Annotated in this window: 214 protein-coding genes, 1 tRNA gene and 1 pseudogene (2 of these 216 cut by a window edge); 85 read left to right on the top strand and 131 right to left on the bottom strand. The window is 67.4% G+C overall.

All coding sequences use genetic code 11. The annotated features are described in order from the left end of the window. The 4 genes from J2T23_RS08460 to J2T23_RS08445 form a co-directional block, all read left to right on the top strand. Window positions 1–1358, top strand: partial view of an MFS transporter gene (locus J2T23_RS08460; protein WP_141158467.1) — the 3' portion only. 22 nt of this gene lie to the left of the window's left edge; only the last 1358 of its 1380 coding nucleotides appear in the window; its start codon lies off the left edge, out of view; the stop codon is at window positions 1356–1358. A 263-nt stretch (window positions 1359–1621) separates the two neighbouring features. Beyond that, window positions 1622–2482 carry an SDR family NAD(P)-dependent oxidoreductase gene (locus J2T23_RS08455; protein WP_307358912.1) on the top strand — a complete coding sequence of 287 codons (861 nt, stop codon included), beginning with the start codon at window positions 1622–1624 and terminating at the stop codon, window positions 2480–2482. Window positions 2483–2607: 125 nt separating this feature from the next. Then, window positions 2608–2907, top strand: a complete 300-nt coding sequence (locus J2T23_RS08450) for a DUF4193 domain-containing protein (protein ID WP_141158469.1) — start codon at window positions 2608–2610, stop codon at window positions 2905–2907. 125 nt (window positions 2908–3032) lie between these two features. Next, window positions 3033–4103 carry a quercetin 2,3-dioxygenase gene (locus tag J2T23_RS08445; protein WP_307358907.1) on the top strand — a complete coding sequence of 357 codons (1071 nt, stop codon included), beginning with the start codon at window positions 3033–3035 and terminating at the stop codon, window positions 4101–4103. 70 nt (window positions 4104–4173) lie between these two features. Here J2T23_RS08445 and J2T23_RS08440 read toward each other — a convergent pair whose 3' ends face one another. The 13 genes from J2T23_RS08440 to J2T23_RS08380 form a co-directional block, all read right to left on the bottom strand. Further along, window positions 4174–5409, bottom strand: a complete 1236-nt coding sequence (locus J2T23_RS08440; RefSeq protein ID WP_307358904.1) for a DUF3500 domain-containing protein — start codon at window positions 5407–5409, stop codon at window positions 4174–4176. Further along, the gene (locus J2T23_RS08435; RefSeq protein ID WP_307358901.1) at window positions 5387–7153 is read right to left on the bottom strand and encodes an FAD-dependent monooxygenase; all 1767 of its coding nucleotides are present in this window, start codon (window positions 7151–7153) and stop codon (window positions 5387–5389) included. Before J2T23_RS08435 ends, J2T23_RS08440 begins: the two co-directional genes overlap by 23 nt. Next, window positions 7153–8034, bottom strand: coding sequence for a fumarylacetoacetate hydrolase family protein (locus J2T23_RS08430; RefSeq protein ID WP_307358899.1), 882 nt, complete (start codon window positions 8032–8034; stop codon window positions 7153–7155). The genes J2T23_RS08435 and J2T23_RS08430 overlap by 1 nt, the downstream gene beginning before the upstream one ends. 58 nt (window positions 8035–8092) lie before the next feature. After that, window positions 8093–9061 carry an alpha/beta hydrolase gene (locus J2T23_RS08425; RefSeq protein WP_141183082.1) on the bottom strand — a complete coding sequence of 323 codons (969 nt, stop codon included), beginning with the start codon at window positions 9059–9061 and terminating at the stop codon, window positions 8093–8095. Window positions 9062–9221: 160 nt separating this feature from the next. Then, window positions 9222–9704 (bottom strand): hypothetical protein, encoded by a 483-nt coding sequence (locus J2T23_RS08420; protein ID WP_141183081.1) that lies wholly within the window; start codon window positions 9702–9704, stop codon window positions 9222–9224. Then, window positions 9701–12184, bottom strand: a complete 2484-nt coding sequence (locus tag J2T23_RS08415; RefSeq protein WP_307358895.1) for a molybdopterin oxidoreductase family protein — start codon at window positions 12182–12184, stop codon at window positions 9701–9703. Before J2T23_RS08415 ends, J2T23_RS08420 begins: the two co-directional genes overlap by 4 nt. Window positions 12185–12279: 95 nt before the next feature. Continuing rightward, a complete protein-coding gene (locus tag J2T23_RS08410; protein ID WP_307358892.1) occupies window positions 12280–13275 on the bottom strand; it encodes a bile acid:sodium symporter family protein in 996 nt (331 codons plus the stop codon). A gap of 103 nt (window positions 13276–13378) precedes the next feature. Continuing rightward, window positions 13379–14941: an o-succinylbenzoate--CoA ligase gene (gene menE / locus J2T23_RS08405; protein ID WP_307358888.1), complete on the bottom strand. Its 1563-nt coding sequence runs from the start codon at window positions 14939–14941 to the stop codon at window positions 13379–13381. Between the two features lie 7 nt (window positions 14942–14948). Continuing rightward, window positions 14949–16274 (bottom strand): MFS transporter, encoded by a 1326-nt coding sequence (locus tag J2T23_RS08400; protein WP_141158479.1) that lies wholly within the window; start codon window positions 16272–16274, stop codon window positions 14949–14951. A 122-nt stretch (window positions 16275–16396) separates the two neighbouring features. Then, entirely contained in the window at window positions 16397–16852 is a 456-nt protein-coding gene (locus J2T23_RS08395) for a MaoC family dehydratase (RefSeq protein WP_141183076.1), read from the bottom strand. A 43-nt stretch (window positions 16853–16895) separates the two neighbouring features. Beyond that, window positions 16896–18110, bottom strand: a complete 1215-nt coding sequence (locus J2T23_RS08390; RefSeq protein WP_307358884.1) for an acyl-CoA dehydrogenase family protein — start codon at window positions 18108–18110, stop codon at window positions 16896–16898. A 1-nt stretch (window position 18111) separates the two neighbouring features. After that, window positions 18112–19002: an amidohydrolase family protein gene (locus tag J2T23_RS08385; RefSeq protein ID WP_307358882.1), complete on the bottom strand. Its 891-nt coding sequence runs from the start codon at window positions 19000–19002 to the stop codon at window positions 18112–18114. A 2-nt stretch (window positions 19003–19004) separates the two neighbouring features. Then, entirely contained in the window at window positions 19005–19946 is a 942-nt protein-coding gene (locus J2T23_RS08380) for an SDR family NAD(P)-dependent oxidoreductase (protein ID WP_307358880.1), read from the bottom strand. 130 nt (window positions 19947–20076) lie between these two features. Here J2T23_RS08380 and J2T23_RS08375 point away from each other — a divergent pair, with 130 nt between their 5' ends. Next, window positions 20077–20544: a MarR family winged helix-turn-helix transcriptional regulator gene (locus tag J2T23_RS08375; RefSeq protein WP_307358878.1), complete on the top strand. Its 468-nt coding sequence runs from the start codon at window positions 20077–20079 to the stop codon at window positions 20542–20544. Window positions 20545–20581: 37 nt separating this feature from the next. Here J2T23_RS08375 and J2T23_RS08370 read toward each other — a convergent pair whose 3' ends face one another. The 3 genes from J2T23_RS08370 to J2T23_RS08360 are packed head-to-tail and all read right to left on the bottom strand — an operon-like array spanning window position 20582 to window position 24197. Then, complete coding sequence (locus J2T23_RS08370; protein ID WP_307358877.1) at window positions 20582–21049, bottom strand: DUF3237 domain-containing protein; 468 nt, start codon at window positions 21047–21049, stop codon at window positions 20582–20584. Continuing rightward, window positions 21046–22791: a CocE/NonD family hydrolase gene (locus J2T23_RS08365; protein ID WP_307358875.1), complete on the bottom strand. Its 1746-nt coding sequence runs from the start codon at window positions 22789–22791 to the stop codon at window positions 21046–21048. Before J2T23_RS08365 ends, J2T23_RS08370 begins: the two co-directional genes overlap by 4 nt. Window positions 22792–22829: 38 nt before the next feature. Continuing rightward, the gene (locus J2T23_RS08360) at window positions 22830–24197 is read right to left on the bottom strand and encodes an MFS transporter (protein ID WP_307358873.1); all 1368 of its coding nucleotides are present in this window, start codon (window positions 24195–24197) and stop codon (window positions 22830–22832) included. 168 nt (window positions 24198–24365) lie between these two features. Between J2T23_RS08360 and J2T23_RS08355 the strand changes: the two genes are divergently transcribed. Together J2T23_RS08355 and J2T23_RS08350 are read left to right on the top strand one after the other, a co-directional pair. Next, complete coding sequence (locus tag J2T23_RS08355) at window positions 24366–25301, top strand: PaaX family transcriptional regulator (protein ID WP_307358870.1); 936 nt, start codon at window positions 24366–24368, stop codon at window positions 25299–25301. Between the two features lie 100 nt (window positions 25302–25401). Further along, complete coding sequence (locus J2T23_RS08350) at window positions 25402–26148, top strand: FadR/GntR family transcriptional regulator (RefSeq protein ID WP_141158490.1); 747 nt, start codon at window positions 25402–25404, stop codon at window positions 26146–26148. Between the two features lie 14 nt (window positions 26149–26162). Here the strand turns inward: J2T23_RS08350 and J2T23_RS08345 are convergent, their stop codons facing one another. The 3 genes from J2T23_RS08345 to J2T23_RS08335 are packed head-to-tail and all read right to left on the bottom strand — an operon-like array spanning window position 26163 to window position 30825. Then, the gene (locus tag J2T23_RS08345) at window positions 26163–27128 is read right to left on the bottom strand and encodes an alpha/beta hydrolase (protein ID WP_307358867.1); all 966 of its coding nucleotides are present in this window, start codon (window positions 27126–27128) and stop codon (window positions 26163–26165) included. After that, window positions 27125–28117, bottom strand: a complete 993-nt coding sequence (locus J2T23_RS08340) for an alpha/beta hydrolase (RefSeq protein WP_141158492.1) — start codon at window positions 28115–28117, stop codon at window positions 27125–27127. The genes J2T23_RS08345 and J2T23_RS08340 overlap by 4 nt, the downstream gene beginning before the upstream one ends. Further along, window positions 28114–30825 (bottom strand): alpha-L-rhamnosidase, encoded by a 2712-nt coding sequence (locus J2T23_RS08335; RefSeq protein ID WP_307358865.1) that lies wholly within the window; start codon window positions 30823–30825, stop codon window positions 28114–28116. Before J2T23_RS08335 ends, J2T23_RS08340 begins: the two co-directional genes overlap by 4 nt. A gap of 159 nt (window positions 30826–30984) precedes the next feature. Between J2T23_RS08335 and J2T23_RS08330 the strand changes: the two genes are divergently transcribed. Further along, the gene (locus J2T23_RS08330; RefSeq protein WP_307358863.1) at window positions 30985–31815 is read left to right on the top strand and encodes an IclR family transcriptional regulator; all 831 of its coding nucleotides are present in this window, start codon (window positions 30985–30987) and stop codon (window positions 31813–31815) included. 6 nt (window positions 31816–31821) lie between these two features. Here the strand turns inward: J2T23_RS08330 and J2T23_RS08325 are convergent, their stop codons facing one another. Together J2T23_RS08325 and J2T23_RS08320 are read right to left on the bottom strand one after the other, a co-directional pair. Then, a complete protein-coding gene (locus J2T23_RS08325) occupies window positions 31822–32973 on the bottom strand; it encodes a cation:proton antiporter (protein ID WP_141158495.1) in 1152 nt (383 codons plus the stop codon). 140 nt (window positions 32974–33113) lie between these two features. Further along, complete coding sequence (locus tag J2T23_RS08320) at window positions 33114–34037, bottom strand: LysR family transcriptional regulator (RefSeq protein WP_307358860.1); 924 nt, start codon at window positions 34035–34037, stop codon at window positions 33114–33116. Between the two features lie 101 nt (window positions 34038–34138). On the opposite strand from J2T23_RS08320, the gene J2T23_RS08315 reads away from it, so the two are divergent. Continuing rightward, entirely contained in the window at window positions 34139–34405 is a 267-nt protein-coding gene (locus tag J2T23_RS08315; RefSeq protein WP_141158497.1) for a CBU_0592 family membrane protein, read from the top strand. Window positions 34406–34409: 4 nt separating this feature from the next. Here J2T23_RS08315 and J2T23_RS08310 read toward each other — a convergent pair whose 3' ends face one another. The 9 genes from J2T23_RS08310 to J2T23_RS08270 all read right to left on the bottom strand — a co-directional run bounded on the left by J2T23_RS08310 (window position 34410) and on the right by J2T23_RS08270 (window position 46483). Beyond that, the gene (locus tag J2T23_RS08310; RefSeq protein WP_307358857.1) at window positions 34410–35897 is read right to left on the bottom strand and encodes a glycoside hydrolase family 43 protein; all 1488 of its coding nucleotides are present in this window, start codon (window positions 35895–35897) and stop codon (window positions 34410–34412) included. A gap of 79 nt (window positions 35898–35976) precedes the next feature. Further along, window positions 35977–36444, bottom strand: a complete 468-nt coding sequence (locus J2T23_RS08305) for a DUF8821 family protein (protein WP_141158499.1) — start codon at window positions 36442–36444, stop codon at window positions 35977–35979. Window positions 36445–36520: 76 nt separating this feature from the next. Continuing rightward, window positions 36521–37471, bottom strand: coding sequence for a glycoside hydrolase family 43 protein (locus J2T23_RS08300; protein ID WP_307358855.1), 951 nt, complete (start codon window positions 37469–37471; stop codon window positions 36521–36523). Further along, complete coding sequence (locus tag J2T23_RS08295; protein WP_307358853.1) at window positions 37471–39765, bottom strand: family 78 glycoside hydrolase catalytic domain; 2295 nt, start codon at window positions 39763–39765, stop codon at window positions 37471–37473. The genes J2T23_RS08300 and J2T23_RS08295 overlap by 1 nt, the downstream gene beginning before the upstream one ends. A 65-nt stretch (window positions 39766–39830) precedes the next feature. Continuing rightward, a complete protein-coding gene (locus J2T23_RS08290) occupies window positions 39831–40751 on the bottom strand; it encodes an MBL fold metallo-hydrolase (RefSeq protein WP_307358851.1) in 921 nt (306 codons plus the stop codon). A gap of 71 nt (window positions 40752–40822) precedes the next feature. Continuing rightward, entirely contained in the window at window positions 40823–41827 is a 1005-nt protein-coding gene (locus J2T23_RS08285; protein ID WP_307358849.1) for an oligopeptide/dipeptide ABC transporter ATP-binding protein, read from the bottom strand. Next, window positions 41824–43914 (bottom strand): dipeptide/oligopeptide/nickel ABC transporter permease/ATP-binding protein, encoded by a 2091-nt coding sequence (locus tag J2T23_RS08280; RefSeq protein ID WP_307358848.1) that lies wholly within the window; start codon window positions 43912–43914, stop codon window positions 41824–41826. The genes J2T23_RS08285 and J2T23_RS08280 overlap by 4 nt, the downstream gene beginning before the upstream one ends. Then, window positions 43911–44864, bottom strand: coding sequence for an ABC transporter permease (locus J2T23_RS08275; RefSeq protein WP_307358845.1), 954 nt, complete (start codon window positions 44862–44864; stop codon window positions 43911–43913). Before J2T23_RS08275 ends, J2T23_RS08280 begins: the two co-directional genes overlap by 4 nt. Window positions 44865–44926: 62 nt before the next feature. Further along, window positions 44927–46483 carry an ABC transporter substrate-binding protein gene (locus J2T23_RS08270; RefSeq protein ID WP_307358843.1) on the bottom strand — a complete coding sequence of 519 codons (1557 nt, stop codon included), beginning with the start codon at window positions 46481–46483 and terminating at the stop codon, window positions 44927–44929. Window positions 46484–46705: 222 nt separating this feature from the next. On the opposite strand from J2T23_RS08270, the gene J2T23_RS08265 reads away from it, so the two are divergent. After that, on the top strand, window positions 46706–47965 hold the full coding sequence (locus J2T23_RS08265; RefSeq protein WP_307358840.1) for a glycoside hydrolase family 1 protein: 1260 nt from the start codon (window positions 46706–46708) through the stop codon (window positions 47963–47965). Window positions 47966–48019: 54 nt separating this feature from the next. On the opposite strand, the gene J2T23_RS08260 is transcribed toward J2T23_RS08265, so the two are convergent. From J2T23_RS08260 to J2T23_RS08250, 3 genes are all read right to left on the bottom strand, one after another. Beyond that, on the bottom strand, window positions 48020–48850 hold the full coding sequence (locus tag J2T23_RS08260) for a nucleoside hydrolase (protein ID WP_307358838.1): 831 nt from the start codon (window positions 48848–48850) through the stop codon (window positions 48020–48022). Between the two features lie 75 nt (window positions 48851–48925). Further along, window positions 48926–49363: a universal stress protein gene (locus tag J2T23_RS08255; protein ID WP_141158508.1), complete on the bottom strand. Its 438-nt coding sequence runs from the start codon at window positions 49361–49363 to the stop codon at window positions 48926–48928. 35 nt (window positions 49364–49398) lie between these two features. Next, window positions 49399–49683 carry a metallothionein gene (locus J2T23_RS08250; RefSeq protein ID WP_141158509.1) on the bottom strand — a complete coding sequence of 95 codons (285 nt, stop codon included), beginning with the start codon at window positions 49681–49683 and terminating at the stop codon, window positions 49399–49401. A 243-nt stretch (window positions 49684–49926) separates the two neighbouring features. Between J2T23_RS08250 and J2T23_RS08245 the strand changes: the two genes are divergently transcribed. Then, entirely contained in the window at window positions 49927–50232 is a 306-nt protein-coding gene (locus J2T23_RS08245) for a hypothetical protein (protein ID WP_307358835.1), read from the top strand. Here J2T23_RS08245 and J2T23_RS08240 read toward each other — a convergent pair. Further along, complete coding sequence (locus J2T23_RS08240) at window positions 50217–50969, bottom strand: GAF and ANTAR domain-containing protein (RefSeq protein ID WP_307358833.1); 753 nt, start codon at window positions 50967–50969, stop codon at window positions 50217–50219. The two genes, J2T23_RS08245 and J2T23_RS08240, sit on opposite strands and share 16 nt — an antisense overlap. A 103-nt stretch (window positions 50970–51072) precedes the next feature. Here J2T23_RS08240 and J2T23_RS08235 point away from each other — a divergent pair, with 103 nt between their 5' ends. After that, window positions 51073–52629 (top strand): carboxylesterase/lipase family protein, encoded by a 1557-nt coding sequence (locus tag J2T23_RS08235; protein ID WP_307358830.1) that lies wholly within the window; start codon window positions 51073–51075, stop codon window positions 52627–52629. On the opposite strand, the gene J2T23_RS08230 is transcribed toward J2T23_RS08235, so the two are convergent. The 5 genes and pseudogenes from J2T23_RS08230 to J2T23_RS08210 form a co-directional block, all read right to left on the bottom strand. Then, a complete protein-coding gene (locus J2T23_RS08230) occupies window positions 52607–53047 on the bottom strand; it encodes an SRPBCC family protein (RefSeq protein WP_307358827.1) in 441 nt (146 codons plus the stop codon). The genes J2T23_RS08235 and J2T23_RS08230 overlap by 23 nt on opposite strands. Window positions 53048–53128: 81 nt before the next feature. Next, the gene (locus tag J2T23_RS08225) at window positions 53129–53620 is read right to left on the bottom strand and encodes an RpiB/LacA/LacB family sugar-phosphate isomerase (RefSeq protein WP_307358825.1); all 492 of its coding nucleotides are present in this window, start codon (window positions 53618–53620) and stop codon (window positions 53129–53131) included. Continuing rightward, window positions 53617–55385: pseudogene (locus tag J2T23_RS08220) on the bottom strand (dihydroxyacetone kinase family protein). The gene J2T23_RS08225 and the pseudogene J2T23_RS08220 overlap by 4 nt, the downstream one beginning before the upstream one ends. A gap of 35 nt (window positions 55386–55420) precedes the next feature. Then, on the bottom strand, window positions 55421–56194 hold the full coding sequence (locus J2T23_RS08215; protein ID WP_141158516.1) for an SDR family NAD(P)-dependent oxidoreductase: 774 nt from the start codon (window positions 56192–56194) through the stop codon (window positions 55421–55423). Between the two features lie 29 nt (window positions 56195–56223). Continuing rightward, window positions 56224–57048 carry a sugar phosphate isomerase/epimerase family protein gene (locus J2T23_RS08210; RefSeq protein WP_307358823.1) on the bottom strand — a complete coding sequence of 275 codons (825 nt, stop codon included), beginning with the start codon at window positions 57046–57048 and terminating at the stop codon, window positions 56224–56226. Window positions 57049–57234: 186 nt separating this feature from the next. On the opposite strand from J2T23_RS08210, the gene J2T23_RS08205 reads away from it, so the two are divergent. From J2T23_RS08205 to J2T23_RS08185, 5 genes are all read left to right on the top strand, one after another. Further along, on the top strand, window positions 57235–58572 hold the full coding sequence (locus J2T23_RS08205; protein WP_141183050.1) for an MFS transporter: 1338 nt from the start codon (window positions 57235–57237) through the stop codon (window positions 58570–58572). Window positions 58573–58608: 36 nt separating this feature from the next. Next, a complete protein-coding gene (locus J2T23_RS08200; protein WP_141158519.1) occupies window positions 58609–59520 on the top strand; it encodes a transketolase in 912 nt (303 codons plus the stop codon). Beyond that, window positions 59517–60536: a transketolase family protein gene (locus tag J2T23_RS08195; RefSeq protein ID WP_307358820.1), complete on the top strand. Its 1020-nt coding sequence runs from the start codon at window positions 59517–59519 to the stop codon at window positions 60534–60536. The genes J2T23_RS08200 and J2T23_RS08195 overlap by 4 nt, the downstream gene beginning before the upstream one ends. 120 nt (window positions 60537–60656) lie before the next feature. After that, a complete protein-coding gene (locus J2T23_RS08190) occupies window positions 60657–61316 on the top strand; it encodes a GntR family transcriptional regulator (RefSeq protein ID WP_307358817.1) in 660 nt (219 codons plus the stop codon). Window positions 61317–61406: 90 nt separating this feature from the next. Next, complete coding sequence (locus J2T23_RS08185; protein WP_141158522.1) at window positions 61407–61856, top strand: transferase; 450 nt, start codon at window positions 61407–61409, stop codon at window positions 61854–61856. 44 nt (window positions 61857–61900) lie between these two features. On the opposite strand, the gene J2T23_RS08180 is transcribed toward J2T23_RS08185, so the two are convergent. Continuing rightward, window positions 61901–62953 (bottom strand): LacI family DNA-binding transcriptional regulator, encoded by a 1053-nt coding sequence (locus J2T23_RS08180; RefSeq protein WP_307358813.1) that lies wholly within the window; start codon window positions 62951–62953, stop codon window positions 61901–61903. A 167-nt stretch (window positions 62954–63120) separates the two neighbouring features. Here J2T23_RS08180 and J2T23_RS08175 point away from each other — a divergent pair, with 167 nt between their 5' ends. Next, window positions 63121–65046, top strand: coding sequence for a pectate lyase-like domain-containing protein (locus J2T23_RS08175; protein WP_307358812.1), 1926 nt, complete (start codon window positions 63121–63123; stop codon window positions 65044–65046). A gap of 45 nt (window positions 65047–65091) precedes the next feature. Here the strand turns inward: J2T23_RS08175 and J2T23_RS08170 are convergent, their stop codons facing one another. From J2T23_RS08170 to arfA, 11 genes are all read right to left on the bottom strand, one after another. Continuing rightward, on the bottom strand, window positions 65092–66129 hold the full coding sequence (locus tag J2T23_RS08170; RefSeq protein WP_307358810.1) for a HoxN/HupN/NixA family nickel/cobalt transporter: 1038 nt from the start codon (window positions 66127–66129) through the stop codon (window positions 65092–65094). Beyond that, on the bottom strand, window positions 66129–67094 hold the full coding sequence (locus J2T23_RS08165; RefSeq protein WP_370871425.1) for an urease accessory protein UreD: 966 nt from the start codon (window positions 67092–67094) through the stop codon (window positions 66129–66131). Before J2T23_RS08165 ends, J2T23_RS08170 begins: the two co-directional genes overlap by 1 nt. After that, on the bottom strand, window positions 67091–67705 hold the full coding sequence (gene ureG, locus J2T23_RS08160; RefSeq protein WP_307358806.1) for an urease accessory protein UreG: 615 nt from the start codon (window positions 67703–67705) through the stop codon (window positions 67091–67093). The genes J2T23_RS08165 and ureG overlap by 4 nt, the downstream gene beginning before the upstream one ends. A 12-nt stretch (window positions 67706–67717) precedes the next feature. Then, entirely contained in the window at window positions 67718–68386 is a 669-nt protein-coding gene (locus J2T23_RS08155) for an urease accessory protein UreF (RefSeq protein WP_307358804.1), read from the bottom strand. Between the two features lie 147 nt (window positions 68387–68533). After that, window positions 68534–69019: an urease accessory protein UreE gene (gene ureE / locus J2T23_RS08150; protein WP_141183040.1), complete on the bottom strand. Its 486-nt coding sequence runs from the start codon at window positions 69017–69019 to the stop codon at window positions 68534–68536. 32 nt (window positions 69020–69051) lie between these two features. Continuing rightward, window positions 69052–70782: an urease subunit alpha gene (ureC, locus tag J2T23_RS08145; protein ID WP_307358801.1), complete on the bottom strand. Its 1731-nt coding sequence runs from the start codon at window positions 70780–70782 to the stop codon at window positions 69052–69054. Then, window positions 70779–71132 carry an urease subunit beta gene (locus J2T23_RS08140; RefSeq protein ID WP_307358799.1) on the bottom strand — a complete coding sequence of 118 codons (354 nt, stop codon included), beginning with the start codon at window positions 71130–71132 and terminating at the stop codon, window positions 70779–70781. The genes ureC and J2T23_RS08140 overlap by 4 nt, the downstream gene beginning before the upstream one ends. A gap of 11 nt (window positions 71133–71143) precedes the next feature. Beyond that, entirely contained in the window at window positions 71144–71446 is a 303-nt protein-coding gene (locus J2T23_RS08135) for an urease subunit gamma (protein WP_307358796.1), read from the bottom strand. 91 nt (window positions 71447–71537) lie between these two features. Next, window positions 71538–72542 (bottom strand): LacI family DNA-binding transcriptional regulator, encoded by a 1005-nt coding sequence (locus J2T23_RS08130; RefSeq protein ID WP_307358793.1) that lies wholly within the window; start codon window positions 72540–72542, stop codon window positions 71538–71540. Continuing rightward, the gene (locus J2T23_RS08125; protein ID WP_141158534.1) at window positions 72542–73129 is read right to left on the bottom strand and encodes an HhH-GPD-type base excision DNA repair protein; all 588 of its coding nucleotides are present in this window, start codon (window positions 73127–73129) and stop codon (window positions 72542–72544) included. Before J2T23_RS08125 ends, J2T23_RS08130 begins: the two co-directional genes overlap by 1 nt. A gap of 57 nt (window positions 73130–73186) precedes the next feature. Continuing rightward, a complete protein-coding gene (arfA, locus tag J2T23_RS08120; RefSeq protein WP_307358790.1) occupies window positions 73187–74713 on the bottom strand; it encodes an arabinosylfuranosidase ArfA in 1527 nt (508 codons plus the stop codon). Window positions 74714–75018: 305 nt separating this feature from the next. Between arfA and J2T23_RS08115 the strand changes: the two genes are divergently transcribed. Next, a complete protein-coding gene (locus J2T23_RS08115) occupies window positions 75019–75969 on the top strand; it encodes an ANTAR domain-containing response regulator (protein WP_307358787.1) in 951 nt (316 codons plus the stop codon). Between the two features lie 48 nt (window positions 75970–76017). Here J2T23_RS08115 and J2T23_RS08110 read toward each other — a convergent pair whose 3' ends face one another. The 6 genes from J2T23_RS08110 to J2T23_RS08085 all read right to left on the bottom strand — a co-directional run bounded on the left by J2T23_RS08110 (window position 76018) and on the right by J2T23_RS08085 (window position 80724). Continuing rightward, window positions 76018–76845, bottom strand: coding sequence for an anti-sigma factor (locus J2T23_RS08110; RefSeq protein WP_307358785.1), 828 nt, complete (start codon window positions 76843–76845; stop codon window positions 76018–76020). Further along, on the bottom strand, window positions 76832–77446 hold the full coding sequence (locus J2T23_RS08105) for an RNA polymerase sigma factor (RefSeq protein WP_370871428.1): 615 nt from the start codon (window positions 77444–77446) through the stop codon (window positions 76832–76834). The genes J2T23_RS08110 and J2T23_RS08105 overlap by 14 nt, the downstream gene beginning before the upstream one ends. 45 nt (window positions 77447–77491) lie before the next feature. After that, entirely contained in the window at window positions 77492–78211 is a 720-nt protein-coding gene (locus J2T23_RS08100) for a class F sortase (RefSeq protein ID WP_307358780.1), read from the bottom strand. 113 nt (window positions 78212–78324) lie between these two features. After that, window positions 78325–79161, bottom strand: a complete 837-nt coding sequence (locus J2T23_RS08095) for a DUF4397 domain-containing protein (RefSeq protein WP_307358777.1) — start codon at window positions 79159–79161, stop codon at window positions 78325–78327. Between the two features lie 182 nt (window positions 79162–79343). Beyond that, complete coding sequence (locus tag J2T23_RS08090) at window positions 79344–80363, bottom strand: LacI family DNA-binding transcriptional regulator (RefSeq protein ID WP_307358774.1); 1020 nt, start codon at window positions 80361–80363, stop codon at window positions 79344–79346. A 288-nt stretch (window positions 80364–80651) separates the two neighbouring features. Beyond that, window positions 80652–80724, bottom strand: a tRNA-Lys gene (locus J2T23_RS08085). 210 nt (window positions 80725–80934) lie between these two features. Here J2T23_RS08085 and J2T23_RS08080 point away from each other — a divergent pair. The 4 genes from J2T23_RS08080 to J2T23_RS08065 all read left to right on the top strand — a co-directional run bounded on the left by J2T23_RS08080 (window position 80935) and on the right by J2T23_RS08065 (window position 84114). Beyond that, window positions 80935–81594: a hypothetical protein gene (locus J2T23_RS08080; RefSeq protein WP_141158542.1), complete on the top strand. Its 660-nt coding sequence runs from the start codon at window positions 80935–80937 to the stop codon at window positions 81592–81594. A 314-nt stretch (window positions 81595–81908) separates the two neighbouring features. After that, the gene (locus J2T23_RS08075) at window positions 81909–82526 is read left to right on the top strand and encodes a DUF47 domain-containing protein (RefSeq protein ID WP_141161397.1); all 618 of its coding nucleotides are present in this window, start codon (window positions 81909–81911) and stop codon (window positions 82524–82526) included. A gap of 1 nt (window position 82527) precedes the next feature. After that, on the top strand, window positions 82528–83538 hold the full coding sequence (locus J2T23_RS08070) for an inorganic phosphate transporter (protein ID WP_141158543.1): 1011 nt from the start codon (window positions 82528–82530) through the stop codon (window positions 83536–83538). A 168-nt stretch (window positions 83539–83706) separates the two neighbouring features. After that, window positions 83707–84114, top strand: coding sequence for a hypothetical protein (locus J2T23_RS08065; protein WP_141158544.1), 408 nt, complete (start codon window positions 83707–83709; stop codon window positions 84112–84114). Window positions 84115–84245: 131 nt separating this feature from the next. On the opposite strand, the gene J2T23_RS08060 is transcribed toward J2T23_RS08065, so the two are convergent. The 5 genes from J2T23_RS08060 to pstS form a co-directional block, all read right to left on the bottom strand. Further along, window positions 84246–84653, bottom strand: a complete 408-nt coding sequence (locus J2T23_RS08060) for a hypothetical protein (RefSeq protein WP_141183026.1) — start codon at window positions 84651–84653, stop codon at window positions 84246–84248. Between the two features lie 93 nt (window positions 84654–84746). Continuing rightward, window positions 84747–85526 (bottom strand): phosphate ABC transporter ATP-binding protein PstB, encoded by a 780-nt coding sequence (pstB, locus tag J2T23_RS08055; RefSeq protein WP_018763202.1) that lies wholly within the window; start codon window positions 85524–85526, stop codon window positions 84747–84749. Between the two features lie 77 nt (window positions 85527–85603). Continuing rightward, on the bottom strand, window positions 85604–86716 hold the full coding sequence (gene pstA, locus J2T23_RS08050) for a phosphate ABC transporter permease PstA (protein ID WP_141158546.1): 1113 nt from the start codon (window positions 86714–86716) through the stop codon (window positions 85604–85606). Next, window positions 86717–87649 (bottom strand): phosphate ABC transporter permease subunit PstC, encoded by a 933-nt coding sequence (gene pstC / locus J2T23_RS08045; RefSeq protein ID WP_141158547.1) that lies wholly within the window; start codon window positions 87647–87649, stop codon window positions 86717–86719. Between the two features lie 103 nt (window positions 87650–87752). Beyond that, complete coding sequence (gene pstS / locus J2T23_RS08040) at window positions 87753–88874, bottom strand: phosphate ABC transporter substrate-binding protein PstS (RefSeq protein WP_141183025.1); 1122 nt, start codon at window positions 88872–88874, stop codon at window positions 87753–87755. Window positions 88875–89125: 251 nt separating this feature from the next. On the opposite strand from pstS, the gene J2T23_RS08035 reads away from it, so the two are divergent. The 3 genes from J2T23_RS08035 to J2T23_RS08025 all read left to right on the top strand — a co-directional run bounded on the left by J2T23_RS08035 (window position 89126) and on the right by J2T23_RS08025 (window position 93455). Then, window positions 89126–90253 (top strand): FUSC family protein, encoded by a 1128-nt coding sequence (locus J2T23_RS08035; RefSeq protein ID WP_141158549.1) that lies wholly within the window; start codon window positions 89126–89128, stop codon window positions 90251–90253. 29 nt (window positions 90254–90282) lie between these two features. After that, window positions 90283–91656, top strand: a complete 1374-nt coding sequence (radA, locus tag J2T23_RS08030; protein WP_307358767.1) for a DNA repair protein RadA — start codon at window positions 90283–90285, stop codon at window positions 91654–91656. A gap of 119 nt (window positions 91657–91775) precedes the next feature. Beyond that, complete coding sequence (locus J2T23_RS08025) at window positions 91776–93455, top strand: sensor histidine kinase (RefSeq protein WP_307358764.1); 1680 nt, start codon at window positions 91776–91778, stop codon at window positions 93453–93455. A 55-nt stretch (window positions 93456–93510) separates the two neighbouring features. On the opposite strand, the gene J2T23_RS08020 is transcribed toward J2T23_RS08025, so the two are convergent. Continuing rightward, a complete protein-coding gene (locus J2T23_RS08020) occupies window positions 93511–93750 on the bottom strand; it encodes a hypothetical protein (RefSeq protein WP_141158552.1) in 240 nt (79 codons plus the stop codon). 120 nt (window positions 93751–93870) lie between these two features. Between J2T23_RS08020 and J2T23_RS08015 the strand changes: the two genes are divergently transcribed. Next, entirely contained in the window at window positions 93871–94359 is a 489-nt protein-coding gene (locus J2T23_RS08015) for an NUDIX hydrolase (protein ID WP_307358762.1), read from the top strand. Between the two features lie 103 nt (window positions 94360–94462). Here J2T23_RS08015 and J2T23_RS08010 read toward each other — a convergent pair whose 3' ends face one another. Beyond that, window positions 94463–95692 (bottom strand): beta-ketoacyl-[acyl-carrier-protein] synthase family protein, encoded by a 1230-nt coding sequence (locus tag J2T23_RS08010; RefSeq protein ID WP_141158554.1) that lies wholly within the window; start codon window positions 95690–95692, stop codon window positions 94463–94465. 7 nt (window positions 95693–95699) lie between these two features. Beyond that, a complete protein-coding gene (locus J2T23_RS08005; protein ID WP_307358760.1) occupies window positions 95700–97313 on the bottom strand; it encodes a peptide chain release factor 3 in 1614 nt (537 codons plus the stop codon). Between the two features lie 194 nt (window positions 97314–97507). Here J2T23_RS08005 and J2T23_RS08000 point away from each other — a divergent pair, with 194 nt between their 5' ends. The 3 genes from J2T23_RS08000 (at window position 97508) to disA (ending at window position 99602) form a co-directional block, all read left to right on the top strand. Beyond that, the gene (locus J2T23_RS08000) at window positions 97508–97738 is read left to right on the top strand and encodes a hypothetical protein (protein WP_307358758.1); all 231 of its coding nucleotides are present in this window, start codon (window positions 97508–97510) and stop codon (window positions 97736–97738) included. A gap of 40 nt (window positions 97739–97778) precedes the next feature. Continuing rightward, a complete protein-coding gene (locus tag J2T23_RS07995) occupies window positions 97779–98279 on the top strand; it encodes a 2'-5' RNA ligase family protein (RefSeq protein WP_307358755.1) in 501 nt (166 codons plus the stop codon). Between the two features lie 246 nt (window positions 98280–98525). After that, complete coding sequence (disA, locus tag J2T23_RS07990) at window positions 98526–99602, top strand: DNA integrity scanning diadenylate cyclase DisA (protein ID WP_141183018.1); 1077 nt, start codon at window positions 98526–98528, stop codon at window positions 99600–99602. Between the two features lie 96 nt (window positions 99603–99698). Here the strand turns inward: disA and J2T23_RS07985 are convergent, their stop codons facing one another. Then, the gene (locus J2T23_RS07985) at window positions 99699–100391 is read right to left on the bottom strand and encodes a hypothetical protein (RefSeq protein ID WP_141158559.1); all 693 of its coding nucleotides are present in this window, start codon (window positions 100389–100391) and stop codon (window positions 99699–99701) included. 166 nt (window positions 100392–100557) lie between these two features. Here J2T23_RS07985 and J2T23_RS07980 point away from each other — a divergent pair, with 166 nt between their 5' ends. The 3 genes from J2T23_RS07980 to J2T23_RS07970 are packed head-to-tail and all read left to right on the top strand — an operon-like array spanning window position 100558 to window position 102510. Further along, window positions 100558–101484, top strand: a complete 927-nt coding sequence (locus J2T23_RS07980; RefSeq protein WP_503128817.1) for an iron-sulfur binding domain-containing protein — start codon at window positions 100558–100560, stop codon at window positions 101482–101484. 58 nt (window positions 101485–101542) lie between these two features. After that, window positions 101543–101974, top strand: a complete 432-nt coding sequence (locus tag J2T23_RS07975; RefSeq protein WP_141158561.1) for a DUF3592 domain-containing protein — start codon at window positions 101543–101545, stop codon at window positions 101972–101974. 29 nt (window positions 101975–102003) lie between these two features. Beyond that, a complete protein-coding gene (locus J2T23_RS07970) occupies window positions 102004–102510 on the top strand; it encodes a hypothetical protein (protein WP_307358751.1) in 507 nt (168 codons plus the stop codon). Here J2T23_RS07970 and J2T23_RS07965 read toward each other — a convergent pair. The 7 genes from J2T23_RS07965 to J2T23_RS07935 all read right to left on the bottom strand — a co-directional run bounded on the left by J2T23_RS07965 (window position 102507) and on the right by J2T23_RS07935 (window position 110557). Continuing rightward, window positions 102507–102680, bottom strand: a complete 174-nt coding sequence (locus J2T23_RS07965; protein WP_168223199.1) for a hypothetical protein — start codon at window positions 102678–102680, stop codon at window positions 102507–102509. The two genes, J2T23_RS07970 and J2T23_RS07965, sit on opposite strands and share 4 nt — an antisense overlap. A gap of 35 nt (window positions 102681–102715) precedes the next feature. Continuing rightward, window positions 102716–103429: a dihydroxyacetone kinase phosphoryl donor subunit DhaM gene (dhaM, locus tag J2T23_RS07960; protein ID WP_307358746.1), complete on the bottom strand. Its 714-nt coding sequence runs from the start codon at window positions 103427–103429 to the stop codon at window positions 102716–102718. Then, window positions 103426–104058, bottom strand: a complete 633-nt coding sequence (gene dhaL, locus J2T23_RS07955) for a dihydroxyacetone kinase subunit DhaL (protein WP_141158564.1) — start codon at window positions 104056–104058, stop codon at window positions 103426–103428. Before dhaL ends, dhaM begins: the two co-directional genes overlap by 4 nt. A gap of 2 nt (window positions 104059–104060) precedes the next feature. Continuing rightward, on the bottom strand, window positions 104061–105062 hold the full coding sequence (gene dhaK / locus J2T23_RS07950; RefSeq protein ID WP_307358743.1) for a dihydroxyacetone kinase subunit DhaK: 1002 nt from the start codon (window positions 105060–105062) through the stop codon (window positions 104061–104063). A 248-nt stretch (window positions 105063–105310) separates the two neighbouring features. Next, window positions 105311–105820 carry an amino-acid N-acetyltransferase gene (locus tag J2T23_RS07945; RefSeq protein ID WP_141158566.1) on the bottom strand — a complete coding sequence of 170 codons (510 nt, stop codon included), beginning with the start codon at window positions 105818–105820 and terminating at the stop codon, window positions 105311–105313. Between the two features lie 36 nt (window positions 105821–105856). Beyond that, window positions 105857–107977, bottom strand: coding sequence for a S9 family peptidase (locus tag J2T23_RS07940; protein ID WP_307358739.1), 2121 nt, complete (start codon window positions 107975–107977; stop codon window positions 105857–105859). A gap of 87 nt (window positions 107978–108064) precedes the next feature. Beyond that, on the bottom strand, window positions 108065–110557 hold the full coding sequence (locus J2T23_RS07935; protein WP_141158568.1) for an ATP-dependent Clp protease ATP-binding subunit: 2493 nt from the start codon (window positions 110555–110557) through the stop codon (window positions 108065–108067). Between the two features lie 272 nt (window positions 110558–110829). Here J2T23_RS07935 and J2T23_RS07930 point away from each other — a divergent pair, with 272 nt between their 5' ends. Continuing rightward, complete coding sequence (locus tag J2T23_RS07930; RefSeq protein ID WP_307358734.1) at window positions 110830–111447, top strand: hypothetical protein; 618 nt, start codon at window positions 110830–110832, stop codon at window positions 111445–111447. Between the two features lie 92 nt (window positions 111448–111539). On the opposite strand, the gene J2T23_RS07925 is transcribed toward J2T23_RS07930, so the two are convergent. From J2T23_RS07925 to lysS, 3 genes are all read right to left on the bottom strand, one after another. Beyond that, complete coding sequence (locus J2T23_RS07925; RefSeq protein WP_307358731.1) at window positions 111540–111869, bottom strand: histone-like nucleoid-structuring protein Lsr2; 330 nt, start codon at window positions 111867–111869, stop codon at window positions 111540–111542. A gap of 138 nt (window positions 111870–112007) precedes the next feature. Further along, the gene (locus tag J2T23_RS07920) at window positions 112008–112184 is read right to left on the bottom strand and encodes a hypothetical protein (RefSeq protein ID WP_168223198.1); all 177 of its coding nucleotides are present in this window, start codon (window positions 112182–112184) and stop codon (window positions 112008–112010) included. A gap of 2 nt (window positions 112185–112186) precedes the next feature. Further along, on the bottom strand, window positions 112187–113725 hold the full coding sequence (lysS, locus tag J2T23_RS07915; RefSeq protein ID WP_141158571.1) for a lysine--tRNA ligase: 1539 nt from the start codon (window positions 113723–113725) through the stop codon (window positions 112187–112189). Between the two features lie 68 nt (window positions 113726–113793). Here lysS and J2T23_RS07910 point away from each other — a divergent pair, with 68 nt between their 5' ends. Further along, window positions 113794–114708 (top strand): alpha/beta fold hydrolase, encoded by a 915-nt coding sequence (locus tag J2T23_RS07910; protein WP_307358728.1) that lies wholly within the window; start codon window positions 113794–113796, stop codon window positions 114706–114708. On the opposite strand, the gene atzF is transcribed toward J2T23_RS07910, so the two are convergent. The 5 genes from atzF to J2T23_RS07885 are packed head-to-tail and all read right to left on the bottom strand — an operon-like array spanning window position 114686 to window position 123382. Beyond that, on the bottom strand, window positions 114686–116548 hold the full coding sequence (atzF, locus tag J2T23_RS07905; protein ID WP_307358726.1) for an allophanate hydrolase: 1863 nt from the start codon (window positions 116546–116548) through the stop codon (window positions 114686–114688). The genes J2T23_RS07910 and atzF overlap by 23 nt on opposite strands. Then, window positions 116545–120291 carry an urea carboxylase gene (gene uca, locus J2T23_RS07900; RefSeq protein WP_307358724.1) on the bottom strand — a complete coding sequence of 1249 codons (3747 nt, stop codon included), beginning with the start codon at window positions 120289–120291 and terminating at the stop codon, window positions 116545–116547. Before uca ends, atzF begins: the two co-directional genes overlap by 4 nt. After that, a complete protein-coding gene (locus J2T23_RS07895) occupies window positions 120288–120959 on the bottom strand; it encodes an urea amidolyase associated protein UAAP2 (RefSeq protein ID WP_307358722.1) in 672 nt (223 codons plus the stop codon). The genes uca and J2T23_RS07895 overlap by 4 nt, the downstream gene beginning before the upstream one ends. Continuing rightward, window positions 120956–121831 carry an urea amidolyase associated protein UAAP1 gene (locus J2T23_RS07890; protein WP_307358720.1) on the bottom strand — a complete coding sequence of 292 codons (876 nt, stop codon included), beginning with the start codon at window positions 121829–121831 and terminating at the stop codon, window positions 120956–120958. The genes J2T23_RS07895 and J2T23_RS07890 overlap by 4 nt, the downstream gene beginning before the upstream one ends. Window positions 121832–121876: 45 nt before the next feature. Continuing rightward, window positions 121877–123382 carry an amino acid permease gene (locus J2T23_RS07885; protein ID WP_307358717.1) on the bottom strand — a complete coding sequence of 502 codons (1506 nt, stop codon included), beginning with the start codon at window positions 123380–123382 and terminating at the stop codon, window positions 121877–121879. 228 nt (window positions 123383–123610) lie between these two features. Here J2T23_RS07885 and J2T23_RS07880 point away from each other — a divergent pair, with 228 nt between their 5' ends. Both J2T23_RS07880 and J2T23_RS07875 read left to right on the top strand, forming a co-directional pair. Continuing rightward, window positions 123611–124282: a TetR/AcrR family transcriptional regulator gene (locus J2T23_RS07880; RefSeq protein WP_141161398.1), complete on the top strand. Its 672-nt coding sequence runs from the start codon at window positions 123611–123613 to the stop codon at window positions 124280–124282. Window positions 124283–124337: 55 nt separating this feature from the next. Then, on the top strand, window positions 124338–125174 hold the full coding sequence (locus tag J2T23_RS07875; protein WP_141158577.1) for an alpha/beta fold hydrolase: 837 nt from the start codon (window positions 124338–124340) through the stop codon (window positions 125172–125174). On the opposite strand, the gene J2T23_RS07870 is transcribed toward J2T23_RS07875, so the two are convergent. Beyond that, entirely contained in the window at window positions 125171–126673 is a 1503-nt protein-coding gene (locus J2T23_RS07870; RefSeq protein ID WP_307358715.1) for an MDR family MFS transporter, read from the bottom strand. The genes J2T23_RS07875 and J2T23_RS07870 overlap by 4 nt on opposite strands. Before the next feature lie 130 nt (window positions 126674–126803). Further along, window positions 126804–127370 (bottom strand): type 1 glutamine amidotransferase domain-containing protein, encoded by a 567-nt coding sequence (locus J2T23_RS07865; protein ID WP_307358711.1) that lies wholly within the window; start codon window positions 127368–127370, stop codon window positions 126804–126806. A gap of 269 nt (window positions 127371–127639) precedes the next feature. Here J2T23_RS07865 and J2T23_RS07860 point away from each other — a divergent pair, with 269 nt between their 5' ends. Continuing rightward, on the top strand, window positions 127640–129214 hold the full coding sequence (locus tag J2T23_RS07860) for an HNH endonuclease signature motif containing protein (RefSeq protein ID WP_307358709.1): 1575 nt from the start codon (window positions 127640–127642) through the stop codon (window positions 129212–129214). A gap of 44 nt (window positions 129215–129258) precedes the next feature. Here J2T23_RS07860 and J2T23_RS07855 read toward each other — a convergent pair whose 3' ends face one another. Continuing rightward, window positions 129259–129876: a TetR/AcrR family transcriptional regulator gene (locus J2T23_RS07855; RefSeq protein WP_370871424.1), complete on the bottom strand. Its 618-nt coding sequence runs from the start codon at window positions 129874–129876 to the stop codon at window positions 129259–129261. Between the two features lie 127 nt (window positions 129877–130003). Here J2T23_RS07855 and J2T23_RS07850 point away from each other — a divergent pair, with 127 nt between their 5' ends. After that, entirely contained in the window at window positions 130004–130270 is a 267-nt protein-coding gene (locus J2T23_RS07850; protein WP_307358707.1) for a hypothetical protein, read from the top strand. A gap of 54 nt (window positions 130271–130324) precedes the next feature. Here the strand turns inward: J2T23_RS07850 and J2T23_RS07845 are convergent, their stop codons facing one another. From J2T23_RS07845 to J2T23_RS07785, 13 genes are all read right to left on the bottom strand, one after another. Then, window positions 130325–131248: a 4-phosphopantoate--beta-alanine ligase gene (locus J2T23_RS07845; RefSeq protein ID WP_141158583.1), complete on the bottom strand. Its 924-nt coding sequence runs from the start codon at window positions 131246–131248 to the stop codon at window positions 130325–130327. Continuing rightward, window positions 131249–132142, bottom strand: coding sequence for a Rossmann-like and DUF2520 domain-containing protein (locus J2T23_RS07840; protein ID WP_141158584.1), 894 nt, complete (start codon window positions 132140–132142; stop codon window positions 131249–131251). Further along, the gene (locus tag J2T23_RS07835) at window positions 132135–133805 is read right to left on the bottom strand and encodes a PH domain-containing protein (protein ID WP_370871423.1); all 1671 of its coding nucleotides are present in this window, start codon (window positions 133803–133805) and stop codon (window positions 132135–132137) included. The genes J2T23_RS07840 and J2T23_RS07835 overlap by 8 nt, the downstream gene beginning before the upstream one ends. Continuing rightward, window positions 133802–134314, bottom strand: coding sequence for a PH domain-containing protein (locus J2T23_RS07830; protein WP_307358704.1), 513 nt, complete (start codon window positions 134312–134314; stop codon window positions 133802–133804). The genes J2T23_RS07835 and J2T23_RS07830 overlap by 4 nt, the downstream gene beginning before the upstream one ends. After that, on the bottom strand, window positions 134295–134843 hold the full coding sequence (locus J2T23_RS07825) for a DUF3180 domain-containing protein (RefSeq protein ID WP_141158587.1): 549 nt from the start codon (window positions 134841–134843) through the stop codon (window positions 134295–134297). The genes J2T23_RS07830 and J2T23_RS07825 overlap by 20 nt, the downstream gene beginning before the upstream one ends. After that, the gene (gene folK, locus J2T23_RS07820) at window positions 134840–135385 is read right to left on the bottom strand and encodes a 2-amino-4-hydroxy-6-hydroxymethyldihydropteridine diphosphokinase (protein WP_307358701.1); all 546 of its coding nucleotides are present in this window, start codon (window positions 135383–135385) and stop codon (window positions 134840–134842) included. The genes J2T23_RS07825 and folK overlap by 4 nt, the downstream gene beginning before the upstream one ends. Continuing rightward, the gene (gene folB, locus J2T23_RS07815) at window positions 135382–135774 is read right to left on the bottom strand and encodes a dihydroneopterin aldolase (protein ID WP_141158589.1); all 393 of its coding nucleotides are present in this window, start codon (window positions 135772–135774) and stop codon (window positions 135382–135384) included. Before folB ends, folK begins: the two co-directional genes overlap by 4 nt. Window positions 135775–135787: 13 nt before the next feature. Then, the gene (gene folP, locus J2T23_RS07810; RefSeq protein ID WP_307358698.1) at window positions 135788–136726 is read right to left on the bottom strand and encodes a dihydropteroate synthase; all 939 of its coding nucleotides are present in this window, start codon (window positions 136724–136726) and stop codon (window positions 135788–135790) included. A 9-nt stretch (window positions 136727–136735) separates the two neighbouring features. After that, a complete protein-coding gene (folE, locus tag J2T23_RS07805; protein WP_141158591.1) occupies window positions 136736–137380 on the bottom strand; it encodes a GTP cyclohydrolase I FolE in 645 nt (214 codons plus the stop codon). A gap of 9 nt (window positions 137381–137389) precedes the next feature. Beyond that, window positions 137390–139453 carry an ATP-dependent zinc metalloprotease FtsH gene (gene ftsH / locus J2T23_RS07800; RefSeq protein ID WP_141158592.1) on the bottom strand — a complete coding sequence of 688 codons (2064 nt, stop codon included), beginning with the start codon at window positions 139451–139453 and terminating at the stop codon, window positions 137390–137392. A 222-nt stretch (window positions 139454–139675) separates the two neighbouring features. After that, window positions 139676–140227, bottom strand: coding sequence for a hypoxanthine phosphoribosyltransferase (hpt, locus tag J2T23_RS07795; RefSeq protein WP_141158593.1), 552 nt, complete (start codon window positions 140225–140227; stop codon window positions 139676–139678). Window positions 140228–140257: 30 nt separating this feature from the next. Beyond that, a complete protein-coding gene (tilS, locus tag J2T23_RS07790; RefSeq protein ID WP_307359042.1) occupies window positions 140258–141331 on the bottom strand; it encodes a tRNA lysidine(34) synthetase TilS in 1074 nt (357 codons plus the stop codon). Window positions 141332–141439: 108 nt separating this feature from the next. Then, a complete protein-coding gene (locus tag J2T23_RS07785) occupies window positions 141440–142621 on the bottom strand; it encodes an Rv3626c family coenzyme F420 biosynthesis-associated protein (protein WP_307358696.1) in 1182 nt (393 codons plus the stop codon). A 173-nt stretch (window positions 142622–142794) separates the two neighbouring features. Here J2T23_RS07785 and J2T23_RS07780 point away from each other — a divergent pair, with 173 nt between their 5' ends. Continuing rightward, a complete protein-coding gene (locus tag J2T23_RS07780) occupies window positions 142795–142998 on the top strand; it encodes a hypothetical protein (protein WP_307358693.1) in 204 nt (67 codons plus the stop codon). A 7-nt stretch (window positions 142999–143005) separates the two neighbouring features. Here J2T23_RS07780 and J2T23_RS07775 read toward each other — a convergent pair whose 3' ends face one another. Next, complete coding sequence (locus J2T23_RS07775; RefSeq protein WP_307358690.1) at window positions 143006–144502, bottom strand: D-alanyl-D-alanine carboxypeptidase/D-alanyl-D-alanine-endopeptidase; 1497 nt, start codon at window positions 144500–144502, stop codon at window positions 143006–143008. A gap of 156 nt (window positions 144503–144658) precedes the next feature. Between J2T23_RS07775 and J2T23_RS07770 the strand changes: the two genes are divergently transcribed. From J2T23_RS07770 to J2T23_RS07760, 3 genes are all read left to right on the top strand, one after another. Beyond that, entirely contained in the window at window positions 144659–145147 is a 489-nt protein-coding gene (locus J2T23_RS07770; protein WP_018762663.1) for an inorganic diphosphatase, read from the top strand. A 113-nt stretch (window positions 145148–145260) separates the two neighbouring features. Further along, a complete protein-coding gene (locus tag J2T23_RS07765; protein ID WP_307358687.1) occupies window positions 145261–146604 on the top strand; it encodes a carboxylesterase family protein in 1344 nt (447 codons plus the stop codon). A 6-nt stretch (window positions 146605–146610) separates the two neighbouring features. Then, on the top strand, window positions 146611–147363 hold the full coding sequence (locus J2T23_RS07760; RefSeq protein ID WP_307358685.1) for a DUF429 domain-containing protein: 753 nt from the start codon (window positions 146611–146613) through the stop codon (window positions 147361–147363). A 4-nt stretch (window positions 147364–147367) separates the two neighbouring features. Here J2T23_RS07760 and J2T23_RS07755 read toward each other — a convergent pair whose 3' ends face one another. Continuing rightward, window positions 147368–149806: a phosphoketolase family protein gene (locus tag J2T23_RS07755; RefSeq protein WP_307358683.1), complete on the bottom strand. Its 2439-nt coding sequence runs from the start codon at window positions 149804–149806 to the stop codon at window positions 147368–147370. Window positions 149807–150110: 304 nt separating this feature from the next. On the opposite strand from J2T23_RS07755, the gene J2T23_RS07750 reads away from it, so the two are divergent. Then, complete coding sequence (locus tag J2T23_RS07750; protein ID WP_307358681.1) at window positions 150111–150731, top strand: hypothetical protein; 621 nt, start codon at window positions 150111–150113, stop codon at window positions 150729–150731. A 45-nt stretch (window positions 150732–150776) separates the two neighbouring features. Here the strand turns inward: J2T23_RS07750 and J2T23_RS07745 are convergent, their stop codons facing one another. The 3 genes from J2T23_RS07745 to serS all read right to left on the bottom strand — a co-directional run bounded on the left by J2T23_RS07745 (window position 150777) and on the right by serS (window position 153782). Next, complete coding sequence (locus tag J2T23_RS07745) at window positions 150777–151361, bottom strand: histidine phosphatase family protein (protein WP_307358679.1); 585 nt, start codon at window positions 151359–151361, stop codon at window positions 150777–150779. 60 nt (window positions 151362–151421) lie between these two features. After that, complete coding sequence (locus tag J2T23_RS07740) at window positions 151422–152309, bottom strand: HAD family hydrolase (RefSeq protein WP_307358678.1); 888 nt, start codon at window positions 152307–152309, stop codon at window positions 151422–151424. A gap of 192 nt (window positions 152310–152501) precedes the next feature. Then, a complete protein-coding gene (gene serS, locus J2T23_RS07735) occupies window positions 152502–153782 on the bottom strand; it encodes a serine--tRNA ligase (RefSeq protein WP_307358674.1) in 1281 nt (426 codons plus the stop codon). Between the two features lie 88 nt (window positions 153783–153870). Between serS and J2T23_RS07730 the strand changes: the two genes are divergently transcribed. Next, on the top strand, window positions 153871–154968 hold the full coding sequence (locus J2T23_RS07730) for a diacylglycerol/lipid kinase family protein (protein ID WP_141158604.1): 1098 nt from the start codon (window positions 153871–153873) through the stop codon (window positions 154966–154968). A 52-nt stretch (window positions 154969–155020) separates the two neighbouring features. Here the strand turns inward: J2T23_RS07730 and J2T23_RS07725 are convergent, their stop codons facing one another. From J2T23_RS07725 to J2T23_RS07715, 3 genes are all read right to left on the bottom strand, one after another. Next, window positions 155021–155245, bottom strand: a complete 225-nt coding sequence (locus J2T23_RS07725; RefSeq protein ID WP_141158605.1) for a hypothetical protein — start codon at window positions 155243–155245, stop codon at window positions 155021–155023. A 95-nt stretch (window positions 155246–155340) separates the two neighbouring features. Further along, window positions 155341–156312: a prephenate dehydratase gene (gene pheA / locus J2T23_RS07720; RefSeq protein WP_307358671.1), complete on the bottom strand. Its 972-nt coding sequence runs from the start codon at window positions 156310–156312 to the stop codon at window positions 155341–155343. Further along, window positions 156312–156638: a rhodanese-like domain-containing protein gene (locus J2T23_RS07715; RefSeq protein WP_141182990.1), complete on the bottom strand. Its 327-nt coding sequence runs from the start codon at window positions 156636–156638 to the stop codon at window positions 156312–156314. The genes pheA and J2T23_RS07715 overlap by 1 nt, the downstream gene beginning before the upstream one ends. 206 nt (window positions 156639–156844) lie before the next feature. On the opposite strand from J2T23_RS07715, the gene J2T23_RS07710 reads away from it, so the two are divergent. From J2T23_RS07710 to J2T23_RS07700, 3 genes are all read left to right on the top strand, one after another. Next, window positions 156845–158251, top strand: coding sequence for an amidase (locus J2T23_RS07710; protein WP_307358666.1), 1407 nt, complete (start codon window positions 156845–156847; stop codon window positions 158249–158251). 128 nt (window positions 158252–158379) lie between these two features. After that, window positions 158380–158604, top strand: a complete 225-nt coding sequence (locus J2T23_RS07705; protein WP_307358663.1) for a hypothetical protein — start codon at window positions 158380–158382, stop codon at window positions 158602–158604. 533 nt (window positions 158605–159137) lie between these two features. Continuing rightward, on the top strand, window positions 159138–159596 hold the full coding sequence (locus J2T23_RS07700; protein ID WP_307358661.1) for a LapA family protein: 459 nt from the start codon (window positions 159138–159140) through the stop codon (window positions 159594–159596). 108 nt (window positions 159597–159704) lie between these two features. Here J2T23_RS07700 and J2T23_RS07695 read toward each other — a convergent pair whose 3' ends face one another. From J2T23_RS07695 to J2T23_RS07685, 3 genes are read right to left on the bottom strand one after another with little or no spacing between them, the layout of a single operon-like run. Next, window positions 159705–161219 (bottom strand): carboxyl transferase domain-containing protein, encoded by a 1515-nt coding sequence (locus tag J2T23_RS07695; protein WP_307358658.1) that lies wholly within the window; start codon window positions 161217–161219, stop codon window positions 159705–159707. A gap of 1 nt (window position 161220) precedes the next feature. Beyond that, entirely contained in the window at window positions 161221–162429 is a 1209-nt protein-coding gene (locus tag J2T23_RS07690) for a CaiB/BaiF CoA transferase family protein (RefSeq protein WP_307358656.1), read from the bottom strand. Between the two features lie 46 nt (window positions 162430–162475). After that, a complete protein-coding gene (locus J2T23_RS07685; RefSeq protein ID WP_141158614.1) occupies window positions 162476–163846 on the bottom strand; it encodes an SLC13 family permease in 1371 nt (456 codons plus the stop codon). Between the two features lie 131 nt (window positions 163847–163977). Between J2T23_RS07685 and J2T23_RS07680 the strand changes: the two genes are divergently transcribed. Together J2T23_RS07680 and J2T23_RS07675 are read left to right on the top strand one after the other, a co-directional pair. Further along, window positions 163978–164676, top strand: a complete 699-nt coding sequence (locus J2T23_RS07680) for a FadR/GntR family transcriptional regulator (protein WP_141182983.1) — start codon at window positions 163978–163980, stop codon at window positions 164674–164676. Between the two features lie 138 nt (window positions 164677–164814). Beyond that, on the top strand, window positions 164815–166260 hold the full coding sequence (locus J2T23_RS07675) for a purine-cytosine permease family protein (RefSeq protein WP_307358653.1): 1446 nt from the start codon (window positions 164815–164817) through the stop codon (window positions 166258–166260). Window positions 166261–166350: 90 nt separating this feature from the next. On the opposite strand, the gene J2T23_RS07670 is transcribed toward J2T23_RS07675, so the two are convergent. Both J2T23_RS07670 and J2T23_RS07665 read right to left on the bottom strand, forming a co-directional pair. Next, on the bottom strand, window positions 166351–166860 hold the full coding sequence (locus J2T23_RS07670; RefSeq protein ID WP_307358650.1) for a DUF4190 domain-containing protein: 510 nt from the start codon (window positions 166858–166860) through the stop codon (window positions 166351–166353). A 34-nt stretch (window positions 166861–166894) separates the two neighbouring features. Beyond that, the gene (locus tag J2T23_RS07665) at window positions 166895–167467 is read right to left on the bottom strand and encodes a LysE/ArgO family amino acid transporter (RefSeq protein ID WP_307358647.1); all 573 of its coding nucleotides are present in this window, start codon (window positions 167465–167467) and stop codon (window positions 166895–166897) included. Between the two features lie 93 nt (window positions 167468–167560). On the opposite strand from J2T23_RS07665, the gene J2T23_RS07660 reads away from it, so the two are divergent. Continuing rightward, on the top strand, window positions 167561–168487 hold the full coding sequence (locus tag J2T23_RS07660; RefSeq protein ID WP_307358645.1) for a LysR family transcriptional regulator ArgP: 927 nt from the start codon (window positions 167561–167563) through the stop codon (window positions 168485–168487). Here the strand turns inward: J2T23_RS07660 and J2T23_RS07655 are convergent. Next, window positions 168447–169364, bottom strand: coding sequence for a nuclease-related domain-containing protein (locus tag J2T23_RS07655; RefSeq protein WP_307358643.1), 918 nt, complete (start codon window positions 169362–169364; stop codon window positions 168447–168449). The genes J2T23_RS07660 and J2T23_RS07655 overlap by 41 nt on opposite strands. 232 nt (window positions 169365–169596) lie before the next feature. Between J2T23_RS07655 and pgm the strand changes: the two genes are divergently transcribed. Further along, on the top strand, window positions 169597–171249 hold the full coding sequence (gene pgm, locus J2T23_RS07650) for a phosphoglucomutase (alpha-D-glucose-1,6-bisphosphate-dependent) (protein ID WP_141182978.1): 1653 nt from the start codon (window positions 169597–169599) through the stop codon (window positions 171247–171249). On the opposite strand, the gene J2T23_RS07645 is transcribed toward pgm, so the two are convergent. Beyond that, window positions 171246–171761: a 2'-5' RNA ligase family protein gene (locus tag J2T23_RS07645; protein ID WP_307358640.1), complete on the bottom strand. Its 516-nt coding sequence runs from the start codon at window positions 171759–171761 to the stop codon at window positions 171246–171248. The genes pgm and J2T23_RS07645 overlap by 4 nt on opposite strands. A 121-nt stretch (window positions 171762–171882) precedes the next feature. After that, window positions 171883–172488, bottom strand: coding sequence for a malonic semialdehyde reductase (locus tag J2T23_RS07640; RefSeq protein WP_141158622.1), 606 nt, complete (start codon window positions 172486–172488; stop codon window positions 171883–171885). Window positions 172489–172690: 202 nt separating this feature from the next. Here J2T23_RS07640 and J2T23_RS07635 point away from each other — a divergent pair, with 202 nt between their 5' ends. Next, complete coding sequence (locus J2T23_RS07635; protein ID WP_307358637.1) at window positions 172691–174043, top strand: uracil-xanthine permease family protein; 1353 nt, start codon at window positions 172691–172693, stop codon at window positions 174041–174043. Window positions 174044–174117: 74 nt separating this feature from the next. Continuing rightward, complete coding sequence (locus J2T23_RS07630) at window positions 174118–174606, top strand: hypothetical protein (RefSeq protein ID WP_307358633.1); 489 nt, start codon at window positions 174118–174120, stop codon at window positions 174604–174606. Here J2T23_RS07630 and J2T23_RS07625 read toward each other — a convergent pair. Continuing rightward, window positions 174603–175508 (bottom strand): SGNH/GDSL hydrolase family protein, encoded by a 906-nt coding sequence (locus J2T23_RS07625; protein ID WP_307358631.1) that lies wholly within the window; start codon window positions 175506–175508, stop codon window positions 174603–174605. The two genes, J2T23_RS07630 and J2T23_RS07625, sit on opposite strands and share 4 nt — an antisense overlap. Beyond that, entirely contained in the window at window positions 175505–176392 is an 888-nt protein-coding gene (locus tag J2T23_RS07620) for a GAF domain-containing protein (RefSeq protein WP_307358628.1), read from the bottom strand. The genes J2T23_RS07625 and J2T23_RS07620 overlap by 4 nt, the downstream gene beginning before the upstream one ends. 186 nt (window positions 176393–176578) lie before the next feature. Between J2T23_RS07620 and J2T23_RS07615 the strand changes: the two genes are divergently transcribed. From J2T23_RS07615 to treS, 5 genes are all read left to right on the top strand, one after another. Further along, on the top strand, window positions 176579–177463 hold the full coding sequence (locus J2T23_RS07615) for a LysR family transcriptional regulator (RefSeq protein WP_141182973.1): 885 nt from the start codon (window positions 176579–176581) through the stop codon (window positions 177461–177463). A 154-nt stretch (window positions 177464–177617) separates the two neighbouring features. Continuing rightward, window positions 177618–178715, top strand: coding sequence for a tartrate dehydrogenase (locus J2T23_RS07610; RefSeq protein ID WP_141158627.1), 1098 nt, complete (start codon window positions 177618–177620; stop codon window positions 178713–178715). A gap of 138 nt (window positions 178716–178853) precedes the next feature. Beyond that, on the top strand, window positions 178854–180302 hold the full coding sequence (gene dctA, locus J2T23_RS07605; RefSeq protein ID WP_246839807.1) for a C4-dicarboxylate transporter DctA: 1449 nt from the start codon (window positions 178854–178856) through the stop codon (window positions 180300–180302). A 1-nt stretch (window position 180303) separates the two neighbouring features. Continuing rightward, window positions 180304–181503, top strand: a complete 1200-nt coding sequence (locus J2T23_RS07600) for a glycerate kinase (protein ID WP_307358625.1) — start codon at window positions 180304–180306, stop codon at window positions 181501–181503. 112 nt (window positions 181504–181615) lie between these two features. After that, window positions 181616–183895 (top strand): maltose alpha-D-glucosyltransferase, encoded by a 2280-nt coding sequence (gene treS / locus J2T23_RS07595; protein WP_307358623.1) that lies wholly within the window; start codon window positions 181616–181618, stop codon window positions 183893–183895. 35 nt (window positions 183896–183930) lie between these two features. On the opposite strand, the gene J2T23_RS07590 is transcribed toward treS, so the two are convergent. Next, window positions 183931–185148, bottom strand: coding sequence for an ROK family transcriptional regulator (locus J2T23_RS07590; RefSeq protein ID WP_307358622.1), 1218 nt, complete (start codon window positions 185146–185148; stop codon window positions 183931–183933). Between the two features lie 196 nt (window positions 185149–185344). On the opposite strand from J2T23_RS07590, the gene J2T23_RS07585 reads away from it, so the two are divergent. The 10 genes from J2T23_RS07585 (at window position 185345) to J2T23_RS07540 (ending at window position 193963) form a co-directional block, all read left to right on the top strand. Further along, complete coding sequence (locus tag J2T23_RS07585; protein ID WP_370871422.1) at window positions 185345–186433, top strand: Gfo/Idh/MocA family protein; 1089 nt, start codon at window positions 185345–185347, stop codon at window positions 186431–186433. A 90-nt stretch (window positions 186434–186523) separates the two neighbouring features. Further along, window positions 186524–187036, top strand: a complete 513-nt coding sequence (locus tag J2T23_RS07580) for a type 2 periplasmic-binding domain-containing protein (RefSeq protein ID WP_307358620.1) — start codon at window positions 186524–186526, stop codon at window positions 187034–187036. 9 nt (window positions 187037–187045) lie between these two features. Further along, a complete protein-coding gene (locus J2T23_RS07575; RefSeq protein ID WP_141158633.1) occupies window positions 187046–188008 on the top strand; it encodes a carbohydrate ABC transporter permease in 963 nt (320 codons plus the stop codon). Then, window positions 188008–188901, top strand: a complete 894-nt coding sequence (locus tag J2T23_RS07570) for a carbohydrate ABC transporter permease (protein WP_018762699.1) — start codon at window positions 188008–188010, stop codon at window positions 188899–188901. The genes J2T23_RS07575 and J2T23_RS07570 overlap by 1 nt, the downstream gene beginning before the upstream one ends. Window positions 188902–188942: 41 nt before the next feature. Beyond that, on the top strand, window positions 188943–189695 hold the full coding sequence (locus J2T23_RS07565) for a sugar phosphate isomerase/epimerase family protein (RefSeq protein ID WP_307358616.1): 753 nt from the start codon (window positions 188943–188945) through the stop codon (window positions 189693–189695). Next, window positions 189692–190819 carry a Gfo/Idh/MocA family protein gene (locus J2T23_RS07560; RefSeq protein WP_307358614.1) on the top strand — a complete coding sequence of 376 codons (1128 nt, stop codon included), beginning with the start codon at window positions 189692–189694 and terminating at the stop codon, window positions 190817–190819. The genes J2T23_RS07565 and J2T23_RS07560 overlap by 4 nt, the downstream gene beginning before the upstream one ends. 19 nt (window positions 190820–190838) lie before the next feature. Continuing rightward, entirely contained in the window at window positions 190839–192005 is a 1167-nt protein-coding gene (locus tag J2T23_RS07555) for a Gfo/Idh/MocA family protein (protein WP_307358612.1), read from the top strand. A gap of 41 nt (window positions 192006–192046) precedes the next feature. Continuing rightward, window positions 192047–193048, top strand: coding sequence for a sugar phosphate isomerase/epimerase family protein (locus J2T23_RS07550; RefSeq protein WP_141182967.1), 1002 nt, complete (start codon window positions 192047–192049; stop codon window positions 193046–193048). 4 nt (window positions 193049–193052) lie between these two features. Beyond that, on the top strand, window positions 193053–193586 hold the full coding sequence (locus tag J2T23_RS07545; RefSeq protein ID WP_307358609.1) for a TolB family protein: 534 nt from the start codon (window positions 193053–193055) through the stop codon (window positions 193584–193586). Window positions 193587–193681: 95 nt separating this feature from the next. Further along, window positions 193682–193963, top strand: a complete 282-nt coding sequence (locus J2T23_RS07540; RefSeq protein WP_307358607.1) for a hypothetical protein — start codon at window positions 193682–193684, stop codon at window positions 193961–193963. On the opposite strand, the gene J2T23_RS07535 is transcribed toward J2T23_RS07540, so the two are convergent. Both J2T23_RS07535 and J2T23_RS07530 read right to left on the bottom strand, forming a co-directional pair. Continuing rightward, window positions 193960–194838: a glycosyltransferase family 2 protein gene (locus tag J2T23_RS07535; protein WP_307358605.1), complete on the bottom strand. Its 879-nt coding sequence runs from the start codon at window positions 194836–194838 to the stop codon at window positions 193960–193962. The genes J2T23_RS07540 and J2T23_RS07535 overlap by 4 nt on opposite strands. 172 nt (window positions 194839–195010) lie before the next feature. After that, window positions 195011–195388 carry a hypothetical protein gene (locus J2T23_RS07530; RefSeq protein WP_307358602.1) on the bottom strand — a complete coding sequence of 126 codons (378 nt, stop codon included), beginning with the start codon at window positions 195386–195388 and terminating at the stop codon, window positions 195011–195013. 150 nt (window positions 195389–195538) lie between these two features. Between J2T23_RS07530 and J2T23_RS07525 the strand changes: the two genes are divergently transcribed. Together J2T23_RS07525 and J2T23_RS07520 are read left to right on the top strand one after the other, a co-directional pair. Then, window positions 195539–196060, top strand: a complete 522-nt coding sequence (locus J2T23_RS07525; protein ID WP_307358600.1) for a DUF6328 family protein — start codon at window positions 195539–195541, stop codon at window positions 196058–196060. Window positions 196061–196063: 3 nt separating this feature from the next. Then, window positions 196064–196726 carry a DUF6766 family protein gene (locus J2T23_RS07520; RefSeq protein ID WP_307358598.1) on the top strand — a complete coding sequence of 221 codons (663 nt, stop codon included), beginning with the start codon at window positions 196064–196066 and terminating at the stop codon, window positions 196724–196726. A gap of 21 nt (window positions 196727–196747) precedes the next feature. On the opposite strand, the gene J2T23_RS07515 is transcribed toward J2T23_RS07520, so the two are convergent. The 4 genes from J2T23_RS07515 to J2T23_RS07500 form a co-directional block, all read right to left on the bottom strand. Further along, on the bottom strand, window positions 196748–197872 hold the full coding sequence (locus J2T23_RS07515) for a glycerate kinase (RefSeq protein ID WP_307358595.1): 1125 nt from the start codon (window positions 197870–197872) through the stop codon (window positions 196748–196750). Window positions 197873–197949: 77 nt separating this feature from the next. Further along, window positions 197950–198759 (bottom strand): SDR family oxidoreductase, encoded by an 810-nt coding sequence (locus J2T23_RS07510; protein ID WP_307358593.1) that lies wholly within the window; start codon window positions 198757–198759, stop codon window positions 197950–197952. A gap of 19 nt (window positions 198760–198778) precedes the next feature. After that, a complete protein-coding gene (locus J2T23_RS07505; RefSeq protein ID WP_307358591.1) occupies window positions 198779–199231 on the bottom strand; it encodes a hypothetical protein in 453 nt (150 codons plus the stop codon). Between the two features lie 369 nt (window positions 199232–199600). Beyond that, window positions 199601–200377 (bottom strand): class I SAM-dependent methyltransferase, encoded by a 777-nt coding sequence (locus J2T23_RS07500; RefSeq protein WP_307359037.1) that lies wholly within the window; start codon window positions 200375–200377, stop codon window positions 199601–199603. Window positions 200378–200594: 217 nt separating this feature from the next. On the opposite strand from J2T23_RS07500, the gene J2T23_RS07495 reads away from it, so the two are divergent. The 3 genes from J2T23_RS07495 to J2T23_RS07485 all read left to right on the top strand — a co-directional run bounded on the left by J2T23_RS07495 (window position 200595) and on the right by J2T23_RS07485 (window position 205044). Further along, window positions 200595–202238 (top strand): ATP-binding protein, encoded by a 1644-nt coding sequence (locus J2T23_RS07495; protein WP_307358588.1) that lies wholly within the window; start codon window positions 200595–200597, stop codon window positions 202236–202238. Window positions 202239–202258: 20 nt separating this feature from the next. Beyond that, window positions 202259–203809: a putative bifunctional diguanylate cyclase/phosphodiesterase gene (locus tag J2T23_RS07490; protein ID WP_307358586.1), complete on the top strand. Its 1551-nt coding sequence runs from the start codon at window positions 202259–202261 to the stop codon at window positions 203807–203809. 170 nt (window positions 203810–203979) lie between these two features. Continuing rightward, entirely contained in the window at window positions 203980–205044 is a 1065-nt protein-coding gene (locus J2T23_RS07485) for an EAL domain-containing protein (protein WP_246839809.1), read from the top strand. Window positions 205045–205107: 63 nt separating this feature from the next. On the opposite strand, the gene J2T23_RS07480 is transcribed toward J2T23_RS07485, so the two are convergent. The 4 genes from J2T23_RS07480 to J2T23_RS07465 all read right to left on the bottom strand — a co-directional run bounded on the left by J2T23_RS07480 (window position 205108) and on the right by J2T23_RS07465 (window position 207316). After that, complete coding sequence (locus J2T23_RS07480) at window positions 205108–205185, bottom strand: DUF6480 family protein (protein ID WP_307359035.1); 78 nt, start codon at window positions 205183–205185, stop codon at window positions 205108–205110. A 47-nt stretch (window positions 205186–205232) separates the two neighbouring features. Next, window positions 205233–206069, bottom strand: a complete 837-nt coding sequence (locus J2T23_RS07475) for a glycerophosphodiester phosphodiesterase family protein (protein WP_370871421.1) — start codon at window positions 206067–206069, stop codon at window positions 205233–205235. A gap of 41 nt (window positions 206070–206110) precedes the next feature. Further along, the gene (locus tag J2T23_RS07470) at window positions 206111–206374 is read right to left on the bottom strand and encodes a hypothetical protein (protein ID WP_141182959.1); all 264 of its coding nucleotides are present in this window, start codon (window positions 206372–206374) and stop codon (window positions 206111–206113) included. 123 nt (window positions 206375–206497) lie between these two features. Continuing rightward, window positions 206498–207316 (bottom strand): HAD family hydrolase, encoded by an 819-nt coding sequence (locus J2T23_RS07465; protein ID WP_307358583.1) that lies wholly within the window; start codon window positions 207314–207316, stop codon window positions 206498–206500. A 152-nt stretch (window positions 207317–207468) separates the two neighbouring features. Here J2T23_RS07465 and J2T23_RS07460 point away from each other — a divergent pair, with 152 nt between their 5' ends. Next, window positions 207469–207900 carry a LexA family protein gene (locus J2T23_RS07460; protein WP_141158651.1) on the top strand — a complete coding sequence of 144 codons (432 nt, stop codon included), beginning with the start codon at window positions 207469–207471 and terminating at the stop codon, window positions 207898–207900. Between the two features lie 26 nt (window positions 207901–207926). Further along, a complete protein-coding gene (locus J2T23_RS07455; RefSeq protein ID WP_307359030.1) occupies window positions 207927–209207 on the top strand; it encodes a Y-family DNA polymerase in 1281 nt (426 codons plus the stop codon). Window positions 209208–209259: 52 nt separating this feature from the next. Here J2T23_RS07455 and J2T23_RS07450 read toward each other — a convergent pair whose 3' ends face one another. After that, entirely contained in the window at window positions 209260–209406 is a 147-nt protein-coding gene (locus J2T23_RS07450) for a lmo0937 family membrane protein (RefSeq protein WP_141158652.1), read from the bottom strand. A 385-nt stretch (window positions 209407–209791) separates the two neighbouring features. Here J2T23_RS07450 and J2T23_RS07445 point away from each other — a divergent pair, with 385 nt between their 5' ends. The 9 genes from J2T23_RS07445 (at window position 209792) to J2T23_RS07405 (ending at window position 219327) form a co-directional block, all read left to right on the top strand. Beyond that, on the top strand, window positions 209792–210970 hold the full coding sequence (locus tag J2T23_RS07445; RefSeq protein WP_307358579.1) for an ABC transporter substrate-binding protein: 1179 nt from the start codon (window positions 209792–209794) through the stop codon (window positions 210968–210970). A 390-nt stretch (window positions 210971–211360) separates the two neighbouring features. Continuing rightward, complete coding sequence (locus J2T23_RS07440; protein WP_246857324.1) at window positions 211361–212143, top strand: matrixin family metalloprotease; 783 nt, start codon at window positions 211361–211363, stop codon at window positions 212141–212143. Window positions 212144–212275: 132 nt separating this feature from the next. Next, window positions 212276–213295, top strand: coding sequence for a VOC family protein (locus J2T23_RS07435; protein WP_307358577.1), 1020 nt, complete (start codon window positions 212276–212278; stop codon window positions 213293–213295). Window positions 213296–213299: 4 nt separating this feature from the next. After that, entirely contained in the window at window positions 213300–214262 is a 963-nt protein-coding gene (locus tag J2T23_RS07430; RefSeq protein ID WP_307358575.1) for a fumarylacetoacetate hydrolase family protein, read from the top strand. Then, a complete protein-coding gene (locus J2T23_RS07425; RefSeq protein WP_307358573.1) occupies window positions 214259–215290 on the top strand; it encodes a cyclase family protein in 1032 nt (343 codons plus the stop codon). Before J2T23_RS07430 ends, J2T23_RS07425 begins: the two co-directional genes overlap by 4 nt. Before the next feature lie 54 nt (window positions 215291–215344). Beyond that, entirely contained in the window at window positions 215345–216469 is a 1125-nt protein-coding gene (locus J2T23_RS07420; RefSeq protein WP_307358571.1) for an FAD-dependent monooxygenase, read from the top strand. Next, on the top strand, window positions 216466–217539 hold the full coding sequence (locus tag J2T23_RS07415) for an amidohydrolase family protein (protein ID WP_307358568.1): 1074 nt from the start codon (window positions 216466–216468) through the stop codon (window positions 217537–217539). The genes J2T23_RS07420 and J2T23_RS07415 overlap by 4 nt, the downstream gene beginning before the upstream one ends. Before the next feature lie 11 nt (window positions 217540–217550). Further along, window positions 217551–218549: a fumarylacetoacetate hydrolase family protein gene (locus J2T23_RS07410; RefSeq protein WP_307358566.1), complete on the top strand. Its 999-nt coding sequence runs from the start codon at window positions 217551–217553 to the stop codon at window positions 218547–218549. Window position 218550: 1 nt separating this feature from the next. Further along, window positions 218551–219327: an SDR family NAD(P)-dependent oxidoreductase gene (locus J2T23_RS07405; RefSeq protein ID WP_307358564.1), complete on the top strand. Its 777-nt coding sequence runs from the start codon at window positions 218551–218553 to the stop codon at window positions 219325–219327. Window positions 219328–219351: 24 nt separating this feature from the next. On the opposite strand, the gene J2T23_RS07400 is transcribed toward J2T23_RS07405, so the two are convergent. From J2T23_RS07400 to J2T23_RS07385, 4 genes are all read right to left on the bottom strand, one after another. Then, window positions 219352–220134, bottom strand: coding sequence for an SDR family NAD(P)-dependent oxidoreductase (locus tag J2T23_RS07400; protein WP_307358562.1), 783 nt, complete (start codon window positions 220132–220134; stop codon window positions 219352–219354). A gap of 73 nt (window positions 220135–220207) precedes the next feature. Next, complete coding sequence (locus J2T23_RS07395; RefSeq protein ID WP_307358560.1) at window positions 220208–221164, bottom strand: LysR family transcriptional regulator; 957 nt, start codon at window positions 221162–221164, stop codon at window positions 220208–220210. 73 nt (window positions 221165–221237) lie between these two features. Then, window positions 221238–222803, bottom strand: a complete 1566-nt coding sequence (locus tag J2T23_RS07390; RefSeq protein ID WP_307358558.1) for a GMC oxidoreductase — start codon at window positions 222801–222803, stop codon at window positions 221238–221240. Window positions 222804–222819: 16 nt separating this feature from the next. Continuing rightward, on the bottom strand, window positions 222820–224061 hold the 3' portion of the coding sequence (locus tag J2T23_RS07385; RefSeq protein WP_307358556.1) for an MFS transporter. 252 nt of this gene lie beyond the right edge of the window; the window shows 1242 of its 1494 coding nt (coding positions 253–1494); its start codon lies beyond the right edge, outside the window — the gene reads right to left on this strand; the stop codon is at window positions 222820–222822.

The following is a 224061-nucleotide window of genomic DNA, read 5'->3' as shown; positions in this document are numbered from 1 at the left end:
GGAAGACCCCGGTCAAGGCCGCAATCGCGGCCTGGATCGGTACGACGTTGGAGTACTACGACTTCGCGGTGTACGGCACCTCGTCGGCGTTGGTTCTGAACGTGCTCTTCTTTTCACCCGAGCTTCCCCAGGGCCTCAGCGTACTGCTCGCCATGATCACCTTCGCGGTCGGCTACGCGGTGCGCCCCCTCGGCTCCCTCATCCTGGGGCCGCTGGGCGATCGTCGCGGCCGCAAGTTCGTCATGATGATCACACTGTTCGGCATCGGCGGCTGCACCTTCCTGATCGGGTGCCTGCCCACATACGCCCAAATCGGTCCTCTTGCTCCAGTCTTGCTCGTGCTGATCCGCGTCATCCAGGGACTGTGCCTTTCCGGTGAGCAGCCCAGTGCCATCACCATGAGCCTGGAGCATGCTTCCGAAGGCCGGCGCGGGTTCCTCGCGAGCTTCACCACCTTGGGTTCCTCCTCCGGCACGCTGCTTACCCTGTTGGTCTTCATCCCGATCGCCGCCATGCCCTCGGAGCAGTTGCTGAGCTGGGGTTGGCGGCTGCCGTTCTGGGCCTCCGCCCTCGTAGTCGTAGCTGCCTACCTGATCCGCCGCCACATCGAGGAGCCGCCGGAGTTCGTAAAGGCCCAGGCCGCCAAGGTGAACGTTGCTCCCCTCCGGCATCTTCTGCGCTTCCACTGGCGTGCGGTGCTGCGGATCGTGTTCTGTGCCCTCATCGCGGGCACGAGCTACATGATGCAGACCTTCTCGGTGGCATTCGGTACCGCCGGATACAAGCTGGATAAGCCGACCATGCTCCTGACGACCACGGTCTCGGCCGTAATCGCGCTCGGCATCACGCCCCTGGCAGGATTCCTTGTGGACAAGATCGGCCGCAAGACGATGTTCCTCATCGCAACAGGCGGCGTGGGCGTCACGATGGTCCCCTACCTGTGGTCAATCACGACCGGGAACTGGTCGCTGATCTTCCTGTTTGGCATCATCAACTACTCCCTCTTCTACTCAATGGTGAACGCGTCCTGGCCGTCATTCTTCGCGGAGATGTTCCCCGGCCGCCTGCGCGTCTCCGGGCTCGCTCTTGGCACCCAGGTCGGCTTCGCCATCTCGGGCGTCATCGGCCCCGTTCTCTCGACAGCACTCGCCGGCCCCGACCTGAAGGACTGGGTCGGACCGTCCATGGTCGCGCTCGGGTTCATGGTCCTGGCAGGAGCCTCAGCCCTCACCGCCAAGGAGACCAGGAAGTTCACCCTCAAGGAGCTCGACGAGGTGCAGCAGAGCGAGCGGGAAACGTCCGTGCTCACGGCCGCGGCCATGTCCCCAAGCCCAGCTGCCCGCGGCCTCGCTGGTTAGACCCAAGAGCGGGATGACGGGATATCGCTCTTGAAATGATCACGGACTCGCGGTACGTCCCACAACGTTGATTCCGTTGTGAACAAGTGAAGACCTCTTAGTGACGGCACCAACAGCCAACCACTAAGAGGTCTTCCTGTTGCCAGGGCCGCCGCACCACCAATACCCGCGTACCCTGGTTCCGGTCCGGAAGACCCTGGCCAGCCGCCCCGAACAGGTGCTGGGATAGTGTCGTCAACTGCTGGCGATGTGGAGGCGATGGCATGGCACGGCTGGACGGGCGTATTGCGTTGGTGACCGGTGCCACCGGTTGGATAGGGCGGGCAGTAGCTGCCGGCCTCGCCCGCGAAGGTGCAACGGTGGTGGTCGTGGGCCGGAGTGTGGCGCGGGCCCAGGCGGTGATGGCGGATATCCGTACCGACGTTCCGGGAGCGGACCTTGAGCCACTCGCCTGTGACCTGTCACTGCAGTCTTCGATTCGCTCTGCCGTGGACCAGTTCCGCTCCCGTCACGGCAGGCTGGATGTGCTGGTGAACGCGGCCGGCGTGTTCCGCAAAGAACGCCACGAAACTGCCGAAGGGCTGGAACTCACCTTCGCCACGAACGTGATGTCCTACTACCTGGTCACCGGGCTCCTGCTGGACGACCTCAGGAAGGAAGCGTCAGCCGCGCTGCCGTCACGCGTCATCAATATTGCGTCCAAGTACGGTAACGTCCGGATCCCCTTCGATGACCTGCAGACAGCGACGGGGAAATACAGCTTCCTGCGTTCCACGCCGCCCACCATGCTGGGCCGGGTCCTCCTGACCCAGGAATTCGCCGCCAGGCTGCGTGGAACTGGGGTGGTGGTCAACGCCGTCCATCCCGGACTGGTGAAGAACACGGGGCTGTTGCAGGACGTGGGCGGCCCGTTCCGGTGGATCACGAACACCTTGGGAAAGTCGGCAGAGAAAGCTGCCGACACGCCCCTCTGGCTGGCAACCTCGCCCGAAACGGCAGGGCTGACCGGCAAGCTGTGGGCAGGCCGGAAGGAGCTTCCCACCCCCGGCATGGGTTCTGACCCGGAGGCGCGGCGGCGGTTGTGGGACGCTTGTGCCGGGCTGGCAGGGAACGACTTCCGGTGACCAACGCCGTTCGCGCCCGCCTCAGGGGCCGGATGCCGGGGCACGGGAATTAGTTGCGCCCATCCGGCGTTGTCGATCTGTTCAGAACAATCTGGACAACTAAAGCTCGACAGGAGAAAAACCACATGTCAGTTGACTACGACGCTCCGCGGGTGGCTCCCGAGGAGGAGCCGAATGTCGCCCTGGAGGAGCTGAAGTCCGATAAGTCCGGCCGCCGGGAGGCCGCTCCCGACATGGATGAAACGGACCTCGCGGATAGCTTTGAGCTGCCCGGCGCCGATCTCTCCAACGAGGAACTCCTCATCCAGGTGGTTCCGGTGCAGGCCGACGAATTCACGTGCATGTCCTGCTTCCTGGTGCACCACCGCAGCCAGTTGGCCCGTGAGAAGGACGGCAAGAAGTACTGCAAGGAATGTGAAGGCTAGCAGGGGGACGATGGCGGCCAGGTTTGGATTTCAACTAATGGAATCCGGGCTCGTGGCCCGGGCGTGGGACGGCAATGCTGGAACTCACGCTCCGGCAAGGCCGGCCGACTGGAAAGAAGGAAACCATGTCCCTCAGCGTTGAGGAAATGAACAAGCAGCTCCCGGTGGCCAATGCGCTGCCCGGCGAGGCAGTCCCGTATTACATGGCGTCGGGCGAAGGCGCGCGCTACGAGATCAACGGCCAGTTGGTCACGGTCATCGCCCGCGCCGCCGACACCGGGGGCATCTTCAGCGCTGCCTACGTCTCCGGCGGCATGGGAGCCGAATCCCCGTTCGTCAGCCACAAGGTGGAGCACAAGACGCTCTACGTTTTCGACGGGATCCTGCATGTCTGGCTGCCGGGCGAGAGCCGCATCCTGGCCCCGGGCGATTCGGTGGTCATCCCGCCCAACACCCCGCACGCCTACCGGATGGCCAGCCACTACACCCGCTTCCTGAACTGGATGACCCCTGGCGGCGGCGAGGCCTACTACGAGCGGGTGGGCACGCCCATCGATTCGCACGTCCCGCCGGTGCGCGCCGGCCACAAGGCCAGCCTGCAGGAGCAGGCTGAGGTGGGCGCCGAGTTCGGCATCACGTTCCCCGACGTTGAGCGTGTGGCGCCGTCGTTCAAGCACGACGCCGGGCTGCCGCCCACACAGAGCCCGTACTTCCTCAGCGCCGGGGAGGGTGAGCGCATGGTCAGCTACCAGACCATGTTCACCTACCTGTCCCGGCCTGCCAACACCGGCTCCAATTACTTCGCCGTGCACACCAAGGGCGCCAAGACCCCCTATATCCCGCTGCACTTCCACTCCCAGCACACGGAGAACTTCCTCTGCACCGAGGGCCGGATGTGGCTCTACGCCAACGGCCGGGAGATGCTCCTGACCAAGGGCGACTTTGTGCATGCCCCCGCCGGAACCGTCCACTCGTTCGCGCTCGATGCCCACAACACCCAGATGGTGGGTTTCCTGACGCCGTCGGTGTTCAACGGGTTCTTTGAGTACTTCAACAAGCCCACGGAGGACTACATGTACACCGAGGGCGGCGAACCGTACATGGACATGGAGGGCTTCGGCCGTGCCCAGGCCGAGATGGACCTGACCGTCGTCGGCCCTCCGCCGCAGCGCCGCGCGGCCCTGGACATCCCCTAACCCCATCCAATACGTAAGGCCCGGACTTCCGAGAGGAAATCCGGGCCTTACGTATTTGTGGGAGGGTGGGTCAGGGGGTGGCTTGCCTGACGAGTTCGCGGCCGTAGTCGTTGCCGTTGGGGGTGCGGACCACGGTGTGCATGTGGAACGGGGCGGGCTCATCGTTGCTGAGGAACACGCCGGTGTGGTGGTCCAGTTCCAGCACCACCACCGGGCTCTGCACCCGGAAGTAGAAGGCCTCCTCCCCCTCCCAGCCGCCGATCCAGCTGAAGAACGTCTCTGAATAGTGTTCCTGGATCTCCCGGCGGCGCGCGGCCCGTGGACCGTCGGGCAGGTAGGCGATGAAGTCCTCCACCACCGCGTCCAGCAAGTCACGGACCCCGGCCGGCAGTTCCGCCACCCGGATGCCCTCGTACGGAATCACCCGGTTGTCCTGGAAACAGCCACCCAGGTGCCGTTCGTCGCCCGGGTGGAGGCGGCCTTCGGGCATGGCAGGATCCACCATCTCCGCATAAACAACAGCACGGTCCCGCAGGTCCACAGGCAGGGCGGCCATCAGCTGCCGGGCCAGGGTGATGCGCTCCTTGAACACTTTGACGCCCTTATGCGGGCCGGCGTCGATCATGTCCGGCTCTGCGCCCATGAACACCGGCGAGATCACCAGCTGCGTCCCGGCCACCAGGCAGTTCAGCGCCGCGTGGTGGCCGAACAGCTGCCACCCCCACGGCGCCGTCTCGGACGGCTCCCCATACAGGGCGAAGTTGTAGCTGAACTCGTTCATGAGCAGCGGCAGCTCCACCAGGTCACCCAGGAACCCGTTGATGCGCATCAGGTTCCGCACCAGCTCAAATCCGGAAGCGCTCAGGCTTGCTTCCACCACGCCCAGGGCGGCGTCGCGGACCGGTGGTTCCAGCTCGTCCAGCCGCAGCCCGGTGTCGTGCTGCATGAACTCAGGGTTGGCCCAGCTCTGCCACTCCGGCGCGTCCACGGCGTAGCGAAGCCTTCCGGCCTGGTCCGCGGCGGCGGCGCCAAGCAGCTTCCGCGCCGCAGCCACCATGTCCGCGGTGGGTGCTTCCTCCCCGGGGCGGGCAGGCACCAGCGGATAGAGGGCCTCCCGGCGGACGCCGTCGCTGGTGATGCCCGTGAACGGCTGCGGGTAGAGCTTCCGCCAGCCTTCGATCATGGGCCCGGCGAACGCATCGCCCTTGGCCGCTTCGGCGTATTCGCGGGCAGCCAGCCCCCGGATGTCCGCTACGCGGGGATGGTCCGGGGCAAAGAGGAAATCACGGAATGACGGCGTCGACACGGGCGCTCCTGGTTTCGATGGAAGGTGCAGATTCTTCGGGACGTGCGGGCGGGAAAGCCGGCGCCCAGCCCGCGGCGACGGAGAGCGCGGCGGCGGCCTCCACTGGGGAGTTGCCGCGCCAGGCCACGTGCTGGTCGGGACGGACCAGCACGGCGGCGGCACCCCACAGCTGGGACAGGGGGGTTCCGTCCTCGGAAGGCCCGACGGCGGCGACGGTCACCGGGACGCCCTGCCGGGCACCGGCGGCCAGGACCGGCCCGAAAACTCCGCCCGCGTCCAGCCCGCCCAGCGATCCGGCATCGGCCAGCAAAGTGAAGCCCGCACCAAGGGCGCTGTACAGGGAACGGGAATCTGCCAGCCAGGCGTGCGGCAGCAGGGCCCCCGGAGCAGCGGACGGAACGTAGCGGATGGGGTCCTCGTCGGGGAGGGCTGAACCGTCCGGCACCACGACGGGTGAGCCGCCGTAGTCGTAGCCCAGCACCAGGCCCAGGGAATCGAACTCGCTCTGCTTCACGGCGAGTGCCCGGTGCGCAGCCCGGCGGGCCGCTTCCCCGGCAGGGCCGGCCGCAACGAGCTCCGGGTCTGCGAAGTGGTAGGCCAGGGCCTTGCCGTTGGTGGCGGCGTCGCGGATGGTGCGCGCTGCCACCGGGCGGCGTTCTGTCCCGTAGCTGGCAAGCAGTCCGGGGCCGGCCCAGCCGTTGACGGTGGCGGCGAGCTTCCAGGCCAGGTTGGCAGCGTCGCCAATGCAGGTGTTGAACCCGTGGCCTCCCCAGGGCGGGTTGAGGTGGGCGGCGTCCCCCACCAGGAAGACGTTGCCGCGGCTGTATTCGGGCGCGAGCAGCATACGGGCCGTCCAGGGGTCGGTGGCCACCACCTCGATGTCCACGGCCGGCCCCACCAGGGAGCGGACCATGGCGGCTGCCTCCCCTGCGCTGGGGCTGACGGACGGATCCACGCCCTGGACGATAGCCCACCACATGCCGTCACGGTCCATGGGTCCCACCATGCCGGCGGTCTCCGAGCCCACTACCCAGTACTGCACGGCCGCGGCCAAGGACACAGCGGACGCCAAGGACGCCGAGCGGAAGAGGATGCTGATGTTGGACAGCTCGGCGGAGCCGCCTTCCAGCCGCAGCCCCAGGCTGCGCCGCACGGCGGAGGATCCGCCGTCGGCCCCGATGACGTACTCCGCGGCGGTGGTGCGTTCGGCCCCGTCAGGATCCCGGACGACGACGGCGCACGGTTCCGTGGCTGCCCCGCCTTCCGGGACGCTGACGCCAGTGACGGTCCAGCCGGCCAGGAACGTCACCAGCGGGTGGCTTTCGACGGCGGCCCGGAGCACCTCCTCGAGGACGGGCTGGGGCACCTGCTGGCCGCACTCCGGCTGCGGCCCGTACCGGCCTGGAACCAGTTGGAAGGCGCTGCGGAACCGCCGCAGCTCATGGGCGGAAGGGCCGGTGAGGCCGGTGCAGAAGATGACGTCCTGTGCGTACTCCACCGGCAGCGGCGCCGCGTCCCGGAGGACCTCGGCGAGGCCCAGCCGGCGCAGGTGCGTCATGGTGCGGGCATTGGTGGTCTTGGCACGCGGCCGGGTGTGGTCCAGCGCTGTCCGCGGTTCGATGACGGTACTGGGCACCCCCCGGGAGGCGAGGTCCAGGGCGAGGAAGAGTCCGCTGGGTCCTCCGCCGGCAACCAGGACCTGCACCTCCGACGGCAGGTCCGCGGCGGTATGGAAGCCGTTCATCAGGCACGGCTCCGCAGGGAGATGTCGCCCACCGGCGTGGTCAGGGTGCCGAGCGTCTCGATCTCCACTTCCACGGTGTCGCCGGGCTGGAGGAGCCACTGCGGGGTACGGGCGTAGCCCACGCCTTCGGGGGTGCCCGTGGCGATGACGTCGCCCGGGTGCAGGGTGAAGGTTTCGCTGATGAGCGAGATAATGGCCGGGACGGAGAAGATCATGTCCCGGGTGTTCCCGTTCTGGGCTTCGATCCCATTGACGCGGGTGCGGACCTGGAGCCCGTCGCGCAGGTCGCCCACCTCGTCGCGGCTCACCACGGGACCCAGGGGGCCGCTGAAATCGCCGTTCTTGCCCAGGGTCCACTGCGACGTGAGCTTCTGGGCCCTGCGGGAGGTGATGTCGTTGAACGTGGAGTAGCCAAAGACGGCATCGGCAGCGGTGTCCTCGCCGGCGGACTCCACGCGGCGGCCGATGTAGGCGGCAACTTCGCCTTCCCAGTCCAGCCCTGCCTCGCCCGCCGGAACCGGGACCGGGACATTGCCCACGGACAGGGAGGCTGTCCAGCGCGCGAACAGCGTGGGGTAGGGCGGGAGTTCCTGGTCCTTGAAGCTGCCCTCGGCTGCGTGCGCCTTGTAGTTCAGCCCCACGCAGATCACCCGCGCGGAGGCCGGGACCAGCGGGACTTCGGTGACGCTGCCGCGCTCCAGCCAGCCGTCGTCGTCGGAGGCTCCAGCATGTGCAGCGCCGGCAACCAGGGCTGCGGCCTTGTCCTGCCAGCCCTCGGCGTCGGCCCAGAATTCGTCGACCGATGTGAGCGGGAGGACGCGGGAGCCGGCGAGCGCCGCTGCCCAGGGTCCGCCGTGGTGGGTGATGCCGATGAACTGCATGGGAGGCCTTTCGGTCTGGTCCGGGGTGCGCGTATTGCCCCCGCATGGTGGTGGGAAATCAGTGCTGTTCCGACTGGCGGCGGAGGAAATCGATGGTGGCGGCAATGGCCCGTTCCGCGGCGCCGCTGTTGCCGTCCGGGCTGGCCCACATGTGGTCCGCACCATCCAGCAGGAGGAGTTCGACGGCGTTGCCCGCGCCTTCGAGCGCCGCGGCCAGCGAGGTGGACTGCTCCACGGGGACGAAGCGGTCCGCCGTTCCATGGATGAGGAGGAAGGGCGGGGCGCCTGCGTGGACGTAGCCGAGGGGGCTTGCGGCCCTGGCCTTGTCCGGGGCGTCGGCGGGCTGCGCGCCGATCAGCAGTGCTTCGCGGGAACCGGGGTCATCCGCCCGGGCTACGGCGTCCGGCCGTGCCTGTCCCCCCATCCGGAGCAGGTCAGTGGGCGGGTACCAGGCCACGACGCCGGCAACTGAGTCGTCACCGTCCGGCCCGTCGTTGCCGCCCCGGCCTGGAAAGTCCGGGGCCCCCGCGGTCAGGCCCACGAGGGCGGCGAGGTGGCCGCCGGCCGAGTCTCCCCAGGCGTAGATGCGGTGTGGGTCCACGCCGTATTCGGCCGCGTGGCTGCGGAGCCAGCGGACGGCCGCCTTGGCGTCCTCCAGCTGGGCAGGAAACGTGGCACCCGTGCTGAGGCGATAGTCGGCAGAGGCCACCACGAACCCGGCATCTGCCAGCTGCCCGATGGGGCTGAGCCCTAAACCGTCAACAGCGGGGCCCAGCGAAGACCGCTCCCCCGTCCGCCAACCGCCGCCGTGGAAGTGGACCACCGCCGGCCGGCCGCCCGGGTGCGTTTCTCCTGTGGGAAGGTAGAGGTCCAGCAGCAGCGGCTCCGCGTTCTGTGGCCGGGCAAACTCGATCCCCTTGAGGATCTGCCGTCCCGTCATCGTTGACTCCATGTGTGGCGCGCCGTTTCTGTGCTGTGTTGGCCGGACTGCTGAATGGGCTGGGCGGGCCCGCAACGGGACCCGCATCCATGGATTCAACTCTGTGGCATGGGCAGGGATGCACGCGCTGGCAGTTTCACTGATTGAAACTGGTTCGCCCGGAACAGGGCGCTGGGAAGATCCGGGTGCGCCGGCGGTTGCACGGGCAGGCGGCCCGGGAGCTGCTGAGGGTTCCCGCAGCTGGCGCTTAGCTGACCAGGACCTGCGTGGCGGATTCCTTCAGTTTGCCGTTGGCCCATTTCATCTGGCGGATGGTCTGCGGGTGGCACTTCTGTGCCAGGGCCAGCAGGTTCTTGTCCTTCATCCCCTGGGCGGCCTGGGCCAGCAGTTCCCAGTCGGCTGACACCCCGCAGGCCTTCAGGTAGAGCTCGCGGAGGTCGCGCAGCAGCAGCATCCCGGTTTCGGGGCGCCTGCCCACCATCTCGCTGCCCTTTTCCCTGATGGTTTCCATTAGCCCTGCCTCGCCGCGGGGCTCCGGGTCCAGGTTTTGGCCGTAGTTTTTGGCGATGTCCGCGATGTCCCGGACGTGCTGCTGCGACCAGCGTGCCAGGTCCCGGGCCAGGTGGTGGATCTCGTGGTCTACCTTGTGCCGCTCGGAGATGACCAGCAGGTGGTGCGCCAGGTCGTTCTCGGAGCGGTGCATTTCCTCCAGTACCAGCCCGAATTTCATCGTGCCCCTCCTGCCGTTTCGGTGGCCTCGCCAGTTTCGGTGGCCTCGTCCGCCAAAGCGGTGGGTATGCCCTTGGTCCTGGCGTCTTCCGGGAAGTACCCGGCAGGTGCCGATGCCGTGGTGGTGGGCGCCGGAGCGGGTCCGTCGCCGCCGGAAACGCGGGTGATGCGGGCGGCCGCCGTTTTGAAGATGGGCTGCTTGGACGCCGCGTCCCAGTCGGTGATGGTCAGTTCGTTCGCAGCCCTGCCGGCCCCGTCCGGCTGGTGTCCGCCATCGGTGTCCCAGTAGCCGTAATGGAAGGGCAGGAAGAGGACGCCGTTGCGGATGCCGCTGATCCGCACCTTGGCACGGACGGACCCGCGCGGTGTCTCCACCTCCGCAAGGTCGCCTTCGGCAATCCCGTACGCGCCGGCGTCGTCTGCTGACAACTCAACCCACACGTCGGGCGCGGCAGCCTGCAGCTCAGGTGCCCGCCCGGTCTTGGTGCGGGTGTGGAACTGGTAGAGCGTGCGGCCGGTGATGAGCTGGAGCGGGAAGTCCTGGCTGGGCAGCTCGTGCGGCGGCATGTATTCGGCGGCCTTGATGATGGCCTTGCCCTCGGGGTTCAGGGCCTTGTACTCCGTGGGTTCCACTGGCGCACCGGTGATGAGGTCGCGGCCGTAGGTTTCGCAGTACCCGGGGTGCGCCCAGAACTTCCCGTCAGCGTAGATGCGTTCCGTACCGTCCGGGTTCTCCTCGTTGCAGGGCCACTGGATGCCTGAGCCGCCGCGCAGTTTGTCGTAGGTGATGCCGGTGTAGTCGCAGGGCCTGCCGCGGGTGCATTCCTTCCAGGCTTCGAAGGCCGATTCGGGGTCGTGCCACTTGATCAGCGGCTGCCCGTCCTTGTCCTGCAGGCCCATGCGGTGGGCGTAGTCGATGAAGATCTCCAGGTCCGGCCGGGCCTCGCCCGGCGGGTCAACGGCTTTCTCGGAGAGGTGGACGGTGCGGTCCACGTTGGTGAAGGTCCCGGTCTTTTCGCCCCAGGTGGCGGCGGGAAGGACGACGTCGGCCAGCTGGGCCGTCTCGGAGAGGAAGATATCCTGCACCACCAGGAACAGGCGGTCCTGTTCCAGGATGCCGCGGATGCGTGCCAGCTCGGGCAGCGAGACGGCAGGGTTGGTCCCGCTGACCCACAGCATCCGGATGGAACCGTCCTCCGCGTACCGCATCATCTGCATAACGTGCGTGGGCGGGGAGTAATGCGGGATGGACATGGGATCGACGTTCCAGACCCGGGCCAGGTCCTGGATGTGCGCGTCGTTGGACCAGTTCCGGAAGGCGGCAAGGTCGCCGTCGGCCCCGCATTCGCGGGTGTTTTCGGCAGTGGGCTGGCCGTTCATTTGCAGGATGCCGCAACCGGGCCTGCCGAGCATTCCGCGAATGATGTTGACGTTGTTGACCTGGACCGCTGCTGCGGTGGCCTGGTTGGACTGGTAGAAGCCCTGCAGCACCGTGGACAGCAGCCGCTCCGCGTGGCCGATGATGCCGGCCGCCTCGGTGATCTGCTCTTCCGGGACACCGCAGATTTCCGCCACGAGTGCCGGCGGGTAGTTCTTGACCTCATTTTCGAGTTCGGAGTACCCCACGGTGTGCGCCTGGATGTACTCCTGGTCCACCCAGCCGTTGGTGATGATCTCGTGCAGGATGCCGTTCATCAGGGCCACGTTGGTGCCTGGCCGCGGCGCCAGGTGCACGGTGGCGGCCCTGGCCACGGGCGTCATGCGCGGGTCCACGCAGATGATCTTGGGCGGGTTGGCGCCGGCCAGCCGGTCGAGCATCCGGGTCCAGAGGACGGTCTGGGTTTCGGCGACGTTGTGCCCGTACAGGGCGATGACATCGGCGTGGTCCACGTCCGTGTAGGAGCCGGGCTGCCCGTCGCAGCCGAAGGATTCCTTCAGCGCCTCCCCCGCCGTCGCCGTGCACAGCCGGGTGTTGCCGTCCACGTGGTTGGTGCCGATGCCGCCGTGCGCCAGCGTGCCCAGGGTGTAGTACTCCTCGGAGAAGAGCTGGCCGGTGGTGTAGAAGCCGAGGGCGCTGGGGCCCTGTTCCGCCAGCAGTGCCTTGGACTTGTCCACGATGCGCTGCATGGCGGTGTCCCAGTCCGTTTCCACCAGCTTCCCGCCCTCGCGGATGAGGGGCTTGGTGAGCCGGTCCGGGGACGCGTTCGCCTGCCAGCCGTACAGGTCCTTGGGGCCCAGCCGGCCATGGTTGACGCGGTCTACGGCCCGTCCCCGCACGCCAACGATTCTGTTGTCCTTGACCGCGATGTCCATGGCGTCGCCGTTGGAGTGCAGGAGCGAGGCCGTCTGGACCCACCGGTCCACGTCCTCCGGAGCCACTCCTTCGGCCAGGTGGGTGTCCACCCTGACGGGCCAGTCACCGCCGCTGCCGTACGGTGTCCTTGTCCCCCATGGTTCAGCTATCCGGTCGATCCGAGCCATCTGTCCATCTCCTTACAGGAACTGGCGGACAGCGTCGAAACAGCGCTGTCCCTACCGGATCCTGTACCCGGAATGGCGGGCCGGAAACGCGCCCCTTAGGCCTGCGTATCCTGCAGCGGCCGCCGGGCGAGCCAGGCGGCCACAATGGCACCGGAGATGTTGTGCCAGAGCGAGAAGACCGCGGACGGCAGTGCAGCCAGCGGGGTGAAGTGCGCGGTGGCGAGCGTCGCCGCCAGGCCGGAGTTCTGCATGCCCACTTCGAAGGCGAGGGCGCGGCGGGCCTTGTCATCCAGGCGGCCCAGCTTGCCGGCCAGGTAGCCAAGGCCCAGCCCGAAGCCGTTGTGCAGCACCACGGCAAGGAACACGATGGCCCCGGCGTCGATGATCTTGTTGGCGCTGCCGGCCACCACGATGGCCACGATCAGGGAAATCACGACGGCGGACGCCCACGGCAGCGCGGGCAGCACCTTGGCGACGAGCTTCTTGAGGAAGACCCGGGCGAGGAGGCCGGCGACCACCGGCAGCAGCACGGTCTTGACGATGTCCAGGACCATGCCGGCGGCGTCGATCTGCAGGTAGGAGCCGGCCAGGAACAGGACCAGCAGCGGGGTGACAATCGGGGCGATCAGGGTGGAGACCGAGGCCACCGCCACGGAGAGGGCAACATCGCCCTTGGCCAGGAAGGCCATGACGTTCGAGGCTGTGCCGGAGGGGGCGCAGCCCACCAGGATCACGCCGACGGCCAGTTCGGGCGGAAGGTTGAGGGCTCCTGCGATCAGCCAGCCGGCGCCGGGCATGATGACGTAGTGCGCCACGATCCCCAGGGCCACGGCCCACGGCCGCTTGGCTACCGCGGCGAAGTCCGGCGGGGTCAGGGTCAGGCCCATGCAGAACATGATGATGCCGAGCAGGTAGGGCACGCTGGGGGCCATGGGCTTGAAAAGGCCGGGGAGCAGGAACCCGAGGATGCCTGCGACAACCACCAGGATGGGGAACACTGTCACCGCGATGCGGGCGATTTTGCTTTCCGCTTCGAGCGCGGGGTTGACGGGTGTCCCGTCCGAATTCTGGGGTTTAGTTGCCTCAAGCATCCAATCATGGTGGCACCGGCTGGTATGGTTCCGCCAATTGATGACCGTGAACGGTAACAACGGCGGAACCATACCGGCGGCAGTCCCGGAGGGGGTTCCGCCCTTAGAGCTGTTTCCGGAGCTCCATCTTTCGGATCTTGCCGCTGGCGGTACGCGGCATCTCCTCCACCACCACCATTGACTTGGGGATCTTGTAGCGGGCAAGCCTGCCGTCGAGGAAGCTGCGCAGCTGCTCCGCAGTCAGCGATTCCCCCTCCCGCAGCGTCACGATCGCTTGGGGGACCTCGCCCCATTTGTCATCCGGGACGCCGATGACGGCGACGCTGCCCACAGCGCTGTGCTCGGAGATGACCGCCTCCACCTCCGCCGGGTAGATGTTCTCCCCGCCGGAAATGATCATGTCCTTGAGCCGGTCAGAGACGAACAGGAAGCCTTCCTGGTCGCGGTAGCCCATGTCGCCCGAGCGGAACCAGGCGCCGTCCGCATAGCTGGCGGCTGTGGCCTCCGGCCGGTTCCAGTACTCCTTGATGACGTTGGGCCCGGAGATCTGGATTTCCCCCACCTCGCCCGGTTCCACCGTGCCGCCCATGGGATCGGCGATCCGGACGTCGGTGAAGAAGTGCGGCAGTCCGGCCGAACCCGCCTTTTCCCGCGACCGGTCCACGGGGAGCATGGTGACGCCGGGGGCTGTTTCGGTCATGCCGTAGCAGCTGGTGAAACCGATGCCGCGGTCCTCGTACGCGTCCAGGACCCGGCGGGGAATCGCTGAGCCACCGCAGGTCAGCTTGTCCAGGGAGCTGAGGTCGGCCGCCGCCCAGCCCGGATCTTCGCAGAGCAGCTGGAACGTGGTGGGCACTCCGTTGAGGGTGGTCACCTTGTGGTTCCGGATGAGTTCCAGGACCCGGGCGGGATCGAATTTCGCCTCAAGGACCACGGTGGCCCCCTTGAGGAGCATCGGCAGCAGCCCCATGTCCAGGGACGCCACGTGGAACAGCGGCGAAATCATCAGCGCCACGTCGTTGCGGTTCAAGTCCATGTCCACAATGGTGTTGATGCAGTTCCACGTGATGTTCCCGTGCGTCAGCAAGGCGCCCTTGGGTTTGCCCGTGGTGCCGGAGGTGTACAGGATCATGGCGCCGTCGTCGTGGCCCACCGGCACGTCGATGGGTTCGCCGGCTGCCCCCTGCAGCGCCTCCCCGTAAGACACAACCACTGCAGAATGTTCGACGGCGGCCGGTGACGTGGCGGCGGAAGGTTCCGCCCCGCCGTCGGCCGTTACGACCATGCGGTGGGTCACCGCCGTTCCTTGCACAGCAGCGGAGGCGGAGGCCTCCAATGCGCCGGCGTTGACCAGGAGCCGGGCTCCGGAATCCTGGAGCTGGAACTGCAGCTCCGGCGGTGCCAGCCGGGTGTTGAGCGGGACGAAGATGGCGCCGAGGAGGCCGCAGGCGAAGAACGTTTCCACGAACGAAGGGTGGTTCTCCCCCAGGTAGGCCACCCGGTCCCCCTTGGCCACTCCGCGGTCGCGGAGCGCGTTGGCCAGGCGGTCCGTCCGTTCGGCGAGCTCTTCGTAGCTCAGGGTGCCCGCTGCTGACAGCAGGGCCGTCTTGGCGCCCGACTTGCGGCGGCGGCGCTGCAGCCAGGAGCCAACTCCGTTGTTGTCCATGGTTCTCCTAACGGACCGTGGTGAGGTCGTTGTTCTTAGATTCCCGCGTCAGGGCGATGAAGACAATCGAGACCAGCGCCATGACGGACAGGAACACCACCACCGGGAGGATGCTTTGCCCGGAGTCCTTGTAGAGGCCGGCGATGATGCCCGGCGTGAAGCCGGCGCCGATGAGGGTGGCCAGCTGGTAGCCCACCGCGGCACCGGTGTAGCGGGAGGTGGTGCCGAACTGTTCGGACACGAACGCTGCCAGCGGCCCGTAGAGGGAGGAGTGCAGGATCAGCGCCACAGTGAAGGCCACGAACACCATGGCAACGTTGCCCGAGCCAAGCATCCCGAACATCGGGAAGAGGTACGCAATGAACAGCGCCAGGCCGGTGATCATCACCGGGCGGCGGCCGAAGCGGTCCGAAAGGCGGCCGCCCAGGAGGACGAAGACGATGGAAATGGCCGAGGCCCCGGCGAACGCGTAGAGCACGCCCTGCTGCGGTGCACCCTTGGACACGGCGTAGGTCACCGAGAAGGTGGGCAGCACCACCTGCAGGCCGAACCCGGCAGCCCCGGCGAACATGATCATGATCAGTGCCTTGGGCCGGCGGAGCACGTCCAGCAGCGGGATCTTGCGCTTGGCGCCCTGTGCTTCTTCCTTGGCCACGGCCTCGGCGAAGATGGGGCTTTCAGAAACGCGGAGGCGCACGAACATGCCCACGATCAGGAGCACGAAGGACAGCAGGAACGGCACCCGCCACCCCCAGGCCAGGAACGCGTCCTGCGGCAGGGCCGAGAAGGCACCCATCACCAGGGTGCCCAGCACGGCGCCGGTGGGCGCGCCGGCGTTGACGAACGACGCCGCGAAGCCGCGCCGTTTCGGGTCCGCGTGCTCCAGTGCCATGAGGGCGGCCCCGCCCCATTCACCGCCGACGGCGATGCCCTGGCAGACCCGCAGCAGCACCAGGATCACGGCGCCCCACGGCCCGATGACGCCGGCGCCGGGAATCAGGCCGATGAGGGTGGAGGCGATGCCCATCATGGCCATGGAGATGATCAGCATCCCCTTGCGGCCCACCTTGTCACCAAAGTGTCCGAAGATGATGCCGCCCAGCGGCCTGGCCACGTATCCGGCGGCAAAGGTGGCGTAGGCGGCCACGACGCCCACCCATTCGTCCGTGCCGGCGAAGAAGACCTTGGGGAAGGCCACCGCTGCGGCCGTGGCGTAGAGCAGGAAGTCGTAGAACTCGATGGTGCTGCCCAGATAGCTGGACAGGATGACCGTGCGCGCTTCCTTGCGCTTGGCGGCCGTGCCCGCAGGTGCGAGCGTGGTGTGTCCGGACATGGCTGTTCCTAAAGACGGAGGAATGTGGGGTTTTTGGGGTTGCCTGAGGCGGCGGCGCCGGGGGGCGCCGCCTGGGGTTGGAACTGCTGTTACTGGTGGAAGTGGCTTATTTGCGAAGCGGCTTACTTGTAGAAGCGGGCAAGGAATTCGGCGACGACGGCGGGGCGTTCCTGGCCTTCGATCTCGATGGTGGCGTTGACCTTGATCTGGGCGCCGCCCTTGACCTCGGTGACGTCGGCGATGGTGGCCTGCATGCGGACCTTGGAGCCGACCTTGACCGGGGAGGTGAAGCGGACCTTATCCAGGCCGTAGTTGACCTTGGTGGTGACGCCTTCCACGTCGAACAGCTCCCCCCAGAACGGGATGATCAGCGAGAGCGTGAGGAAGCCGTGGGCGATGGGGGCGCCGAACGGGCCGTCCTTGGCGCGTTCGGGGTCGGTGTGGATCCACTGCTGGTCGTCCGTGGCGTCCGCGAACTGGTTGATCTGGTCCTGGGTGATCTGGCGGTAGTCGGTGGTGCCGAGGTCCTTGCCGGACAGGGTGAGCAGGGTGTCGAAATCGACGACGAGATTGGGCATCGTTGCCTCCTGGCAGTTCTTTGTTGGTTGGGGAAGTAGTGGTTCAGCGGGTGAAGGCGCTTTCGCCGGTGAGGGCGCGGCCGATGATGAGGGCATTGATCTCGTGGGTGCCTTCGTAGGAGTAGACGGCTTCGGCGTCGGCGTGGAAGCGGGCGACGCCGGCGGCGAGCGTAATGCCGTTGCCGCCCACCACCTCCCGGGCCAGCGCTACGGTGTCGCGCATGAACAGGGATGTCTGCATCTTGGCCAGGGCCGAGTCCTGGTCCCGGTAGATGCCTTTGGCCTGCTGCTCGGTGAGCCTGACCACCAGGGACAGGCTGGCCGTGACGTTGCCGAGCATGCGGGCCAGTTTCTCCTGGACCAGCTGGAAGGAACCCAGGGGGCGTCCGAACTGACGGCGCTCGTTGACGTAGGCGAGGGCTGCCTCGAAGGCGCCGGTGGCGATGCCGGTGGCGATCCAGGCGACGTCCGAGCGCATGGCCCGGAGCATCGCCGCGACGTCCCTGAAGGAGCTCACGTTGTGCAGGCGCATGGCCTCGGGGACGCGGACACCGGTGAGGGTGATGTGGGCGTTCTGCATCATCCGCAGTGCCGTCTTCCCGTGGATCTTCTCCAGCGTGACACCGTCGGCTGTCCGGTCCACCAGGAAGGCCTTGACCTGCCCGTCCGCGGTGTCGCGGGCGAATACTGCGAGGACGTCCGCGGTGGCGGCGCCGCCGATCCAGCGTTTGGCCCCGTCAAGGATCCAGCTGCCGTCGGGCTGCCGCCGGGCGGTGGTGGACAGGCCGCCGGCGATGTCCGATCCGGATTCCGGTTCGGTCAGCGAGAACACGCCCTTGAGCGAGAAGTCGATGACTTTGGGCATCCATTCGGCCTGCTGTTCCGCCGAGGCGCCCACCCGGATGGCGGTGCGGAACAGGCCGGCCTGGGCGGTGTACCAGGTGGCCAGCGAGGCATCGGTGCGGGCAAGTTCGAAGATCCGGAAGCCCTGGTAAATTCCGCGGGCGGGCCCGTCTTTGGTGAGTTCCGCAGGTTCCATCAGGTCGAGGTCGATCAGCGGCCGGGCGAGCTGCTCCGGAAATTCGCCGCGTTCCCAGTACTCGGCCAGGAGGGGCCTGGCTTCCGCGTCCAGGAAGGACCGCAGCCGGGACAGGACCTGGCGTTCTTCCGGCGTGAGGAGGGACTCGGCGTCGTACCAGTCCGCTGCCTCATAGAGCCGGGCACCCGGGCCGGCCTCCGCCGTCGTCAGCGTGCCCATCTCAGGCCCCCAGCCCGAGGAGGCGGACCGCGTTGTCCTTAAGGATCTTTGGCCGGACCTCGTCCTTCAGGGGCAGGTCCGCGAAGGCACCGAGCCATTTCTGCGGGGTGATCAGCGGGAAGTCGGTGCCGAACAGCACCTTGTCCTGGAGATAGGAGTTGGAGGCCTTCACCAGCGATTCCGGGAAGTACTTGGGCGACCAGCCGGAGAGGTCGATGAAGACGTTGGCCTTGTGCGTGGCGATGGAGTTGGCCTCGTCCTGCCACGGCACCGAGGGGTGGGCCATGATGATCTGCAGGCCGGGGAAATCCGCGGCCACCGCGTCCAGCAGCAGGGGGTCGGAGTAGGCGAGCTTGATGCCGTACCCACCGGGAAGGCCTGCGCCCATGCCGTTTTGCCCGGTGTGGAAGATGGCGGGCAGGCCGAGTTCCTGGAGGGTTTCCCATAGTGGGTAGAAGCGTTCGCTGGACGGGTCGAAGCCCTGCAGGGACGGGTGGAACTTGAAGCCGCGGGCGCCGAGTTCTACGGCCTGGTGCTTGGCCCCGGCGATGGCGTCCTCGCCGGTGCGCGGGTCCACGCTGCCGAACGGGATCAGGACGTCGTTGTTCCGGGCGGCGCCGGCGATGAGTTCCGGGATGCTGTTGGGTTCGTGCTTGAGCTGGGTGCGGGCGTCGACCGTGAAGACGACGGCGGCCATGTTCAGTTCGCGGTAGATGTCCGCGATCCGATCCAGGGACGGGGTGCGGTCCTCGGCCTTGAAGTATTTTGCCGAGGCTTCGGTCAGTTCCTCCGGCAGGGAGCCGTGTCCGCAGCTGTCCACCTCAAGGTGGACGTGCATGTCGATGGCGTCGAGCTTGGCCGGGTCGACGCCCAGTTCGTAGCGGTCTGCCATGGTCAGCGGGCCTCGGCGGGCTGTGCGGGCTTCAGGTCCTCCGGCAGTGGGAGGAATTCCTCGCCGTAGCTCTGCAGCGTTTCCGCGGTGAACAGCTGGCCGGCGTTTTCCTGCAGCGCCTCGTAGCTCCAGCCGCCCTCGCGGTATTCGGTGGTGGCCGGTTCCGGGTGGGTCCAGACCTGGAGCCGGTCACCGCCGGCTCCGATCGCCTGGCCGGTGATGGTGGCTGCCTCGTCGGAGGCGAGGAAGGCAACCAGTCCGGAGACGTCGTCGGCCGTTCCAAAGCCCAGGTCGTGGCGGAAGAAGGACGGCATGGCCTCGCCGCGTTCGTCGGCCTCCACGGCTTTCTGGAAGTAGGGGACGGTCTTGGTCATGGCGGTGGCAGCCACGGGGATGACGCTGTTGACCGTGACGCCGGCCTTCTTCATTTCCAGCGCCCAGGTGCGGACCATGCCCACGATCCCGGCCTTCGCCGCAGCATAGTTGGTCTGGCCGAAGTTGCCGCGCTGGCCCGTGGGCGAACCGATGGTGATGATGCGGCCGGCGACGTTGTGTTCCTTGAAGTACGCGTAGGCCTCCCGGACGCAGGTGAAGGTGCCCTTGAGGTGGACGTTGATGACCAGGTCGAAGTCCTCGTCCGTCATCTTCAGCAGGGACTTGTCCCGCAGGATTCCGGCGTTGGTGACCAGGATGTCCAGGCGGCCGAACGTGTCGACGGCTCCGGCCACCAGCGCCTTGGCGGCGTCCGTCGTCCCTACCGGAACCACCACCGCGGTGGCCCGGCCGCCGTCGGCCTCGATCTGAGCGACGGCCTGCGCGGCCGTGTCGGCGTTCACGTCGTTGATGACGACGGCGGCACCCTGGCGTGCCAGTTCCCTTGCGTAGGCGAGCCCGAGGCCCTGCCCGCTGCCGGTGACGATTGCAACCTTGCCGTTCAAGCTCATGGCCTGCTCCTTCGCATGCGCCGGCCGAAGCCGTTGGGGTGGTCCCACTGCGGTGTGAGATCCTTGTTGAAATCAATGAAATTACGGATCATTGAAAAAGTCAACGATTGTTTTTTACACCGGAGTTGTGATGGCCACCTTGGGCACCGAAGTTCAGACCCCCCGCCTTGCGGCAGCCAGGATCGGCAGTGACGTGGGCCTGCTGCTCGCCAAGCTGCACTCCGCCGGCTCGGTGCTGAACAACAAAGCCCTGGCTGACTTTGGCCTGCGGGAGCGGTCCTTCTCCATCCTGACGCTGGCGTGCAGCGGGCTGGAGCCCACGCAGCGGGAACTGGCGGATTTCCTCAGCCTGGACCCCAGCCAGGTGGTCACCCTCGTGGACGACCTGGAACGCCGCGGCCTGGTGGAACGGGCGCAGGGCAAGCAGGACCGGCGCGCCAAGATCATCGTCTCCACGGCCGAGGGCCGCAGGATGCATGCGAAGGCCCGCACTGCCATGGACGAGGCCGAGCTGGCCCAGTTGGCCGGGCTTTCCGAGGAGGAGTCGCAGGAACTGAAGCGTCTGCTCCGGAAAGCGCTGTGGGGCGCGGCGGAGTAAGCGCCGGACTCCACGTGACGGCAGCCCCGTCACCGGGTCAGCGAACGATGAAGACGGCGATCTTCACCGAGTCCGGGTAGCGCTCGCCGGTGCCCACCGCGACGATATGGTTCAGCCACCCCCACGCCTCGGAGGCGGTGGAAAACCTCAACGAGCAGCGGAAGTAGATGGCGTCCGGATCCACTGCGTCACCCCGGTTCAGCCGGGCGATGTCCGCCGCGGAGCCGTAGCGGAGGGCGCTGTTGTGTACATGAATCAATGCCCCGTCCTCCGCCTCAACAACGTAGCGGGCATCGAGTTCGGTCAGTTCCGGGCTGTGGAGGGTCTGGAAATCCGCGCCGCCGGGCAGCACCGTGCCGCTGAGGGCGGGCCCCGTCATCAAACCGCCGGTGATCGGTATGATCCTGCGGTGTCCTGTGGGAGCCGGGCCGACGTCAATGGGTGTTTCCACCATGACACGCAGCTCCGTCAGGAACTCCAGGGGCGGCGGTACACGAGTGCTCACAGCAGGCCAACCGACAGGCGGCTGGGGTGGGAGGAACCAACATGGATGCGCTGGTTGGCGGTTACGGCAACTCCCGATTCGTAGGCGAGCTTGCCGGTGTTAAGGTTCCGGTCCCAGCGCGGGTGGCAGCTTGAGGTGACCTGTACGCGCAGCCGCTCCCCCGGAGCAAAAGTCAGCGCCGTCTCCCAGAGGGAGATGGTGTACTCGTAAACCCGGTCCGGCTCGATGGCAGAGGGCGGGCATCCCTCCTTGAACAGCCCGGTTTCCGCATAGGCATCGCGCCAGGACGCCCGGACAATGCCGTCGGCAATGCCCAGGGAAACACCGTCCGCCGACACCTTGCAGAGCCGGACAACCCAGTCCGTGTCCACGGCGCTGGATGATGCGAACAACGTTGCGGTGACGGCACCGAAAATGGTGGTGGCCTCGGTGAAGGGCTCCGTGGTGAAGACGGCGACGTCGGCCCGCGCCTCCACGGCGTCCTGCCGCGCCGGTCCCGCAGGAAAGGCGCCGGCCAGCATGGTGGCCCCCCCGGTGGTGGGGACCGCGTCCAGCGGATCGTAGGCGTACTGAACGTTTCCGTCCGCACCCGCCTGGTCCAGCAGCTCCCCGCCGGCGGAGAGGAACCACGACCTCTGCCCTGAGGGAACCGGAAGTTCATCAAAGCCGCGCCAGCGGTTCTCGCCCAGGAAGTACACCAGCACCGGGGGGACCGCAGCGATGGCCGCTTCGTCCTCCTTGAGGACGGCGTCGAACCAGGCCGTATGGAGGGACGACAGATCTCCTCGGCCATCGACGATGCCGGAGGACGCGGCCGCGCCGAAGTGGATGTCCGGGTACCCGCCGGTGAGGTTGGTGTGTGTCCACGGACCCAGGATGAGGCGGGGTTCCATACCGGGGAAGGTCTTGCTGAGGGCCGCCTGGCGGCGGTACTGGTCCAGCGTGTTGGGGGCGAAGATATCGAACCAGCCGCCGATGTGCAGCGTTGGCAGCGGCACCGCCGCATCGGAAGCGGCATCCCACAACCGGCAGAAATCACTCCCCGGCCCCTCCCCCGCCGACGGAATGACCTCGCTGCGAAGGAAGGTGCCCACTCTGGGCTCCAGGTCCCGCAGCGGCAGGACGCCGTAGCAGGAACCATCAGCAAATCCAGCGTCCAGGGCAAGCCATTCCTGGAGCTCTTTCGCGCGCCGCTCGGGATCGTCAGCATGTTCCCGCATCAGTTCATTGAGCGAAATCGAGGCATGGCCCCAGGCCAGGCGGCTGCCCAGCTCATGGGCGCCGCCCCGGTACAGCGCGCCGTTGTTGGCGTTGCCGCCCGCCGAGACCCCCGGGGCCAGGGCCTTTAGCCCGGCCGGGGCGTACCGGGCTGCACGCCACTGGGTTTCCGCGAAGTAGGACCGGCCCCACATGCCCACGCGGCCGTTGGACCACGGAAGGCGCGCGGCCCACTCCACCGTTGTGGCGCCGTCGGACGCTTCATTGACCGAGGGCTCAAACCTGCCGTCCGAGCCGAACCTGCCGCGGCAGTCCTGCATCACCACCACGTACCCGGCCGCCGCAACGGTCAACGGATTGAAGTAGGCCGAGTTGACCGCCAGGTCCCGCCCGTAGGGAGTGCGCGTGAGCAGCACCGGGAAGGTGCTGCCCGGCGCGTCCGGCCGGTAAACGGTGGACCGGAGGATGGTTCCGTCGGTCATGGTTGCTTCAACATCGCCGTCGACGACGACCGGGTAGCGCACGTGCGTGCCTTTCGTTTGGGTGGGGGGTGGCTTGGTGCTCAGGCGGCCTGGACGGGCCGCTTGCCGAGATCTTCGGTCCTGGTCCGGTAGGTCTCCTTAACCCACACGGCGGTCACGAGGGCGGAGACCAGGCAGCAGGCGGCCGTGAAGACGGCAACGGGCAGCCACCCGTCGGGGCCGGGCCGGACGATGGCGGCGGCAATGGCGGGAGCAAAGCCGGTGACGACGAGCCCCAGCTGGGAGGCAGTGGCTGCTCCCGTGTAGCGGATCCTGGTCTCGAACATTTCCGCGGTCATGGATGGGCCGAGCGGGTTGACCATGCCGTAGCCGACGGTCATGAAGAGGATGGCCGTGGCGAAGATCAGCGGGATGGAGCCGGCGCTGATCGACCAGAAGAAGGCAAAGACAGCCCCGGCGCAGACGATGTTGCCCGTGATGAACACCGGTTTACGTCCGATCCGGTCCGCCAGGATGCCGGCGTACGGCTGGACGATGATGCCCAGGGCCGCGGTGACGATGGTGACGGTGAGCATGACGGCCGCGGGGACTCCGAGCTTGCCGGCGTAGGCCAGCCCGAAGGCAGCGAACACCGAGGAGACCACGCTCCACAGGCCGAAGAGGATCACCTTGAGGATGGTGGCCCAGTGGTCGCGCAGGACCACCTTGATGGGCAGTTCGTGCTTGTGGTCCTCCTCCTTGGCGGCCTCGAACACTTCCGATTCCGGGAGGCGGAGACGGATGTACAGGCCCACCGCGACAACCAGGATGCTGGCAAGGAACGGCAGGCGCCATCCCCACGCGAGCAGGTCGTCCTGGGGCAGGAGCGAAACAGCAAGGAATGCCAGCGACGCCAGCATGATGCCTGCCACGGCTCCGGTGTTGACCCAGCTGGCGTAAAAGGCCCGTTTGTGGGTGGGGGCGTGTTCCATGGTCATGGTGACGGCACCGACTGATTCGCCGGCCGCCGAGGCTCCCTGCAGTGCGCGCAGGAGCACCAGCAGGACCGGCGCGGCGGCACCGATGGCGGACACCGGAGGAAGGCAGCCGATCAGGAACGTGGCCACTCCCATGAGGACCAGCGTCAGGACCAGCATCTGCCGGCGCCCGATCCGGTCGCCGAAGTGGCCAATCACGCCGGCAGCCAGGGGCCGCACCACGTAGCCGATACCAATGGTTGCCATGGACAAGACCATCCCGAGGGCGGGATCGATGCCCGGGAAGAAGATCTTGTTGAAGATCAGCGCCGAGGCTGAGCCGTAGATGAAGAAGTCGTAGTACTCGAGGGTGCTGCCGATGAAGCTGGCGACTGCTGCCCGGCGGGCATTCTGCGTGCCCTGTTCGGTGGATGCGGGAAGTGATATGGCGTCCGGGGACAACGGCGTCACCGGGCTGGGACCTGCGGTCATTGCGGATCTCCTGGAAATGATGGGTCAGCAGGCGCCTGCTGGGGACTGTGCGTGCCGGCGCGGGATGTGGCCCGGATCACTGGCTAAATGTTATGCGCTTATCAAGACGACCGTCAACAAATATGCAAAGTAAATTTGCTCCGCTTTGCCTGCCTGCGAAGATGGGGTGTGACTTCTGAGCCGCATCCAATCCCAGGCGGGCCCGCCGAACCCCGTGTTGCCGCCGAGGAAGTCAATTTCCCGCGCCCATCGAAAGGCTCGGCGACCCAGCACCTGGTGGTCACGATGCTGGCGGACTATTGGCGCGACTACACCGGGTGGCTGCCCTCCCGGCTGATTGTGTCCCTGGCTGCGGCCCTGGGCCTCAGCTCTTCCGCTGCCTCAACAGCCCTCAGCCGGCTCGCAGGGCGCGCCGTCCTGGAACAGTCGAGTGCGGGGCGCGCTTCCCGGTACAGGTTCACCCCGGAGGCGAGGGCACGCCTGGAGATCGGGGTGCGCCAGATCAGTGGCTTCGGCTCCGGGGAACGCCCCTGGGATGGCATGTGGACCGTGGTGGCCTTCAGTGTCCCGGAGCGCTCGCGCGAAGTGCGCGAGCTGCTGCGGAGCCGGCTCAAATGGTTGGGGTTCGCTCCGTTGTATGGGGCGGTGTGGGTTTCCGCGTGGGACACCGCCGACGACCTGGAGGATTCCTGCCGCCACCTGGGGGTGGAGAACTACGTCATCTTCCGCACCGCCGCGGAAGGGTTGCGCGGGCGGCCATTGTTGGAGGCCTGGGACCTGGACGAAGTACGCCGGCAGTACACCCACTTCATCAACGCCTACCGCCAGAAAACTGACGCCCTGGCCGGCGAACGCCTCCCGGGGGAAGAGGCCTTTCGGCTGAGGACCGAGGTGATGGACGCCTGGCGGGCGTTCCCTTGGGAGGACCCCGGGCTCCCCCCGGAGCTGCTGCCCCACGATTTCCCCCTGTTCGAGGCGCGCCGCATCCTCGTCGCGCTCTACAACCCGCTACTGGAGGATGCCCGTTCCTACGCGGAGGAGGCTGCGGAGAGGCTGGCACCCGAGGCTGCCGGGCACAGCAGGCCCTTCGTACTGGAGGGCTAAGGCTTCCCTGCCACCCCCTTCATGTCTGCCATGTTCCGTGGACCGAGACAAATAAGACAGACAAATACCCGGTCTCTCCGTCCCGCCATATGATTTATTCATGACCATCCCAAAGGCGGCGTTGTCCCCGGACCTGCATTCGTCGCTGGTCGACAACCTGGGGCTTGCCATTGCCGAGGGAACACTGGCACCGAACTCCATCCTGCGGCTGGACGAACTGGAAACCCAGCACAAGGTGTCCCGATCCGTGATCCGGGAGGCCACCCGCGTCCTGTCTTCCATGGGAATGCTCGAGTCCCGCCGGCGCCTGGGCACGGTGGTCCAGCCAGAGGCGAGCTGGAACCTCTACGACCCTCAGGTGATCCGGTGGCGGCTGGCGTCGGCCAAGCGGCTGGAGCAGCTGCGGGCCCTGAATGAATTGCGCGGCGCCATTGAACCGCAGGCCGCCCGCCTGGCCGCTGAACGGGCGTCACTCGATGCAGCCAGCGACCTTGTCTCCATGGCCGCCCGCCTGTGGGCCGTCGGGCAGCGCGGGGACCAGGACGAATTCCTCCGCCTGGACATCGAGTTCCACGCCGCGGTCCTGAACGCCTCGGGCAACCTGATGTTTTCGCAGCTGCACAACCTCGTGGCGGAAGTGCTGGCCGGGCGGACGCAGCACGGCCTGATGCCGCATCTGCCGGACCACGAGGCGCTGCAGCTGCACGTGGATGTGGCCAGTGCCATCCAGCACCGCGACCCGGGAGCCGCGCTCGCGGCCATGAGCAGGATCGTGGAGCAGTCCACCGAGGAAATGGGCGACATCTGGTCCAGCAGCCACCAGGAAGAAAGTTCCGGGCAGCCCTGATCCCTTGGCCGCGGCTAAGGCCGGCGCACCGCCGCCAGCTGGCCCGCCAGGAACTCCAGGGCCGCCTGCCCTTCCGGCAGCCCGGCCGTGTGGTTGAGGTGGCCGTGCACGGCGCCCTCGGCCAGGAAGTAGGACACCGGAACCCCTGCCCGCTCCAATGCCGAGGCAAACTGCTCGGTTGAGCCGCGGGCGTCGTCGTACTCGCAGGCAAGCAAGGCGGCGGGCGGAAGCCCGGCAGGATCCGCATAGCCGGGCATCGCATAGGACGGCGCCATGCTGACCGGGCCGCCCACGTAGTTCTCCGCCGTCCGGATGCAGTCCTCCAACGTGAACCGCAGGTGCCGCGGCAGCCCGGCCATGGCCTCATCGTCCAGTCCCCCGGCAGGCGCTGGGAGTTCGGCGTCCAGGAAGGGGTAGGCCAGCAGCAGTTTCGCGGGCAGCGGCTTGCCGGCGTCCACCAGGTACAGCGCGGCCCCCACTGCGAGGTTGCCCCCGGCGCCGGCCCCGCCCAGGCAGAGCAGGTCCGGATCCAGGCCGAGGGATCCGGCGTTCTTCCGGGCCCAGAACCACCCTGCCAGGGTGTCATCATGCGGAACGGGAAAGGACACGCCGTTGCGCGCCAGGCGGTAGTCCACGGACAACACCGGCGTCCCCCGGGCAGCGAGCACGCGTGACAGGTAATCCGATTCGGGGCTGTCAATGCTGCCGCTGACAAAGCCGCCGCCGTGCAGCCACACGAGGCCCGGGCTGCCCGGAGCTCCGGGTTCGCCGTAGATCCGTATGCCTACCGGCCCGTGCCGGCCGTCCGCGGCCACCGTGCGGATGGGCACCACGGGTCCGGGCGAGCGCACGGCGTCCGGGTTGAGGAACTGCGGGCCTTCCGGGGTTGCCAGGTACTCCGCGAACCCGGCGTCAGGCGCCTGGCGGTCGTGCCCCGTGCCGGCGGCCGGGGCGGAGTCTGCACGTTTGGTGGGGGTCATGGTGTGCCCAGCTTCCGTGAGAAGTAGTCGACGGCGGTGGCCAGGATGGTGTCCATCTGGTCCTCCGCACCGAAGAAGCAGTGGTCGCCGCCTTGGATGGTGACCACGTCATGCTCCACGCCGGCCTCCGCGAGTGCCGCGGCCAGCAGGTCGGTCTGCGAATGCGGCACCAGCCCGTCGGAGTCACCGTGGACCAGGAGGAACGGGGCGGCGCCGGCATCCACGTAGCTGACCGGGCTGGCCGCGGCCAGCAGCTCCGGATCATCCGAGCCGCCCACCAGCATGTGTTCGGGCTGCAGGGACATGCCCGGCGGCACGGCGGCGGTCAACGCGTCCGGAAACAGGCCGTCGGGCCGCTGCATGGGCGGGATGTCCACCAGGGAGGAAACACCGTAGAAGTCGACGACGGCGCTGACGCTGCTGGAGCGCCCCTGCACGCCGAGGCCGCCCTCCAGGTCCGGGCGGTTCCCGGTCAGCCCCAGGAGCGCCACCAGGTGCCCGCCGGCGGATTCGCCCCAGGCCCCGAACCGTTCCGGGTCGATGTTGAGGTCTGCGGCGAATTCGCGGAGGTACCGGACGGCGGCCTTGAGGTCGTGCAGCTGCGCCGGGAAGGGTGCTTCCAGGGAGTGCCGGTAGTCGGCCGTGGCGCAGGCGATGCCGGCCTGGTTGAGCAGCCGGAAAACGGAGTCCGGCACAAATGTGGGCGGCAGTTCCCGCCGGTCGCCCAGCTGGAACGCGCCGCCGTGCACCCACAGCACCAGCGGCGTGGGTCCGGCAGCGTTGCGGGGCAGCCAGATGTCCAGCTTCAGCGGCCGGAAGCCGAGTGCGCGGGCGTACGTCACTTCGCGGTGGGCCAGGGAACCGTCGCCCACCCGCTCCGGCCTGCCGGGGGCATCGTAGACCGGGAAGGCCGGAACAGTCCGGCCTCCGGGGCGGGAAACGTCAGGGCGGGACGGGTCGAGTACCCCGGTAGCGTCTTCCACTGTCATAGTGTGCTCCTCATCAGCTCAGGTTGGGTGCTGTCCCCGCCGGGTGCGGCCAGGAAAGTATGGTGTCCGGGCCCGACGACGGCTGCCGGCCGGCCGGGCAGCAGCACCTCGGCGGTGGTGCCGGCGGGGATCGTGGCAGTGAGCGTCAGCACGGCGCCGTCCGCCGGGTCCGTCGACACAGCCCAATGCACTTCGATCAGGCCGTGCGGCCCCTGGTGGGAGGTGGATGCGGAGGTGAGTCCGGCGCCGGGGCGGGGTTCGATGACCACCCGGTCCCAGCCTGCGCTTCCGGGTGCCTGGCGAAGCCCGGCCGTGTACCTGTGAAGGAAGGACACCACGGCGCCCTTGCTGTAATGGTTGAGCGACTGGTGCGGGATGCCGTCGCCGTCGATGCCGTTCCAGAGTTCCCATACTGTGGTGGCGCCGCGGTCCACCATGGCCAGCCACGACGGTTCGGAGTCCTGCATGAGCAGTTCGTAGGCGAGGTCCAGTTCGCCGTTGTCAGCCAGGACGGGCAGCAGATAGGGCGTGGCCAGGAAGCCGGTGCCGAGGTGGGTGCCGGCGCCACGGATCAGTTCCGCCAGCTGCGCGGTGACGGTGGTGCGGTGTACCGGGCTGACAAGGTGGAAGGCGAGGGCGCGGACGCAGTTGGCCTGGCTGGCGTGGGTGACATGCCCGGCGGCGTCGAGGTATTCCGTTTCCCAGGCGTCCCGGATGCTTGCCGAAAGTTCCGCCAGCGCGGCGGCCTCCCCGGCGAGCCCCAGGATCGAGGCGATGCGTGCCATCAGGTCCGTGGTGTGCCGGTAGTAGGCGGTGGCCACGATGCCGTTGTCCGCGGTGCGGGCGGCAAACAGGTCCGGTTCCGGGCCGTCCGGCTCCATCCATTCGCCGAAGTGGAAGCCCGTGTCCCACAGGTACTTCTCGTGGGCGGCCGGGAACGGCGCCTGCGCTGCGCGGGCAGCATGCCGCCGGGTTTCGGCGGCCGTGCGGACGAAACCGAGCCAGCGCTTCATCGCCTCCCAGTTCTCGGCGAGGATGGCGGCATCGCCGGTGGCCAGATAAGCCTCCCACGGCACCATCACGATCGCGTCGCCCCAGCCGGCCGAGCCGTTGGTGAAGGCCATGAATTCGGCCGAGGTGGCCTCCGGCCCGGGTGTCGGCGAGATGTTGGCGATGACGCCGTCCTCCCACTGGTCGGCGCGGACGTCGCGGAGCCACTTCCGGGTAAAGCCGGTGACGTCGTACAGGTACGCGGCGGTGGGGACGAACAGCTGCCAGTCCCCGGTCCAGCCGGCCTTCTCGCGCTGCGGGCAGTCGGTGGGGACGTCGCAGGTGTTCCCCAGGAAGCTCCACTCCACAATCCCGTGGAGCTTGTTCAGCCGCTCATCGCTGCAGCTGAAGGTGCCGATGCGCTCCATGTCCGTCCGGACCAGGCAGGCGGTGATGTCCGCCGGTGCCAGGTCCGCGGCGAGGCCCTGCAAGGAGACGTACCGGAAGCCGTGGGTGGTGTGCCGGGGCTCAAAGACTTCGCCCGGGGCCCCGGAAGCGGCGACCGTGTCCACCTGGCCGGCGGCGAGGAAGGCCCCCGGTGAGCGGAAATCATGCGGCCGCAGGTGGTCCCGGGTGACGTCACCGTCCGGCCCCAGGGCCTCGCCGTACTCCAGCGCGACGGTTTCGCCCGGCGCCCCCAGTTGGGTAAGGCGGATCCAGCCGTGGAGGTTCTGGCCGAAGTCCACCACCTGGTTGCCGTTTGGCAGGCGGGTGATGGAAACGGGAACCAGTTCCCCGGTCACGCGGGTGGGAGGGGCCAGGGGGCCGGCCAGCTGTGTGAAGCTGCCGGGGCGGACGACGGCGGCACGCACCCTGGGCGCCTTGCCTCCAGTAGGTGTGCTCCCGGCGTCGTGCGCCCGGAAGTCGACCCGCTGGCCCGCCATGAGGTCGGCGCCGGTGATCTCCGTGGCGGACACCAGCCAGGAGCTGTCGGTGCCGATGACCTGCGTGGCGGTCCCGGACCCCACCTCGAGCTGCGCAAGGAAAGCTGTTTGCGTACCGTACATGTCGGCGTCGCGCGTGTACCCGAAGCTGCCGCGGTACCAGCCGTCGGTGAGGATGGCCCGGATGGTGTTGGCACCCTCGCGGAGCAGGCCGGTGACGTCATAGGCCTGGACCTGGAGGGTGGTGTTGTAGCTGGTGGAACCGGGGGTGAGCTGCTGGTCCCCCACGCGGCGGCCGTTGATGAAGAGTTCGTAGATGCCGTGGGCGGTGGCGTAGGCGCGGGCCTTCTCCGGGGCGGCGTCCAGCGTGAAGGTCTTGGTGAAGGCGTAGCCGGGGCGCTCCCCCGCCCGCGCCATTGCCGGTTCGTCGGCGCCGATCCACTGCGCCGTCCAGTCGGTGGCGTGCAGGAGTCCCAGTTCCACAGGCATGGGCTGTGACCAGCCGGTAGGTGTTTCGTTGCCGGCTTCATCGGTGTTCCAGGTGCGGACGCGCCATTCGAAACGGCTGCGGGAGTCCAGCGCGGGGCCGGTGTACGGGGCGGCGCACGCGGCTGATTCCTGCCTGCCGGTGTCCCAGCCGTTGCTGGCGGTGATCCGGTACGCAGCCTGGGTGGTGCTGCCGGCGGGCGGCGTCCAGCTGAGCCGGGGTGCACTAACGGTCAAGCCCATGGCTTCCGGCAGGTGTTCGGCCCGAAGCCGGGTTGGGACGGTCATGCGGCAGGACTCCTGGATGCGGTTGCTGGGAGTTCCAGCTTCCTGTCCGGCCACTGGTCCTCTACACAGCTCTTTCAATGGTTGGAATAGTATTGTGGTTCAGCTCACTGCCTTCCCCGTGGGCCACAGGAACTGCCAACGGCGCTAGGAACCACTGCCATGATTGCCACTCCGGAAACGGACACCCCGCCTGCGCGCGGAAAGCGGCCCAAACAGGGCGAACCCGTCATCGACCGCGCGCTGAGCCTGCTCGCCGTCTTCTCGGACCGGCGCCGCGCGCTGACCCTGTCCGAGCTGGCCCGCCACGCGGACATGCCCGCGCCCACTGCGCTGCGCCTGATCGCCCGGTTGGTGGCGTGGGGCGCGTTGGAAAGGCTCGACGACGGCCGGTACGTGGTGGGGGTCCGGCTGTGGGAAGTGGCTTCCCTGTCTCCGCGCGGGCACGGTGTGCGGGAAATTGCGCTTCCCTACCTTGAGGACCTGTTCGAGGTCACCCGGCACCATGTCCTGCTCGCAGTCCGGGACAACGAGCAGGCGGTGCTGATTGAGCGGCTGTCCGGGAAGGACGCCACCGAGGTCGCCTACCGGGTGGGCGGCCGGGCGCCGCTGCGCTCAACGGCCATCGGTTTGGTGCTGCTCGCCGGAGCGGACCAGCAGTTCCAGGAGACCATCCTGAGACGCCCTCCGGAGAACGAGCCCGGCGTGCCCGAAATGCCGGAGGGGCAGCTGCGCCGGACACTGTCCGACGTGCGGCGGACCGGCATCGCCATGATCCGCCGGACCGTCCCGTCCCGGACGGTGTCCGTGGCCTCGCCCATCTTCGATGCGCAGGGCGCCGTGGTGGCCTCGCTGTCGATTGTGGTTCCGGACGGTGCCACGCCGCCCAACGTCCTTGCCCCGGCGGTCCGTGCCGCCGCCCGCGCGGTGTCCCGCAACATGGGCTTCCAGGCCCAGGCAAGCTCCGGCTTGTGGACCCACTCCCGGGGGTAGAGCGGGCTATTTAGCGGGCGCCGGGGCGTTCCGGGCGAAGGTGCGGGCAGCCCGTGAACCGGCCGCCGCACTTGCCCCGATGGTGATGAGCGCCCCCAGGATCAACGCCGAGGCTTCCCCCGGTTCCAGCAGGTCCAACTGGGAGCCGATGGTGGCAGCGGCAACGGGCACGCCCAGTTGGGATGCTGACAGCACGGCGAGCGGCAGCGGCTGGCCCAGCAGGCGCAGGCTGCCGTGGACCAGGAGGGTGCCGGCCCCGAGGCAGATCCCGAGGAGCACCATGCCCGGCGTGCCGGCCAGCGCACGGAGGTCCAGCGATGCGCCCAGCCACACAAAGAACACCGGCCCCAGGAAACCGTCGCTGACCGCGAAGAGCTGGTGCGCCAGGCGCCGGGGTTCACCCACCGCCGCCACCACCAGTCCGAAGGAGAATCCGGCAAGCATGATGGACACGTGCCCTGCGACGGCAAGCCCGGACAATGCGAAGAGCAGGGCAAGCTGGATCCGCAGTTCCAGGGCGAACTTCCGCTCCTCGGACACGTCGTGCACCCGCCCGCGGGTGCCGCTGCGCTCCAGCCAGCGCAGCAGGAAGAAGAGCAGCACGGAGCAGGCTGCGACGGCGGAGGCCCCCATCGCTGCCCTCGGCGCGTTGGGCGGGTCCACGGCGAGTGGAAGCGCCACGATGCAGGCGATGTCCGCCACCGCCACCTGCGCCGTCGTCGTAAGGACCTTTGGTCCCGTCAGCTGCAGGGAGTCGACGATGGGCAGGACAAGGGCCGCCGAGGAGGAGGCGAGCAGCACTATGTAGAGCGGTGCGTGCCCGGTGCCGAAGGCGAAGGCGATGAGGATTCCGGCGCCGGCCGCGAGGACCGCTGCGATGGCGGCCCGCAGGGCGCCGCCGCCCAGGGCAGGGCGGAGGGCCTTGTCCCGCACCGGCACATGCGTTCCGGCGACGAACATGATGAGGGCGAATCCGACGTCCGCAACGAACGTGAACGTCGGGTCCGAGGAGTCCACCAGGCCCAGGCCGGTTCGGCCGATGGCGATGCCCGCGAGCAGTTGCCCTAGCACCATGGGAAGGTGCCAGGTCCGGGGAAACGCCAGCAGGGGCCCGAGGAGCGCGACGGCGGCAATCAGCGAAAGCTGGAAGAACGACACCTGCCTCCTTTTGCCGGCGCGCCCGGATCACTGGCCGCCGCAGTCATCGGCAGCTCGCCGGCGCCGCGGACGGATTGTGCGCCCACAGTACTCATGCCCCCGCGGGCGGTCAACGGCACCGCAAGGCGCATCAGGACCGGTCAGGACGCGGACCGCGTGTCGAACGCCGCCGCTGATTCGCGCAGGAGCCGCGCAACGGTGTCCACCGGGGTGCTGGAACGCCGGCGCCCATCGAACCGCCGCAGGACGATGCGCCGCGTCCCCAGCCCGGGAACGTCAAGGATGTCCACCCCTTCATGCGCCACTCCGGCCAGGGCCAGGGTGGGCACAATGGCAACCCCCTCGCCGGCAGCGACGAGCGCGAGCGCCGTGAGGGTCTCCTGGTACTGATGGACCGTCTCTATGGTGGCGCCCGTCGAATGGCGCAGCCGCCCCAGGACCGCGGAGTTGGCGGCCGATGAGTTCACTCCGAGCCAGGGAACCGGCAGCCTGCCGAGGTCAACATTCTCCGTGGTGAGCAGGGCCCCGGAGGGGACCACCAGCCTCCACGGTTCATCCAGCAGTGGTTCCTCGATCATTCCGGCTCCGAGGGAAAGCTGGCCGGCGGTGGTGGAGTCATGTTCCACCACCACGGCGTCGAGCTGGCGCTGCCGGAGCAGCCGCATCAGCGCGGGAAAATCATCCTCCACGATGTGGATCTGGAGTTGTGGATACTGGCTCCGCCACTCGGGCAGCCGGGGAATCACCACGGTGCGGACAAAGCTGGTGAAGCCGCCCAGCCGCACCACGCCTGAAATGTTGGCCCCGCTCTCCATCCGGGTCCGGGCGACGCTGAGGGCGCGTTCAATCTCTTCGCCGGCTTCAGCCATGGCGAGGCCTGCGGGAGTCAGCACTGACCCTTTTGGCGTACGGACCATCAGCGAGTGCCCGGTTTCCCGCTCCAGCTTGGTGATTTGCTGGGACACCGCGGAGGGCGTCAGGCGCAGTTCGTCGGCGGCGGCCAGCACGCCGCCCGTCCGGGCAACAGCGAGAAGCACAAGCAGCCGGCGCGGATCCATATCCATATTAAGCATTTCTAAACCAGGCGTGCAGAAGAATGCAATTGATCTACATGTCTTCAGGCCCCCAGAATTGCCATCAGGCAACGATTCACGAAAGGACACCTATGGAACTCGTATGGGAAATCTCCGGTTGGGCCGGCGCCGCCATGATTCTGACGGCGTTCCTGTCGGTCTCCATGGGCTGGGTGAAGGCCGGCCGGGCGTTCCAAAGCGCAAACCTGCTCGGGGCCGCTGCCTTCATCCTCAACGGCGCCTTCCACGAAGCGTGGCCCTCAGTGGCCACCAACGCCGCGTGGCTCCTCATCTCCGCCGTTTCGCTCCTCCGCATGCGGGGCGCCCGGGGTACCGATGCCGGCGCCGTGGCCGCGTAGCGGGTCAGTCCTTGCCGCGGTAGGAAAGCCGGCGGACCAGGACCTCGCCGTCCACAGCGAAGACGCCGAAGGCCCGGCCGGTGAAGCCCTTGGCGGTCTCGAAAGCCCAATGCCTGCCATCGAGCTCGGTGAGCAACTCATCGTCCGGGTTGCGGCCGGGCCCGGAGGACCGGACCAGGAGGCGGATCCTGTCGCCGCCCACGGCACCGGCGCTGAAGTCCGACGGCGGCGGGCTGGCCACGATGGCAAGTTCAACGTCTCCGGACGGAACCGTTGTTTCCCAGGTGCGGTCAAAGCCTGCGACGACGGCGCGCGCCGTGATCCGGACGGATCCGCCGTCCTGGGCGGCTTCGATGCCGAACCAGTTGTCCTCGGCGTTCCGCACGGCGATGCCGCCCGCGCCGGCGGCGACGTCAAGCACGGCCCTGAATTCCATCCCGAGGTGGCGCTGGCGTTGGGCCAGGAAACAAGGCCGGGCCGAGCCCATGGTGCTGCCTTCGCCCGTGAGCAGGAGCCCCTTGGAGGTGGGGGCGGAGAACTCCGCCGGTACCCTGCGCACGCCGATCCATTGCGGGTCCTCCAGCCCGGCGCCGTTGCTGAAGTCATACTCACACTCCTCGGGCCGGCCCCCTGTCACACGGGGAAGCCGCGCATGCGGCCAGCCGTCGGCCCAGTCCACTGCGGTCAGGAAAGCCTCCCGGCCCAAGGGCGAGAAAGACTTCGCCAGCCCCAGCGGGCGGACGCCGAGCAGGACCATGGCCGTTCCGCCGCCGGGCAGGTCAACGAGGTCTGCGTGCCCGGTGTTCTGGACGGGCGAACCGGTTCCCGCGGCGGTAAGGATGGGATTATGCGGCGCGGATTCGAACGGGCCTTCCGGGTGCCGCGAGCGGGCCACTGTGACGGCGTGGCCGCGGTCCGTTCCGCCTTCCGCGGCCAGCAGGTACCACCAGTCACCGCGCCGGTAGAGGTGCGGCCCTTCGGGTGAGTAAAGTCCGCTGCCGGACCACAGTGCCCGCGGCTGTTCGAGGGCTTCCCCGGTCTCGAGGTCCACCCGGACCTGCTGGATCGCGTCCGGGTGGCGGGCAAAGGTCACGTACGCAGTTCCGTCGTCGTCCCAGGCGAGGTCGGGGTCGATGCCGTCCACCGCTTCGATGACGGTGCCGTCGCTCCACGGGCCGGCCGGGTCGGTGGCCGTGAACACCACGCAGCCCCGCCCGCCGAGGAAGACGGAGACGATCAGGTAGAACAGCCCATCCCGGTAGCGGAGGGTCGGCGCCCACACGCCTCCCGGCGTGGGAACCTTGGCGATCCGTACCTGCTCCTCCCTCGTGGCCACGTGGCCCACCAGTTGCCAGCGTTCCAAGTCCGGGCTGTGGTAGACCGGCAGGCCCGGCAGGTATTCGAAGGACGAAGTGACCACGTAGTAGCCCTCCGGGCTGGTGGCGATGCTCGGGTCAGGGTTGAAGCCCGAAAGGATGGGGTTGGAGTTCATTCCGCCATCGTGCCGTGCAGCAGCGTCCGGGGCAGGGCCCGGTTTCAATCGTTGGAAGGCGTTCTTCGGCGCTGCGGCCCTAGTTGTACTGGCCCTTGATCACGAAGTAGGAGCCACGGATGGTGCCGGCAAGCTTGGACTTCTGCCGGGCGAACTTGAAGCTGGAGGCCAGTTCTTCAGGCACCTCCATGCCGTCCGAAAGCTTGAAGCCAACCGCCCGCTTGCCACCTTCCTCGAGGCCGTACATGACGTTGATGGACAGCCCTGATTCGTAAAAGACATACGCCATCCGCAGGCCGTCCACCTCGAAGGATGACACCTCCAGGGGCTTGGACGCGATGACCAGGTTCCGCTCCGCGGACAGGATGTTGGTGATGTACTGCAGCGTCTCCGGATCATCTTCCGCCGGGGTGGTGGTGAAGTCGTGGTCGTACTTGTTCTTGTAGTAGCGCGCCTCGTTGGCGCGCAGCCCCGCCAGCGCGTCGGCAACCGGCGACGATTCCAAACCAACAGTCGAGACGTTCTTGAAATCCACGGTGTACGGCATGAGTCCTCCTGGTTTTGTCCTGTGGCACATCGTCGCAGATCAGCGCCCGTGTTGCATCCGGCACCGCAGGCCCGCGTCACAGGATCCGGATACCCGCCCCGCTGACGTCCACTTCGGTCAGCCGCACACGTTCGTCGGGCGTGCTGTTCGGCCAATGAAAGGCCAGGTAGTCACGGCCGCCGGACGCGCGAAGGACCATGCCGTGGCCGCCGTCGCTGGACCACAGGGGTTCAGGACGTTGGATCCAGGGCCCTGTGACGGTTCCGCTGGCCGATTCGGCGAGGCCCATGGCATACCCGTCCTCGCCGTGGCTGGACCACAGCATCAGCAGGGTGCCCCCGGCCCCGCCGACGAGGAACGGGCCATCGGTGAACAACGGGTCCTTGGCAAGGTTGAGCCCCTTTGGTGGTTCCACGCCCTCCGGGAAACGAAGTGGACGGGTCCAGTTGGCCGAGGACGCCGCGAACAGGAGGACCGGCTCTCCAACGGTGCAGCGCAGGTCCGCTGAGAGGTGGACCGCGTACAGTTCCCCGTCCCGGATTCCCGGTCCAGCCGGCGTCCCCTCGGTGCCGCGGCTGTAAACCAGCCAGCGGGCGCCGCCGTCGTCGACATGCAGGGTTCCGTCCAGGCACGGCTGGGTTGGCGGGGTGACCGGCCCGTCGCTCCACGGCTGGTAGGGGCCGGTGGGGTTGTCAGAGGCGAGGACCGTAACACCGCGCGGACGTGCACCGGAGGATGTCGCCAAGGTGGCGAGCATGAAGAACCGTCCGTCCAGGGCATACACCTCCGGCGCCCAGAACTGGGTGTCCGCCCAGAAGCCGGCCGGCGGCCGGAACGCCGCGATGGGGCCTTCCCAGTGCTCCAGGTCGCGGCTGGTGTAGCAGTCAAAGCCGGTGGCGGGGCCGCCCCACACGTTCTCATCGCTGGTTCCGAACAAGACGAACTCACCGGGAGGGGCCTCCAGGATGAACGGGTCCCGCATCCGGATCCCGTCGAGGCGAGGGTGCTGGACCGCCTGGTGGCCCATCAGCGGCTCGCCTGGTAATCGAGCACAGGTGCCGGTGCGCAGGCAAAGTGGTACTCGCCGCCCTCAACCGTGTGCCGCTCGCCGTCCGGAAGCACGACGTCGGCCGCCACCCCGGCAGGGACGGTCGCCTCCAGACGGAACGCACCGCCGTCGAGCGTCCATTCCACCCGGACCTCACCGTGCGGCGTCTTCAAGGACGTCCTGGCCCAGCTGATCCCCTCCCCCGGCTGCGGCTGGATCAGTACGCGCGCGTAGCCGGGTTCGGCCGGCCGGATGCCCCCAATGGCCTTGTGCATCCAGTCCGCCACCGCACCCAGGGCGTAGTGGTTGAAGCTGGTCATTTCGCCGGGGTTGATGGTGCCGTCCGGGAGCATGGAATCCCAGCGTTCCCAGACGGTGGTGGCACCCATGGTCACCGGGTACAACCAGGACGGGCAGCCCTCCTCCAGCAACAGGCGGTAGGCCTCGTCCACATGGCCGGTGTCGGTGAGCGCGTGGGTGATGAACGGCGTTCCCGCGAATCCGGTGGACACCCGGTAGTTGTTGTCCCGCACCAGTTCCGCCAGGCGGTTGCCCGCGAACCCGCGGAGTTCCGGCGTCTCCAGCACATCGAAGGCAATGGCCAGCGCGTACACGGTGGTGCAGTCGCTGCGGATGGTGCCGCTGGCCGCCACGTAGTGCTCGGCGAAGGCGTTCCGCACCCGGGCGGCGAGCGCCTCGAAGTGTGCCTCGTCGTCGTGCTTCCCCAGCAGTCCTGCGGCCTGGGCGGTGAGCCTGGCGGTCCGGTACATGCAGGCGGTGGCCACCACGCCGGTGTCCGCCTTGGCTGCCCACGGCTGGTCCGGTGCGGCGTCGGGGTCAAGCCAGTCGCCGAACTGGAAGCCCGAGTCCCACAGGCCCGCTGGTGAAAGCAGGCCCTCCACCCGGCGGGTATGGGCGGCCATGGATTCGTACTGGTTCGCCAGCACGCTGAGGTCCCCGTAGGCTTCCCAGAGCGCCCACGGCACCCAGACCGAGGCCTCGCTCCACAGCGCGGAGGATTCCGGTGCCGGGAATTCCGGCGGTTGCGGGCAGTACTTGAGGGCGTCCGGCACGGTGATGGGCACCAGGCCGTTTGCCGCCTTCTGCTCGGCGGCAAGGTCCAGGAGCCAGTCCTGCAGGAAGCCCTTGACGTCGTACAGATACGCCGCCGTGGGGGCGAACACCGCGATGTCCCCGGTCCAGCCGAGCCTTTCGTCGCGCTGCGGGCAGTCGGTGGGCAGGTCCAGGAAGTTGCCGCGCAGGCCCCAGACGATGTTGCGGTGCAGCTGGTTCACCAGCTCGTTGGAGCATTCGAAGGTGCCGGTGCGTTCCAGGTCGGAGTGGACCACCACGGCCTCAACGTCATCCGCGGTCAGTGTTCCCGGCCAGCCGGCGATCTCGGCGTAGCGGAAGCCATGGAAGGTCTTGGTGGGCTCGAAGGAGTCCAGGCCGCCGGAAAGGACGAAGGTGTCCGTGGCCTTGGCTGACCGCAGGGGTCGGACACCCAGTTCTCCGGCTTCCAGGACCTCGGCGTGCCGCACGGTGATGGCCTGCCCGGCCTCGCCCTGCACGGTAAACCGGAGCCAGCCCACCAGGTTCTGGCCGAAGTCCACCAGGGTACGGCCGGAGGGAGACGTGAAGATTTCCACGGGACGCACGACGCCGGCCCGAACCACGGGCGGGCCGACCGGCTCAGCAAGCCGGTCGGCGTCGAACGCCAGCTCCCGCACGCCGGTCCAGTCAGCGCCCGGCACATAGCCGGGCTCCGCCCACCCCTTGTGAAGGCGGCGGGCATCGATGGTCTGGCCGTCGTAGAGGTCGTTAGACGTGGTGGCGGACGGGCCTGCCTGCCAGGAGGCATCGGAGGCGATCGACTGCACGTGGCCGTCCGCGAACTCGATGTCCAACTGGCCGAAGAATCCCAGCTCACTGCCGTAGAGGTTGGCCATGCCGTGCCAGGCCAGCCGGCCGCGGTACCAGCCGTTGCCCAGTTCCACGCCCAGCACGCTGGTGGGCGTCACCAGGGTTGTGACGTCATAGCTGCGGTACCGGAGCCGCCACTCATAGGCGCTCCAACCCGGGCTCAGGACGTCGTCCCCCACTTGCGTGCCGTTGATGCAGGCCTCGTAGATGCCGAAGGCGGTGGCCCGCAGCATCGCCTTGACCACGCCGCCGTGGCCCTCCTCAAGCCGGAATTCCTTGCGGAGGCGCGGGGCACCGTCGAAGTCCTGCCCGGGCGAAATCATGGCAGCGAGCCAAGGAGTGGAAGTCATGGAATGAGGGGTCCGTTCTGTATAGCGGGTTACAGGCGTGCAGGCAGTGACAGCAGGGCGGTGGGCTAAAGGGGTATAACGTCCAGTGCATTCGGGGCGAAAATTTCCCCCTCGTAGCCCACGGCTTCGGCCGCGGGAACCGCCAGCGCAAGCCAGGTGGACGGCGGTTGCGCAACAGGCGTGTAGTGGCTGAAGACCAGCTTCTTGGCTTGCGCAGCAAGGGCTACGGCAGGCAGGTCGAGGACGCTGGAGTGTGCCTCGAACAGATGCTTCTTCAGCTCCTCTCCACGCGGGAAGGGAAGTTCGGCTGCGATACGTTCAATGGCGCTGTTGTCCTGCGTTTCGTGGACGAGCACATCACACCCCTTGGCGATGGCGGCAAGATTAGCGTCATGGGCGGCCGTGTCACCGGAAAACACCACCACCTTGCCGGTGCCCTTGACCGTAAACCGGTAGGCATAGGCGTTCGCCACTTCCGGGCCATGGAACACCCTGGTGGCATCTACACGGACGTTGGCGTCTTCCATGACGGGGACGACTGCCCTGTCCGGGGGCACCTCGATGTCATGGCCATCAGGTGCCATGAAGGCACCGAAACCGCCGCCGGACTCGAAAAGGGCAATCTCGTCCCCGAAGCCGGCGAGGAGATTCGTTGCTTTTTGCTTAGTCCCGGGTGGGCCCCAGATATCCACGGGCGGCAGGGGCGGGCGTGCTGTCCACCCGTGCAGCAGGAGTCCCGGCAGCCCGGAAGTGTGGTCCAGGTGGTGGTGCGTGATGAACACGTTGCGAATGCCGGCGAATCCCAGTCCGGCCCTGACGAGCTGTCTTGGCGTATCAAGCCCGCAGTCCACCAGATACACCGCGTCATTGACCACCAGCGCCAAGGCGGGTTTGGCTTCGTCAGGACCCACGACGGGACCGCCGTTGACTCCCAGCATGACGATCCTGTCGCTGGATCCAGCCGGCCACTGTAGTTGCTCTGTCATCAGGACTCCACTTCTGTGTTGAAGGCTGTCGTTGCAGCGATGGGGTGGCGTCCCCTTCGGTGACTGGAGGTTCAGGCGTAGTGGCAGGCGACGTCGGCCGTCCCCACCCGGCGCAGCGCCGGCCGTTCGGTGGCGCACAGGTCGGTGGCCAGCGGGCAGCGGAGCCGGAAGGGGCAGCCGCCGGGTGCGGGCACCGCAGCGGCCCCGGTACGGACGCCCAGTGATTCGCGGGCTTCCCGACGCGCCGCCTGCTCCGCCGGACGCGGCACCGGGGAGGCCGCCACCAGCGCCTGGGTGAACGGGTGCCTCGGGTTCCCGGTGACGGCGGCGGCGGGGCCGCTTTCCATCACCTGGCCGCGGTACAGCACCACCACGCGCTGGGCCAGGAATTGCACCACGGCGATGTCATGCGCGATGAACAGGTAGCTGAGGCCCCGCTCGTCGCGGAGGTCGGCCAGCAGGTTGAGCACCTGCGCCTGGGTGGAGAGGTCAAGGGCACTGACGGCTTCGTCGCAGACCACCAGCTGCGGATCGCAGATCAGGGCGCGGGCCACGGAGATGCGCTGGCGCTGGCCACCGGAGAACTGGCTGGGGTACCGGTCCACGGCCTCCCGGGGCAGGCCCACACGTTCCAGCATGTCCCCGGCCTTTACCCGGGCCTCCGCAGCGGCGATGCCGCGCAGGCGCAGGGGTTCGGCCAGGGAGGTGCCGATGGTGTTCCGGGGGTTCAGGGAGGAGTTGGGGTCCTGGAAGACGGCCCGCAGTTCCCCGCCCAGGTCCCGGCGCTGGGCCGCGGTGGCGGAGGTGATGTCCCGGCCCTGGTAGTTGATGGTGCCGCCGGAAACTTTCTGCAGGCCAAGGATTGCCTTGCCGATGGTGGACTTGCCGGAGCCGGATTCCCCCACCAGGCCCACCGTTTCACCGGGGGCGATACTGAAGCTGACGCGATCGACGGCGGCAGGTGCTGTGGCTGCCCGGCGGCCGCGGCCGTAGCGCACCACCAGGTCCTTCACTTCGAGCATGGGGACGGTGGTTGCCGGCGTGGGCCCTGGGCGCTCCGTGACTGCGGTGCTCATGCCATGTCCTTTTCGGTGAGTAGCGTCTGTTTGGAGGTGACCTCGAGCAGGCGGGAGGCCGGGATGTCGGTGGCCAGCCAGTCCATGCCTTCGACGGCGAGCTGGTCCGCTTTGACGCACCGCACCAGGCCCTCTGCTGCGCCGGAGGGCAGCAGGGGGACGGGTTCGAGGCAGGCGGAGCCGGCGAACTGGCAGCGGGCGGCGAACCGGCATCCGGTGGGCCAGTCCTTGGGCTGGGGTACCTGCCCTTGAATCGTGGCGAGGCGTTCCGGCATGTCGTTTGCATGGTTGGCGTGCGGGTCCGCGGCCAGCAGGGCCAGCGTGTACGGGTGTCGGGGGCTGTCCAGGATGGCTGCTGTCCTGCCGTTTTCCACCACCTGCCCGGCGTACATCACGGCCACCTGGTCGCAGATGTCCGCCACCACGCCGAGGTCGTGGGTGACCATGACCACGGACATGCCGGTGTCCTTCACCAGTGCACGGAGCAGGGAAAGGATTTCGGCCTGGACCGTGACGTCCAGGGCAGTGGTGGGTTCGTCCGCCACCAGCAGCCGGGGCTGTCCGGAGAGGGCAAGGGCGATCGCCACGCGCTGCGCCATGCCGCCGCTGATCTGGTGCGGATAGGTCTTCAGGATCCGGGCAGCATCAACGATGCCCACTTTTTCCAGCAGGCTGAGCGCTTCCTTGCGGGCCTCGGCGTTGCCCATTCCGCGGAGCCGGCGGATGGTGGCGGTGAGCTGGTAGCCGACGGTGAACATCGGGTCCAGGGCGCGCATGGGTTCCTGGCTGATCAGCGCGATCTCGCGGCCGCGGACGGATTCCATGTCCTTGTCCGTGGTCGCGGCAAGGTTCCTGCCGTTCCAGAGGATTTGTCCGCCGGTGATGGAAACGCCGGAGGGCAGCAACCCGAGCAGGGACAGTGCGGTCATCGTCTTGCCGCACCCGGACTCCCCCACCAGGCCCAGGACCGTGCCCTGTTCGACGTCGAAGGAGACGTCGGTGACGAGCCGGACGCCATTGTCGACGCCGACGGAGAGGTTGCGGACACTGAGAGTCCCCTTGGCCGTTTCCCGAACAAGGGCGCCGTCCTTCGCGGTAGGGACAGGGGCGGCGGCGATTGCGGCGACGGCCTTTGCGCGCTGCCTGCGTGCCGCGGCGGAGGGCAGGTGGGGTGCGGCGGCGTTGGGGGCCTTGCCCAGGGCGTTGCCGATGGCATTGGCCGACAGGACCGTGAGCGCCAGGACGGCACCGGTGGGGACCATCATCCACGGGGCATCGTAGACATGCTGGGAGGCACCCTGGATCATGCCGCCCCAGCTGGGCTGCGGGATGGGCGGCCCGAAGCCGATGAAAGCCAGGCCGGCCTGGATGAGCATGCCGACGGCGAAGATGAGTGCCGCCTGGACCACGATGGTGTTGGCCAGCCCGGGCAGGACGTGGCGGAGACTGATGCGCAGCGGGCTGGCACCGTCCACCTTGGCCGCGTCCACATAGAGCTGGGACTGCAGCGACTTGGCCTGGCCCAGGATCACCCGGTAGATACCGGCGGACATCAGGATGCCCAGGATGGCCATGACCACGGGGATGTTGGTTCCCACCGCGCCGATCACGGCCAGGATAATCACCGTGCCCGGCAGGGACATCATGACCTCGGTGACCCGGCTGATCACGCCTTCGGTCCGTTCACCGGCGCCGGCAGCAAGCATGGCCAGGATGGTGCCGAGCCCGACGCCGACAATCACCGTGAGCATGGACGTCCCCAGGGTGCCTGCCGCCGCGGCGAAGATGCGGCTGAGGATGTCACGGCCCAGTTCATCCGTTCCCAGCCAGTGCGCGCCGGTGGGGCCGGAGAGGACGGCAGTGAAGTCCTGGTCCTCGGTTTTGTAAGGCAACCACAACGGCGCGGTCAGTGACGCGGCGACCATCGCCACGAGCCAGACGAGACCGGCCACGGCGCCGGGCGACGTGAACAGCCGGTGCCGGGAAAATTTAGCGATGGCGGCCTTGCCGGCATTGCGCACGGGAGCCGTTGCCGGCGTCGGGGTTTCCAGCTGGTCTGCGGGGACCGGAGCCATTGAAGGGATCATGAGGCACGCAACTTCGGGTCGAGGAACTTGGTGGCCAACTCCAGCACCAGGTTGACGGCGACCACCACCACGGTGGCGATGACCACCACGCCCTGCACTGCGGGGGCGTCATGGGTGCTGACCGAGGTCTGGACGGCCTGGCCCAGGCCGGGCATGGCGAACAGCTGCTCAGCGATGACGGAGCCGCCGAACAGGCCGATGAACTGCAGGGCGATGCCGGCCACGATGGGCAGGCTGGCGTAGCGCAGGGCGTGGACGTAGAGGATTTTCCAGTTGGGGGTGGCCGTGGCGCGCAGCGTGCGGATGTGTTCCTGCTGCAGGGCCTCGAGCATGGAGGCCCTGGTCTGCCGGGCGATGAAGGCCGCACCGCCCACTGCCAGGGTGATCACCGGCAGCGCCAGGGACAGCGCCCAGTCCTGCGGGGAGACCTCGAACGGGACGTAGCCGGTGGCGGGAAAGATGGAGGACTGGACGGCAAAAAGGTAGACGAAGAGGACACCCACCCAGAACGCGGGCAGTGCCACCAGGAGGCCGACGAAGCCGCCGATGGCTTGGTCCAGCACTCCCCCGCGGACGGCCGCGGTGACGCCAAGGGCGATGCCCAGGACGGCACTGAGGATGGTGGCACCGGCGGCAAGGGAGGCGGTGACAGGCAACCGGCTCGCCAGGTCCGCGCTGACTGAGCGGCCATCGATGAGCGAGATGCCCAGGTCGCCCTGGACCGCGGAACCGAGCCAGGTGAAGAACTGCGCGGGGAGCGGGTCGTTCCAGCCCAGCCGCTGGTTGACCTCGTCGATGGCCTCCTGGGAGGCTCCGGCGCCGAGGGACACGGCCCCGGGGCTGCCCGGCATCGCGTGCACCAGCAGGAATGCCAGCACCGCAACCACCAGCACGGTGGCCAGCGCCATCAGTAGGCGCTTGGTGATGAATAGTGCCATGGTGACCTCCATCGGTCAGGCCGTCCTGCCGGGTGCTCCCGTGGCAGGGAGCACCCGGCAGGACGGTGCGGGTGTTAGCTGGCCGGGGTGTAGGACGAAAGGAGCGGGTAGGCGTTGGTGCCGGCGAACTTCACCGGAGCCACCTTCTTGGTGTTGTAGCCCTGGTTGGTGAGCGCCTCGTACAGCGGGATCATCCAGCCGGACTCCATCAGGCGGGTGTTCAGCTTCGTGGCGGCTGCCTTGGCGGCGGCGTCATCCTTGGCGGCGGCCAGTTCGCCGGTGGCGGCGCTGAGCTGGTCATCGGTGGCCTTCTGGACGTTGGTGAAGCCGTTGAGGACCACGCCGTACATCACGCCGACGGGGTTGTCCCAGTTCAGCGGCGCGTAGCCCAGGGGCGTGGTGGCGACGGCGGCGAAGGCTTCATCCGTTGACGCGGCCATCTTCACGTTCATGGTGATGCCGACGGCGGCGAGGTCCTTCTGGACGGCCTGCAGGTCCGTTTGGGTCTGGGCGCTGGCGATGATGGTGAACTCGAAGCCGTTGGGGTAGCCGGCCTCGGCCAGCAGGCTCTTGGCCTTGTCCGGGTTGTACGCGAATTCGGTTTCAAGGTCCTTGGTGAAGCCCGCTGAATCCTTGGGGAGGGCGTTCCAGGCCGGGACATCGCCCTTGTGCAGGGCGTCCACCAGGGCCTGGCGGTTGATGGCGTACTGGATGGCCTGCCGGACCTTCTCCTGGGCGAACGCCGGGGCGGTCTTGCCGATCTTGTCGAAGGAGATCATGGTGTTGACGGTGCCGCCGATCTGGGTGACCCCGACGCCCTTCGACTTGGCGAAGTCAACCGTGTTCGAGGTCAGCATGGCCACGTCCGCCTGGCCGGACACGAGGGCGTTGGCCCGGGCCTGCGGGTCCTGGACCACGCTGAAGACCACCTTCTTGTAGGCGTACTTGGACGCGTCGGCGCTCTTGTCGTTCTTCACCATCACGTACTTGTTGCCCTTCACGGTGGAGGGGTCCAGGGTGTACGGACCGGAACCGTCCGGGGTTGCCGACAGGCTGGCGGTGTCCGTGACACCGTTCTTGCCCACGATCATGCCGGTAGTGGAGGCCAGGTTCTTTTCAAATCCCGGCTGCGGCTTGGCGAACGCCAGGGACACCTGGGTGGGACTCACCACATCCACGGAGGTGATTTCCTGCGCGCCACCCTTGGCGACGGCCGAGTACGCGCTCAGTGCGGGATCGGAGCGGCGGTCGAGGTTGGCCTTGACCAGTGCGGCGTCCAGCTTGGAACCGTCCGTGAACGTGACGTCGTCCTTGAGGGTCAGCGTCAGGACCGTATTGTCCGCGTTGTAGCTGAACTCCTTGGCCAGGCCCGGCCCCGTGGAACCGTCCGGCTGCAGGGTCATGAGGCTGTCGTAGAGGCCTTCGAAGAACTGGCGCTGCGCTGCGGAGACGCGCAGCGGGTCGTAGCCGAAGGAGGCCGAGTCGCTGTCGATGGCCAGCGTGATGCTGCCGGTGTCGGCTTTGGCGGAGGCCTGGCTGGATCCGCCGCCACAGGCGGCCAGGGAGCCGATCAGCAGGGCACCCGTCAGGACGGCAGCGCTGCCGCGTGCGGTGGAGGTCATAAGTTTCATCTGGTGCGCCTTCGCATTCTTCTATGACGGTGACAAACGGAGGAAATTCGAGGGGCCGGGGCTGTCCGGCTCCCTTCAAGAATCCGTTGGGGCCTGCTGGACCAAACATGAGAATGTCATTGATTGAAAAAGTATTGTGGCGGCGGTCACGCGGTTGGACAGGATGGAGGCAGGCAGCGAGGCCTGGGACGCCGGCGTGCGTCCATGATGAGAGGAACCCCAATGACCAACCCGTTTCCGCAGGACTTCCTTTGGGGCGTGGCCACCGCAGGCCACCAGGTGGAAGGCAACAACGTCAACAGCGATGTCTGGTTCCTGGAACACCTTCCGGGCACCATTTTCGCGGAGCCGTCCGGGGATGCCGTGGACCACTACTACCGGTACCGGGAGGATATTGCCCTGATCGCCGGCCTCGGTTTTACCAGCTACCGCTTCTCCGTGGAATGGGCCCGGATCGAACCGGAGGAAGGGCATTTCTCGGTGGCTGCGCTGGACCACTACAAGCGGGTGCTCGAGGCCTGCCGGGAGCACGGGCTGACGCCGGTGGTCACGTTCCACCATTTCGCGTCACCGCTGTGGTTGCTCCGTTCGGGCGGCTGGGAGGGCGAACGCACGCCGGAGCTGTTCGCTCGCTATTGCGGCCGGGTCATGGCGCACCTGGGTGACCTGATCGGCGTCGCCTGCACCCTGAACGAGCCCAACCTCCCTTGGCTGCTGGAGTCATTCGGCATCGGCGGGGAAGCGCCGGAGAACCGCGGCAAGGTCCCCATGTGGGCGGCTGCCGCGCAGCGCCTGGGCGTGGACGCCAGCACGGTTGCCCCGTTCCAGTTCTGCTCCACGGAGGCCGGCTTCAACGTCAAACTCGCGGCGCACAAGGCGGCCACCGAAGCAATCAAGGCACACCGCCCGGATCTGCGCGTGGGCTGGACCCTGGCCAACTCGGACATCCAGTCGGTCCCCGGCGGCGAAGAAATCGCGGCCCAGGTGCGCCGGGACGTCAACGAGCGGTTCCTGGAAGCCTCCCGCGGCGACGACTTCGTGGGCATCCAGACTTACGGCCGCACCGTGTACGGCCCGGACGGCCACGCTCCGGCTCCGGAAGGCGTGGCCGTCAACCAAATGGGCGAGGAAATCTATCCCCAAGCGCTGGAGGCCACCATCCGCGAGGCCTGGCGCGTTGCCGGCATCCCGGTGATGGTCACCGAGAACGGGTTGGCCACGGAGGATGACACGCAGCGGGTGGCGTACCTGCGGACAGCCGTCGACGGCGTTGCTTCCTGCCTTGCGGACGGCATCGACGTCCGCGGGTACATCGCCTGGACCGCGTTCGACAACTTCGAGTGGATCTTCGGCTACGGGCCCAAGTTCGGCCTGATCGCCGTCGACCGTTCCACCCAGGAACGCACCCCGAAGGAGAGCGCGCGCTGGCTGGGCAACTTCGCCCGGCAGCAGGCACCGGCGGGGGCGCCGCTGCACGCCTGACAGCAGCGGGTGGCCCGGACCGCCTGTGGCGGTCCGGGCCATTGTTTTAGCCTGCTACTGCTGCAGCCGCAGCTTTGCGAGGAAATCCGCCATGATCAGCCGCGTGTCCACGGAGGTGTAGGTCCGCCGCGAGGGATGGTTGCGTGTTTCCGTGAAGGTGGACGTGGCATCGTCGAGGCCGGTAACCACCAGGGGTGCGCTGTCACCCAGGCACCACAGCGGCCCGAATTTCACGAAGTCCGGCACGTCCAGGCTGTTGAAGAGCTCCCACAGCCAGGCGCCTGCCGCGCCCGAGTTCCTGAAGGCATGGTCAAGTTCGGCCACCGGGGCAACAACCTGCCGGTACGTCTCTGCCGGGAACTGCCACACGGACAGCTCCTGGTTCCCGAGCACGAAGTCTGCGGCGGCCGGGTCCGTGAAGTAGTTGTATTCCTCCCCGTTCGCCGCGGCCCCGCCAACCCAAGCCAAGGTGAGGGAGGAGGCGACGGCGGGATCCAGCAGGAGCGCATCGGCCACGTTGGTGAGCGGGCCGGCGCAGACAAGGACCAGGGGCAGCACTCCGCCGGCTGCTGCGGTGGCAGCGATCGCCCGGGCAGCCGGGGTGTCCCGGGGTTGTCCGGTGAAGGGGCTGTCGGATCCCGGGTGGGCCACTGCCGGCTCCGGGCTCTTGAGGACGCGCAACAGTTCCCCGGCCAGGTTCGCGCCCTTCTGCGCCATGCCCGCCGGCGGCCCAAACATCGGGTTGGTCAGGGAACTTGTGACGCCGACGATCGTGTTGGATGGCGACATGGCGTGGTGGGCCAGGGCCACCAGCCCGTCCGGGTCACCCGCCCAGTCGTTGTCGATCAGCACGCGGCAGCGGGGCTCCACCCGAATCATGTCCATGCTGCAAGCCTTGCGGCAGCGCGGGACCCACAGAACGGCGTTTCCATTCACTGAAAGGCGAAGGTACCGCGGTGGTTATCCCGCGTCAGGCTCCCGGATTACCAGCACGGGGCAGTGCGCATGATGGATGGTCTGGTGCGACACTGAACCCAGCAGCATCCCCGTGAAGCCGCCGTGGCCGCGTGAACCTACCGCCACCAGGTCAGCGTCCCGGGAGGCCTCAATGAGCGCCGACGCGGGATTGCCCTCCACGATGCGCCCCGTGACCGTCACGCCCTGGTTCTTGACGCGTTCAAGTTCTTCTTCGAGGATGGCCTGGGCGTCCTTCTGGAAGATGTCATAGTCCCAAGCTGTGCCGAGGGCATCGCTGACATAGGGAAAGCTCCAGGCGGTCACGGCCTGTACCTCTCCCGTGCGCAGCCTGGACTCCTCAATTGCCCAGTCCATCGCTGCCCTGGACTGGTCCGACCCGTCAACGCCCACCACAATCCTGAAACTTCCGCTGTCCGCCACGGTCTCCCTTTTCCTGTCGCTTCTTCAGGGCAACGCTAGCGCTGCCCTCCCGACGTGCCTTCCGCCGGCACGGCCACCGTCGTATGCTCAGCATGCGCGGCCTGGTGCGGGTTGCCCGCTTCCTTCGCGCAATGGAGGCAGCAGTAGATGCCTGCCTGGCTTTCAACGGGATGGCCCAGGATCCGGCAGCCGCAGTGCTCGCATGCCGGAGCCATCATGTGGATGGCACATTCGAAGCTGTCGAACGTGCCGGTCTGGTTTCCCATACTGACGGTGAACATGCGGCCCTCGCTGCTGCCGCAGACATCACATGCGCCCATGGTCCTTGCCTCCTGTTGTACTCGCGTGCTCCAGACACTCAAGTTGACTTCCGGGGCCGGTTCGCCGCCTAGGGGCGAAGGTCCCCCGGCGCTGGATGCGGCGACGGCAGCGCCGGGGCGAGTCCATGCGCAGGGGCGTGGCGCCACTCTCCCAGCGAAATATTTGCGGTTCATTCCCATCCATCCACGCCGCCGTTCCGAACCGCAGCTGCAAGAATCCATAACCAAGGCTAGGACGGGACGATGGATGCCGTTGACCAGCAGGCCCTCACCGATGCTGTCATCAAGGAGCACGGACTGGATCTGGCACAGCTGTGGCTGGAGTTCGTCGGCTTGGGCGGCGACGCCTCGGAACAGCTCATCCGCGACTACTGCGCCGGCCAGTGCACCCTGTCACCGAAGGAGCGGGACGCCCTGGCACAGGCCGTCAACGAACACTGTGCCGCCCAGGGCCTGCTCCTGCGCGTCCCGCTCAGCAGTTATGCCCTGTTCCTCCTCCAACCGGAGCCGCAGGATCCGGAGCGGAAGGGCCCCTACTCGTCGAAGTAGGTAAAGGTGTCCGTCACCCCGGCCACTGACGAGATCACCATGGCCGCCACATCGCGGAGTTTCATGTTGCGCGTGTTGGATGCTTCCCGAAGCAGTTTGAAGGCAGCGTCCTGGGTGCAGCGGTTTTGAGCCATGATGGCCCCCGTAGCCAGGTCGATCACGGTGCGGGTCTGCATGGCGGCGGTCATGCCGGCCCTGGTCTCCTCCAGCCTGAGCATGCGGAGGCAGAGCGTCAGGCCCTTGGAGGCCCGCCGCACAAACGTCTCCGCAACATCCACGCGGTTGTCGCGGGGGTCGACGGGATGCGAGCAGTAGAACGTCAGCACGCCCTGCGCGTCCCCCTCTAGCTCCACGGGGATGCTCAGCACCGAAAGGAATCCCTGATCCTGCACTGCTTGGACATAGTCCGGCCACCGCTGTTCCAGCCGCAGGTCGGCCACCAGGACCGTGGCGCTGGTCCGCATGGCCGTCAAACCCGGACCGTCGCCGTGCTTGAACTCCACCTGGTTCATCACCTTCGCGGCGTGGTTGCTGCAGGCCGTGGTCACGGGTTTCTTGGGCCGCAGTACCGTGATTTCGCACGAACACCCGGGATCGGTGCTGCCGAGGCGGCCCACGGCATAGGCCGCGAGATCCTGCAGGATCGCCCCGACCTCGGGGGTATGGAGGAACGACTCCTGAAGATGCAGGGCCACGTCAGCAAAATTTTCGGCACCAAAGACGTCGGCGTGGGGCACGCGTCTTACCTCCCGGACAGTTATGAAGAGCCACAGCATCGTGGCCGCCCACTGCCGAACGGTGATGCCAGCCTACCTGTGCGGACGCCGTAACCTGTCAACCATGACGCGTCTCTCCACCCCCGCCGGGTCCATCCTCGGCAGCTCCCTCGAAGCTGAAGGGACCACCATCCGCCGGTTCCTTGGCATCCCCTACGCTGCACCGCCGTCGGGGGCCAACCGCTTCCGCCCTCCGGTCCCGGCAGCCCCGTGGGCAGGCGTCCTGGACTGCACCGCCGCCGGCCCCGCAGCACCCCAAAACCTGGAGAACCCCGCCCCGCCGGGCAGCAGGCCGCGGAAATGGAGCGAAGACGGCTGCCTCAACCTGAACATCTGGGCCCCGCCGGGGGACGGGCCGGCAAGGCCGGTGATGGTGTGGATCCATGGCGGCGCGTTTCTGCTGGGCGCCAACAGCGACGCCATGTACGACGGCGCCCGGCTGGCCGCCGCGGCGGGCGTGGTGCTCGTGTCCATCAACTACCGCCTGGGCGCCCTGGGCTTCCTGCATCTGGCGGACCTGCTTGGCCCAGGGTACGAGGACTCGTCCAACGTCGCCCTGCTGGACCAGCTGGAAGCCTTGCGCTGGGTACGCCGAAATATCGGGCCATTCGGCGGCGACCCGGAAAACATCACTGTTTTTGGCGAGTCGGCAGGCGCCGCGGCCATCGGCACCCTGCTGGGCATGCCGTCGTCGGAAGGGCTCTTCCACCGCGCCATCATGCAGAGCGGCACCGCGGAACGGTACCGGCGGCCGGACGAATCCGCGCACATCAGCGCGCAATTCCTGGAACTGTGCGGCCTGGACAAACCATCCGCAAAGGAACTGCTGACCCTCCCCGCGGGGCGGCTGCTTGAGGCCCAGGCCGCCCTGGAAAAGCGGATCGCGGCGGAGACTTACGCCGTCCCGCTGCCCTTCCAGCCGACCGTGGGGACACCCTCACTGCCGGAGCCGCCGCTGGACGGTATCCGCCGCGGGCTCAACAGCGGGGTGGACCTGCTGGCCGGAACCAACCTCAACGAAGGCTCCTTCGCCGTCGAAATGCGCCCGGCTGCCCCGGAGGACCCAGGGTATCCTGACCGCGCCGCCGCCGTCCTCGCCGCCGCAGGGGTTCCGTCTGCCCAGGCACCGGGCTACACCGAAGCACTGGCCCGGGTACTGTCCCGGGAGCCCGGGGGCAAGGAAATCCTTGAAGCCGCCATCGCCGATTCCGTCTACCGCCAGCCCACCAACCGTCTTTTGGCAGCGCGCCAACTGGCCGCGCCAAACGGCGCGGCCGGGAGAAACTTCGCCTACCTGTTCACCTGGCGCAGCCCGGCCATGGGCGGAAAGCTGGGCGCCTGCCATGCCCTGGACATCCCGTTCGTTTTCCGGCACCTGGACGGGCCGGAGGCTGCGTTCCTTACCCGGGGCGCGGCGCCGCAGTCCCTCAGCAACACCATGAGCGGGGCCTGGGCAGCCTTTGCGCGCACTGGATCGCCGGACACGGCAGGGCTGGAGTGGCCGGAATATGGGGACGCGCGCCGCACCATGATGCTGGACGACGGCGCCCGGGTTGAGGACGATCCGCGCAGTGGGATCCGGGGATTCTTTGCAGGCGTCAGGCCGCTGCCAGCGAATTAAGCGTGTCCCGGATCCCGTTCAACGCTGGATCACGCAGCGAATTGAAGGCAGGCTTCAGCAGCGGCTGGATGATCTTGGCCGGCCCGTGGATGCTGAACTCGGCCGTGTACGTCACCACGGAGCCGCTCCCGTTGGGCCTGACATCGATGGAATCGAACGAGGTGACGGTCTTGTTCTCGCCGCGCAGTTTTATGTGGTTGTCCGTGAACTCGATGACCTCGTAGACCAGCGTCTGGCGCTTTCCGCGGAACTCGGACTCAGCGTGGTATTTGTGGCCTACGGCAACGGGCCCCGGGGTGATTTTGTCCATCACGGGGGTGTTGGGATCCCACTTAGTGGTGTTTTCGAACTCACTCATGAAGGCAAAGGCCTTCTCCGCGGACAGGTTGGTTTCCACACTTCCGGTGACTGTGATCATCACCCCAGTGTAGGAGCACCGCGCAACGGGGCGGGCAGCCGTGTTGCCGAACAGCCGCCGCCCCGCGGGCCGGGACCCGGCTTAGCAGCCCTCGAAGTCGGTGAGGACCTTGACCTTGCCCGCCGAGGCCGACGACGGATCGAACGTGTACCCGATCCATTCCTTTGCCAGGCGGCGGGCGAGTTCGATGCCCACCACGCGCTGCCCCATGGTGAGGACCTGGCAGTCGTTGGACAGGATGGACCGCTCCACCGAGAACGAGTCGTGCGCGGCGGTGGCGCGGATGCCGTCCACCTTGTTGGCGGCGATGGCGACGCCGATGCCGGTACCGCAGAACAGGATGGCCCGGTCTGCGGCGCCGTCCCTGATCATCTCGCCGGCCGCTATGCCCACGTACGGGTAGGGCTTGGTGAAATCGGCCGGGGCGTCGCTCCGGTTGACGCCAATGTCGATGACCTCGCTGACGCGCGGATCGTTCCGCAGGTCCGCGAGGATCTTGTCCTTGTAGTCCACGCCGGCTTCGTCCGCGCCGACAATGAGCCGCAGCCCCATGGTGTTCCCTTCCGTTGTCATGACTCAGCGGCCGTCGCCGCAACGGTGGTGGTGCTGCCTTCGGACCCGGTGGCACCGGTGAAGTGCGGCCCCATGACGGCAAAGACCATGGCCAGCGATGTGGCGCCGGGATCCGCCGTGCCCAGGCTCTTTTCCGCAAGGGGCCGGGCCCGGCCCTTGAGTGGCAGGAGGTCCGCGGTGGCTTCCGCGGCGATGGCCGCCTCGCGTGCCGCGTCCTCCCAGGCGCGGCCCGGTTCCACGCCGTAGCCCACCGCACGGCTGAACCCGGCAACAAATGGCAGCAGCGCGTCCACCATGGTCTTGTCCCCCGCTTCGGCTTTGCCCAACTGGACAATCCGGTCCGCGAACGCCGTCACTGCTGCCGCAAGGGCACTGGGAGCGGGTGCGGAGGCATTGCCCACCGTTTCACCGAAAGCCCGCAGTCCAGCGCCCCACAGGACACCGGAGGTGCCGCCTGCCTTGTCCGCCCAGGCGTCCCCGGCGGCAGCCAGCACATCGCCGGCTCCGGCACCGTGGCCCAGAGCGGCGGACGCGGCTGCGGCGGCCGCGTCCACGCCGCGGACCATGCCCCGGCCATGGTCGCCGTCACCGGCAATCGCATCCATGCGGCCCAGCCGCTCTTCGGCGTCGTGCAGCGACGAACGGGCGGCGTCGATGGCCGCTACGCAGGCCGCTGCATACCCGCGGGAGGATGCGGTGGCAACGAACGCAGCAGCGGCCGCGCCGCCGTCGGACGTTTCCTGACCCCACGCGCCCCGGTCTCCCGGGCAGCGCTGCCCCGGCGGTAGGCCGGAGTCTCGGCAGGGGCAACCCACAGCGGTTCCAGTTCCTCGTCAAGCCAGGTGACGGTCAGCGAGACGCCTGCCATGTCAAGGCTGGTGACCAGCTCCCCCACCTCGGGCATCACCAGCGTGTAGCCGGCGGCACGCAGCAGCGGTGCCACGGTCCCCCAGAGGACGAAGAGCTCCTCATGCTTGGTGGAGCCGAGGCCATTAAGGATGACGGCGATGCGGCTGGCGGCGTCCGGCGGGGTTTCGGAGAGTACGCGGGCCACCAGTTCGCGGCCCAGTTCCTTGGCCGAAGGCAGGTGGGTGTCGTGCAGGCCGGGTTCACCGTGGATGCCCAGGCCCAGGCCCATCTGCCCCGCCGGGAGCGTGAACAGCGGTGCGTCTGCGCCCGGGAAGGTGCAGCCGGCGAACGCGCTGCCGATGGTGCGGGTGCGTTCGTTGGCCTTGCGGCCCAGGCGGACCACCTCGGCCAGGTCCGCGCCATTCTCGGCGGCAGCGCCCATCACCTTGAAGACCGTGAAGTCACCGGCGATGCCGCGGCGCTTGGCGGATTCCGACGGCGGGGCGCTGGCGATGTCGTCAGTCACCAGGACGTTCTCCACGGCGATGCCCTCGGCGGCCAGGCGCTCGCTGGCCATGCCGAAGTTCATCACGTCGCCGGCGTAGTTGCCGTAGGTGAAGACGACACCGGCGCCGGACTCTGCGGCCTTGGCCACCGAGTAGGCCTGCTGGGCGGAGGGCGAGGTGAAGATGTTTCCCACCACCGCTCCATCCGCGAAGCCCGCGCCGATCACCCCGGCGAACGCCGGGTAGTGCCCGGAGCCACCGCCGGCCAGGACGGCAACCTTGGGCTTTGCCGGCCGGAAGCGGCGGACGGCACCGCCGGGAACCTGCCGGACCAGGTCCGAGTGGACGTCACAGAACCCGGCGAGGGCTTCTTCGGCGAAGTCGGAGGGGTCATTGAAGATCTTTGTCATGGAGGGAGCTTTCTGGCTGGCGCCGGGGCCGGCTGCTAGTGGATGTGGCTGCCGCCGTTGATGTCGATGGTGGTGCCGGTGAGGTAGGCCGAGTCCTCGGAGGAGAGGAAGGCGATCACGGCGGCCACTTCCTCGGTGGTGGCGTTGCGGCCCAGCGGGATGCCGGCGTTGATGGCTGCTTCCTGCTCCTCGGTGCTGCCCACGCGGATGTTGGTGTCCACGGCGCCGGGGGTGATGGCGTTGACGGTGACGCCGGTGGTGCCCAGCTCACGGGCCAGCGCCTTGGTGAAGCCCAGGATGGCTGCCTTTGCGGCGGAGTAGGGGACCTTGCCGAAGACGCCGCCGCCGCGCTGGGCGGACACGGAGGACATGTTCACGATCCGGCCCCAGCCGTTGCCGATCATGTCCGGCAGGAAGGCCTTGGTCACCAGGTAGGTGCCGGTGGCGTTGACGTCCATGACCTTGTGCCACAGCTCCAGGGTGGTTTCCAGGAACGGGACGGGCGAGGTGATGCCGGCGATATTGGCCAAGGCGCCGACGGGCGCGAGGTTGCCCGCTGCCACTTCGGCGGCGACCGCGGCCTGGGCGGCAATCACGGAGGCTTCGTTGGCGACGTCGATCTCGTGGCCGAAGGCGGGGACGTTGAACTCGTTGCCGATTTCGGCTGCGACCTTGGCGGACTTCTCGCCGTCGAGGTCGAGGATGACGATGCCCCAGCCGTCACGGGCGTAGCGGCGGGCCGTGGTGATGCCGATGCCCCGGTCCGAGGTTGCTCCGGTGAGGACGGCGGTGCGCTGGATGGTGGTCATGGTGGTGCTCCTTGAATTGATTTTGGGGCTCAGATGAGGTCGGTGATGAAGCTTGCCGCTTTGGCGGCGGCGGCCGGGCGTTCGTCATGGGTGACGTCCCGGGTTTCCAGTTCAAGCGAGAAGTGGCCGGTGTAGCCGTCGGCGGCAAGGCGTTTCAGGCCGCCGACGAAGTCGGCGTCACCGTTGCCGATGCTGAGGTTGATGTTCCCCGGCACGGCGTCGCGCAGGTGGACGTGGCTGATGCGGCCCTGGTGCCGGTCCAGGTAGGCCTGGATATCTTCGCCGGACGCCACAATGTGGCTGAAGTCCATGACGATTCCGACGCCGGAACCGGCGAGGCGGTCGGCCAGGAGTCCTGCGCGCTCCAGGTTCCAACAGAACCGAAGGAAGTGGAGGGACTCGGTCCAAAGTTCGACGCCGAACTCCGCGGCCCGCTGTCCGGCACCGGTGAGCTGGGCGGCCACGAGGTCCAGATCCTCTTCGACGCTCCGGACCGGGGTATGGTCCAGGGCGCCGCACGGCAGGACCAATGCCTTCGCCCCTATGTTGGCCGTCAGGGTCAGCAGGGCGTCGAGGTGGCGCTCCCGCGCAGCCCGGCCCTCGTCGTCGAGCACCTTGTTGAGGTCACCGACATCGCCGTTCACGGAGCGGACCCGCAGGCCGGACGCGTTGACCTCGGCGGAGACAGTGTCCACCGCGGCCGCGTTGAGCCCGTAGGGCACGTGGTCGCAAACGCCGGGCAGGGCGCCCAGATCGATTTCTTCGAAGCCCAGTTCCTTCATGGTGCGCAGGGCCGTGCCAAGGTCCTGGTGCCGGAAGCTGATGGATGAGCACCCAAGTCTGGAGTGGAACATCATTGATCCTTTGGTTCGTGCCGGGCTTTAGTGATGGGGACCACAATACGTTCGTTAACTGTCAACAGTCAACTCTAAAAGTCGACTGTTGACAGTCATAATGATGTGGGTCACACTGGTGTCCATCAATTGTTAACAGTCGACAGCGGCGGACTTCCTCCAGCCGCTTTTCGAAAGGGAACCACCATGAGCAAAGATGCTCTGACCATGCGCGGGCCGGTCCACGGCACCAAGGACGCCCGGCGAGTTGCCATCGGATCCGGCGTGGGGGCCGTCATCGAGACGTATGACTTCATCGGCTTCGGCACCGCTGCCGCACTGTACTTCGGCACCGCATTCTTCCCCGGCAGCGATCCCGTAACGGGGACCCTCGCATCCTTCGCCACCCTGGGCGTCGGCTTCGCTGCCCGCCCGCTGGGCGGCATCATCGGCGGCCACCTCGGCGACAAGGTGGGCCGCAAGCCGGTCCTGGTCGCCTCCCTCATCCTGATGGGCCTGGCAACCTTCGCGATTGGCCTGCTCCCCACCTACGCCGCGGTGGGACTGCTGGCCCCGGCACTGCTGGTCTTCGTCCGCATCGTCCAGGGCCTGGCCTTCGGCGCGGAATGGGGCGGCGCCATCCTGATGAGCTACGAGCATGCCCCCTGGAAATCAAAGGGCAAGTTCACCGGAATCGTCCAGGCCGGCTTCCCCGTGGGCCTGCTGCTTGCCAACCTGACCTTCCTGGCGAGCACCAGCCTCGGAGGTGAGCTGGCATGGCGGATCCCGTTCCTGGCCAGCATCGTGCTGGTCGTCGTAGGCCTCATCATCCGGTCCAAGGTCCCGGAATCCCCGGTCTTCGATGAGGTGAAGGACAGCGGCACCATCGTGAAGGCACCGATCGTCGAGGTCATCAAGACTGACTGGCGCAACATCGTCAAGGGCATCGGCCTGCGCATCGCCGAGACTGCCGGCTACGCAGTATCCATCACCTACATGATTTCCTACCTCAACAGCCAGCACCTGGCGGACAAGACCCAGACCCTGGTCGCCCTCTGCATCGCGTCTGCCATCGGCATCTTCGCCACCCAGGCCTGGGCCGCACTGACGGACCGCATTGGCCGCCGCCCCCTTTATGTCTGGTCCACCGCTTTTGCCGCACTGTTCGCGATCCCGATGTTCCTGCTGGTTAACACCGGCCTGTTCATCGCCATCATCCTCACCATCGTGATCTCCTATGCGGTCTGCCAGAACTCCTTGGCCGGCGCCCAGGGTGCCTGGTTCCCGGAGCTCTTCCAGGCCAAGACCCGCGCCTCCGGTGCCAGCCTCGCGTACCAGATCTCGGCCATGGTTTCCGGCTTCACGCCGTTCATCACCACCTTGCTGTTCGTCAGCTTCGGCTGGATGGGCCCGGCACTGCTCTTCGGCGCGTACGCCCTGATCGGCCTTTGGGCCGCCGTCGCTACCCGGGAAACCTGGGGCAAGCGGGAACGCGAACTGGCTGACGAGGCCACCAAAAGCACCCCGAACACCGTCAACGCCTGAATGACCACCGCGCACGAAACGACCACGGAGCCAGCAATGCCTACAGATACCGTCCAGGACGCCGCCCCGCAGGGACAAACACTGCAGACCGCAGTGACGCCCGAACGGCTGGAGAAGATCAGCGCCGCCGCGTACCGCATCCGGCACCACGCCCTGAACATGGGCGAGGTCCAGGGCCAGGGGTACGTTGGCCAGGCCCTGGGTGCCGCGGACATGCTCGCCACCGTCTACGGGGACCAGCTGAACTTCCGCGCCGGGGACCCGCACTGGGAAGCCCGCGACCGGTTCCTGCTCTCCACCGGCCACTACGCCATCGGCCACTATGCCGCTCTCGCCGAAGCCGGGATCGTCCCCGTGGAGGAACTGGAAACCTACGGCTCGGACGACTCGCGGCTGCCGATGTCCGGGATGTCCACCTACACCCCCGGCATGGAAATCTCCGGCGGTTCGCTGGGGCACGGGCTGACCATCGCCGTCGGCATGGCCCTGGGCCTGCGCTACCAAGGCTCGTCCGCCCGGGTGTTCAACTTCCTCTCCGACGGCGAACTGGACGAAGGCTCCACGTGGGAGGCCGCCATGGGCGCGCACCACCACCAGCTGGGCAACCTCACCGCCATGGTGGACATCAACGCCCTGCAGGCCGACGGCAAGACCGACACCGTGCTCCGCACCGAGCCGGTCACCGAAAAGTGGGAATCCTTCGGCTGGTACACCCAGCGCGTGGACGGGAACGACGTCGGCGCGCTGCTGGCAGCGTTCGACAACGCAGCCGCCCAGGCCGCCGCCGTCGGACGCCCCTCCGTGATCCTGTGCGACACCAAGGTGGGCCGCGGCGTTCCGCTGCTGGAAAACCGCGAAAAGGCGCACTTCATGCGCATCGAAGAGAACGAATGGCAGACCTGCCGCGAGCAGCTCACCGCCGGATACGAAGGAAAGGCTTCAGCATGAGCACCACCACCGAGGCCCCCGACACCGCAGCAGCGGCCAAGCCGAAACTGAAGACCTCGGCGATGATCGCGTCGTTCGCCGACCCGGGCCAGAAGACCTCCAACGCACCGTTCGGGCACGCCCTGGTCAAGGCCGCACAGGAAAACGACAAGATCGTGGGATTGACCGCGGACCTGGGCAAATACACGGACATGCACATCTTCGCCCAGGCCTACCCGGAGCGGTTCTTCCAGATGGGCATGGCCGAGCAGCTGCTCTTCGGCGCCGCCGCCGGGCTCGCCGAGACCGGGCTGGTGCCGTTCGCGTCCACCTACTCGGTGTTCGCAGCCCGCCGCGCCTACGACTTCCTCTGCCTGGACGCCGCCGAACCGAACCTTAACGTCAACATTGTGGGCGGCCTGCCCGGCCTGACCACCGGATACGGCCCCAGCCACCAGGCCACCGAGGACATGGCGATCTTCCGCGGCATGCCCAACCTGACCATCGTTGACCCCTGCGACTCGATCGACATCGAACAGGCCGTCCCGCAGCTCGCCGCCTCCGAGGGACCGACCTACCTGCGGCTGCTGCGCGGCAACGTGCCCACCGTCCTGGACGGGTACGGCTACACGTTCGAACTCGGCAAGGCCAAGGTGCTGCGCGGCGGCAACGACGTCGTCTTCATCTCCTCCGGACTGATGACCATGCGTGCCCTGCAGGCAGCCAAGGCCCTTGCGGCACACAACGTGGACGTCGCCGTCGTGCACACCCCCACCATCAAGCCGTTCGACGCCGAAACCGTCCTCAAGGAAATCAACACGGACCGGCTCGCCGTCACCCTGGAGAACCACTCCGTGGTGGGCGGGCTTTTCGAAACTGTTGCCTCCGCCGTCGTCACCGCCGGAGCAGGCAAGCGCGTGGTGCCCATCGGGCTGCCGGACCAGTTCCTCGACGCCGGCGCCCTGCCCACCCTGCACGAGCGCTACGGGCTATCCGTGGACCGCATCGTGGCCAAGGTCCTCGCCGAACTCGGCTGACGGATTTCAAGACATGTGGGAAAGCACGGCACCGGTCAAGGCCGGTGCCGTGCTTTCTGCCGTACCATCGGAATTACTACCGACTGTTAGCAGTCGACTTAAGACATTGAGGACAGAGCCATGGCCGGATTGGGCGCACCCCTGCTGGGACTGGAAAAGAAGAGCCTTCGTGAGCAGGCGCTCTCGGCGCTGCGGACCGCCATCACCAGCGGCGAGCTGGAACCGGGCCGGCACCTGGTGGAAACGGAACTGTCCGAGATGCTGCAGATCAGCCGCGGCACGCTCCGCGAAGCCCTCCGCCAGCTGGAACAGGAAGGCCTGCTGTCCGCCGGCCCCCGCGGACGCCTGTCCGTCCGCCACCTGGATGAAAAGGAAATCCGGGACATTTATGCTGTCCGTGCCGCCCTGGAATCGCTGGCCGCCCGGACCCTCTGCGAACTGCCGGACCGGCAGCAGGTCACCGAGTCGCTGCACAAGGCCATTGATGCCATGGATGCCGCGGCCAGCGGCAGCCTTGAGGAACGGATTGAATCCGACCTCGAGTTCCACCGCACCCTCTGCCGGCTTACGGGCAACGAAACACTGCTCCACTCCTGGGAATCCCTTGAGGGCTCCATCCGGATGTCCATCATGTTCGCCGGACTGGAAAAGGGCGTCAGCAACATGAGCGTGGACCGCCACAAGGACATCGTGGGCGCCATCGACACCGGCGATGCCACCCTGGCCCGGAAGACCATCCTTGAACACATGAACACGGCTGCCGCCAACCTGGTGGCGTAGCGGTCGCGGCCCGCGTGCTGGGAATCCTCGCGGCCTCCGGGCCGTTAACCTACTGAGCGGTAAATAGCCGCGGTGGTAACGAGGGATGGTATGACCGCGAAGTTTGTGTCAGTAGAAGACGACGCCGGGAAGGTCACCCGGTACAGCCGCCACGACAACGGCGGCGGCCTCATCGCTCCGGGGGCCAGCGTGGCTGAGAGCACCCGGATCGGCCCCATGACCTATGTGGAGCACGGCGCGCAGGTGGGTTCAGGCTGCCGGATTGGACACGGCAGCTGGATCGACCGCGGCGCGATCATCGGTGACAGGACGGTCATCGGCGACGGCGTGCGCATCGGCCGGGGCACGGTGATCGGCAACCGTGTCCACATTGGCAGCCACTCGCGCATCGGCTCAAGCGTCCTGATCGAGCACGGCGCACACCTGGATTCGGACAGCACCGTGCCGGACGGCAGCGAGGTCCTCGCGGGCGCCCATTCACGCCTGGCGCCGGCCAGGCATCGGACGCACCGCAAGGTAAAGGGCGGCCTGGCCGCCTAGGTGCAACCAGGCGGTCGGGCCGACATCCTGCGGCTTTGGGTCCGCTACTGCACGGAGCTTCCGCGCACCACCAGTTCCGCAGGATAGATGACTGGTCCCGGAACCCCGCCGGGATTCGCGATGGCACCCACCAGGAGCTTTCCGGCTGCGGCTGCCATGTCCACCATGGGATGGGCCACCGTGGTGAGGCCCAGGCCGTTTGCCGCCTGGATGGAGTGGTTGTCGAAGCCCACCACTGCCACGTCGTCCGGCACCCGCCGCCCCCTTCCGCGAAGGGTGTCCACGACGCCGAGCGCCATCAGGTCCGATGCGGCGAATATTCCGTCCACGTCAGGCGATGTAGCCAGCAATTGGGCTGCAGCATCGGCACCGCCCGCCGTCGTGAAGTCCCCGTGGATGACCGGTCCGGGCTCAAGGCCGGCTTCCCTGAGTCCCTGCTGCCATCCTTCCAGGCGGTCGACGGCGGCCGTCATGTCAGGAGGGCCGGCAACAGTCGCCAGCCGGGTGCGGCCGATGCCGGCCAAGTGCCGTGCCGCCAACCGGCCTCCCTCGAAGTTGTCCAGGTCCACATAGGGAATTCCGGACGACGTGTCCCACGGCCTGCCGATGAAGACGGCGGGCAGACCGGTGCCGCCCAGGGTCTCCACCCAGTCATCAGCGTGGTGGTGGGAGACCACGATCGCGCCGTCAACGTGGCCGCCGCGCAGGTAGCGGATGGTCCGCGCCGAGTCGTCACCGGCCCGGGACATCAGCAGTACCAGCTGCAGGTCCGTCTCGCGCAGTGCTTCATTGACTCCAGTAATGACGGCGGCGAAGTACGGGTCCAACATGACCCGGGCATCAGGTTCGGGGATCACCAGTGCCACGGATCCGGCGCGCCGGGTGACGAGGCTCCGGGCAGCACGGTTGGGGGTGTAGCCCAGCGCCACGATCGCGGCGTCAACGGCCGCCTGGGCCTGCGCGCTGACCTTTGAGCCGCCATTGATGGCACGGGATGCTGTGGAGCGGGACACCCCTGCCGCTGACGCCAAGTCCTCCAGCGTGGGACTGAGCCGCCCTGCCCCTTCCGGAGCGGACCGGCTGGTCTTTTCGTTCATTACACCGACAATACGACACCGATCCAGCGTGGGAGCGCTCCCGTCAACCCTTGCCGGGGCAAAATCCCGATGCTACGCTCTCCCGACGGGAGCGCTCCCACCACTCGGCCCCGGCTGCCTGTCGCAGCCGTCGTGGTCGTCCAGCCCCTCCACTGACAGGACCAGCAATGCCGCTAGCCTTACGCCCAGACGCACCCCGACCCCTTCCGGCGCAGCGCCGGAGCCGCGCCGGCACTGTTGCAGCCGCCACCGCCCTTCTCCTTGGCCTTGTTGCCGCCGGCGGGACGGCCGCAGCACAGGCGGCGCCCTCAGCAGCCCAGCCCGCAGCCCAGGCTCCGGCGTCGCCGCCACCGCCGGCACCGACGCCGCAAAACCCGTTCGGTTCCAATACCTACGTCTTCGACCCCGGCATGCCGGTGGCACAGATCCAGGCCACCGTGGACGCCATTGCGGCCCAGCAGGTGGACGATGAGATGGGCTCAAAGCGCTACTCGCTGTTGTTCAAGCCCGGGACTTATGGCACCCCCGAAGAGCCGCTGATCGTCCAGGTGGGCTACTCCACCGAGGTGGCGGGACTGGGCGCCGCACCCACCGACGTCACCATCAATGGACACGTCGACGTCTACAACCGCTGCCTCACCGCGGACAATTGCATCGCCCTGAACAACTTCTGGCGCTCCCTGTCCAACCTCACCATCAACGTCACCGGCCTGGAAGGCTGCCGCAGTTCCGCGAATTTCTGGGCGGCTTCCCAGGCTTCACCGATGCGCCGGGTCAACATCACCGGCGGCAACCTCTCCCTGATGGACTACTGCACCGCCGGCCCGCAGTACGCCAGCGGCGGGTTCATAGCGGACTCAAAGACCGGTGCCATCATCAATGGCTCCCAGCAGCAGTACCTGGTGCGCGACAGCAGCATCGGCAGCTGGTCCAATGGGGTCTGGAACCAGGTCTTCTCCGGCGTGAACGGCGCGCCCGCCGACTCCTTCCCCAACCCGCCTTACACCACGCTGGACAAGACTCCGATCAGCCGCGAGAAGCCCTACCTGACGTTGGATTCGGCCGGCCAGTACAGCGTGTACGTGCCCTCCGTCCGCAAGGACCCGGCCGGGACCACGTGGGAAAACGGTCCCGGCCAAGGCCGCAGCATCCCCCTGTCCGATTTCTATGTTGCAAAGCCCGGTGATTCAGCGCAGGCCATCAACGCGCAGCTGGCCCGTGGAAAGAACCTGCTCCTTACTCCCGGGGTCTACGACGTTGACCGGAGCATCGAGGTCAAGCGTGCAGGAACAGTGGTGCTTGGACTTGGAATGGCAACACTTTCCGCCGTCAACGGATCGGTTCCCCTGACAGTTGCGGACGTCCCCGGCGTGGACATCGCCGCCGTTACCGTGGACGCGGGCGAGGTCAATTCCCCTGCCCTGATGCGGATCGGCAAAGCGATTCCAGGCGCAGGGGGCGGACCAGCCAGCTCAGCCGTCCTCAGCGATCCAGCCAACCCCACCACGCTCCACGATGTGTTCTTCCGCATCGGCGGGCCCCACGTGGGCAAGGCCTCAGTCAGCCTGGAAGTCAACAGCGACAACGTCCTCCTGGACCACATCTGGGCCTGGCGCGCAGACCATGGGAACGGTGTCGGTTGGACCACCAACACCGGCAGGAACGGTGTGATCGTCAACGGCAACAACGTCACTGCCACCGGCCTGTTCGTGGAGCACTACCAGGAGTACAACGTCATCTGGAACGGCGAAAACGGCAAGACCGTCTTCTTCCAGAACGAACTGCCCTACGACGCCCCCAACCAGGCAGCGTGGCAGCATGACGGGGTCCTGGGCTGGGCCGGGTACAAGGTGGCAGACTCCGTCAAAACCCACGAACTCTGGGGCGGCGGCAGCTACGTGTACACCAACGTGGATCCCACCATCCACGCCACCCGCGGTCTCGAGGTTCCGGTGACGCCGGGCGTTAAGCTGCACAGCCTGCTGACCGTGAATCTCGGCGCCGGGACACTGGACCACGTGGTCAATGACACCGGAGCGCCGGTGTCCACGGACGCCGTCGGAGTTCCCAGCTACGTGGCCGATTTCGGCTAGGAGCCACGGGGCGCGTTGCCGGCAGTGGATGCCGGCGACGCGTCCCTATCCGTTCCGGGCCTGCCTCCACGCCAGCGCGGCGCCGCCCCAGACGGCCAGCAGCAGCCCCACCAGCAGCAGGCCGGCCTCTCCCAGGTCGATCGATGAAAGCCAAGCCGTCACCGGATCATCCAGGCCGAAGGCAGCGTGCATGAAGCCTGCCAAAGTAATCACGGCAATGAACAGGGCCGAGACCGCCGAGATGCCCGTCACCACAGCATTGAAGCCAAGCTTCCGCCGCGGGTCGGCCAGCGCCGACCGGTACATCCGCATCATCACCATGCCGTTCACCGAATCACACAGCGTCATAGCGGCTGCGAAGGCGAGCGGCAGGGCGAGCAGGGCGAACGGGGGCACCCCGGCCAGGGACGCCGCCGTCGTCATCATCAGCAGCCCGATGGTGGTTGCGGTATCGAAACCCAGCCCAAAGAGGAAGCCGACCACGTAGATGTTCCGCGGCCGGCGCACCCTCGCGAGGGGTTTGGCCAGCAGCCGCGCCACCAGCCCCTGCGGTTCCAGGTCGCGGGGATCGATGGCCGCTCCGGCCCGGGAGCGCCGGAAGGCAGCGGCCGAGCGGGTGAAGGCCGAGCCGTTGAACAGCCCCATGGCCAGCAGGAACAGCCCGGATACACCGCTGCCGATCAGGCCCAGGACCACGTTGCCGGCCGTACCGTCCTCCATCAGGCTCCCAACCATGGACGCACCGGCGATCAGCAGCACCCCGGCCAGGGTCACCACCGAGCTGTGGCCCAGGCTGAACGCGAAGCCCACACTCACCGGATGCTGCCGCTGTGCCACGAACTTTCGGGTCGAGTTGTCGATGGCGGCCAGGTGGTCCCAGTCGTAGCTGTGCTTCAGGCCGGCGAGGTAAGCGGTGAGGACAAGTCCCCAGGAGACCGCCCCGCCGCCCCAGGGCCGGGTTCCGGCAAGCAAAAGGACGACGGCGGCAGCGTGCAGCGCGGCCACTGCACCAAAGGTGAACAGCGCGCGGGTCCGGAGCGGCAGGGAGTCCCGGTCCCGGTAGAGCGCGGCGATGCTGGTCATCAGTGCTTCCTCAGGTCCAGCGGCCCTTGGCCGCACCAGCGACTGCGCAGGAAGTCGGTGCAGGACCGAAGCAGGCGGTTCAGTTCGTCGGTGCTGTTGGAGAGGCTCCGCAGAATCAGCCCGGCGGTTCCCGCAACTGGGCGCGTCAGTGAGATGCCGGTCAGCGCTTCGCTGCCGGCGGTCAGCAGGTGCAGTTCGTCGGCGAGCGCCTGGTCCACCCGGGGATCCACCACCACCAGGGATCCGAGGTGGCTGTAGCCTTCCATGAAACCGAGCCCGCTTACGTGGTGCAGCGGCGGCCGGATCAGCAGGTTGTCCAACGCCAGCAGTTCGGTGCCCGCCCCGGTTTCCACGCAGATGTGGTTCCTCAGCCGCACTTCCTCATACCGGAAGGCGGCGCCGTCCGGCGACCAGCCCGGCGTCACAACCTCGGCCATGACCAAGGACGACGACGGCCGCAAGGTCACAGAGGTCCGTTGCCGGTAGCTGGCCTCCCGGTAGGCGATGAGCTGGTCCGGCATGAGTTCCAGCCGAGCCCCCTCCCCCAGCCGGACAGCCATCCGCTGCTCGGCAAAGGACCCGGGAGTCCGATAAACCTTCATAGCGGACTGGGTGGTCAACAGCAGGTCAGCAGAATCGTGGACCTCAACATCAACAAGAAAGAGATCCGCCCCCAAATACGCCCCGCCAGGATTCACAACGACATAACAAACCTGCCCGGAGTCATCGAGATAGTGAGGGCGCATAACCCGAAGAGCACCGCGATGGTACTGATGCGCCGCAACTGTGCGCTGTCCACGCAAGGCGACCACAAGCTCAAGCTCGCCCATCGGGGGCTGATCAGCGGACGCGGGTGATAGGGGCCGCGGCGTGGCGGGCACCGCGGAGCGGGCACGGCCCCTATCACCCGCGGTCGCAGGCCCCGGTGAGACAAGCGCTGAACTGGACTCCGCCGTCGTGCTCATGCCAAATCAAGCATCAGGACGTCGTGCCGAATCCAGTCGATGACCTTGTCGAGTCCCTCATCAGTTTTGAGGTTCGTGAAGCAGAACGGCTTATTGCCGCGGAACTCCTTTGAGTCCCTCTCCATGATGGCCAGGTCCGCCCCGACGTGGGGTGCGAGGTCGGTCTTGTTGATGATGAAGAGGTCGGACTTGATCATGCCCTGGCCGGCTTTGCGGGGGATCTTTTCGCCTTGGGCCACGTCGATGATGTAGATGGAGAAGTCGACGAGTTCGGGGCTGAAGGTGGCGGAAAGGTTGTCGCCGCCGGATTCTACGAAGATGACCTGCAGGTCGGGGTGCCGGGCCTTGAGTTCCTCGATGGCGGCGGTGTTCATGGAGGTGTCTTCGCGGATGGCGGTGTGGGGGCAGCCGCCGGTTTCGACGCCGATGATCCGGTCCACGGGGAGGATGCCGTTGGCGGCGAGGATTTTGGCGTCCTCGATGGTGTAGATGTCGTTGGTGATGGCGGCCATGGAGATGTCGCCGCTCATGTGCCGGGTGAGCCGCTCCACGAGCTGGGTTTTACCGGCGCCGACGGGCCCGCCGATGCCGATTTTGATGGGTTCGGTCATGGTTTCCTCCTGCTAGCTCATGAACATGCGGGCACGTTGGCGTTCGTGCCGCATTTGCGAAATTTCCAGTCCGGGGCTGACGGCGCCGAAGTCGTCCGCCGTCAGGTGCGCGATCGTGGCGATGGCGGCAGCGACGTTGTCGTGCGCTTTCCGCAGCACCCGCTGCCCGGCGTTCTGGCCCAGGGGGATGGCGCGGACGGCGTTCTGGGTGAGGGAGGTGACGGTGGCGAAGAGGTAGGCGGCGAGCGCTTCCTGGAGCGGCACGCCCAGTGAGCGGGCGACGACGGCGAACGCCAGCGGCTGATGCCCGGCGGCCCGGCCGGTGGTCACGAGCTCCCGGTACAGGTCCAGGGCGGGCGAAGGAAACACTTCAGCTCCAATCTCCAAAAGCCGGCCGCCCATCTTCAAACTGGCCTCCCGAACCTGCCGCGGCAAAAGAGAAGCAGAAAGCAAAGAATCCAGCTCCCCAAGATCAACCCCCGCATAAAGAAGCCGAATCGCCAGGCCATCGGAATAGGTCAGCTGCTGGCCGACGAAGGCACCGAGCCAGAGCCCGAAAGACCCTTCATCAAGAACGAGCTCCCGATCGATGTACGTCTCAAACCCAAAAGAGTGAGCAAAAGCCCCAGTAGGAAGCGCAGAGTCCACCAATTGCTGAAGAGCAAGCTGATAATCGCTCACTGAACCGCCGCCAAAGGTGAGACAAGCAAGCGGCGCGAGGGATATGGGGCCGCGGCGTGGCGGGCACCGCGGAGCGGGCACGGCCCCATATCCCTCGCGGCGTCCCAAGCCCCCACCGGTATTGGAGCGCGCAGCGCGACGCTGGTACTAGTGCGAGTGTTCAGCATGGCGGAAAGGCACAGGCATGACGCGTTCCTGGCGGGTGTAGGGCACTGAGTTGTGGCGGAGGTAGTCCTCGACGGTGTGGTCGTAGGCGCACACCATGACATCGGCCCCGTATTCGGAGGACGCGTCAAAGAACTGTGCCTGGAGGTGCCGGTTGCCAAGGGAGTGTGCGGTAACGCCCATTTCGTGCACGGTGCGGGGTGCGATGACCAGGACGTCGGTGGGCAGCACCGACACCACGATCATGTTGGCGTCGGCGACGTGGAGGATGTCGCCATCACGGAGGTCGCCTGACCCGGACGGGAGCCGGATGCCGATCTCTTTGCCGTGGTCCGTGGTGGCGCGCTGGATGCGTTTGACCAGCTGGGCACTGGGCAGGACGACTTTTTCGCGGTGCAGACCGGCGTAGGCGGCGAGGTCGGAGTCCGGCAGGTCGTGCAGGTTGCCCAGGACTTTGTCGATGATCATGTGGTTGCTTTCGGGGTCTTGAATTCGCGGCTCTAGAAGAGGAAGTACCGCTGCGCCAAGGGCAGCACGTCGGACGGTTCGCAGGTGACGTCCTCGCCGTCCACCATCACCTGGTAGGTTTCCGGGTCCACCTGGATATCGGGCGTCGCGTCGTTGTATTTGAGGTCGGCTTTGGTGAGGTTCCGGATGCCGGAGACGGGGCGGATGACCTTTTCCAGCCCCAATTCCCCGGGCACGCCGGCGTCGATCGCGGCCTGGGACAGGAAGGTGATGGAGGACTGCTGAACCGCCTTGCCGAAGGTGGCGAACATGGGCCGCATGGTCCGCGGCTGGGGGGTGGGAATGGACCCGTTGGAGTCACCCATCAGGGCGTAGGCAATCTGTCCGCCCTTGAGCACCAGTTCCGGTTTGACCCCGAAGAATGCCGGATCCCACAACACCAGGTCCGCGAACTTGCCCACTTCCACTGACCCTACGGTGTCTGCGATCCCCTGCGCGATGGCGGGGTTGACGGTGTATTTGGCCACGTAGCGCTTGAGCCGGAAGTTGTCGCCGTCCGCACTGCCGTGCGCCCCGCCGTCGTTGTCTTCCAACACCCCGCGCTGCTTCTTCATCTTGTCCGCCACCTGCCAGGTGCGGGTGATCACCTCACCCACGCGGCCCATGGCCTGGGAGTCGGAGGAGGTGATGGAGAAGATGCCCAGGTCCTGCAGGACGTCCTCGGCGGCGATGGTCTCGGCACGGATCCGGGAATCGGCGAAGGCCACGTCCTCGGGGATGTCCGGGTTGAGGTGGTGGCAGACCATCAGCATGTCCAGGTGCTCTTCGATGGTGTTGCGCGTGTAGGGCAGCGTGGGGTTGGTGGAGGCGGGCAGGACGTTGGGCATGGCCGCGATCTTGATGATGTCCGGGGCATGGCCGCCACCGGCGCCCTCGGTGTGGAAGGTGTGGATCACGCGCCCGTTGATGGCCCGGATGGTGTCCTCAACGAACCCGCACTCGTTCAGGGTGTCGGTGTGGATGGCCACCTGGACGTCGTAGTCGTCAGCAACCCTCAGCGAGGTGTCGATGGAGGAGGTGGTGGCGCCCCAGTCCTCGTGGACTTTGAGCCCGATGGCCCCGGCGCGTATCTGCTCGGCGAGGGGTTCGACGGCGGACGCGTGGCCCTTGCCGAACAGGCCGATGTTCATGGGGAACGCCTCAGCCGCCTGCAGCATCCGCTGGATGTGCCACTTTCCGGGCGTCACGGTGGTGGCCTTGGTGCCTTCAGCCGGGCCGGTGCCGCCGCCGATCATGGTGGTCACGCCGCTGGCCAGGGCGGTCGGGATCTGGTCCGGGGAGATGAAGTGGATGTGGGTGTCGATGCCGCCGGCGGTGAGGATCTTCCGCTCGCCGGCGATGATTTCCGTGCTTGAGCCGATCACGATGTCCACGCCGTCCGTGATCTGCGGGTTGCCGGCCTTGCCGATCCGGAAGATGTGGCCGTCCTTCAGCGCCACGTCTGCCTTGTAGATTCCGGTGTAATCCAGGATGACGGCGTTGGTGATCACGGTGTCCGGGATGTCCTCGTCGCGGGCGGCCTGGCCGTTCTGGCCCATGCCGTCACGGATCACCTTGCCGCCGCCGAACACCACTTCCTCCCCGTACACGGTGAGGTCCTTTTCGATTTCCAGGAAGAGTTCGGTGTCTGCCAGGCGGATTTTGTCACCGGTGGTGGGTCCGTAGAGGTCGGCGTACTGCCGGCGCGGAATGTCGAAGCTCACTCGCCGTTCCCTTCCGTAAGGAGCCCGCTTTGGCGCGTCCCGCCGTCGAGCCTTCCGTTGACCGCGTTGCTGAGCCCGTAGACCTCCCGGTTCCCGGCCAGCCCAATGAGCCGGACCGTCCGCGAATCCCCCGGCTCAAACCTGGCCGCCGTTCCTGCGGGGATGTCCAGGCGCCGGCCGTAAGCTGCTTCGCGGTCGAAGGACAGGGCGGAATTGGCCTCGGCAAAATGGAAATGCGAGCCCACCTGGACGGGCCTGTCGCCAGTGTTGGTCACGGCGACCTCGATTGCCTCCCTGCCCGCATTCGCGGTGACGGGCTCAGGCCGCAGGATGTACTCACCTGGAATCATTGCCGCGCTCCTTAACGGATGGGGTCGTGGACGGTGACCAACTTGGTGCCGTCCGGGAAGGTGGCCTCGATCTGGACGTCATGGATCATCTCCGGCACGCCTTCCATCACGTCGTCGCGGGTGAGCAGCGTGGTCCCGTAGCTCATGAGCTCGGCCACGGTCCTGCCGTCCCGCGCACCCTCGATCAATTCGTAGCTGATGATGGCCACGGCCTCGGGATAGTTCAGTTTGAGGCCGCGGGACTGCCTCCGGCGGGCGAGATCGGCAGCCACCACGATCAGGAGTTTTTCCTGCTCACGCGGCAACAAATGCATGGGGTTCCCTTCGACGGCCTGGGGACAGCGTGGATTCAGCGTAGGCCCCGCACGTTTCCGCCACGTTTCAGGTCCATCATCCGGACGGAGCCTAGGGCGCGGATTCCCGGATCTTCAGTTCGAACCCGGCTTCCACATGCACCCCCTGAACCGATGGCTCGCGGCCGGCGATCCTGTCCAGCAACAGCCCGATGGACCGCTCCGCGATCTCGTCCATGCCCGGCGCGATTGTCGTGAGGGAGGGGGACGCAAACCGCCCTTCGTCGAGGTCGTCAAAGCCTGCCACCGCCACGTCCTGCGGGACTTTGACCCCCCGGACCTGCAATTCGTGCATTGCCCCCAGCGCCAGGACGTCGTTCAGTCCGAACACTGCGTCGAACTCCACACCCTTGTCCAGCAGCCCGGCGACGGCGGCGGCACCGGTGTCGCGGCGCCATTGCGCGGGTGCCACCAGCGCGGGGTCGTAAGGGATGACCGCCGCTGCCAGGGCCGTCCGGTACCCGTCCAGGCGCAGCCCACCGGTTCCGGCGGACTCGCCGGGGTCAGCTCCGATGACGGCGATACGACGGCGGCCACCGGCCAGCAGGTGCCCGGTCAGGGCGGCCGCGGCTTCCCTGTTCTTCACGGTCACAAGGTCGAAGCGGGGATCCACAATGTGCTCACCCAGCATCACCAGCGGCTTCCTGCCCGCCCGCGCAGCTATGGCTTCCGCATCCACCACCAACGGCGTGAACAGGAGGCCGTCCGTAAGCTGGCGGAAGGTCCCGTGGAGGGCGCCGAGTTCGGCAGCGGCCTCTGCGTCGGACTGCTCCACCAGCACCCGGTAGCCGTGCCGCGCCGCGGCTTTCATCAGCCTGGATGCCAGCTCGGCGTAGTAGGGGGCGGAGAGGTCCGACAGCACCAGGCCCAGCATGGACGTCTTGCCGGACCGGAGGCTGCGGGCGGTGAGGTTTGCCTCGTAGCCCAGCTCCGCAATGGCATCCTGTACCCGCTGCTTGGTGGCGGGACGGATGAATTCGTAGTCGTTCAATACGTTCGAAACGGTCTTGAGGGACACACCGGCAGCCCTCGCGACGTCGTTCATGGTTACTGCCATTAACGCTCTTTTCCAGCCTTCGCCGCCGCCTTCGCAGCCTGCTTGCTGGCGCGGACCTTGGCCAGGGATTCCGGGTCCACAATGTCGGCCACCGAGAGGTAGGCGCCGTCGTCGCCGTAGTGGCCCGCCGCCTCGCGCCATCCGGACGCCTTGAGGCCGCGCTGCTTGCCCAGCAGGGCCAGGAAGATCTTCGCCTTCTGCTCCCCGAAACCGGGCAGGGCCTTGAGCCGGCGCAGCACCTCGGCACCGTCCGGCGAGCCTTTGGTCCAGATGGCGGCGGTCTCGCCGTCCCATTCGTCCTGGACCGCCGCGGCAAGCGCCTGGACGCGTGCAGCCATGGAGCCGGGGAAGCGGTGCACGGCCGGGCGTTCCTTGAACATCTCCACGAAAGCCGCCGGATCATGCGTTGCGATGGCTTCGGGTTTGAGCGACCCCAACCGTGTCCGGATCTTTTCCGGCCCGGCGAACGCGGATTCCATCGTTACCTGCTGGTCCAGCAGCATGCCGGTCAGGAGGGCGAAATCGTCCTCACTCAGCAATTTGTCCGCAGCAGGATCCCCTGTGATGTGCAGTTCCATGCCGTCCATCCTCCCACCTGCGGGGCGTGGTCGTCATAAGGGCTTCCGGCATCGCATCCAGGCATGTCAGGACCCCACAGCCAGGCGGATCATGGACCAGGAGACTGCCGGGAGCTCGGCGGTGAGCCGCCCGTCGTCGGCCTTTACCGTGGCGTTTCCGGCAGGCAGGACGGAAGTGGAGTCATCGGCGCTGGCCTGCCAGTAAGCGTCCTTGTTGGCGTACGTCACCGCTTCCAGCACGCGCACGGTACCCAGGGCACCCACTGCGGCGTCGAGGGTGAGCGCCTGGCGCGCCAAACGGTTCACGGCGAACAGCGCGGCCTCACCCTTTTCCCGGTCAAACGTGGCGACGGCGGACAGCGCGGTGAAATCCGCCGTCACCCCGCCGCTGGCCAGCGGGGATTCCACGGCGAGCTGCAGCACCGTTCCGGATGCGTGCCGCGATGTCAGGGCGAACGGGTGGAAGGTGGTCTGCTTCCAGGCCCGCCCGCCGGGTTCGGTCATGATGGGTGCGATCACGTTCACCAGCTGCGCCAGGCTGGCCGAGTGGACGCGGTCGGTGTTCCGGAGCAGCGTGACCAGCAGGTCGCCCACCACCACGGCATCCGCCACCGTGTAGCTGTCCTCAAGCAGGGCGGGTGCCACCGGCCAGTCCTTGCCGGTGGGGACCCTGGACGCCTCGCGGCTCATGTGCCAGACGTTCCATTCGTCGAAGGAGATATTCACCTGCCGGCTGGACTTCCTGGCTGATCTCACATGGTCGATGTGACTCACCAGGTCGTGGATGAAGGCTTCCATCTTGTGCGCGGCGGCCAGGTGTTCCTGCAGGTCGCCGGTGTCCTCGAAGTACTGGTGCGCGGAAATGAGGTCCACCAGGTCATAGGTTTCGGTGAGGACCACACGCTCCCACTCGCCAAAGGTGGGCATGGCGGGGCTGGAGCTGCCGCAGGCAACGAGCTCCAGGCCGGGGTCGATCATGCGCATTCCGCGGGCGGTGTCCGCGGCCAGCCTGCCGTATTCGAGGGCGTTCTTGTGGCCGATCTGCCACGGGCCGTCCATCTCGTTGCCCAGGCACCACATGGTGACGCCGTAGCCGTTGGCGGCCCCGTTGGCGCGGCGTTGTTCGGAGCGGGTTGTCCCGCCGTCGATGTTGCAGTACTCCAGGAGGTCCAGTGCCTCCTGGATGCCGCGGGTGCCCAGGTTCACGGCCATCATCAGTTCCACGCCCGCCTTGGCGGACCATTTGGCGAACTCGTCCACGCCCACGGTGTTGGGTTCAGTCGAATGCCAGGCCAGGTCCAGGCGGACGGGACGCTGGTCCACCGGACCCACGCCGTCCTCCCAGCGGTAGCCGGAGACGAAGTTGCCGCCCGGGTAGCGGACGGTGGTGACGCCCAGCTCGCGGGTCAGTTCCAGGACGTCCTTGCGGAAGCCGTCCTGGTCGGCCGCCGGGTGCCCGGGCTCAAAGATCCCGGTGTACACGCACCGGCCAAGGTGCTCAACGAACGCGCCAAACGTACGACGACGGACGGGACCCACGGTGAACGACGGATCAATGGTGATTTTTGCTGCGGCGGGCTGTGGCTGGGTCACGAAGGTATCCTCGGCAATCAATTTACAACGTTATAGAAACATTGTTTGCCGTGCCGCTGCCAGCGTCAAGGATGCCGCCGGCCATCCTGCGCAACGGCTCCTGCGCGTCAGGAGCGGGCCAAGGAGCACCTCACCTGCGGCAACGTCCAGGTCGGCGGCGAACAGCCAGTCTCCAAGTACTACCTAATCGGAAAAACAGGTACCAGCTACGCATTCACCGGAGGCAGGAGGGCAATTAGGTTTTTCACAGAGACAAGGCCTCCAGGCTCTCGGTACTTGTCTCACTAGGGGGGTTCGAGACTGGTATGCATCACTCACAACATATAGGCCCAAGCTTCCCGGTCCACCGGACCCGGGTAATAGGCGGGGCCGGCGACGAGGAGTCCTTCGAGACCAAGGGCTCTCCCCCAGCCGTCGCCGGCCCTCCGGCCCGTCTGGCCCGCCGCGGCGGGCATTCCCCCCTGCCCTCCGCTGCCAGCCAAGTACGGGCGGCTCCACGGAACAACGCCCTTCTTCTTGACCTGGTGAACGGCGCCCAGACCCTGGCAGATTCCCTGGACCTGCTGGTGGCAGCATCGGCTGTCCACGTGGTCCGGACCGCCGGAATCGATGTGGGCTGCGGACTGGTGCTGCTGCAGCCCAAGCGCGGGGCTGTAATCACCGGCACCACCGACGAGGTAGTCCGGTTGCTCGACTGGGAGCGGGAAAGGGCCGAGGGGCCGGTGACCGATGTGATGTCCGGCGGCCACCCCGTGGCGGTCCTCCAACGCAACGGCGATTTCCGGTGGCGGCAGTACTCAAGCCAACTGCAGGCGGCCGGCTTCGGCAGCACCCTTGCCGTCAGGCTTCGCCTGGACGCTGATCTTCCCTCCGACGACGGGGTCCCCGGCACCAGCAACCTCGGCCAGTCGAGCGCTGCCCTCGCCTTCTTCGCCCAGGACGCAAAAGCCTTCCCACTCCAGGCCATTGCCGAAGCACGAAGCTTCGCGCAGCTGGCCACGAGAAGCCTCCAGATGGCCATCAACCTGCACACTGCACGCTCGCTGGCCAGCGACCTCCGCTCGGCACTGGACAGCCGCACCTCCATCAACGTGGCGTGCGGAGTGATCATGGCCCAGAACAGGTGCTCCTACCAGGAGGCCTTCTCCATCCTTGCCAAGGCTTCGAGCCACCGGAACATCAAGGTCCGCAAGGTGGCCGAAGACATCCTTGAGCGCCTGCCCGAAGGTGCGCCGCACCCGCACTTCGGCCGCTGACCCGCAAACGCACTGCGACGGGGCACTCCCGGGGCGCCCCGGCGCAGCTCAGGATGTGAGGGTGCCCCTGGCGATGCTGACGCTGGAGTGGGCCGGATTGCCGTCCATGGGTTCGTCGGACACGTCCACCACCGGGTACTGGGAGAGGTCAAGGCCTGCCGGCACCTGGAACGTTCCCGATGTGGTGTTCATGACGCCCAGGCTCACCAGCTTGGAGAGGTCCGGCGCAATGAGCCAAACCTCCTGGTAGCCCTTGGCCTCATCCTTGTCCAGGCTCACATACAGGCTGCGCGAACCGTCTGCGGCCGCCACCACCTTGGCCGACCCCGCCGCCGAGTGCTGCGCGAGGGGGCTCAGCCGGGCTGCGGCCAGCTCCTGCGGCTGGGGTGGCCGGTCGAAGGCCCAGACGGCGCCGAAAACCACCAGGACAGCAGCTGCCGCCGTGGCCAGCCAGGTGCCTGGATGCTGCCACCATGCCGTCCCGCCGCGGGCACCCCTGGTGGGCGCGCCCTTCGTTCCGGCACCCAGCCGGACATCGTTCGACGACGGCCCAGCCGCGGGTGCCGGCGTGGCAGCGGGAGTTGCCGCACCATCCGTGCCGGCGCCTGCCTCCTGGGGAGCCGCAGCCGCGAGCGGGTCCTCCCGGACGGGCTCCCCGAGGCCCAGTTCGCGGTGGATTCCGGCCCAGACCTGGGGCCCGGGAACGGACAGCCGGCTGGTGTCAGGCGTTGTCTTTACCGCTTCCACGGTGCGGCGCAGGGCGGCGTAATCGGCGGCGCACCGGGAGCAGACCAGAAGGTGCTGCCGGCCATCCGGGTCATCCCAGTCGTCGTACAGCGCCAGGAGGCTCAACTGTTCCGGATCAAGATGCGGCATGGTCTACCTCCAATCTGCTTCTTAGGTGCGTCAGGCTGCGGCGGATGTGGCTCTTGACGGTACCAAGCGGCAGGTCCAGTTTCCGCGAGATCTGTTCGTGCGTCAGGTCCTCGTAGAAGGCAAGCTTCATGATGGAGCCCTGGGGCTCACCCAGCCGCTCCAGTTCGCCGTCCAGGTGCAGCCGGTCGGCGAGCGTTTCCGCCGCTTCCATCCCCGCCCCCGCCTCCGTTGCCATCCCGGCGCCCGCAGCGGCATAGGCCTTGCTAGCTTCGCGGGCGGACGACTGCTGGGCGTCCGTGATGGCATTGCGGGTGATTCCAACGATCCAGGCCGGGAGCCGGGCCACCTGCGGATTGAAGGTGCTCCGCGAGCGCCATACCCGGATGAAGACCTCCTGGGTGACGTCGTCTGCGGCCGCCCGGTCCGCCAGGGACCGAAGGGCCAGCGTGTGCACCAGTGGCGCGAACTCGCGGTAGGCCGCCGCCAGCGCCTGCTCATCGCCGGACAGGAAGGATGCGGTCAGCCCGTCATCCCATCCAGGGGAGTCACGGCCGGGGAGCGTCACGGGCGGCTCCCTCCCGGCTTCGGCGACGAGATACATTGCGGTCCACTGGCCGGGCACGAACCGGTTCATGGCGGAGCCGGCTCAGGCAGGGACTGCGGTAACAATCACATTGTCGCTGTAGTCCATCCGCTCGTCCAGCCATGTGCCGCCGCAGGTAACCAACTTGAGTTCGTGTGGACCCGTCCGCCTGAAAAGGGACCCGCCGTCGAACCTGTCCTTCGCCATCAGTTCCACGCCAACCACCCGGTAGGTGACAGCGGGAGCGCCTTCCCTTCCCACCCGGATGATGGTTCCGGCCGGGACCGACTTCAGCGCGGAGAACGGCGCGCGGTCCGATCTTGTGTCGATGTGGCCGGCGATAACGGCAGCGCCTTCGGCTGCCCCGGGCGCCGGGCCGAACTTGTACCACGCGGCGCGGTCGAACACGTCCGGAATCTCCATCGCTCCCCCGGCGGATACTCCCCCGGGCACCACCGGCATGTCGATGGCGGTGCCCGCCACACTAAGTGTGGTGGGCGCCGGCACGGCGGCACTGGCCGGCAGGGTGGCCGGCCTGACCTGAATGGCACCTGGCGGCGCAACCGCAGGGCCGCTTCCGGCCGTGGGGGCCTGCGGCAGGGCGGAGGCCGACGGAGCCGCCGGGCTGGGGGCAGCCGCTGGAGGCGACACCTGCGGGGAACCGTCCGGCCCAGGGGAACCGCAGCCGGAAAGAGCCAGCACCCCGACTGCCACCGCCGCTGCCACGCTCCTGATGGAATGCCGACGGCGGTTCCCACCCGCCGGCGTCGTACGTGCGTTCATTGCTTCCGCCCTTCCCGGGAACATGTCACTGGACAGGAAACGGCCCGGCGCAAAGGCCCGTCCGCGGGTGAGCGGCCGGGCCCCTGCGCCTGACGGTCAATCAGCGGCGCCGCTTACAGCTCCGCACGCCGGGTACGGACTGCGCGGCTTACGCCCACAGCGCCGGCCAGCAACGCCAGGGCTGCAAGGCTGAACCCGGCAGTGGCAACTGCGGAGCCTGCCCTGCCGGGGTCAGGTGAGCCGCCAAGGGCACCTGGCACGGATGCCGGAGCCGTGTGCAGGCCTTCGATGGTCTGCACGGCGAGCTTCAGGTTCTGGTCCGCCAGGCTGCCCCAGGCGTAGACGATGGTGTGCGTCCCTTCGGCCATGGTGACGTCCGCCGGGCCGATCACCGGGGTGGTGGTGCCGGCGGCGGCGACCGCGGCAGGAACTGTTCCCGGATCAAGGGTAAGGGTCTGTTCGTTCGGGTTGGCCAGGTTGGTGACCACGGCGGTACCTCCTGCCAGGACGTCGACGGCGGGTGCCGCCGCGGCATGCCGGACCGTCAGTTTGCCCTTGCCCGCCGGGATTTGGGAGACGTCATTGGTGAACAGGCTCGCCGTGGGCTTGCCGTCCGCGCCCAGGTGGGCCGCGGCAGTGTAGTTTCCATTGGCGGCCAGGTTGACGCTGACGGGACCGATCGCCGGGGCGGAGGCGTCCGCGGCGTCGGCTGCCGTGATGGCAATTTCGTAGGTGCCGGCCGGGAGGGCAAGCGGCCCGGCAAGGGTTCCCGGGGCGAAATCATCAAGCGTGCGGTCGCCGTTGACCCATACATCCACGGTCAGTCCGGGGACCCCGTGCAGCACCGAGAGCTGGGCGTCTCCCTCTGCTGCATTTGCGGGACCGGCCAGGGCGATTGCGGCTGCAATGGCTGCCGCACCGGCACCTGCGGTGAAGATCGTTTTGCGCATGTCCATCTCCTTGAAAGGCCCGGCTGCCGGGCGTTTTGTTCTGACACCCCTACTACCGCCGCGGGCACGGATTTGGATGCAGATTCATGGAGATTTTTTTGGATTTTTCCTGCCGCAGTTGTTGCGTCCCGCCCACGGGCTTGCGGCGCCCCTGGCTTTTGGCCCCCTGGCTTCCGTCGCCGCTAGGGCGACGCCGGGGAAGCGGTGCTGGCGCGGAGGACCAGTTGCGGCGGCACTACAGTGGAGCTCACCGCAGCCCCGGACTCGATCTCCTCCAGCATGATGTCCATGCAGCGGCGTCCCAGTTCCTCGAAGTCCTGGCGGACGGTGGTCAGCGGCGGCGTGAAGTACCCGGCTTCCGGCTGGTCGTCGAAACCCACCACGGAGACGTCGTCGGGCACCTTGACGCCTGCCTCCGTGAACGCACGCAGGAGGCCCAGCGCCATCTGGTCGTTTCCCACGAAGATGGCTGTCGCCGTGAGTCCGGACGCAAGCCGGCGGCCGATCGCGTAGCCGCTCCCCGCGCTCCAGTCCCCCTCCACCAGGAGGGATTCATCCAGGCCTGCCTCCCGGAGGACGGCCCGCCACCCCTCCGCCCGTTCTGCCCCGTCCGTCCAGTCGGGCGGCCCGGCGATGTGTCCGATCTGCCGGTGGCCTTCCCCGACGAGATGCTCGACGGCGAGCCTTGCACCAGCACGCTGGTCCACCATGGCCCCGCTCACCTTCGCGCTGCCCGCAGAGCCCACGGCCACCACGGGCACCGGAAGGTTCATCTGCTCCAGCACGGCGAGGGTGTCCGCGTGCGGCACCAGCACCGCGATCCCGTCCACGGCCTGGTCCATAAAGTGGCCTACGGCGTCGGAAATGGCTTCCCGGCTGACCTCGCGCAGTGCAGCGATGCTGACAAAGTAGCCGGCGTTGCGGGCGGCATGCTCAACGCCCAGCAGGGTGTTGGCCGGACCGTACTGGGAAAGCTCACTGGCCAGCACGCCGATGGTCTGCGAGCGCCGCGTAACCAGGCTCCGGGCTGCGGTGTTGCGCCGGTATCCCAGTTCCGCGATGGCTGCCTCCACCTTTTCCCGGGTTGCCTTGCTGACATTGGGGTGGTGGTTCACCACGCGGGAGACGGTCTGGTGGGAGACGCCGGCCACCTTGGCCACGTCTTCCAGGCGCGGCATCCGGCCCTTGCTGGTATTTGCCATGAGCCTATTGTGCCTGTGACCCCGGTGCCCCGCGTGCGCAAATGGGCTGGCGATTCCGGATGGATCCTTGCGCCGCAGCTGCCCGGTGGGCCCATCCCGGCGGCAGCCCGCCCGAACCCCCTGATGTGTTCCGGCGGGTGCATGGGTCAGCTGGCGGGGTCGTACTGGAAAGCCCGCACCTCCTGTGCGCAGCGGCAGGCCCTGGCGATTTTCGCGAGCTGGGGTCCGGAGGAGGTTAAAAGGAAAGGTCCGCCTGCGCTAGCGGCGGACCTTCGTAGTCCTGATGGGTGGGCCCTGTGGGGCTCGAACCCACGACCCACGGATTAAAAGTCCGATGCTCTACCAACTGAGCTAAAGGCCCCTGCCGGCCGGTCAAACACGCTGTGCCTGCCCGTACGGCCCAATCCATTTCTGGACGTTAATACTCTAACCCATGGTTCCAGCCACTTCGCACACCCCGCGGGCGCCGCCGTCGAACCTTTCCACCCCACGGTTCCAGGCCTTCCCGCCGCCCGCGGACAAGCCCTGAAGACGCTCGATTTCCGCGGCGGCACAGGAGTAGCGTGGGGGCATGAGCGAGCAAGCAGGACACACTCCGTACGGCGGCAGCAACCGGCACCATAAGCCCAAGCCCTTCGCGCCGCTGGACTTCGAGCCCTTCGCAGGCGGGGCCGATCCCGCCCGCGTGTCGGAGGCCGCCCACCTTGCCGCGCAGGCACTGGTCCGCCATGGCCGCGACAGCGACGATCCCGTGATCACCGAACGGCTGGTCAAGCTCGCGGACGAACAGGGGCTGGATGCGATCGCCGAGATGTGGGCGGAGAGCCCCGCCCGCTCACTTCCCGGCGCACTGTGGCGGCTTTACGCGCTGCGCGCCGCCACCGTCCAGGACCCTGAGCGCATCAGCGTCTATTTCCGGGCGGGACGGGACACCGCCCAGGTATCCAACGTGGTGGCCGGCGCGGCTGAGCCGCCGGGCGCCGACGAAATGCGCACCATGGCGGATGCCATCCTTTCCGGCGCATTCGACGGCGACTTCGACGTCGCGCTGGAACGCTCCGCCGCGTTCTGCCGCGTCGTGGCGCTCGGGCAGGCCACCCTCGCCGACGGTGCCGAACACGCCAACGAGGCCCATGCCAGCAAGCTGACCCGCAACTCCCACCAGCTGGTGAAGACCGCCGAGGACCTGGAACATGCCGCCAACGCGTGGCGCCTGGGCGAACTGGACTGAGCCCCGGCTGGAGCCGCCGGACCGGATTTCCGGGACGAACCAAGCCCCCGCTGTCAAGATTGACTTGGGCCGGGTGAAGTAGAAGACTGAAACCGGTGCCGAGCCGCGAAACCCCCGGGCTTCAACAATTAGCCGCCTAGAGCGGCCTACCGCCGAGAGGCGTATCCGGTTCGGCACCATTTTTCTGCCCTCTTCCAGATGGCCGATTCCGGGGTGCAGTTACGGGCCGGTAGAGTAATCCCCAGTTGCCCGCCGCCGTCAAGTCACACGGCAGCAACCCCCGCCTTGATAAGTCCCTGGAGACCGGTAAACACGTGAAGCTGCGCCTTTTTCCACAGGAGCCCGCAGGGCTGAACCTGCTCTCACAGATGGCACAACAGATCGTGCTGGCCACCGCCACCCTGGCCGAGATCCTTGGCGTACCCGCGGACGAGCACGCCAAGCTCGTCGAGGACATGCACAACATCGAGGCCAAGTCCGCCGAACTGCATTTCGCGCTGCTGACCCACATGCGCACCAGCTTCGTAAACCCCCTCCCCCGCGAGGACATGTACGCCCTGTCCCGGTACCTCAACGAGGCCATGGAAAAGATGGACGCGGCAGCGGAACTGGTGGCCCTGTACCGGCTTGACCGTCTCCCCAAACGCGCCGCCGACCAGTTGGAGATCATCAGCCGGCAGGCCGAACTGACCGTTGACGCCATGCGCAGGCTCAATGACCTGGACGACCTCGAGGACTACTGGATCGAGATCCTGCGCCTCGCCAAACGGGCGGAGCGCACACACCGCGTGTGGGTGGCGGACATGATCGCGGACATGAAGTGGGCGCAGTATTCCCGCAACCGCGACATCGCCAACCAGCTGGTGGAGGTCACCAAGGACATGCGGCGGGTGGCCACCCAGGTAGGCAGCATCATCGTCAAGGAATCCTGACGTGGCGGCAGTCATCTTCGGCGCGGTGGTCCTGCTGGCCGCGGCGTTTGCCTTCCTGAACGGCTTCCGCGACGCATCCACCTCGGTGGCCCTGGCGGTGCGGAACCGGGCCCTCACCCCCAGCGTGGGCATCCTCCTGGCCGCGTTCTTCAACTTTGTCGGCGCCCTCCTCAGCGCCCTGCTCGCCGTCGCCGTCAGCCGGACCTGGATCAGCCTCCCCGCCGGCACCGACGGACTGTCCATCCTGGTGGCCGGCCTGGCCAGCGCGTGCGCATGGGGCATCCTGATGTGGTGGCGCGGCATTCCCGCGTCCTCCACCCACGCCCTGGTGGGCGGCCTTGCCGGTGCAGGGCTTGCGAGCCTGGCCATCGGGGGACCGGGCGTTGCCGGCGTGGACCAGTCGCTGCTGTTCCAGGTGGTCCTGCCGCTGGTCCTCTCCCCGCTGGTGGCCTACAGCGGCTCCTTCCTCCTGGTGTACCCGGCCACATGGGTGGCCCGCTACACCCAGGCCAACGTGGTGAACCAGCGGTTCCGCCGGGGGCAGGCCGTAGCGGCGGGGGCGGTGGCGTTCGGCCACGGCCTGCAGGACGGACAGCGCGTCAGCGCCGTCCTGCTGCTGGCACTGCTGGCGGCCGGCTATGCCGACGGCGGGATCCCCACCTGGGTGGCGGGGCTTTGCGCGGTGATGATGACCGCCGGGACCCTTTTCGGAGGGTGGCGGATCTCGCACACCATCGGCTACAAGATCACCCGGATCGATCCCCTGCGTGGCTCCGTGGCACAGACATTCAGCGCGGTGATGCTCTTTGTGGGCGCGATCGGGCTGCACTGGCCCCTCTCCACCACCCACACCGTCACAGCCGGCGCCCTGGGTGCAGGGGAGAACCAGCATTTTTCGGTCACCAACCGGAAGCTGGTCATCCGGATCCTGTGGCTCTGGGGGCTGACCCCGCTGGCTACCTGCGTCCTCGGCTTCGTGCTTGCGCTGGCACTCTCCCCCATCTCCACGTAGGCGGGCAGCTCCCCCTATACAGGGAATCCGGTGTGACGTACATTCAAAGTGCGCCCCCGGGTCAACGGTGCCGGGGACCGGCGTCCACGCCGTGTGCAGGGCTGCGGACGACGCGCCGCTGCAGCCAACCGGCGGTTCGGATGCACAACGCGGAAAAGAGCAGGCGTCATGTCTCCCTCGTATTCCCGGCGCCCCCTTCCACAGCCCCGGCAGCCCCGGTGCGAGGCCTGCGGAACCGAGCACCAGCTCACCATCCACGCGATCACGGCCATCGGCGCGGCAGGCGGTGACCTGGTCACGGTCTCTTACACCTGCAACGACTGCGACCTGTTCCAGGAACACACCGCCTACGCCACGGACGTTGCGGCCGCGCTGAACCAGGTGCACTGGAAGACCGACGTCATCCTCTTCGGGGACGACTACATCCACTGCGGCTTCCCCATGGAAGAGGCGGAGTTCGAGGTTGAGCGGCTCTGCTACCGCAGCGGCAGGTCGGGCAGCACGCTCAGCGCCGTGGCCCTCCCCACCCGGGTCCTGCGCTGCCACTGCGGGTTCCAGCTGGAGGTTCCCGAATAGCCACTCCGCAGGGCGCCCCTGTACCGCGCTGTACGTACCGCGCGGCGCAGTGACGGGCCGGCTTAGCGTGCAGGGGCAGCCCCTGCACAGCGAGCCCAGCCCCCAATGGGGACGGCCAGCCACAGGGTTTGCTAGAGCTCCAGGGTTACGGGCGCCGCGGCCACCAGCACGGTGGTGAGTTCGTCCTGCGTGAGGTTGGCCGCCGCGCACAGTTCATGGTCCGCGACTCCGGCTGCCGAGGCTTTGCGGACTGCCTGCCGCAGGGACTCCTGGGCGGTATCCAGCTCCCACTGCATGCTTTCGAGGCGGGAGCTGGTGCGCCACACCTCGGCCAGCACGTCCTCTTCCTCAGCGGGGGCCACAGCCAGCGAGAGATGCGGTTCAAGCTCGGGCGCCAGCGGCCCGGCCGCAAGGGGCCCCGCCAGCCCCGCCGCGGCGGCAAACGCCTGGGCCGGTTCCACGGCATCCTGCACGGCGTCCCTCTCAGGTACGGAAACAGTAAGTTGGGGGCCCATGGGGTCACTGGCCGTCTGCGTCATGGCAAAACTCCTTTAGCGGGCTTACTACTAGTTCCGAAAGTATCTAGATAAGCGTACTAAACCCGTCAGTAGATCGCCAGCGGCGCCAATGGCTCACCCGAAGCGGCCGGAAACGTAGTCCTCGGTGGCCTTCTGCACGGGGTTGCTGAAGATGGTGTGGGTATCGCCGTACTCGATCAGCTTGCCCGGCTTGCCGGTGCCCGCGATGTTGAAGAACGCCGTCTTGTCGGACACACGCGCGGCCTGCTGCATGTTGTGGGTCACGATCACCACGGTGTACTGGTCCTTGAGCTCGTTGATGAGGTCCTCGATGGCCAGGGTGGAGATCGGGTCCAGGGCGGAGCAGGGCTCATCCATGAGGATCACCTGCGGCTCCACGGCAATGGCACGGGCAATGCAGAGGCGCTGCTGCTGGCCGCCGGAGAGGCCGGAGCCGGGCTTCTCCAGCCGGTCCTTGACCTCGTTCCACAGGTTGGCGCCCTTGAGCGAGCGTTCCACCAGGACGTCGGCCTCACCCTTGGAGATCTTCTTGTTGTTCAGCTTCACGCCTGCCAGCACGTTGTCCCGGATGGACATGGTGGGGAACGGGTTGGGCCGCTGGAAGACCATGCCGATCTGCGAGCGCACGGTGACAGGGTCCACGCCGGGTCCGTAGAGGTTGTCGCCGTCCAGCAGGACCTCGCCCTCGACGCGGGCGCCGGGGATGACCTCGTGCATGCGGTTCAGGGTGCGGAGGAAGGTGGACTTTCCGCAGCCGGAGGGGCCGATGAACGCGGTGACGGACTTGGCCTCGATGTTGATGCTGACGTCCTCAACGGCGAGGAAATCGCCGTAGTACACGTTCAGGTCCTTGACGTCGATGCGCTTAGACATGGTGTTCCTTCACTTACTGGGTATGGATTGAAGTCTAGGATCCGCCACGGGTGGGGCGGAAGATGCGGCTGGTCTGGCTACCGGCCCGTTTTGGGGGCGAAGATCCGGGCGATCAGGCGCGCCACCAGGTTCAGGACCATCACCAGGATGATCAGCACCAGAGCCGCACCCCAGGCCCGCTGTGAGGACGGGTCCGGGTTGGAGGGCGAGGTGGGGTTGAGGATCTGGGTGTAGATGAACGTGGGAAGCGAGGCCATCCAGCCGCCGAACACGTTGGAGTTGATGCTGGTGGCAAAGCCTGCGGTGACCAGGATGGGCGCCGTCTCACCGATAACCCGGGCGATCGCCAGGGTGACGCCGGACGCGATGCCCGAGATCGCCGTCGGGATAACCACCTTGAGGATGGTCCGCCACTTGCGGACGCCCAGGGCATAGGCGGCTTCGCGGAGCTCGTTGGGGACGATCTTGAGCATTTCCTCGCTGGAGCGGACCACCACGGGGATCATCAGGACGGAAAGGGCGACGGCGGCGACCGCACCAGTTTTGGTGCCCGGGCCCACCACTGCGAAGAAGAACGCGGCTGCGAACAGGCCGGCCACGATGGACGGGATGCCGGTCATGACGTCCACGAAGAACGTGATGGCCTTGGCCAGGCGGCCGTCGTGGCCGTACTCCACCAGGTAGATGGCCGTGAGCAGGCCCACGGGAACGGAGATGACGGTGGCCAGCAGCGTGATCTGCACCGTGCCCAGGAGGGCGTGGTAGATGCCGCCCATCACCGGGGCGCCGCTTTCGACGGCCTTGTTGTCGAAGGCGCCGGTGACCCCGTTCATGGAGGTGGTGAGGAATCCGGGGTCGATAAGTCCGGGGATGCCGTTGACCAGTACGGTCCAGATCACCGAGACGAGGGGCAGCAATGCCACCAGGAACGAGCCGACCACCAGGCAGGTGGCCAGCTTGTCCTTGGCCTTGCGGGAGCCTTCCACGGCGGCGCTCCAGGAAACCAGGCCAACGGCGAACAAAATCGCCGAAACCAGGCCCCAGCCGAACGGGTTGAAGCCGATCAGGGCGAGGATGGCGGCCCCGACGATCAGGGCTCCGACGAGCACTGCATAGGGTGCATACTTGGGCAGCTGGCCCTTGGTGAGGGCAGACCGCTTGCTGCGGACCGGGGTAAGCGTGGAGGTCATTTAGTTGGCTCCCGAGAATTCTTTGTGCCGGGTGATGACCCAGCGCGCGATCATGTTCACGCCAAGGGTGATGACGAACAGCACCAGGCCCGCGGCGATCAGGGTGCTGACCTTGAGGCCGCTGGCTTCGGGGAAGTTCAGGGCGATCTCGGCGGCGATGGTCTGGTTTCCGGACTGGATCAGGCTGGCGGTCAGGGCACCGGAGGAGAGCACCAGGGCAACGGCCATGGTCTCGCCGAGTGCGCGGCCCAGGCCCAGCATGATGGCGCTGATGATGCCCGGGCGGGCGAAGGGCAGCACGGCCATCCTGATCATCTCCCAGCGGGTTGCACCGAGCGCGAGGGCAGCTTCCTCATGCAGCTTGGGGGTCTGCAGGAAGATCTCGCGGGACAGCGAGGTGATGATGGGCAGGACCATGACGGCGAGGACGATGCCCGCGGTGAGGATGGTCTTGCCGGTGCTGGACGCAGGGCCTTGGAAGATGGGGAGCCAGCCCATGTTTGCCGCGAGCCAGCCGTACGCCGGGGAGATCTCCTTGGCAAGGAAGGCAGCGCCCCAGGCGCCGTAGACCACGGAGGGGATGGCGGCGAGCAGGTCCACCACGTAGCCGAGTCCGGAGGCGAGGCGGCGGGGTGCGAAGTGGGAGATGAACAGCGCCACGCCGATGGCGATGGGGGTGGCGATCACCAGCGCGATGGCTGCGGCGATCAGGGTGCCGATCACAATGGGCCAGATGTAGGCGAAGAAACCCTGCCCGCCCTGGATCTTGTCTGCGGGCGCGGTCAGCGCGGGGATTGCCTGGACTACCAGGAAGAGTGCGACGCCGAAGAGGACGGCGAGGATCAGGCACCCGGCGGCGAGCGTGGCACCGGAGAAGACTTTGTCCCCGGCGCGCCCGGCGCCCTGGGTACTGGTCAGGGAGGTGGCGGTCATTCGACGGCCCTTCGATTCGTTGCTGGATTAAGGAAGCGGGGTGCAAAGCCAAGTTCCCCGCACTGCCATCCGGCAGGCGGGGAACCCGGTTTTACAGCGTTGGCTAGGACTTGACCTTGATCGAGTCGATGGCCTTGGCGGCTTTTGCTGCGAGGTCGGAGGACAGCGGGGCGGACTTTGCCGAGTCTGCTGCAGCCTTCTGGCCTTCGGAGGAAACTACGTAGTGCTCGAAGGCCTTGATCAGGTCAACGGTCTCCTGCTTGTCGTAGGTGGTGCACAGGACGTGGAAGGACACCAGGACGATCGGGTAGGCTCCGGCGATGGTGGTCTTGCGGTCCAGCTTGATGGAGAGGTCGTTGGCGGCGCGGCCGGCGACGGGCTGGCCGGCGTCCACTGCCTTGGCAGCAGCGTCGGCGGAGATCTTGGTGAAGGAGTCGCCCACCTTGATCTGGGCAACGCCCAGCTTGCCGCTGACGGCGGAATCGTCAGCGTAGGTCACGGCACCGGGGGTGTCGGTGACGGTCTTGACCACACCGGAGGTGCCCTTGGCGTTTTCGCCCTTGAGGCTGGCGGGCCAGATACCGGCGGCCGGGTCGGTCCAGACGTCGGACGCGGCGGCGGACAGGTAGTCAGTGAAGTTCTGCGTGGTGCCGGAGTCGTCGGAGCGGTTTACCGGCGTGACCTTCAGGTCCGGCAGCGTAACGCCGGCGTTCAGGGCAGCGATGGCGGGGTCGTTCCACTTGGCGATCTGGCCGCGGAAGATCTTGGCCACGGTGGTGGCGTCCAGCTTCAGGTCGGTGACGCCGGGAACGTTGAAGGCCACGGCGATCGGGGAGATGTAGACGGGAACGTTGATGGCGCCGTCGGGTCCGCAGACGGACTTGGACGAGGCGTATTCATCATCCTTCAGGTAGGCGTCCGAGCCTGCGAACTGGGCCGAACCGTCCAGGATTGCCTTGCGGCCCGCACCGGAGCCGTCCGGGGAGTACTGCACGGTGGCGCCGGAGTTGGCGGAGGCGAAGTTGGTCTTCCAGGCGTCCATGGCTGCGCCCTGGGCGGAGGAACCAATGCCGGTCAGCGTGCCGGTGACCTTGGGGCCGCCGGCGGACTGGGAGCCTGCAGGCGCGGTGTTCGTGGCGTTGTCTGAACCGCAGGCGGTAAGCGCGAGTGCGCCGGCTGCGATAACAGCGATAGCCGCGTGGCGGCCGAAGCGGAGTGCCTTCACTAGATGTACCCCTTCCAGGGTTATTCAGGTGCGGGACAGGGACGGAGAACCCTGCTGCGCGATGCGTACGTTTTGTACCTTCAAGTAAGTTATGGGCCGCAGGTAACGGGATGGGCTGTCCAAAGTGAACGGAGGATTAACGACGGCGGGATTTTGGCTGACAAATGCCGGGTCACCATTGCGCAGATCACACGCGTGGCCGTAGTGCACCTGAGCAGGGCAGGGGATCGGCACTGAATAGTATTGGACCCATGGCCATCCCAGCAGGACTCTCAACAACTAAGCGGTTCCTGCGCAGCCGGGTCCGGACCGGGCTGATCCGCAGCCGCAACTCGTTTGTCCCTGCCATCCAGATGACGGTCTGCGCCGTGGGCGCCTACGCTTTCGCGGAGTACATCCTTGGCCACACCGGGCCGCTCTTCGCCGCCACCTCGTCCCTGATCGCCCTGGGTTTTTCCCGTGAGCCCCGGCTGCGGCGGGTGATGGAAGTCGGCCTGGGCTGCACCATCGGCATCGCCGTCGGTGACCTGCTCCTGCACTGGCTGGGGGGCGACATCTGGGTGGCCGCCGTCGTGCTCCTCTTCTCCATCCTGCTGGCCCGGTTCCTGGACAGCGGAAACATCTTCACCACCCAACTGGCGCTGCAGTCGCTGCTGGTGGTCTTGCTCCCGGCACCGTCCGGTGGCCCGTTCACCCGCAGTATCGATGCTGTGGTGGGCGGCATGTTCGCCCTGCTGGTGACCATCCTGGTGCCCAAGGATCCCCGCCAGGAGCCGCGCCGGGATGTGCGGAAGCTGCTGCATGAACTGGCGGAGGTACTGCGGGAATGCGCCGGCGCGCTGGTCAACAGTGACTCCACGCAGGCCTGGCACGCCCTGATCCGCGGCAGGAACTGCCAGCCCCTCGTGGATGCCATGCGCCAGTCCCTTCGCGCGTCCGGCGAGGTTGCCACCCTGGCTCCCGCCTACCGCCGGCACCGCGATGAACTGGACCGGCTGAAGCAGTCCCTGGATTTCATCGACCTTGCCCTGAGGAACAGCCGCGTGTTCGCCCGGCGGCTGACCAGCGCCATCAACCACACAGCGCTCTCGGATGAGGCGACGGACAGCATCGCCGGGGTGCTGCAGGAGACGGCCGCCGCCATCGACGAGCTGTCGCTGGGGCTCGCGGAGACGCATGAAGGAGTGCGCCGCGCCCACCTGCGCACTGCCCGTCGGGACCTGAGCGAGATCGCCCTTCGCCTGCATCCCAAACTGCTGGAGGTCCAGCGGCTGGAAGGCGAAACCGTCGTCATGCTGTTCCGGCCGCTGATGGTGGACCTCCTGGAAGCCACCGGCATGGACGCCGCCGAGGCCAGGGACGTCCTGCCCGCGCTTTAGTGTCTGTGGCCGCCACTAGGGTTGGACGCATGGCAACAAAGGCATCCCGGGCGTCCAAGGCGCCCGCGTACAAATGCGCCGAGTGCGGCTGGACCACGGCCAAGTGGGTGGGCCGCTGCGGCGAGTGCCAGGCCTGGGGCACGGTTGAGGAAACGGGCACCGCCGTGGCGCGGACGACGGCGGCCACGACAGTCGTGGAGCCTGCGCGCCGGATTGCCGATGTGGACGCCACCACGGCGGCTTTCCTTCCCACCGGCGTGGACGAACTGGACCGGGTTCTGGGCGGCGGATTGGTTCCCGGCGCTGTCATCCTGCTCGCTGGCGAACCCGGCGTCGGAAAATCCACGTTGCTGCTGGACGTGGCCGCCAAGTTCGCCCGGACTGCCCAGGATGTCCTCTACGTCACCGGTGAAGAGTCGGCTGCCCAGGTGAAGCTGCGCGCCGAGCGGATCGACGCCGTCGCAGAATCCCTGTACCTGTCGGCGGAAACGGACCTGGGGCAGGCCCTGGGGCAGGTGGAAAAGATCGAACCGCGGCTGCTGATCGTGGACTCCGTGCAGACCCTCAGCAGCGCCGATGTCGACGGCAGCGCCGGCGGCGTATCCCAGGTCCGCGAGGTGGCGGCATCGATCATTGCGGCCGCCAAACGGCGGAACATGACCACCCTGCTGGTCGGGCACGTCACCAAGGACGGATCCATCGCCGGACCCCGCCTGCTGGAACACCTGGTGGACGTGGTGTGCCAGTTCGAGGGCGAGCGGCACTCCCGGCTGCGGCTCCTGCGCGCGGTGAAGAACAGGTATGGGCCCACCGACGACGTCGGGTGCTTCGACCTCAATGAGAACGGCATCGAGGGCCTGGCCGATCCGTCCGGACTGTTCGTCAGCCGCACCAAGGAACCTGTCTCCGGGACCTGCATCACGGTCACCATGGAGGGGCGCCGTCCCCTGCTGGCGGAGGTGCAGTCGCTGCTCGCCGAAAGCCCCAACTCGCAGCCGCGCCGCGCCACCAGCGGCCTGGACAGCTCGCGGGTGTCCATGCTGCTGGCCGTCCTGCAGCAGCGTGCGGGCACCCTGCTGCACAAGGATGACTCCTACGTTGCCACCGTGGGCGGGGTAAAGCTCAGTGAACCTGCCACGGACCTTGCCGTCGCCCTTGCCGTGGCCTCAGCCAAGGCCCGCAAGCCATTGCCCATCCGCCTGATTGCCTTTGGCGAGGTAGGCCTGGCCGGCGAGGTCCGGCCCGTTCCCGGGATCAACCAGCGCATCCAGGAGGCCCACCGGCTGGGGTTCACGCACGCCGTGGTTCCTGCCAGCCACACGGGGCCTGGGCCTGTGCCGGCCGGCTTCTCGGTGCGGGAAGTGGAGCACCTAACGGAGGCGCTCAGCCTGTTAATCGGCTAGCAGCCCAAGCCTGGCGGTCGTAGGGCCTGGCGGCCGCCCGGTTTCCTGGCGGGTACTCTAGGTGCAGAACCTTCAGGCAAACGGAGGTCGTTGATTTCTGTGCTGGGGGAAGCTTGGTGATGCAGGAACAGCAGGGCGTCGCAGACGTTGCCGGCCAGGCACGCAGGGCACCCATGCAGCCTGTGGTGTCGGACCGTCTGGATAGTCTGTTCGGGGGGCTCAGTGCGCGCAAGCGCATAGCGGTGTGCCAGTTGCCGGTCTCGGCGACTGTCGGACTGGTGGTACTTGCCGCGGCCGCCTTCAGCCCGGCGACGCTGGCCAGCAACCTGTTCATGTCGGCCCTGCTGTTCCATGTGGCCATCGCGGCCGCATGCGTTGCCATCCCGTGGGGCAGGCTCCCGGCAAGCGCCTTCGCCGTTATTCCGCTCCTCGACTGCCTGGCCATCGGGTTCACGCGCGAGGCGGGAGGCCCGGCCTTCAGTGTCCTGAGCGTGACGCTGCTCTTCCCCGTCATTTGGCTCTCTGCGCAGGTCCGGCCGTACATGCCCGTTCTGGCCATTGTGGGAACCGTCCTCAGTACGGTGGCCCCCTCATTCCTCCAGGGCTCGGTACCGGCGGGCGGATCCATGATCCGTGTCCTCATCCTCCCGTTGGTAATGGCCGTCGTCGCGGTCAGCGCCCACGTCGTTGCCACCACCCTCCGCCGGCATCGCGCGCGGATCGTTCAGGATGAGCAGGACCTGGCGCGCACCCTGGACGAAAGCGTCCGCCGCCAGGGCCTGCTCGACGCAGTGCTGAAGGCCGTGGGTGTGGGCGTGTGGGTGGTGGATGCCCGGGGCCGCACCGTGCTGGCAAACAAGGCCATGCGCACGGACCCTGCCCTGGCCGGCGTCGTGGATCCTTCCGGCGGGCAGGGCCTGCTGATGGCGGACCGTTGCACCCCCGTACCGGCGGGCCTTCTACCCGCAGCGCGGGCCGCGGCCGGGGACGCCTTTGCGGACGAGCTGTACTGGGCCGGCCCTCCGGAGCGGCAGCATGCCTACTCCGTGAGCTCGCACGGTTTCCCGCCGGTGGGTGGCCAGGGAGCCGGTGCCGTCATTACCTTCGTGGACGTCACCAGCCTGGTGAGTGCGCTGGCCGCCAAGGACGACTTCGTTGCCACTGTCTCTCACGAGCTGCGGACACCGCTGACCTCCATCCTGGGCTACCTGGAACTGGTCCTGGACGAACCCGGCCACGAGGACGTCAGGGAGGAGCTCAATGTGGTGCGCCGGAACGCAGAACACCTGCTGAACCTGGTCAATGACCTCATCGCCGTCGCATCCGAGCGCGTTGACCTCTCACTCGAGGAGACGGACCTGGCCCGCCTGCTGGCGCTGGAAGTTGACGCCGCCCAGCCCAAGGCGGCCGGCAACGGGCTCCAGCTGGTGCTCGAGGCGGAGGAGCCGCTCCCCGCCAGGGTGGACCCGGAGCGGATCAGCCAGGTGTTCCGGAATCTGCTCTCGAATGCCATCAAGTACTCCCCCAACGGCGGCACCATCACGGCCCGGGCCCTCAGCACCGGCTCGGGCATGGCCTGCTCCATCACCGATACCGGGCTGGGGATGACCGCCGAAGAGCAGGAACAGGCGTTCACCAAGTTCTTCCGTTCGGCGCGGTCACGCGAAACGGCCATCCCGGGCGCCGGCCTGGGACTGCCCGTCAGCAAGACCATCGTCGAAGGCCACGGAGGTTCCATCAGCCTGGACAGCGAGCCCGGCGTGGGCACCACGGCAACGTTCATCCTGCCGCACGCCTAGCCAGCCCGGAGCCTTGCCAGCCCCCAAAGCCGGGAAAGGGTTGCGGGCAGGCAATTCAGGACGGGGCGCCTGCCAGCCAACTGGAAACGTCGCTGCGCAGCACCAGCAGCGGGCCGCCGGTGGCGCTGACGTTGCCGTTTGCCACATAGTATCCCCGGCCCGAGCCCGTCCCCCCGGCCGCGCGGTCCAGGGCATCCACCAGATGCCGCGGCAGGTGGCCCTGCGGACCAAGGCTGCGGAGCTCGTCCACTTCTTCCGGCGTAAGCCGTCCCAAAACCTCAGCAATGTTGGCCACGAGTGCTCCTTTCGAGCGGAGTGACTGGCAATGTGCCTGAAGGAATAACCTAGAGCAGCGCCGTGAACTCCACGTTAACGGCGGACGGCAACTGCACTTTTCTGACGATCCGGAGACCCAATGCCCATTCGAAGCGCAGGCATCCTGCTGTACCAACAGGACTCCGCCACTCCCGCGGAGGCCCGGGATGGCTTGCAGGTGTGGATCGCCCACATGGGCGGTCCCTTCTGGGCGCGCAAGGACGCCCACGCCTGGTCCATTCCAAAAGGTGAGTATGCCGACGGCGAGGATCCGCTGGCCGCGGCGCTGCGGGAGTTTGCAGAAGAGATGGGGACCGCGGCCCCGGAGGCCGAATACCGGCTGCTGGGCGAGTTCCGGCAGTCCTCGGGAAAGCTCATCACCGCCTATGCCGCCGAAGCCGGGTTCGCCCCTGAGGTGGTCTCCAGCAACACGTTCCCGTTGGAATGGCCCAAGGGGTCCGGCAAAATCCAGCACTATCCCGAAATTGACGACGCCCGCTGGTTCCCGGAGCAGGAGGCCCGGACCAAACTCGTGAAGGGCCAGCTGCCCATCCTGGATGCACTGGTTGAGGGCCTGGCAGCCAGCTAGAAGACCTGCGTGGATGGCCCGCTCCCTCCGGATCGCCGGTACAGTGCGGGACCGCCGGAGGGTTCCGGCGTCCCCGCACCATTCCGGCGTTTTCAGCGTCTGCCTAGGCGCCGGCAATCACCAGGGCAACGCTGTGTCCACCGAAGCCGAACGCGTTGACCAGCCCGGCACGCGGGGATCCGGCAGCCAGGGCCAGGGAGTTTTCGGTCACGACGTTGAGGTCCACTTCCGGGTCCAGCGACTCCACATTCAGCGTCCCGGGCAGGTGTCCGGTGCGCAGGGCTTCGAGGACCACGACGGCGGCCAGCGCACCGGCGCCGCCCAGCAGGTGTCCGGTGTGCCCCTTCGTGGACGTGACCGGCACGGAGGCGCCGAAGACTGCATTGATCGCCTGGCCTTCCAGCCGGTCGCCCACCGGGGTGGACGTGGCGTGTGCATGCACGAAGCCGATGTCAGCCGGCTGCATGCCTGCCGCATCCAGTGCCTTCTGCATGACCCGCCGCTGCATCGCGGGATCGGCGGCCACAATGTCGTTGGCATCGGAGGTCACCGCTCCGCCGGCCACGGCCCCAAGGACGGCGGCACCGCGGGCACGGGCGTGCTCCTCGCTCTCCAGCACCACCACTCCGGCGCCCTCGGCGAGCACAAAGCCGTCCCGGCCGCCGTCGAACGGGCGCGAGGCCCGCTGCGGGTCATCCGATCGGGTGGACAGGGCACGGATCTGGGCGAAGCCGCTGATCACCAGGTCATTGACGGAAGCATCCACGCCGCCGGCAATCACGACGTCGGCAGCACCGGAGCGGATCAGCTCTGCCGCCTGCACAATCGCCTCAGCCCCGGAGGCGCAGGCGCTGACAGGCGTCCGGGCGCCCCCGCGGGCACCGAGGTCGATGGACACCCACGCGGCCGGGCCGTTCACCATCAGCCGGGTCAGGGTATGGGGCGACACCTTGCGCGGACCTGACTGGTTCAGTGCCCGGTCCTGCTCGATGGTGGAACCCAGTCCGCCGTAAGCGGACCCGATCACCACCGCGAACCGTTCAGGGTCCACGTCGGGGCTGCCGGCCTGCGTCCAGGCCTCCCGGGCCGCAACCAGGGCGAGCTGGCCGCACCGGTCCATCCGCTTCATTTCGCGGGTGCTGAGGTGCTCCGAAAGGTCAGCCGTGACTTGGCCGGCCATTTGGACCGGCAGCTGTTCCGCCCAGTCCTGGTCCAGCGCCGTGATTCCGGAGCGGCCGTCCAGCAGGGCTTCCCAGGTTTCCTTGACCGTGGAACCAAGGGGATTGATGGTTCCGGCGCCGGTTACTACGGCGCGGGGTGCAGGAGTTTCCACAAGTGCCTTACTTCGCCGGGTTGTGCGTGCCGATGGGCAGCAGCGTCAGGTCAGGGTGGTTCTTCTCGATCCGGCGCAGCGCCCAGACGTCGTTGAACAAGGCGAGGTATTCGCCGTCGGACCGCAGGAGTACCTCGGCGCCCGGAACGTTTGCCAGCGCGGGCATGGCATCCGCCGTCGAAATCCTGGCCAGCGAGTAGGGCAGGCGCTCCAGCCGCATGGGGGCGCTGAAGTCGTGCGCCATGCGGTCCTCCACCACTTCGAACTGCATGGGCCCGACGGCGGCAAGCACCGGCGCCTGGTCTCCGCGGAGGTCGGAGCGGAGCAGCTGGATGACGCCTTCGTGTTCCAGCTGCTCGATGCCGCGGCGGAACTGCTTGAACTTGCTGGGGTCCTTGGACCGGGCCACCTGGAAGTGCTCGGGCGCGAACAGTGGGATGGCCGGGTACTCCACCGGGTTCTCCAGGAAAAGGCTGTCGCCCACGCGCAGCGAAGAAGCGTTGACCAGGCCCACCACGTCCCCGGGGTAGGCCTCGTCGATGACTTCGCGTTCGCGGCCGAAGACCTGCTGGGCGTACTTGGTGGCGAAGGACTTGCCGGTGCGGGTCTGGGTGACCACCATGCCGCGCTCGAAGACGCCGGAGCAGACGCGGATGAAGGCCACGTGGTCGCGGTGCGCCTTGTTCATGCCCGCCTGGACCTTGAACACAAAGCCGGAGAACGGCGATTCGACCGGTCGCGGCTTGCCGTCGATGTCCGGGCGGGGCGCGGCCGGCGGGGCGAAGTCAACCAGCGCGTCCAGCAGTTCCTTCACGCCGAAGTTCAGCGCCGCGGAGCTGAACAGGATGGGGGTGGCCTTTCCGCCGTGGAAGGCCTCGACGTCGAAGTCCAGGTTTGACTCGATCACCAGACCCGCTTCGTCGACGGCGTCGGACCAGTTGCTGCCCTGGTCCTCGGCTGCTTCCTCGGGGGTGAAGTACTCGGTGATGGCAATCTGGGCTCCGGCGTTGTTGCGCTGGAACCGGGCGAAGCGGTCGTTCCGGAGGTCCCAGACGCCGCGGAAGTCGCCGGAGATCCCTACGGCCCAGGTAAGCGGCATCGGCTGCAGGCCGGTGCGTTCGGTGATCTCGTCCATCAGGGCCAGCGCGTCCAGGCCGGGACGGTCCCATTTGTTGATGACGGTGATGATGGGCAGGTTCCGCTGCTTGCAGACCTCAAAGAGCTTCATGGTCTGGGTTTCCAGGCCCTTGGCGGCGTCCACCAGCATGACGGCGCAGTCGACGGCGGCGAGCACGCGGTAGGTGTCTTCCGAGAAGTCTGCGTGGCCGGGGGTGTCCAGCAGGTTGATGACAGTGTCCCGGTAGGAGAACTGCAGGGCGGCGGAGCTGATGGAGATACCGCGGTCCTTCTCCATCTGCATCCAGTCCGAGACCGTTTCCTTGCGGTTGGCCTTGCCGCTGGAGGCTCCCGCGGTACCGATCACCTTGGCATGCAGGGCGAGGGCCTCCGTGAGCGTGGACTTGCCGGCGTCAGGGTGGGAAATGACGGCGAAGGTCCTGCGGCGGCCCGCCTCCTTGTGAATCTCGGAGATCCGGGCGGGGGTCAGGACATCTTGGGACACGGTGCTACTTTCGCTGCGGTTGTGGCTGCCCAGGGCCTTTCGGGTTCTGCACTGCGGCTCACGGGCGGGAATGTCATTGGCAGAGGGCCAAAGTACAAGTTTATCGCAGGGCCGCAAACCGGCCCGGGCCGCGCTTAACGCGGGCGAAACCGGACGTTCAAAGCCTCGAAATGCCGGGCCGTTAGCTTTGGCGCATGATCCATGGCGCCATTTTCCCGGGCAACCTCTTCTTCGATCCGCTCGCCACCAACCTGGCCGCCGGCCCGGCTGGTGCGGCCACGCGGGGGCCTGCTGCTGCCCTACCGTCAGCCCCGCAGCGAAAACGCGGCGTCCAGACCGCGGCCGAGCACAAAGCGCTCCGGGCGGCGTCCCTTTCGAAGGTCAGCCGGGATTTGGAGCGGATGCTCCGGGCCCGCAAGCGCTGACGTTTCCCCGGCCACCCCGCAATACCGGCATGATGGGCTTATGCGCAGCATCGAACTGGTCTTTGATGACAGCACCGACGCCCTCCTCCGGGCCGACTGGGCGAGGCTCGAGGCCGCCGGCCTCCCAAGCCTGGCCGCGCACACCTCCCCCAGCAACAGCCCGCACGTCACGCTGGCCGCAGGCATGGACCTGCAGGCCGGGCAGGAAGGACCTTGGGCAGCATTGCCCCTGGACATGACGTTTTCCGGAGCCATTGTTTTTCCGTCCGGCCCGGGCAAATATGTGCTGGCCCGCGCGGTCCTGCCAACCGCTCCCCTGCTGGACCTGCACCGGCGCCTGCACCAGGGTCTTTCCGGTGCGCAGCCGCTGACGCTGCCGGGCGCCTGGACTCCGCACGTCACCATCTCCCGCCGCATCCCCGGTCACCAGTTGGGAACGGCCCTGGACCTGCTGGACCTGCGCATCGTCGGCCGATGCGCAGCGGCGCGGCTGTGGGACAGCAGCACTAAAACGGTGACGCCGCTGGCCGGGGCGGCCTGAGCGGAGATCCCGGCCGCGGGCCGGGATCTCGAAAAGTACCCATCGGGTGCGTGGCCCGGAATGCACTTTCCCCGCTGTCCGGCCCACCCCCTAATGAGGCACTTTGGGGCTTGCCCGTGCGGAACTTGGGCTTCTTACCCCTATCATTGAGCTTGCGGGAACCAGAGCACTTTTTGGTCCTGCCGGACAACTGCAGATGCCGGCATTCCTGCGGGCGGCGGTCCGCACCTTCGAAGGGAAACACCTATGGCGCGGAGCCCCGAAGAATCGCTGAGGGCCACGCTGGGCCGGGTTGCACCCGGAACTCCCCTCCGCGACGGCCTGGAACGGATCCTCCGGGGGCGCACGGGCGCACTGATCGTCCTGGGCTCCGACCGCACCATCGATTCCATCTGCTCCGGCGGCTTCGATATCGGCATCGAGTTTTCGCCCACCCGCCTGCGGGAGCTGGCGAAGATGGACGGTGCCATCATCTGCGACAAGGACGCCGGCAATATCCTGCGCGCAGCCGTCCAACTGGTCCCGGACTCAAGCATCGAAACACAGGAGTCTGGCACCCGCCACCGCACGGCGGAACGGGTGGCCAAGCAGACCGGAGTCCCTGTCATCTCCGTCAGCCAGTCCATGCAGATCATCGCCCTGTACGTTAACGGTTTGCGGCATGTCCTGGAGGGTTCCGAAAACGTCCTGGCACGCGCCAACCAGGCCCTCGCCACCCTGGAGCGGTACCGTGCCCGGCTGGACCAGGTCACCAGTTCGCTGTCCGCGCTGGAAATCGAAGCAATGGTGACGGTGCGGGACGTTGCAGTCACCCTTCAGCGGCAGGAAATGGTCCGCCGCATCTCCGAGGAAATTTCACAGTATGTGCTGGAACTGGGCGAGGACGGCCGGCTGCTCTCCCTCCAGCTCGACGAACTCACCGTGGGAAGGGGGCCCGGCAGCGACGTTATTATCCGCGACTATGCCAGCCCCAATGCCTCCGCGGATGACATCGACAAAGCCGTCCACGAACTGGTCAACCTTGGCCCCACGGAACTGATCGACCTGGGCAAGATCGCGGCCATTGTTGGTTTCGCGGGCGGGGAAGCCAACCTCGATGCAGTGGTCCAGCCCCGCGGATACCGGCTGCTGTCCGGCCTGAAGGCAGTTCCCAAGGCCGTGGCCGACCGCCTGGTGGACCATTTCGGCGGCCTGCAGTTCCTGATGGCTGCCACCATTGACGACCTCATGACCGTTGACGGGATCGGTGACCAGCGCGCCCGCACTGTGCGCGAAGGCCTGAGCCGGATGGCAGAGGCCAGCCTCCTGGACCGCTTCCTCTGAAATCCCCATCCGTGGGATGACGCCCATCGAATGCTCCGTCGTTGTCGTTATGAAGCCTGAAAGCGACAGTTACGTTGCAATCGATGAAGGGGCAGCTCAATTCAGCTGGAAGACGGCCTTGGGGCTGGCCCGCGAACCGAGTTTCGCGGTGAAGATGTAGTACGCCCCGCCGCCACCGGGGGCGGCGGCCACGGCTTTGCAGCCATCGGCGCTGCGGTTCCTGCCCCACGGAAAGTTGGCGGTTTCGCTGGCGCCCGGCGCAATCACCTTCACCAGGTCCTCGCTCGAAGCCTGGCAGTCCTTCGAAGAGAAGATCCGGTCAGCGCCGCTGGTGACCAGGAACTCCATCTGTGAGGTTCCGATGTTGACCTCGCAGGGGACGGTGCCGCCGTTGGTCACTTTCAGGGTGAGCAGCGGGTTTTCGCCCGGGCCGTAGGAGGGCTTGTCGGTGGCGGCCGTGACGGTCACCAGGTTCTGGTTGCAGGTGGGGGTCGGCGCCACAGTGGGCGTCGGTGAGGCGGATGGAGTTGCCGGGGCCGAAGCTGAGGGGGCGCCTGCCGAAGCCGCAGAGGCGGAATCGGTGGAGGAGGGCTGGGTGGATGAGGCCTGCTGCGAACCGCCGCGGAAGGCACCGGCGAGCGCGAAACCGCTGACCACCAGCACGATTGCAAGCAGGAGCGCGCCGCCGGCCGCCAGGCGCCGCCGCCGGTACACGGCGGCACTCGGTTTCCGGACGCTGCTGGAACCCGCTGCCGTGCCGCGAGCTGATGAATTGCCTTGCCTGCCCATCCTCCTAGGCTAGGGAAACCCACCGGATCTGCACTGCCACCACGCCGCCGCATCCGCATCGCTCTCGTCACAACCGGTTTGCCGCCCGCGCGAACCCATCCACTACAGTGTTGGCATCGACACTCAAACCTCCCCCATCACGCCTGCCCGGGCGGACAATGCAGAACTGGACCAGCTCCACCAACGGATCAACGGGTGGTTCGCCGGCATTGCCCGCGATTTGCCCTGGCGTGAACCCGGCTGCTCCCCGTGGGGCGTCCTGGTCAGCGAGATCATGCTGCAGCAAACCCCGGTGGTCCGGGTCCTCCCCGTGTGGCAGGAGTGGCTCAAGCGTTGGCCCACCCCCGCCGGGCTGGCGGGCGAACCGGCAGGGGAAGCCGTCCGTTCCTGGGGCCGGCTGGGCTACCCCCGCCGGGCGCTGCGGCTGCACGCCGCAGCGGCCGCGATCGTGCAGGACCACGGCGGCAGGGTCCCGGACACCCACGCCGAGCTGCTGGACCTTCCCGGGGTGGGCAGCTACACGGCCGCCGCGGTGGCAGCGTTCGCGTACGGCCGCCGGGAAACGGTGGTGGACACCAACATCCGCAGGGTGCACGCCCGGCTGGTGTCCGGCGTCGCACTGCCCGCCCCTGCACTGACGGCGGCGGAGATGCGCCTGGCCGCTGCCCTGCTGCCGGACGATGACGATACCTCCGTGCGCTGGAACGCCGCGGTGATGGAACTTGGGGCCTTGGTGTGCACCGCCCGGGCGCCGAAGTGCGCCGCCTGCCCGGTCAAGGACTCCTGCGCCTGGCTGGCGGCGGGTGAGCCTCCGCCGTCGTACGTTCCCAAGGGGCAGGCATGGCACGGCACCGACCGCCAGGTCCGCGGCGCCGTGCTGGCCGTGCTCCGGCTGGCGGAATCGCCGGTGCCGCCCGACATGTTCCAGCGTGAACCCGCCGACCTTGGCTTCGCCCCCGAAGGGATCGGCGTGCCGCTGGCCGCGCTGCACCGGCTCAACTCCGCGCCTGAACAGCTGGAACGGGCGCTGGCGGGGCTGCTGGCGGACGGGCTGGCGGAGATGCACGACGGCGGTTACCAGCTTCCAGCCTGACCCGCCGGGGTGCCCGCCCGGGATGGCATACTTCTTGGTGACCGGAACCGGGGGAAACGTGAAGACCATTCTGTACATCGTGTGGGCGCTGTTCGTTGCCGGCGTGGTATTTTCGCTGCTCTACGCGGCCCGCAGGACCAGGCGCCAGCAACAGCAAATGGCGTCCTGGCCGAAGGCGCAGGCAACGGTCACCGGCAGCGCCACCGGCTGGACCAGCGGCATTGGCGGCGCCAGCAGGAACCTCCGCCACTTCCCCACGTACCAGTTCACGGACCCGCGCGGCACCCTCTTCATGGGCAAGTCGGAGATATCCGGGGTGCAGCCGCCTGTGCCGGGCGCTCTGATCGAGGTGGCCTACAACCCGGCGGATCCCAATGAGTCACTCCAAGTGTCATCGGAGCCACGTACCGCCACGGGGTGCCTGATCGCGTTTTTCGCCGTCTTCGCGGTGGCGTCGTTCTGGTTTATCGGCATTTTCCCGATGGGCTGAGTGTCCCGCCGGGGCGGTAGCCTGAAGGCATGCACAAGCCGGGACTGCTGGTGGCATTGGGGGTGGCTGCGGCGCTCCTTTCCGCCTGCGGGCCGGCCGGCAGCGCCTGCCCGGCGATTGCGCAGGCTACCGCCGTGACCGTGACAGTCACCGCCGGCTACTCCTCCCAGGTGCGCACGTTGCACCTGCGGGCCTGCCAGGACGGCACCTGCAAGGAGTCCGACGCCGAACTGCGCGCCGGCAGCTCCTCCGTGGGTCAAGGGTGCACCGAAGAGGGTGCCTGTTCGGCCACCGCATCTCCGGACGGAACCAAGGTGGCAACGCTGATGCTGGAGACGCTTACGGAATCACCCATGGTGGTGACCGCTTCCGGCACGGCTTCCGACGGGACGGCGCTGGCCGTCCGCACCCTGGAGTTCCGTCCGCAGGCGCTGTATCCATTCGGTGAGCAGTGCGGAAAGTTCCTGTCGGCTTCCCTCACGCTGGACGGCGGCGGGCTGCACCAGCAGCCCGTACCCCAAAAGCCGCCGGGCTAGAAAAGCGCCGGCTGGGTGAAGGTATCGCCCTCGGGGTTTCCGGGCAGCGGTCCTCCGGCCACCGGCTCAGCGCTCCAGTCGAAGCCGAGTTCGGCGAGCAGTTCCTCCACGGAGGCCTGGCCGTCCAGCACTTCGATTTCCTGGGAGTTTTCTGCGAGCGGCCGTTCCATGGCATCGAGCTTATTCGCAGGAACCGTTTGGCGGCTCAGGGCTCGCCGAAGCCGGCCTCCACCAGGCCCCCGACATACTCCACGGCCTTTTCCGCGTCGGCGCCCCAGGCTTCAACGTGCAGCACCGTACCCTTGCCTGCCCCGAGCGTCATCAGGCCGGTCATGGACGCTCCGTCCACCCCGTTGATGGTGACCTCAGCGTCAAGGGAGGCCAGGCCGCCTGCCACTTTCGCGGCGGGCCGGGCGTGCATGCCTGCCTGGTTGACCAGTTCGAAATCGCCGGTGAAGTCAGGGGCGGCGCTGGTGGGAGATTCAAGGTGGTCCGTTCCGCCGGCGGACGGTGCCGGCTGGCCGGCGGGGATCCCCGCGCCTTCGGCCGCCTTCCGGACCGCCTGCACATCTGCTCCACCCTGCGCGGCGACGGCCGCGGCCACCAGTCCTTCCACCAGTGGTGCGTCGGCGAGCAGGACGCCCGCGGGGTTCTCCAAAAACTCGAGGGCCGATTCCGCGGTCATCACTGCTGATCCCAGGTCCGTGAGCACGACGGTGCCCTCCGCACCAGCCCCTGCCGCCTGCCCACTGGCTGCTTCCAGGGCGGCGAGGACCTTCTCCAGGCTGGTGCCGATCCTGCCATCATCGGTGCCGCCGGCTGGCAGGATCACCACGTCCGGTGCCATTTGGGCGGCCAGTTCCACGGCGCCGTCGGCAATCTTTGCGCTATGGGACACCACCACGATGCTTACGGTCACGCAGCTGCCCCAACGGCCGCGCGCAGGATCAAAGCGCTGGAGGCTGCCCCGGGGTCCCGGTGGCCAGCGCTGCGTTCGCCAAGGTAGCTGGCGCGGCCTTTCCGCGCCACCATGGGGTCGGTGGCCACCGCCCCTGCCTCGGCAGCCTCAGCGGCGGCCACCAGGACGCCCAGAACATCCGTACTGCCGCCGTCGGCTGCCGCGCGGGCAGCATCAACCGCCGGCGTCCACGCATCCACCATGGTCTTGTCCCCGGACTCAGCCTTGCCGCGCGCCACGATCCCGTCCCGGGCCGCTGCCAGGGCGCCTGCCCAGGCGGAGGCATCGATTTCTGCGGAATCACCCAGGGCGGTGGCAGCGCGAAGGAACGCGGTCCCGTAAAGGGGGCCGGCGGCACCGCCTACCTTCGACATCAGGGTCATGGCGGTCATCTTCAGCGCGGCCCCGGGCGTCTCGGGCGTCGATTCGCCCAGTTTGGCAAGGACCGCCTGGAAGCCGCGGTCCATGTTCTCGCCGTGGTCAGAGTCCCCGATGGCGCGGTCCAGCTCGATGAGTTCGACGCGGTGTTCAGCCATGGCCTGCGCGCACAGCGTCAGCCACTTCACGGCCCAGTTTGCATCAAGCACCACGGCTACACGCCCCAGCGCAGGGCGGCGGTGTGCACGGGGGCGTCCCAGAGTTCCGTGAGCTCGTCGTCGAGCCGGAGGACCGAGATGGAGCAGCCCTGCATCTCCAGTGCGGTGATGTAGTTGCCCACCAGTGTCCGTTCCACGGTGGCGCCCGCGTCAGCCAGGACCTGCACTGCCCGCCGGTACACGATGTACAACTCGCTCAGCGGCGTGCCGCCCATGCCGTTGACGAAAAGCAGGACCTTGTCCCCGGAACTGATCTTGAGGTCGGCCAGCACGGGTTCCAGCAGGCGGTTGGTGATGCTGTCGGCGTCTTCCATGGGAATCCGGTGCCGGCCGGGTTCGCCGTGGATACCGATCCCAATTTCGATCTCGTCGTCGGCGAGGTCGAAACTTGGCGTGCCCGCGTGCGGCACCGTGCAGGCCGACAGTGCGACGCCCATGGTCCTGACGTTGGCGTTGACCCGTTCGCCGATGGCGGCCACCGCGTCCAGGCCGTCGCCACGCTCGGCGGCAGCACCGGCAATCTTCTCCACGAGGACGGTGCCGCCCACCCCTCGGCGGCCGGCGGTGTACAGCGAGTCCTCCACCGCGACGTCGTCGTTGACCAGTACGGTCCGGACGCTCACCCCCTCAGCCTCGGCCAGCTCGGCCGCCGTCTCGAAATTCAGGACGTCCCCGGTGTAGTTCTTGACGATATGCACGACGCCGGCACCTGAGTTGACGGCGAGGGTGGCGGGAAGGATCTGGTCCGGGGTAGGTGAGGTGAACACAGCCCCGGGCACCGCGGCGTCGAGCATTCCCCGTCCCACGTAACCGGCATGCAGTGGCTCGTGCCCGCTGCCTCCGCCTGAAACCAGCCCCACCTTGCCGTCCACTGGCGCGTCCTTGCGCGTGATGTAGATGGGGTCTTCACTGACGGTGACCAGTCCGGCATGCGCCAGGCCGAAGCCCTGCACAGATTCCTGGACGACGGATTTTGGATCGTTGATGAGTTTCTTCATGGCGGTGCTCCTGGCTGTGCTCCTGAAGGATGTGTCTCCGACCCTACTACCGGCATCACGGCTGGCGGTAGGTTCCTCCGGTCCCGGTTTTCCGGCCGCCCGCCAGGGCAACCGGTCCGGACGCAGCAAAGGGACAGCCCCCAATGACTGTCCCTTTCCTGAGGCCCCCCACATACCGGCCTCCAGAAGTTTATCCATCAATTCGAATAAAGCAAACAGGCGTTTGCCCTGGTGGAAGACCCTGCTTCCTAGAGGGTGCGGATCATCCGGGTGTTGCCAAGGGTGTTGGGCTTGACCCGCGCCAGGTCGAGGAATTCTGCCACACCTTCGTCATGCGAACGCAGGAGCTCCGAATACACTTCCGGGTCCACGGCGGACTGGTCCGCCATCACCTCGAAGCCGTGGCGCTTGAAGAAGTCCACCTCGAAGGTCAGGCAGAAGACCCGGGACACCCCGAGGGCCCGGGCCTCCTCCAGCAGGCTTTCCACCAGGACGTGCCCCACTCCCTTGCCGCGCCACTGCCCGGACGCGGCAAGGGTTCGGATTTCGGCGAGGTCCTCCCACATGACATGCAGGGCCCCGCAGCCGATCATTTCGCCGTCGCTGGACTCAGCGATGCGGAACTCCTGCAGGCTCTCGTAGTACGCCACCGTCTCCTTCGCCATAAGGATGCGCTCCTCGGCCAGGGGAGCCACAAGCTTCTTGATGGCGTGGACGTCGCTGGTGCGTGCTGGGCGGATGTGGAAGGAGTCGGTCACTAGGCAATCCTACGAGGCGCAGGAGCGGCCGGGAGCCTACAGCCCCAGTTCCGCGGGCAGCTCGAGCTCCTGGCCCAGGACGTTCTTTGCCAGGAACCACTCCACCACCTGGTACCAGACCTTGGCGTGCTGGGGCTGGAGGACCCAGTGGTTTTCGTCCGGAAAGTAGAGGAACCGGTGCGGGGTCTGCCCGTCCTGGTCCGCTGCCAGCCGGGACTTGGACAGGAGCTCGTACCAGAGCCGCAGGCCTTCCCCGATGGGCACGCGGTAGTCCTTGTCGCCGTGGATCACCAGCATGGGCGAACTGATCTTCTCCGCGTGCAGGTGCGGTGAATTCTCCAGCGCCATCTCTTCGGTCATTTCCTTCAGCCAATACTGCGAGGCATCCGTTGTGGGTCCAAACTGGTCCAGCGCCCACAGGCTGGCGTGGGTGACCACGGCTTTGAACCGGTCCGTGTTCCCCGCCACCCAGTTGGCCATGTACCCGCCGAAGGAGCCTCCCATCGCAGCGGTCCGGGCTTCATCGATGTCCGGCCGTTCCACTGCGGCGTCCGTGACGGCCATGAGGTCCGTGAACGGCGCCTTGCCCCAGGCTCCCCAGCCGCGCTGGATGAAGGCCTGGCCGTAGCCCGTGGACAGTGCCGGGTCCGGCAGCAGCACCGCGTAGCCCTTTGCCGCCAGGAGCCACGGGTTCCACCGCCAGGTCCAGGCGTTCCAGGATCCCAGCGGGCCGCCGTGGATCCAGAGCAGCATCGGCGCGGGCGCCTCTGCTGATGCGCCCTCAGGCAGTGCCAGGTAGGCCGGAACCCGGGAGCCGTCCGGAGCCGTGGCGGCAATCCGCTCCAGCCGGCCCGGGCGGGACGGCCGTTCGGCCGGTGCAGGCAGGCGGGTGGTTTCCCCGGTGGCCACGTCGATCCGCACGGCTTCGGGCGGGAATTCGTACGAGCTGCGCAGGGCGTAGGCATAACGGCCATCCGGGGAGACTACGACGTCGGAGTATGCCGCAGCGTCCTGCGTCACCCGGGCGATGCCCACCCCAGCCGCAGCCGCCGGAACGCTGACCCGGAAAACCGGCGACGCGCCGTCGTCGTCGGCTGTGACCAGGAGGGCGGACCCGTCTGGAAGCCATGCTGCCGGTTTGGGCCAGCGGTCCCAATCGTGGGCAAGGGGCTGGAGGCCGCCGGGCTCCCCCGCTCCGCCGGAGACGTCCAGGAGGTGCATCCTGATCTCTGGAGCCTGTTGCGGGGTGGAGTCGCTTTCGCTGAGCACCACCAGGGTCTTGCCGTCCGGGCTGACCGGACCCGGGAAATAGCTCATGCCCTCCTGGTCCAGGAGCACCTTGAGGCTTCCCGATGCCACATCCACCGCCACCAGGACGGAGCGGCTGTCCGCCCTGGCGAGGGGTCTGGTATAGCTGCTGTAGACGGTCTTCCCGTCCGGGCTGACCACTGTCTCAGCTTCCCTCAGCCGCGGGCCGGCAGCGGGCGTAAGGTTGCGCAGGACCAGGGGCGCAGTGGCGTCAACGGTTTTGGGCTTCCCTTGCTCCTTTTCTTCGCCGGTTTCCACGGCGAAGATCCGCGGCTGGCCGGGACCCAGGTCGGCGTCCCAGTATCGCACCGGGTACTCGCTGTGCAGGATGGCCGAAACCTTTTTGTCCTTGCGGGATTTGCGCCGTTCGGCGTCGTCCTCCTCATCCGCGGAACCTGCCAGGACCTCGGCGGCCACGAATGCCGCATCAGCGTTCCTGGCGGTCATCACCTTCCCGACGCCGCCGGGCCGGCTGAGGACCACCCTTGCTTCCCCGCCGTCTGCCGGAAGGAGCCAGAGGGCATTGACCGGCTCTTCATCCGGGCTGTCCGGATCGGGCCGCGCGGACGTGAAGTAGACATCGCCGTTCGCGGCGAACGCCGCGCCAGCCTCGCCCTTGGCACTGCGGGTGATGCGCCGGGCATGCTTTTGCCCCGCCGGGTCCAGCTCCCACAGCGCACTGGCATATTCGGTGCCCTTGCCGTTCAGGGTACTGACGGTGGTCACCAGCCGGGAGCCGTCGGGACTCAGGGCAAGGCCGCTTACCCGCGGAATGGACAGGTAGTGGTCGAGGTCGTGGAAGGGGGTCAGTGGTTGCTCGTCCGGGATCGCCGGATTCTGATTAGCCATGCCCCGATTCAACATGGTTTGTGCCGCCGATCACAATGCGGAAGCCCCGCCGCTCCTTGCGGAGCAGCGGGGCTTGCGTTGTGGAACTTAGACGCTCGGGGCGATTTCCGGGATGCGCGGCTTGGCGTTGCCGGCGAAGGTGAACTTCGCGTCGTCGCCTTCGCCTTCGACATCCACCACGACGATGTCGCCGGTGTGGATCTCGCCGAAGAGGATCTTCTCGGAGAGCTGGTCCTCGATCTCGCGCTGGATGGTGCGGCGCAGCGGCCGGGCACCCATGGCGGGATCGTAGCCGCGGGTTGCCAGGAGCACCTTGGCGGCCTTGGTGAGCTCGATGCCCATGTCCTTGTCCTTGAGGCGCTTCTCCAGGCGGGTCACGAACAGGTCCACGATCTCGATGATCTCGTCCTGGGTGAGCTGCGGGAACACCACGACGTCGTCAACACGGTTCAGGAACTCGGGGCGGAAGTGCTGTTTGAGTTCCTCCGTGACGCGGGCACGCATGCGGTTGTAGCCGGTCTGCGTGTCGGTGCCGGACTGGAAGCCGGTGGCAACGCTCTTGGAGATGTCCCGGGTACCCAGGTTGGTGGTCATGATGATCACGGTGTTCTTGAAGTCCACCACGCGGCCCTGGGAGTCGGTCAGGCGGCCGTCTTCCAGGATCTGCAGCAGCGAGTTGAAGAGGTCCGCGTGGGCCTTCTCAACCTCGTCGAACAGCACCACGGAGAACGGACGGCGGCGGACCTTCTCGGTCAGCTGGCCACCCTCTTCGTAGCCCACATAGCCCGGAGGGGCACCGAAGAGCCGCGAAACGGTGTGCTTCTCGGAGTACTCGGACATGTCCAGCGTGATGAGGGCGTCCTCTTCACCGAACAGGAACTCGGCGAGTGCCTTGGCGAGCTCGGTCTTGCCGACGCCGGTGGGGCCGGCGAAGATGAACGAGCCACCGGGGCGCTTGGGGTCCTTGAGCCCTGCACGGGTACGGCGGATAGCCTGGGACAGTGCCTTGATGGCCTCGTCCTGGCCGACGACGCGCTTGTGCAGTTCATCTTCCATCTTGAGCAGGCGCGAGGACTCTTCCTCGGTCAACTTGAAGACGGGGATGCCGGTGGAGTTGGCCAGCACCTCGGCGATGAGATCCTCATCCACCTCGGAGATGTCATCCATGCCGCCGGACTTCCAGTGGCGTTCCTTCTCCGCGCGCTCGGAGATCATCTTCTGTTCCTTATCGCGGAGCGAAGCGGCGCCTTCGAAGTCCTGCGCGTCGATGGCGGATTCCTTCTCCATCTTCAGCTTGGCGATGCGCTCGTCCATGGCCTTGAGCTCCGGCGGAGCGGTCATGCGGCGGATGCGCAGCCGGGCGCCGGCCTCGTCGATCAGGTCGATGGCCTTGTCCGGAAGGAAGCGGTCCGAGATGTAGCGCTCGGCCAGGCTTGCAGCGGAGGCCAGGGCGCCGTCGGTGATGGTGACGCGGTGGTGTGCCTCGTACCGGTCACGCAGGCCCTTGAGGATCTCGATGGCATGCGCCACGGAGGGTTCCTTGACCTGGATCGGCTGGAAGCGGCGCTCCAGGGCAGCGTCCTTCTCGATGTGCTTGCGGTACTCATCCAGCGTCGTGGCACCGATGGTCTGCAGCTCGCCGCGGGCCAGCATGGGCTTGAGGATCGAGGCTGCGTCGATGGCGCCTTCGGCGGCACCCGCACCCACCAGGGTGTGGATCTCGTCAATGAACAGGATGATGTCGCCGCGGGTGCGGATCTCCTTGAGGACCTTCTTCAGGCGCTCTTCGAAGTCACCGCGGTAGCGGGAGCCTGCCACCAGGGAGCCAAGGTCCAGGGTGTACAGCTGCTTGTCACGGATGGTCTCCGGAACGTCGCCGCGGACAATCGCCTGGGCCAAGCCTTCGACGACGGCCGTCTTGCCGACGCCGGGCTCGCCGATGAGGACTGGATTGTTCTTGGTACGGCGGGAAAGGACCTGCATGACGCGTTCCATTTCCTGCTCGCGGCCGATGACCGGGTCCAGCTTGTTCTCGCGCGCAGCCTGGGTCAGGTTGCGGCCAAACTGGTCCAGGACCACGGACCCGGCGGGAGCGCCCTCGGGCTGTCCGCCGCCGACGCCTGCGCCGGTGGTTTCCTTGCCCTGGTAGCCGGAGAGGAGCTGGATGACCTGCTGGCGGACCCGGTTGAGGTCGGCGCCGAGCTTGACCAGCACCTGCGCGGCAACGCCTTCACCCTCGCGGATGAGGCCGAGCAGGATGTGCTCCGTGCCGATGTAGTTGTGGCCCAGCTGGAGGGCTTCGCGCAGCGAGAGCTCCAGTACCTTCTTGGCACGGGGGGTGAAGGGGATGTGGCCGGAGGGAGCCTGCTGGCCCTGCCCGATGATCTCCTGCACCTGCTCGCGAACGCCGTCGAGCGAAATGCTCAAGGACTCAAGAGCTTTGGCGGCAACGCCCTCACCCTCATGGATCAGACCCAAGAGGATGTGTTCGGTACCGATGTAATTGTGGTTCAGCATGCGTGCCTCTTCTTGGGCAAGCACAACTACGCGACGGGCACGGTCCGTAAATCGCTCAAACATTTCGCCACACTCCTAGCTACGACGTACTTTGATGCTACGTGGCCGCCCCTGTGTTGTGGAGCGTGTTCGCCACAGGGGAAACATGGGTCGTCCGGGAATATTGCCGCGCCGCCTTCCACGGACTCCGGCGGCCGGGCATCAGCGGACAAACGAGCCCTCCAGGCAGCCCTTGTCCCACGCCGGGTGATGGGCCATTCTTGGCCCTAATGGCTGCCTTAAACGCTCCAGCGGGAGCAACAAGGGCAGCGTGAATCAGCGGGAAGGGCGGGAAGATGTCGCAGGTGGACCTGGAACGCGTCAGGCGCCCGGCGGGGGTTGCCCTCGCCGCGGGTGCGGTTTGGCTGGCCGGCATCAGCCCGGTGCCGGGGGTATACCTGGAGCCCGACGCTGCGCGGCGGCTCGACATGCTCCGTAAAGGGCATCGCTGGTGGGTGGCCGGACAACATGTGGCCGCAGCGGGGACGGCTGCCATGCCCGCGGCGTTTGCCCGGCTGGCCCTGGCCCTCCCGCCCGGAAGGAGCAGGGCACTCGCTGGCACAGCCGCCGTCACACTTGCCGCCGGGGCTCCGTTTTTTGTGTCCGAACTTGCAATGCGTGCGTCGGACCTGGAGCGCTTCGCGGCGCGCCGCTTCCCGGCGTGGCCGTTCTACGCCTATGCGTGGCTGCATGTGCTCGCGCTCGGGTCCCTGTCCGGCACCCTGGCAACCTTGCCGCACCGGAAAAAGGAAGCGGCAGCGCTGGCCCTCGCCAGTGCCGGGTGTGGAGTGGTACTGGCGAAAACAGGTGATATTCCGCCTTTCGTTTTCTATGTCGCCGAGCAGTTTGCTGCCGGCAGCCTGCTGCGCCGTGGATCACGCAGCGGTGAATCCCCGGCCGGGGCGCGGGAGTAATTACGCCCGTACCGCTAAATACCTGCAGCGAGCCAAAAGCCCTGCCTCCCGAAGGTGGGAAGCAGGGCTTTTTAGTCAGGCCACGGGCGTACCTAGGAATTTGCCTTTTGGTAGGCTTCCTGGATTTCGGCCTGAATTCGGCCGCGGCTGTTAACGGTGTACCCGTTATCCCGGGCCCATTGCCGGATTTGCGCCGAATCGTGGCTGCGGCCCCCCGTTGCTGCTTTTGCCCGCTGGGCGCGGCCGCCGGAGGCCTTGCGTGCGGCAGTGATGAACCTCTCCAGTGAAGACCGAAGTTCAGCGGCATTGGCTGCGGACAGGTCAATCTCATAGTTGACCCCGTCGAGGCCAAACTTCACATTCTCGTCTGCGGATCCCCCATCCAGATCATCAACGAGGATGATGTTTACTTTCTGTGCCATTAAAGTCTTCCTCTTGCTGGAAAGTCGGTTTTCAGAAAAGCAGGATGTTTCCCGAAAAAAGTATGACTCTTATCTTGGCAACGCGTCAAAGCGCCTAATGGTTCCTTGGGGATAAAGGCAGAAAGTAGGGGGTTTTAGCTATTTTGATTCGGGACCTTGGCGGTCCGTGGGCCGCACGGCAAGCGAATCAGCTTCGGCCTGGGCGCGCGCTTCCGCCTGCCGTTCAGCCTTGTCCGCATTAAAGATCGCCTTCATGGCAAACCAGAACAGCAGGCCCACCACAAGGGAGGGAAGGATAACTGCTACGTACTCCATGGTCAGTGCCCTTCAGGCTTCAACAAGGGGAAGAGGATGGTTTCGCGGATCCCGGCGCCGGTGAAGAGCATCACCAGGCGGTCGATGCCCAGGCCGATGCCACCCATGGGCGGGGCACCGTACTCGAGGGCGCGCAGGAAGTCCTCGTCCAGCTGCATGGCCTCGACGTCGCCGGCCGCTGCGTGCAGTGACTGTTCGGTAAGCCGTTCGCGCTGGATCACGGGGTCGATCAGTTCGGAGAACGCGGTGCCGCGTTCCATGCCGCCGATGATCAGGTCCCAGGCCTCGATCAGGCGGCCGTCCTCACGGTGTGGGCGGGCCAGCGGCTGCGCGGACGGAGGGTAGTCGTAGACGAAGGTGGGGTTCAGCAGGGTGGGCTCCACGATCTCACCGAAGAGCTCCACAGCCAGTTTCTCGGCGTCCCACTTGGGATCCACCTTGACCTCGTGCTTGGCCGCGATTTCCCGAAGCACCTCAGCAGGGGTGTCCGGCGTGATTTCCTGCCCAACGGCGTCGGAAAGCCCCGGGTAGACGGCCAGCCAGGTCCACTCGCCGTCGAGGTTGATCTCCCCCGCTTCGGTCTGGAGGACACGCCCGGCACCCACGGCGTCCGCGGCGTCGAGGATGATCTCCTTGATGCGTTCGGCCATGACGAACTGGTCCGCCCAGGCCTCGTAGCACTCGAGGGTGGTGAATTCGGGGCTGTGGGTGGAGTCCACGCCTTCGTTGCGGAACACGCGGCCCATGTCGTAAACGCGGTCGATGCCGCCCACGACTGCCCGCTTGAGGTAAAGCTCGGTGGCGATGCGCAGGGTCATCTTCTGGTCGAACGCGTTCATGTGGGTCTCGAACGGCCGTGCCAGGGCACCGCCGTGGACCAGCTGCAGGATGGGGGTCTCCACTTCCACGTAGCGGTGCCGGAACAGCGTCTCCCGGATGGACCGGGTGATGGCGGCGCGGGTGTAGACCATTTCGCGGGCCTCGTCGCGGACCATCAGGTCCACATAGCGCTGGCGGACACGGGTTTCCTCGTTCAGGTCCGCGTGCAGCACCGGCAGCGGGCGCAGGGCCTTGGAGGCCATGGACCAGGAGTCGGCCATGATGGACAGTTCGCCGCGGCGGGAGGAGATAACCTCGCCCTTGATGAACACGTGGTCGCCCAGGTCCACCAGTGCTTTCCAATCCGCGAGCGCTTCTTCGCCCACGTTGGCCAGGCTCAGCATGGCCTGCAGGCGCGTCCCCTTGCCGTCGGTGCCGCCCTCCTGCAAGGTGGCGAAGCAGAGCTTGCCGGTGTTGCGGACGAAGACCACGCGGCCGGTAACGCCTACGGTGTCGCCCGTGGTCTCGTCGGCCTCAAGGTGGCCGTACTTCTCCCGGATTTCGGCGAGCGAGTGCGTGCGCTCCACTCCCACGGGGTAGGCCTCCGTGCCGCGCTCAAGAAGTTTGGCGCGCTTCTCCATGCGGATCCGCATCTGCTCGCTGGCGTCGATGGGCTCTGGGGCATTCTTGGGCGCGGGGGTGTTTTGGGAAGTCACAATCATCAAGTTTACCGGGATTTGGCTTCCGGGACTTTCAGCTGCCCTGCAGGCTTGCACCCTAGGATGGCCGGGTGAAAGAACGGGTACTTCCAACGCACGACGCCGGCAGGCTGGCGTTATACAGCTACGGCACCGAGGATGCTCCTGGCGAAAAGCGGGTGCTGTTGATCGGTGGAGCGTTCCTCACTGCCCTGATCTACCGGCCGTTCTCCATTGAGCTCGCGAAGGGCCTGGGTGACGGCTGGGCTGTTGACGTGTACGACCGCCGGGGCCGTGGCAACTCCTCCGAGCAGCCGCCGGGCTACTCCATGGCCACCGAGATCGAGGACGTGCGGACCGTGATGGATGCCACCGGCGCCCGGAACATTCTGGGCCACAGCCTGGGCGGGGCGGTGGCGCTCAATGCCGTACAGGAGTTCACCGGCACCGGCTACGTGCCGGACAAACTCGCGGTGTACGACGCAGCGGTGAACATCGACGGCAGTATCGATACCGCCTGGCTGGACGGATTCGAGGACGCCGTCAACAGCGGCAGGGTGGGCCGCGCCCTGGCGTACATGAAGAAGGCCACCAGCCCCGGCTCCGTCATGGCACGGATCCCGGATCCCGTGCTGGCTGGCCTGATGGCCGTGCTGTCGCGGACCAAGGTGAACACGTTGTTCCGCGAGGTGATGCCCAGCGGAGTGGGTGAGCTGCGCGCGGCCTTCGACGAAAAAGACCACGCCCGCGATTTCAGCGTGCTGCCGTCCGGCACGCATTTCATGGCCGGCGGGAGGAGCCCCGACTATTACAAGGTGACCGCGGAACGGCTGCACGCAGCCGTTCCGGGCAGCACCCACCAGCTCTCGCCCAAATGCTTCCACGGCTCCATCCCGGCAGCGGTCAAGGAGCTCGTGGCTGACATCTCGGCGTACTTCAAGGACGAAGGTGCGGACGGAAAGCCCCGCCCGGATTCCTCCGGAGCTATTCCCGTCCACCGCGGCTGAACCCCGCGAGGGCGGCCTCCCCCAAGTCCCGCCACACCGTCCGGGGCTTCGGCTCTATGCTTCGGTCCGCCAGCCAGTCACCCCAGGCGGTGATGTCCTCCCCGCCGGCGGCGGCAACGGCATCACAGGCGAACCCGACGGCGGTGGTGCCGTCCGCCAGCCGCACGGATCCCAGGAGCATGGGTTCAGGGAGCGAGGCCAGGAATGTCCCCAAGGCAGCCTGTGAGAGCAGCCACTTCTCCCCCACCAGTTCCGCGCCGTTCTCGGACCGGTACACGCCGGGCTTGGGCGGAACGGTATCCAGTGCCACCATCCGGTAGCGCGCAGCGGTGCGGACGGGCCCGTCCCAGAAGGCGCCGAGTTCCTCAAGCTCCCGGGCCAGCGGCTGGCCCTTGCGGTGCGCGCCCACCACCACCAGCGGCAGGGCCGTTGCGCCGGCGGCGACCGGCCAGGGAATGGGCGACGACGGCCGGGCGGCTCCTGCGGCTGCCTCCAGTCCTCCGGCGCCCGCCGCCGCCCCGGCCGCGAAGAGTCCAGGCTGCGCGGGAGTGGTTTCCAGCCGGCGGGCGATGTCAGCCGCCACGGCGTCATCGAACGGCCGGCCCACCACCGTGACGCCGAACTGGGCGCCATCCACCTCGCCGGCCGGGACAGCCACGGCACAAAGATCGAACAGGTTGCAGAAGTTTGTGTAGGTGCCCATCAACGAGTTCACCCCCACCGGATCCGCGGCCACCTCGGCCAAGGTGGGGTGGAACGGTGCCGTCGGAACCAGGAGGGCATCGAAGCCCTGGAGGCGGGCCATGGCGGTGGCCTTCAATTCCTCCAGCCTGGCGGTGTCGGCGACGTACCGGGAGGCGGACACCGTACCGGCGGCCCGGATGATGCCTTCCACGGTGGGATCGATGCCCGCACGGCCGTCTGTGCCGGCGTCGTGCGTTGCCAGGAAGTCCCCCACTGCAGCGTGGCGTTCGGCCACCAGCGCTCCGTCGTAGAGCAGCCGTGCTGCCTGGAGGAACGCGTCGAATTCGATCGCTTCGGCATCCACCCCGCTGGAGCGCAGGCGGTCAACCTGCCGCTGGAATTCCGCAGCCCACCCAGGCGGGAGGGCCGGGAGGCTCGCGGGGTAGGCCACCCGGGGCCGGGACGGCGCTCCGAGCTTTGTGTCCGCGGGCCACGCGCGGGCACCGCCGGCCATGATGCCCATGGCGAGCTCGGCCGTGGCCAGGTCGCGGGCGAAAATCGTGACGGCGTCCCAGGACCGGCAGGCCGGCACCACCCCTGCCGTGGAGACCAGGTTAAGCGTTGCCTTGATGCCCACGATGCCCTGCAACCCGGCGGGAACCCGGCCGGAGCCTGCGGTGTCGGTGCCGATGGCGATGTCCACCAGCCCCAGCGCAACGGCCACGGCGGACCCGGAACTGGACCCGCCGGAGATGTACTCCGGCCGGCGGGAATCGCGGACGGCGCCGTAGGGGCTGCGCGTCCCCACGAGGCCGGTGGCGAACTGGTCAAGGTTGGTTGCGCCGAGGACCAGGGCACCGGCGGCGCGGAGCCGCGCCACGGCTTCGGCATCCTGCTCCGGCACGTAGGCGAAGCCGGGGCAGGCAGCCGTGGTGGGGATCCCGGCCACGTCAACGTTGTTCTTGACGGCCAGCACCAGCCCGGCCAGCGGCAGGTGGGCACCCCGGGCAACGGCGGCGTCGATGGTTGCCGCTTCGGCCAGGACGTCCTCGCGGCCGCGGAGCGTAATCCAGATTTCCGGGCGGTCCACGGCGTCAACCGCGGCCAGTGCTGCTTCGGCGCGCCGCGTGGCGGCGCCGGCGGGTGCCGGGTTCATACCGTTGCCCCTTCCAGTTCCAGGTCCTTCAGCTCGAGCGGCGCGAGGTCGCTGCCGCCGAGGACAACCACTGCCTCGCCGGCAACCACCTGCGAACCCGCCATGGGCAGGACCCGGAGCACCACACCGTCACACGGCGCCTCCAGGACTGTTTCCATTTTCATTGCCTCCAGTGACACCAGGGGCTGCCCCTTGGCCACGCGGTCGCCCTCGGCCACATCCACCTTCCAGACGCTCGCGGCGAACGGAGCGGAGACCAGCGACCCGCCGTCCGGAACAACCACGTCATCCGATTCAGGGGCGGCCGCGGCGGCGAGCGCCTCGGCACGGTCGAACTCGCCGGCGTCAGCCCAGGCCTGCCGTTCCACTGCGAAGGCGGCGCCCTGCTTGTCCCGGAACGCCTCGATGGACACGCGGTTTTCGGCCAGGAACTGTTCGTGCTCAGCGAGCGAGAACCTGCCGTCCTCGATCTCCACGCCGCGGCCGCGGCCGGCCGCCATGTCGGCGCGCAGGTCCAGGAGTTCCTCCGGGCTGACGGGGTACCAGGAAATCCGGTCGAAGAAGCGGAGCAACCAGGGCGATCCGGGTTCGAACGGAGCGGCATCGGCGTACCGGGACCACACCTGGGTGGTGCGGCCCACGAACTGGTAGCCGCCGGGGCCCTCCATCCCGTAAATGCACATGTAGGCGCCGCCGATGCCCACCGCGTTCTCCGGGGTCCAGGTGCGCGCCGGGTTGTACTTGGTGGTGACCAGGCGGTGCCGCGGGTCCAGCGGCGTGGCCACGGGCGCACCCAGGTACACGTCGCCCAGGCCCAGGACCAGGTATTCGGCGTTGAAGACGGTGTCGAAGACGTCATTGACGGAGTCCAGGCCGTTGATCCGGCGGATGAACTCGATGTTCCACGGGCACCAGGGTGCATCATCGCGGACGCCTGCCATGTAGCGTTCGATCGCCTCGCGGGTGGCGGGGTCGTCCCAGGACAGCGGCAGCCGGACGGTGCGGCTGGGAACCACCAGCTCGGAGCTCGCCGGCAGGGCCGCCTCGACCTCCTGGACCAGGCCCAGCAGCCGGCGGGTGGACAGGACGGACGGGTCCACCTTGATCTGCAGCGACCGGATTCCCGGGGTCAGGTCAACAATGCCGGGCACCCGGAGCGCTTCGATGTGCTGGTGCAGGGCGTGGACCCGGGCGCGCAGGCCCAGGTCCAGCACCATCTCGCCGTACTCCACCAGCAGGTTGTCATCGCCGGAGCGGCGGTACGTGACCGCGGGCCGGCCGGAACCTTCCGGCACCCGGCCCAGCACGCCGTCGTCGCCATCTCCGCGTGCCGGCCGCGGCGCTGCCGCTGCCCCTGCCGGAAGCTTCAGGGCGGCACTGCCGGACCAGCCGGCGTCACCAGGGAGCACCAGCTGGCGCCCGGGTCCCAAGTCAGCGGCCGACGGCGCCTGGCTGGCTTTGATGGGCACGAACCGGACCTTGTCCCCCGGGCGGAGCTGGCCAAGCTTCCAGCGTTCGGCCGTGACCACGGTGACGGGGCAGACGAACCCGCCCAGGCTGGGCCCGTCCGGGCCAAGCAGGATGGGGGTGTCGCCGGTGAAGTCCAGGGCGCCCACCGAGTAGGCGGTGTCATGGATGTTGGAGGGGTGCAGGCCGGCCTCGCCGCCGTCGGTCCGTGCCCAGCGGGGTTTGGGGCCGATCAGCCGGACGCCGGTGCGGGCGGAATTGAAGTGCACCTCATACTCCGCGGCATACAGTTCCTCGATGTCTTCGCGCTGGAAGAACTCGGGGGCGCCGTGCGGGCCCTCGGCCACGGCCAGTTCCCAGGTGGACACGAGGACTGGGCGGCTGTCGTCGGGCACCGCTGCGGCCGGCCCTGCGGCCGGTACCCCGTCCACCGTGACCGTGCGAAGTACGTCGCCGGCGCGCAGCACCCGCCCGGCGTGGCCGCCGAACTGGCCCAGGGTAAAGGTGGACGCGCTGCCCAGGTAGGCGGGAATGTCCAGGCCGCCCTGGAACAGGATGTAGCCGCGCAGGCCCTTGCCGGTGGCAGTGCCGGCGTCGAGCGTCCCGCCTGCCGGGACGGTCACGGGGGTCCAGGCGGGCACCTCCGCGCCGTCCACGGTCACCGTGACCTCCGCGCCAGTGACGCAGACGGTGGTGGCATGCGTGAACACCAGGCTCGGTCCAGTCATGGTGAACTCCAGGCCCGGGGCTCCTTCGGGGTTTCCCAGCGCCGTGTTGCCCAGGCGGAAGGAGAGGTCATCCATGGGGCCGCTGGGCGGAACGCCGATCTGCCAGAGCCCGGTACGTCCAGGCCAGTCCTGCACGCTGGTCTGCAGCCCGGGACGTTCCACGGTGATCCGCGGCTCGGGGTCCCCCACGTTGTCCAGGGTGCTGGTGGAGTGCTGGACGGCGCGGACCACGTCCATGCCGCTCACGGCGCGGAGCAACCCTAAGTTGGTCTCGATGCCATCGATCCGGGTATTGCCCAGCGCAACGGCGAGGCGGTCGAAGGCCTCGGTGCGGCTTGCACCGGAGGTGATGATTTTGCCTAGGAGGGGATCGTAGTTGGTGGAGACGTCGGTGCCGGTTTCCACCCAGGCATCCACACGTGCTTCCGCCGGTCCCGGGTAGGCGGCGTTGGTGACGGTTCCGGCGCTGGGCTGGAAGCCGCGCGCCGGGTCTTCGGCGTAAACGCGGGCCTCCACGGCGTGCCCGGATACCGGCAGTGCATCCGGCACGTCCGCCAACACCGTGTGGGCTTCGGCGCCGCCCTGGGCGAGGCGGAGCATCCATTCCACCAGGTCCACCCCGGTGACGGACTCGGTGACGGGGTGCTCCACCTGGAGCCGGGCGTTGACTTCCAGGAAGGAGGCTTCCTTGCGGGCGGAGTCGTAGACGAACTCCACCGTGCCGGCGGAGCGGTAGTTGAGGGAGGCACAGAGGGCGCGGGAGCTGCGGTGCAGTTCCTCGCGCAGATCGGCGGGCAGGTCCGGGGCGGGGGCCTCCTCGAGGACTTTCTGGTGGCGGCGCTGGAGGGAGCAGTCCCGGTCGCCCAGGCTGACCACCCGGCCTTGGCCGTCTCCAAAGACCTGCACCTCTACGTGCCGGGCGTTCTCCACGTACCGCTCGGCGAAAACCCCTGCGGTGCCAAAGCTGGCACCTGCCAAGCGGGCCACGCGAGGGAAGCTGTCCACGAGCTCGCCCTCCGTGCGGCAGACCGTCATGCCGATCCCGCCGCCACCGCCGGTGGCCTTGAGCATCAGCGGGAACCCAATGGTTGCGGAGGCCGCGACGGCGGCATCCACGTCGTCAAGCAGGCCGGAACCGGCGATCATGGGCACCCCCGCCGCCCGTGCGGCGTCGCGTGCGGTGTGCTTGGTTCCGAAGATCCGCAGCTGTTCGGGGGTGGGACCGACGAAGACCAGGCCGGCCGCTTCCACGGCCTCGGCGAAGGCGGCGTCCTCGGACAGGAAGCCGTAACCCGGGTGGATGGCGCCGGCGCCCGTTTCCTTTGCCGCGGCCAGGATCGCCTCCACCCGCAGGTAGGACTCCTTGGCCGGCGCAGGCCCCAGCAGCACAGCCTCGTCGGCGAGCCGGACGTGCTTGGCCCCGCGGTCGGCCTCCGAGAAGACGGCGATGGTGCGCAGCCCCAGTTTCCTGGCGGATTCGATGATGCGGCACGCGATTTCACCGCGGTTGGCGATCAACAGTGTGTCAAAGAGTTTTGTGGTGGTCACAGTGCAGCCTCCGGCCGGGTGACGATCATACGGACGGGCGTGGGGTTGAAGCCGTTGCACGGGTTGTTGATTTGCGGGCAGTTGGAGACGAGCACCAGGGTGTCCACCTCCGCCTTCAGCGCAACGCGCTTGCCGGGGGCGGACAGTCCGTCCACGATCCCCAGGGCGCCATCCGGGTCCACCGGGACATTCATGAACCAGTTGATGTTGGACACCAGGTCCCGCTTGCCCAGCCCCCAGCGGGAGCCCTCGATCAGGAAGTTCTCCACGCAGGCGTGCTGTTCCCGGGTGTGCTGGCCGTAGCGGAGGGTGTTGGATTCCTGCGAGCAGGCGCCACCAATGGTGTCGTGGACGCCCACTTCGTCCGCCACAACGGTCATCAGGGCAGCACCGGTGTCGGCGCGCAGGATCGAACCGGTGGTGAGGACGATGGACTGCTGTGCGGCGATGGTGGCTGCCGCCGAGTAGCGCACGGCGGTGTCCCCGGCGGCGTAGAGCAGGCAGTCAACGGCCTGGTTGCCTTCCAGGTCCACGATGGTCAGCACGTCTCCGGCTGCCACCACTGCAGACCAGGGACCGCGGGCTGCTACGAATTCATCCAGGATCACGGTGCCGGGGGCGAGTGCCGTTCCTGCAGCGTCCGGGCGGGTCTCAATGGCGGTGTTCATCGGGCGTTCCTTGCGGTGAGATCGTGTTCGGTGTTGAGCAGGGCCTGCAGGTGTTCCGGAGCCAGCGGGCCAACCAGGCGGCCTGCTTCGAGTTCGCGAAGGTCCTGCGGCGCGTGCCAGGCCAGGATGTCCACGGCGGTTCCGGTGAACTCCCGGCGGGGGTCCAACGGGTGCGCGGTGTTGGCCAGGACCAGGACGGCGTCCAGGTGGAGAAGGAGTTCGACGGCGGCACCCGGGCCGGCGCTGCCGGTGAAGGTGATGCTGCCGGCCGGGTCAACGGCGATGCCCTTGAAGAGGGACAGCGAGGGAGCGACGTCCCGCGGACCCATCCCGTTTTTCAGGGCGCCCAGCGTGAGCAGTTCGCGCGCTGCCGGGGATGCGCTGTGGACTGCTCCGGCGCCGTATTTCGCGGTGTTGCCGGTGAGGGTGGTGGCACCCGTCAGGGCATCATGCCGGGAGGAGGTATCGGCCACGATGGTGGCCATCAACCGGCCGGCGTCGGACAGCAGCGGGTGCCCGGCAGCGGGATAGGCCTGCCACGGGACCTTGACGGTGTCGGCGACGTTCAATCGTTCGTGGGTGGCACCGGCGCGGTACAGGAGGGCGTGCACGCAGGCGTCGCCGGAGGTATCGGTGAGCCGGATCCGGGTGCCGCGGGCGAGTGCCATGGTGGTGTAGCGGCCAAAGGCGAGGGACTCAGCCCATGTGGGGGACGCGGCGTCGGGCAGTCCTGCCAGGAGGCGTCCCGGCGCGGAGGTTGCCGGGACGAAGCCCATGGTTTCGGCGGTCTTGCCGTGCTGGTCCCTGGCGTGGGCGCGCGCGCCGGCCGTGGTGGCGGTGCCGGTGGCGGCCGTTTCGATGGTCTGTGTCATGGTCGAGTCCTGGTTTAGGTCGGGAACGATTGGGGGACGTGGGCGTCAGGCTTTGGCGGCGGCGATGTTGTTGCGCCGGACCCAGACGCCCAGGAGCAGGACGGCGGCGACAATCAGCGGCGCGGACCACAGGAGCAGCCCGTTATCGCCGGAGGGGTCGTACACCTCGGGCCGGGGCCAGGCGAGGTTGACCACCATAATGCCTCCGTAGAGGACGGCGAGGATGTTGACCGGAAGGCCCCAGCGGCCCAGGGAGAAGAGGCCTGCCGGCATGGTCTGGCCCACCCGCCCCCAGTCACCGCGGAGGCGGCTGACCAGCTGCGGGACGGTGACCAGGAGGTAGGCGATGTAAACCATCACGATGCAGACGCTGCACAGTGTGGTGAACAGGGCGGCGTTGCCGACGTTGATGGCCAGCACGGCAACTGCAAGGGCGCCGATCACGATGGAAGGCCACATGGGCGTCCCACGGGTGGGGTGGACGGAGGAGAGCAGGGCCGACGCCGGGAGCTTGCCGTCGCGGGCCATCGAGAAAACGAGCCGGGAACCGGCGGTCTGGATCGCCAGGGTGCAGACGAAGATGGCGATGGCAACGTCAACCAGCAGCACTTTGCCCCAGAAGGTGCCCAGGACTGCGGTGAGGACGTAGGGCAGGCCTTCGGTGGCAAGGCGGCCGTCGTCGAGGCTGGGTGCGGCCATCAGGGCGGTGATGATCATCAGGGCGCCCCCGATGCCGGAGATGAGCAGGGCGGAGAGGATGGTCCGAGGGGCGGTGCGGCGCGGGTCCTTGGTTTCCTCGGAGAGCTCCCCGGCCGAGTTGAAGCCCACCATGACGTAGGCGGCCATGAGCCCCGAGACCAGGAAGGCTCCCACGGCGCCGATGTCCGAGCCCTCAAGGACGGTGGTGTCCGCCACCACGTCCGGACCTCGCTGGGCCGCGCTGATGAGGGCCAGGATCACGGCTGCGACGCCGACGATTTCGCAGGTGACACCGACGGAGTTCACGTGCGCCATGAGCTTGACGCCCAGGGAGTTGATGATGGTGGTGGCCACCAGCAGGACGGCCCCCAGGATCACGGCGTTGGAAGCCCCGGTGACGGTGTTGAGGGCCGGGTCACCGCCCACCACCTGGAATCCGTCCCACAGCTGGGGCAGGACCACCTGCAGGGCAATGGCTGCGGCTGCCGCGGTGACCACCTGCGCGATGGCCATGAACCAGCCGGCAAACCAGCCCACGGCTTCCCCGCCGACGCGGCGCGCCCACTGGTAGACGGCTCCGGAGAGCGGGTAGCGGGCGGCGAGTTCGGCAAAGTTGAGGGCCACGAGCAGCTGGCCCACCAGCACTACCGGCCAGGTCCAGAAGAACGCGGGACCAGCGAAGGAGTAGCCGAAGGCGAAGAGCTGGAAGATGGTGGTGAGGATGGAGACGAAGGAGAAACCGGCGGCAAAGGAAGCGTAGCGGCCGAGCTTTCGGTGCAGGGTGGGCTGGTAGCCAAGGGACGTCAGGTCTGCATCGTCCTGGTGGACGGCGGGGAGAACGGTGGATGTCATGGGAATCTCCGGGCTGGAAAGGGATCTTGGGGGCGAAGCCTTCCGGCAGTGCAGCGCTCGGCCGAAGGCTGCGGATTACCGGTCACTTGATAGTTTTCCAGCGCGATGTCCCCAAACAGTTTCACCTCTGTAAAAGGCGGATAGACATCTTGTTTCGTGGACATTTCCGTCCCCTCACCGTTCCAGCAGGGCACCTTCGAGGCCGCCTTGCGGTGCAAGAATGAGTCGGTGACTTACGCCGGACCGGGACGCCCCCGCCACCAACAGCCATCACGGCCAGGCGCCACCGCCCGCGACGAAATCCTCGACGCCGCGGCGGAACTGTTCACCACCCAGGGTTTCGCCAGCACCTCCACCCGGTCCATCGCGGATGCCGTCGGGATCCGGCAGTCATCGCTCTACCACCACTTCAAGACCAAGGACGACATCCTTGAGGACCTGCTCGAGGGAACGGTGTCCGGCGGCCTGGAGTTTGCCCGGGCCGTGGCCGCGCTGCCCGCTGGCAGCGAAGGAACCGAAAGCCCGGCCGGGAGCCGGCTGCACGCCGTCGCGCTTTATGACGGCACGCAGCTGTGCAGCGCACGCTGGAACCTTGGCGTGCTGTACCACCTGCCCGAGGTCAGGAGCACCCGCTTTGCCCGGTTCCTGGCCGACCGGCACGAACTGCGGCGGCTATACGGGGAACTTGGCAACGGCCTGTCCGCCACCGCCTCCGGACCGGACGGCGGCGACTTCACCTTCCGCCTGGTCGAATCGCTGATCTACCTTCGCGCCGATGGAGCCACCAACGCGGAATCGGCTCTGCAGGCGGCGGATGCCGGGCTCATCCTCTGTGGACTCGGCGCGGAGCTCCCGGCCATCCGCACGGCCAGCAGGGAACTGATCGGGCGGCTCGCCTGATTCCGGCCGAACCGGCCGGGATGCCTGCAACCACTTGCTCGGCTAGGCTCGGAGCATGACGCGAGAGAACATCAGGACCCCCGACGGCGGCACGATTGAGCTCTTCTCCACTGGCGCGGAACTGGCTTCGGCAGGGTCGGGCGTGGTGGTGGTGCCGCCTTCAATGGTCACGGCCGCGGACTACACCAAATTTGCCCAGAAACTAAGCGCCGGCCTGGGCCGGCCGGTGCACACGTTCAACCGGCGAGGCCGGGGATCGTCGTCCCCCCAGCCCGAGGATTACACGCTGGACGTGGATATCCGTGACCTGGACACCGTCATGAAGCACACCTCCAGCACGGATGTCTTTGGCCACAGCTTTGGCGGTGCCGTTGCCCTGCACGCCGCGCGGACCCTTCCGGTGGAACGTCTGGCGGTTTACGACCCCGCGGTCTCCGTGAACGGCAGCGTCACTGCGGACTGGATTGTGGAGTACGAGCGCGCCATCGCGGCAGGCGACCACGACCGCGCCCTCGCCGTCATCCAACGCGGCCTGGAAGCCGGCGGCTCCTTCTCATCAAGAATGCCGCTCTCCATGCTCACCCTGGCCAACAAGCTGACCGCGGGCACCACGGAGGGCAAGCAGCAGCGCGAGCTGATGCGCACCGGCGTCCGCGAAATCAAGGCGATCATCGCCGCCGACATGCCGGCCGAACCGTTCCAGGCGCTCCCCTTGGAGACGCTGATTGTGGTGGGTGAAAAGAGCCCGGCCTACTTCGGCATCGCGTGCGGCCAGATCCACGACGTCCTCTCCGGCTCCAGCTACACCATCCTGCCCGGCTTCGGCCACGACGGCGCCATCAAGGCCCCTGACAAGCTGATCAAGGAACTGAGCGACTTCTTCGCCGGCTAGTGTGCTGGCCCGTGGCCCGGTCCGGCACCTTCGGTCTTGCGCATCATCGCGGACAGCACGACGGCGGCAAGGGCTATAACCGTTGCCGTCATGAAGGCGGCGCTCATCCCGGCGACGAGCCCCGACGTCGCACTCACCACGGCGAAGATTGACACCAGCAGCGCCGTGCCGGCGGCGCCGGCCACCTGCTGGGTGGTGCTCATGATCGCCGAGCCGTGGGAGTACAGGTGCGGCGGAAGTGGGTTCAGCCCGGTGGTGAAGGCGGGGGTGAACAGCAGGGCCAGGCCGAAACTCAGCCCGACGTGCAGGGTGATGATCCACCACACTGCAGTGCCGCCGTCGAGCATTGAAAACTGCCAAAGCGTCACCACCATGAGGATGGAACCGGTGACGGTGAGCGGCAGCGGCCCTACCTTGTCGAATGCCCGGCCGATGACCGGGCCGAGCAGGCCCATGGCCAGGCCGCCGGGAAGCAGCGCCAAGCCAGTCTCGAGCGACCCCAGGCCACGGACTTCCTGCAGGTAGAGCGGGAGCAGGATGACGCCGCCGAACAGCGCCATCATGGCCACCACCATCAGCAGGACCGAGACGGTGAACATCCGGAAGTTGAACGCGCGAAGGTCCAGCAGCGGCGCGGCGGCCCTCTGGAGCCGGACCTGGCGCAGCACGAACACCGTCAGCGCAGCGACGCCAATCCCAAGGGCAGCGATGGCTCCGGCGCTGGGTCCGGCCTGGCCGCCGTGGCCGCCGCCGATCTGGCTGAGCCCGTAGACCAGGCCGCCGAAGGCTGGGACGGTGAGGATCACGGACAGGACGTCGAGCTTTCCCTTCTCCACTTCTCCCACATTGGTGAGGTATTTGGCGCCGATGGCCAGCGCGGCGAGGGCCACGGGCAGGACGAAGACGAACATGAAGCGCCAGGTGAAGTGCTCAAGGATCAGCCCGGAGACCGTAGGGCCCATGGCCGGCGCCACCGAGATGGCAATGCTCACGTTGCCCATGACCGCACCGCGCTTGGCAAGGGGGACCAGGGTGAGGATGGTGGTCATCAGCAGCGGCAGCATGATGGCGGTGCCGCCGGCCTGTACGATGCGGGCCAGGAGCAGGACTTCGAATCCCGGCGCCACCGCAGCGAGTGCCGTTCCACCGGCGAACAGGCCCATGGCCAGCATGAAGACCGCCCTGGTGGAGAGGCGCTGGAGGATGAAGCCGGTTGTGGGGATGACCACGGCCATGGTGAGCATGAATCCGGTGGACAGCCATTGGACGGTGGGCGCGTCCACCCGGAGGTCCACCATGAGCCGCTGCAGGGCGACATTCATGATGGTCTCGTTGAGGATCACCACGAACGTCGCCACCAGCAGCGTGCTGATGATGGTCACGGACTCCCGGGACATCTTCTCCGGTGCGGCGGACGGGTTTCCTTGGCGGATTCCTTCGCCGGGTCCCTGGTCAGGGGCGGACTTTCCGCTGGCGTTCGGAGAGACTTCGGTAGACATGGGTGTTCCCTCAGGGGTGTTTTAAGAGTGATGCGCGGCCGGCGCCGCTGCAGATTCCAACACTCTACCCGCTGGAGTAATTCCTCCGCATGGGTTCTTTCTACCCCCGAGGGAACATTAGGGCGTCCCTTTAGGCGGTCTGCCCTGCGTGCTGGCCTTCGGAGATTTCCTCAATCAGCTTGCTGTTGAACGCCGGAAGGTCGTCGGGGTTGCGGCTGGTCACCAGGCCCTGGTCAACCACAACTTCCTGGTCCGTCCAGTTGGCGCCGGCGTTCTTCAGGTCGGTTTCGAGCGTGAAGTAGGACGTGACGTTCCGGCCCCGGATGACTCCGGCCTCGATGAGCAGCCACGGTCCGTGGCAGATCGATGCCACCGGTTTGTGCTGTTCGAAGAAGCTGCGGGTGAAGCTCTGCGCGTCCTTGTCGACGCGGAGGTGGTCTGCGTTCACCACGCCACCCGGAAGTACCAGTGCGTCGAAATCGGAGGCATTGGCGTCCGCGACAGTGAGGTCGACGTCGAAGGTATCGCCCTTTTCCGTTCCGTCGTAGCCCTGCAGCTTGCCGCTCTTCGGGGCGATGAGGGTGGGTTCGCCGCCGGCCTCCTTTACGGCCTGCCAGGGACTGGTGAGTTCCACCTGTTCCACTCCATCAGTCAGCAGGAATGCCACCTTCTTGCCTGCGATGCTGTGCTCTGACATTTTTCCTCCTCGCTGGAGCGGCCCGCGCAGCGTCTGGGGCGCGTCGGGTCCCGCTCGAGAGTTGATTGCCTGACGCGTTCCAGCCTAGGAAAGAGAAAAGTAATAAGCAAGCTGACTATCTGTCTTGGGCGCTATCCCGTGGGTAGGCGTACGACGCCGGCACCGGGCTTGCAGGGTCGAGGCACCTTTGGCAGCGGGTGGCGTTGGCGGCCAGGGTGCGTTAAGCAGGGGCGACTTCAAATGTCAGTGGGTCGTTGAATGATGTGGGTATGGGAATCAGCGGTGGTGTTGGCGTGGCGTTGGAGGGTGTTCGTGCCTCTGTTGCTGCCCTGGATGCGCTGGAGCGGGAGGACGCTTCCCTGGCTGCCGGTGCCGCCGTTGGTTTCGGTGTGGGTGCCGGTGTGGATGTGTTGCAGCGGCGCTATGAGATCCGGCTGGAGCGGCTGGAGCTTACGTCCCGGCTGGAGGCGCAGCTTGCAGGGGTGAAGGCACGGGACGCCGCCGACGCCGCCGGGTTCCAGGAGGCCATGACCCCGCCGGACGCCTCGGTCCAGGACCGCACGTACGCGCAGATGTCGGTGGTGGAGGAGATCGCTGCGGTCTTGACGGTTAGTTCCGCGGCAGCGGGCGCGTTGATGGAGCAGTCCCGCCGGATTTGTGCCCTGCCGCTGGTGCTCCAGGCCCTGTCCACCGGGACCATGTCCTGGCAGCACGCCCGCGTCGTCGCGGACGAAACCGAAGGCCTTGACGCTGTCGGGGCTGCCGGGCTGGTGGCGCATTTCTTCGACCCTGCCGCGCCCGATGCCGCCCGGGGTGCCGCGCCCGGTGAACTGGTCCCGTCCCGGTTCCGGGCCAAGGTCCGGGGGTGGCGGGAGCGCCACCACCCCGAATCGATCCAAAAGCGCCATGCGAAAGGGGTGGCGGACCGGCGGATGGAGTACACCCCGGACCGGGACGGCATGGCCTGGGTCTCCCTCTACCTTCCCGGCGATACCGCGTGCGCGATCTGGAACCGGACCACCGCCACCGCCCGCGGCCTCCAGTGCCCCGGCGAAGAGCGCACGCTCACCCAACTCCGCCCCGACATCGCCGCATCACTGTTGCTGGGGGCTGGAACCGCCACCGACCTTGCTGAAATTCCCACCCCGCGGGCCGACGTCCTGGTCACCGTGCCCGTGTTCGCCCTCCTCGGAGCCACTGACGAACCAGCAGTGCTGGATGGTTTCGGCCCGATTCCGGCGTCCATGGCACGGAAACTCGTCGCCGGTGGGGCGGAGTCGTTCTACCGGGTCCTGGTCGACCCGCGGGACGGGGCACCCCTGGAGATCGGCAGGAAGAACTACCGGCTGACGGGGTCCATCAAACGCTGGATCAGGCTGCGCGATGCCCAATGCACGTTCCCCGGCTGCACCAACAAGACCCCCGACAACGAAACCGACCACCTCACCGCGTGGCAAGACGGCGGCACCACCAACGTCAGCAACCTGGCCCAACTCTGCCGCAAACACCATCGGCTCAAACACCACAGCCAATGGACCCCCGGCCCAGCCACGAGCAAAGACCCACCGGGCTGGACCTCACCCACCGGACGCCACTACAACCCCGAACAACAGGAATCAGAACCAACCCACTGGCCACCAGGAACCTGGCCACCGCCACTTCAATGGGCCGTGCCCCGTGAATGCCAGTGCCTGGAGGCGAGCCTCGAACACCTTCCGCAGTGGGAACCCGACGACGACCGGTACGTGGACCTCAACGACTTGCCAGCCGACGATCCACTCTGGGCCGAATTCCCAGCCACGCAATTTGCCCTTGTCCCGGACGCCATCGGCGTCCGGTCATAGGCTCCCGCAGTGAGTCCTGAAGCCCGTCCTGCAGCACCGGTCGACTACGGCTTGTGATGCTCGATCAGCCAGGACGCCATCTGCTGGGCCCGTTTCCCCGCGTCCAGGTCACCGCCGGTGGCCGAGATGATGGAGCCCTTCATCAGGATCTGCCAGGAGCGAGCAAACCCATCGGAATCCACAAGCCCGGCTTCCTCGGCCAGCGCCTGCACGTGGCCCCGGAGTTTCGCCAAGTAGTTGATGCTGGCCTGGCCCAAGGGGTGCGACGGCCCCATCTCCAGCAGGACATGGGTGAAGGTACTCCCCTCAAAGTCATCGCGCTGAAACCATTCCCCCAGGACGTCGAAGATCGCCAGCAGTCGTTCTACCGGCGTTTGCCCCCGGCGACGGGCCTGGGACATGATCGCTTCCACGGTCCACAGCTTGTCCCGCTGCTCGAGGAACGCCAGGACCAGCGAATCCTTGGACGGGAAATGCCGGTAGAACGTGGCTTTTGCCACCCCCGACCTGTCGATCAGCTCATTGACGCCAACGTCCCGGATTCCCCTGCGCGAGAACAGTTCGTAGGCCACCGAAAGGATCCGTTCCATGGAATTGCTGCTGCCCTCCGGCGCCGCCGGGGAGGAAGCATCGGATATCGGGACCTTCGCCTCTGTGCTCATAGGACTTGGAGTCTATCCGAGAGGAAGACAGACTGGTCTTTCCCGCTGTAGTGTTTTCCCTACGCAGTTCTTAAGGACACCGCACAGGCGCACCAAGGGTCCGCCGGTTTGGAGCAAGGAGGCCCCAATGTCAGCAGAGCGGATGTTCCAAAGTGTCCCGTCGGACCCGGATCCCTGGATGTCCGGCGAGACGCCCGCCGAGGTCCGGCAGTTCGCCATCGAATCGCTCCGGTGGCAGGCCCAGGAAATCATCGACGAGCTGCTCGGTGGCCAGGATCCGGGTGAAGAGCTTGCCAGGGCCCGACTCCGCCGGTGCGTCGCCAGGAACCCGGGCCGACCCGAACGCGCGCTGCTCGAGCAGCTCATGATCAACCGGGACCATCCAGTCCCCTAAGGAATCCCGCAGGGCTGCCGGGCAAATCCAGCACCGCAGCACTCCGCTCCGCTGCTATGAACTGAGCGGCACGTTGTCGATCAGGCGCACCGGCCCCACTTTGGCCGCGATGAGCGCCAGGCCCTCGCCGCGGAAAGGTGTTTCCCGGCAGTTCTCGGCCAGCGGTTCAAGCGTGCCCGGATCCACCACATCGAAATAGTCCAGTTCCACCAAAGGCTGGGATTCCACCATCGCCAGCGCGGAATCGATGCCCAGCGGTTCGTGGGCTTTGGCCCGCTCCTCCAGCAACCGCAACGCCCTGGACAGGACCAGCGCGGCGTCCCGCTCTGCCTCGGAGAGGAAGCGGTTCCGGCTGGACAGCGCCAGGCCGTCCTCGGCACGGACCGTCGGCACTCCCACGATCTCCACCGGGAAATTCAGGTCGGCAACCATCCGCCGGACCAGGGCCAACTGCTGGGCGTCCTTCTGCCCGAAGTAGGCACGGTACGCCGGCAGGCTGCCGCCGCCGGAACCTGCAGAGCCGGCCGGAAGACCTGCCGCCGGCATGCCATAGTGCAGCAGTTTGGCCACAACGGTCAGGGCACCGTCAAAGTGTCCGGGCCGCGAAGCGCCCTCCCACTTATCCCCCAGGCGGCCCGAAGTGATCCGCACCAAGGGCTCGCCACCGGGGTAGACCTCTTCCACGGAGGGCGCGAACGCCAGGTCAACGCCCTGCTCCTCAAGCAGGGCAAGATCCGCATCAAGCGTCCGCGGGTAGCGGTCCAAGTCAACCGCGTCGCCGAACTGGAGGGGGTTGACGAAGATACTGGCCACCACCACATCGTTCTGCTCGACGGCGGTGCGCGCCAGCGTTGCATGGCCTTCGTGGAGTGCCCCCATGGTTGGCACCAGCCCTTGGGAAACTCCTTGCTTCGCTGTGAGCAGGCGGTCACTTTCGGCTTTCAGGCCGGCCACCGTGGTGACGAGTTGAATCGGCATTCAGTCTTCCTTCGGATCAAGGGCCTCGTGCAGACCCTTCAGCTGGTCAGGTTTCAGCAGCCCCCGGCCTTCGGCGCGCAAAGCGGTGGCTCGGGCCATCGCGAGGTAGGCGGCGAGCACGTCACCCTGCCCCCCGCCGTCGTACTCCCGCAACGCCTCAGCGTGTGCACGCACCGTGCCGACGTCCCCGCGGGCCACCGGACCGGTCAGGGCGGACTCCCCCGAGGCCAGCGCGTTTTCCAGCGTGGCCCGCAGCAGCGGCCCCAGCATCCGCTCGGGGGATTCCACTCCCACCTCGCGCAGGAGCTGCGACGCCTGTGCCACCAGCGTGACCAAATGGTTGGAACCGTGGGCCAAGGCTGCATGGTAGAGCGTCCGGTCCGCCTCGGCGATGGCCACGGGCTCCGCCCCCATCTCCACCACCAGGGCCTGCGCGATGGGGAGCATGGCGGCATCGGCCGTCACGCCGAAGGTGCAGTCAAGCAACCGGGTGAGGTCAAGGCTCATGCCCGTGAAGGTCATGGCCGGGTGCAGCGCCAGTGGAACCGCGCCGGCGGCACGTACCGGATGCAGCACGCCCACGCCGAACCGGCCCGAGGTATGGGCCACGAGCTGTCCCGGCTGCCAGGCGCCAAGCTTCGCCAGCCCTTCCACCAGGTTCGGGAGGGCGTCGTCGGGCACCGCCAGCAGCACCAGTTCGGCACGCTCCACGATGTCCTGCACTTCCAGGATAGGCACGCCGGGGAGCAGCGCCTCGGCCCTGTCCCGGCTGGCGTCGGAGACGGCCGAGACCCCCACGACGGCGTGCTCGGCGGCGCGCAGGGCGGCACCAAGCACGGCGCCCACCTTGCCGGCACCGATGATTCCAACGCCGAGGCGTCCGGGCTTAGCCATGCTGCTGGCCTTCCTGTTCGTGATGGGTGCGGGCTTCACGGGCTGGTGTCACGTGATGCGGTGTCCCAGGATGCGGCGCCCCGGGTACCGGCGTGCCCGGCACGGCCGCAGGTTCCGCTGCCGGAACAACCTGCCGCAACCATTGTTCGGTGGTTTGCCGCCTCCTGGCCAGCCGGGCCCGCGCGGACTGCTCGTCAAAGAGCTGCCGGGCCTCGTCCAGGCCCGCCTGGGTCAGCCTCGGGGCCACGGGGCCGGCCGTCGTGTGCAGGACCAGGTCGGCCACCCGGAACAGGCGTGCCACGGGCCCCTGATGGATTGCAAGCGACTGCGTCCGTTGGTGGGGCACCAGCACAAGGTCCCGCCACCAGCGCCCGGAACGGATCAGCAGCGCCGTGTCCGTGGCGGCAAATCCGTTCCGGCGCCAGGCAAGGGGCGCCAGCAGCCATGCCCGCCGCGGCGTGGTGGTGAATCCGCCGTCGGAACCCGTGCCGCCGAGGCCGGCGGCAAACAACTCGGCAGGGCGTTCGGTTCCCGGATCCGGAAGGACCAGCGAAAGCATGGCCATGACGTCGGCGAACTTCCCGACGGGCAGGAGGATGGTCCGGGTGTTCCCTTCGGCCGCGTTGCCGGAGGTCCCGTAGCCGGCGACGTTCACCTGCATCCGGTACCAGCCGAAGGGACGCCACAGCGGCGGCTGGGCGATCTTCACTGCCTGGATCCGGCCGGGCGGAAGCGTCTGCGCCTGCGTATCGAGCAGTCCGTACCGCAGCCGGATGCCGTCCGGCGAGACCGCAGCGGTGAAGTTGTAGCCCTTGTTGAAGAAGTTCCAGTAACCTGCGGCGAGGCCCAGCGCGGCGGGCACCAGGTAGAAGTAGAAAGCGCGGTTGTCCGTCAGCGCAGACAGGAGCACCGAGACGATGCCGCCCACCACAATGAAGAAGCTTTGCTCGCTCAGCAGGAGCGATCCGATAAGGCGCGACGGCGGCACGCGAAGTACCTGGATTTCGGGCGCCTCGGATGCGTACGGGCCAAAGGAAGCCGCGGATAGGCCGGCTGGACCGGCAAGCGCCGCGCCGTCGATGCCGGCGGCCGGCCCCGCACCGGACTCCGCCTCAGCCCCGGAAGCCCCCGCAAGGATGGTGGCGCGCAGCCGGCGGGCGTCGTCGATCCGCAAATAGGCGAGGCGCACCGCCGATTCGCCGGCGTCCGCCACTTCGAACTTGAGTTCTGCCAGGCCGAAGATGCGGGCCAACAGCGGCTGCACGATGTCGATTGCCTGGACCCGGTCCAGCCTCGCCTGCCGGTGTTGGCGGAAGAGGAGGCCAGTGTTGACGCGGACGTAGCCGCCGGAGACCTGGTACTTGGTGAAGTACCAGGTCAGGACGAATCCGAGGACTGCTACGGCCAGCACCGCCGCGCCGCCGCCCAGGAGCCACGGTGCACGGCGGGCAAACCCGTCCTCGAACACCGGTTGGCCCTGGAGCGTCCGTTCAAAGAGGTCGCGGCCAAAAAAGAACAAAATGGCCGCCAGTGCAACCCAGCCCCGGACGAAAGGCGAGGCAGGATGCACGCGCAACCAATCGCCGTCGGACGTTTCGTAGCTTTCCGGTACCGCGGCAGGTGGGAGCGCGGGCGCTCCGGGCAACTGGCCGTCAGTGGTCACAGTCCTGCCAGCCTGGCTTCGCCGCGCGCGGCCAGCTGTTCGCGGAGCCGCGCCCCTTCCGCCGCCGGGAGGCCGGGAATGCGCGCGTTGGTGCCAGGGGATGCCGTATGGAGCTTTACGGTACACAGGCCCAGCCCGCGCTCCACGGGGCCCACGGCGATGTCCACGTACTGCATTCGGCCGTAGGGGACGGCCATGGTGCGCTGGAAGAAGATGCCGCTCCTGACCAGGAGGTCGTCGTCGCGCTCGGCGTAGCCGATGGCCCTGACCTGCCGCGGGATGAGCACCAGCCGCCACAGGGCGACCAGCAGGGTGACAGCCGGAACGGTGATTGCCAGCCACAGCGGCGGCCACCGCCACCACCCCAGGAGGACGAGCGCCAGCGGCGCGGACAGGACCAGCACCGCCAGGACGTTCGCCAGGGCCCACTCCACCAGCCGGACGGTCACGTACTTGGGGGAAACCCGCTGCCAGGCAATACCGGGCGGGTCAATCGCCTCGGTACGCATACTCGCCTTCCCCGGCGGCCTCGCCGCGGGCGGTGCGGCCCTTCTTCCCGTCGGCACCGGGGGTGTCGCCGTCCTCCGGGGGAATCCTGCAAAACCGCTCAACGAGGAGTCCCACCACGATCATCACCAGGCCGCCGCCGGCCATGGCAAGGGCCAGCCAGGTGATTCCCTGGTCGCTGCGCAGGCTCCAGATCCGCAACTGGTCAAGGAAGATGCCCACGTGCCAGCCCAGCAGCACCGTTCCCGCGTACGCACACGCCTGCGCCAGGACCAGGGTCCGGGCGGCCAGCAGGGGGTCCAGCTGCGTTTTCTTCGTCTTGCTGTTGGGCTGGTGGCTGTTCCGCCATCTCAGGATCCGGATCCCCAGGATCAAGGTGATGACGACGATGACCCCCATGGTGGCAAGCGCGGTGGAGGGCAGGACAGGCGTGGCCATGCTGTAGCGGCTGGTGACAACCGTGGCCGACCAGCCAGCGACGGCAAGAATGACGCAGATCAGCAGCAAACGCAGCGGGTTGATGGGCTTCATCGCTCGTCCACAGCTCCCGCCGTGGGCAGGCCGTCAAAGTCTCCGTAACCGTCAAACGGGGCAAGATCCTTGAAATCGTCGGCCTGCACTGCCAGGGTGCTGATCCGTTCGCCGTTCAGCGTGGCGCTGGGTTCGATGAGGGACCACGGATAGAGGACGAACGCGCGTGACGCTGCGCGGGGGTGCGGGATGGTCAGGACGGGATCGTCGCTGCGGAGCTCTCCGTAGGTGATGATGTCGACGTCGAGCGTCCGCGGTCCCCAGTGGACCTCGCGGACCCGGAGGTGCTTGTTCTCCACGGCCTGGCAGTGTTCCAGCAGTTCCGCAGGGGTGAGGATGGTTTCCACGGTGATGACCATGTTCAGGAAGTCGGGCTGGCCGGAGGGTCCGCCCACCGCCTTGGTCTGGACGATGGGTGAGACGGCGAGGAGCCGGACCTCCGGCGGGTCCACGAGGTCCGCCACGGCCTCGGTCAGGGTCTCATTCCGTTCCCCGAGGTTGCTTCCCAGGGCCAGCACGGCCTTGGTGTAGATTCCGTTCATGCCTGTGCCCCGGCCGGCGCAGGGACGGCAGAGGCCCGATCCCGGTGGACCGTCACTGCCACGTCCCCGAACGGAACCTCAATGGGGGCCTGCGGTTTATGGACCGTGATGTCGACGGCATGGAGGGCGAATTCGGACAGGAGGCCTTCGGCGATCCGCACCGCGAGTGCCTCAATGAGGTTGAGCGGCTCTCCGGTGATCCAATCGGTAATACGCTGGGCCACCTCACCGTAGTGGGCGGTGTCCCGGACATCGTCGGACTGCGCGGCTCCGGTGAAGTCCAGGTAGAGCACGGCGTCCACCACAAAGGGCTGCCCTTCCCGGCGTTCGAAATCGAAGACACCGTGGTGGCCGACTGCCGTCACTCCGGTCAGCGTAATCCTGTCCATGGGTCCCCCGGCCCTATTGCGTTTTAGGTACGGCTTGTGTCGAGGGTGCCGCCGCCATGCGCGCCGCAACCTTGACCGCGTCGAGGCTGGACCCGACGTCGTGCACACGCACGGCCCATGCCCCGCGGCTGGCGCTGATCGCCGTGATCGCGGCCGTGGCAGCGTCCCGTTCGTCCGGAGCGGCGGACTTTCCGGCGACGGTAAGGAGGGTGCCGAGGAAACGCTTGCGGGAGGCGGCCACCAGGACCTTGTGCCCCAGGCTGTCCAGCTGGTCCAGGTTCTGCAGGAGTTCCCAGTTCTGGGCGTCGTTCTTGGCGAACCCCAGGCCCGGATCGATGATGATCTGTTCCTGGCTGACGCCGGCAGCGTAGAGCTTGTCCCGCACCCCTGCCAGCTCCGACACCACTTCCCCGGCCACGTCCGTATATTCTGCGAGCGAGTTCATGGTCCTGGCGTCGCCCCGGCGGTGGGTGAGGACATAGGGCACCTTGGAGGTTGCCACAAGCTCCACCATCTCGGGTTCGATGGTCAGTCCGGAAACGTCGTTGATGATGGCAGCGCCGGCCTTGAGGGCAGCGGCCGCCGTGGAGGCGTGCGTGGTGTCGATGCTGACCAGGGCGCCGGCCTTCACCAGCGCTTCGATCACTGGCAGCACGCGGCGCTGCTCTTCATCCGGAGTGACGTCGTCGGCACCCGGCCGGGTGGACTCGCCCCCAACGTCGATGATGTCAGCGCCGGCGTAGAACATGCGCAGGCCGGCCGCGATGGCGGTGTCCGCCGTCGCATGCTTGCCGCCATCGCTGAAGGAGTCAGGGGTGACGTTCAGGATGCCCATGACCAGGGTGCGGCCGGTGGGCAGGTCTTCGAAGCGCGCGGCCGGCCGCGGCTTGCGCAGGATGGGCAGTGGGGATGTTGCGGGCCCCGTTCCAGGGGCTGCAGCGAGTGTATCCATGGTCTGTGGTTACCTTCCGAGGATGAGGCTCATGGCTTCGGCACGGGTGGCCGGATCATGAAGCTGCCCGCGGACCGCACTGGTGACGGTCTTCGCTCCGGGCTTGCGGATGCCGCGCATGGACATGCACATGTGTTCGCATTCGACAACGACGATGGCACCGCGGGGTTTGAGGTACTGCACCATCGCCTCGACGATTTCGGTGGTCAGTCGTTCCTGCACTTGCGGGCGGCGGGCGTAGATGTCCACCAGCCGGGCCAGCTTGCTCAGTCCGGTCACCTTGCCGTCATGCGAGGGAATGTACCCAACGTGGGCAACCCCGTGGAACGGCACCAGGTGGTGCTCACACGTGGAGTAGAACGGGATGTCCTTCACCAGGACCAACTCCTCATGGTCCAGGTCGAAGGTGGTGGACAGGACGTCCGCCGGATCATGGTGCAGCCCGGCAAACACCTCCGCATAGGCCTTTGCAACCCGTTTGGGGGTGTCCACCAAGCCGCCGCGGTCCGGGTCCTCGCCGATGGCAAGGAGGATCTCACGGACGGCCGCTTCAATCCGTGGCCGGTCCACCTTTTCGCTCTTGGAGTGGTGGGAACCGGCCTCCGCCGGGTAGGCGGCGGAGGCGGAAACGTCGTCGTCGTCGAAGGAAGTCACAGGGAAAGCTTAGCCGCGAAGGGTGTCAGGCCCCGAGTCGGGGGTTCCTCCATGAAACGGAGCGTCCTCCGGAACGCCCTGCGAATGCGGCGGCTGGGCGTCCAGCGGCTCATCCATCCGGGCCTTCTTGGCTTCCTCCTGCGCTTCGCGCTCAGCCCGCTCCTGGCGGCTTTCCACGGGGCCGGCCTGCTGGACCGGCCGGGTCTCCTTGGACAGCCACACTTCGCGGAAGTCACGCTTGCGGACGTCACGGAAGATGTCGGCAATCTCGGCCTGGTTGAGGGTTTCCCGCTCCAGCAGCTCCAAGGCGAGGAAGTCCAGGATGTCCCGGTTCTCGGTGAGGATTTCGTAGGCCTCATCATGAGCCTGCTCGATCAGGCGGCGCACTTCCTCGTCCACAACGTAGGCGATCTGGTCCGAGTAGTTGCGCTCATGGCCGGCATCGCGGCCCAGGAACGGCTCACCGCCGCCCTGGCCCAGGCGGACAGCCCCCACGCGTTCGCTCATGCCGTATTCGGTGACCATCTTGCGTGCGGTGCCGGTGGCCTTTTCGATGTCGTTGGAAGCGCCGGTGGAAGGATCATGGAAGACGATCTCCTCAGCCACGCGGCCGCCCATGGCGTAGGCCATCTGGTCCAGGAGCTCGTTCCGGGTGATGGAGTACTTGTCGTTCTCCGGAACCACCATGGTGTAGCCCAAGGCCCGGCCACGCGGCAGGATGGTGATCTTGGTGACCGGCGCCGAGTTCCGCAGGGCTGCCGCCACCAGGGCGTGGCCGCCTTCGTGGTATGCGGTGATCTTGCGCTCGTGTTCCTTCATGACGCGGCTGCGCTTCTGCGGGCCGGCCATGACGCGGTCGATGGCCTCGTCCAGGGCGCGGTCGTCAATCAGGTTGGCGTTGGAACGGGCCGTGAGCAGCGCGGCCTCGTTCAGGACGTTGGCCAGGTCCGCACCGGTGTACCCGGGCGTCTTCTTGGCCACGGCCTTCAGGTCAACGCCGGGGGCCATCGGTTTGCCCTTGGCATGCACCTGCAGGATCTGGTCGCGCCCGATCAGGTCCGGTGCTTCCACGGATACCTGGCGGTCGAAGCGGCCGGGGCGCAGCAGTGCCGGGTCCAGGACGTCGGGCCGGTTGGTGGCGGCGATCAGGATCACGTTGGTCTTGACGTCGAAGCCGTCCATCTCCACCAGGAGCTGGTTGAGCGTCTGCTCGCGTTCGTCGTTGCCGCCGCCGATGCCGGCGCCGCGGTGCCGGCCGACGGCGTCGATCTCATCCACGAAGATGATGGCCGGCGAATTGGCTTTGGCCTGCTCGAAGAGGTCGCGGACACGGGACGCGCCGACGCCGACGAACATTTCCACGAAGTCGGAGCCGGAAATGGAGAAGAAGGGTACGCCGGCCTCACCGGCAACGGCGCGGGCCAGCAGGGTCTTACCGGTGCCTGGCGGGCCGTACAGCAGCACGCCCTTGGGGATCTTGGCGCCGACGGCCTGGAACTTGGCCGGTTCCTGCAGGAATTCCTTGATCTCCTGCAGTTCCTCCACGGCCTCATCCGCACCTGCAACGTCAGCGAAGGTCACCTGCGGCATGTCCTTGCTGACCATCTTGGCCTTGGACTTGCCGAACTGCATGATCTTGGAGCCGCCGCCCTGCATGCGGGTCATCAGGAACCAGAAGAGTGCGCCCAGCAGGATCACGGGGATCAGGAGGGAAAGCAGGCCCGAGAACCAGTTGCTTTCAATCGGCTGGTCCGTGAAGCCCTGGGCCGGCTTGGCGTCGGTGACAGCCTTCACCACGTCCTGCGCGCGGGCATCCACGAAGAAGAACTGGACGCTCTTGCCTTTGTCCTGCCCGTCCACCTGCAGGTTGTCCTTCAGCGTGAGGTCAACGCGGTTTTCACCGTCGAAGATCTTGGCCTGCTCCACCTTGTTGCTGGAGAGCAGTTCCAGGCCCTTGTCCGTGTCGATCCGGGCCGCACCGCCGGGGGCGAGCGTTGCAAAAGCCACTAGGAGCAGACCGACCACAACGACGATCCAGATGCCCGGGCCTTTGAAGAAGTTCTTAGCTTTCATCTGTTCGGGGGCTGACCCCGTCCCTTCCGGTAGTGCTTCACGGCGAGTAGTCTGCGCGCGTGATGGTGCTGCGTCAGCTTCTAGCTATACACCGTCCGGAGTACATCACGCATAGCGAAAAGCAAAAGTTCCCTGTGGGCGTATCGGCCCGGCGCTCCGCCGCATGGCGCACGGAAGGGAGTGCGCCGGGCGGTGCGGGCCGGGGCTTTCCGCGGCCGGCGCCTACTCGTAAACGTGCGGGGCCAGGGTGCCCACGAAGTCCAGGTTGCGGTACTTTTCCGCGTAATCCAGGCCGTAGCCCACCACGAATTCGTTGGGGATGTCGTAGCCCACGTACTTGACGTCGATCTGCACCTTGGCCGCGGTGGGCTTGCGGAACGCAGTGCAGATTTCCACGGAGGCGGTGCCGCGGGATTCCAGGTTGGTCTTGAGCCAGGACAGGGTCAGGCCGGAGTCGATGATGTCCTCGACGATCAGCACGTCCTTGCCCATCAGGTCCGTGTCCAGGTCCTTGAGGATCCGCACCACGCCGGAGGACTGCGTACCGGAGCCGTAGGAGGACACGGCCATCCAGTCCATGGAGATGTGGCTGTGCAGCGCCCGGGCCAGGTCGGCCATGACCATGACGGCACCCTTGAGGACGCCAACAATGAGGATTTCGCGTCCCTCGTAGTCCTTGTCGATCTGTGCGGCGAGTTCGGTGATCCGCTGCTGGATCTGTTCCTTGGTGTAGAGAACGTGCTTGAGATCTGCCTGGACGTCGTTTGAATCCACCAATGGCTCCTGTGTAGATGCGGGGTGCGACTATTTTGCGGGCGGTTTTTGAGGCCGGAATACTAGCTTCCCACAGCGCGCGGGTTCGCGGGGAACGGAACCGGTACCGTCCGGGGCCCCTGCTGCGGCAGCGTCCTTCGATTCCTCCAGCTGCGCGAGCGACAACCTGTACACAGCCACCCCGCCCGGAAGCTCGACGGGACCGGCGGAACCTTGCCGCCGCAGCAGTGCTTCCGCCGCCAAAAGGCGCCGGTAGCTGGGCTGCTGCCCGCCGGCGTCGGCCGCTGCCTTGGCGATGACGCGGAACCTGATGGCAGGCGCCAGCGCGCGCAATTCCTCCTCCGGCAGGCTCAGGTCCCTGCCATCACGCACCACCAGGGAGGCATAGGTGCTTTCCGCCACATCCTCGAGGTAGTCGGCGTCCAACTGCAGGATGGCAGCGGTCCGGGCAAGGGATTCGGCGACGCCGGGACCAAGTTTTTCCTCAAGGTGCGGCAGGACTTCCACCCGGGTCCGCGACCGGGCAAAGGAGGGGTCGGAGTTGGTGGGATCGTGCCAGGGATCCAGCTCCTCCACCGCGCAGATTTCTTCCGTGTCCGCCCGCCGGAGTTCCAGGAAGGGGCGCAGGAGAACGGCATTTCCGGCCCCGGGACGGGCCGGCCGCATACCCGCCAGGGACCGCGTGCCGGAGCCGCGGGCCAGGCCCAACAGTACTTGCTCGGCCTGGTCGTCCAGGGTGTGGCCCAGCAGCACTGCCTGCGCGCCCTGCCCTCCGGCTGCGGCTTCCAGCGCGGCGTGCCGGGCTTCGCGGGCGGCGGCCTCGGGGCCCATTCCGGCACCGGCCACCGTAACGGTACGGATTTCCACCGGCTGCAGGCCCAGGTCCTGCAATGCTTCGGCCGTACGGGCGGCGACCTCGCCGGACCCCTCCTGCAGCTGGTGGTCCACCACCACGGCGCCGACGGTCAGCGGGTGGCCGTCCACGTGGCCGCGGCGGGCGAAGTAGGCGGCGACGGCGGCGAGCGCCAACGAGTCCGGTCCGCCGCTGCAGGCTACAAGGACGTGGCGCGGATAGCCGGCGCCGGCCAGGGCGTTCTGCAGCAGTTTGCGCGCAGTGCCAACGACGGGCGCCAACCTGCCGGGCCGTCGTCGACCCCTCCGCGCGCCCTGTCCTCCAGCTGCCGGGGCGCCCTCCGGTACCTCTGAGGGCAACTAGAGGCCCATCCGGTCGAGCCACAGCTTGGCGTCGTGGATCTCGGGTTCGGTGGGAAGGTGGTCCACCGAGTCCCATACCTTGTTGAAGCCCTCCATGCCGGCCACGTCCACCACGGCGCGGACAAAGCGGGCGCCGTCTGAGTATTGGCGCATCTTGGCGTCCAGGCCCAGGAGGCTGCGGATGAACTTCTCGATCACGCCGCGGTCCTTGCCGCGGTCGTTGAAGCGCTGCCGGATGGTTTTGACGGAAGGCACGATGCTCGCATCCACGGCATCCATCACCACGTTCGCGTGACCCTCAAGGAGGCTCATCACAGCAGTGAGGTGCGAGATGGCAGCCTTTTCCTCGGGGTCCTGCAGCAGGTCCAGGATGGCGCCGCGCCCCGGCGTGTTTCCGCTGGCAGAGCGGTCCTTGAGCGAACGCGCGGCAGCCGAGGCGCGCTCCATGAGGGAATCGACGTTGCCCAGGAGGTGCCCGCTGAGTTCGTCGATTTGCTCCAGCATGTGGTGGCGCAGCCACGGCGCTGCCGCGAACTGCACCCGGTGCGTCTGTTCGTGCAGGCACACCCAGAGCCGGAAGTCCTCCGGGGCGACGTTGAGTTCGCGCTCCACCGAGATGATGTTTGGCGCCACCAGCAGGAGCCGGCCTGCGGCAGGGGCCGTGGAGTTCTCGGCCAGGGCCGCAAAGGGATCGTACTGGCCCAGGACCTTGCTGGACAGGAAAGCCAGGACGGCGCCCAACTGGCTGCCGGTAATGGCGCCACTGACCTGGGCGGCAGCGGGGCTGAGGTTGCCGCGGCGGGTGTCCAGCATCTTCTGCATGGCGGGCTTGAGCATTACTGCGAAGCTTTGGGTGTTGGCTTTGGCCCAGGACGCCCGGTCCACCACCAGCACGGAGGAGTCGCGAAGGTCCCGCGCGGCTTCCAGCCCGGTGATTTCGTGGACATGGGGAACGGATGCGTCCGCGAGCCGGCGCAGGCTGTCCACCGCATCGCCGATGGCTTTTCCGTCAAGCACGGGTCCGGCCGGGGCCAACCGCGCCGCGGCAGAGGCAGCGAGGTCCCAGTTGATCAGGGCCTGCGCCGGGTTGGACTGGCCTGACTGGTTGGGCTGGGCTGCCTGGTTGGACTGGGTTGCCGGGGACAACGCCGGTGCGGACTCGCGTGCAGTGGACTCCATGGTCCCATCAGAACACAGCGCACCGGACAACGTCCTTAAGTTCGCTGACCGGCGAAACTTCCACAGCCCCCGCACAGGGAGGCGAAAGCACTGTCCCAGTCCGGACCCGCACAGTGGGAACCACGAAAACATTCCGCCCGCACCGGAGCGGCCCTATCCCGCAGGAGGACACCGTGATCCCCTACCGTCCCATCGCTCCCCTGACCGTCGGTCCCCGCAAGGGCTGGAAGTCGGTGCTGGCCGCCGTCGTCATGGCCGCCCTGCTTGGCACCACCGCACCGTCCGCCATGGCTGCAGGGCCGGCGCCCACCGCCGCGTCAGCCACGGAGGCAGCACAGCCCGGAACCACCCCCGCAACGGAGCGCCCCACGGAGTAGGCAACCCCTAGCGGCAGCCGCAGCCTGCCAGGGCGGTGGCTGCCCGGTCCAGCGCCACTTTGTTGCCGGCAGCTCCGGGCGTCAGTCCGTTGCCGATGAAGGAGAACACCAGGAGCCGGCCGTCCGCGTCAACCACGTAGCCGCTGAGCGCCAGCACGGTGTTCAGGGTCCCGGTCTTGGCGTGGACCAGCCCGGCACCCCCGGAGGTGGTGGAGTCCCCGTAGCGGGTGTCCAAGGTGCCCGACAGGCCGCCGACCGGGAACCCGTCCAGGGCAGAGCGAAGCCTGGTATCAGCGCCGGTGGTCATGGCGCGCACCACGTCCGTGAACTGGCGGGCCGTGACCTGGTTGCCCATGGCCAGCCCGCACGCATCCACCAGTTTTACGGCGTCCGGGGTGACCGCCGCTGCCGCCAGTTCGGCGGTGACTGCGGCCGTGGCGCCGTCATTGCTGCCGGGCCGGCCCGTGGCCACGGCCGCCATCCGGCCCATGGTCTCGGCCAGGTAGTTGTCCGAGACCTGCAGCATCAGGTCCACCTGCTCGGCCACGGTGGCCGAGTCGACACCGGCCAGGACAGCAGCACCGGAACTGGCGGCGCCGGGTGAACGGTCGACGCCGGCCGCGACGGTCAGTGCCGCCCCGGCACCAGCGGCCCGAAGCCGGGCCGCGAATTCCTGCGCTGCGGACATCGCAGCGTCCTGGGGCCGCGGACCGGTGGTGACGGCGGGGTCGAAGCGCGCGGAGTTGAGGGCCAGCGGGTAGAGCGGCGCGATTTCGCCGGCTTCCACGTCGCCGGACAACCAGTTGGGATTCAGCGCCGGGCCGGTGAAGAGGGAGTCGTCCACCAGTACCTTGATCTCGCCAGTGGTGCCCGTGGCCTGCAGGGACTGCACTGTCAGTGCGGCAAGCGTGGCCAGGCCGGCGTGGCCCAGGGTCTGTCCGGGCTGCGATTCCCCTGCCCCCAGGAGGACGTCCCCGCCGCCCACCAGGACCACCTGCCCGGGAGCCGGGCCCCGCACCACCTTCGTGGTGAACCGGTGGTCCGGTCCCAACGTGCGCAGCGCGGCCACGGCAGTCAGCAGCTTGAGGTTCGACGCCGGCACCCGGCTTTCCGAGCCGCCCCGGTCAAAGAGGACCTGGCCCGTGAGCGCATCCTGCACCATGCCCGTGAAAGTACCCCCGCCGTCGGCCGTCAATACCGGTTCCACCTGCGCCGCCACGGCAGGCGGTGCGGGCACCGGCGCCGAAGGCTGGAGGGGTGCAAGCACCTGTGGGACGGACAGTGTGGCGGGAGCCTGCTGCCAGGCGGGCGCAGAGACGGCGGCCGCCGGGGCCTCGGGTCCGCGGAAGCCGGGGGCCACCAGCAGGGCCGCGGGGATGGTTAGCGCGATCAGCACCAGGGCGGCCAGGACCAGGTGCCAAGGCTTCCTTGCCTCCCGGGCCATGCTGCCGGAGCGTTGGGAACGCCGGTCCCGCAAACGTTCCCCGCCGGTTGGTGTGGTCATGCTGGTGCCGGTCCTCAAGTCCTGAAATTTCCCCACAAGTTCCTGATTCCAGGGCCTCTCGCTATATCCTCAATTGTAGTCGGCGGCACCGACACGCTTTTTGATGGGCCCGTCCTGTGTGCCGCGCACCCCCTGCAATTGCCGAGGAGCATTCCCATGAAGCACGACGTGACCATCGAGATCCCCAAGGGATCACGCGTCAAGTACGAAGTTGACCACGAGACCGGCCGCGTCCGCCTGGACCGCGTCCTCTTCACCTCCATGCAGTACCCCACGCACTACGGGTACTTCGAAAACACCCTCGGCGAGGACGGCGACCCGCTGGACGCACTGGTGCTCCTGCAGGACTTCGACCTGCACCCCGGCGTCATCGTCGAATCCCGCCCCATCGGAGTGTTCAACATGACCGACGACGGCGGCGGAGACGCCAAGATCCTGTGCGTGCCCGTGGACGCCCGCTTCGACCACATCCAGGAAGTCAGCGACGTCAACGAGTTCCTGATCAAGGAGATCGAGCACTTCTTCACCCGCTACAAGGACCTGGAACCGGGCAAGTGGGTCAAGGCCGAAGGCTGGGGCGACCGCGCCGCCGCCGAAGCCGAGCTGGAAGCCTCCATCAAGCGCTACGTCCCCACCGGACACTAGTCCCCAGGCTGGGCTTGCCCGGCAACTCCCTTAGGGTCCGACGGCGGGTGCCCGGCTTTTCGAAGCCGGGCACCCGCCGTCGTTGCTCCAGGAAGTTGTGGCATGGTGGGGCTGTGAATTCCGAGCCAGCCGTGACGTCCCAGCTTCTGTTCCATCCCCCGTGCGGGCCCGTCAGCGGTTGGTGCGACGGCGACGTTGTGCGCGCCTCCGGCATCCCCTACGCCCGGGCCCCACGTTTCCAGGCCCCGGTACCGGTACCGGACTGGACCAGCGAATATGCCGCCACGTCTCCCGCTCCCGCTTGCCCACAGGCGCCAGTGCCGTTCCTGGACGACGTCCTGGGCACGAAGTACGGCGAGCTCCCGGGCAGCGAGGACTGCCAGAACCTTTCCATCACCCTGCCCGGTGACCTGGCACCGGATGAGAAGCTGCCCGTCATGGTGTGGATCCACGGCGGCTCCTACACCACGGGCTCCGGGGACCTTGCCATCTTCGACGCCGCACGGCTGGTGGCCGAGAACCGGATCATCGTGGTCTCGGTGACGTACCGGCTTGGACTGTTCGGCTTCCTGGCCACACCTGCAGGACGGCCCGGCAACCTGGGGCTCCTGGACCAACTCGAGGCCTTCCGGTGGGTGCAGCGGAACATCGCCGCTTTCGGGGGTGATCCAGGCCGGGTCACCGCGTTCGGGCAGTCCGCCGGCGGGGACGCGATCGCCCACCTGATGGCCACCCCCGAGGCTCCAAACCTTTTCCGGCGTGCCATCATCCAAAGCGCCCCACTGGGCATCACCCGCGGCCGGGCGAAGATGAACCACGCCATGGGCATCGCCTCGGACGGCGTCACGGACCAGACCCCTGCCATGGACGTGGTGGCCCTCGAAGCACAGGTGACCCAGGTGGCCCGAAAGTTCGGGATGTTGGCTGCCATGCCGTTTGGCACCCAGTACGGCCACGATCCGCTCCCCGGGGAGTCCGGCATCGAGGCTGCCTGGAACCGGACCGCCCCGGCCATCGACGTGCTGATCGGCCACACCTCAGAGGAGGCCCGGCTGTTCCTTCCCCGCAGCCCGCGCCTGATGCGCCTGGCCAAGGTTCCGTTTGTGGGCAAGGCCGCCGTGCGCGCCATCGACTGGGTGGTCACCGAAACCGTGTACGGCCGGGCCACCCGCAGGTTCGCGCGCCGGCATGCCAAGGCGGGCGGGCGGGTCCACCGTTACGTCATGGACTGGCACGCCCCCGGGAACATCTTCGGCGCAGCCCACACCATCGACCTGCCGCTGCTCCTGGGCAACCGGGAAACCTGGGACGGCGTGGGCCTGATCGCCGGCGCCCGCTGGGAGGATGTGGACGCGACCGGCAGGGCGGTGAGGTCATTGTGGGCCGGTTTCGCGCGGGGCGATGACCTGGGCGAGGCCGGCGGAGTCGACCACGCCCTGCATTATCGGCGGGTGTGACAGCCCTTGAGGACCCTCGGCGTGGACCTGGCGGCGGCCACCAAGAAAACCGCCGCGGCCGTCATCGAGTGGAGCGATGACCGGGCCCGGCTGGCACACCTGTCGCTGGACGTGGACGACCAGGAGATCGTGGACTTATTCGGCAGCTGCGACATGACCGGCGTCGACTGCCCCGTGGGCTGGCCGGACGCCCTGGTCCCGTTCCTCACCGGCCACCTCAACTTCGACGCCGGACCCGTCCTGGCGCATGACGGCATTGCGGGCCGGCGGCTGCTTGCGTACCGGGACACGGACCGGTTCTGCACCGCCCAAACCGGCCTGATTCCGCTGAGCGTTTCGGCTGACCGGCTGGCCCACCCTGCCATGCGCTGCGCAGTGATCCAGGCAAAGATCGCGGCGGTACATGGCCCACAGCTCCGGGACGGGTCGGGGCGGCTTGCCGAGGTGTACCCGGCGGCGTCACTGAAAATCTGGGGCCTCAACGGCCGGGGTTACAAGGGCCGCGGCGTCCCCGAAGCCGAACGCCTGGGCATCCTGCTGGCGGCCCTCGAGGAGCAGGCCCCCTGGCTGGACCTCGGCGGGCACCGGGACCGGATCACCGCTTCGGACGACCTCTTCGACGCCGTCATCGCCTCGCTGACCGCCCGGGCCGCCGCCCGCCGTCGAACGCTCCTGCCGGATGAAGCCCACGCTTCAGCCGCCCGCAGCGAGGGCTGGATCCATTTGCCCTCCTGCGGCCTGGACGTGCTCCCGGGCTAGGAGCTCAGCCGCCCAGCTTCCAGTTGCGGATCTCCTTCGGGTCCTCGCCGTGGGTCCTGGTGTGCTCCCGGGCGCGGTTCCGCCGGTCCTGCAGGTCCTGGCGCAGGAGCGCGTGCGTGCCGGCGAGGCCCGGCACCCGGTCGATCGCGTCGATGGCCAGGGTGAAGCGGTCGATCCCGTTGAGCATAGCCATGTCGAACGGGGTGGTGGTGGTCCCCTCTTCCTTGTAGCCGTGCACGTGCAGGCCCTGCTGGTTGGTGCGCCGGTACGCCAGCCGGTGGATCAGCGCCGGGTAGCCGTGGTACGCGAAGATGACCGGCTTGTCAGGGGTGAAGATCCCGTCGAAATCGTGGGCCGGCAGGCCGTGCGGATGCTCGCTGTCGTCCTGCAGCCGCATCAGGTCCACCACGTTCACCACGCGGACTTTAAGCCCGGGGGCGCCTTCGCGGAGCAGTTCGGCGGCCGCCACCGTCTCCACCGTCGGGACATCGCCAGCGCAGGCCAGCACGACGTCGGGCTCCTCGCCGGGCACTTCGGAGCCGGCAAACGTCCAGATCCCCAGTCCGCGCCGGCAGTGGTTGGCGGCATCTGCCGGGCCCAGCCACGTGGGCGAGGGCTGTTTGCCGCTGACCACGATGTTCACGTAGTCCGTGGACGCCAGGCAGTGCTCCATGACGGACAGCAGGGTGTTGGCGTCCGGCGGCAGGTACACCCGGATGACTTCGGCTTTCTTGTTCACCGCGTGGTCGATGAACCCCGGGTCCTGGTGGGAGAACCCATTGTGGTCCTGCTGCCACACATGCGAGGACAGCAGGTAGTTCAGAGACGGGACCGGCTGGCGCCACTGGAGTTTGCGGTGCACCTTGAGCCACTTGGCATGCTGGTTGAACATCGAATCGACAATGTGGACGAAGGCCTCGTAGCAGTTGAACACCCCATGGCGGCCCGTGAGGAGGTAGCCCTCCAGCCAGCCCTGGCACAGGTGCTCGCTCAGCACCTCCATCACCCGGCCGGACCGGGCCAGGTGCTCGTCGACGTCGTCAATCCGGTACTGCCACACCTTGTCGGTGACCTCGTAGACGTTCTGAAGCCGGTTGGACGCCGTCTCATCCGGACCGAACAGCCGGAAGTTATCCATGTTCTCCGCGATGACGTCCCGCATCCAGGACCCGAGCGTGATCATCGGGCTCACGCGGTCCGTGCCCGGGTTCGGGACCTCGACGGCGTGGTCCCGGTACGCGGGCAGTTTCAGTGCGCGCCGGAGCAGTCCGCCGTTGGCGTGCGGCGTGGCACTCATGCGGAAGTCACCGGCAGGCGCGCCCCGGGCGACGTCGGGCCGAAGCCTTCCCTCGGCGTCGAACAGTTCGTCCGCGCGGTAGGACTTCAGCCACTCCTCCAGCTGCTTCAGGTGCTCCCCGTTGGTGCGGACCTCGGACAGGGGCACCTGGTGCGCCCGCCACGTCCCTTCCACCTGGAGCCCGTCCACGGTGCGCGGGCCGGTCCAGCCCTTGGGCGAGCGCAGGACGATCATGGGCCAGCGGTGCCCGCCCTCCCCCACCTTCTCAGCCTCCGGATCCTGCCGGTGCGAATCCTGGATGGCCTTGATTTCCCCCAGGCAGCGGTCCAGCACGGCGGCAAAGTCGCGGTGCGCCTGCTCGGTGTTGTCCGGATCCTGCACGGTGACGAAGTAGGGCTGGTGGCCGTAGCCACGCAGCAGCTGCTCCAGCTGGTCCTCCGGCATCCGGGCCAGGATGGTGGGGTTGGCGATCTTGTAGCCGTTCAGGTGCAGGATGGGCAGCACGGCGCCGTCCGCGGCGGGGTCCAGGAAGTTGTGCGAGTGCCAGCTGGCGGCCAGCGGACCGGTCTCCGCCTCGCCGTCACCGATGACGACGGCGGTCACCAGCTGGGGATTATCAAACACGGATCCGTAGGCGTGCGCCAGGGAGTACCCGAGCTCACCGCCCTCGCTGATGGAACCGGGGCTTTCGGGGGCCGCGTGGCTGGGAATGCCGCCGGGGTAGGAGAACTGCCGGAACAGTTCGGCGATGCCGGCCTCGTCGTTGCCCACGTGGGCATAGATTTCCGAGTAGGTGCCCTCCAGCCAGGCGTTCGCGACGACGGCGGGGCCGCCATGGCCTGGACCGGCCACAAAGAGCATCTCAAGGTTGTCGCGGCGGATCACGCGGTTCAGGTGCGCGTAGATAAAGTTGAGCCCGGGCGTGGTGCCCCAGTGCCCCAGCAGGCGTGACTTGGTGTCCTCAGCCTGCAGCGGCTCACGCAGCAACGGGTTGGAGCGGAGGTAGATCTGGCCCACCGAAAGGTAGTTAGCGGCACGCCACCAGCGGTCCACGAGTTCCAGTACCCCCTGCCCGATGCCTTCCTGCCGCACGTCGTCCTCCCGCATCGTGTCCTGCATTCCATCGTGCCCAGTGCTGCCGGCCATAACCATCCTCACCTCAGGAGTGCCGCTGCAGGCGGCCGTTTCCCCATCGCAACAGATGGAGGGGCAGCGAGGCAACCCCCCGCCGTCGGACCTTGTCGTGGGGACGTGGGCCCCCTGAGGAGGCCGCGGGTGTGGTGGGAGGCAGCGATGCGGACCCGGCGACCGCCACGGGGTCCGCCGCTGGGGGCCCGCATTCACCCGCCTGCCGGGCCCCCAGCCGTGCGCAGGGCCGGAGCCCGGCAGGCGGTACTGGCGCGAAACCTCCCGTTTCGCAATTACTACTTCCGGGTAGTGTGGACCCAGAATGTTCACCCTCACCATCAACCAGACGGACAGCCGGCGCCACGGCGACCAGGTGCCGCAGCTGCTCAAGGCGCTGCGGCACATCCCCGCGCGCCTGGATTTCGACCGGTCAGTGGAAGACGAAGTCCAGGGCATTGTCGACTGCCCGCACCAGGCCGTGGAGGCCGCGCTGATCGCCTTGCGGAGCGGGCATTGGTACGTAGGAATCGGCGCAGGGACCGTAAACGAGCCGTTGCCCAACCAGATCAAGGATGCCTCCGGCCACGGTCTGGTCTATGCCCGCCGGGCGGTGGACCGGCTCCGCAGCAGCAAGGAGCGGGTGCCGGTTGCCGTGGAGGGTCCGCTGGCGGATGTTGCCCATGACGCCGAAGCGATCCTGCGGCTTCTCGGCCATATCGTGCGGGAGCGGTCCGGCGCGGAATGGCGGGTGCTGGACCTGCTGACCCCGGGAGTCCGCGGCCAGCAGAAGGCCGTGGCGCAGGAACTCGGGATCACCACCCAGGCGGTCAGCAAAGCCGTCGCGCGGGCGCAGTGGAACGAAGAACATGCCGCCCGGCCCGCAGCTGCCCGTTTGCTGGCGCTGGTCCTAACGGGCATGACCGCCGGCGGGTTGACCACTTGAGCCGCGTCCCGCCGTCGTAATGACTGCCGGGGCTTCCCGGCCCCCTTAGCTGCCCGTTGCTGCCAGGACCGGCTCGCCGTTGAAGTATTCCAGCTTCCAGCCGTCGACCGCGTGGTGATGCGCCAGGTTGAGGGCGGCGTTGTCCACGCTGCCCAGGGCCTGGCCGATGGCGCGGCTGAGGCTGACCCGCAGCAGGGTGCCGTGGGTGACCACCAGGACCCGCTGGCCGCGGTAATCATCCGCCAGGGCTTCCAAGGCTGCGAGGCCGCGGTCCGCGGCTTCGTCTTCACTCTCCGCGCCTTTGAATCCGCCGGGAATACGCAGCGCTTCCAGCTCGGGGCCGGCCTGCATCCCCTCGGCCGGGCCGAAGCTGCGCTCGGTGAGCTCCGGGACCCGCCGGGAAACCGTCAGCCCGAGCCCTTCGGCGATCAGGTCCGCGGTCTCCGCGGCCCGGCTCAGCGGCGAGGAGACGATGGCGTCCCATTCATACGGTGCAAGGATGGCGACGGCGTCCCGCGCCTGGCCGCGTCCGACGTCGTTCAGGGGGATGTCGGTTGATCCCTGCAGCCGGCGCTCAGCGTTCCAGTCGGTCTGGCCATGGCGGACGAGGGCGAACGTCGTAAGGGTCATGTCTCTATTCTGCCTTGGGCCGGCGGCGTGCCCTGAATTCTGCTTGCTGCCGGGTCCTGCCTAGAGGAGGCTGCGCAGCACATGGGCGGCGCCGTCGTCGTGCACTGAGTGCGTGACTTCGTCCGCCGCAGCGACCACTTCCGCCGGAGCCTGCCCCATGGCGACGCCGCGGCCGGCCCACGTGAGCATTTCGATGTCGTTCCGGCCGTCGCCCACGGCAACCGTCAGGTGCTCTTCAAAGCCAAGCCGGAGCCTGAGGTTTTCCAGGGCGCTGGCCTTGGTGACGCCCGCGGCGGCGATGTCCAGCCACGCGGTCCAGCCCACCGAATAGGTCACGCCCGCCAGGCCCACGTGGTTGATGGCCTCGTTGAACTCTTCGGGCGTGTTCTCGGTGCTGAACACCACCACGCGGACGGCAGTAGCCTCCAGCATGGTCTGGAAGTCAACCCCCACCGCCTCGACGCCGAAGCTGGCATCCTGGAACCGCTCGGTGGAGAGGAACCTTCCGTCGGCGTCCTCAAGCGCGTACTTGGCGGACGGAAGACGTTTGCGGAGGGCACGCAGGGCCGGTCCCGGATCAAACGTGGCCTTGTGGATCACCTCGTAGCCGTTTTCCAGTTCGGGGTGCAGCCGGAGGGTCACCCCGCCGTTGCAGCACACGGCGTACCCGTGCTCGATGCCGATCTTTTCGATGATGGGAAGCGTGGCGTTCAGGGAGCGGCCGGTGGCGATCATAACCTCGTGCCCGGCTGCCACCACGGCCTGCGCAGCTTCCCGTACGCCAGCGGACATATGGCCGTCGTGGTTAACCAGCGTGCCGTCCACGTCCAGGGCGACCATGAACTTCTGGTCCACCGCGGCGGAGCCGATGCTGTTGCGGTTGTAGTCTCGATTGTTGTCTCGCCGGTCATCGTTGCCGGCGACTGAGGTTTCAGTCAGCGTTGTCATTCACACAGTGAAGCAGACGCAACTGACACGCGCTAGGACGCGGACCACAGGTTTATTGAACTGTTGGTTAACACGGCGGATTTCCACATTTGCGGGAGGCCGTACATGGACAAGCGCGGGCAAAACCCAGGCGTGTTCGCGGATCGGAACAATTGAAGTGCCGATCCGCGAACACGCTGATGAAGGATTCCCCTAGAGGACCGGGAAGACCTCCAGGCCGCCCAGGTACTTCTGCAGGGCCTTCGGCACGTTTACGGAGCCGTCCGCGTTCTGGTGGTGCTCCAGGAGGGCCACGATCCACCGTGTGGTGGCCAGGGTGCCGTTCAGCGTGGCCACGGCGCGCGTGCCCTTGGCAGCACCCTCAGAATTCACCACCCGCTCCCGGATGTTCAGGCGGCGGGCCTGGAACGTGGTGCAGTTGGACGTGGAGGTCAGCTCGCGGTAGGCGTTTTGCGTGGGGACCCAGGCTTCGCAGTCGTACTTGCGGGCCGCGGAGGTACCGAGGTCGCCGGCGGCAGTGTCGATGACCCGGTACGGCAGTTCGCACTTGGCCAGCATCTCCTCTTCCCAGGCCAGGAGGCGCTGGTGCTCGGCGGCAGCTTCTTCAACCGTGGTGTAAATGAACATCTCCACTTTGTTGAACTGGTGCACGCGGATGATGCCGCGGGTGTCCTTGCCGTGGGATCCGGCTTCGCGGCGGTAGCAGGAGCTCTGTCCCGCGTAGCGGATGGGACCGGCGGAGAAGTCCAGGATCTCGTCGGCGTGGTACCCGGCCAGGGCCACCTCTGAGGTGCCCACGAGGTAAAGGTCGTCTTCGGCGAGACGGTAGATCTCGGCGTCGTGCTTGACGTCGAAGCCGGTGCCCTGCATGGTCTCGGGACGCACCAGGGTGGGGGTGATCATAGGGACGAAGCCGGCTTCAATGGCCTGGTCCATGGCCATCTGCAGCAGTGCCATCTCCAGCCGGGCCCCCACGCCCCGCAGGAAGTAGAAGCGCGCACCGGAGACCTTGGCGCCGCGCTCCATGTCGATCGCGCCGATCAACTCGCCGATTTCCAGGTGGTCCCTAGGCTCGAAGTCGGGGAATTCGCGCGGGGCGCCCACGGTCTTGACCACCACGTAGTCGTCCTCGCCGCCTTCGGGAACGCCGTCCTCCACCAGGTTGGGGATGGTGCGCAGCAGTTCTTCCTGCTTAGTCTGGGCGGCATCAGCCTCCGCGGAAGCGGCCTTTACCGAATTGGCGAGTTCCTTGACCTCGGCCAGCAGGGCCTGCTTCTCGTCGCCCTTGGCCTTTGCCACCTTCTTGCCGAACACGTTCTGCTCCGCCCGGAGGTTCTCGAAGCGGAGCAGGGCGGCACGGCGGGCGGAGTCCGCGGAGATGATCGCGTCCACCACTGATTCGTCCGCGCCGCGGGCGCGCTGGCTGGCACGGAACTTGTCCGGGTTTTCGCTGAGGTCTTTTACGTCGATCACCAGACAAGGGTATCCAATTCACTGCACGACGGCGGGCGTGCAGCTCCGTGCCGCGGGCCGCCGCGCGCCGGGCTACTGTTGAACCACCATGAGCGACTGGATTCTCTACCTGCTGATTGCCGTGGCGCTTGCCTTCGCCACCTCCAGCTGGTGGGGGGTGCGCCGCCTCAAGGCCCTGCATATGCGCAGCGCCGTCGCCGGGGAAGCCTACGACTCAGGGCTGGCCCAGCAGCGGGTGGCCGTGGTCCTGAACCCCATCAAGGCGCGGGCGGACGAAGCCAGGGGAATGATCCACCGGGCATGCCTGGCGGCGGGGTGGGAGGAGCCCGTCTTTTTCGAGACGACGGCGGAGGACCCCGGCTTTTCGCAGATGCAGGCCGCCTTGGCGGCAAAGCCCGACGTCGTCCTGGTGGGCGGCGGCGACGGCACCGTCCGGGTGGTGGCTGAGGCCCTCGCGAACACCGATGTAGCCATGGGCCTGATTCCGCTGGGCACGGGAAATCTCTTGGCCCGGAATGTGGACCTGGACGTGAACGATCTCCACGGCAATGTCCAGACGGCGCTTTTTGGGCGGCAACGGTACATTGACACTGCCCGGATGGCCATTGAGAACTCCCGCACGGGCCACTATTCGGAGCACGTCTTCCTGGTGATCGCCGGAATCGGCATGGATGCCGAAGTCCTCGCCGACACCAACGCCGGGCTGAAGAAAGCCGTGGGCTGGCTGGCCTACACGGAGGCCGGGGTGCGCCACCTCCCGGGCCGGCGGAAAAAGGTGTCGATCGCCCTGGATGACAGCCCGGAGCAGGTAAGGAACATCCGCAGCGTGCTGTTCGCCAATTGCGGCCTGGTTCCCGGCGGCATTGACTTCATCCCGCAGGCCATGATCGACGACGGCATGCTGGACGTCGTGGTGATGAGCCCCCGCAGCGCCCTGGGGTGGCTGCTGATGTACGTGAAAATCATGTTCAAGCACAGTGGAAAGCTGCCCATCATGACCGTGTACCGGTCAGTCAAGGTGGTCATCAAGTGCCCCGAGCCGATGCCCACGCAGCTCGACGGCGACACGGCGGGGGAAGCCACCCAGCTTACGGTCGGGGTGGAGCCCCGGTCACTCCTGGTCAGGGTCAGGGGGCAGGGACACAGCGGCGGCCCGGCGCAGGGCAGTCCACGCACCGTGCGGTAACGCGGAGCTGGAGCGGCGCCGCGACGCGGCGCCGCGCCAGTGGTCGGCGCCGTCAGGACCCGGACTTTTTCCCAGCCTCCGCAGCAGCTTTCGCGTCCGCGTGGGCTTGTTTGGCAGCAGCGTGGGCTTCGGACTGCTCGCGGATCATCGCCTGCTCCTCTTCGAAGCGGAGGCGGTCTGCGCGGTCGGCGTCGTCCCCGTCCCAGTCCTGGTTGTCTCCCGTCGGCTTGGGGTTGACGATCATCCCCTGGCCGTCATTGTCAGTGCTGCTGGTCATGACCCGCTCCCTTCGTCAGGGGCCATACCCCGTGTGGATCAAGCAAGCATACGCACAGTCCACAGTCCGCGGAAGTATTTTCCGGGGGCATTTGCCTACGCTTTGGGCGAAGCCCCGGAACCGCTTTCACCTGCGGCGGATTCCTCGGCGAGGACGGATTCCACCCACGTCCGGGCGGCCGCGAAAGCAGCATCGGAGGTATGGGCGGGAACCGGCGTGGCGTGCCTGTCGGCCCTGGCGTAGGAGCCCAGGAAGCGGGTGCCGGGACTGATGCGGTGCAGCCCCGCCAGTGCGTCAGCCACCCTGGCCTCGCGGGCATGGCCGTCGGCGTCGATGCTGAAGAAATAGTGCCCCAGGTACTGTCCGGTAGGGCGCGATTCGATCCTGCTGAGGTTGACGCCGCGGCTGGCGAACTGGTCAAGGATCTCCATGAGGGCGCCCGGCCGGTCCTCCGGCAGCGGGACCACAACGGTGGTCTTGTCCGCTCCGGTCCGTTCCGGCAGTGGAGCCGGCCGGCTGACCAGGATGAAGCGTGTCACCGCGCCGGGGTTGTCCCCAATGTCTTCCGCCAGGACCGACAGCCCCGCATGCTCCCTGGCCACGAGCGGGGCGCAGATTGCCGCGTCGTACCGGCAGTCCGCGTCCAGCAGCCCCAGCGCGGCAGCGGCTGTTGACGATCCGGGAACGTATTCCGCACCAAGTATATGCTGATCCATCCATAGCCGGCACTGCGCCCAGGCATGGCCGTGTGTGGACACCCGCCGTACATCCTCCAGCTGCACCCCGGGCCGGGCAGCCAGGACAAAGCTGATGGGAACCAGGACTTCGCGGATGATCCGCAGTTCCGGGCCCGTGGCAATGGCATCCAGCGTGGCAGTCACGCCGCCCTCCACCGAGTTTTCGATGGGGACCATGGCGGCGTCTGCCGAGCCGTCGCGGACTTTGTCAAGGGCAGCGTTGACGTTCGACGCCGGCAACCGGACCGCCTGGGCGGCGCCAGGGACCTGCAGCAGGGCAGCCTCAGTGAATGTGCCCTCCGGACCGAGGAACGTATAGGCGCAGGGCACTAAAGCACCAGGGGCTTGAGTCCGTTGTCCGAGACCAGGGGCTTGCCGGATTCCAGCCACTGGTCCATGCCGCCGGACACGTTAATGGCTGTATACCCCTGGCCTGTGAGCCATTGGGCCACGCGGAAGGAGCGGCCGCCGGTGCGGCAAATGACGTAGACGTCCTCGTCCGGGTCGAGTTCATCCAGCCGGGCCGGGACCTGGTCCATGGGGATGTGGACTGCGCCCTCGGCATGGCCGGCAACCCACTCGTAGTCCTCCCGGACGTCCAGGATCACGGCGTCGGCCGGGACGTCATGGACGGGGACGGTATCGAAATCGCTCATCGGAGTCCTGTCTTGGCAGCTCTGTCGGATCAAAGTCAGGTTTAAGCCTAGCCCTTCCGCCTCCCCGCAGCCGGAACGGGTCCGGGGAAAGGCGCGGGTTAGGCTGGTGAAGGCCCAGGAGGTTTCCATGTCCCAGCAGCTGACCGCCCTCTCCGCGCTACCGGCTTGTGCCTGCCGGAAAGCCCGGCCCCGGCCGGCAGGTCCCCGTGCCTGAACTCCACGAACTTTCGGCACTGGCGCTCCGCGACCTCCTGCGCAGCGGATCGGTGTCCGCCACTGAATCCACCGCACACTTCCTGGAGCGGATCGGGCAGCAAAACCCACTGCTGGGCGCCTTCATCACCGTGACGGCGGACCAGGCCCTGGGGCAGGCGCGGGCGGCGGATACCCGCAGCGCCCATTCCGCCGCCGATGACCTGCCCCTGCTGCACGGCATGCCGCTGGCGTTCAAGGACCTCGCGGACGTGGCCGGTGTGGTGACCACGCACGGCAGCGCCGCCCTGGACCACAAACCCGCCCCTGCCGACGCTCCCCTGGTGTCCCTTTTCAAGGATGCAGGCGTGGTTTCGCTGGGCAAGACCCAGGTGCCCGAATTCGGACTGACGGCCTACAGCGAAAACCGCATCGCGCCGCCGTCGCGCAACCCGCACGCGCCCGGCAGAAGTTCGGGAGGGTCCTCCGGCGGCAGTGCAGCCGCCGTGGCGGCAGGGTTGCTGCCTTTTGCCCCCGGGACCGACGGCGGCGGATCAGTCCGCATACCCGCTGCCGCCTGTGGCCTGGTGGGACTCAAACCCGGGCGGGGGCTGGTGGCCGCCGGGGAAAGCGCCGGCGACCCTGCCCGGCTGGTGACACCGGGACCCATTGCCCGGAGCGCAGAGGATGCCGCGCTGATGATGGACGTCCTGGCCCCAGGGAACCAGTACCTCGAGGCAGTCCGGCAGGAGCCGCCGCGGCTGAGGATCGGCATCACGCTGGACAGTCCCTGGTCCGGCACCTTTCCGTTCACGCCGGACCGGGAGGCCCTGGACGCGCTCCAGGCCGGCGAAGCCCTCCTGGAACATGCCGGCCATACCCTTGGCGACGCCGGCGTCCGCTATGACAACAGGTATCCGGATGCCTTCACCACAGCCTGGACCGCCGGAGTGGGCGCCGCCCGGATCAGCCCATCCAGGGAAGCGCAGCTCGCGCCCCTGACCCGGACCTTCCGCCGGCGCGCGCAGCAGCGCAGCCCTGCCAAACTTGCCGAGGCGCTGGCGTTCCTGCGGCAGTTCCAGCACGACACGGAGGCCCAGTACCGGCAGTGGGACCTGATGCTGATGCCCGCGCTGGCGCAGACGCCCCGGCCGGTGGGCTGGTTCACCGGCACGGCGCACGGCAGCGTCCGCTGGCCGTCGGTGCAGTGGCCCGGGGACGCCGATGGCGACTACCGGAAGCAGTGCGAATACGCGCCCTGGTCCTCGATGGTCAATGTGTGCGGACTGCCGGCCATCACGGTTCCGGTGCATTGGACCGGCGGTGCCCCCGGGAGCGGACTGCCCATGGGAATCCAACTGGTGGGCCCTCCGGGTTCTGAGGCCCTCCTGCTGCAGGTCGCGCGCCAACTGGGCTTCTAGGGGCAGGGCTTTTTGCTGTTGACCTTAACCTAACGGCGGCTTAACCCAGCCGTAACCTGGGCTACCCAAACTGGTAAAGCGCCATTACGTTTCCTCCACCCACCAAGCTCCACGAGGAGTTGTCCCGCATGAATGCTGAAGCCAGCGCAAACGGCGCCGAAACTTACGCGGCGGCCCCCGACGGCCGGCCGGACCTGAGCAACACCAACGTCAGGGAGGACCTCGCCATGGCCGGCCGGTGCGCCCTGGTCCACCTGCCGACGGGCCGGACTTGCCTGCTCCCCCTCCGCCATCAAGGGCCCTGCGAGTTCCACCGCCCGCAGGAGGCACAGGACATCGTTAACGGCGGCTGACTCCCCGCGTGGCCTGCCCCGCGGGCTGCATACCGATGCCGCGGCGCCCGTGTGGACTTCGCCGGCGTATCGACTCCCGCGCCAATCAGGGGGACGATTAAAGGGCAGTCACCATGAGGAGGCCTGTATGTGCTACGCATCAAACAAGGACTTCGGATGGGGCGCCAGGAAGGAAACGACGCGCCGGCCCGAAGCCGAAACAAAACCCGAAACACCTGCGGAAACTCCAAAGGAGCCGGTCAAGGCACCGGATTTCACCTTCTGGGCGTTCCCCAACTGGCGCAGGTCCCCTGCACCGCGCACCCCCTCCGCGGAGCGGAACAGGGAGAGGGTCTGACGCCCGGGCTGTAATGACCCGGGCCGGTCGAAGGAGGGGTTCCCGGGCGGGTGCCCCTCCTTCGACAAAACACCCCGGGACCTCCTCCGTCTGCGACTCTTGGCCGCACACCCCGTTACGCGCGTTGTGCTAACGCAACACTGGCGTCTATGGTTGCACAATAAGCATGCTTATTATTCTGCGAAAGGAAACGGGCATGAGCGCAGGACAGTACACGCCAGGACCGGACCGCACGCCGGAACGCGAGGCCACCACGCCGCCAGCAAACCCGGCCCAGCCGTCCGGGGACCGGGCCGCATCCCTCGGCGGCGCCCCGTCCTACCCAACCCGGGAGCCCGGAACGCCCGCCACAGGAACCTCGGCCACGACCGCCCCGGGCGGCGCCACCCCGGAGCGCAAGGTCACCCGCGCCGGAGTCATCTGGGCAGCGGTAGTGGCTGCCTTGGCGCTCCTGATCCTGCTGATCGTTTTCATCCTGCAGAACCAGGAACAGGCCTTGGTGAAATTCCTGGGCTTCGAGGGCTCAGTCCCGCTTGGCATGGCTCTGTTCATCGCGGCCGTGACGGGCGGCGTGCTGGTGGCCGTTGCGGGCGGCGTGCGTATCCTCCAGCTCCGCTCCAACGCCCACAGGGCACGGGTCCGGCAACGAAAGTAGCGGCCGGTCGCCGAGCCGCCCGGTCGCCGAGCCGCCCGGTCGCCGAGCCGCCCGCGTGGCTGCCGCCGTCGAGGTGGGTACCGACGTCCCAGCTTTACGCCGCCTCGCCTAGCGGGCGCCCAGCGTCGCGAACTTTCCGGCGCGGGCAGCCACCAGTTCCGGCACGGGAACTCCCGCCACAGTCGCCAGCTCATACTCAATCGCCTGTGCCATCCGGACGCAGAATTCGCGCGGCTCCAGGGAAGCATCACCGCGCTCGTCAACGATGTGGTCCACCAGCCCGTTCGCGTACAGCGCCGCGACGTTCACACCCTGCGCCTGGGCCATGGCGGGCGCGAATTCGGTGGTCCGGTGGACGATGGCGCTGGCTCCCTCCGGCGGCAGCGGCGACAGCCAGCTGTGCTGTGCGGCGATGGTCCTGTCCGCAGGCAGCAGCGCCAGCGCCCCTCCCCCGGCTCCCTGGCCAAGCAGCACGGAAACCGACGGTGACTCGAGTCCGATCAGTTCATGCAGCGAGCGCGCAATTTCGCCGGCAAGCCCGCCCTCCTCCGCTTCCTGCGAAAGGGCGGCACCGGCGGTATCGATGACAGTCAGCAGGGGAAGCCGCAGTTCCTCCGCCAGCTTCATCCCCCGCCGCGCTTCCCTCAAGGACCCGGGCCCCATGCCGGCGGCGTCTTTCCGCAGCGGGCGTGCGTGCCCCAGCACGATGCAGGACTGGGTGCCGAAGCGTGCAAGTGCCAGCAGCAACCCGGGGTCCTTCTCGCCCTGCCCGGTTCCGTTCAAGGGAAGGGCATCTCCGGCGCCGAATTTCAGCAACTGGCGCAGGTCCGGCCGCCGCGGCCGCCGGGAGAGCCCGATGGACGTCCAGGCGTCCACGGACGATGGCCGGACGTTCACGGTGTCGGGAGCCGCGGGGCGCGGCGGCAGCGGGGCCACGGGAGCGAGGATGTCCAGCGCCCGGCCCACCAGATCGGCGAGGTCGCGAGGTTCGACCACTCCGTCGATCAATCCCTTGTTGAAGAGGTTTTCCGCCACCTGGACGTTCTCCGGGAAGTCTTCGCCGTACAGCGCCTGGTAGACGCGTGGGCCAAGGAATCCCAGCAGGGCCCCGGGTTCGGCCACGTTGATGTGCCCCAGGGATCCCCAGGACGCCATCACGCCGCCGGTGGTGGGGTGGCGCAGGTAGACCAGGTAGGGAAGGCCGGCCTGGCGGTGCGCGCGGACTGCGCCGGTGATCTTCACCATGGACAGGAACGCGAGCGTCCCTTCCTGCATCCGCGTGCCGCCTGACGCCGGACCGGCCAGCAGCGGGAGCCCTTCGGCAGTGGCGCGTTCGACGGCGGCAACAATCCTTTGCGCTGCCGCGTGGCCGATCGACCCGGCAAGGAACGAAAATTCGCTGACGATGAGTGCGACCCTCCGGCCGCGGATCAGCCCGGCGCCGGTGATCACTGATTCGTCGGCGCCGCTGCGCTCCCGCGCCTTGGCCAGGTCCCGGGCGTACTCTTCGGACAGCCCGGGCTGCTCCGGTTCCGCGTCCCAGGAAACGAACGAACCGGGGTCCACCACGGTTTCGAGCAACTCGGTGGCGTTCATGTGCCGCACCTTCTCTGCCGTCCCCACGCTACTTGGCCGCCGGTGCCGCGGGGGCCATGCCCAGCCATTCCCGGATGGCGGCGCCGTCCTCATTCAGCAGCGGCGGTGCGTCGTGCCCGGTCGGGGTGGTTTCCGCGGCGTCGCCGGGTGCGAAGAACCGCAGCGGCGGCCCCGGCAGGCTCACCTTTCCCAGCAGTGGATGGTCCACCTCCACCACCAGGCCCTGGGACGCCACCTGCTCCCAGGCGTACACCTCATCCAGTGAGCGGACCTTGCCGGCCGGGATCCCGGCGTCGTTCAGCTTCTGCAGCAGTTCCGCCGCCCCGTACCCCGAGAAGGCGCGTTCGACGGCGGCAATCACCTCGCCGCGGTTCCGCACCCTTTCGGCGTTGCTGGCGAAACCGGGGGCGGCAGCGTCCAGGCCGAAGGCTGCCGCGAAGGACTGCCACAGTTTCTCACTGCCGACGCTGATCTGGACGCTGCCGTCCTTGCAGTTGAACAGGCCGTAGGGTGCGATGGACGGGTGGTGGTTTCCCTGGGCCTGCGGAACTTCGCCGGCAACAGTGGTCCGGGTTCCCTGGAAGGCGTGGACTCCAATCAGGGAAGCGAGCAGCGACGTGCGCACCACCTGGCCCCGGCCGGTCCGGTTCCGCTCCACCAGTGCCGCCAGGACGCCGAACGCCCCGTTCATGCCGGAGAGCAGGTCGGCGATGGGAACGCCCACGCGCTGCGGATCATCCGGTCCGGAGCCGGTGAGTGACATGAGTCCGGCTTCGCCCTGCAGGATCTGGTCGTAGCCGCTCCGCTGGGATTCGGGGCCGTCGTGGCCAAAGCCGGTGATGGACAGGATCACCAGGCGCGGGTTGAGTTCATGCATCGCCGCCGTTGAGAAGCCCAGCCGGTCCATGACGCCGGGCCGGAAGTTCTCGATCACCACATCGGCCCGCTCCAGCAGTCCGCGCAGCACCGCCTGCCCGTCTTCACTCTTCAGGTCCAAACTGATGGATTCCTTGTTGCGGTTGCAGGACATGAAGTAGGTGGACTGCAGGTCATCCTCCGGGCCGACGAAGGGCGGGCCCCAGCCCCGGGTGTCGTCCCCCGTGCCGGGGTTCTCCACCTTGATGACGCGGGCACCGAGGTCCGCCAGCATCATGCCGGCGTGCGGTCCGGCCAGTGCCCGGCTGAGGTCGACGACGGTGTGCCCGGCCAGGGGGCCTTGGCGGTTCTCGGTGCTCATGTTCTGGTTTCCTTTCTAAAAACAGGCTGGACGGGGGCGGTGGCAGTTAGAGCCAGCCGGGGACCACCAGTGCCAGCCATGCCAGGACGGGTCCGGCCACGATGACGATTCCGCTGTAGCCGAGGATCCGCTTGTAGAACTGGTCCTTGTCCACGCCCTCCGGGGCGTTGGCCAGCACCAGTGCGCCGTTGGTGGAAAACGGCGAGACGTCAACGATCGTGGCGGAGACCGCCAGGGCGCAGATGACGCCCACGGCGCCGATTTCACCGGTGGACAGGAACGGGACGGCGAGCGGGATGAGCGCTGCCAGGATCGCGGTGGAGGAGGCGAAGGCGGACACCACGGCGCCGATGAAGCAGATGATGAGGGCCGCCAGCAGCGGCATTCCCATTCCGGCGACGCCGCTGGAGACGAATTTAATGGTGCCGGCCTCCTCAAGCACGCCGACGAAGGTCAGCATGCCGCAAATGAGCAGCACGGTGGACCAGCTGATCTTGTTGATGGCGCCCTTCTGCGCGGCCGGCGAGACCAGGGCCAGCACGATGGCGATGGTGATGGACACGAAGCCGACATCCATCTTGAAGCCGAGGGCCACCACGGCCAGCACGATCAGTCCGGCAATGGTGACAAGCTGGGGGATCCGTTCGGAACGTTCCTTGGTGGCGGCAATGCCGTCGCCTGCTGGGTCGCGGGGGCCGTACATGCCCGAGCCGAAGCCCTTGAAAGGAACGTCGCCGCCGGCCGCCTTGGCGCCGACGCTGACTGCCATGCGCGCCTCGGCCGCCTGCTCCACGAAGTGTCCCACCTTGGAGGACAGGAGGTTCTTGCCGCCCAGGACCACGAAGAGGACCAGCGCGATGACCAGGTTGAAGATGAAGCTGGACAGGAACAGGGCGGTGGGGCTGAACGCGAGGTCGGTCTTGGCCAGGATGCCGTTGACGGTGACGCCGTAGACGGCGATGGGCGAGAAGCCGCCGGCCTGTGCGCCGTGGATCACCATCATGCCCATCAGGAGCGGGCTGATCTTGTACTTGCCGGCAAAGCTCAGGGCGATGGGGGCAATGATGGCGACGGCGGCGGGAGACAGGGCGCCCACGGCCGTGATCACCGCGGTGATGGCGAACATGACCCAGGGGATGAGGGCAACGCGGCTGCCCACGAGCTTGACGGCTCCCCGGACCAGGAGGTCGATGGTGCCGTTGTTCTGCGCGATGGCGAAGAGGTAGGTGACGCCCACGATGGTGAGGAAGAGGCCGCCGGGGAAGTTGGCCAGGATCTCATTGGTGGACATGCCCAGCACCACGGCGCCGAGCAGGAAGGCGCCGACGAAGGCGAGCGCACCCATGTTGAGGGGCAGGACGGTGGCGAGCAGGAACATCGCCGCGAGGATGATGATGGATAGGACAGGAGCGGACATCGTTGGTCCTCCATTGAGGGGAAGAATGTGACGTGAGTTACTGGCTCACTGGACTAGCCTCTTAGACAGTGAGTCTATCTGTCAATAGATGAAGGCGGTATTCTGGACCGGTAGACCCAAGGGAGGGCTTTGTGGAGAAGACGGCACGGCTGGGGCTGGAACGCGTTGCGCGGCCACGGCTGTACGAGCAGCTGGTGGAACAGATCCTTGCCTACATCGAGTCCGCCCAGCTGAAGCCCGGCGACCTGCTGCCGGCCGAGCGCGACCTCGCCGAGCGGCTGGGCGTCTCCCGCGCCACTCTCGCCCAGGCACTGGTGGCCCTTGAGGTCCTGGGCGTCATTGACGTGCAGCACGGCACCGGAGCCGTGCTGGCCCGGAGGCCCAGCGTCGCCTCGGTGGTCAAGGGCCTGCGTGAGCACCAGAGCCGGCTGCCGGAAATCGTGGAAGCCCGCAGCACCCTGGAGGTGAAGCTTGCCGCCCTTGCCGCGGAACGCCGGACGGACCAGGACCTCGCCGCGATCGACAACGCCCTGGACGTCATGGCACAGGAAATCAGCGACGGCGACCGCGGCACCCACGGTGACGAACTCTTCCACCAGGCAATCACCGGCGCGGCGCACTCCTCGGTCCTGGCACAGCTGATGGCCTTCATCGCGGAGATGATCCTGGAAACAAGGATGGAGTCGCTGGGCCAGCCCGGCCGGCCGGAACAGTCACTGGCATCACACCGGAAAATCGCGGATGCCGTGCGTGCGCAGGACGCTGCGGCAGCGGCCGACGCCATGCTGGCGCACATCGAGCTCGTCTCCGACGTGGAGCTGCTCCGCTAGCAGCCGTGGGCCGGGCCGCCCCACGGCGACACGCCGGGCTGTCTGGTTTCCCGGACAGCCAGCGTGGGACAGCGGTGTTGCAGCGCCCTGAAACCCGGTGTGATGGACCCTACGTTTACATCACTGAGGAGTTTGGCCATGGCCGGAGGCAGTACCGCCGTAGAGGCACGTTCGATTGACATGATCCCGCCGGGTGAGCGCCACGGCCACCCGCGGGGCCAGTTCACCCTGTGGTTCGGCGCCAACGCGCAGATCACCGCCATCGTGGACGGCGCCCTGGCCGTGGTGTTCGGGGCGGATGCTTTCTGGGCCATCGTGGGACTGTTGGTGGGGAATGTGCTGGGCGGCGCCGTCATGGCCCTCCACTCTGCCCAGGGCCCCAAGCTGGGGCTGCCCCAGATGATTTCCAGCCGGGCGCAGTTCGGCGTGTACGGGGCCGTGATCCCGCTGGCACTGGTCATCCTGATGTACGTCGGATTCGCCTCCACCGGCACCGTCCTTTCGGGGCAGGCCATCAACCTCATGCTGGGAGTGGAGACGCCCGCCGTCGGAATCCTCATCTTCGGTGCGGCCACCGCCCTGCTGGCCATCCTGGGCTATAAGTACATCCACGCGCTGGGCCGCATCGCCACCGTGCTGGGCCTCGCCGGCTTCCTCTACCTGACGGTCGCCGTCGTCACCAGGTTCGACGTCACCCAGGTGCTGATGGTCAAGGGCTTCGAGTGGCCCACGTTCCTCACCGCCGTCGCCCTCGGCGCAGGCTGGCAGCTGACGTTCGGCCCGTACGTCGCCGACTACTCCCGCTACCTCCCGGCCCACACCTCCGAGCGCAAGACGTTCTGGTACACCTTCGCCGGCTCGGTGGGGGGCGCCCAGTGGGCCATGACCCTGGGCGCCCTGGCCGGAGGGCTGTCGGCCGCCAAGCTGGGCGGGGATTTCCTGAAGAACCAGGTGGGGTACATGGGCGACCTCGCCGGCGCCGGCCTGATCGCCGTCTTCATCTACCTGATGATCGTCACCGGCAAGCTGACAGTGAACTGCCTGAACGCCTATGGGGCCTTCATGTGCGGCGTGACCATCAGCACCGCGGTCAACCGCCGGGACACTGTCTCCAAAACCGTTCGGATCGCGTTCATCGTGGCGGTCATCGGTGCCAGCGTCCTCATCGCGCTGTTCGCCAGCAAGGACTTCCTGAACATGTTCAAGAACTTTGTGCTCCTGCTGCTGATGGTGTTCACGCCATGGTCCGTGATCAACCTCGTGGACTACTACAAGATCTCCCGCGACCGGCTGGACATCCCGGCCCTGTACAACCCGGACGGCCGCTACGGCCGCTGGAACGCCGCGGCCCTGGTCTCCTATGGAATCGGCGTCGTCATCCAGGTCCCGTTCCTGGCGCAGGCCCTGTATACCGGCCCGGTCACCAAGCTGCTGGGCGGGGCGGACATCTCCTGGCTCGTGGGGATCGTGGCCACCCTCGCCATCTACTACCCGTGGGCCAAGGCCACCAACCGGGCCCCGGCGGAATCGATCTACCCGGCGGGCAGGGTTGGGGAGCCGGCGGCCGTGGCAATGGAGGGGTAGGCAGGCAGCTGGGGAATTTACGACGGCGGCCCGGGCATTAGGTGCCAGGGCCGCCGTTGGCGCCGGGCCGGGGCGGCCGGCACCCGCCGGTTAGAACGTGCCGGTGTTTGACCCGGCAGTGCCGGCGACGGCCACGCCAATAATGAACAACAGCCAGAGCGCTCCGTAGCCCAGCAGGCAAAGGTAACCCAGCACCAGGCCGGTGATGGACATCCCCTTGCCCGAGGGTTCACGGCGCAGGGCCAAATGGCCGGTGATGATGGCGGCGAACTGGGGCAGCAACAGCCAGCCCATGATCACCGAGGCGATGCCGCAGACCATGCTGGCGATGCTCAGCGTTTTGGGTTCCACCTGCTGGCCGTAGTAGGACGCCTGGCCGAAGTACTGGGGCTGGCTGTACGGCGGCTGGCTGTACTGCGGCTGGTTGTATTGGGCCTGGCTGTAGGGTCCTTGGCCGTACTGCGGCTGGCCATACTGGGACTGGCCGTGACCGGCTCCCTGCCCATACTGGGCCGGTGGCTGGTACCCGGACCACGGCGGGCCGCCGGACTGGTTTTCGGGTCGCTGGTAATCGGGCCCCTGGGATGGCTGGTTGCTCATGGTTTCTCCCCTGCGAATCTGGTTACAGACTACTTCAGTGCAGGACCAGCCGGACGGCCAGGACCACCATCAGGACGCCGATGGCGGCGTCGATCCACCGCCAGGTCCGGGGGCTGGCGAGCACCCTGGCCAGTGCCCGCGCCCCGTAGCCGAGGGCCGTGAACCACAGGACGCTTCCGGCCACGGCGCCGGCGGCAAAGGTCCAGCGCAGCCCGGGGCCCTGCTGGTTGGCGAGGCTGCCCAGCAGCACCACGGTGTCAAGGTAGACATGTGGGTTGAGGAAGGTCAGGGCGGCCGTGGTGGCGATGACCGAGTTCCTGGACCTGGGCGACTGCTCCGTCAGCGCGGAAGGCCTCGCCGCTGCCAGGAAGGACCGCACCGCGAACCACAGCAAATAGGCGGCTCCGGCCCAGCGCAGGACTTCCAGCACCCCGGGGAATTGGGTGACAAGCGCTCCGATCCCCGCTGTTCCGCCCACGATCAGCAGCGCGTCACCGGCCATGCAGACGAGCACCACTGCGCCAATGTGCTCCCGGCGGATGCCCTGGCGCAGCACAAAGGCGTTCTGGGCGCCGATCGCCACGATCAGCGCCAGCCCGGTAAGCATTCCAGTTATTCCCGCGGTCCACATTCCATGACCATAGGATCGCAATCCACTGTAGACAAATAACAGATTCTTGGTTGTCCTTAGAATATCTTCATGAACCTTGAACACCTGAAGGCCCTCGTCGCGGTTGTCGACGAAGGAACGTTTGAGGCCGCGGCAGACCTGCTCCGCGTCACTCCGTCGGCCGTGAGCCAGCGCATCAAGGCGCTGGAAACCTCCGTGGGGCAGGTCCTGGTACGCCGCCGGGTTCCCTGTACCGCCACGGACGCGGGTGCGCTGCTGCTGCGGATGGCCCGCCAGGTGCAGTTACTCGAGGCCGAGACCGCGGCAGCACTGGGAACGGGTTCGAGCTTGCGGGCCCCTCTGCCAGTGGCCGTGAACGCCGATTCGCTGGCCACGTGGTTCCTTCCCGTCCTGCACCAGGCCGCAGGCTGGGAGGACTCTGCACTGGACCTTCATGTTGAGGACCAGGGCTACAGCAGCCAACTGCTCCGCGACGGCGCAGTGATGGCCGCGGTGACCTCCGACCCTGTCCCGGTGAGCGGATGCCGCGTGGAGTTGCTGGGATCCATGCGCTACATCCCGGTGGCCGCTCCAGGGCTGCGCCGGCGCTTTTCCAGCCCAGGCGGGATGGACTGGGCGGCAATGCCGGTTATGAAATTCAATGCGAAGGACACCCTGCAGCAGCAGCTGCTGGCCGCGAAGAGCGTGCAGCAGGCTCCGCCCACGCATACCGTGCCCTCATCCCAGGGGTTCCTTGCAGCGGTCAGGGCAGGCCTGGGCTGGGGAATGATTCCGGAGCTCCAGCTCTCGGGCGAACTGGCGGACGGCGCCCTGGTCTGGTTGGAGGAGGCCGCCCACCAGGACGTTGCCCTCTACTGGCAGGCCTGGTCCCTCGATTCAAACCGCCTCGCGCGGATCGGCGCGGCGGTCCGCGAGGCCGCCATTGACCAACTGCGGCCCGGGACCCGGCAGGAGCCTAGCGCGCCAAGTAGGGCAGGAAATAGACGGCAAAAATAACGAACGCCGCCAGCAGCGCCAGCTTGCCTGCGCTGGTCCCGCCGTGGTGCTGCGCCCTGGTGCTCCGGCCGTGGCGCCAATGCCCGGCCGGCGCGGCCGCATGCTGCCCTGCCTGGACGTCGCGTGGCGGCAGGGCACGGCCTGCGGGGTGGCGGGATGCGCTGCGGGCCCTGGCTGCGTCCTTGGCTCCGGTTTTGCCTCCCGGGCTTGCGGCGGGACCGGCCGGCGGCAGGGCTCCCGCCGGGCGCACCACGGTTCCCGGACGCACGTTGCGCAGCGCAGTGATGCCGGGCTCCTGCTCGTGCGTGAGCTGCCGGCCCAGGTCCTCGTACAGGCCCACCACGGCCTGCTGGTCCAGTACCGCCGGCAGCGACTCGATGGCCGGGACCACCCGCTGCGAACCGGCCACGGCCACGTCCGAGTCGGTTATACCAAAAAGGTCGGGCTGGGCAGCCATGCAGATAAGTGGACGGACCAGCCTGCGGTGCGGCGGAGCCAGCACCGAGGCAACGGCAGCGCATTGGGCCAGGGCACCTTCGACGGCCTGGGTGCGCGCATAGCGGCCCTGCCAGAGCACGCCGGACGCCACCTGCACCTCGCCGGTCCAGTTCTTGGAATCCACCACCACCACGCCGCCCGGTCCCACCAGGACGTGGTCCAGGGTGGCCTTGGGCCTGCCCGGCCAATGGACACCGTGGAGCACGTACCAGCCGCGGGGAACCAGCTCGCTGAGCTTGTCGGCCACCGTCCGCTCCCCCACCGCGGCGGTATCCCATGCCTTGGTGGATTGATCGGCCTCATCCAGCCTGCGCTTCAGCCGCGCCACGCGCTCGGCAGCAAGCCTGGACTGCTCCGCTGCCCCGTCTCCTGCCCCCATTGGACGTCCCCGTTTCCTTGCCGGAACCGACTAAGGCGGCGGCCCGCCGTCGTCCGTTCCTTTCGGTGGAATTTCCTTGAAAGTAGCAGTGGGCGGAAGGGGCGGTATATAGGTACTTTCGCGGCTGTGTACTCAGTTGGACTACTTGGTTGGCGTACGTCACGGCAGGTCACAGCGTCCGGATTTTGGGCGGGTCGTTTTGACTCCTGCCAGCTTCTGGCATGCTGGAGCCATGGCTAGCCGCGCGGGTACAGTTGCCCAACCCCAGGACCTTGTTGACATCACTGCGCTCCTCGACGCGTATTACGACATCGCGCCGGACCTGGGTGATCCCGGCCAGCGCGTGGTGTTCGGAACGTCCGGGCACCGAGGGTCCAGTTTGAAGGCCTCCTTCAACGAGCAGCACATCGTGGCCATCACCCAGGCAATCGTGGAGTACCGGGCGGCACAGGGCGTCACCGGTCCGCTGTTCCTGGCCAAGGACACCCACGCGCTGAGCGAGCCGGCACAGAACTCTGCCCTCGAGGTCCTCGCCGCCAACGGCGTCCAGGTCCTGGTGGATGCCCGGCACGGCTACACCCCCACCCCGGCCCTGAGCCACGCCATCCTCACCTACAACGGGAAGGCGGCGCCCGGCGCCCCGCAGGCTGACGGCATCGTGGTAACGCCCAGCCACAACCCGCCCGGCGACGGCGGCTTCAAGTACAACCCCCCGCACGGCGGTCCCGCCGACTCAGATGCCACAGGCTGGATCGCCAACCGCGCCAACGAGCTCCTGGAAAACGGCCTGCGGGGCGTGAAGCGGATTCCGCTGGCCGACGCACAATCGGCCGACACTACCGGCAAGTTCGACTTCCTCTCCAGCTACGTGGACGACCTTCCGTCCGTCCTGAACCTGGATGCCATCCGCGAGGCCGGCGTCCGGATCGGTGCCGACCCCATGGGCGGCGCCTCCGTTGACTACTGGGGCGAGATCGCCGAGCGCCACCACCTGGACCTCACCGTGGTGAACCCCACCGTCGACCCGCAGTGGGCGTTCATGACGCTGGACTGGGACGAAAAAATCCGCATGGACTGCTCCTCGCCGTCCGCCATGGCCTCGCTGATCCAGCGGATGTCGGCAGGCGGATCCTCCTTCGATATCGCCACCGGCAACGACGCCGACGCAGACCGCCACGGCATCGTCACCCCTGACGGCGGGCTGATGAACCCGAACCACTACCTCGCAGTGGCCATCGACTACCTGTACCGCAACCGCAGCGGCTGGAACCCGGCCTCGGTAGTGGGCAAGACCCTGGTGTCATCCTCCATCATCGACCGCGTGGCGCAGAGCCTGGGCCGCAAGCTCGTGGAGGTCCCGGTGGGCTTCAAATGGTTCGTGCCCGGCCTGCTCTCGGGTGAAGGCGCGTTCGGCGGGGAGGAATCCGCAGGCGCTTCCTTCAACAAGCTGGACGGCAGCGTGTGGACCACGGACAAGGACGGCATCCTGCTGGCCCTGCTGGCGTCCGAGATCACCGCGGTCACGGGCAAGTCCCCGTCGCAGCTGTACAAGGGCCTGACCGACCAGTTCGGCGCCCCTGTCTACGCCCGGATCGACGCCGCCGCGACGCGTGAGCAGAAGGCAAAGCTGGGCAAGCTGTCCGCCGCTGACGTGACTGCCACGTCGCTGGCGGGCGAGGAGATCACCGCCAAACTCACCGAGGCACCCGGCAACGGCGCACCCATCGGCGGCCTGAAGGTGGTCACCGAGAACGCCTGGTTCGCGGCCCGGCCGTCCGGCACCGAAGACGTCTACAAGATCTACGCCGAGTCCTTCAAGGGCGAGGAGCACCTGAAGCAGGTCCAGGCCGAGGCCAAGGCACTGGTGGACAGCGTCATCGCCTAGCTTCCACCCTCGCGGCACCACAGCCGGAGGACGCGCCTGGTGGTGTGGTCGCCGTCGGGAGCCATGTCCACCAGGGCGACGCGGTCAAGCACGACGGCGTCGCCGGGGTGGAGGCGCTTGCCACCATGGTGTGAGACGTGGGGGCGGTATCCGGCGAGGGTGTGGGCCGGCGTCAGGATCCTGCCTCCCACGCCCACGCCCACGTCAACCAGCTGCCCGTGCAGGGCCTGCAGGTCAGGCTGGGGCTGGATGAGGTTGACGGGAACGGATCCGTTGCGGCCGAAGGCGGCGTCCTCCCCCACGGTGAGCGCGGCGCCCAGCGCTGCGGCTGCCGGTGCGTCAGCGAGCCCGGCGATGCGTTCGGCGACGTCCGCGCTGCCTGTTGCGGCGGCGTCGAACCCCACGTCAAACCGCACCAGCGTGATGTGCAGCGGCCAGTCGGTGCGTGGGAAGACCTGGCCTTCGGCCACGGGCTCCACGAAGGCCACAAAGATCAGGTTCCGCGTCGGCATGGCCCCAGTCTCCCACCACGGCCGCGTCCAGACGCCCCATCACCTCCCGCCCTTAAAACCCAAACGCCCCATCACCAGGTGATGGGGCGTTTGGAGAAAACACGCAGGAAGTGATGGGGCGTCAGACGGTGCGGACGGCCTCACCGTAGGAGTACTTGGGCTTTGCGTCGCCCCAGGCTTCCTCACCGGGCTGGCCGATGTTGACCACCAGGAAGCTCTTCTGGCCGCCGGCCGGGAAGAAGGCGGCGTCAATCGCGGCGAAGTCGGCGCCGGTCATGGGACCTGCGGCGAAGCCAAGCGAGCGGACGGCCAGGATGAAGTAGCCGGCCTGCAGGTGGGCGTTGTTGTTGCCCGTGGCGGCCGCGAGTGCGGGGTCCGCGTCGTACATGGCCTTGGGGGCGTTGTAGCCGGGGAGGAAGTTGTCCCACTTGCCGGCCCAGTCGGTGTCGTAGCTGAGGATGGCCACGAGCGGTGCGGAGGCGGTCTTGGCCTGGTTGCCACGGGACAGGGCGTTAACCAGGGTGGCGCGGGCCTCGGCCGAGCGGACGTAGGTGACGCGCAGCGGCTGGGAGTTGAAGGCGGTGGGGCCGAACTTGGTGAGTTCGTAGATGGCCTGGGCCTGCTCCTCGGTCACCTCGCCGGTGAAGGAGTTGGCGGTGCGGGCCCGGGCGAAAATGGCGTCCACGGCTGCCGAATCGATAACCGCTTCTTCATGGGCAATGGTCATTGGCGTACCTTTCGCTGCGGGTCACCCGCCTTGCCGCGGTGGCCCCTGGTTGCTTTCCATAGTTGCAACTTCAACTGACCGTTGGCTCTTCCCGCATCAGGGGTGACCTTGGCCACAGCGGGTGCGCGCGGAAACTTGGCGGTATTCTGGACCGAGTTGATCTTCGCCCCCTCGCGGCACCCCCTGAAAGGCATTCCTTCCCATGAGCATGCTCGGAATCAAATGGAAGCTGCACGGCACCGGCAAAACCATCAAGCCCGGCCAGGTGGTGGCCCCCGATGAGCGCCTGGCGTGGCCCCTGACCATAGGGGTGGGCATGCAGCACGTGGTGGCCATGTTCGGCGCCACCTTCCTGGTTCCCATCATCACCGGGATGCCGCCCGCCACCACGCTGTTCTTCTCGGGCATCGGCACGCTGCTATTCCTGGTGGTCACCAAGGGCCGGGTGCCCAGCTACCTTGGCTCCAGCTTTGCGTTCATCGCGCCCATCACGGCCTCGCAGGCGCAGTTCGGCATCCCTGGCGCGCTGGGCGGCGTCGTGCTGGCGGGAACCACACTGGCCCTGGTGGGTGCCGTGGTGCAGAAGTTCGGCGCCGGCTGGATCAACCGGCTGATGCCGCCGATCGTCACTGGGGCCATCGTTGCGTTGATCGGCCTGAACCTTGCCCCCGCAGCCAAGCAGAACTTCGACGCCGCACCCATCACCGCCGTCGTCACGCTGGCCACCATCATCCTTGTCAGCGTCCTGTTCCGCGGAATCCTCGGCCGGCTCAGCATCCTGGTGGGCGTCGTGGTGGGTTACCTGGTGGCCATGCTCCGAGGCGAGGTGAAGTACGACAAGATGGACGCCGCAGCCTGGGTCGGCCTGCCGCACTTCCAGACTCCCGAGTTCCACCTCGGCGTTTTGGGGCTGTTCGTCCCGGTGGTCCTGGTGCTGGTGGCGGAGAACATAGGCCACGTAAAGTCCGTGGCCGCCATGACGGGGCAGAACCTCGACGGCGTCTCCGGACGGGCGCTGATGGCCGACGGTGCCGCTACCGTCCTGGCTGGCTTTGGCGGCGGTTCGGGCACCACCACCTACGCGGAAAACATCGGCGTCATGGCGGCCACCAAGGTGTATTCGACGGCGGCCTATTGGGTGGCGGGGATGTTCGCCATCCTGCTCAGCTTCTCGCCGAAGTTCGGCGAACTGATCGCCACGGTCCCGGCAGGCGTGCTGGGCGGCGCAGCCACCATGCTGTACGGCATGATCGGCATCCTCGGCGTGAAGATCTGGGTCCAGAACAAGGTCAACTTTTCGAACCCCATCAACCTGACCACCGCCGCCGTCGCCCTGATCATCGGCATCGCTGACTACACCTGGACCATTGGGGACCTGAAGTTCACCGGCATCGCCCTCGGTTCCGCTGCCGCGCTGGTGATCTACCACGGCATGAAGGCCATCGCGAAGGCGCGCGGAACAGTGGCCGAGCCCGAAACGGAGCAGGGCGTCCTGCCTCCCGCCGTGAAGTCGGCGCTGAACGCAGCCTCGAAGCGCGGCCCCAAGAAGCGCTGACCCCCTGTTCAGATTGCCCCTCCCGGCATCCCGTGTAGGTTGAAAAGACGTCAAGCACTACGTCTGGGGGATCAATGCTTGAGAGTTTCATGCGCCTGCCGAAATCGCCGCCGCCTGCAAACCGCCGCCACGTCCAGCAGGCCGACCTGCCAGCAGAGCAGATCTACACCCTGGGTCCGGCACCTCGGAGCCGCGTGGCAGGATGCGTCCTCGCGGTCCTGCTCAGCGCCTGGATGCTGGCCGTGCCAATTGCCCTGATTGACCGGCTCAAGGATGCTCCAGGCCCGGGCGCCGGCTTCCTGACCGGGAGCATTATTACCTTCGCCGCGGTCACCGCGGGCCTCGGCGGTTTCCGCTTCTTCAACGCCAGAGACGTCCGAAGGCGTTTGTCCGGCGCCCTCATCGCGGCCCTGGTTGCAGCCGTCACCGCAGCGGCAGCTTCTGCGCTGCTCCCCGAATACGGCCTGCTGCTGGCCGTTCCGGGCCTGTTGGCTGGAGTGCCTGCGCTCGTCGCCCTGGTGGGGGACCACCGCAGGCACCGCGCTGCCGGTACCAGGAACTAGGCGGCCTGCCCCTGAGGCGCCGGTCCACCCGCCATACCGGGGTTCAGGCCGGCCGCGGGGTGGCCCGGCGGGAATGGCCCCGGACGGCCTTGGCCGAAGACCGGGCCGGGCTGCGGCCGCTTCGCCGCCAGCGCGTCGGCCTGATGGGGCCGCAGCTGCTTGAGCACCCACGGCATGAAGTACTGCCGCGCCCACACCAGGTCCTCGGCCCGGGCCTGCGTCCACCCGTGCGCCGGCAGCGGCCTGGGCTGCAACGGCTTGAGCGCATGCTCCACGCCCAGCGCATTCAGGGTTGCCACGGCGACGGCATGGTGGCCCAGCGGCGACAGATGCAGCCGGTCGGGGTCCCACATTGACGCGTGCTGAAGCTCCGGCAGGCACCACAGGTCAACCATGATGGCGTGGTGCCGGGCCCCGATGGTGTGCAGGTGCTCGTTGTAGATGGCCACGCGGCCGCGGATCTTGCCGAACACCGGCGTGTTGCCCCAGTCCGGGCCCGCAAACAGGAGCACGGTGGCACCGGTGGCTGCGAGCGTGCCGATGGCCTGGTCCAGCTTCCCGGCCAGCTTGTCGGGATCGCCGTGCCTGAAGATGATGTCGTTGCCACCGGCGGCAATAGCGACAAGGTCCGGCTTCAGGGACAGCGCCGCGGCCAGTTGCCCGTCGAGGATCTGCCGCAGCAGCAGTCCCCGGATGGCAAGGTTGGCGTACGCAAAGTCGGCACGGCCGGACGCCAGCTCCTCGGCCACGCGGTCCGCCCAACCCCGTAGCCCGCCCAGGCTGAGCGGTTCCGGGTCGCCGATTCCTTCGGTGTAGGAGTCTCCCAGGGCAACGAACCGGCGCCAGGGGTGGCTGTCCGGCCCGGCCGCGATGAAACGCGGCTCCTGCTTCTGGATGGTCATGCTGTCCTCCCTTCTGCGGGAGGCGGGGTTTCCGTCTTCGCCGCAGCGTTCCTGCGGGGTTGCTTTCCGGTTGGAAAGCCCCGCCCCGCCGCCGACGGACGCGGAAGCTCCGCGACGCCGTCGTACGCTTCCTGCCGCAACACGGGCGGCGGTGCGCCGCTCCGGTCCCGGCCGGCCCCCGGGGCCACGACATTCAGGGCCGCGTCCCGGAGGTCAAGCTCATGGTGCAGTGCCTGCGTCTGCAGGAAAAGCAGCGCGGCCTCCCTGCTGAGGCCGTATTCGCTGGTGAGGCTGCGCACGGCCAGGTCCACCAGGACCAGGGAGCTTTGGACGACGGCGAGGCCGGCTGTCGTTTCCGCCCTCTCGGCCACGCGGAACACGAGGCGAAGGGCCCGGGCCATCTGGCGCGCATAGCCCCGAACCCTGACCAGGTCGTCGCTGGTAAACGCGTGCGGCACGCCCGCGTAGAAGGTGACGGCGGCGCTCGTCCCGCCTTCGGCCATGATGGGCACCGAAAGCATCGACTTCACCCCGTGGCCCGACGCCGCACTCGCGTAACCGGGCCACCGCCGGTCACGGCTCAGATCCGATACCAGGACGAATGCCTCGGTGCGCATGGCCTCCATGACGGGCCCGTCGGCGAACGAGCACTGTTCCCGGTCCGCCTCCCGCGCCTGCTCCGTGCTGGCCGCAAGCGTGCGTCCCTGGCCCAGGCGGAAGAGCGTGGCGGCCCAGCCAATACCGCGGCGTTCACCCTTGATATCGCTCATGAAGTCATGGGTGACTTCCCGGAGGAAGGTTTCGACATCCTTGCTGTCGAAGACCGGCTCCGGGGTAACTGGAAGCAGCCCCCAGCCAACCTGCCCCGAAGGTTCAGCCGCCATGTTCCAGCCCTGTTCGAAGCGCTTCGGCCTACTACAAAACCTGGTTCCAAGAATACGTCCGAACCGGGGCCTGGCGGGAGTGGCGGCAGAAATAAGCCTAAAGAGGGGGAAATGGTTCGCTGATATGGTCCCCCTGTACGGCAACAGCTGCACCGCAGCACAGGCCCGGCCGGAGAGGAGCCCCGTTTGGACACCCGGAAGCTGAAGTATTTCCTGGCGGTGGTGGACCAAGGCGGGTTCAACCGCGCGGCCGAACACCTGTTGATCGCCCAGCCCTCGCTGTCGCAGACCATTGCAGGCCTGGAAAAGGAGCTGGGAGTTCCGTTGTTCCACCGGATAGGCCGCCGCGCCGTCCTCAGCGACGCAGGCAAGGAGCTGGTAGGGCCGGCGCGGCTGGTGATGCGGGACCTGGACGCCGCGCAATCCGCGGTTCAGGCATTGCGCGGCGTCCGCAGTGGGCAGCTGGACATTGTCACCATGCCCTCGCCCGGAATCGAACCCCTGACCTCGATGATCGCCGCGTTTACCCGGTCCTACCCGTCAGTCAGATTGAACGTGGAGGCAGCCTTCACGCCGGAGGAGGTCATCGAATCGGTGCGTAACGGCAGCACCGAGATCGGACTGGCCGGTGCTGCCACCGCCATCCGGGTGCCCGGGGTGGAAGTGCTTGCGCTGGAGCGCCAGCCGCTGATCCTGATCGTCAATCCGCAGGCAGACACCTTCGGCCCGGGAGAGGCCATCGCGCGGGAGGACCTGAACGGGCACCGGCTCATCGCCAGCCAGCGGGGATCCCTGATGCGCTGGCTGGTGGATGATGCCCTGGCGCGCGGAGTCAATGCCGAGATCGTCGTGGAAGTGGCCCACCGTACCTCGGTCCTGCCCCTCGTGCTGGCAGGGGTGGGGCACGCGGTGATGCCTTCCTCGTGGGCCCCCACCGCCGGGAAGGCCGGGCTGCGCACGCTCCTCATTGAGCCGGTTTCCCACCTGGAGGTGGCCATCCTGAGCCGCAAGGACGATCTCACGCCCGCGGCGCGGGCCTTCCTGCAGGTGGCCAAGGACCACGCCCAGTAAGCACCGGCGGCGATTGATAGGCGCAACCTATCTGGCGGATCGAATCTTGGTCTTGGACGCCCACCCCGCCGCGCCCGTCTACTTGAGGAGGAAGAAAACAGTGTGACCGGGGCGACACCCGCACACTGCCCGCACTCAACGAGGAGGTAGGCAAATGAGCGCCAACCAGACATTCAGCATCGCTTCAATCCCGGCCGACGGCGTGGGCAAGGAAGTGGTATCCGCCGGACGCCGCGTCCTGGACGCCCTGGCTGGAAACTCGAATGGAAAATTTGCGTTCGACTGGACCGAGTTCCCTTGGGGCAGCGAGTACTACGCCAGGACCGGCCAGATGATGGACCCCAAGGGCCTGGACGCCCTGAAGGACTTCGACGCCATCTACTTCGGCGCCGTCGGCTGGGAAAACGTCCCGGACCACATCAGCCTCTGGGGCCTGCGCCTGAACATCACCCAGAACTTCGACCAGTGGGCCAACATCCGCCCGGTGAAGTTCCTCCCCGGCGTGCAGTCCCCGCTCCGCAAGGCCGACACCACCGAACTGGACTGGGTGGTGGTCCGCGAGAACAGCGAGGGTGAATACGCCGGCCTCGGCGGCCGGAACCTCAGTGGGCGCGGCCCCGGCAACGAGGTGGCGCTGCAGACCGCGCTGTTCACCGAGAAGGGCTGCGAGCGCATCATGCGGTTCGCCTTCGACCTGGCCCGGACCCGGACCGTCAAGAAGGTTTCCTCGGTCACCAAGTCCAACGCGCAGCAGTACGGGATGGTCCTGTGGGACGAGGTCTTCCACCGCGTCGCCCTGGACTACCCGGATGTCCGGACCGAAAGCGTCCTGGTGGATGCCATGAGCGCCAAGTTCATCCTCAAGCCCGAGGACCTCTCCGTCGTCGTCGCCTCCAACCTGAACGCCGACATCCTCTCCGACCTCGGCTCGGCGCTGGCCGGCAGCCTGGGCCTGGCGGCCAGCGCCAACCTGAACCCGGAGCGCCGCTTCCCGTCAATGTTCGAACCCGTCCACGGCTCCGCACCGGACATCGCCGGCCAGGGCATCAGCAACCCGATCGGCGCGATCGCCAGCGCCGCCCTGATGCTGGACCACTTCGGCCTGCACGCGGAAGCCCGCCAGGTGGAAGCCGCCATCGAAGCGGCCACCGGCGCTGGCCACCTGACCCGCGATGTGGGGGGCAAGGCAAACACCGAGGACGTCACCGAAGCCATCATCAAGGCCCTGACGCTCACTCCGGCAGCGGTCTAGGCGCGCAGCAACCTCCGGCGCCGCCATCCGGTTGCCGATTCCAGGCACGGGGCGGCCGGTGAAGCAGTACCGCCGGCCGCCCCGTATCAACTTTCTTCAGAACATCCTCCAGCGACATTCCACAATGAGGTAGGAATCATGGACCACACCAGCACCGCCGCGGCTACAACAGCGGCCCCGAAAACCCGGTGGTACCGCCAGCTCTACTTTTGGGTACTGACGGCGATCGTCATCGGCATCCTGGTCGGCTGGCTTGCCCCGGCAACCGGTATCGCCATGGAACCGATCGGCACCACTTTCGTGAACGCGATGAAGATGCTCATCGGGCCCATCGTGTTCCTCACGATCGTCGGCGGCATCGCCAGCGTGGCGGACCTGAAGAAGGTGGGCATGACCGGGCTGAAGGCGCTGACCTACTTCCAGGTCGGCACCATCTGCGCCCTGGCATTCGGCCTGGTGGCCATCAACGTCTTCCGGCTCGGCGAAGGCGTGAACGCCGATCCCGGTGCCATCAAGACCTCGGACTCGGCCGCCAAGCTGATCGATGCGGGGCAGCACCAGGAATGGTGGCAGTTCATCACCAACATCATCCCCACCAGCGTGGTCCAGCCCTTCGTGGTTGGCGACATCCTGCAAATCATCTTCATTGCGGTGGTCTTCGGGATCGCCCTGAACGCCATGGGCAAGGTGGGCGCCCCGGTCCTGGACGGGGTGCAGCGACTGACCGGGGTCATGTTCAAGATCCTCGGCTTCATCATGAAGGCCGCGCCCCTGGGAGCCTTCGGCGCCATGGCCTTTGCCGTGGGCAAGTACGGCGTCTCATCGCTCACCAGCATGGGCGGCCTGATCGCCCTGTTCTACGCCACATCCATCCTGTTCGTCGTGGTGGTGCTCGGCTCGGTCATGGCGTTCCTGAAGCTGAACATCTTCAGCATGATCCGGCACCTCAAGGAGGAGTACATGCTCATCCTCGGCACCTCCACCGCCGAGCCCGCCCTTCCCGGCCTGATGCGCAAGCTTGAGAATGCCGGTGTCAAGAAGGAAACGGTCGGCCTGGTGGTCCCCACCGGCTACAGCTTCAACCTGGACGGCGCCGCCATCTACCTGTCTTTGGCCGCCCTCTACATTGCCCAGGCCACCAACACCCACCTGAGCATTGGCCAGCAGCTGGGCCTGCTCGCGGTCATGCTGCTCACCTCCAAGGGTGCGGCAGGAGTCGCCGGCGGCGGCTTCATCGCCCTCACCGCCACCCTGGCCACCATCGGCACCATCCCCGCCGCCGGAATCATGCTGATCTTCGGCATTGACAAGTTCATGTCCGAATGCCGGGCCCTGGTCAACTTCACGGGCAACGCCGTGGCCACCCTGTTCATCGCCTGGTGGGACCGCACCCTCGACGCCGACCGTGTGCGCCGCGTCTTCGCCGGCGAAGCCGTGGACCCGCTTCCCGTCACGGCGCCGGGCCACCTCGAGGCCACCGACGGTTCAGGCGCCCACCCCCACAAGGAGCCTGCCCTCCAGGAAGGCGCGACCGGCGTCGAGCCTTCCCTGCCTGCCCGCCACCCCGCCTACTCCGAAACGGCCTGACATGCCCGTCAACACCACCACGGTCCGTGCCCTGATCGCACCCGACAAATTCAAGGGCAGCCTCACCGCAGGCGAGGTGGCACAAGCCCTGGCGGCCGGGCTCCGGTCCACCGCCGGGGCCCCCGGGGCCATCGAATGCGAGCTGCTGCCGCTGGCCGACGGCGGGGACGGCAGCGTGGACGCCGCTGTCTCAGCCGGCTTCGCCCGGCACACCTGCTCCGTCACGGGCCCCACAGGGCAAAGGGTCCAGTCGTCCATCGCCTTCGACGGCGTCACAGCCGTCGTGGAAGTCGCCAACACCTGCGGGATCGCGCTCCTGGCGGACGGCTCCCTGGATGCCCTCAATGCATCCAGCCGCGGTTTCGGTGAGGCAGTCCGGTTCGCCCTGGGCCTGTCGCCCGCGCGGATCGTGCTGGCTCTGGGCGGGAGCGCCAGCACGGACGGCGGCATGGGAATGCTGTCCGCCCTGGGATACGCCTTCCTCGCAGCCGACGGCACGGTACTGCCGGGGACCGGCCATGCACTCGGCAGCATCCACGCCGTCCGCGGTTCCCTCCTGCCAGGCCTGGCAGGGACGGAACTGGTGGTCGCCAGCGACGTCTCCAACCCCCTGACCGGGCCAGCCGGGGCAGCGGCCGTCTTCGGGCCGCAAAAAGGCGCCGGCCCGGCGGATGTCGCGGCCCTCGACGCCGGGCTGGAACACTTCGTTGGCAGGATGGCGGACGCAGGGTTTGGGGCCGCGGCCAGCCTGGCACGGCATGACGGAGCCGGCAGCGCCGGGGGAATCGGATTCGCCTGCCTGCTCCTGGGCGCGCGCCAGGTCTCCGGAGCGGACTTCTTCCTGGACCTGCTGGACTTCGATGCCCGCAAGGCCGGCTGCGACGTCGTCATCACGGGCGAAGGCAGCATCGATGCGCAGACCCTCGCCGGCAAACTGCCCGCCGCGGTGGCCCGCCGCTCCGGCACCCGCACCCTCATCGCCGTGGCCGGCCGCTCCCTGCTCCCCCGGGAACGCTGGGCGGACCTGTCCCTGGCGCAGGTCTACGCCCTGGCTGACTACACCAGCCGGGATTCCGCCAAGGACCCTCTACTGTCCGCAGCCCTGCTCACCCGGATCGGCCGCGACATCGGCCGGCAGATCGGGCAAGGCATCCGCCAGCCCGGCACGTTTGTCCCTTCCGCCGGCTCCGCCGGGCAGTAGCATCGGGAGAGGGAACACCGAATACTCCCTGCTCGCTTGGGTACCTGACCTTGGGCAAGGGGTCTTGGAGCATCCATGCCAGCACGGAAACGAGCAACGGAAAGAGGAGCTTATGCGGGAGCCGGGCACCAGCGAGCGTACTTCGGAAGCGGATGATTCCGCGCAGGCCAGCGTGGAAGTGGAAGAGGACGCGGCGGAGCCGTCACCGGACCTTGAGGTCACGTTCGACGAGCAGTTCTTCGCGGCCCGCCCCAAGGCCCTGCGTCCCATCGCGCGCCGGCGGCAGTTCGTGGGCAGCCGGCCATCCTTCGAATTCGACGGGCGTAACGCGGCATACGTGGAGTGGCTGCGGAACCAGGCCATGCTCGGTGACGCGAACACGCTGGCACGGCAGCTGTCCGGCCAGGCCAGCATGTGGCAGAACTCGTACGCGCACCCCAACCCGCGGGCCGCCGTCGAACGCGCCTCCGTATGGTTCACCGCCTACCCGCTGTCCTTCATCACCCGGACCGGCCAGTCATTCCTGTCCGCCCTTGGCGACCCCGAAATGTGGAAGGCGTTCCGCGAGATCGGGATCCGCGGGATCCACACCGGGCCCGTGAAGCTCGCCGGCGGCATCAGCGGCTGGTCCCACACGCCCAGCGTGGACGGGCACTTTGACCGCATCAGCATGGCGATCGACCCCGTCTTCGGCACCGAGGAAGAGTTCCGCAGTATGTGCGAGGTGGCCGCGGAGCACGACGGCACCGTCATTGACGACATCGTCCCCGGCCACACCGGAAAGGGCGCGGACTTCCGCCTGGCAGAGATGAATTTCCGCGATTACCCGGGGATCTACCACATGGTGGACATTCCGGAAGAGGACTGGAACCTGCTCCCGGACGTCCCGGAAGGCGCAGACTCGGTCAACCTCAGCCCCGACTCGGAGCAGGCGCTCCAGAAGGCCGGCTACATCATCGGCCGGCTGCAGCGGGTCATCTTCTACGAGCCCGGCGTCAAGGAAACCAACTGGAGTGCCACGCGGCCCATTGTGGACACCACCGGCAAGACCCGCCGCTGGGTCTACCTGCACTACTTCAAGGCCGGCCAGCCCTCCATTAACTGGCTTGACCCAACGTTCGCCGGGATGCGCCTGGTGGTGGGCGACGCCCTGCACTCGCTGGTGGACCTTGGCACGGGGGCGCTGCGCCTCGACGCCAACGGCTTCCTGGGCGTGGAGAAGAGCGCCGAAGAGCAGCCCGGCTGGTCCGAAGGCCACCCGTTGTCCGAGGCCGCCAACCAGCTCATCGGCTCCATGATCCGCAAGGTGGGCGGATTCTCCTTCCAGGAGCTGAACCTGACCATTGATGACATCAAGGCAACCTCGGAGGCAGGCCCGGACCTCTCCTACGACTTCATCACCCGGCCGGCGTACCACTACGCGCTGGTCACCGCCGATACCGAGTTCCTGCGGCTGACCCTCCGCCTGTCCATGGAAATCGGGGTGGACCAGGCCTCACTGGTGCACGCTTTGCAGAACCATGACGAACTCACCTACGAACTGCTGCACTTCGCCGCCGGCCACCGGGACGAGATGTTCGAGCTTAACGGCGAGGAACTCACGGGCGGCCAGCTGGCCGAGAACGTGCAGCAGACCCTGCGGGACCGGCTCACCGGCGAGAATGCGCCCTACAATGCCGTGTTCACCACCAACGGCATCGCCTGCACCACGGTCAGCTTCATCATGGCCGCCCTGGGGATCAAGGACCCGGCCGCCGTCACCCCGGAGCAGGAGGCGCAGATCCGGGATGTGCACCTGCTCCTGGCCATGTACAACGCCCTGCAGCCCGGCGTCTTTGCCCTGTCCGGCTGGGACCTCACCGGCATCCTGGCACTGGACCGCAGCAGCGTGGGCGAGCTCACGTCACAGGGTGACACGCGCTGGATCAACCGCGGCGCCCACGACCTCATGGGAACCAGCCCGGACGCCACCAACTCATCGGCGGGAATGCCGAGGGCCCGCAGCCTGTACGGTTCACTGCCGGACCAGCTGCAGGACCAGGACTCATTCGCACGGCGGCTGCAGCGGATCCTCGCCGTGCGCGAGGAAAACGGGATCGCCACCGGCACCCTCCTGGACGTGCCGGACGTCTCCAACCGCGCCGCGCTGGTGCTGGTCAACCGGCTGAAGGACGGGGCCCTGCAGGTCACTGCCCTGAACTTCTCCGGCCAGGACATCACCGGCAGCATCCAGTCCAACGAACTGCCATCCGGCGCCAACGTCCAGGACCTGTTCAGTGGGGAGACCGTGGCGCAGGTGGACGACCTGCACAGCTTCTTCCTCGAGCTGCCTGCCTACGGCGGAACGGCCCTGCTGTTGACCGAGGCGCCCGAACCGGAGGCGGAGGCGTAAGAAGCCGCCGGATGGCGCCGGGCACCGCCCCGGCGCTACCCGGCGATGGCGCCTGACAGCGTGGCTTCAATGATGGCAGGCGAGAGCACGTACTGGGTGACCAGCTGGCTTGCCCCGAGCACGGCGGCCTGGCTTCCGGCGCGGGAGACATTGATGCGCAGGTGGGAGGTGGCCAGTGGCGGCGAGCGCCGGTACACCACCTCGCGGATGCCGGCCACCAGGTGCTCTCCTGTTTCGCCCACGCTTCCGCCCACCACGATGACGGACGGATTGAGCAGGTTGACCACCGTGGCCAGTACCTCGCCGATGTCCCGGCCGGCCTGGCGCAGGGCCTGGATGGCCTGCAGGTTGCCGTCTGCGGCGAGCCGGAGCACGTCCGCGCCCCTGGCCACGTCCAGTCCCTGCTCCTTCAGGGAACGCACGACGGCGGGACCGGACGCCAGCGCCTCCAGGCACCCATAGTTTCCGCAGGCGCAGAGGACATCCGCGCCCCGTGCCACCTGGACGTGGCCAAGGTCCCCCGCCGTGCCATTGGCCCCGCGCTGGAGTTGGCCGTTGCTGATAATGCCGGAGCCGATGCCAGTGGCCACCTTCACGAAGAAGAAGTTGCTGTGTTCGGGCCAGTGCGCGGACTGCTCCCCAAGCGCCATGATGTTCACGTCGTTGTCCACCAGAACGTGGACGGGCAGGGACTGCTGGACGTAGCTGACCACGTCGAACCCGTCCCAGCCCGGCATGATGGGCGGCTTGACGGGCTTGCCGGTGTCATGTTCCACCGGCCCGGGCAGCCCGATGCCGATCCCGGCCAGTTCCGCAACGGTCCGTCCGGTGGACGCCAGCAGTTCCTTGCCCTGCGCCACCACCTGGTCCAGCACGGCTTCCGGCCCGTCGGCCACCTGCTGCGCCAGCCGGTGTTCGGCCAGGATGTTTCCACCAAGGTCCGTCAGTGCAACGATGACGTGCGTGGCGCCCACGTCCACGGCCAGCACCAGGCGGGCAGACGGGTTGAAGGCAAAGCGCGACGGCGGCCTGCCGCCGCTGGAGAGGGCTTCCCCTGCCGGGCCCACCAGGCCGGACAGCATGAGCGCATCGATCCGGGAGGCCACCGTGGAGCGGGCCAGCCCGGTGCTCAGGGCAAGCTCGGCGCGGGTGCGGGCCCTGCCGTCGCGGAGCAGTTGGAACAGGTCCCCGGCACGCGACAGGCTGCCGACGTCGGAGTCTTTTCCGGCCTGCCTGCCCGTCGTTGAAGTCATGTCTAAGTCATAACACTGTTACTTAGTGCTGTCACCACAGCAGAAGAATGACGCGAAACAAACAACTTTTGCTTGACGCGCGTCAAAAGTACATCTACGTTGTGATTCAGGGCACATTCGCGGTTCCGATGGCAACCATCCGCCGCGCTGATCCCTCCGGTACTCCAGAGTCCGCCTTACAAAGAGGTAATAGAACTTGTCCCACATCGAAGCGCCAGCAGAACGGCCCCTGGGCGTCGGCATCCTCGGCGCCGGGCCGGTCACCCAGGCCATCCACCTTCCGGCTCTGGCCCGGCTCCAGGACATCCTGGAAGTACGGCACATCATGGACGTGGACCCTGCGGTTGCCTCCTCGGTGGCAGCGCGCGTCGGTGCGGTCTCCAGCTCCGGCATGGACGCCCTGCTGAGCGACCCCGGCGTGGACATCGTCGCCATCTGCAGCCCCCACCAGTTCCACGCGGACCAGGTCATCGCGGCGTGCCGCGCCGGCAAGCAGGCGGTCCTCTGCGAGAAGCCCTTCGCCATGAACGGCGAGGAGGCAGCCAGGATCGCGGACGCCAGCGCCGCGACGGGCGTGCCGATCGTGGTGGGAGCCATGCACACGTTCGATCCCGGCTGGCTGGCGGCGGAACAGAACTGGGGTGACCTCCCGGAGCGCGTCCACACCCTTCGCTCCTCGATCGTCCTGCCGCCGAATGCCCGCTTCGAAGACTTTGCCACCGAAATCATCACCCGCCCCGCCGCGGGCAACCCCGATTACTCCGACATCGGGGTCATCAAGGCCTTGATGCAGGGCGGGATCATGGGCCTGGCCATCCACGATCTCCCCCTGGTGCGCCGGTTCACCCCGGACTTCGGCGACATCGAGGTGCTCCAGGCGCGGCACGTGCGGCCCTCCGGCTACGTGGTTTCGCTCCGGACGCCCACCCGCGTGATCGAACTGCGGGCCGTCATGAACAGCACCTGGAAGCCGGAGTGGACCTTCGAGGCCATCGCCGACGACTCTGCGCTCCACATCGACTTCACGCCGTCCTACGTCCAGGCCGGGTCCGCTGTGGCCACCTTTTCCCGCGACGGCCAGGCCACCAGCTACGGCCCTTACGGCCACAACGGCTACGAAGGCGAGTGGCGCCACCTTGCCGAACTGGCCCGCGGAACCCGCCAGGCTCCCTCCGCCCAAACTTTGATCGATGACCTCACGTTTGCGCTTGCCATCTCCGAGGCCACCGTGCAGAACGTTGCCGCGGGACAAGCGGCCGCTGAAAAGGCAGGAGCCAACGCATGAGCGCCTACACAGTGGCAGCAACGCCCCGGGCTGGAGCTCGTCTCCAATGGCATCGTCGACCCGGCCGCGGTCAGCTACACCACGGACAACATGTCCGCCCAGTGGAAGGACGGCAAGGCCGGCTACGGCCTGTTCCAGGTGAACGTCCCGCAGCGCGTGGGCGACACCTCCGGCGACCTGCTGGTGGCTGACCCCATCAAGGGCCCGCACGGCGACAAGGCCACCATCGTCTTCCCGAACAACATCATGATGTACACCAACACACCGTCGCAGGACGCCTCGGAGGAGTTCCTGGTGTACTACCTGGGCCAGCTCAAGCAGCTGTGGCAGAAGAAGCTGATGTCCGCCCTCCCGGTCTTCAAGTCCATCACCGAGATTCCGGAATTCGCCAACGACCCCAACAACGTCAAGATCGTCAAGGACTGGCAGCCCATCGCCAAGACCTTCGCCGCCCAGGGCAGCAGGCTCAACGCCAACCTCGCCGCACTCGACGGCGGCCAGGCCCTGAACCAGTTCAGCCAGACCATCATCACCGGAAAGGCCGACGCCAAGACCGCCCTGCAGACCTTCCAGTCCGGCCTCGAGTCCGTCCTGAAGAAGTAAGCGCCCGCCATGTCCTCCACCACTGCACAATCCGGCCTCGCCCGGGCCCGCCGCGGGCTTGCCCCCGGCGGGTCCGGGGCCGCCCCCGGCAAACGCAAGAGCAAACTCTCGGCCCAGGCCACCAGGACCTTCTTCTGGCTCCTGCTCCCCTCCGTGGTCCTCCTGGTCCTGATCCACGGCTACCCGCTGATCTATGCCGCGGTCCAGGCGACGCACGATGGCGACCTGCTCCAGACCGGCAACTTCGTCGGCGTCCAGAACTTCACCACCGTCCTGACCTCGCCGGCGTTCTGGAAAGCCGCCCAGTTCACCCTCTGGTTCACCATCGTGGGCGTGTTCGGATCCTGGCTCGTGGGCCTGGGCCTCGCCCTGCTCCTGCGCACCAAGATCCCCGCCGGCAATACGTTCAAGGTCCTGCTGCTCCTGCCCTGGGTGGTGCCGATCGTGGTGTCCTCCACCGCCTGGAACTGGCTGGTGGCCACCCCGGACAGCCTGATCCCGTCGCTGTTCCGGAACCTCGGCCTGGGCACCCCGCTCTTCCTGGCCGACCCCACCCTGGCCTCCATCACCGTGATGGTCTTCAAAGTCTGGGTCAGCTTCCCGTTCATGATGATGATGATCTCGGCCGCCCTGGCGTCCGTGGACACCACCGTCTACGAGGCCGCCAGCATGGACGGCGCCAGCCGCTGGCAGCAATTCACCCAGATCACCCTGCCGCTGATCGCCCGCTCCACCTACATCAGCTGGATCCTGATGACCATCTTCTGCGTCAACGACTTCCCCACCATCTACCTGCTCACCGGCGGCGGCCCGGTCAACGCCACCACCTCCCTGGTGGTCCTGGCCTACCGCACCGTGTTCCAGGACTTCGCCACCGGCCCCGGCGTGGCCATCGCCTTCCTCATGACCATGACCCTGGTGGTCATCTCGGTCATCCTGTACCGCCAGATCCGAAAGTCGAGTGTCGAATAATGAGCGCAGCAGTCCACGCCCATCCCCAGTCCGGCCCGGCCCTCGGCGTCGGCCAGGCAGGCAACACCCGCCGGGTACTCTCCGAAGCCGGCCAACGCGGCCGCTGGTGGCGGTTCATCGCCATCCTCATCATCACCGCGATCGTGCTGGTGCCCATCATGGTCACCATCGTGCTCGCCTTCACCCCTGGCCCCAACAGCACCGCCACCGGCCTGACCTTCGAGAACCTCAGCAACGTCTTCTCCAAGACCCTTGCCGCCACGTGGCTGAAGAACAGCCTGGTCACCACCCTCTCCACCGTGGTGGTGTCGGTGGCGGTGGCCGCACCCGCCGGCTACGTCCTCTCCCGCGGCCGGTCCAAGGCCGTCTCCGGCTACTCCCTGCTCCTGTTCGTCATGCAGTCACTGCCCATCATCACCTCGGTGGTGCCGCTGTTCATCCTGTTCGCCGGGATGGGCCTGGTGGACAACCTCCTGGGCCTGACCATCATCTACGTCGGTTCCACCATGACGGTGGCCACCTGGATGATGGCCGCGTACTTCGACTCCATCCCCATCAGCCTCGAGGAAGCGTCCTGGATCGACGGTTGCTCCGTCTTCGGATCCTTCACCAAAGTGGTCCTCCGGAACTCCCTCCCCGGCGTCCTCTCCACCGCCATCTTCGCCTTCCTCCTGGCCTGGAACGACTACCTCGTGGCCATCGTCTTCCTCCGCTCCAACGAAATCTTCACCCTTCCCATGGGCGTGCAGTCGTTCTTCCAGCAAAACGCGACAGACTGGACGTCAGTCATGGCCCTGGCCGTGGTCATGATGCTCCCGCCCGTCATCGTGTTCGCCGCCCTGAACAAATACTTCAGCGTCGGTGGCATCGGCGGCTCCCTCGCGGGCCGCTGACCCCAACCCCAACGACCTCTACAAAACCGCTAAGGAAACCCATGTCCTACTCACTGCAGCTTTATACGCTCCGCAACGCCATCTCCGAGGACCTGCCCGGCACGATCAAGAGGGTTGCCGATATTGGCTACACCCAGGTTGAGCCCTACAACTTCGTGGCCACGGCCAAGGAACTCGGCGCAGCCCTGAAAGAGAACGGCCTCACCGCGCCGTCCGGCCACGCCCCGCTGATGAGCCAGGACCAGGACGAGATCTTCACCGCGGCCAAGGAACTGGGCATCAGCACGGTCATTGACCCGTTCCTGCCCGCCGAGCACTGGCAGAAGGCCGAAGACATCCAAGCCACAGCCGAAAAGCTCAACCAGGCTGCCAGTAAGGGGGCCGGGTACGGCATCCGGGTGGGCTACCACAACCACGCCTGGGAGCTGGAGTCCATCATTGACGGCCGCACCGCGCTGGAATACTTCGAATCCCTGCTGGACCCGGAACTCGTCCTCGAAGTGGACACGTACTGGGTAGCCGTTGGCGGCCAGGACCCGGTGGACATCCTGGCAAAGTTGGGTGACCGGGTGAAGTTCATCCACATCAAGGACGGCCCCCTCACCAGGGACAACAAGGCCCAGCAGCCGGCAGGCCAGGGCAAAGTGCCGGTCATGGACGTGATCGCCGCGGCCACGTCGCTGGAAGTGGGAGTCGTGGAATTCGACGACTACGCCGGTGACATCTTCGATGGCATCGCCCAGAGCCTTGCTTTCCTGAACAGCAACACCGCAGCCGAGGGGGCCAACGCATGAGCACCCCCGCAGCACAATCTCCCCGCAAGGGCCCGGTGGGCGTCGGCGTGATCGGCGCCGGCGTGATCAGCAAGCAGTACCTGGACAACCTCACGGCGTTCCCGGACCTGAAGGTCCACGTCATCGCAGACCTCTTCGAGGAAGCCGCCGAGGCGCGGGCCAAGGAGTACGGCGTCCCCGAGTGGGGCGGGGTGGAGAAGGCCCTGAACCATCCCGACGTCGAAATCATCGTCAACCTCACCATCCCGGCAGCACACGTGGAGGTGGCCACCGCCGCCGTCAACGCAGGAAAGCACGTCTGGACCGAGAAGCCCTTCTCCCTGGACCGCGAGTCCGGGCTCGGCCTGCTCAAGACGGCGGACACCGCCGGTATGCGCCTGGGCTGTGCCCCGGACACCTTCCTCGGCGCCGGCATCCAGACCGCCCTGCGCCTGATCCAGCGCGGCGACATCGGCACCCCGCTGACGGCGATGACCACCTTCCAGACCCCCGGCCCGGAGTCCTGGCACCCCAACCCGGCCTTCCTCTTCCAGCACGGCGCCGGCCCGCTGTTCGACATGGGCCCGTACTACCTCACCACCCTGGTCCAGGCCTTCGGCTCCATCCGCAAGGTGGCCGCCGTCGGGTCCAAGGCCAAGGACGTCCGCGTGATCGGTTCCGGCCCCAAGGCGGGCGAGGAGTTCACCGTCGAGGTGCCCACCCACGTCTCGGCCATGGCGCAGTTCGAGTCCGGCGCCTCCTCGCACAGCGTCTTCTCCTTCGAGTCCCCCCGGACCCGGCTGGGCTTCGTGGAGATCACGGGCACCGAAGCAACCCTGTCGCTGCCGGACCCCAACTACTTCACCGGCGACATCAAGCTCTGGCGTGCCGGCGACGAGGACTGGACCACCGTTCCGGCCACCGGGCCCGCCAACGGCCGCGGCATGGGCGTCCTGGACATGGCACGCTCCCTCCGCGCCGGCGTCCCGCACCGCGCCACCGGCGACCTGGCGTACCACGTGCTGGACACCATGGTTTCCATCAGTGAGTCCATCGACTCCGGCACGTTCATCGACGTCGAAAGCTCCGCCCCGGCATCCTCCGCCATCCCGGAGGACTGGGCTCCGGAAACCGCCACCCTCTGACAGGCAGCAGGAACGCATCATGAGCACACCCGCACACCCTTCCGATTCCACGCCCTCCCGTCCCCTGGGGGTGGCCGCGATCGGTTATGCCTTCATGGGCAAGGCGCATTCCAACGCGTGGCGGAATGTGGCCAGCTTCTTCGACGTCCCGGCCTTCGAGCAGAAGGTCCTCGTGGGCCGGGACGCGGACGCCGTGGCCGAGGCCGCTGCCAGGTACGGGTGGGCCGAATCGGCAACGGACTGGCGCACCGTGATCGAACGGGACGACATCGACATCGTAGATATCTGCGCCCCCGGCTGGATGCACGCGGAAATCGCGGTCGCCGCCCTGGCGGCGGGCAAGCACGTCCTGGTGGAAAAGCCCCTGGCCAACACCCTGGCCGAGGCCGAACTCATGACCGCCGCGGCGGCCAAGGCCCGGGCCGGGGGCGTGCAGTCGATGATCGGCTTTAACTACCGCCGGGTCCCGGCGCTGGCCCTGGCCAGGGAGCTGATCGCGGAAGGCCGGCTGGGCACGGTCCGGCACGTCCGCGCGGCGTACCTGCAGGACTGGCTCGCCGATGCCCAGGCGCCCATGACGTGGCGGCTGCGGAAGGAAACCGCCGGGTCAGGCGCGCTCGGGGACATCGCCTCCCACGCCATCGACCAGGTTCTGTTCCTCCTGGGCGGCGAGGTCAACGAGGTCACCGGCCGGCTCAACACCTTCGTGGACCGCCGCCCCGGCGAGAACGGCCTGGAGGACGTCACGGTCGACGACGCCGCCTGGGCCACGCTGTCCCTCGCCTCGGGGGCCATCGCCTCTGTCGAGGTTTCCCGGGTGGCCACCGGACGGAAGAACAGCCTCCAGATCGAGGTCTACGGCGACAAAGGCAGCCTGCTGTTCGACCTCGAAAACCTCAACGAACTGGGCTTCCTGGACGCCACCCTCCCCGTCCGTGAGCAGGGCTTCCGCCGCATCCTGGTCAACGAACCCGAGCACCCGTACATCGAAGCCTGGTGGCCCCAGGGCCACATCATCGGCTGGGAACACACCTTCACCCACCAGGTCCGCGACTTCCTGCTGGCGGTCCGGGACGGAACCCAGCCGTCGCCGTCGTTCGAGGAAGGCCTCAACGTCCAACACATCCTCAGTGCCGTGGAGGAATCCGCAGCCAACAAGAGCACGCTCACCGTAGTCCGCCGCTAGGGCGCCACCGCGCGCCAGCCAGCCACCAGCCAAGGAGATCCATGTCCCGCCCATTCACCCTGTTTACCGGCCAGTGGGCCGACCTGCCCTTCGAAGAAGTCGCGAAACTGGCTTCCGGCTGGGGCTACGACGGCCTGGAAATCGCCGTCTCCGGAGACCACCTGGACGCCTGGCGCTGGGATGAACCCGGCTACGTGGACTCCAAGCTGGAAATCCTTGACAAGTACAACCTCAAGGTCTGGGCCATCTCCAACCACCTCAAAGGCCAGGCCGTCTGCGATGACCCCATCGACTTCCGCCACCAGGCCATCGTCGGATCCAAAGTCTGGGGCGACGGCGACCCCGAAGGCGTCCGCCAACGCGCCGCCGAGGAAATGAAACACACCGCCCGGCTGGCCAAGGCACTCGGGGTGGACACCGTGGTCGGGTTCACCGGCTCCGCCATCTGGCAGTACGTGGCCATGTTCCCGCCCGTCCCGGAAAAAGTCATCGACGCCGGCTACCAGGACTTCGCCGACCGCTGGAACCCCATCCTGGACGTCTTCGACGAACAAGGCGTCCGGTTCGCCCACGAAGTCCACCCCTCCGAGATCGCGTACGACTACTGGACCACCGTCCGCACCCTCGAGGCGATCGGCCACCGCGAAGCATTCGGCCTGAACTGGGACCCCTCGCACATGATGTGGCAGGGCATCGACCCCGTCTCCTTCATCTGGGATTTCAAGGACCGGATCTACCACGTGGACTGCAAGGACACCAAGATCCGCCAGACCGGCCGCAACACCGTCCTTGGCTCCCACCTGCCCTGGGGCGACCCCCGCCGCGGCTGGGACTTCGTCTCCGCCGGCCGCGGCGACGTCCCCTGGGAAGCCTCCTTCCGGGCGCTGGCCGCCATCGGCTACGACGGCCCCATCAGCATCGAATGGGAAGACGCCGGGATGGACCGCCTCCACGGCGCACCCGAAGCCCTCGCCGCCCTGAAGAAGTACGACTTCCCGGCCTCCCAAACCAGCTTCGACGCGGCCTTCAGCAGCAAGGACTGACCCGGTGCGCGGGCTGTCGCCGGGGCAGCAGTGCGAGGTGTGGATCGCCTCAGCCACGGGAGCGTTGGACCTTGCATACTCCACGGGGAATATGCTTCTCGAGGCGCCCAACTGGTCCCTCGACGGATCATCGCTGATCCTCAACGGGGACGGCAAACTGTGGCGCCTGGGCCTGGCGGACGGGTCCCTCGCCGAGGTCCCGGTGACCGGCGTTCCTGCCCTGAACAACGACCACGTCCTGGCCCCGGACGGGAAAACAATCTACGTGTCCGCGGATGACGGGCACATCTACCGGGCGCCCCTTGCGGGCGGGCCGGCCACCAGGGTGACCGGCGACGACGGGTCCTTCCACTTCCTGCACGGCGTCAGCCCGGACGGCAGTGAGCTCGCTTATGTCGGAATCGAGGCGGGAGACTTTACCCGGCCCGGCCGGCTGGTGACCATGCCGTCCGACGGCGGTGCCGCTGCCGCCGTCGACGTCGGGCCGGGCCACTGCGACGGTCCGAGTACTCGCCCGACGGGAAATGGCTGTACCTGAACACGGAATCCTTCAGCACCGTTCCCGGCCACGCCCAGCTGGCCCGCGTCCGACCGGACGGCAGCCAATTCGAACAGCTCCTGGCGAGCGGCACGGTGGACTGGTTCCCGCATCTCTCCCCGGACGGCAGCCTGGCCAGCTACGTCCGCTTCCCCGCCGGAACGCAAGGCCACCCCGCGGACCTGCCGGTCGACGTCGTCCTTGTCGCCACGGACGACTGGGCCACCCCGCTGCAGACCTGGCCGGTCTCCGGCGGCCAGGGCACCCTCAACGTCAACAGCTGGTCGCTTGCCTCCGACCGCTTCGCCTGCGTGGCATACCCGGGTCGGGAGCAGCCGGCAGCGGAGCCTGAAGCCCGCCGCCACCCGGGCCACTAAGGCGCCTGGGCGGACCCGCGGTCCAGGACAACGTCGTACGCTTCCACCCGGCGGTCCGTTACCGTCGTAGGCGATTCCAGATGCACTGCCCCGGAGGGCAGGATGCCCGCGCCGCCATACCGCTCCATCACCTGCCATTGCGCCACCACGTCCTCCCCGGCGTGCCCGGCCGGAAGGCTGCTCCAAAAACGGAACCCACCGGCGTCGACCAGCAACTGCCTGCGGTAGAGCACGCAGCCACCCAGCCACGCCACGTGGTACGGCACCCACTCGCCCGGTTCCAGGGAAAGGTCAGCGCCGAGGTGGCTGAGGTTCGCCGCGTTGTGCAGCGGCCAGCGATCGAACCCCGGACCTTCCGGGCGGATCCGTTCGGGAGTCACCGGCCCGTCCCATGCCTCGAAGGGTGCCGTCTGATCGGGCCTGCGGTCAGCCAGGAAGGATAGACCCTGCGGCGCCATGCCCACGAAACCGCAGCCAAGCTCTTCCAGGGCCCGGCTCAGCACGTCCAGTGCGCCGGGTTCAAGCCAGACGTCGTCGTCCAGGAACAGGCACTGGCCGGCGGTGGACTGCTCCAGCAGGTACTGCCGGTGTTCGGCGAGCCCACGCCGCGGAAGGTGGCGCAGCAGCGTGACGGGGCGGCCCTGCGCCTGGAGTACCCGCACCATGGCTGCGGCGGCCGGGTGTTCCCAGGCGGGTTGGCCCGCTGACTGGTCGCTCACCACGACGGCGAACGCCGGGTCCTCCTGGCCGGCAAGTCCGGCGAGGGTGACGGCGAGCTCGGCCGGCCGGTTGCAGGTAGGCACCAGGACATCCACTGCCGCCCCATCCCGCTGGTCCGTGGGCCGCGCCCACTGCCCTGAAGATCTCCTGCCCACGGTCCACCTTCCTGGCATCGATATCGGGTCCGGCACGGGGCGCCCCCCGCTCCTGCCGGCGTGGTTTCGCGTGTTCCGTACCCAGCCGGACCCGATGTATGCGGGCACGGAAAGGCCCCGGTTACGGCTGCCGGCGGGGCAGCAGGAACCGGGGCCTGCGGGGAAAGCTGGCTTATCCGGCGTCGAAGCTTTCGTCGTCGTCATTGGGCGATTCTTCTTGCGGAAGGTCGTTGCCGCTGCCGTCCGGGATGCCCGTGGCTTCCTGGCCCGACTCCGAGGAGTTCGGCGCCGACCCCTGGGAATCGTCGTTGGACTCATCGATTTCCGCGGCACTGGACGGGAGGTCCATGTCGTGCGGGACCGGGTCCTGGCCCGTCCCGGACTGCGGTTCGTTGGTGTCCGCGCCCGCGGGCGAAGCACCGCCGGACTGCCGGGCGCCGCTGCTGGACTGCTGGCCGCCCTGAGTGCCCGCCGCTTCCTGCTCGGCGGTGGGGGTGCCGTAGCCGCCCGGGGCCGACTCGGGTTCAGCCTGCTGGTTTTCCTGCGTCATGCTTCCTCCTGTTGTGCGTTGCCGATGGTGCACGGGTAATAATCAGTAAACTTATCAAATGTGGGCACAGGCGCAACGGGCAGCCGCCTTTCTGGGTACGGGAGGAGTAGAAAGAAGACGTGGGTCCCCGCCGCAGAGGAAGGAGCGCCGATGTCCGATGTTGAGGACTACACCGGCCGCACGGGCCGGAACGAGACCCGCGAGGAGCAGCTGGACCGCAACTGGGCCGAACTCCTCCAGGAGTTGCGCGTACTCCAGACCGGCGTGCAGATCCTTGCCGGCTTCCTGCTGACACTGCCATTCCAGCAGCGGTTCGAAAAGCTGGACGGCTGGGAGGTTGGCCTCTACCTCGCCAACGTGGTGATTGCCGCCCTGACCACGGCCTTCATCCTCCTCCCGGTCAGCGTGCACCGGCGGCTCTTCCGGAAGCGGCTCAAGGAGACGCTGGTTTCCAGCGCCGACACCATCACCAAGATCGCACTCGGCGGCATTGCCCTGTTGAGCGCCGGAACCGCCGCCCTGGTCTTCGATGTCGCGGCAGGAAGGTCTGCCGGCGTCACGGCCGGCGGTGCACTGCTGGGCGTCATGGTAGTGATGCTGGTGTTCGTTCCCCTTCGCCTGAACAAGCGGGCCACCGGGAGGATCCTTCCGCCGGCACGAAGCAAGGAGTGATGAATGCGCAAGTGGGCTAAAGAGCATGGACTGCTGATGGCCAACCTTGGACTGTTCGTCGTGTTTTTCGTGGGAATGGTCCTCTCCGGCGCGGCGTCTTACAGCGAAGACCAGCAGGCCCACGGCGAGCCCGCCGTGTCCGTGCTCCAGTTCCTGGGCACGGGCGCGTTCGTCGAGGCCACCTTCGAGAACTGGGAATCGGAGTTCCTGCAGATGGGCATGTACGTGGTCCTCACGGTATTCCTGTTCCAGAAAGGCTCATCCGAGTCCAAGCCCATGGGCAAAAGGGCACCGCAGGACCAGGACCCGCGGGACGCGCAGATCAGCAGTGCCACGCCGTGGCCTATCCGGCGCGGCGGGGTGGTGCTCAAGCTGTATGAGCACTCCTTGTCGATCCTGTTTTTCGTCCTGTTCCTTGCCTCATTCCTGCTGCACGCCGCCGGCGGCGTGGACGAGTACAACCAGGACCAGCAAAGCCACGGCCAGCCCGCCATCACCTTCCTGCAGTATCTGGGAACCAGCCGGTTCTGGTTCGAATCCTTCCAGAACTGGCAAAGCGAGTTCCTGGCCGTCGGGGTCCTGGTGGGGGCGTCGGTGTACCTCCGGGAAAGAGGGTCCCCGGAATCAAAGCCGGTTGCCGAACCAAATTCTGAAACCGGCGCCTGAGGCGCCCCTCCACGCCGCCGGTCAGGCGCCCTCGAGCACCTGGCTTGTTGCCCAGGCCAGGTACTTGCCGGCGTTTGCCACGGCGTCTTCGGGGCTGGATGCCACGTCCAGCAGCTGCGCCGCGGCGACCACTCCGTGCCCGGCCAGGTCCTCGAACGTCACCAGGATCCTGCCGGCCACCACAATGACGGGAATGCCACGCTCCCGGGCCGCGTCTGCGAGCGCGATCGGCGCCTTGCCGGTCAGGGACTGGGAGTCCATGGACCCTTCGCCGGTAATCACCAGGTCCGCCTGGTCCAACTGGCCGGCCAGGCCGGTCAGCCCGGCCACCAGCGCAAAACCGCCTTCCAGCGAGGCATCAGTGAAGGCAAGGAACGACGCCGGGAAGCCGCCGGCGGCGCCCGCGCCGGGGACGTTCACGTCCCGGCCCGTAGCTTCGCGCAGCACCGACGCCCAGTTGCGCAGCCCGGCGTCGAGCATTTCCACTGCATCCTGGTCCGCACCCTTTTGCGGGGCGAAGACGTGCGCAGCCCCGGACGGCCCGTACAGCGGATTGCGGACGTCGACGGCGATGCGAAAGGTGGTGGCGGTCAGGCGCGGATCCAGTCCCGTCGTGTCCAGGGTTGCGACGTCGCCCAGCGAACCGCCGCCCAGGGGCACCACATTGCCGGCCGCGTCCAGGGGTTTCAGGCCCAGGGCGCGGAGGGCGCCGCTGCCGCCGTCCGTCATGGCGGATCCGCCCAGGCCCAGGACGATCTCGGTGGCACCGGCGTCGAGGGCCGCGGCAATGAGCTGTCCGCAACCGTAGCTGTGGGCACGCAACGCATTCGCCGGGATTGGTTCCATCTCCGCCAAGCCGGATGCCTGGGCGGTCTCGATCACGGCGGTGACCGTGCCGTCACCGCCCTTATGGATGGCCCACGCAGCCCCGAGCGGAGCCAGGATGGGGCCCACCACGGCGTTCAGCCGCTCCTCGTAGCCAGCCGCCACCGCAGCCTCCAGGGTGCCCTCGCCGCCGTCGGCAATGGGGAACTGGGTGGCGACGGCGTCCGGGTACACCCGGAGCGCTCCCTCGGCGATGGATGCGGCCGCCTCGGCTGCCGTCAGGGACCCCTTGAACTTGTCCGGAGCAATCAGAATGCGCATGCGCTCCATCATGCCAGCAAGCGCTGGGAAAGCGCTTGCCTGATCCGGGATGCGGACTTCCAGTGTGCCGGAGCCGCCTACCCCTCACGCCATTCGTTGCCCGTGAGGTGCGAACCCGCCTGCGGACCCATCTGCAGCATTCCGCCGTCGACCACCCAGGCAGCACCCGTTACATAGCTTGAGGCCGGCGAGGCGAGGAAGGCGATGACGTCGGCGATCTCCCTCGCGTGGCCCGGCCGGCCGAGTGGCACCCCCGGGCGCTCCGTCGCCGTCGGATCCTGGTCCTCCTGCCCCGTCATGGGGGTGGCGATCTCGCCCGGGGCCACCGTGTTGGCAGTAATGCCATACTGCCCCAGCTCCAGGGCCAGGGTCTTCATGAGGCCGCCCAGGCCATGCTTGGACGCGTCGTAGGCGGAGGAGCCAACGCGGGGCTGGAACTCATGGACGCTGGACACGGCCACCAGCCGCCCTCCCTTTCCTGCCGTGACCATTCGGCGCGCCGCGGACTGCAGGCAGGCAAAGGCCCCGTTGAGGTTCGTGTCCAGGATCCGCATCCACTCGTCGATTCCCATGTCCAGGAACCTGGTGTTCGCACCCGTGCCCGCGTTGTTCACGAAGACGTCCAGGCCCCCCAGTTCCCCGGCGAGATCATCAACGACGGCCGCCGCGGCACGGAATTCCCTCGTGTCCAGTTGCCGCACCACGGCCTTGCGCCCCAGGCCGCGGATTTCCTCGGCGGTTTCCTCGGCACCCGCCTTGTCCGTATGCCAGGTGACGCCCACGTCCATCCCGGCCCGGGCCAGCGCCACGGCTGTGGCCTTGCCGATGCCAGAGTCGGAAGCGGTGACGATTGCGGTGGTGGGTGTGAAGTTGCTGGTATCCGGCATGGCGGGGCCTTTCGGTGGGTCAGGCAGGGCGGCGGAGGTCGGGATGGTAGGACTCGTCGTCACCGTCGGTGGAGGCTTCGGCCTCCCGGGGTGGGGGCGCCAGGTCCGGCCGTTCTTCCCGCACGGCCATGAGGGGCACCGCGAAGGTCACCACGGGCCGGCTGTCGGCGTCGTCAGCCGCCCTGATGGTCAGGCTCCTGGTGCCGGGCGGCACGGAGGGGGCGAAAACCTGCAGGTTGCGCGTGCCGACCGTGGCGGAGTCCTGCAGCGCGTATTTGGTACCGAAGTGGTCCTGGAGCATCAGCCGGGGTTCCGGCGAGTCCCCTGAGGGAAGGTGGATGTTGACCACCAGGCCCGAGGCCCAGACTTCCACGGACAGGACGGTGAATTCGGTCGCTGACGTGACGTGCCGCCCGTAGGTGGGAGGCAGCAGCATCCGGCGAAGGTCGCCGGATGGGATGAGGTTGCTCATGATCGTTCCTGTGGGTCTTGCGCCGGCGGCCGGCCGGGGCGCCGGGGGGTGTCCGGCGCCCCCCGAACGCTGGGGCGCGGTTGCGGCTCGGGCGCTTTTCCGGCTGGGGTCTTCCAGCCCGGAAGAAGTTGAAGGGGCGCCGTCGCTGCGCTGTTCCTGGTTGATGAAATTCAGTTCCGGGAGCCGAAGGTGTCCACCCATTCCTCCCAGCCGGCGTGGCCATCCTTTCCCCCGGACAACTAGTAAGTCTACTTACCAGCAAGCCTCCGGTTCGCGTCCCTGTCAAGGGGAGGGGAGGGATCTTTGCGTGCCGGCTGCGGGCATTGCGGCATTTCCGTACCCGACGGCAAGGGGACGTGGGTGGCCGGGCTACCGGCGGGGGCGGACCACTGCGTAGTACCCCGGCACCCGGTCCTGGCCGGGTACGCCGGTCACGGGGTTGGTTTCGATCGCCGTATGGCCGTCTTCCAGGAGTTCCCATGCCGACGCCGGGAACGCACGTTCCCGCTCTTCGGGACCAAAGTGCCCTGGCATGGGCAGTCCCCGGATGGCCAGTTCCAGCGGCGCCGGGATGCCCCGGGTGGTTGCCCCGAGGTGGGACACATACTCCACCGGGTTCCCCTGGAAATTGGTCTCCGCCATGAAGACGGTGCCGCGGCGGCCCGCCAGGAGCCGGAGGTTCTCGACGAGGGCCACCTGATGGGCCGGGGCCAGGACGTGCAGGACGCCGCGGATGAAGGCGTTGGCGCCGTCACCGCCCGCGTTGATGGACTCCGCCAGGGCCTCCCCGGCCCCTTCCGCCGTCATGTCGCGTGCTTCAAAGGCCGTGTTGCCGTGTCCGGCGGACTCCGCCCGGGCCCTGGCGACGGCGTGCGGGGAGACATCCACCCCCACCACGCGCGGAAAGACCTCCGCCAGCGCACGGGTGAAGCTGCCATGGCCGCAGCCGGTGTCCACAACGGGAAGGGCGGGGTCCAGGTACTGCAGGAGACTGTCCTTGTAGCCCAGGAACTCGTGGTCGCTCCCCGAATCCCACAGGACCTCCCCGCCCGGTCCGGTCGCCGTGATGCGTGCCCAATATGCGTCCCACGCTTTATGCCTGTCCTTCGGCGCGCCCCTGGACAACCTGACCAGCTTGGGGATCATCAGGTACTTCTGCAGGACGGACCGCGGCGACTTCGTTGGGGAGGACACGGCTCAAATATATGTTCCCTGCCCGGGAGCCGGCGTTGCTTCAGCCACATTACGGCGCGCCTTTCCCGACGCGGCACGGTATGCGGCGTGCAACGCCGGGGCCACGCGCTCTGGACCGGCGCGGCCCGCGTCCCCCTAGAATGTACTCAACTGGGAGGAAGGGATCACTGTGACGGCTGTGCCGAGTGGCGTGCACCTGGCCCGTACCGCCGTCGTCGCCGATCCCAACGCCCGCCGGCTGGCCCGCAATGCCCAGGCGCTGCGTGATGCCGGGTACGGCGTCCTGGAGGCCTCCGACGCCGCCGGCCTGGCCGCCCTGCTGGACGCGGGCCAGCCCTCCGTCGTCGTGGCCGATGCGCTCCTGGCCTCTGTCCAGTCCGCGGCGCCCGTCCTGGTCATGGTGGATCTGGACAATCCGCAGGAGATCGCGGCGGCCACCCGGGCCGGCATCCACGACTGCATCACCAAACCGCCGGAGCCCAAAGAGCTGGTCCACCGCGCCTCCGTCCTCATCGAGCAGGTCACCCGGCGGCGTTCCTCCCGGCAGGTGGCCGAGGGCCTCCGCGAGCAGCTGCGCGAGGTTTCTGCCGCAGTACGCGCCACCAACGATCCCCAGGAGATCGCCAACCACGTGGTCTCCGGCTTCGGCCGGACCTTCAAGGCCGACCATGTGGTCCTTTCCACCTTCGAGGACCCCCGCGTCCCGGTAATCACTGCCAAATGGCACAGGCAGGGACTGGTGGAGCTGCCCGAGGGCGCACTTCCCGGCGAGGACGAGGCGCGGGCCGCGGCAGATGCCCTGTGGGCCGGCGCAGAAACACTCTCCGCGGATGGAACGGAACCCGAGTCCCGTGCCACGGAAAAGCCCGCCCGGGCCATCGCCGGAGCAGCCTCCACGCTGGCGGTGCCCATCGGAGAAGGCAACTCTTCCCTGGGCATCATCTGGATCGCCATGATGGACCGGCCCCGGACCTGGTCCAGCGCCGAGCTGGGGCTGATCCAGCACGTGGCCGGCAACGCCGCCTACGGGCTCATCCAAAGCCACCTGATCAGCAGCCAGCAGCAGGTGGTCAAGCAGCTGCGGGACCTCGACAAAGCGAAGACGGATTTCCTGGCCACGGTGAACCACGAGCTGCGCACCCCGCTGACCTCGATCATGGCGTACCTGGACATGATCCAGGAGAGCACCGAGCACCCGGTATCCAGGGAAGTCCACCAAATGCTGGACATCGTGGTCCGCAACACCGAACGGCTCCGGACACTCATCGAGGACATGCTCAGCGTCTCCCGCGGCGGCCTGGACACCACCGAAATGCACCTGGCGCCGGTGCGCCTGGGACGCACCCTGGACCTGGTGGCCGCGGCGCTCCGGCCGCTGGCGACACTCCAGAACGTCACCATCGACGTGGACCCGGTTCCGGAGGACCCGGAGATCCTGGCCGACGAGGTGCAGCTGCAGCAGGTATTCACCAACCTCGTGTCGAATGCCATCAAATTCACGCCCAGCGGCGGCCGGATCGAGGTGGGCAGCGAATCCCTCGCCGCGGCGGACGGCTCCAAGTGGGCCACCGTGCGGATTGCCGATACCGGCATAGGCATCTCGGGTGACGAAATCGACCATGTGTTCACCAGGTTCTACCGGGCTTCGAACGCGATGAACGGCGCCATCCCTGGAACAGGGCTGGGCCTTGCCATCTCCAAGGACATCGTGGACCGCCACGGCGGCCGGATCGACGTCGCCTCCACGCTGGGCATCGGGACCACCGTCACCGTCAGCCTCCCCCTCGGCACTGACCGCGCCCAGGCCAATTAGGCGTCAAAGGAGGACTGGCCATGTTTGCCAATGACGACCCCCGGCTCTCCCAGCTGCTCGAAGGCATCGTCAAGCTTGCCTCCGGCGACCTCACGTCCCGGATAGAGGTCTCACCGGCCCGGGACGAACTCGATGCGATCATCATGGGCACCAACCTGCTGGCCGAGGACCTGCAGGTCATCTACGAGGAACTCGAGCAGCGGGTCCAGGTCCGGACCCAGCTCCTGCACGAGGCGCACCTCGAGATGCAGAAGATGGCCATGCAGGACCCGCTGACCGGGCTGGCCAACAGGTCTGCCCTCCTTGAGTCCCTCCGCACCGCACTGGAAGCTCCGGCCACGGCGGACGCCGAGCGCGTGCAGGAGGGGCCGGCCATCCTGCTGATGGACCTGGACGCGTTCAAGTCCATCAACGACAGCCTGGGGCACACCGCCGGCGACCAGGTCCTGATGACCGTGGGCGAAAGGCTGCGGAACGCGGTGCGGGCATCCGACGTCGTCGCCCGCCTGGGCGGTGACGAATTCGCCATTGTCATGCCGTCGGCGTCGGCAGACCAGGCAGCCATCGTGGCGCACCGCATCCTGGCGTCCCTGAACGATCCCATTGAACTCCCCGGCCGGAGCGTGCGCTGCGGTGCCAGCATCGGCCTCAGCGTCGGCAGCGAGGGCCAAAGCCCGGAGGACATGCTGATGGAGGCGGACGTCGCCATGTACGCCTCCAAAGCCGAAGGCCAAAACAAGCTGCACCGGTTCGAGCCGGCGCTGCTGCTGATGCGCAGGCTCCGCAGCCAGCTGGTGGATGACCTGCGGGCCGCCATCAAGAACGATGCCCTGACGCTCCACTACCAGCCTGTGGTGGAGCTTGGCACCGGCCGGATCGAGGGCGTGGAGGCGCTGGTCCGGTGGAACCACCCCACCCGGGGCTTCATCATGCCGGACGAATTCATCCCCCTCGCCGAGGAGGCAGGCCTGATCTCCGAACTGGGCCTCTGGGTCCTCAAGGCCGCCGTCAGGCAGCTGCGGGCCTGGATTGATGCCTCCCTGGTGGACAGCAGGTTCTCCGTTCGCATCAACATCTCCGCCACCGACCTGCAGAGCCTTCAGTTCATCGAGGACGTGCGCAACACCCTCAAGGAGACCGGCGTCAGGCCCGAACAGGTTGTCCTGGAGCTGACCGAAGTGGCAATCGTCAAAGGCAATGAGCTGGACCGGTATTCGCTGGGAGGGCTCCGCGGCCTGGGCGTGGGCATCGAAATCGACGACTTCGGGACCGGCTACTCTTCCATCAGCTACCTTCGCCGGCTGCCGGTGGACCGGGTCAAGGTGGACCGGTCGCTGATCACCGGGCTCGAGAGCGATCCCAACCAGCCCGCCCTGGTGGCGGCCGTCCTCCAACTGGTGCGGGCGTGCGGGCTCGAAGCTGTGTGGGAGGGCGTGGAAACGGCGGAGCAGGCCGAGATACTGCGCGGCCTGGGCTGCCGCAGCGCCCAGGGTTACTACTTCAGCCGCCCCGTTCCCCCGGAACAGATTCCGGAACTGCTGGCTGACCAGCAGGAAAGCGCTAACCAGTAACGCAAAAACTACTGCGCTTTTCCGGCCGCCGTTATACGATCAGCGTGCGGTGTCTGCTTTTTCGCCGCCTCGAAAATCAGGTTGGCAGCACCGTTCTTTTATAAGGCGTTTGGACATTTGAAAATTTTTGGGCCATCGGGTCATTACTTCGTCAACTGGGGGCGTTGCTAATGTCGGTTCGGGTACAGGCATGGGGAATTATCGCCGCCGTGCTGGCGGATACGGATCCTGCGGGAGCCGCGGTCCGGCAGCGGCTGAGCAACAGCCTCGATGAGAATCCCGGCGTGCCCGAGCGGGCCCTGCTGGAGTATCTCCTCGAGACCCGGCGCAGCGACGCCAACATGGTGGAAACCCTGGATACTGCAAGGGAGATGCGCCTCACGCCGCCGGCGCTTCCGCCTCATTTCGCGGAACAGCTTGACGCGATCCGCAGTACCTCCCGGATCAGCGCGCTGCTCGAAAACCAGATGCTGATGACCGCCTTCCAGCCGATCTACGGGCTGGCAGGAAAAGCGGTGGTGGGCGCCGAAGCGCTCTCCCGGTTCGTCAGCGATGACGGCGCGGCCGCCGAATTGTGGTTTGCCGAGGCCGCCGCCGTGGGCCTGGGTGCCAACCTGGAGTTCTCGGCCCTGGGATCCGCTGCGGCGGCCGCCCGGGACCTGCCCGGGAACCTGTACGTGTCCCTCAACATTTCGCCCACGTCCTGCATGGATCCGCGGCTGCCGGAACTGTTCGACCACATCGATCTTCCCATCCACCGGGTGGTCCTGGAACTGACCGAGGACATTCCGGAAGAGGAGTACCTGCAGTTCCTGTCCGCCATCAATCCGCTGCGGGAAAAAGGGCTGCGCATCGCGGTCGATGACACCCACACGGGAGCTGGCGCGCTGAGCCGCATGATCCACCTGAAGCCCGACTTCCTCAAGGTGGGCCGGAACGTGATCGGCGACGTCGACAAGGATGGACTGCAGCGGGCACTGGCTGCCTGCCTGGTGGACTTCACCGACCAGATCGGCATCACCCTGGTGGCCGAGGGCATCGAAACCGTGGGTGAGCTCAAGGTCCTCACCGAGCTGGGCATCAGTGCCGGGCAGGGGTACCTGCTGGGCCGGCCGTCGGTGCGGCCCAAGGACTGGGCCAGCTGGAATACGCGCCTCGACGTGGACGGACTGGAGCGCCAGCTGGCGGGCCAGTCGGAACCACGGGCCGTTCCCCGGCGAGCTGAGTCTTCCTGAAACCACTTCAGGGCAGGTGGGGCAGCGGGCGTTAGGCCCACCGCCCCGCTGACGGTCCGGGCGTTATTCGGAGTGGCCCCGGTCCCTGCTCATCTGGCCCTCCGCCGGCGGCGTCTCTCCCGGCGGCACTCCCCCGCAAATGCGATGGAGGCCGGGCAGCAGAAGGCACCCACCGAAGAGGACACGGCCTAGCCGGCGGACGCCGGCGGCCCATCATCCCCGGGTCCGGTGGGCCACTGGCCGCGGGCGCGCAGCACGTCGCGGAGCAGGTCCGCCCGGTCCGTCACAATGCCGTCCACGCCCAGCTGGAGAAGGCGGTGCATTTCGCCCGCATCGTTGATGGTCCACACGTGCACCACCAGGTCCAGGTCATGCGCGCGCCGGATGAAGCCCGGGGTGACAACGGGAACCCGCCCGTAGCGGACGGGCACCTGCAAGGCGTGCACGTCCCGGAGGACCCTGCGCATCAGCCGGTGGAATACCGGCCGGGGAAGCATGGGACCCAGCAGTGTGAACAAGGCATTCGAGGCCACCCCGGCGGAGGAGGCCACCGGCTGGCTGAGCAGCTTGAGTACCGCCCGCCTCCGCCGGTCCGAGAAGCTTGTGACCAGCACGCGGTGGTGTACCTGGTGCCGCTCGATCGCGGCAGCAGTGCTCCGGACTGAACTCCAGTCCTTCACGTCCAGGTTCAGCCGCGCGTCAGGAAGCTGGGAAACCAGTTCCTCGAATGTGGGGATGGGTTCCCGGCCGTTGATCCGGGCCTTGGCCACGTCCGCAGCGGGGAGTTCAGCCACCCTGCCCTTGCCGTCGGTGACGCGGTCCAGGGTTTCATCATGGAACAGCAGCAGCACGCCGTCCGCGGTGGTGTGCACGTCCGTTTCGAGGTACCGGAAACCGAGTTCGACGCCGGCGCGGAACGCGGCCATCGAGTTTTCCAGGCCCTCAGCCGAGAATCCCCGGTGTGCCATCCCGATGGGAAGCTGCCGCCCGGCGTCGTCAGGGTGCTCAAAGAAAGGCAGGCTCACACTGCGAGCCTACCTCCAGCGTTCACGGGTGGAACCCGCCGTCAGTCCAGGCAGCCCGTCTCGCCGCAGGGAACGATGTCCACGCCATCGCCGCAGTGCAGCAGGGTCCGCCCGCGGCCGGCGTCGAGGTGGACCCAGACCGCGGTGTGGTCCGCCGTGATGGTGTCCACCACGCCACCCGCCTCAAACCCGGGAGCGAACTGGACCCGGACCCGGTCCCCCTGGCGCAGCTGCTTCCAGTGCGGAGCGGGCGTTGCTTTGCGCAGCGGCGCGTCGGCTGCGTGCTGCCTGACGTTTCTTGCCATGGTTGCCCCCTTATCGAGCCGGCGGGAGGGTGCCTGCTCTCCACGCTTCACGCTACGGCGGGAAGGTAAACGCCAGGTGAGCGCGAGCTGTGAAGTTGGGGGTGCCAGGGCCGCCCGGCGGGGTCAGGAAAACTGGACGCCCAGGGCGGCGAGCCGCGCCTCCAGGACCTGGGCCACGCCGTCGTCGTCAAAATGCGGCGCCTGCTGCCCCGCCGCGCGGATGGCCTCCGGATGGCCGCTGGCCATCGCGTAGCCGTGGCCGGCCCAGCGGAGCATCTCAATGTCGTTGGGCATGTCGCCGAAGGCCACGACGTCGGCGGCGTCGATGCCCAGTGCGGCGGCGTATTCAGCAAGGGTGACGGCCTTGTTAACGCCCGGCAGGGACAGTTCCAGCATGGCAACGCCCGGTGAGGAGTGGGTGGTGGCGGCCAGATGTCCGACGGCGGGTGCCACCTCGGCGAGGAAGTCGTCCGGGGTGCCTTCGCGGACGATGGCGAGAAATTTGACCACGGCGTCCCTTTCGGTGAGTGTGTCCCGCAGTGGGGCGGGGGTGAACTCGGCGAGGAGTTCGCTGGATTCGTTTTCGATGAATCCCGGCTCCAGGTGGAAACCGGCGAGTGTTTCCGCGGCAAACAGCGCGGCCGGGCGGAGCGCCTTGATGATACGCCGGGCTTCCATGACGGTGTCGATCGCGAGGGTGCGCGCGGAGACCAGGCGGTCCGCTTCAAGGTCCCAGACCACGGCGCCGTTGGAGCAGATCACGCGGCCGGTGTGGCCCAGCTGCTCTTCGAGCGGGTGCAGCCAGCGGGGCGGCCGGCCGGTGACAAACACCAGTTCGACGCCGGCGTCACGGCAGGCGTGGAAGGCCCGGATGGTGCGGTCGCTGATTTTTCCGTCGTGTCCGAGGATCGTTCCGTCAATATCGCTTGCAACCAACCGCATCCTGCAAGTCTACGTGGGGTTTGGCCGGCGTCGTCCGGCCGGTTGCCCCAGGCTGGAAGCGCCCCTGGTTCAGACGACTCCGCCGGGTGCCCGATGTCAGTCGCCGGGGCTACACTGAAACTATCGAACATATTTTCGAATAAAGGTGTGTTGTGGGCGTTATTGTCGGTCCCCGCGTGGTAGATGCGGGTGCCTCGTTGTTCTCGGTGCTGATCTCGCCAGTGGCGGTCGCAGCCGGTTTTCCGTCGCCCGCCCAAGACTATTTCGACGGGCGGATCGACCTGAATGCCCACCTGATCAAGGACATCACCAGCACCTTCGTGGTCCGCGTGACCGGGGATTCCATGGAAGGAGCAGGCATCAGCGATGGCGACGAGCTGATCGTCAACCGCGCTCTTGAACCCAAGGACGGGTCCGTGGTGATCGCGGTGCTGGACGGGGAACTGACGGTCAAACGCCTGCGCATCACCGGCACCGGCGTGGTGCTGCAGGCGGAGAACCCAAAGTACCCGGACATCCGCGTACCCGCACTGTCCGAGCTCACCATCTGGGGCGTGGCCACCCGGTGCCTGCATCATGTCTAGGGGGAGCGGTGCCTAAACCAGTCCCCATGCGGCAGATGCCGCAGATCGCGCACGTGGACGTCAACTGCTTCTACGCCTCCGCCGAGCGCGCCTTCGACCCCTCGCTGGAAGGCCGACCCCTGGTGGTGCTGTCCAACAACGACGGCTGTGCGGTGACACGCTCCCCCGAGGCGAAGGCCCTTGGCATCGCCACCGGCGAACCGTGGTTCAAGCTCGCACCGAGGGCCAAGGAGTGGGGCCTGGTGGCCAAGTCCAGCAATTACGAGCTGTACGGGGACATCAGCTCACGGGTCATGGAACTGCTGGGCAGGTATTCGGCATGGTTGGAGGTATACAGCATCGACGAGGCCTTCCTGGGCGTGAAGGGCGGCCCGGACGACCTCCTGGTCCTGGGCCGCCGGATGAAAGAGGCGGTGCGGCGGCATGTCGGGGTGCCGGTCTGCGTGGGCATCGCCCCCACCAAGACCCTGGCCAAACTCTGCAACAAATGGGCCAAGAACAATCCCGCTTTCGGCGGCGTCTGCCTCTGGGAGGCGGTACCGGCTGACGTCCGGGAACTCCTGATGACCCGGTTGCCTGTGGACGAGATCTGGGGCATTGCCGGCCGGTTGACCAGACGGCTCAACGTGCTGGGAATCTTCACGGTCCAGGACCTTGTCAGTGCGGATCCGGTCATGATCAGGGACAAGTTCTCGGTGGTGCTGATGCGCACCGTCCTGGAACTGCGGGGCACGCCCTGCATCCCCATGGAGGAAGAGCGCATCGGCCGGGACCAGCTGATTTTTTCCCGCTCCTTCGCCACTCCGGTAACAACAGCCGCCGGGCTCCGGGAGGTGTTCAGCGTTTACGGGCAGCAGGCCAGCGCCAGGCTGTCCAAGCACGGCCTGCAGGCAAAGGTCCTGACGGCCTTCGCTGCCACCTCGCCCTTCCGGGACAACGAGCAGGCCTATCCGTCGGTGTGCGTCCCGCTGCCCATGCCCACCGCGGACCCGCTCCTGCTCACCCGGGCGGCGCACGCACTGCTGCCAAACATCAGGGAAGGGCTGAAGTACGCCAAGGCGGGCCTGATGCTCACCGACCTTCGGCCCACCGGCAACCAGCCACCGCTGGAGCCGTTCGAGAACCGGCACGAGGAGCGCGGCATCGGATCCCTGTTGGAATATGTGAGCCATCGCTTCGGGCGCGGCTCAATCGGGCTGGGACATGCGGGAATCAAATCGGGCCTGGACTGGTCCATGAAGCGTGGCATGCGCTCGCCCCGGTACACCACGCATTGGGACGAGCTCCCCGTGGTCAAGGCGGCATGAGGCCCGGTTTTCCGCCGCCGGCCGGGGGCGGGCGGCGGAACCTGTTCGCGCGCTAGGCCCGGGACCTGTTTTGAATGAAGTGGAAGATGAGGACGACCACTGCGATGACCAAAAGGATGTGGATGAGGCCGCCGCCGATATTTGCGAGCAGGCCGAGGAGCCAGAGAACGGCGATGATAATAGCGATCCAAAGCAACATGAGAATCTCCTACATTGTTTTTCGTTCGAATTGCTGATTGTTCAAGCCGGCGCTGCACCAAAAGCCGGCCGTAAGGAATCCACCCCTGCCTCTCGCTCCGGGCCCCCATGCCACATCTGTTCTTCACGCCCATATGACGTGATGGTTATCACCATATTTCAGGAAGGGCCAGCTGGAAACGGCATACCAAATGGAAATGGGAACGTGTCTCATCACCTCGCATCCGAGGGGCGGCGGATAAGACGTTCCGGGACGTTTCTTGACCCTCCGCGACGCTGCATTACGCATCCGGGTCGCCCCGTGAACCCCCGCTACGGGATTGATTGTGGGACGGCCGGGCCATTCGTAATCTCGACTCAGCATCCGCCCCAGCAGAGGAGTTCCCATGGCCGACCAGCAGGACAAGAATTCGCAGAACCAGCAAAGTACAACCCGCATCGTTGCCGGGCAGGCAGCGGGATCCACACGCCCGCTCGGCCTGAAAATCGGCATCGCCGCAGCCGTCCTGGCCCTGATCGGCGGGGGTGCCGCCGTCGCGTCCGCCGTCAACAACGGCAGCACTGCACCAGCAGCCGACGTGGCGCCCACAGGCAACCCGGCGGCCGAGCTGAAGCTTGGCTACTTTGGCAATGTCACCCACGCCCCGGCCCTGGTGGGGGTCAGCAAGGGATTCATCGCCGATGAACTGGGCAGCACCAAGCTCAGCACCCAGGTGTTCAACGCCGGACCCGCCGCCATCGAAGCGCTGAACGCCGGCGCCATCGACGCCACCTACATCGGGCCGAACCCGGCCATCAACTCCTTCGTGAAGAGCCAGGGCGAATCCGTCAACATCATCGCCGGCGCCGCCGCCGGTGGAGCACAGCTGGTGGTCAAGCCGGAAATCACCTCTGCCGCAGACCTGTTGGGCAAGACCCTCGCGTCGCCGCAGCTCGGCGGGACGCAGGACGTGGCCCTGCGTGCGTGGCTTGCCACCCAGGGCTACAAGACCAACGTGGACGGCAGCGGGGACGTGGCCATCAACCCCACCGAGAACGCCCAGACTCTGAAGCTGTTCCAGGACGGCAAGCTCGACGGCGCGTGGTTGCCTGAACCATGGGCGTCACGGCTGGTGCTGACCGCCGGAGCGAAGGTCCTGGTCGATGAAAAGGACCTGTGGGATGGCAAGCTGTCCGGCAAGCCGGGCGAGTTCCCCACCACCATCCTGATCGTGAACCAGAAGTTCGCCGCCGACCACCCGGACACCGTCAAGGCACTCCTGAAGGGGCATGTGAAGTCGGTCGATTGGCTGAACAGCGCTTCAGCCTCCGACAAGGCCACCGTCATCAATGCAGCACTGAAGGAAGCCGCCGGCGCCGAACTGAAGGCCGACGTCATCGACCGTTCACTGAAGAACATCGTGTTCACCGTGGACCCGCTCGCTGGAACCTACCAGAAGCTCCTGGCCGACGGCGTGACTGCCGGAACCACCAAGCAGGCGGACATCAACGGCATCTTCGACCTGCGGGCCCTCAACAGCGTCTCGGACGGGAAGACCTCCGCCGCCGGGCTCGGCAAGGAATAAGCATCGTCGACTGCTCCGTACCTGCCGTTTTGGGCCGTCAGAACGGCAGGCACGGAGCAATCGATTCCTGCGGAAATCCTGTGCATTTCCGGCGCTGAGGCTCGGGAGCACGCCACTAGGCTATGGAGGTTGGCCCGTGGCGGGCCGCGGGAGCCGGGGGGGATGCCAATGCATGGTTACGGGAAGAGCAGCAGGTCGAGGCCGGACATCCCCGGCGAACTTGCCCCACCCAATGTTCGGCGTTCCCCCAGCGGACGGATCCCGCAATGGGCCATCGATGAGGCATTCGGCACGGCGGAAACACCTCCTCCGTGGCGCGCCGGGCCTCCCCGGCCTCGACGGAAGACGTCCCGGGCCTGGTCAAGGAAGCGAGGGCGGCCACAACGGTCGATGCAGTTCAAGACCGTGCTGGGGATCGTCCTGGTTGTCTGCTTGTACTTTTCACCGGCGCTCTTCGACCGCTTGGTTCTTCCGGTCGTGGCCCCCTATTTGCCGGGGGCGAAAATGCCGCCGCCGGGATACGAAGCCGCTTCGGCGCCCTTGGGCACGCCGCCGGCAAGCACAGGCTCCACGGCCTTTGTGCTGCAGGAGTCGCCGAGAGCAACCCAGCCCGTCATCGCCTACGACCCGTGCCGCCCGGTTCATTACGTTGTCCGTCCGGACAACGCGCTGCCAGGTGGCGACGTCCTGATCCGGGAGGCTGTGGCAGCAGTCTCCCAGGCCTCAGGGCTCCAGTTTGTCGACGACGGACCGACGACGGAAGCGCCGTCGGATGACCGTTCGGCCTTCCAGCCGGACCGCTACGGAAAGCGGTGGGTGCCGCTTCTCATTGCCTGGTCGACGCCTGTTGAGACCCCCGGCCTTGCAGGGAATGTGGCCGGCCTCGGCGGGAGCGCCTACGTGGAGGTCGCCGGCCACCCGCTGGTCCTCGAAGCAGGGCAGGTGCGCCTTGATGCCCCTGACCTTGCCGGCATCATCGCCGGCAGGCCGGACGGCGCGGCCGAGGTGCGCGCCATCATCATGCACGAGCTCGGACACGTGCTGGGCCTGGACCACGTCAATGATCCGACCCAACTGATGTACGCCGAGAACATGGGCGTCAGGGACTTCGCTGCCGGTGACCGCGCGGGGCTTGCCCTGCTGGGCAGCGGACCGTGCGTCCCGCAGCTCTAGCGTCTCACTATCTATAAATGCGGCGAATAGTTGATATCGAAAAGCTTGTCTTCCCCAAATATATGAAGTACTTCACAGTGGTTACAGGACCTGCACCGACCGACCCGCAGCCAGTAACCAAAGGACTTCACCGTGGAAACTCCCCTCTCCCATCTTGCCCACCTCGAGATCACCAGCCCGGACGTTGAAGCCTCGGCCCGGTTCTACGAGGACAAGTTCGGCATGCGCATCATCGACCGCGCGGACGGCAACGTCTACCTCCGCTGCTGGGGCGATTACTACCGCTACAGCCTGGTTATCACCGAAGGCCCCGAAGCCTCGCTGGGCCGGATGGCATGGCGTACCAACTCGCAGGAAGCGCTCGAATCCGCGGCCCAGCGCATCGAAGCGACCGGGGTGCAGGGCACCTGGACCGCCGGTGGCCATGGCTTCGGCAAGGCCTACGAGTTCACCGGCCCCTATGGCCACCACATGCGCCTCTTTTACGAGGTGGACAGGTTCGTGGCCGAGGCGGGGTTCGAGTCGACCTACCCGGACCGCCCGGAGCGCCGCAGCAACCACGCGGCAGCCCCTCGTTTCCTGGACCACGTCACGGTGGCCTGCTCCGATGTGCGCGGCTTCGCCAAGTGGTACAACGAGGCCCTCGGATTCCGCGTCATGGCCTTCGTGGACCTGGACGAAGCCCCCATCACGGTCTTTTCCGTCCTCACCACCAATGAAAAGTCCCACGACCTGGGCGTGGTGGCTGACACCTCCGGCCGCCCCGGCCGCGTCAACCACATCGCCTTTTGGGTGGACACCACCGAGGACCTGCTCCGCACCGCGGACGTCATGATGGAGCACGGCACCCCGATGGAGTACGGCCCCTCCATCCACGGCGTGGGCGAGCAGAATTTCCTGTACTTCCGTGAGCCGTCAGGGCTGCGCGTCGAGCTGAACTCCGGCGGCTACCGGAACTACGTCCCGGACTGGGAGGCCAACACCTGGAAGCCGTCCGAAGGCTCCAACAACTTCTACAAGAACGGCGCCATGCCGCATTCGATGACCGAGTCCTTCCCGCCGGCCGAAGGCTTCACCGCCACCGAGGAAGGCGCCTCTCCCGAAATGAAGGAAGCCCTCCTGAACCCCTACGCCAAGCACGGCCGGGGCTGACACCATGGCAGACGCACAGTACACACTCGTCCGGTTCCAGGAGGCCGGGGACAGCAAGGCCCGCGCGGGCCTGCTGGTCGCTGACCGTGTCCTGCCGCTGGACGGGGACATCAACTCCCTGATCGAGCACTGGGACACCACCGAAGCCCAACTGGATGCCCTCGCCGCCTCCGCGGGTGGTGGCACCGGCTTCGCGGCCGCCGACGTCGAAATCCTGGCTCCCGTGGAGCCCGCCCAGATCCTCCAGACCGGGGCGAACTACCGCAAGCACGTGGTCGACCTCGCCGTGGCGCACCGCGAACCGGGCGAAGACGCGGAAGAGGTGCGTGCCGCGACGGCAGCCATGATGGACAAGCGCGCGGGCCAGGGCACGCCGTACTTCTTCATCGGCCTTCCGACGGCGGTCGCGTCCGCCACCGATGACCTCACCCTCCCGTCCTACTCGAAGTCCCACGACTGGGAGCTGGAACTGGCGGCCGTGATCGGGAAGACGGCGTTCCGGGTCACCCCCGAAGAAGCGCTGGACCATGTCTTTGGCTACACCATGGTCAACGACATCACCACCCGCGAGTACGTCTTCCGCAAGGACATGCCCGCTATCGGCTCGGACTGGTACCGCGCCAAGAACGCTCCCGGCTTCCTGCCCACCGGCCCGCTGCTGGTGCCCGCCAAATTCTTCGGCGACCCCCAGGACGTCCAGGTGACGCTCAAGCTCAACGGGAAGGCCATGCAGGACGAATCCACGTCCGACATGATCTTCGGCGTGGCCAAGCTGGTCAGCGAAGCCTCCCAGATCATGCCGCTGCGCCCGGGCGACCTGGTCCTCACCGGCAGCCCGGCCGGCAACGGCCAGCACTGGGGCCGGCTCCTCCAGGACGGCGACGTCATGGAAGGCACCATCACCGGACTGGGCACCCAGCGCATCCTCTGCAAGGACGAACCCGCCACCGAAAGCAGCAAGCAGTGACCACCCAGGACACCGCAACCGGCACCGGGGAATCAACCGATTCCCCGGTTATCCGGCGTGAAGATCCGCTCGGCAGCATCCGCGCCATGGCAGCTGCCCACAACAACTGGGGCCGCTGGGGCCAGGATGACGTCCTGGGCACCCTGAACTTCATCGACGCCGCCAAGCGCCTCGAGGCTGCGGCGCTGGTGAAGACCGGCGAGGCATTCTCACTCTCCCAGCCCTTCGATACCAACGGCCCGCAGAAAGGCTGGCGCCGCCGCACGAATCCCGTCCACACCATGACGGACACGGGCGTTGACGCCGAGCGCGGCAACCAGGGCTTCCCGCACGGCTTCGGCGGCGCCGACGACGTGATCGCCATGCCGCTGCAGTGCTCCACGCAGTGGGACGGACTGGGACACATCTTCGACCGGGGCAAGGCCTGGAACGGCCGGTCCGCCGGCGACGTGGTCACCTCTGAAGGCGACCTGGTGACCGGCATCGAGACCGCCGCGGCGAAGATCGTCACCCGCGGTGTCCTGCTCGACGTCGGGCGCGCGCTCGGTCCCGGACTGGGACGGAACGACGGCGAACTGCCGGACGGGTTCGCCATCACCCCCGAGCACCTCGCGCAGACCATCGAACTCCAAGGGCCCAGCTCCGAAGTGCGGCGCGGAGACATCGTGGTGATCCGTACCGGGCAATACACCCGGGTGAGCCGCGACGGCTGGGGCGACTATGCCGGCGGCTCCGCCCCCGGACTGTCCTTCAGCACGGCGCCCTGGCTGCACCGCAGCGAGATCGCCGGGATCGCCACGGACACCTGGGGTTTCGAGGTCCGGCCGAACGAGTTCGACGGCGCCTTCCAGCCACTCCACCAGATCGCCATCCCCAACCTGGGCCTGTTCCTGGGCGAGATGTGGGACCCGGACGCATTGGCGGAGGCATGCGCGGCGGACAGCAGGTACGACTTCCTGCTGACCGCAGCACCACTCCCCATTACCGGTGCCGTGGGATCGCCGGTCAACCCGATCGCCGTCAGGTAGCTTTCACTACAACAAACCACCAGCAGGATCGCCGTCAATACAAAGGAGTCAGCGATGGCAGCAGTACAGAACGTCGGAATCGTGGGGGCAGGTGCAGCCGGGCTGGCCGCCGCCATCCTCCTGGCTGACGCCGGAATCCAGGTGGAAGTCCTGGAAAGGGCAGACGCCCCGCAGACCCTGGGATCCGGCATCACGCTGCAGGGAAACGCCCTCCGGATCCTCCGCCGGCTCGGTGTCTGGGACCAGGTGGAGGCAAAGGGTTACGGCTTCAGCACCCTGGGCCTGCGGGCCCCGGACCCGGCAGGCACCGTCCTTGCGGTCCTCGAAGACATCCGCACCGGCGGCGACGACCTCCCCGCCACCATGGGCATGTACCGTCCGGACCTGACGGCCATCCTCCGTGAACGGGCGGAACGGGCGGGGGCCCGGATCAGCTACGGGAAGACAGTCACGGGAATAGCGGACGACGGCGCGTCCGTCACCGTCAGCACCGCCGACGGCGGCACCGCGTCCTACGACCTCCTGATTGGCGCCGACGGCCTGCACTCCGCGGTCCGCAAGGCCATCGGCATCGACGTCGAGCCCAAGTCCACCGGCATGGGCATCTGGCGCGCCTTCGTGCCGCGGCCGGAGGAGGTGGTCCGCACCGACCTGACCTACGGCGGCCCCTGCTTCATCGCCGGCTACTGCCCCACCGGCCCGGACACCATCTACGCCTACCTGGTGGAGAAGGCCCAGGAACGCAAGCACGAGGACGGCCCCCGCATCATGGCTGAACTCGCCGCAGCCTACGGCGGGCCGTGGAACGAAATCCGCGCCAACCTGGACCACAGCGCCCGCATCAACTACACGTGGTTCACCACCCACCTCGTCGACGGTCCGTGGAACCGCGGCCGCACCGTCATCATTGGCGATGCCGCGCACAGCTGCCCGCCCACGGTGGCGCAGGGCGCGGCCATGGCGCTGGAGGACGCCGCCGTCCTGGCCGAACTGCTGATCGACGCCGACCACGTCACCGAAACCCTGTTCAAGGAGTTCACCGACCGCCGGCTGGAGCGGGCCACGGCAGTAGTCAACGCCTCCGTCCAGCTGGGCCAGTGGATGCTTGACGGCGTCCGGGACGCCGACGTACCGGGCCTGATGCACGGCCTCTCGGTGATGCTGAAGGAGCCGGCATGAGCACCGGCTCCGACGGTAATCCCACGGTGGACGTCCACGCCCACATCCTGCTTCCTGCCCTCCAGCAACTGGTGGCAGAAGCCGACCCCGACGGCTTCGGCGCCCAGCAGTCCCTGGAAGTGCGGCGCAACGGACCTGAGTCGATGGCGGCATCAGGCAGGATGATCAAGGAACGGTGGCTGCAGCTGACGGACCTGGACCGCCGGCTTGCCGATATGGACGCCCAGGGCGTGGACGTGCAGCTCGTCTCGCCGTCGCCGTCGCACTTTTACTACTTCGCGGGCGAGGAACTGGCGCTGGAGCTGGCAAAGCAGGCCAACCAGGCAGTCCGTGACTTCGTGGACCGGGCCCCGGAACGGCTCAACGGGCTGGGTCTGGTCCCGCTCCAGCACCCCGGCCTGATGGTCGAAGCCCTGAACCACGCTGTGCTGGAGTGCGGCCTGCTGGGCGTCGAGATCGGCTCCTTCGCCGCCACCCCCGGGGACCCGGAGCGCGGCACGGTTGAGCTCTCGGACCCACGGCTGGAGGCCTTCTGGTCCCGGGCGGAGGAGCTGGGCGCGCTGGTGTTCCTGCACCCGTTCGGCTGCTCCCTGGATGAGCGGCTGGACCGGTTCTACCTGGCCAACACCGTCTCCCAGCCCGCCGAAAACGCCGTGGCCCTGTCCCACCTGGTCTTCAGCGGCGTCCTGGACCGCCACCCTAGCCTCAAGGTCCTGGCGGCGCACGGGGGCGGCTACCTGCCCACCACCCTGGGCCGCTCCGATCATGCCTGGCGGGTCCGGCCCGAGGCGCACGGGTGCGCCGAGCCGCCGTCGTCCTACCTGAAGAGGCTCTACTTCGACTCGCTGGTGCACAGCGCGGCCGAGCTGCGGGCGCTTGTGGCCGCGGCAGGCCCCGGGCAGGTGCTGCTCGGCTCGGACTACCCGTTCGACATGGGCTCGGACCAGCCCGTGGCGGAGGTCGTTGAAGCACAGCTCCCGTCGGACCACCGGGCCAGCGTACTGGCCGGAAACGCCGCAGCGCTGGGCATTACGCCCGCTTCAGTCCGCACCGCCAGGCACCCAGCCTAAGGAACAGATTCATGGTCAAGATCGCCCGTTGGAACCACGACGGCGGGACGCAGTCCGGCTTTGTTGACGGCGGCACGTGCTACGTCCTGCCCCAGGGCCAGGACGTGCAGACGCTGCTCGACGCCGGACTGGACAAGGCGCTGGATATTTCCCGGCACACCATTGGGTACGGTCCTGCCGTTCCCTTGGCGGACGTGCAGCTGCTCGCCCCGCTGGCGCCTGCCACCATCCGCGACTTCGTGGCGTTCGAGGAGCACGTGGAAGGCGTCCGGAAGAGCATCGACGGCGTGGCCGGTGTGGTTCCCGAGTGGTATGAGGCGCCCACGTTCTACTTCACCAACCCGCACACGGTGACCGGGACCGGCGAGGTGATTGGCATTCCGGCCGGCTGCACGGACCTGGACTTCGAAACAGAGGTGGCAGCCGTCGTCGGCCGCGTTCCCGGCAGCGACGGGCGGAACCTGACCGCAGAAGAAGCGCACCGGCACATCTTTGGCTACACCGTACTCAACGATTGGTCCGCCCGGGACCTCCAGCGCCGGGAAATGAAGGTCAGCCTGGGTCCGTGCAAAGGCAAGGACTTTGCCAACACGCTGGGACCCTGGATCGTCACCGCCGACGAATTCGAGGACCGGCACGATGCCGAGGGGTTCCTGCCCGTCTCCATGTCCGTGCACGTCAACGGAGAACAGATAGGCCAGGACCTACTCTCCAACATGGGCTGGCCATTCGCCGAGCTGGTGGCCTACGCCTCCCAGGACTCTGTGGTGCGCCCTGGCGACGTGCTGGGCTCAGGCACCTGCGGGAGCGGCTGCCTGGCCGAGCTGTGGGGGCGTAACGGCGCCCAGACTCCCCCGCCCCTCAAGACCGGCGACGTGGTCCGGATGACCGTGGAGGGCATCGGCACCATCGAAAACACTGTCGGTGACCGGCGCGAGGCCGTGACATTGGTCCGGGCCCGCACCCGGCCGCGGAACCGTGTTGCCGCTGCTGCTCCTTCCGGAATCTAGGGTGGTTTCGCTTCAGCTCGAGAGCCGGACGGTGGTGGTGACCGGCGCGGCCCAGGGGCAGGGTGCAGCCGAAGCCCGGATGCTCGCGGAAGCCGGCGCGCGGGTTATCGCCACCGACCTGGCGCCTGACATGCCGGCCGGGCCGGCCGGGGCAGCCTCAGGCCATGCCGGGCAGTTGCTGTACCGGCAGCTGGACGTCAGCGATGATTCCGCGTGGGCGGGACTTGCCGGGTGGATCCGGTCCCAGGGGTGGCAGGTAAACGGACTCGTCAACAATGCCGGCATCACGCAGCGCAGCAGGCTGCTGGACGCGTCAGTGGCAGACCTGCTGAAGGTCCATGAGGTGAATGTGGCCGGTAGCATGCTGGGCATCCAGGCGCTGGCTCCCCTGATGGGCAGCGGGGCATCGATTGTCAACGTCGGTTCCGTGGCGGGACTCACGGCGCATTACCCGGTGGCCTACACCGCCAGCAAATGGGCCCTCAGGGGGCTCTCCCAGGTAGCAGCCATGGAGCTGGGACCCCGCGGCATCCGGGTGAACACGGTCCATCCCGGCTTCATCGAGACCCCCATGACGGCGGGCGCCAAGCCGGAGTTCCGGCAGGCCACTGTGGCCGAAACCCCGCTCGGCCGCACGGGATGCGTGGAGGAAGTGGCGGGGGTCGTGCTCTTCCTGCTCAGCCCCCTCTCCTCCTTTGTGACCGGCGCGGAAATCCCGGTGGACGGTGGCCAGTCAGCGCATGGTGGGGCCAAGTCCATCTCCGACGCCTTGCGGTGACTCCCCCCCGCCAGGCAGGGAAGGTCAGCCGGGCAATACCGCCGACCACCCGCCGTCGACCATCAGGTTGGCCCCCGTGACGTAGGACGCTTCATCGGAGGCCAGGAACAGCGCGCACCTGGCCACTTCCTCGGGTGCGCCGATCCGCCCCAGCGGGATGCTGCCGGCGATGGTCCGCATGGGGTGGTCGGCAGCGAGGAGGTTGCCCTCTGTGGCAGCGGTGCGGATCATTCCAGGGCTGACGGCGTTCACGCGCAGCCCATGCGGCGCCCCTTCGGCAGCCAACTGCTTGGTCATGGCCACCACTGCGCCCTTGGCGGCGGTGTGTGCCAGCCGGCCGTTGGTCATGGACCCGGTGACGCCTGCCGTGGAACCCACCAACACGATGGCCGCGTTATGCGCCTGGATCAGCTGCGGCCAGAAGTACTTCACCGGCAGGAACACCACGTCCATTTCGTGTTCAACGTTCCACTTCCAGTCGGCGTACGTGAGCTCCTCGACGGGGGCGAACCGGGTGACGGCGGCGTTGGCGTACAGGATGTGGACCTGGCCGTGCTGCGCTGCGACGCCTGATGCCCAGGCAGCCACCGCTGCCTCGTCGGTCAGGTCCACCCGTGCACTGCTCATATGCCCGCCGCCGGCGGTGACCGCCGCAACCGTGGCCGCGGCGCCGTCGTCATCCATGTCGCAGCCCACCACCACGGCACCCGCCGCAGCGAACGCGAGCGCCGCGGCCCTGCCCTGGCCGCTGGCCGTTCCGGTGATGACGGCGGTCTTGCCGGCCAGGCGCTGGGTGGAAACGGGCATGGAGGTTCCTTCCGGAGGGTCTTTCCTTAAGACTGTCGCAGGGAAGGTCCGTGCCGGGAACGGCGTTCCGGGTCTAGGTGGTATCTGCCGCGTGGATAATGAGCGGATGCGTGGTGGCTGGAAACAGCTCTTCCAGCCGGGAGCAGGAACGCTGGACCACCGAGCGCAGCCACACGCTGGCGGGGTCTTCGGCCTGCGACGGGTGCCAGTACATGGCTTCCACCAGCGATGCCTCCGCGTCGCCGTCAAGCCGGAGGACAGCGATGTTGGCTCCCCGCTGGGCCCGTGCCGCGAGCATCCCGGGCACCAGGGCCACCAGGTCTGTTCCCTCCACCAGCAGCGGGAGGGACAGGAACCCCGCCACCACTGCGGCCACCCGGCGTTGTATGCCGCGTGCCTCGAACAGCCTGTCCGCCGGCGTGCTGATCCCCTCGCCGAAGTAGCCGACGGCGTGAGGCACCGTGGCGAGGTCGTCGAGGGCCAGGCGGGGCTGCTGCAGCAGCGGGTTGCCGGCGTCGACGACCGCCACGAAGCTGTCCCGGAACACCTGCTTGCTCAGGCCCTGCATCCGGTAGCCGGTGGGTCCCACGAGCAGGTCGATCTTTGCATAGTCCGCCAACTGGCCCTGGAAGCCGGTGGTGGGAACGAAATCGACGGACACACCCGGGGCCTCATCCCGAAGGATCCCGCGCAGCGGACCCACAATCAGCGCTGCGGCGTAGTCGGACGCCGCGATGACGAACTCACGCTCGCTGGTGGCAGGATCAAAACCGGATCGGATCCGGGTGGCGCGCTGGATGTGCAGCATTGCCTCGTCAACCAAGGGCACCAGGGACTGCGCGAAGGGCGTGAGGTCGTAGGTGCGGCCGTTGCGGACCAGGAGCTCGTCGTCGAAATGGCGTCTCAGCCTGGCCATCGCGGCACTCGTAGCGGGTTGGCTGAGCTGGAGCCGCTCCGCGGCCCTGGTGATGTTCCGCAACTCCAGCAGGACCTGCAGGTGGGGCAGCAGGTTCAGGTCCAGGTTCTTCATACCCACAGGTTATCCATGCCCTGCCGGTGCGGCGGTGCAGGCCGGGCGCCGCCGCACCGTGGATGCTCCTGGTCTATGAAAGCTCCGTCGCGATCTTCCGTGCCCCGCGGACGGCGATGGCCACGCTCATCAGCGTGGGGTTCATGGCCGTGGCCGTCGGGATGAGCGCGTTCCCGCCCACCAGCAGGTTCTCGTAGCCCCACACCCTGGACCATGGATCAGCGACCGAGGTACCGTCGTCGGTCTCCCCCATCCGCATGGTGCCTTGGTAGTGCAGGCTGGAGCCGTTGGGCATGAGCCGGGGTTCCGCCACAAAGACGCCCAGCGCCTTTCCGGCACGGCGGAGCCGCTCGGTGGCCTCCGCGATTTCCTTTTCCTCCCGCTCGGTGAGGGCGTACTCGATGGTCATGTTCGGGAAGCCGCGGTAGTCCTGCTCGTCCTCATCGAAGGTGACCGCATCCTCGTAGCGGGGATGCTTGCGCATGCCGTAGCCCATGTTCACGTAGCCCCACCGGTTGTCGGAGTACGGGGTGCCCGGCGCCATGGGGAAGGGTGTCGACTCGGAGTACATCACCTGGACGGAGAATGGGTGCTCCGGTTCGGAGAACGGGATGCGGTTCACGGCCGCCACCGGGTCCGCCGGGTTCTGGGCACGCCGGGCCAGTTCGGCGTCGAGGTCTTCCTCGGTGGCAAACTGCTTCATTTTGTCGGCGTCCAGGGCGACAGTGGAGATCACCACGGGGTGTTCGGTCAGGTAGTGGCCCAGGGCCCTGGGCCTGACGCCGGAGGCCCACAGGAGCTGCGGGGAGCGGAAGGCGTCGGCCGCCACCACCACCACGTCAGCGGGAACGAAGGACTCATCGCCGGTGCGCAGGTCCTGGACGGTGACGCCGGTGATGCGGTGCCCGTCCAGTTCCACGCGGCGCACCAGGGTCAGGTCGCGGAGTTCGAACCGTTGGGAGAGCAGGCTCGTTTTATCCGCCAAGGGCCCAAGGACGACGTCTGCCCCCGCCCAGCGCACCGACCCGTCCGGCTGCGGGTCCCCGGCCACCGGAAGCGTGCCCACACCGTAGCCCTCGGGCAGTTCCGCCCCGAACTCCCCGTCCAGCAAGCGGCGGATGGCTTCCCCGACCTTGGAATCCGCGAACGCGGCGCTGTGGACGTGCAGGAGACCCTTAGCCTCCTCAATCAGCCCGTCCCACTCGTCGTCGGCGATGAAAGGGATCTTTTCGCTGAACGCGGGCGACGGCGTCGCGCAGGTCCAGTGCGCGCCCTGGCCGCCCACGTTGGTGGCGGCAGCCGCCGCCGGGAAGGACGGCGCATGGGCTGAGCCTGTTCCGCCGAAGTCCAGCAGGTGGGTGCCCTGGCGCGCGGTGAACATGCCCTCGGCCACTGTTGCTGCCGGGATGCCGAGGGACTCCCGGAACGCCCCGGCCTGCGGTCCCTGCGACATTTCCCGGGCGCGTGCTTTCTCTGCCGGGTCCGGGATGTTCCGGACGCTCTCGCCGGGGACGGCTGTCAGCTGCGGGCCGGCTTCGAACATCACCACCCGGGCGTTGGGGACCTGCTCCAGCAACAGGCGGGCGTAGGTGGAACCGATGGGTCCGCTGCCGACGACGGCAATGGTGGGGTTGGACATGATGTCTCCTTTGAGATCAGGCCGGAAGGGTTTCGGAAGGTGCGTGGGCGGGGACGGGTTCGTCGGACAGGCGGCCGTGCGGGAGCAGGACTGCCGCCAGGATGCCCAGGGCGTAGGCGCAGGCAAGGGCAATGAAGATGGGTGTGAAGACCGACGAGTAGATCTGGGCGACGTCGGCCTGGACCGCCGGTGGCGCTTGGTGAACCTGCTGCGGGGTGAGGGTGGAGGCGTCCAGCCCTGCCGGCAGGAAGGCCGCCACCCCGGAGCCGATGACGCCGCCGATGACCGCCGTCGCCACGGTTGATCCCACCTGCCGGACCAGGTTGATGGTTGCGGTGATGGTACCGGTCTGGCCTGCGGGGACGGCGCCCTGGACCACGGCCACAATGAGGCTCATGAACGCGCCGGTGCCCAGGCCCACAGCACCCATCACGATCATGGGCGCCCACAGCTGGAGGCCGGCCGGGAGGAGCGCCATCACCAGCAGGGCCACGGCTCCCAGCACCGTACCGCCGACCGGGAAGATCCGGTAACGCCCGGTGCGGCTGGCCAGCCAGCCCGTGAGGAGGTTGCTGATCAGCATGCCGAAGACGGTGGCGATGGGAACCAGGCCGGACACCGTAGCCGAGGTCCGGTAGGCCATCTGGAAGTAGGTGGGCAGGTAGGCGGTGATGGAGAAGAAGCCGACGCCGATGATCGCCGAGAGCGCCGTACCGGCAGCAATGGTGCGGTTGGCGAAGAAGTGCAGCGGAATGATGGGCTCAGGTGCCCGCCGCTCGATCAGGAAAAAGGCGATAAAGCCCGCGATGCTGGCCGCGAGCGCGCTTCCGGCCGCAGGACCGCCGTCCCTTTCCGCGGCCCAGGAGGCGGCAAGGACAAGCGCCACCAGCGCGGAGGTGAAGACGGCTGAGCCGGCGATGTCGAAGTGCCGGGGTGCCGGGCCCGGTTCCAGGTGGGGAACGGCCACCAGTGCCAGGGCGAACGCGGCGGCGCCTACCGGGATGTTGATCCAGAAGACCCACTGCCAGCCCCAGTAATCGGTGATGGCACCGCCCACCACCGGGCCCACCAGGATGGCGATGGGAAAAGCCGCACCGATGATTGCCATGTAGCGGGGCCGTTCACGCTGCGTGGTGACGCGGGCGATGATGGTCTGCGACATCAGCTGCAGGCCCGCCGAGCTCATGCCCTGGAGGACACGGGCGGCAATGAGCCACGCGATGTCCGTGGCAAAACCGCAGGCGAGGGATGCGGCCAG

It is taken from the genome of Pseudarthrobacter niigatensis, from assembly GCF_030812615.1.
GTDB lineage: Bacteria > Actinomycetota > Actinomycetes > Actinomycetales > Micrococcaceae > Arthrobacter > Arthrobacter niigatensis.
Note: the sequence above shows the minus strand (reverse complement) of the source record. Positions and strands in the feature narration are given on the sequence as shown.

What these genes read in the sequence shown, in the direction of transcription:
- J2T23_RS07660 (WP_307358645.1), top strand. Translation starts at nt 167,561, where the DNA reads ATGAACCTTGAACACCTGAAGGCCCTCGTCGCGGTTGTCGACGAAGGA.
- J2T23_RS07700 (WP_307358661.1), top strand. Translation starts at nt 159,138, where the DNA reads ATGAGCGCAGGACAGTACACGCCAGGACCGGACCGCACGCCGGAACGC.
- J2T23_RS07455 (WP_307359030.1), top strand. Translation starts at nt 207,927, where the DNA reads ATGCGGCAGATGCCGCAGATCGCGCACGTGGACGTCAACTGCTTCTAC.
- J2T23_RS08235 (WP_307358830.1), top strand. Translation starts at nt 51,073, where the DNA reads ATGACGCGTCTCTCCACCCCCGCCGGGTCCATCCTCGGCAGCTCCCTC.
- J2T23_RS08115 (WP_307358787.1), top strand. Translation starts at nt 75,019, where the DNA reads ATGCATCACTCACAACATATAGGCCCAAGCTTCCCGGTCCACCGGACC.
- J2T23_RS07725 (WP_141158605.1), bottom strand. Translation starts at nt 155,245, where the DNA reads ATGACCAGCAGCACTGACAATGACGGCCAGGGGATGATCGTCAACCCC.
- J2T23_RS07510 (WP_307358593.1), bottom strand. Translation starts at nt 198,759, where the DNA reads ATGCCGGATACCAGCAACTTCACACCCACCACCGCAATCGTCACCGCT.
- J2T23_RS07885 (WP_307358717.1), bottom strand. Translation starts at nt 123,382, where the DNA reads ATGACATCCACCGTTCTCCCCGCCGTCCACCAGGACGATGCAGACCTG.
- J2T23_RS07675 (WP_307358653.1), top strand. Translation starts at nt 164,815, where the DNA reads ATGGCCGGAGGCAGTACCGCCGTAGAGGCACGTTCGATTGACATGATC.
- J2T23_RS07465 (WP_307358583.1), bottom strand. Translation starts at nt 207,316, where the DNA reads ATGCGGTTGGTTGCAAGCGATATTGACGGAACGATCCTCGGACACGAC.
- J2T23_RS07555 (WP_307358612.1), top strand. Translation starts at nt 190,839, where the DNA reads ATGAGCACACCCGCACACCCTTCCGATTCCACGCCCTCCCGTCCCCTG.
- J2T23_RS08375 (WP_307358878.1), top strand. Translation starts at nt 20,077, where the DNA reads ATGGCCACCTTGGGCACCGAAGTTCAGACCCCCCGCCTTGCGGCAGCC.
- J2T23_RS07610 (WP_141158627.1), top strand. Translation starts at nt 177,618, where the DNA reads ATGAGCGCCAACCAGACATTCAGCATCGCTTCAATCCCGGCCGACGGC.
- pstB (WP_018763202.1), bottom strand. Translation starts at nt 85,526, where the DNA reads ATGTCTAAGCGCATCGACGTCAAGGACCTGAACGTGTACTACGGCGAT.
- J2T23_RS08230 (WP_307358827.1), bottom strand. Translation starts at nt 53,047, where the DNA reads ATGATCACAGTCACCGGAAGTGTGGAAACCAACCTGTCCGCGGAGAAG.
- J2T23_RS07410 (WP_307358566.1), top strand. Translation starts at nt 217,551, where the DNA reads ATGGTCAAGATCGCCCGTTGGAACCACGACGGCGGGACGCAGTCCGGC.
- J2T23_RS08435 (WP_307358901.1), bottom strand. Translation starts at nt 7,153, where the DNA reads ATGAACGGCTTCCATACCGCCGCGGACCTGCCGTCGGAGGTGCAGGTC.
- J2T23_RS08060 (WP_141183026.1), bottom strand. Translation starts at nt 84,653, where the DNA reads ATGACGCAGACGGCCAGTGACCCCATGGGCCCCCAACTTACTGTTTCC.
- J2T23_RS08380 (WP_307358880.1), bottom strand. Translation starts at nt 19,946, where the DNA reads ATGAGCTTGAACGGCAAGGTTGCAATCGTCACCGGCAGCGGGCAGGGC.
- J2T23_RS07655 (WP_307358643.1), bottom strand. Translation starts at nt 169,364, where the DNA reads ATGGGGGCAGGAGACGGGGCAGCGGAGCAGTCCAGGCTTGCTGCCGAG.
- J2T23_RS07850 (WP_307358707.1), top strand. Translation starts at nt 130,004, where the DNA reads ATGTCAGCAGAGCGGATGTTCCAAAGTGTCCCGTCGGACCCGGATCCC.
- J2T23_RS07685 (WP_141158614.1), bottom strand. Translation starts at nt 163,846, where the DNA reads ATGTCCGCTCCTGTCCTATCCATCATCATCCTCGCGGCGATGTTCCTG.
- J2T23_RS08035 (WP_141158549.1), top strand. Translation starts at nt 89,126, where the DNA reads ATGGCCATCCCAGCAGGACTCTCAACAACTAAGCGGTTCCTGCGCAGC.
- J2T23_RS07550 (WP_141182967.1), top strand. Translation starts at nt 192,047, where the DNA reads ATGTCCCGCCCATTCACCCTGTTTACCGGCCAGTGGGCCGACCTGCCC.
- J2T23_RS08330 (WP_307358863.1), top strand. Translation starts at nt 30,985, where the DNA reads ATGATTGCCACTCCGGAAACGGACACCCCGCCTGCGCGCGGAAAGCGG.
- J2T23_RS08245 (WP_307358835.1), top strand. Translation starts at nt 49,927, where the DNA reads ATGGATGCCGTTGACCAGCAGGCCCTCACCGATGCTGTCATCAAGGAG.
- J2T23_RS08305 (WP_141158499.1), bottom strand. Translation starts at nt 36,444, where the DNA reads ATGCCGTACACCGTGGATTTCAAGAACGTCTCGACTGTTGGTTTGGAA.
- J2T23_RS07415 (WP_307358568.1), top strand. Translation starts at nt 216,466, where the DNA reads ATGAGCACCGGCTCCGACGGTAATCCCACGGTGGACGTCCACGCCCAC.
- J2T23_RS07730 (WP_141158604.1), top strand. Translation starts at nt 153,871, where the DNA reads ATGAGCGACTGGATTCTCTACCTGCTGATTGCCGTGGCGCTTGCCTTC.
- J2T23_RS07520 (WP_307358598.1), top strand. Translation starts at nt 196,064, where the DNA reads ATGCGCAAGTGGGCTAAAGAGCATGGACTGCTGATGGCCAACCTTGGA.
- J2T23_RS08105 (WP_370871428.1), bottom strand. Translation starts at nt 77,446, where the DNA reads ATGTATCTCGTCGCCGAAGCCGGGAGGGAGCCGCCCGTGACGCTCCCC.
- J2T23_RS08300 (WP_307358855.1), bottom strand. Translation starts at nt 37,471, where the DNA reads ATGGGCCACCAGGCGGTCCAGCACCCTCGCCTCGACGGGATCCGGATG.
- J2T23_RS08080 (WP_141158542.1), top strand. Translation starts at nt 80,935, where the DNA reads ATGAGCGAGCAAGCAGGACACACTCCGTACGGCGGCAGCAACCGGCAC.
- J2T23_RS08185 (WP_141158522.1), top strand. Translation starts at nt 61,407, where the DNA reads ATGACCGCGAAGTTTGTGTCAGTAGAAGACGACGCCGGGAAGGTCACC.
- J2T23_RS07565 (WP_307358616.1), top strand. Translation starts at nt 188,943, where the DNA reads ATGTCCTACTCACTGCAGCTTTATACGCTCCGCAACGCCATCTCCGAG.
- J2T23_RS07400 (WP_307358562.1), bottom strand. Translation starts at nt 220,134, where the DNA reads ATGCCCGTTTCCACCCAGCGCCTGGCCGGCAAGACCGCCGTCATCACC.
- J2T23_RS08015 (WP_307358762.1), top strand. Translation starts at nt 93,871, where the DNA reads ATGCCCATTCGAAGCGCAGGCATCCTGCTGTACCAACAGGACTCCGCC.
- J2T23_RS08335 (WP_307358865.1), bottom strand. Translation starts at nt 30,825, where the DNA reads ATGACCGTCCCAACCCGGCTTCGGGCCGAACACCTGCCGGAAGCCATG.
- J2T23_RS08095 (WP_307358777.1), bottom strand. Translation starts at nt 79,161, where the DNA reads ATGCGCAAAACGATCTTCACCGCAGGTGCCGGTGCGGCAGCCATTGCA.
- J2T23_RS08200 (WP_141158519.1), top strand. Translation starts at nt 58,609, where the DNA reads ATGCCTACAGATACCGTCCAGGACGCCGCCCCGCAGGGACAAACACTG.
- J2T23_RS07485 (WP_246839809.1), top strand. Translation starts at nt 203,980, where the DNA reads ATGTCGGTTCGGGTACAGGCATGGGGAATTATCGCCGCCGTGCTGGCG.
- J2T23_RS07635 (WP_307358637.1), top strand. Translation starts at nt 172,691, where the DNA reads ATGAGCATGCTCGGAATCAAATGGAAGCTGCACGGCACCGGCAAAACC.
- J2T23_RS08250 (WP_141158509.1), bottom strand. Translation starts at nt 49,683, where the DNA reads ATGGGCGCATGTGATGTCTGCGGCAGCAGCGAGGGCCGCATGTTCACC.
- J2T23_RS08385 (WP_307358882.1), bottom strand. Translation starts at nt 19,002, where the DNA reads ATGGCAGACCGCTACGAACTGGGCGTCGACCCGGCCAAGCTCGACGCC.
- J2T23_RS07560 (WP_307358614.1), top strand. Translation starts at nt 189,692, where the DNA reads ATGAGCACCCCCGCAGCACAATCTCCCCGCAAGGGCCCGGTGGGCGTC.
- J2T23_RS08110 (WP_307358785.1), bottom strand. Translation starts at nt 76,845, where the DNA reads ATGCCGCATCTTGATCCGGAACAGTTGAGCCTCCTGGCGCTGTACGAC.
- folP (WP_307358698.1), bottom strand. Translation starts at nt 136,726, where the DNA reads ATGGATACACTCGCTGCAGCCCCTGGAACGGGGCCCGCAACATCCCCA.
- J2T23_RS07630 (WP_307358633.1), top strand. Translation starts at nt 174,118, where the DNA reads ATGCTTGAGAGTTTCATGCGCCTGCCGAAATCGCCGCCGCCTGCAAAC.
- J2T23_RS08000 (WP_307358758.1), top strand. Translation starts at nt 97,508, where the DNA reads ATGATCCATGGCGCCATTTTCCCGGGCAACCTCTTCTTCGATCCGCTC.
- J2T23_RS08180 (WP_307358813.1), bottom strand. Translation starts at nt 62,953, where the DNA reads ATGAACGAAAAGACCAGCCGGTCCGCTCCGGAAGGGGCAGGGCGGCTC.
- J2T23_RS07590 (WP_307358622.1), bottom strand. Translation starts at nt 185,148, where the DNA reads ATGACTTCAACGACGGGCAGGCAGGCCGGAAAAGACTCCGACGTCGGC.
- J2T23_RS08445 (WP_307358907.1), top strand. Translation starts at nt 3,033, where the DNA reads ATGTCCCTCAGCGTTGAGGAAATGAACAAGCAGCTCCCGGTGGCCAAT.
- J2T23_RS08425 (WP_141183082.1), bottom strand. Translation starts at nt 9,061, where the DNA reads ATGCGGGTCCCGTTGCGGGCCCGCCCAGCCCATTCAGCAGTCCGGCCA.
- J2T23_RS07860 (WP_307358709.1), top strand. Translation starts at nt 127,640, where the DNA reads ATGGGAATCAGCGGTGGTGTTGGCGTGGCGTTGGAGGGTGTTCGTGCC.
- J2T23_RS08265 (WP_307358840.1), top strand. Translation starts at nt 46,706, where the DNA reads ATGACCAACCCGTTTCCGCAGGACTTCCTTTGGGGCGTGGCCACCGCA.
- J2T23_RS08090 (WP_307358774.1), bottom strand. Translation starts at nt 80,363, where the DNA reads ATGGCAAATACCAGCAAGGGCCGGATGCCGCGCCTGGAAGACGTGGCC.
- J2T23_RS08260 (WP_307358838.1), bottom strand. Translation starts at nt 48,850, where the DNA reads ATGGACATGATTCGGGTGGAGCCCCGCTGCCGCGTGCTGATCGACAAC.
- J2T23_RS08415 (WP_307358895.1), bottom strand. Translation starts at nt 12,184, where the DNA reads ATGGCTCGGATCGACCGGATAGCTGAACCATGGGGGACAAGGACACCG.
- J2T23_RS07855 (WP_370871424.1), bottom strand. Translation starts at nt 129,876, where the DNA reads ATGAGCACAGAGGCGAAGGTCCCGATATCCGATGCTTCCTCCCCGGCG.
- J2T23_RS08025 (WP_307358764.1), top strand. Translation starts at nt 91,776, where the DNA reads ATGCAGGAACAGCAGGGCGTCGCAGACGTTGCCGGCCAGGCACGCAGG.
- lysS (WP_141158571.1), bottom strand. Translation starts at nt 113,725, where the DNA reads ATGATTGTGACTTCCCAAAACACCCCCGCGCCCAAGAATGCCCCAGAG.
- J2T23_RS07715 (WP_141182990.1), bottom strand. Translation starts at nt 156,638, where the DNA reads ATGAGCGATTTCGATACCGTCCCCGTCCATGACGTCCCGGCCGACGCC.
- J2T23_RS07825 (WP_141158587.1), bottom strand. Translation starts at nt 134,843, where the DNA reads ATGAAGCCCATCAACCCGCTGCGTTTGCTGCTGATCTGCGTCATTCTT.
- J2T23_RS07940 (WP_307358739.1), bottom strand. Translation starts at nt 107,977, where the DNA reads ATGGCTAATCAGAATCCGGCGATCCCGGACGAGCAACCACTGACCCCC.
- J2T23_RS07970 (WP_307358751.1), top strand. Translation starts at nt 102,004, where the DNA reads ATGCACAAGCCGGGACTGCTGGTGGCATTGGGGGTGGCTGCGGCGCTC.
- J2T23_RS08125 (WP_141158534.1), bottom strand. Translation starts at nt 73,129, where the DNA reads ATGGACGGCATGGAACTGCACATCACAGGGGATCCTGCTGCGGACAAA.
- J2T23_RS08390 (WP_307358884.1), bottom strand. Translation starts at nt 18,110, where the DNA reads ATGGGCACGCTGACGACGGCGGAGGCCGGCCCGGGTGCCCGGCTCTAT.
- J2T23_RS07490 (WP_307358586.1), top strand. Translation starts at nt 202,259, where the DNA reads ATGTTTGCCAATGACGACCCCCGGCTCTCCCAGCTGCTCGAAGGCATC.
- J2T23_RS07515 (WP_307358595.1), bottom strand. Translation starts at nt 197,872, where the DNA reads ATGCGCATTCTGATTGCTCCGGACAAGTTCAAGGGGTCCCTGACGGCA.
- J2T23_RS07890 (WP_307358720.1), bottom strand. Translation starts at nt 121,831, where the DNA reads ATGACACAGACCATCGAAACGGCCGCCACCGGCACCGCCACCACGGCC.
- J2T23_RS08455 (WP_307358912.1), top strand. Translation starts at nt 1,622, where the DNA reads ATGGCACGGCTGGACGGGCGTATTGCGTTGGTGACCGGTGCCACCGGT.
- J2T23_RS08360 (WP_307358873.1), bottom strand. Translation starts at nt 24,197, where the DNA reads ATGACCGCAGGTCCCAGCCCGGTGACGCCGTTGTCCCCGGACGCCATA.
- J2T23_RS08270 (WP_307358843.1), bottom strand. Translation starts at nt 46,483, where the DNA reads ATGAAACTTATGACCTCCACCGCACGCGGCAGCGCTGCCGTCCTGACG.
- J2T23_RS08430 (WP_307358899.1), bottom strand. Translation starts at nt 8,034, where the DNA reads ATGCAGTTCATCGGCATCACCCACCACGGCGGACCCTGGGCAGCGGCG.
- J2T23_RS07470 (WP_141182959.1), bottom strand. Translation starts at nt 206,374, where the DNA reads ATGGCAAGAAACGTCAGGCAGCACGCAGCCGACGCGCCGCTGCGCAAA.
- J2T23_RS07875 (WP_141158577.1), top strand. Translation starts at nt 124,338, where the DNA reads ATGACGCGAGAGAACATCAGGACCCCCGACGGCGGCACGATTGAGCTC.
- folB (WP_141158589.1), bottom strand. Translation starts at nt 135,774, where the DNA reads ATGGACAGGATTACGCTGACCGGAGTGACGGCAGTCGGCCACCACGGT.
- J2T23_RS07645 (WP_307358640.1), bottom strand. Translation starts at nt 171,761, where the DNA reads ATGCCGACGCGGAACCTGATCTTTGTGGCCTTCGTGGAGCCCGTGGCC.
- pstC (WP_141158547.1), bottom strand. Translation starts at nt 87,649, where the DNA reads ATGACCGCCACCTCCCTGACCAGTACCCAGGGCGCCGGGCGCGCCGGG.
- J2T23_RS08310 (WP_307358857.1), bottom strand. Translation starts at nt 35,897, where the DNA reads ATGAACTCCAACCCCATCCTTTCGGGCTTCAACCCTGACCCGAGCATC.
- J2T23_RS07575 (WP_141158633.1), top strand. Translation starts at nt 187,046, where the DNA reads ATGTCCTCCACCACTGCACAATCCGGCCTCGCCCGGGCCCGCCGCGGG.
- ureE (WP_141183040.1), bottom strand. Translation starts at nt 69,019, where the DNA reads ATGATCATCGACAAAGTCCTGGGCAACCTGCACGACCTGCCGGACTCC.
- J2T23_RS07570 (WP_018762699.1), top strand. Translation starts at nt 188,008, where the DNA reads ATGAGCGCAGCAGTCCACGCCCATCCCCAGTCCGGCCCGGCCCTCGGC.
- J2T23_RS08210 (WP_307358823.1), bottom strand. Translation starts at nt 57,048, where the DNA reads ATGTTCCACTCCAGACTTGGGTGCTCATCCATCAGCTTCCGGCACCAG.
- J2T23_RS07870 (WP_307358715.1), bottom strand. Translation starts at nt 126,673, where the DNA reads ATGTCTACCGAAGTCTCTCCGAACGCCAGCGGAAAGTCCGCCCCTGAC.
- J2T23_RS07985 (WP_141158559.1), bottom strand. Translation starts at nt 100,391, where the DNA reads ATGGGCAGGCAAGGCAATTCATCAGCTCGCGGCACGGCAGCGGGTTCC.
- J2T23_RS08140 (WP_307358799.1), bottom strand. Translation starts at nt 71,132, where the DNA reads ATGATTCCAGGTGAGTACATCCTGCGGCCTGAGCCCGTCACCGCGAAT.
- J2T23_RS08420 (WP_141183081.1), bottom strand. Translation starts at nt 9,704, where the DNA reads ATGAAATTCGGGCTGGTACTGGAGGAAATGCACCGCTCCGAGAACGAC.
- J2T23_RS07620 (WP_307358628.1), bottom strand. Translation starts at nt 176,392, where the DNA reads ATGGCGGCTGAACCTTCGGGGCAGGTTGGCTGGGGGCTGCTTCCAGTT.
- J2T23_RS08225 (WP_307358825.1), bottom strand. Translation starts at nt 53,620, where the DNA reads ATGACAACGGAAGGGAACACCATGGGGCTGCGGCTCATTGTCGGCGCG.
- J2T23_RS07440 (WP_246857324.1), top strand. Translation starts at nt 211,361, where the DNA reads ATGCAGTTCAAGACCGTGCTGGGGATCGTCCTGGTTGTCTGCTTGTAC.
- J2T23_RS07840 (WP_141158584.1), bottom strand. Translation starts at nt 132,142, where the DNA reads ATGGCTAAGCCCGGACGCCTCGGCGTTGGAATCATCGGTGCCGGCAAG.
- menE (WP_307358888.1), bottom strand. Translation starts at nt 14,941, where the DNA reads ATGGACAACAACGGAGTTGGCTCCTGGCTGCAGCGCCGCCGCCGCAAG.
- J2T23_RS08165 (WP_370871425.1), bottom strand. Translation starts at nt 67,094, where the DNA reads ATGAGCACGACGGCGGAGTCCAGTTCAGCGCTTGTCTCACCGGGGCCT.
- J2T23_RS08275 (WP_307358845.1), bottom strand. Translation starts at nt 44,864, where the DNA reads ATGGAGGTCACCATGGCACTATTCATCACCAAGCGCCTACTGATGGCG.
- J2T23_RS08450 (WP_141158469.1), top strand. Translation starts at nt 2,608, where the DNA reads ATGTCAGTTGACTACGACGCTCCGCGGGTGGCTCCCGAGGAGGAGCCG.
- J2T23_RS07705 (WP_307358663.1), top strand. Translation starts at nt 158,380, where the DNA reads ATGAATGCTGAAGCCAGCGCAAACGGCGCCGAAACTTACGCGGCGGCC.
- J2T23_RS07925 (WP_307358731.1), bottom strand. Translation starts at nt 111,869, where the DNA reads ATGGCACAGAAAGTAAACATCATCCTCGTTGATGATCTGGATGGGGGA.
- J2T23_RS07745 (WP_307358679.1), bottom strand. Translation starts at nt 151,361, where the DNA reads ATGACCCTTACGACGTTCGCCCTCGTCCGCCATGGCCAGACCGACTGG.
- J2T23_RS07865 (WP_307358711.1), bottom strand. Translation starts at nt 127,370, where the DNA reads ATGTCAGAGCACAGCATCGCAGGCAAGAAGGTGGCATTCCTGCTGACT.
- J2T23_RS08320 (WP_307358860.1), bottom strand. Translation starts at nt 34,037, where the DNA reads ATGGATATGGATCCGCGCCGGCTGCTTGTGCTTCTCGCTGTTGCCCGG.
- J2T23_RS07430 (WP_307358575.1), top strand. Translation starts at nt 213,300, where the DNA reads ATGGCAGACGCACAGTACACACTCGTCCGGTTCCAGGAGGCCGGGGAC.
- J2T23_RS07390 (WP_307358558.1), bottom strand. Translation starts at nt 222,803, where the DNA reads ATGTCCAACCCCACCATTGCCGTCGTCGGCAGCGGACCCATCGGTTCC.
- J2T23_RS08295 (WP_307358853.1), bottom strand. Translation starts at nt 39,765, where the DNA reads ATGACTTCCACTCCTTGGCTCGCTGCCATGATTTCGCCCGGGCAGGAC.
- atzF (WP_307358726.1), bottom strand. Translation starts at nt 116,548, where the DNA reads ATGAACCCGGCACCCGCCGGCGCCGCCACGCGGCGCGCCGAAGCAGCA.
- J2T23_RS07505 (WP_307358591.1), bottom strand. Translation starts at nt 199,231, where the DNA reads ATGAGCAACCTCATCCCATCCGGCGACCTTCGCCGGATGCTGCTGCCT.
- J2T23_RS08100 (WP_307358780.1), bottom strand. Translation starts at nt 78,211, where the DNA reads ATGAACGCACGTACGACGCCGGCGGGTGGGAACCGCCGTCGGCATTCC.
- ftsH (WP_141158592.1), bottom strand. Translation starts at nt 139,453, where the DNA reads ATGAAAGCTAAGAACTTCTTCAAAGGCCCGGGCATCTGGATCGTCGTT.
- J2T23_RS07670 (WP_307358650.1), bottom strand. Translation starts at nt 166,860, where the DNA reads ATGAGCAACCAGCCATCCCAGGGGCCCGATTACCAGCGACCCGAAAAC.
- J2T23_RS07930 (WP_307358734.1), top strand. Translation starts at nt 110,830, where the DNA reads ATGTCGCAGGTGGACCTGGAACGCGTCAGGCGCCCGGCGGGGGTTGCC.
- J2T23_RS08340 (WP_141158492.1), bottom strand. Translation starts at nt 28,117, where the DNA reads ATGACAGTGGAAGACGCTACCGGGGTACTCGACCCGTCCCGCCCTGAC.
- J2T23_RS07690 (WP_307358656.1), bottom strand. Translation starts at nt 162,429, where the DNA reads ATGAGCACCGAGAACCGCCAAGGCCCCCTGGCCGGGCACACCGTCGTC.
- J2T23_RS07625 (WP_307358631.1), bottom strand. Translation starts at nt 175,508, where the DNA reads ATGACCATCCAGAAGCAGGAGCCGCGTTTCATCGCGGCCGGGCCGGAC.
- J2T23_RS07845 (WP_141158583.1), bottom strand. Translation starts at nt 131,248, where the DNA reads ATGCCGATTCAACTCGTCACCACGGTGGCCGGCCTGAAAGCCGAAAGT.
- J2T23_RS08195 (WP_307358820.1), top strand. Translation starts at nt 59,517, where the DNA reads ATGAGCACCACCACCGAGGCCCCCGACACCGCAGCAGCGGCCAAGCCG.
- J2T23_RS08395 (WP_141183076.1), bottom strand. Translation starts at nt 16,852, where the DNA reads ATGCCCAATCTCGTCGTCGATTTCGACACCCTGCTCACCCTGTCCGGC.
- J2T23_RS07895 (WP_307358722.1), bottom strand. Translation starts at nt 120,959, where the DNA reads ATGAACACCGCCATTGAGACCCGCCCGGACGCTGCAGGAACGGCACTC.
- radA (WP_307358767.1), top strand. Translation starts at nt 90,283, where the DNA reads ATGGCAACAAAGGCATCCCGGGCGTCCAAGGCGCCCGCGTACAAATGC.
- J2T23_RS08130 (WP_307358793.1), bottom strand. Translation starts at nt 72,542, where the DNA reads ATGGCAGTAACCATGAACGACGTCGCGAGGGCTGCCGGTGTGTCCCTC.
- J2T23_RS07750 (WP_307358681.1), top strand. Translation starts at nt 150,111, where the DNA reads ATGTTCACCCTCACCATCAACCAGACGGACAGCCGGCGCCACGGCGAC.
- J2T23_RS08065 (WP_141158544.1), top strand. Translation starts at nt 83,707, where the DNA reads ATGTCTCCCTCGTATTCCCGGCGCCCCCTTCCACAGCCCCGGCAGCCC.
- J2T23_RS08400 (WP_141158479.1), bottom strand. Translation starts at nt 16,274, where the DNA reads ATGTCCGGACACACCACGCTCGCACCTGCGGGCACGGCCGCCAAGCGC.
- J2T23_RS08285 (WP_307358849.1), bottom strand. Translation starts at nt 41,827, where the DNA reads ATGAGCACCGCAGTCACGGAGCGCCCAGGGCCCACGCCGGCAACCACC.
- pstA (WP_141158546.1), bottom strand. Translation starts at nt 86,716, where the DNA reads ATGACCTCCACGCTTACCCCGGTCCGCAGCAAGCGGTCTGCCCTCACC.
- J2T23_RS08410 (WP_307358892.1), bottom strand. Translation starts at nt 13,275, where the DNA reads ATGCTTGAGGCAACTAAACCCCAGAATTCGGACGGGACACCCGTCAAC.
- J2T23_RS07500 (WP_307359037.1), bottom strand. Translation starts at nt 200,377, where the DNA reads ATGATCCCCAAGCTGGTCAGGTTGTCCAGGGGCGCGCCGAAGGACAGG.
- J2T23_RS07740 (WP_307358678.1), bottom strand. Translation starts at nt 152,309, where the DNA reads ATGACAACGCTGACTGAAACCTCAGTCGCCGGCAACGATGACCGGCGA.
- J2T23_RS08350 (WP_141158490.1), top strand. Translation starts at nt 25,402, where the DNA reads ATGACCATCCCAAAGGCGGCGTTGTCCCCGGACCTGCATTCGTCGCTG.
- J2T23_RS08170 (WP_307358810.1), bottom strand. Translation starts at nt 66,129, where the DNA reads ATGACCAGCATCGCCGCGCTCTACCGGGACCGGGACTCCCTGCCGCTC.
- J2T23_RS07395 (WP_307358560.1), bottom strand. Translation starts at nt 221,164, where the DNA reads ATGAAGAACCTGGACCTGAACCTGCTGCCCCACCTGCAGGTCCTGCTG.
- folK (WP_307358701.1), bottom strand. Translation starts at nt 135,385, where the DNA reads ATGAACGGAATCTACACCAAGGCCGTGCTGGCCCTGGGAAGCAACCTC.
- J2T23_RS07530 (WP_307358602.1), bottom strand. Translation starts at nt 195,388, where the DNA reads ATGACGCAGGAAAACCAGCAGGCTGAACCCGAGTCGGCCCCGGGCGGC.
- J2T23_RS08290 (WP_307358851.1), bottom strand. Translation starts at nt 40,751, where the DNA reads ATGACAGAGCAACTACAGTGGCCGGCTGGATCCAGCGACAGGATCGTC.
- J2T23_RS07600 (WP_307358625.1), top strand. Translation starts at nt 180,304, where the DNA reads ATGCCCGTCAACACCACCACGGTCCGTGCCCTGATCGCACCCGACAAA.
- J2T23_RS08345 (WP_307358867.1), bottom strand. Translation starts at nt 27,128, where the DNA reads ATGACCCCCACCAAACGTGCAGACTCCGCCCCGGCCGCCGGCACGGGG.
- disA (WP_141183018.1), top strand. Translation starts at nt 98,526, where the DNA reads ATGGCGCGGAGCCCCGAAGAATCGCTGAGGGCCACGCTGGGCCGGGTT.
- J2T23_RS07785 (WP_307358696.1), bottom strand. Translation starts at nt 142,621, where the DNA reads ATGGAGTCCACTGCACGCGAGTCCGCACCGGCGTTGTCCCCGGCAACC.
- J2T23_RS08175 (WP_307358812.1), top strand. Translation starts at nt 63,121, where the DNA reads ATGCCGCTAGCCTTACGCCCAGACGCACCCCGACCCCTTCCGGCGCAG.
- J2T23_RS08215 (WP_141158516.1), bottom strand. Translation starts at nt 56,194, where the DNA reads ATGACCACCATCCAGCGCACCGCCGTCCTCACCGGAGCAACCTCGGAC.
- J2T23_RS08315 (WP_141158497.1), top strand. Translation starts at nt 34,139, where the DNA reads ATGGAACTCGTATGGGAAATCTCCGGTTGGGCCGGCGCCGCCATGATT.
- J2T23_RS08280 (WP_307358848.1), bottom strand. Translation starts at nt 43,914, where the DNA reads ATGATCCCTTCAATGGCTCCGGTCCCCGCAGACCAGCTGGAAACCCCG.
- ureG (WP_307358806.1), bottom strand. Translation starts at nt 67,705, where the DNA reads ATGACCGAACCCATCAAAATCGGCATCGGCGGGCCCGTCGGCGCCGGT.
- J2T23_RS07935 (WP_141158568.1), bottom strand. Translation starts at nt 110,557, where the DNA reads ATGTTTGAGCGATTTACGGACCGTGCCCGTCGCGTAGTTGTGCTTGCC.
- J2T23_RS07525 (WP_307358600.1), top strand. Translation starts at nt 195,539, where the DNA reads ATGTCCGATGTTGAGGACTACACCGGCCGCACGGGCCGGAACGAGACC.
- J2T23_RS07450 (WP_141158652.1), bottom strand. Translation starts at nt 209,406, where the DNA reads ATGTTGCTTTGGATCGCTATTATCATCGCCGTTCTCTGGCTCCTCGGC.
- J2T23_RS07965 (WP_168223199.1), bottom strand. Translation starts at nt 102,680, where the DNA reads ATGGAACGGCCGCTCGCAGAAAACTCCCAGGAAATCGAAGTGCTGGAC.
- J2T23_RS07775 (WP_307358690.1), bottom strand. Translation starts at nt 144,502, where the DNA reads ATGACCACACCAACCGGCGGGGAACGTTTGCGGGACCGGCGTTCCCAA.
- pgm (WP_141182978.1), top strand. Translation starts at nt 169,597, where the DNA reads ATGGCTAGCCGCGCGGGTACAGTTGCCCAACCCCAGGACCTTGTTGAC.
- J2T23_RS08190 (WP_307358817.1), top strand. Translation starts at nt 60,657, where the DNA reads ATGGCCGGATTGGGCGCACCCCTGCTGGGACTGGAAAAGAAGAGCCTT.
- J2T23_RS07665 (WP_307358647.1), bottom strand. Translation starts at nt 167,467, where the DNA reads ATGCTTACCGGGCTGGCGCTGATCGTGGCGATCGGCGCCCAGAACGCC.
- J2T23_RS07640 (WP_141158622.1), bottom strand. Translation starts at nt 172,488, where the DNA reads ATGACCATTGCCCATGAAGAAGCGGTTATCGATTCGGCAGCCGTGGAC.
- J2T23_RS08135 (WP_307358796.1), bottom strand. Translation starts at nt 71,446, where the DNA reads ATGCATTTGTTGCCGCGTGAGCAGGAAAAACTCCTGATCGTGGTGGCT.
- J2T23_RS07755 (WP_307358683.1), bottom strand. Translation starts at nt 149,806, where the DNA reads ATGGCCGGCAGCACTGGGCACGATGGAATGCAGGACACGATGCGGGAG.
- J2T23_RS07420 (WP_307358571.1), top strand. Translation starts at nt 215,345, where the DNA reads ATGGCAGCAGTACAGAACGTCGGAATCGTGGGGGCAGGTGCAGCCGGG.
- J2T23_RS07445 (WP_307358579.1), top strand. Translation starts at nt 209,792, where the DNA reads ATGGCCGACCAGCAGGACAAGAATTCGCAGAACCAGCAAAGTACAACC.
- dctA (WP_246839807.1), top strand. Translation starts at nt 178,854, where the DNA reads ATGGACCACACCAGCACCGCCGCGGCTACAACAGCGGCCCCGAAAACC.
- dhaK (WP_307358743.1), bottom strand. Translation starts at nt 105,062, where the DNA reads ATGAAGAAACTCATCAACGATCCAAAATCCGTCGTCCAGGAATCTGTG.
- treS (WP_307358623.1), top strand. Translation starts at nt 181,616, where the DNA reads ATGCGGGAGCCGGGCACCAGCGAGCGTACTTCGGAAGCGGATGATTCC.
- J2T23_RS08205 (WP_141183050.1), top strand. Translation starts at nt 57,235, where the DNA reads ATGAGCAAAGATGCTCTGACCATGCGCGGGCCGGTCCACGGCACCAAG.
- J2T23_RS07830 (WP_307358704.1), bottom strand. Translation starts at nt 134,314, where the DNA reads ATGCGTACCGAGGCGATTGACCCGCCCGGTATTGCCTGGCAGCGGGTT.
- J2T23_RS07770 (WP_018762663.1), top strand. Translation starts at nt 144,659, where the DNA reads ATGAAGCACGACGTGACCATCGAGATCCCCAAGGGATCACGCGTCAAG.
- J2T23_RS07995 (WP_307358755.1), top strand. Translation starts at nt 97,779, where the DNA reads ATGCGCAGCATCGAACTGGTCTTTGATGACAGCACCGACGCCCTCCTC.
- J2T23_RS07580 (WP_307358620.1), top strand. Translation starts at nt 186,524, where the DNA reads ATGTCCGCCCAGTGGAAGGACGGCAAGGCCGGCTACGGCCTGTTCCAG.
- J2T23_RS07920 (WP_168223198.1), bottom strand. Translation starts at nt 112,184, where the DNA reads ATGGAGTACGTAGCAGTTATCCTTCCCTCCCTTGTGGTGGGCCTGCTG.